The sequence below is a fragment of the Streptomyces sp. NPDC025721 genome (genome assembly GCF_055558595.1).
Map to the genome: position 1 here is coordinate 1 of NZ_JBVHMF010000003.1, position 226,180 is coordinate 226,180.

Sequence of the window (226,180 nt, forward strand, 5' to 3'; positions counted from 1 at the left end):
AGGAGCGACGGCTTTTCCTTCTCGGTGAACATGATCCCCCTTTCTTCTTTCCCCCCCCGGGTGGAAGCCAGTCCGGGTTCGGTGCCCGAACCCTTCCCGCGACGGATCTCCGCGACGCTCTCGTCAGCAGCCGAGCGGCGCGGAACCGACGGCCACGTCGTCGAACCACAAGGTGTCGTCGCCCGTGGCGTAGCTCTCCCAGCCGAGTCGCAGGGCGGTCGGCCTGGGCGGCGTGGTGCGCGAGAGCCACTGCTGGTCGATGTCCTGGGTCGGCACGCCGTCGGCGTGCAATCCGGGTATCTGCGTGTCATTGAGCCAGGTGTCGAGCTTCGGCGCCGTGGTGTCGACCGCGAAGCGCAGGCACTGCCAGGTGAGGGTCGGCAGTGGACTGCTCAGCGAGACCCCGGCCGGACTCTGCGCCGGGAGGGTGGCGTCGTCACTCTCCCGGTTCCACTGCAGGGCGCCGTTCTGGCCGCCGATCCGCAGCGCCCGGCCGCCCTGGGAGGAGTCCGGCATGGAGACGAAGGCGACGTGCGAGGTCGGGAGCGCCGTGGTGTGCCGCACCCACATACGGATGTAGACCACCGGGCCGACCGACGACAGATCAGCGGTGGAGGCGACGAAGGCGTGGTTGCAGTAGCCCGCCTTTCCGTCCACCCGCAGGGACTTCGAGCCGCTGTGCGCGACTGTCGTGTCGATGGCGGCCGTCCCCGTGCCCTGGCAGTCGGGCGCGGTGAACCGCCAGTCCCCGGCGGGACCGGCACCGCTCTGGTCCTCAAAGCCCGTGCAAATCGTCGCGGAGTCGCATCCTGCGGGGGGCGAAGTGGGCGGCGGCGTGGTCGGGGGCGTCGTAGGCGGGGTGGTCGGGGGCGTGGTCGGGGGCGTCGTAGGCGGAGTAGTCGGGGGCGTGGTCGGCGGGGTGGTGCTGACGCCTCCACAGGGCAGGTCGTTGAGGGCGAAGTCAGCCGGTTGCGCGCCCGCGGACCCAGCAGTTCCCTGCACGCCGAAGTCGACCGTGCCTCCTGCTGCCACGACGCCGTTGTAGGACGCGTTGACGGCGGTGACGGAGTGCCCGTTCTGGGTGACGGTCGCGTTCCAGGCCGAAGTGATCCTCTGATCACCGGCATACGTCCACGTCAGCCGCCAACCGCTCAGCGCCGCGCCGAGGTTGGTGACGTGCACCTGCGCGGTGTAGCCACCGGGCCATTCGTTGAGCGTGTACTCGGCCCGGCATCCGGACGCCGACGCGCCGAATCCGCTGGTGGGCACCGAGATCAGGAGCGAGACGGCCAGCGCTATGGCGGCGGCGACCGCCGTCCACAACCTGGGTGGTAACCGGAGAGTGCGAGCGGGCATAGGTGCCTCTTTCGGGGTGCTTGCGTGGGGGGAGCACAACATATGGGAGCGCTCCCATCCATCACAGCGCCCTGGCTGCACACTGTCAACGGATGCGGCCCGACCCAAGCGCGGCGCGACTCGGGCCGGTCTCGTCCGCAGGTGTTTACGAATTCTTGATCCACTGTTAGCTTCACAAATGGGAGCGCTCCCACTCGCAGACCCGTTCCCTCCCCCCACGCTGTCCCGGTGGCCCGGCCGCGGTGCGCCGCGGCCCCGGGAAAGCTCCCGGAAAGGTCATGATCTTGAAGCGAAAAAGAAGCTGGCAACTGTCGTTATTCGGTGTCTTCGCTCTTTTGCTCTCGGCGTTCGGCGCGGTCCTGCTCAGCCAGGGCTCCGCGCAGGCGCACGGCGTGGCGATGATGCCGGGCTCGCGCACCTACCTCTGCTACGAGGACGCCCTGACCCCCACCGGCGCCCTTACGCCGACCAACCCGGCCTGCGCCGCGGCGGTCGCCCAGAGCGGAACGACGTCGCTGTACAACTGGTTCGCGGTGCTCGACTCCAACGCGGGCGGTCGCGGCGAGGGTTACGTCCCGGACGGAACGCTGTGCAGCGCCGGCAACAAGTCACCGTACGACTTCTCGGCCTACAACGCGGCCCGCGCCGACTGGCCGAGGACGCACCTCACGTCGGGCTCCACGATCCAGTTGCAGTACAGCAACTGGGCCGCGCACCCGGGCACCTTCCGTGTCTATGTGACCAAGCAGGGCTGGTCCCCGACCACTCCGCTGGCCTGGGCCGACCTGGAGTCGATCGGAAGCACCACCAACCCGCCCGCGGTGGGGTCGCCGGGAACCGACGGCGGCCACTACTACTGGGACCTGACGCTGCCCTCGAACCGTACGGGTGACGCGATGGTCTTCATCCAGTGGGTCCGCTCGGACAGCAATGAGAACTTCTTCTCCTGCTCCGACATCGCGTTCGACGGCGGTCACGGCGAGGTCAGTGGCATCCACAACGGCGGTTCGACCACGAGCGGCACGACCACTGGCACGACGACCGGCACCACAAGCGGCACGACTACTGGCACCACGAGCGGCACGACGACCGGCACGACCACTGGCACTACGACCGGCACGACCACCGGCACCACAAGCGGCACCACGACCGGCGGCAGCACAGGCGGGACCGACCCCGGCTCCTGCATGGCGATGTACGCGGTCTCCAACTCCTGGAGCGGTGGGTTCCAGGGGCAGGTCACCGTGATGAACCACGGCGCCTCGCCGTCGAGTCACTGGAAGGTGAACTGGACGCTCGGCACCGGCACGCAGATCACCAGTCTGTGGAACGGAGTCCAGTCAGTCAGCGGTGGCAGCATCAGCGTCACCAACGCCGCCTACAACGGCACGATCCCACCGGACGGCGCTTCCACGACGTTCGGATTCACGGCCAACTCGACCGGCAACAACACGCCCATCGGCTCGATCACTTGCACGTTCTCCTAGCGCGCTGACGCGGCCGACGCGCCCCGTACGGCCTCCTGCCGTGCGGGGCGACAGGCGCGGGGCGGCCGTCCCCGGACGCCGACCGGTTCACGTACTTCATATTCGCGTGCGAACGCGTCGTGCGCCTACGGACGAGCGTCCCTCTCTTCGGCGTCCCCGTTCGTGTCTTCCTCCAAGGCCACGGTCAGCTCGGTGTCGGTGTCGCGCCAGAAGGTCTCCGCGTCGCGCAGGATGTCCTTCACGATCCGCCACTCGCGCGGCTTGGCCGCCGCGTACTCCTGCCAGCCCTCGATCCGCAGCCGCCGCCCGTCGGAGCCGACCGGCCACCACGACAGGTCGGTGAGGCAGTCCGCGAGCGCGTCCCAGTTGCGGCCGAACCAGTCCGGCAGGTGCAGCCGCTCGGTGCAGCGGTCCATGAACGACTGGCGGTCGACGACCCCGGTCAGATCCAGTACGAGGGTGTCGCCCGGCGGTGTGGTGGCCGTCATCGCAGCACCGCCTCGAAGCTCTGGTAGTGGTCGGAGGTGTAGAAGATCTCGCCGTTGCGGCCGGTCACGATCCGCCGCGCGCCGCGGTCCGGGGCGTCCGGGGTCGGCACCGTGTACTCGTGGTAGTAGCCGCGCGTCCGGGCGGGCAGTTCCTTCTCGTAGTTGCCGAAGACGATGCCGTCCCTGCTGTACGGGTACGGTCCGCCGCGGTCGATCAGCGCCAGCGTGGTGCGGGCCTCGGGGGGCAGGTCGGCGGGGTGCACGACGTGGTGGCCGTCGGCCCAGGCGGGGGTGGACGAGGCGTGGGCGGCCCGCCCGGAGCTGTGGGCGGCCGGGACGACGGTGGGGGTCGCGCAGCCGCCGAGGAGGACCCCGAACAGAGCGAGCAGGCAGGTGGCGAGCACGGGGGCGACCGCGCGTGGAACGGACCGCAGCAGCATGCCGCCGATGCTGCCACACTTGATCACTTCCAGCGCGGAACGGCACTCCGCACGGGTCAAGCCGGGGGCCTCGCGGGTGGCCGTGGGTCGGTGCCGGTTGGCCGTGCCGGCTGTCCGTGGGTCGGTGCCTGGCCGGCCCGCGCCGGCTGTCCGTGGGTCGGTGCCTGGCCGGCCCGCGCCGGCTGTCCGTGGGTCGGTGCCGGGCCGGGGCACCTCCTCGGAATGCGTCACACCTGGTCACACGGAATTCGGCACCCGGCTGTCAACGCATTCCTGCGGGGGCACCCCGGCCCGTCCCCTCCGGTCGTTCGGCGGGCTGGTGGCCGTCCCGTGCGGTCGAAGTCTGAGGGATCAGGGGCCGTCGGGGTCGGCGCGGTCGAGGGCGGGGCGGGGGGCGGGGGCGGTGGAGTGCAGGAGGTGGTCGGCGGCGGCGGTGTCGGTGACCAGGCTGGTGACGAGGCCGGAGCGGAGCACCGCGTCGATGGCGGCGGCTTTGCGGCGACCGCCCGCGATGGCGAGCACTTCGGGGATCCGGCGGAGCCGGTCGGCGTCGATGGTGATGCAGCGCTCGCCGAGGTCGCGGCCGACCCTGCGGCCCTGGGCGTCGAAGAGGTGGGAGGACATCTCGGCGGCGACGCCGAGGCCCGCGTAGTGCTCGCGCTCCTCGTCGGTGAGGGCGTCGTGGACGGTGGAGATGCCCGCTTCCCAGGAGCCGACGGAGACCACGGCGACGGTGACCTTGTCGAAGTAGCCCATGGCGGCGGCGATGCCGCTCTGGGCGCGCAGGGCGCTGGCGGTGGCGGGGTCGGCGAGCACCATCGGCGCGTAGAGCGGGTGCGCCTCGCCGCCGGAGACGGCGGCGGCGGTGCGTACCGCCTCGACGGAGCCGCGCTCGGTGGTGCCGACGTCGTAGACGCCGGTGAGCTGGACGACGGTGCAGGGCGCGAGCCGGTCCAGCGCGTTGGCCATGGTGATGATGGAGCGGCCCCAGGCCAGGCCGAGCACGTCGCCGTCGTCCACCAGCTCGCCGAGCAGGTCGGCGGCGACGGCGCCCAGATTCTCCGGGTCGGGCGCGTCCGCCTGGTCGGGCGGGGTCTCGACGACGACGGCGTGCCGCAGGCCGTAGTGGGCGCGCAGGGCGTCGGAGCGCTCGGCGTCCAGCTCGGCGGGGACGCGGATCTCGATTCTCACCAGGTCGCGTTCGAGGGCGGTCTCCAGGACCCTGGCCACCTTGAAGCGGCTGACCCCGAACTCCTCGGCGATCTGGATTTTGGACTTGCCCTCCAGGTAGAAGCGACGTGCCATCGCCGCCGCCTGGACCATCTCGCCGGGGCCCATGCGCACCTGTGTGCGGCCTGTGCTCACGTCGGTTCTCCCCAGTCGCCTATCTGATCCGCGTTGCCCCATGTGATCCGCTCCGCGCTCATCCTCGCAGATCGTGCCGTGTTACGGGCGCGTAGCGAAGACGCTTCCGCCCGTGGTAACCCCCGGTAGGCGCCCCCGTCACCGGGGCACTTCCGCGGCCTTCGCGGCGGCCTGCTCGCGCAGCGCGCGGACCGCGGCGGCGGGGTCGTCCGTGCCGTACACCGCGGAGCCCGCGACGAAGACGTCGGCGCCCGCCTCGGCGCACCGCTCGATGGTCTCGGCCGAGACGCCGCCGTCGACCTGGAGCCACATGTCGAGGCCGTAGCGGTCGATCAGCGCCCTGGTGCGGCGGATCTTCGGCAGCATGATGTCGAGGAACGCCTGGCCGCCGAAGCCCGGCTCGACCGTCATGATCAGCAGCATGTCGAGTTCCGGCAGCAGGTCCTCGTAGGGCTCGACCGGGGTGGCGGGCTTGAGCGCCATCGACGCCCGCGCGCCCTTCGCCCGGATCTCCCTGGCGAGCCGGACCGGGGCCGCCGCCGCCTCCACGTGGAAGGTCACCGAGCCCGCGCCGGCCTCCACGTACGCGGGCGCCCAGCGGTCCGGGTCCTCGATCATCAGGTGGCAGTCGAGCGGCGTCTCCGTCGCCCTGCTCAGGGACTCCACGACCGGCACCCCCAGCGTGAGGTTCGGCACGAAGTGGCTGTCCATCACGTCGACATGGAGCCAGTCGGCGCCCTCGACCGCCTTCGCCTCCTCGGCGAGCCGCGCGAAGTCGGCGGAAAGAATGCTGGGGTTGATCTGCACGCTCATGGGTCCAGCAAACCAGATCCGGAGGACGTGTGTTCCCACCCACCGGTCCCGCCAACCCTCGGACACGGCACGAACGCCAGTGCCATGCTGGTGCCGATCACTCTCCGGCACGGTCCGGCGCTCCCAGGGCGTCGCGTCGGACGGCGGGGGGACGACACCACGAGCGGGCCCGGGGGGCACTCATGGCGGGCGGAGCGGGACGGATAGCGCACGTCGTCTGCGGGCGGCGGAGCAAGTGGGTCGTGCTCGGCCTGTGGATCGTCGTGCTGGTGGTGGTCTCGCCGCTGGCCCAGAAACTCACCGACGCGCAGAAGAACGACTCGGCGAGCTGGCTGCCGAGCAAGGCGGAGTCCACCCGAGTGCTGGAGCTCCAGAAGCAGTTCGTGCCGGAGAGCGCGCCCGCGGTCGTCGTGTACTCCCGGCCCGGCGGCCTGACCGACGCGGATGTGGCGAAGGTCGGCGCGGACGCCGCCTCGGTCAAGTCGCTGACCGCGCACGGCATCGTCGGCAGCCGTACGGTCGGACCGCAGCTCGACCGGCGGACCGCGCCGCGCGCCGCGCTGCTCATCGTGCCGATCACCATCGACCCGAGCGGCTGGAGCACCATCGCGGACGCGGTCGAGCAGCTCAGGTCCACCGTCGGGCAGGGCGACGACGGGCTCAGGACGCACATCACGGGCCCCGGCGGCTTCTCCGCGGACTCCGCCGACGCCTTCGCCGGGATCGAGGGCACCCTGCTGTACGCGGCCCTCGCCGTCGTCGTCGTGATCCTGCTGATCACCTACCGCAGCCTGAGCCTGCTCTTCGTGCCGGTGCTGTCCGTGATCGGCGCGCTGTTCACGTCGGAGGCGGTGATCTACCTCCTCGCCGAGCACGCCGGTCTGGTGGTCAACGCCCAGAGCGCGGGCATCCTCACCGTCCTGGTGTTCGGCGCGGGGACGGACTACGCGCTGCTGCTCGTCGCCCGCTACCGCGAAGAGCTGCGCGATCACGAGGACCGGCACGAGGCGATGGCGCTCGCCCTGCACCGGGCGGGCCCCGCGATCATCGCGAGCGCGGCCACGGTGGCGCTGAGCATGCTGTGCCTGCTGGCCGCCGACATGAACTCGACCTCCGGGCTCGGCCCCGTCGCCGCGATCGGTGTCGCGGTGGCCCTGCTGGCGATGCTCACGCTCTTCCCCGCCCTGCTGGTGATCTTCGGCCGCTGGGTGTTCTGGCCCGCGATCCCGCACGTGGGCAGCGCGGAGCCGACCGAGGCCGGTGTGTGGTCGCGGATCGGCACGGCGGTCGGCCACCGGCCGCGGTCGGTGTGGATCACGACGGTGGTCGTGCTCGGCGCGCTCGGCCTGGGACTCTTCTCGCTGAAGGCGACCGGCCTGTCCAGCGCGGACAGCTTCACCGACACCCCGGACTCCGTGGTCGGCCAGAAGGTGCAGTCCCGCTACTTCCCGGCCGGTGGCGGCCAGCCGCTGGTGGTGATCGCGCGGGCGGGCGCCGCCGACGAGGTGCGTACGGCGCTGGCCTCGGTGAAGGGCGTCGTGCCCGGCTCGGTCGGCACCCCGCCGGGCGTGGCCGCGCGGAGGGACGGCCGGGTCTACCTGGAGGCCACTCTCGCCGACCGCGCGGACAGCGGGGCCGCCCAGCGGACCGTACGGCTGGCCCGCGACACCCTGCACCGCGTCCCCGGCGCGGACGCCCTGGTCGGCGGCGGGACGGCGGTGCAGAAGGACACGAATCAGGCGGCGAGCCGCGACAACAAGCTGCTGATCCCGCTGATCCTGCTGGTCGTCCTGCTGATCCTGGCGCTGCTGCTGCGGGCCCTGGTGGCGCCGCTGGTGCTGATGGCCACGGTGGTGCTGTCCTTCGGCGCCGCCCTCGGCGTCAGCTCGCTGGTCTTCCGGCACGTGTTCGGATACGCGGGCGAGGACACGGCGTTCCCGCTGTTCGTCTTCGTGTTCCTGGTGGCGCTGGGCATCGACTACAACATCTTCCTCATGACCCGCATCCGGGAGGAGACCGTCCGGCGCGGCACCCGCGACGGCGTCCGTACCGGTCTCGCCGCCACCGGCGGGGTGATCACCTCGGCCGGACTCGTCCTCGCGGGCACCTTCGCGGTGCTCGGCACGCTCCCGGTGGTCGGCTTCGCCGAGATCGGCTTCGCGGTCGCCTTCGGCGTCCTGCTCGACACCTTCGTCGTCCGCTCGGTGCTGGTCTCCGCGATCACCCTCGACCTGGGCCACCGGGTGTGGTGGCCGAGCAGGCTCGACTCGCCCCGAGCCGCCCCGGCGCAGGCGCGCGAGGAGGACCGGGAGCAGCCAGCGGACAGCCGTTAGGGCGTGTCCGGCGGATCACGGGCGCGTCAGCGCTCGCGGCGGGTGTTGAGCCGGGCCGCCTGCCGGGTCAGGTGGTCGCGCTCGGCGAGGTTCGGCGCCTTCGGGGCCGCCTGCGCGTAGAGCCGGGCCGCCGTCGCCAGATCGCCGTCGCGCTCGTGGAGATACGCGGCCACCGCCGTGTACCGGGGCAGCGTGTCGTCGAGGGCGGCGAGCGCCGCGAGACCGGCGCGGGGGCCGTCCGCCTCGCCGACCGCCACCGCCCGGTTGAGGCGGACGACCGGGCTGTCGGTCAGGGCCGCCAGTTCGTCGTACCACTCGACGATCTGCGCCCAGTCGGTCTCCTCGGCCGTCGGAGCGTCCGCGTGGAGCGCCGCGATGGCGGCCTGGGCCTGGAACTCGCCCAGCCGGTCGCGGGCCAGCGCCGCCTGAAGGATCTCGACGCCCTCGGCGATCGCCCCGGTGTCCCACCGGCCGCGGTCCTGCTCGGCGAGCGGTACGAGGCTGCCGTCGGGCGCGGTCCTGGCGGCCCGGCGGGCGTGGTGCAGCAGCATGAGGGCGAGCAGCCCCGCCACCTCGGGGTGGTCGATCACGGACGCGAGCTGCCGGGTGAGCCGGACGGCCTCGGCGGACAGGTCGACATCGCCGGAATAGCCCTCGTTGAAGACCAGGTACAGCACCCGCAGCACCGTGGCGACGTCGCCCGGCCGGTCGAACCGCACGCCGGAGACGGTGCGTTTGGCCCGGCTGACGCGCTGCGCCATCGTCGCCTCGGGCACCAGATACGCCTGGGCGATCTGCCGGGTGGTCAGGCCGCCGACGGCCCGCAGGGTGAGCGCGACCGCCGACGACGCGGTCAGCGACGGGTGCGCGCACAGGAAGTAGAGCTGGAGGGTGTCGTCCGCGCCGGAGGCGGGCCCGCTCGCCGGTTCCTCGTCCACCCGGTCCTCACGCCTGCGCCGGGCCGTGTCCGCCCGCGTCGCGTCGAGGAACCGCCGCCAGGCCACCGTCACCAGCCAGCCCTTCGGGTCACGCGGCGGATCGTCGGGCCAGACGCGTACCGCTTCGACCAGTGCGTCCTGCACCGCGTCCTCGGCCGCCGCGAAGTCGGCTCCGCGCCGGACGAGGATCGCGAGCACTGCCGGGGTGAGACTCCTGATCAGAGCCTCGTCCATCAGTGGGGGCACCCCGTGACGGTGGGGTGGGCGCCGAGGAACGGACGCAGCTCCAGCCACTCGTGGATCGGCTTCCCCCCGGCGCCGGGCGCGGCCGACAGCTCCCCTGCCAGTTCGAGGGCCCGCTCGTAGCTGTCGACGTCGATCACCATCCACCCGGCGATGACGTCCTTGGTCTCGGCGAACGGCCCGTCGGTGACCGGCGGACGCCCCTCCCCGTCGTACCGCACGAAGGTCCCCTCGGGGGCGAGCGCCTGGCTGTCGACGTACTCGCCGGTCTCCTCGAGGCGGGTCGCGAAGTCGTTCATGTACGTCACGTGCGCCGAGATCTCCTCGGGCGTCCACTGCGCCATGGGTACGTCGTTCACCGACGCCGGGGCGCCCCGGTAGTGCTTGAGCAGCAGATACTTCGCCATGGTGCTTCTCCTCGGTGCGGATGCGGCCCATTGTGGTCGCGCTTCACCTCGGGGACGGAGCCGTGCGCGGTTTCTCGACATCGCCGCCGGATGTTTTTCGCCCGCGCGGCTGAACGCGGGCGACCGGCTCTCGGCGGGCGGTCAGGCCGTACGGCGCAGGAGGGCGAGGTACATCGCGTCCGTGCCGTGCAGGTGCGGCCAGAGCTGGATGTCGGGGCCGTCGCCGAGGGCGGGGACACCGGGCAGCAGCGGGCGTACGTCGATGCGCTCGGCGGCTGGGGCGCGGTCGTCGCGGAGGATGTCGTCCACGACGGCGCGGGTCTCCGCCAGGTGCGGGGAGCAGGTCGCGTAGCCGACGACGCCGCCGACGCGCACGGCGTGCAGGGCCTCGGTGAGCAGGCCGCGCTGGAGGGGGCCGAAGGTGGGTACGTCCTCGGCGCGCCGTCGCCAGCGGGCCTCGGGCCGGCGGCGGAGCGCGCCGAGGCCGGTGCAGGGCACGTCGACCAGGACGCGGTCGAAGGAGCCCTCGGCCCAGGCGGGGCGGGTGCCGTCGGCGACCACGACCTGGTACGGGCCGGGGTTGCCCGCCAGGGAGCGGGCCACGAGGCGGGCGCGGTGGGGCTGCTTCTCGGCGGCGACGAGTTCCGCGCCGCGCTGGGCCGCGAGGGCCGCGAGGAGCGCGGCCTTGCCGCCGGGGCCCGCGCAGGCGTCGAGCCAGCGGGCGTCCCGGCCGTCGAGCGGGACGGCGGCCAGCGCGGCGGCGACGAGTTGGCTGCCCTCGTCCTGCACGCCGGCCCGGCCCTCGCGGACCGCGTCCACGGCCGCCGGGTCACCGCCCTCGGCCAGCCGTACCGCGTACGGCGACCAGCGGCCGGGCTCCGTCGTGTCCGGCGGCAGCGACTCCATCAGCTCGCGCGCGGTCGACCGGCCGGGGCGCGCGACCAGCGTCACCTCGGGCCGCTCGTTGTCCGCCGCCAGCAGGTCCTCGATCCCGGCCCGGCCGCCGCCGAGCGCGTCCCACAGCGCCGAGACGACCCAGCGCGGATGCGAGTGCACGACGGCCAGGTGGTCCTCGGGGTCCTCGTCGTACGGCGGCGCGACCAGTTCGAGCCACTCGTCAAGGTCGTGCGCGGAGACCTTCCGCAGCACCGCGTTCACGAACTTCGCCCGGCCGTCGCCGAGCACCACCCGGGCCAGCTCGACGCTCGCCGACACCGCCGCGTGCGTCGGGATACGGGTCCCGAGCAGCTGGTGGGTGCCCAGCGCCAGCACGTCGAGCACCGGCGGGTCCACTTCGCGCAAGGGCCGGTCCACGCAGGCCGCGATCACCGCGTCGTACGTGCCCTGCCGCCGCAGCGTCCCGTACACCAGCTCCGTCGCCAGCGCCGCGTCCCGCCGGTCGAACTCCCGGCCCTTCTTCACCGCCTCCGCCTCCGACGCCTTCAGCAGGCCGGGCAGCACCAGATTCGCGTACGCGTCCCGCTCCCCCACCGCCCGCAGCGCCTCGAACGCCAGGATTCTGACGGGGTCACGCTGGGGTCGGCGGTACGGCTTGCCCTGCGGGCGGCGGCGCGGCTGCTCGTTCACGTGTGAAAGTGCTCCGATTTTTACGAAGGTCGGTCGCCGTCCACCCTAAGCGCCTGCGGCGCGGGGCGTACTTCTGCCCTGCGGACAGGCCCTAGTGCGCGTCCGCCCTAGGCCCCGAGGCGGGAGCCGGACGGGATGCGGGCGCCCCGGGCCCAGTCGGCGGCGGCCATCCGCTTCTTGCCCTGCGGCTGCACCTCCCCGAGGAGAACGGCGTGGCTCCCCGTCCCGACGTACACGGCGTTCTTGGCGACGCCCAGCTCGCCGGGGGCGAGGTCGACGCGGTCGGGCTGGGGACGGACGGGCCCGAGCTTGAGGCGTTCGCCGGAGGTCAGGGTCCAGGCGCCGGGCGCGGGGGTGCACCCCCGGATGAGGCGGTCGACGCGGAGCGCGGGCGCCGTCCAGTCGACGGCGGCGTCCTCGACGGTGATCTTGGGCGCGAGGGTGACCCCGTCGGCGGGCTGGGGCCGGGCGACGAGGCGGCCGTCCTCGATGCCGTCCATGGTGGCGACGAGCAGCCCGGCGCCGCTGCGGCCGAGCCGGGTGAGCAGGTCGCCGCTGGTGTCGGTCGGGCCGATCTCCTCGGTGAGGACGCCGTAGACGGGCCCGGAGTCGAGCCCCTGCTCGATGAGGAAGGTGGACGCGCCGGTGACCTCGTCACCTGCCATGACCGCGTGCTGCACGGGCGCGGCGCCGCGCCAGGCGGGCAGCAGCGAGAAGTGCAGATTGATCCAGCCGTGCGCGGGGATGTCGAGCGCGGCCTTGGGCAGCAGCGCGCCGTAGGCGACGACCGGGCAGGCGTCGGGGGCGATCTCCCGCAGCCGGGCGAGGAAGTCCTCGTCGCGGGGGCGCGCGGGCTTGAGGATTTCGACGCCGGCCTCGGCGGCCCGCTCGGCGACGGGGCTGGCCAGCAGCTTGCGGCCGCGCCCGGCCGTCGCGTCGGGCCGGGTCACGACGGCGACGACCTCGTGCCGGTCGGAGGCCAGCAGTGCGTCCAGTGCGGGTACGGCGACCTCGGGGGTGCCGGCGAAGACGAGCCTCATCGTGCGGGGTGTGCCTCTCGATGGTGGTTCACGGGCGGGCTTTTCGGCCTGACGGCGCGACGGCGTGACGGCTCGCCGCCGTCAGGGGGGCGTCACTGCCCGCGCCCGAAGGTGTCGTGCGGCGAGATCTTCACCTGCGGCACGCCGTTCTCGCCCGGCACCCGCCAGATGCCGTCCGGGCCCTCGGTCGCCTCGCGGATCGCCTTGAGCGCGGCCTTGCGCTGCTCGGTGTCGAGCCGGTCGATGAAGATGACCCCGTCCAGGTGGTCCGTCTCGTGCTGGATGCAGCGGGCGAGCCGCTGCGTGCCCTCGATCGTGACCGGGTCGCCGTACATGTTGCGGCCCTTGGCGACGACGCCGTACGCGCGCTTGCAGTCGTACGTCAGGCCAGGCAGCGACAGGCAGCCCTCGGGGCCGTCCTGCTCGTCCTCGCTGAGCGTCAGCTCCGGGTTGATCAGGTGGCCCAGCTCGCCCTCGACGAAGTAGGTGAACACCCGCAGGGAGACGCCCAGTTGCGGCGCGGCCAGGCCCGCGCCCGGCGCGTCCCGCATGGTGTCGGTCAAGTCCTGCACGAGCGTGCGCAGTTCCTTGTCGAAGGTCGTGACCGGCTGCGCCGTCATGCGCAGCACCGGGTCACCGAAGAGGCGGATGGGCTTGACGGACACGGCGGCGGTCTCCTGGAACGGGCGTACGGCGGCGGCTCCGGACGCCGGGTGCCGGCCGTCCTGACCGCCCCGGGGACGGGGCAGGGGTCAATTCTAGAGGCGCGTTCGGCCCGCCGTGGCGGGGGTGCGCGCCCGGCCGCGCGCCCCCCGAGGGGTCGGCTGCGCCCCTTGCTGCGTGACTCCATGGGCGGCTGGCGCGTTGGTCAAGAGAGTTTGCCCGAATTCGGGTCAATGCACACGGCCCATTCCTTAAGTAACCGCCGGTTGGAGAGGCTTGTTGATGCCCGACCACGCAACCCCTGACGCCCAGGCACGGGCCAGCCTGCACCTGCTGGTGCGGGACATCGAAAGGGTCCGCCGCCAAGTGGACGCGCTGCGGACCCTGACCGCCCAGTTGGGCAACGTCTACCGGCCGCGCCGCAGCGGCCCCACCGCCGGATTCGTCGTGTACGGCCGCGCGCCCGCCCCGACCGTCCGGCTCGCTCAGGAGCTGCGCGACAGCGTGGAGACCCTGGTCACCGCGGCCGTGGAGTTCGACCGCTCCCTGGGGTTCTCCTGGGACGCCGTCGGCTCCGCGCTCGGCGTGACCAAACAGGCGGTGCACCGCCGGTACGGCGGGCGCCGCAGCGCGCCTCCCGGACCCGACGAGCAGGCCGCCTCCGGGCACGGGGTGGTGACCGGCAGCCCCGCGCCCCTCGCCTCCGTCCCCGCCGCCCGTTCCATGCCGGGGGCGCTTCCGCCGGGCCCGCTTCCGCTGGGGGCACTGGAAGCGCGTGAGCCACGCGACGACCGTGAGGACGCCGTCACGTCCTTCCCTGGGCCGCGCAACGGCTGACGCCGTCCCCTCCCCCCTCCCTCCTCCGCGCCGTAGTCCCGCCGCCGCCCGCCACGCCGACAGGTCGGGCACCGCGCGCCTGCGGCGCGCTTCCGGGAGGGGGTTGCCCCCTTTTCCCCCACGACGGCCCGTCGCGGCTCGCCGTGCCTTCCCCACCCTCCCCCCCAGGGCCCTGGGACACGCGGTCCGCTTCCCACGACGGTCCGTCGTGGCTCGTCGCGCAGTTCCCCGCGCCCCTGGCGGGGCTCTCGGCCGCGTGGGGTGAGCGCACGTGGTCGTGCACGTGGCGGTGGCGCCGGTCTTTTGAGGGGCGCGGGGAACTGCGCGACAAGCCACGACGAGCCGTCGTGCGCAAACGACAGGCACAGCCCCCGCCAGGGGCGCGGGAAAGCCGTCGCGGGACAGGGGCCGTTCGGGGCGGTCAACCGGGTCACCGGGAACGTGGGGAACCCCCGGCGGAGCCGGTCAGCCGATGTTGGGGGGGTCCATGCGGACGTGGACCGGGTCGGAGGCGCCACGGGTGGCGCGAGCGATCTGGGCCTCTTTGAGGGCGGCGGCGAGGGCGGAGCCGGTGCCGGGGGGCACGCGGAGCAGTAGCCGTTCCCACTGCTCGCCGGGCGGCGGCTCCCCGTGGCGGCGGGTGCGGCCGGGGCCGGACGTGGGGACGGGCAGGGGCACGGGCCCGAGCTGGTCGGTACCCGGCGGGAGCCGCAAGGTGTCGAGGAGGTCGACCACGGCGGCCGGGGGCCCGACGACCGAGGCCATCCGGGAGACCGGCGGAAAGCGCAGCTCGGCGCGTTCGGCCAGCTCGCGCAGGGCGTGCCCGGCGGGGTCCCAGCGGACGAGGGCCTGGACGGGCCGCAGGGTCGGCTCGCCGAGGATGACGACGGTGCCGCCCTCGCCCGCGGGCCGTACGAGGGCGGCGGCGTGCGCCCAGCGCCGGAGCGCCTCCTCACCGGCGCGCAGGTCGGGCCGGTTCAGCAGCGCCCAGCCGTCGAGCAGCAGGGCCGCCGCGTAGCCGGTGTCGGCGACGGGTTCGGCGCCGGGGGTGGCGATGACCAGCGCGGGGGCCGCGCCGACCGAGGCGAGGACGGTGTCGCGCCCCGAGGTGCGTACCGGCACTTTGGGGAAGGCGCGCCCCAGTTCCTCGGCCGTGCGCCGCGCGCCCACGATCTGGGCGCGCAGCCGGAAGCCGCCGCACTCGGGGCAGTGCCAGTCGGCGGCGGGCCGCCCGCACCAGCCGCAGTGCGGGGTGCCGCCCTGCTCGCGGACTTCGAGCGGCCCGGCGCAGGCGGTGCACCGGGCGGGTTCGCGGCAGTTGTCGCAGGCGAGCCGGGGTACGTAGCCGCGGCGCGGCACCTGGACGAGGACCGGGCCGCGCGCCAGCGCCTCCCGCGTGACCTGCCAGGCGATCGACGGCAGCCGGGCGGCGCGCGCGGCCTCGTCCCTGGCCTGGTCGCCGTCGCCGACCGTGCGGATCAGCGGCGCCGCCGCCCGTACCTCGTCCCGGCCGGCCGCCAGCGGCAGCGCCCAGCCGCTGTCCACGAGCTGGGCCGCCTCGACGGTGCTGGTGAGGCCGCCGAGCAGGAACGCGGTCCGTTCCTCGGCGGCGCGCAGCAGCAGGACGTCACGGGCGTGCGGCTGCGGGGCGTGCGGCTCGGCGTGGCTGGAGTCGCCGTCGTCCCAGAGCGCGACGAGGCCGAGGTCGGTGACGGGCGCGAACATCGCGGCGCGGGTGCCGACGACGGCCCGTACCGCGCCGCGGCTGACGGCCAGCCACCGCCGGTACCGCTCCTCGGGGCCCGCGTCGGCGGTGAGCAGGACGTGGCGGCCCTCGCCGAGCAGTTCGGTCAGCGCCGCGTCGACCCGGGCGGCGGACCGGCCGTCGGGCAGTACGGCCAGGGCGCCGCGGCCAGAGGCGAGGGTGGTGGCGACGGCCACCGCCAGTTCGCGCGGCCAGTGCGGTCCGGGCAGCGCGAGCCAGACCGCGCGGGGCGTGTCGCCGCGGGCCAGCGCCTGGAGGTACGCGGGGCCCGTCGCGTACCGCTGCCAGCTCCCCGGCTCCGGCGCCGCCGGGTCCGGCAGCGGTCCCGGTGACGGGTCGCGCTCGGCGCGGGCCATCCTGGGCGGTACGGCGAGCTGGACGACGTCGGCGAGCGCTCCGGCGTACCGGTCCGCGACCTGGCGGCACAGCTTCAGCAGCGGCGGGGTCAGCACCTGTTCGGTCGACAGCACCTGCGCGAGCGGGGCGAGGGGGCCGCGGAAGTCGCTCTCGGCCCGCCGTTCGACGATGAAGCCGTCGTGCAGCGAGCCGCCTTCTCTCCTGCCCTTCACCACGCGCGCCCCGAAGCGGACCCTGACCCGTACGCCGGGTCTGGCCTCCTCGTCCATGGCCGCCGGCACCGCGTAGTCGAAGAACTGGTCCAGGTGGAGCAGCCCCTTGTCGACCAGCACCCGTGCCACCGGCAGCCCTTCGGCGAGGGCCGCCCCGCGCCATGTCCGCGGCTTGGCCTTGGGCTCCTTCGCCTTCTTGACGGTCTCCCGAATGAGCGCGAGCTGCTCCCCTGCGGGGGGCTCGGCGTCCTGACCGTTCTCGCTGCTCACCTTGCGATTCTTACAGACCCCTCGGACACACTCGCGCCGCCGCGAGACGGCGCCCCCATACCGGGGCGGGGGCGCCGTACGGACTTAGAGCCCGGCGGCCGAGCGCAGGGCGTCGACGCGGTCCGTCCGCTCCCAGGTGAAGTCCTCCAGTTCGCGGCCGAAGTGGCCGTAGGCGGCGGTCTGGGCGTAGATCGGGCGGAGCAGGTCGAGGTCGCGGATGATCGCGGCGGGCCGCAGGTCGAAGACCTGGCTGATGGCCTGCTCGATCTTCTCGACGTCGACGCTCGCGGTGCCGAAGGTCTCGACGAAGAGACCGACGGGCTCGGCCTTGCCGATGGCGTAGGCGACCTGGACCTCGCAGCGCGCGGCGAGCCCGGCGGCGACGACGTTCTTGGCGACCCAGCGCATGGCGTAGGCGGCGGAGCGGTCGACCTTGGACGGGTCCTTGCCCGAGAAGGCGCCGCCGCCGTGGCGGGCCATGCCGCCGTAGGTGTCGATGATGATCTTGCGGCCGGTGAGCCCCGCGTCACCCATGGGGCCGCCGATCTCGAAGCGGCCGGTGGGGTTGACCAGCAGCTTGTAGCCGTCGGTGTCGAGCTTGATGCCGTCGTCGAGCAGGGCCTTCAGCTCGACCTCGACGACGAATTCCCGGATGTCGGGCGCGAGCAGCGACTCCAGGTCGATGTCGGAGGCGTGCTGCGAGGAGACCACGACGGTGTCGAGGCGGACGGCCTTGTCGCCGTCGTACTCGATGGTGACCTGGGTCTTGCCGTCCGGGCGCAGGTACGGGATCTGGCCGTTCTTGCGGACCTCGGTCAGCCGCCTGGAAAGGCGGTGGGCGAGCGTGATCGGCAGCGGCATCAGCTCGGGCGTCTCGTCGGACGCGTAGCCGAACATCAGGCCCTGGTCGCCCGCGCCCTGCTTGTTCAGGTCGTCGTCGGTCGCGGCGGAACCCGCGACGCGCTTCTCGTACGCGGTGTCGACACCCTGTGCGATGTCAGGGGACTGCGCGCCGATGGACACCGAGACGCCGCAGGAGGCGCCGTCGAAGCCCTTCTTGGAGGAGTCGTAGCCGATCTCCAGGATCTTGTTGCGCACCAGGGTGGCGATATCGGCGTAGGCGGTGGTCGTGACCTCGCCCGCGATATGCACCTGACCGGTGGTGATCAGCGTCTCGACGGCGACCCGGGAGTGCGGGTCGGCCTTGAGGAGGGCGTCGAGGATGGTGTCGCTGATCTGGTCAGCGATCTTGTCTGGGTGTCCCTCGGTGACGGACTCCGAGGTGAACAGGCGGCGGGACACATCGCTCCCTGGGGTTGCAGCGGCTGCTGGCTGAATCTGGGCGGAGTGCGCAGGGCTGCGCCCGGCACTCCACTGCAAGCTTATAGTCCGCCGCCGCGGACGTGACACGGCATCTCGGCCTTTGGATTCGTGGCGGAACGCGTCATCACGCGTCCACCCGAGTGTCACTTTCCGGCAATCTCGCGCCGACAAGATCCCACACCCGGTCCGCGAGATCCTCCTTGGGCCCGTACGGTACGGGGGTCTCGCTGCCGTCGGCGCCCAGTACCACAGCCTCGTTCTCCTCGGTGCCGAACGCCTTGCCGTCACCCACTTCGTTGACGACGAGCAGATCACAACCCTTTCGGGTGAGCTTGGCGCGTCCGTTGACGAGGACGTCGTCGGTCTCGGCGGCGAAGCCGACGACGAGCTGTCCCGGCCGGGCGCGGTGCGCGGAGATCTCGGCGAGGATGTCGGCGTTGCGGACCAGGGTGATCGGCGCGGGCTCCTGGTCGTCCTTCTTCTTGATCTTGCCCGCCGCGTACCGCGCGGGGCGGAAGTCCGCGACGGCGGCGGCCATCACCACCACGTCGGCGTCGGCGGCGGCCTTGAGCACCGCTTCCCTGAGCTGTTCCGCGGTGCCGACGGTGACGACGTCGGCGCCGGCCGGGTCGGGGAGTCCGGTGTTGGCCGCGAGGAGGGTGACCCGGGCGCCGCGCGCCACGGCGGTACGGGCCAGCGCGTAGCCCTGCTTGCCGGAGGAGCGGTTGCCGAGGTAGCGGACCGGGTCGAGGGGTTCGCGGGTACCGCCCGCGCTGATCACCACATGGCGTCCGGCCAGGTCCGGCTCGGCGGGTCCCCGGCGCAGCACGCGGCGGCAGACCTCGTAGATCTCGGCGGGGTCGGGCAGCCGTCCCTTGCCGGTGTCGACGCCGGTCAGCCTGCCGACGGCGGGTTCGATGACGACGCAGCCCCGGCGCCGCAGGGTGGCGACGTTCTCCCGGGTGGCCGGGTGCTCCCACATCTCGGTGTGCATCGCGGGGGCGAAGACCACCGGGCAGCGGGCGGTCAGCAGGGTGTTGGTGAGCAGGTCGTCGGCGAGGCCGTGGGCGGCCTTGGCGAGCAGGTCGGCGGTGGCGGGGGCGACCACGACGAGGTCGGCGTGCTGGCCGATCCGTACGTGCGGGACCTCGTGGACGTCGTCCCAGACGCGGGTGGAGACCGGGTTGCCGGACAGCGCCGACCAGGTGGCCTCGCCGACGAAGTGCAGCGCGGACTCGGTGGGCACCACCCGCACGCCGTGCCCCGACTCGGTGAGCCGCCGCAGCAGCTCGCACGCCTTGTAGGCGGCGATGCCGCCGCTCACACCCAGCACGACCTGTGGTTTCGCCATCGTGTCTCCCGACCCGAGATCCGTCGTCCGAACCGTCCTGCGACCTGTCCCGCGACCCGTTCCGCGCGGGTCACCTGACACGTCCCATGACACACCACGGGCCCGGCGGTCGCTCCGCCGGGCCCGTGCTGAAACGCGTGTGGATGTGTGCTGGCGTCAGTGCGCGGGTGCCTCGACCGCTTCGGAGGTCAGCAGACCCGCGTTGATCTCGCGCAGCGCGATGGAGAGCGGCTTCTCGTGCACGTGGGTGTCCACGAGCGGGCCGACGTACTCCAGCAGGCCCTCACCGAGCTGGGAGTAGTACGCGTTGATCTGGCGCGCCCGCTTGGCGGCGTAGATCACCAGGCTGTACTTCGAATCGGTGGCTTCGAGCAGCTCGTCAATCGGAGGATTGATGATGCCCTCGGGCGTGGTGATGGAAGAGGACACGCTCTACCTACCCCTACTACTGATGGAAAACGGAAAAGACTGAGTCAGCTCAGTCAATCTGCATCAAGGCTAGCAGCTCACGCGCTACAGCCTCGACCGAGGTGTTGACAAGGGTCACGTCGAACTCGGCCTCGGCGGCCAGTTCGACCTTGGCCGCGCTCAGCCGTTCCTCGATCACCTCGGGCGATTCGGTGCCGCGCCCGGTGAGGCGGCGGACCAGTTCCTCCCAGCTCGGCGGCGCGAGGAAGACCAGGCGCGCCTCGGGCATCGACTCGCGGACCAGCCGGGCGCCCTGGAGGTCGATCTCCAGCAGCACGGGCTCGCCCGCGCCGAGCTTGTCGAGCACGGCCGCGCGGGGCGTGCCGTAGCGGTTCCCGGCGAATTCGGCCCACTCCAGCAGTTCGCCGTTGGCGACGAGCTTGTCGAACTCGTCGTCGTCCACGAAGTAGTACTGGACACCGTGCTGCTCGCCGGGGCGCGGCTTGCGCGTGGTGGCGGAGACCGACAGCCAGACGTCGGGGTGCACCGTGCGCAGGTGGGCGACGACCGTGCTCTTGCCGACCCCTGAGGGGCCGGAGAGCACGGTCAGTCGCGGGTGTCTGTCCGGGGGGGCCGGAGTGGCCCCCTGCGAAGCGAGGGGGCGGGCCGCCCCCCGGGAGACTGTAGAACTCATGGAGCGATTATCCCTGGTTCCCGGAGGTGCTGGTGCCGCGGCGGGGCAAAGCTTGCCGGGGGCACGAGGACCGTCAGGCGGAGGCGCCGCCGAACTCGCGCTCCAGGGACGCGATCTGGTTCGAGCCCAGACCACGGACGCGACGGCTCTCGGAGATCCCGAGCCGCTCCATGATCTGCTTGGCGCGCACCTTGCCGACGCCGGGCAGGGACTCCAGGAGAGCGGAGACCTTCATCTTGCCGATGACGTCGTTCTCCTGGCCCTGCTTGATGACCTCGTGCAGAGAGGCGCCGGAGTGCTTGAGCCGGTTCTTGACCTCGGCGCGCTCCCGGCGAGCCGCGGCGGCCTTTTCGAGCGCGGCAGCGCGCTGTTCAGGGGTAAGGGGCGGAAGAGCCACGCCTACGTCACCTCGGATGTAGAGCAATCGGATATGGACCGTGTGGTGGAGCACACTCCCCCCGCGTTTACGGGGCGAGAAGCGACGCGAGTGAACGTCGCCGCTCCTGTCGGAGACTAGCGGTCCGAACGGCTCAAGTCAGCGAGAACAGACGAAAAGTCCTGGTCAGACTCGATCCAGCGGGATATTTGGGGCAAAGCGGAACAGGTTTCTGCGTCAATTCGTTCGGTGGTTGAATCTGAACCTTCTTTTTGACGTTTAAACAGCGCGCGACCGGCCCCATCAGGGGCGCGACCGGGGCAACGTTTTGGGGTCCGTCCGGGCCCCGGAGGACCCGGACTCCCCTGCCGCGCACCGTCGTTGGGCCGCCTACCCCCGACCGGTACGGCTACCCGCCCGAGACCGCCGCGCGCACCTCGTCGGTGAAGCGCGCCGCCGCCTCGCGCAGTCCCGCCGCGTCGGGTCCGTGCCGCAGCACGTCCCGGCTGACGCTGGGCACCACATTGGCCACCGCGGAGCCGAACAGCGCCGGCAGTCCCGCGGGCGTGGCGCCCTGCGCCCCGATGCCGGGCGCCAGCAGCGGCCCGTTGATGTCGAGATCCGCGCCCGCCTCCGACAGCGTCGCGCCGACCACCGCGCCGACCGAACCCAGCGGCGTCACACCCGCGTTCTCGGCCGCCATGTGGTCGAGCATCACCTGCGCGACGGACGCGCCGCCCGCCGCCGTCGCCCGCTGCACCTCCGCGCCCTCCGGGTTGGAGGTCAGGGCGAGGACGAAGACCCCGGACCCCGAGATCCGCGCCGCGTCCAGCGCGGGCCGCAGCGACTCGAAGCCGAGATAGGGGCTGACCGTGACCGCGTCGGAGAACAGCGGCGAGTCCTTGTCCAGATACGTGGCGGCGTACGCGGCCATCGTCGAGCCGATGTCGCCGCGCTTGGCGTCCATCAGCACCAGGACGCCCGCGGCCCGCGCCTCGGCGACCGCCCGCTCCAGTACGGCGATACCGCGCGAGCCGAAGCGCTCGAAGAACGCCGACTGCGGTTTGAGGACCGCCGTACGGTCGGCCAGCGCCTCGACCACGGTCATCGTGAAGCGTTCGAGACCGGCCACGTCGTCGTTGAGGCCCCACGCGGTGAGCAGCGCGGCGTGCGGGTCGATGCCGACGCAGAGCTGTCCGCGGGTGTCCATGGCCCGGCGCAGCCGCGCGCCGAAGGGTTCGAGTTCCACCTGCGGCGGGGTCGGGGTCATACCGGCACCTTCCGTGTGTCGGCGCCGACGGCGTCGGCGAGCGTGGCGTACGGGCTGGTGGCCAGGCGGGCGGCCAGGCCCTTGTGGACCGCGCGCATCCAGAAGGGGCCCTGGTAGATGAAGGCGCTGTAGCCCTGCACCAGGGTGGCGCCCGCGAGAATCCGCTGCCAGGCGTCCTCCGCGTCGCGGATGCCGCCGACGCCGACCAGCGTGATCCGGTCGCCGACCCGCGCGTACAGCCTGCGCAGCACCTCCAGGGAGCGGTCGCCCAGCGGCGCGCCGGACAGCCCGCCGGTCTCCGCGGTCAGCCGGGGGTCGGACGCCAGGCCGAGGCCGTCCCTGGCGATGGTGGTGTTGGTGGCGATGATGCCGTCGAGGCCCAGATCCACGGCGAGGTCGGCGACGGCGTCCACGTCCTCGTCCGCCAGGTCGGGCGCGATCTTGACCAGCAGCGGCACGCGGCGGTCGGTCACCGTACGGTCGGCGGCCTCGCGTACCGCCGCCAGCAGCGGGCGCAGGGCGGCGGTCGCCTGGAGATTGCGCAGTCCCGGCGTGTTCGGCGAGGACACGTTGACCACCAGGTAGTCGGCGTGCGCGGCCAGCCGCTCGGTGGACGTCACGTAGTCGGCCGCCGCCGCCTCCTCCGGGACCGTCTTGGTCTTGCCGATGTTGACGCCGACGGTGGTACGGAAGACCGGTCGCCGGGCGGCGAGCCGGTCCGCGACGGCGGCGGACCCGTCGTTGTTGAAGCCCATCCGGTTGATCAGCGCGCTGTCGGCGACCAGCCGGAACAGCCGGGGCCGCGGATTGCCGGACTGGCCCTGCGCGGTGACCGTGCCGATCTCGACGTGGTCGAAGCCGAGCATGGCCATCGCGTCGATGGCGACCGCGTTCTTGTCGAACCCGGCCGCCAGCCCGAACGGGCCGTGCATCCGCAGGCCCAGGGCCTCGGTATGCAGCGACGCGTAGCGCGGCGCGAGCGCCGCCGCGACGAAGGTGCGCAGGACGGGGATCCGCGCCACCAGCCGGATCCACCGGAAGGCCAGGTGATGGGCGCTCTCGGCGTCCATGCGCCGGAAGAAGAGCCGGAAGAAGAGGTGGTACATCGTGTAGCGGTCATCTCCTCGGAGGGGGATGCGCCCCGGAAGGGGCGCGGGGAACTGCGCGCACAGCGGGCGCCGGGCCGCAGCTCACCCCTCGCGCGCCGCGATCAGATGCCGCGCGTGCTCCTGCAAGGAGCGCACCCCGATGTCGCCGCGCGTCAAGGCGTCGATGCCCTGGACGGCCGCGGCGAGCGCCTGGACCGTGGTCAGGCAGGGGATGCCGCGGGCGACGGCGGCGGTGCGGATGTCGTAGCCGTCCAGACGTCCGCCGGTGCCGAAGGGGGTGTTGACGATGAGGTCGACCTCGCCCTCGTGGATGAGGGTGACGACGGTCGGCTCGCCCTCGGGTCCCACGCCCTCGCTCTGCTTGCGCACGACCCGCGCCTCGATGCCGTTGCGCCGCAGGACTTCCGCGGTGCCCGAGGTGGCCAGCAGTTCGAAGCCGTGCTCGATCAGCGCGCGGGCCGGGAAGATCAGCGCGCGCTTGTCGCGGTTGGCGACCGAGATGAAGGCGCGGCCCTTGGTGGGCAGCGCGCCGTACGCCCCGGCCTGCGACTTGGCGTACGCGGTGCCGAAGACCGCGTCGATGCCCATGACCTCGCCGGTGGAGCGCATCTCCGGGCCGAGGATGGTGTCGACGCCCCGGCCCTGCATGTCGCGGAACCGCGACCAGGGCAGCACCGCTTCCTTGACGGAGATCGGCGCGTCCAGCGGCAGGGTGCCGCCGTCGCCCGTCGTCGGCAGCAGGCCCTCGGCGCGCAGTTCCGCGACAGTGGCGCCGAGCGAGATCCGCGCGGCGGCCTTGGCCAGCGGCACCGCGGTCGCCTTGGAGGTGAAGGGGACGGTACGGGAGGCGCGCGGGTTGGCCTCCAGTACGTAGAGGATGTCCCCGGCGAGCGCGAACTGGATGTTGATCAGGCCGCGTACGCCGACTCCGGCGGCGATGGCCTCGGTGGAGGCGCGCAGCCGCTTGATGTCGTGGCCGCCGAGCGTGATCGGCGGCAGGGCGCACGCGGAGTCGCCGGAGTGGATGCCGGCTTCCTCGATGTGCTCCATGACGCCGCCGAGGTACAGCTCGTGGCCGTCGTAGAGCGCGTCCACGTCGATCTCGATGGCGTCGTCGAGGAAGCGGTCGACGAGCACGGGGCGGTCGGGGCTGATCTCGGTGGACTCGGCGATGTAGGAGGCGAGCCGGGTCTCGTCGTAGACGATCTCCATGCCGCGCCCGCCGAGCACGTACGAGGGGCGGACGAGCACCGGGTAGCCGATCTCGTCGGCGATGGCCTTGGCGCCGTCGAAGGTGACGGCGGTGCCGTGCTTGGGCGCGGGCAGTCCGGCGGCGGCCAGCACGCGGCCGAAGGCGCCGCGGTCCTCGGCGAGGTGGATGGCCTCGGGCGAGGTGCCGACGACCGGCACCCCGTTGTCCTTGAGGGCCTGCGCCAGGCCGAGCGGGGTCTGGCCGCCGAGCTGCACGATGACACCGGCGACCGGGCCCGCGAGCGTCTCGGCGTGCACGATCTCCAGGACGTCCTCCAGGGTGAGCGGCTCGAAGTAGAGCCGGTCGGAGGTGTCGTAGTCGGTGGAGACGGTCTCCGGGTTGCAGTTGACCATCACGGTCTCGTACCCGGCGTCGTGCAGCGCGAAGGAGGCGTGGACGCAGGAGTAGTCGAACTCGATGCCCTGGCCGATCCGGTTGGGCCCGGAGCCGAGGATGATCACGGCGGCCTTCTCGCGCGGCGCGACCTCGCTCTCCTCGTCGTAGGACGAGTAGAAGTACGGGGTGTCGGCGGCGAATTCGGCGGCGCAGGTGTCGACGGTCTTGTAGACCGGGCGGATGCCGAGCGCGTGCCTGACCTCGCGGACGACGTCCTCGCGCAGGGAGCGGATGCCGGCGATCTGGGCGTCGGAGAAGCCGTGCCGCTTGGCGTCGGCGAGCAGTTCGGGGTCGAGGCGGTCGGCCGCGGCCAGTTCGACGGCGTACTCGTGGATCAGGAAGAGCTGGTCCACGAACCAGGGGTCGATCTTTGTGGCGTCGAAGACCTCTTCCGGGGTGGCCCCGGCGCGGATCGCGGTCATGACGGTGTTGATCCGGCCGTCGGTGGGGACGGCGGCGGTGGCCAGCAGCGCTTCCTTGTCCGCGGCGGAGACCGGGGTCACGAAGTCGAACTGCGAGCCCTTCTTCTCCAGCGAGCGCAGCGCCTTGTTGAGCGCCTCGGTGAAGTTGCGGCCGATGGCCATGGCCTCGCCGACCGACTTCATGGTGGTGGTGAGGGTGGCGTCGGCGGCCGGGAACTTCTCGAAGGCGAAGCGCGGCACCTTGACGACGACGTAGTCCAGCGTCGGTTCGAAGGACGCGGGGGTCTTCTCGGTGATGTCGTTGGGGATCTCGTCGAGCGTGTAGCCGACGGCCAGGCGGGCGGCGATCTTCGCGATCGGGAAGCCGGTGGCCTTGGAGGCGAGCGCGGAGGAGCGGGAGACGCGCGGGTTCATCTCGATGACGATGACCCGGCCGTCCTCGGGGTTGACCGCGAACTGGATGTTGCAGCCGCCGGTGTCGACGCCGACCTCGCGGATGACGGCGATGCCGATGTCCCGCAGGATCTGGTACTCGCGGTCGGTGAGGGTCATCGCGGGCGCGACGGTGATGGAGTCGCCGGTGTGCACACCCATCGGGTCGAAGTTCTCGATGGAGCAGACGACCACGACGTTGTCGTGCTTGTCGCGCATCAGCTCCAGCTCGTACTCCTTCCAGCCGAGGATGGACTCCTCCAGGAGCACCTCGGTGGTCGGCGAGAGGGTCAGGCCCTGGCCGGCGATGCGGCGCAGTTCGTCCTCGTCGTGCGCGAAGCCGGAGCCCGCGCCGCCCATGGTGAAGGAGGGGCGGACGACGACGGGGTAGCCGCCGAGGGTGTCGACGCCGGCGAGCACGTCGTCCATGGTGTGGCAGATCACCGAGCGGGCGGAGTCGCCGTAGCCGATCTTCGCCTTGACGGCCTCGACGACGCCCTTGAACAGGTCGCGGTCCTCGCCCTTGTTGATCGCCTCGACGTTGGCGCCGATCAGCTCGACGCCGTACTTGGTGAGGACGCCGTTGTCGTGCAGCGAGATCGCGGTGTTGAGCGCGGTCTGGCCGCCGAGGGTGGGCAGCAGCGCGTCGGGGCGCTCCTTGGCGATGATCTTCTCGACGAATTCCGGGGTGATCGGCTCGACGTACGTGGCGTCGGCGATCTCCGGGTCGGTCATGATCGTGGCGGGGTTGGAGTTGACGAGGATGACCCGCAGGCCCTCGGACTTGAGGACCCGGCACGCCTGGGTGCCTGAGTAGTCGAACTCGGCGGCCTGGCCGATGACGATCGGGCCGGAGCCGATGACCAGGACGGACTGGATATCGGTGCGCTTAGGCACGCTGGCCCTCCATCAGGGAAACGAAGCGGTCGAACAGGTAGGCGGCGTCGTGCGGTCCCGCCGCCGCCTCCGGGTGGTACTGGACGCTGAAGGCGGGCCGGTCGAGCAGCCGCAGACCCTCCACCACGTCGTCGTTGAGGCAGACGTGGCTGACCTCGGCGCGGCCGTACGGGGTGTCGCTGACCCGGTCGCGCGGCGCGTCCACGGCGAAGCCGTGGTTGTGCGCGGTGACCTCGACCTTGCCGGTGCCGCGGTCCTGCACCGGCTGGTTGATGCCGCGGTGGCCGTACTTGAGCTTGTACGTGCCGAAGCCGAGCGCCCGGCCGAGGAGCTGGTTGCCGAAGCAGATGCCGAACAGCGGGGTCCCGCGCTCCAGGACGGCCTGGATGACGGTGAGGTCGGCGGTGGCCGGGTCGCCGGGGCCGTTGGACAGGAAGACGCCGTCGGGCACGACCGCGTAGACGTCCTCGACGCTCGCGTCCGCGGGCAGGACGTGCACCTCGATGCCGCGCTCGGCCATCCGGTGCGGGGTCATGCCCTTGATGCCGAGGTCGAGGGCCGCGACGGTGAAGCGCTTCTCCCCGATCGCCGGGACGACGTAGGTCTGCCGGGTGGCGACCTCGGCGGACAGGTCGGCGCCGGTCATCTCGGGGGCCTGCCGGACCCTGGCGAGCAGCGTGCCGTCGTCGGCCAGTGCCTCGCCGGAGAAGATGCCGACCCGCATGGCGCCGCGTTCGCGCAGGTGGCGGGTGAGGGCGCGGGTGTCGATGCCGCTGATGCCGACCACGCCCTGGGTGGTCAGCTCCTCGTCGAGCGAGCGCCGCGAGCGCCAGTTGGACGGGGTGCGGGCGGGGTCGCGTACGACGTAGCCGGACACCCAGATGCGGGACGACTCGGCGTCCTCGTCGTTGACGCCGGTGTTGCCGACGTGCGGGGCGGTCATGACGACGACCTGGCGGTGGTACGAGGGATCCGTGAGCGTTTCCTGGTAGCCGGTCATACCGGTGGAGAAGACGGCCTCGCCGAAGGTCTCCCCCACCGCCCCGTAGGCACGGCCGCGGAAGGTGCGGCCGTCCTCCAGGACGAGTACGGCGGGTGCGGTGGCCGCCCGGACGGAGGTCGTCATTGTGCGCCTTCCTTCTTTGCCTGTTGTTCGGCCGGGCCGACGCCCGGTGTGTGGTCCGCGAAGGCGACGTCCGCCGCCCGTCGGCCGGGGGCGTCCTCGCCGCCGCTGACGCGGTTGATCTCCGCGACCCAGGCCGGGTGCTGCGCGGCCTGGTCGGCGCGGAAGCCGGAGTCGATGAGGGTGCCGCCGTGCTCCCAGGTGACGACCAGCAGGCCGCCTTCGGTGAGGACCTTGCCCGCGATGCCCTTGTCGAGGCGGGCGCCGCGCAGGGCGGCGGCCGGGACGAAGAAGCCGGGGGCGCCGACGCGGTCGGCGTCCAGGCCCTCCTCGGTGAGGGTGAGCGTCACCTTGCTGCGTACGCCGAGGCCGTGGGCGACGATCCGGTCCAGCCACTGCCCCGCGGTGGTGCTGCCGTGGTAGCGGCCGTCGAATTCCAGGAGCGGTTCGCCGGTCTCCTCGGGGGCCTGCGGGAGTGCGGGCAGACCGCCCTGGAGGGTGCGGCGCCACTGCCAGCCCTGGCGCATCAGCCAGTACAGCAGGCCGACGAACAGGGCGAGGCCGACGATCCAGCCGATCCGGTCGGTCCAGTCGGTGACCTTCGCCGAGTGCTTGTCCGCGGCCCGCGCCGTACCGGCCGCCAGCAGTGTCAGAGGTGTCACGTGAGCTTCCCGTCCATGACCGTCGCCTGGCCCCGCAGGAAGGTGGCGTGCACCCGGCCCGGCAGTTCGCGTCCCTCGTAGGGGGTGTTGCGGCTGCGGGAGGCGAAGCCCGCGGGATTGACCACCCCACGGTATGCGGGATCGACCAGGACGAGGTTGGCGGGCTCGCCCTCGGCGAGCGGCCGTCCGTGGCCCGCGAGCCGTCCGATGACGGCGGGCCTGGCCGACATGCGGTCGGCGACGCCCGCCCAGTCCAGCAGTCCGGTGTCGACCATGGTGTGCTGCACGACGGACAGCGCGGTCTCCAGGCCCACCATGCCCATGGCGGCGGCGGCCCACTCGCAGTCCTTGTCCTCGTGCGGGTGCGGTGCGTGGTCGGTGGCCACACAGTCGATGGTGCCGTCGGCCAGGGCCTCGCGCAGCGCGAGCACGTCCGCCTCGGTGCGCAGCGGCGGGTTGACCTTGTAGACCGGGTTGTACGTACGCACCAGCTCGTCGGTGAGCAGCAGGTGGTGGGGGGTGACCTCGGCGGTGACGTCCCAGCCCTTGGACTTGGCCCAGCGGACGAGTTCGACGGAGCCCGCGGTGGACAGGTGGCAGATGTGCACGCGGGAGCCGACGTGCGCGGCGAGCAGGATGTCGCGGGCGATGATCGACTCCTCGGCGACGGCGGGCCAGCCGGTCAGGCCCAGTTCGCCGGAGACGGTGCCCTCGTTCATCTGGGCGCCCTCGGTGAGCCGGGGCTCCTGCGCGTGCTGGGCGACGACGCCGTCGAACGCCTTCACGTACTCCAGCGCGCGGCGCATGATCACCGCGTCGTCCACGCACTTGCCGTCGTCGGAGAAGACCCGTACCCGGGCGGCCGAGTCGGCCATGGCGCCCAGTTCGGCGAGCTGCTTGCCCTCCAGGCCGACGGTGACGGCGCCGACCGGCTGCACGTCGCAGTAGCCGGACTCCTTGCCGAGCCGCCAGACCTGCTCGACGACGCCCGCGGTGTCGGCGACGGGGAAGGTGTTGGCCATGGCGTGCACGGCGGTGTAGCCGCCGATCGCGGCGGCCCTGGTGCCGGTCAGCACGGTCTCGGAGTCCTCGCGGCCCGGCTCGCGCAGGTGGGTGTGGAGGTCGACCAGGCCGGGCAGCAGGACCATCCGGCCCTCGCCGTCGACCACGGTGGCGCCCTCGGTCCCGTCGCCGGACAGGCCCGCGCCGATCCCGGCGATGGTCTCGCCGTCGATCAGGACGTCCTGCGGCTCGCCGCCCAGTACCTTCGCGCCACGGATCAGGATCTTGCTCATGGTTACTTGCTCTCCTCGGTACGGGCGGGGCCGGTCGTCGCGGGTGCGGTCTCGGGGACGGGCGCGGTGGTGGCGATGGCCGGTTCCGAGCCGCCGAGCAGCAGGTACAGCACGGCCATCCGGGTGCTGACGCCGTTGGCGACCTGCTCCACGACGGTGCAGCGCGGCGAGTCGGCGACCTCGGCGGTGATCTCCATGCCGCGGTTCATCGGCCCCGGGTGCATGACGATGGCGTGCTCGGGCAGCACCGCCATCCGCAGCCCGTCCACGCCGTAACGCCGGGTGTACTCGCGCTCGGTGGGGAAGAAGGCGGCGTTCATCCGCTCGCTCTGCACGCGCAGCATCATCAGCGCGTCGGTCTTGGCGAGCACCGCGTCGAGGTCGTAGCTGACCTCGCACGGCCACTGCTCGACGCCGATCGGCAGCAGGGTCGGCGGGGCGACCAAGGTGACGCGCGCGCCGAGGGTGTTGAGCAGCAGCACGTTGGAGCGGGCGACCCGGCTGTGCAGGATGTCGCCGACGATGGTGACGCGGCGGCCCTCCAGGTCGCGGCCGACGCCGGACAGGTGGCGGCGCATGGTGAAGGCGTCCAGCAGTGCCTGCGTGGGGTGTTCGTGGGTGCCGTCGCCCGCGTTGACCACCGAGCCGTTGATCCAGCCGGAGGTGGCCAGGCGGTGCGGCGCGCCGGACGAGCCGTGCCGGATGACGACGGCGTCGGCGCCCATCGCCTCCAGCGTCAGCGCGGTGTCCTTGAGGGATTCGCCCTTGGAGACCGAGGAGCCCTTGGCGGAGAAGTTGATGACGTCGGCGGAGAGCCGCTTGGCGGCGGCCTCGAAGGAGATGCGGGTCCGCGTCGAGTCCTCGAAGAAGAGGTTGACGACGGTACGGCCGCGCAGGGTGGGCAGTTTCTTGATGGGCCGGTCGGCGACGCGGGCCATTTCCTCGGCGGTGTCGAGTACGAGGAGGGCGTCGTCGCGGCTGAGGTCGGCGGCCGAGATCAGGTGGCGCTTCATGCGGGTCACTCCGGGGGTGCTGGGGCGGGTCAGGGCGCGCGGAAGCACAGGACCCCGGCGGGGGTCCTGTCCTGGGTGCGCTAGTCGTCCGCCGGGAGGCCCTCGCGCGGCGCCGCGTCGTCCCGGTCCCGGCGGTCGCGCCGGTCGCGGTCCTTGTCGTCCTTCTGGCCGAGCAGGACGGTGTCGCGGCCGTCCTCCTCGGTGAGCTGGACCTTGACGGTCTCGCGCAGCGAGGTGGGCAGGTTCTTGCCGACGTAGTCGGCCCTGATCGGCAGTTCACGGTGGCCGCGGTCGACCAGGACCGCGAGCTGTACGGCGCGGGGGCGGCCGATGTCGTTGAGCGCGTCGAGGGCGGCGCGGATGGTGCGGCCGGAGAAGAGCACGTCGTCGACGAGGACGACGAGCCTGCCGTCGATCCCGGTGGCCGGGATCTCGGTGCGGGCCAGCGCGCGCGCCGGGTGCAGCCGCAGGTCGTCGCGGTACATGGTGATGTCGAGGGAGCCGACGGCCGTCGTGCGGCCGGTGATCTCGGCGAGCTTGGCCGCCAGGCGCTGCGCCAGGTAGACGCCGCGGGTCGGGATGCCGAGGAGCACCACGTCGTCCGCGCCCTTGGCGCGTTCCACGATCTCGTGGGCGATACGGGTGAGGACGCGCGCGATGTCGGGTGCTTCGAGCACCGGACGGGCGGGCGCGGGGTTCCACTCGGCGGTATCGCGGTCTTCCGGGGTACTGCGGTCTTCGACCATGGGTCGGGGACCTCCTTCCCCGCCTCACGGGACGGGCATTAAAGGACGTCAGGGGTACGCGGCAACGGTATCAGGTGGCGCAGAGCGCCCAGGTCAGCGACCGATCGGCCCTTTCCGGCTTGACGAGCACGGATTACGCTGCGTAACCTCACAGTGAGTCACCGAGTTTCCGTCCGGGGAGCCATATGTCCAGCGATTACGCCAAGCAGCTCGGAGCAAAGCTCCGGGCCATCCGCACGCAGCAGGGCCTGTCCCTGCACGGCGTCGAGGAGAAGTCCCAGGGCCGCTGGAAGGCAGTGGTCGTGGGCTCGTACGAGCGCGGCGACCGTGCCGTGACCGTGCAGCGACTCGCCGAGCTTGCGGACTTCTACGGAGTTCCGGTCCAGGAGTTGCTGCCGGGTACGACCCCCGGCGGGGCGGCCGAGCCGCCCCCGAAGCTCGTCCTCGACCTGGAGCGCCTGTCCCAGGTCCCGCCGGAGAAGGCCGGGCCTCTCCAGCGGTACGCCGCCACGATCCAGAGCCAGCGCGGCGACTACAACGGCAAGGTGCTGTCGATCCGCCAGGACGACCTCCGCACCCTGGCCGTGATCTACGACCAGTCGCCGTCCGTACTCACCGAGCAGCTCATCGGCTGGGGCGTCCTCGACGCCGACGCGCGGCGCGCGGTCCAGCACGAAGAGGGCTAGGCGCCCGGCTCGCCCGAATAGTGCAGAAACGTCCCGCCGCCCGGTGCGGACCCCTTCCCGGGGCCCGCACCGGGCGGCTCCGCGTTCCGGGGCGCCGGCCCCGAGGGGCGCGGTCCGCCGCGACGTGTCCCGCGGTTCCCCACACCCCTGACGGGTCCGCCCTCCCGTCTTCCGGGCAGCGGACGACTCCCCGGGGGCGCGGGGAACCGCGTCCCCGGGGGGCGCGGGGAACCGCGCACTCAGCCGACGCGGCGCCGCACTCGGGACGACACCGCAAGCGGCACCCCCGGGGTCCTGGTCACCGCGACGGGGCCGGGAGGTAGCCCGCGGGGCAGGTGCTGAAGGTGCCACGGCCATGCGTGCGGCTCCGCAGCCCGGTGGCGTAACCGAACAGCTCGGCCAGGGGGACGGTCGCCGTGAGGACCGTGGAGCCCATGGCCACCGCGCCGGAGGCGGTCACCCGGCCGCGGCGCGCGGCCAGGTCGCCGAGGACGGCGCCCACGGCGCTCTCGGGCACGGTGACCGTCACCTCGGTCACCGGTTCCAGCAGCACCATCGCGGAGGCCCGCAGCGCCTCGCGGAGCGCGAAACGGCCCGCCGTGCGGAAGGCCAGCTCCGAGGAGTCCTTCGCATGGGTCGCCCCGTCCGTCAGCGTGACGCGCACCCCCGTCACGAGGTGACCGCCCAGCGGCCCCTGCGCGAGAGCGTCACGGCAGCCGTCCTCGACCGCGCGAACGTACTCGCGCGGCACCCGGCCACCGGTCACCGTCGAGGTGAACACGAACTCCTCCTCCCCCTCCTCGGCGCCGAGCGGCGCCACATCGATGACGACATGGGCGAACTGCCCCGCCCCGCCGTCCTGTTTGACATGCCGGTGGACATGGCCCGTCACCCCGCGGACGACCGTCTCCCGGTAGGCGACCTGCGGGCGGCCGACGCCGACCTCCAGGCCGTGGGCGCGGCGGATCTTCTCCACCGCGACCTCCAGGTGCAGTTCGCCCATGCCCGCGAGCACCATCTGGCCGGTCTCGGGATCGGTCCTGACAGCGAGCGACGGGTCCTCCTCGACCAGCCGTGCGAGCGCCGACACCAGCCGTTCGGTGTCGGTGTTGCGGGCGGCCTCGACCGCGACGGAGACGACCGGGTCGGCCGCCACCGGGGGTTCGAGCACCAGCGGGGCGCCCGGCGCGCACAGCGTGGTGCCCGCGCGGGCGGCCTTCGGCCCGACCACCGCGACGATGTCCCCGGCGACCGCCTGTTCCAGCTCGGTCTGCCGGTCGGCGTGCAGCCGCAGGATGCGGCCGATCCGCTCGCCGCGCCCGGTGCCCGCGTCCAGCACCGTGTCTCCCTTCCTGATCGTTCCCGCGTAGATCCGCAGGCAGGTCAGCCGCCCGGTGGCGGTCGAGTTGACCTTGAACACCAGCCCGGCGAAGGGTTCCGCCGGGTCGGCCGCGCGTTCGCGCGTTTCGCCGTCGAGCGTGCCCCGGACCGGGGGCACGTCCAGCGGCGACGGCAGATAGGCCGCCACCGCGTCCAGCAGCGGTTCGATGCCGCGGTCGCGGTAAGCCGAGCCGCAGAGGACCACGACGCCCTCTCCGCCGCGGGTGAGGTCGCGCAGGGCCGCCGTCAGGGTCGGCTCCGACAGCGCCGAGCGCGCGCAGAATTCCTCCAGCGCGGCCGGGTGCAGCTCCGCCACCGTCTCCTCCAGCAGCCGTCGCCGCCGGTCCGCCTCCTGCTTCAGCTCGTCGGGCACCGCGCCTTCGCGCGGGCCGCCGCCGTCCGTCCAGACCAGGGCGCGCATCCGCAGCAGGTCGACGACGCCCGTGAAGCCGTCCTCCCGGCCGATCGGGAGCTGGACGACCAGCGGGACGGTGTGCAGCCGCCGTCGGATGGAGTCGACCGCCCGGTCCAGATCGGCGCCCGCGCGGTCCAGCTTGTTGACGAAGACGATCCGCGGCACGCCGTGCCGGTCCGCCTGCCGCCACACCGACTCGCTCTGCGGCTCGACGCCCGCTACGGCGTCGAACACGGCGATGGCGCCGTCGAGCACCCGCAGCGAGCGCTCCACCTCGTCGGCGAAGTCGACGTGCCCCGGGGTGTCGATCAGGTTGAACCAGTGCCCGTCCCACTCGCAGCTCACCGCGGCGGCGAAGATGGTGATGCCGCGGTCGCGCTCCTGGGAGTCGAAGTCGGTGACGGTCGTCCCGTCGTGGACCTCGCCGCGCTTGTGGGTGGCGCCGGTGAGGTAGAGGAACCGTTCGGTGACGGTGGTCTTGCCCGCGTCCACGTGGGCGAGGATGCCCAGGTTCCTGACGTCGGCGAGTGCCGGTACGGACGGACGGTTCGGGTTGCTGCGCACGGCCTGTGACCTTTCGGATGATCCGGTGAGGTGGCGGCGCGATTGTCGTGACGTACGACCGATGTGGCCCCGTCCGGAGAGCCGTGAAGCCGCGCGGCCGTAGCGCCGAGCCGCGCCCGGGTGTCCGGGCGTACGGGTACGGCGGCGGGCCTGGCAGGCAGGGCGGCGGGGAGGCGGGGTCGAGCGGATCGGTCGGGGGCCCGACGGGGTCAGGCGGGCGTCACGGGGCCACGGTGCCGGCCGCGCAGCGGGCACCGGGCGGACCGAGACACCAGAATCACCCGGTGCCGGGTCGGGGGAACGACGACTGCGCTGCGGTGACGCACGGCCGGGCTCCCCTCACTGGTCCGTTCACTCGTCATGGCACGCGCCGTCCGATGGTGGCGGCGCGGGGACGCGTGCCGAGTGTAGGGAGGCGGCTCCGGTCGCCGCACCGGGTTTTTCCGGTGCGGCGGGTCGGGGTCTGTGGCGGGCGGCGTCAGGCCGGGGCGCTCGCGTACATCCGGGAGATGACCTCGGGCAGCAGGCGTTCGGTGAGGCGCGGGGGCAGGGCCTGGAGGACGGCGAGGACGGGGGCCATGCGGTCGGGCAGCGCGCCGCCGGGGCCGACGCCCGCGAGTTGGAGGGCGAGCGCCACCTCGTCGGGGCCGAGGGTGTCCGGGTCGAGCGCGGCGGCCAACTCCACGAGTCCGGGGTCGACGGCGGTCGGGCCGTACGCGCGGGCCCTGGTCACGGCGTCGGCCAGCTGGGCGAGGAGTTCGTCGATCCGGTCCGGGTCCGCGACGGCGGCGGTGACCGTGAGGTGCACATTGGACGGTGAGCCGCCGAAGGCGGGCTGCGGCTGGAGGTACCAGCCGAGCAGCCGCATCTCGTCCGCGACCACGAACGGGTCGAGCGCCGGGTCGGCGGAGGCGACGGCCACCAGCGACGCCTCGGGGGCGCCGAGCACCCGCAGCCCCTCGATCCGGCCGATCCCCTCGACCAGCCGTACGGTCGCCGCGTGCACGCGGCGGGACAGGTCGGTGTACCCGTCGGTGCCGACCCTGCGCAGCACCGCCCAGGCGGCGGCGAGCGGCCCGGCGGACTTGGTGCCCTGCAAGGTCGCGTTGACGACCGGGTAGCCCGGCCAGGAGGCGTGCGCGAACCAGCCGTGCCTGCGCAGTTCCGCGTCCCGGAAGAGCAGCACGGAGGCGCCCTTGGGCGTGTAGCCGTACTTGTGCAGGTCGACCGAGAGCGAGGTGACGCCGGGCACCGCGAGGTCGAAGGCGGGCGGCGGCGCGATGCCGTCGGCCAGCCGCCGGTGCGCCAGGTACCAGCCGCCGATACAGGCGTCCACGTGGCACAGCGTGCCGCGTTCGGCTGCGGCCCGCGCCACCTCGGCGACCGGGTCGAGCACGCCGTGCGCGTAGGAGGGCGCGGAGACGACGACGAGGGCGGTACGGGGGCCGATGGCGGCTGTCATGTCCTCGGCCCGCACCCGGAAGGTCTCCGGGTCCACCGGGACGCTCACGACGGTGAGTCCGAAGAGCGCCGCGGCCTTGTGGAAGGCGGCGTGCGCGGTGACGGGGAGCACGATCTCGGGGGCGGTGACGCCGCGCGTCCTGCGGGCGTGCTCGCGGGCGGTGAGAACGGCCAGCAGGCAGCTCTCGGTGCCGCCGCTGGTGAAGGTGCCCGCCGTCCGCGGGCCGCCGCCGAGCACGGCCGCCGCCCGCCCCACGACGTCGTTCTCCAGCGCGACCACGCTGGGGAAGGCGGTCATGTCGAGGCCGTTGACGCCCGCGAAGGCGGCCTGGGCGCTCGCCGCCAGATCGTCGAGCCCGTCGAGTCCCGCGTCGTAGACGTACGCCATCGTCCGTCCGCCGTGCACGGGCAGGTCGGCGGCGCGCAGTCCGGCGAGGTGCTTCAGGATCGCGTCGTCGGTCCGGTCGTCCGTTTCGTCCATGCGCGGGAATCTAGGCCAGCGCCAGGACACACACCAGGCCCGAAGCAGAATATTGTTCAACTTCTGCTTCGGGCCCGGAAGGACGGGCCGGGCGCTCGGGCGCGGTTCCTACCGCTTGAGCGTCGGCTTCAGTTCCATCAGCCGGGCCAGCAGCCCGTTGACGAAGGCCGGTGACTCGTCGGTGGAGAACTCCTTGGCGAGCTGCACCGCCTCGTCCAGCACGACCGCGTCCGGGACGTCGTCCTCCCAGAGCAGCTCGTACGTGCCGAGCCTCAGCACATTGCGGTCCACGACCGGCATCCGGTCGAGCGACCAGCCGACGGAGTAGCTGGACAGCAGTTCGTCGATCCGCTCGGCGTGCGCCTCGCAGCCCTCGACGAGCTGCATCGTGTACTCGGTGACCGGCGGCTGCCGGTCGTCGGTCCTGGCGAGCCGGATCCAGTCCGCCATGGCGGTCTTGGGGTCGACGCCCCGCTGTTCCGCCTCGAAGAGGATCTGGAAGGCCCGCTTGCGGGCCTTGTTCCGGGCAGCCACGGTTAGCTGTTCACCCGGCCGAGGTAGTCGCCCGTACGGGTGTCGACCTTGACCTTCTCACCCGTGGTGATGAAGAGCGGGACGCCGATCTCGTAACCGGTCTCCAGGCGGGCGGGCTTGGAGCCGCCGGTGGAGCGGTCGCCCTGGACGCCGGGCTCGGTGTACTCGATGACCAGCTCGACGGAGGCGGGCAGCTCGACGTAGAGCGCGGAGCCCTCGTACATCGCCACGACCGCCTCGAAGCCCTCGAGGAGGTAGTTGGCGGCGTCGCCGACCGTCTCGGGCGCGATGATGATCTGGTCGTAGGTCTCGGTGTCCATGAAGACGAAGTCGGTGCCGTCCTTGTAGGAGAACTGCATGCCGCGCTTGTCGACGTTGGCGGTCTCGACCTTCACGCCCGCGTTGAAGGTCTTGTCGACGACCTTCCCGGAGAGCACGTGCTTCAGCTTGGTGCGCACGAAGGCGGGGCCCTTGCCGGGCTTGACGTGCTGGAACTCGACTACGGTCCAGAGCTGGCCGCTGTCGAGCTTGAGCACGAGGCCGTTCTTGAGGTCGTTCGTGGTGGCCACGGTTGCGGAATCTCCTGAAAGTGCTGCTTCGGGGACCGAGGAGGGCACGCGCCCGTCACAGGGCGAGCAGTTCCTTGGTCGTGATGGTGAGTAGCTCGGGCCCGCCGTCCGCCAGTGGACGTACGACGAGTGTGTCGTCGATGCGGACACCGCCGCGGCCCGGAAGGTGGACCCCCGGTTCGACGGTGACCGGCACGCAAGCGTCCAGTTTACCCATGGCCGCAGGTGACAGCCGAGGGTCCTCGTCGATTTCCAGACCCACGCCGTGTCCCGACCACTGTGCCAGACCCTCCGCGTGGCCGGCGGCGGTGAGCGGGCTCCGGGTCGCGTGGTCGACGTCTCGGCAGGCCACACCGGGTGCGAGCGCCTCGCGGCCGGCCCGCTGGGCGGCGAACACCAGCTCGTAGAGGTCGATCTGCCAGGCTGCTGGAGCGGTGCCGATGACGAACGTACGGCCGACTTCGCAGCGGTAGCCGCGGTAGCGGGCGCCGAGCCGGACGGTCAGGAAGTCGCCCTCCTCGACGCGGCGGTCGGTCGGCACGTGCCGGGGCGCGCCGGAGTTCGGCCCGGTGCCGACGGAGGTGCGGAAGGCGGGGCCCTCGGCGCCGTGGTCGACCAGGCGGCGCTCCAGCTCCAGGGCGAGGTGCCGTTCGGTGCGGCCGACCAGGATCGACTCCAGCAGCTCGCCGAGGGCCTGGTCGGCGATCTCCGCGGCGATCCTGAGGTTGGCGATCTCGTGCTCGTCCTTGACCAGCCGGAGCTGTTCGACGGCGCCGCCGAGGTCGGACAGCGGGAGCGCGCCGACGACCGAGCTGATCGCCCGGTGCCGGGTCACCGTCAGGTGGTGCTCCTCGACGGCGAGGGAGTCGGCGCGGTGCTCGCGGGCCAGGTCGGCGGCGGCCACCGCCGCGTCGCCGTCCGGCGTCGCCAGCACCACCGCGCGCAGGTCGCCGGGCAGCGGTTCGTCGCGGTCGTCCTGCGGCGGTGTGAGGTGCACCAGCGCGTCGTCGTCCGGGCCGATCAGCAGCGCCGCGCCTTGCGGCGCGCAGCCGGTCAGGTAGCGGATGTTCGCGGGACGGGTCACCAGCGCGGCGGACGCGCCGTTCGCCGCGCACCGGTCGCGCAGCCGTGCTCTGCGTGCTGCGTGCACCTCGGACATGTGGCGAGCGTATGGGCGCGTCGGCGGCCCGGCTTCCTGAGCGCGTCCACCCGTGGCGCCGGGCCGCCGGCCGCCGCCTGCGCCACTACCGCCGAAGGCTCGCCTGCCGCGTGAGCCCGTACGCGGGCCGTTCGCCCGCCGCCGGATCGTGCGGGCGGGCTACCAGACGGGCGGGCCCTGGGCGCTGCGGGCCACGACGCGGTCGAGGGCGGCGGCGGCGGAGACCACGTCGAGCTGGGAGTTGTCGATGATGGGCAGGCCCGAGCCGTACCAGCCCGCCATACGGCCGTGGATCCGGGCGACTTCCTCGTCCGACAGGCGGCGGTTGCCGGTGCGCTCCGCGTTGCGGGTCAGGACGACGTCCAGTCCCGGGAGCAGGACGACGGGGAGCAGGCCGGGCCCGACGTGCCGCTTCCAGCCGCCGAGGCCGACGGCGGGGCGGTCGGGGAAGACGGCGTCGTCGATGATGCAGGAGACGCCGTTGGCCAGGAAATTACGGGCGGCGAAGCCGCAGGTGCGGCGGGCCAGCCGGTACTGCGCCTCGGAGTGCTCGTTCCACCCCGCCTGCGGGTCGGCGAAACCGGCCCGCACCCATTCGCGTACGTCGTCCAGGCTGATGTGCGCGGTCGGCGCGCCGCGGTGGTCGGCCCAGTGCCGCGCGATCGTCGTCTTGCCCGCCCCCGCCGCGCCGATCAGCAGCACGGCTATCGGGCCGTGCGAGGCGCCGGACAGGGAGCCGTTGCCGTGCGGCGCCGGGACCTGCACGGGCGCGGGCGACGACAACGGGAAGTGCCCCGTACTGACGCCCGTCCCCTGGGGCGGGGTGGGGCCACCGGGCTGCGGCGCCCCCACAGCGTGCTGCATCTCGCCCCACTCCATCCCGTACGGAGGACCAGCTTCTTGAACCGGCCGGTAACGAACCCGTTCGACACGGAACGGTACAGCCCCTGACGGCCGTTGTGTGAACGAGCAGCGCTCCTCCAGGGTGCCCCGCTAGGAGCCGCCGTCCTCCGCGAGGGCGCGCAGCGCCAGCCGGTACGAGCCGATGCCGAATCCGGCGACCGTACCGGAGGCGACGGCGGCCACGACGGAGTTGTGCCGGAACGCCTCGCGCGCGTACGGGTTGGAGATGTGCACCTCGATCAGCGGCGCGGTCCGCTGCGCGGCGGCGTCGCGCATCGCGTAGGAGTAGTGCGTGAAGGCGCCGGGGTTGAGGACGACGGGAATCCGGCCGTCGGCCGCCTCGTGCAGCCAGCCGATCAGCTCCGCCTCGTCGTTGGTCTCGCGGACCTCGACGTCGAAGCCCAGCTCGGCGCCGAGCTTGGTGCACTCCTCGACCAGACCGGCGTACGAGGTCGCGCCGTAGACGTCGGGCTCGCGGGAGCCGAGGCGCCCGAGGTTGGGGCCGTTGAGCACCAGGACGCGGGTGGTCACGCGGAGACCTCCCCGTAGGCGGCGAGCAGGACGGCCGGGTCGGGGCCCTCCAGCACGGTCGGCTTGGCGAGTCCGTCGAGGACGATGAAGCGCAGCATGTCGCCGCGGGACTTCTTGTCGACCTTCATGGTCTCCACCAGCTTCGGCCACTGGTCGCCGCGGTAGGTCAGCGGCAGTCCGACGGACTCCAGGACGGCGCGGTGCCGGTCGGCGGTCGCGTCGTCCAACCGCCCGGCCAGGCGGCCGAGTTCGGCGGCGAAGACCATGCCGACGGAGACGGCGGCGCCGTGCCGCCAGTTGTAGCGCTCGTTCTTCTCGATCGCGTGCGCCAGCGTGTGGCCGTAGTTGAGGATCTCGCGGAGGCCGGACTCCTTGAGATCGGCGGAGACGACCTCGGCCTTGACCCGGATGGCGCGTTCGATCAGCTCGCCGGTGTGCGGGCCCTCCGGGCCGCGGGCGGCGGCCGGGTCGGACTCGATCAGGTCGAGGATGCCGGGGTCGGCGATGAACCCGGCCTTGATGATCTCGGCGAGGCCGCTGACGTAGTCGTTGACCGGCAGCGAGGCGAGCGCGGCGAGGTCGCAGAGGACTCCGGCGGGCGGGTGGAAGGCGCCGACAAGATTCTTGCCCTCCGCGGTGTTGATGCCGGTCTTGCCGCCGACTGCCGCGTCGACCATGCCGAGCACGGTGGTGGGCACGGCGATCCAGCGCACTCCGCGCAGCCAGGTCGCGGCCACGAAACCGGCCAGGTCGGTGGTGGCGCCGCCGCCGACGCCGACGATCACGTCGGTGCGGGTGAAGCCGGTCTGGCCGAGCGCCTTCCAGCAGTAGGCGGCGACCTCGGCGGTCTTGGCCTCCTCGGCGTTCGGGAGCTGGATGGCGATGGCCTCGAAGCCCTGCTCCGCGAGGTCCTCGCGGATCGCCTCGCCGGTCCCGGCCAGCGCCTCGGGGTGCAGGACGGCCACCCGGCGCGCCTTGGGCCCGATCAGTCCCGGCAGTTCGCCGAGGAGCTGGTGACCGACCAGCACCTCGTACGCCTCGGTGCCCGCCGTGGCACCGACCTGGATACGGGTGGGGGGCGCCACCGCGTCGTTCTCGCTCATGCGTCCTTCAGTTGGAGTGCGTCGAGGACGGCCTCGGCCACGTCCTCGGGGGTGCGGTCGTCGGTGCTGACCACGGCGCGGGCGATCTCCGTGTACAGCGGGCGGCGTACGTCCATCAGCTCGCGCCACTGCTGGCGCGGGTTGACCGCGAGCAGCGGGCGCGGCGCGTCCAGGCCGACGCGGCGGACGGCCTGGTGCAGGCCGACGTCGAGGAAGACCACCGGCAGACCGGCCAGCAGGTCGCGGGTGGGGCCGTCCATGACGGCGCCGCCGCCCAGCGACAGCACTCCCTCGTGCTCGGCGACGGCGGTGCGGACCGCGGCGCGTTCCAGCTCGCGGAAGCGCGGCTCGCCGTCGTCGATGAAGATCTCGGGGATCGGCTTGCCCGCGACGGCCTCCACATCGGCGTCGGTGTCGCGGTACGTGGTGCCCAGCCGGTCGGCGAGCGCGCGGCCGACGGTGGTCTTGCCCGCTCCGGGCGGGCCGACGAGGACGATCGCCGGGCCGGTCACTTGATCGCCAGGTTGTCGAGGAAGCCGCGGACGCTGCGCCGGGTCTGTACGACCGAGTCGCCGCCGAACTTCTCCGCGACCGCGTCGGCCAGCACCAGGGCGACCATCGCCTCGGCGACGATGCCCGCCGCGGGCACCGCGCACACGTCGGAGCGCTGATGGTGGGCCTGGGCGACCTCGCCGGTGGTGACGTCGATGGTGGCGAGTGCGCGGGGCACGGTGGCGATCGGCTTCATCGCGGCGCGGACCCGCAGCACCTCTCCGGTGCTCATGCCGCCCTCGGTGCCGCCGGACCTGCCGGAGGCGCGCCGGACGCCGTCGGGGCCCGGCACGATCTCGTCGTGCGCCTTGGAGCCGGGCACCCGGGCCAGGTCGAAGCCGTCGCCGACCTCGACGCCCTTGATCGCCTGGATGCCCATCAGCGCGGCGGCCAGCCGTGCGTCGAGCCTGCGGTCCCAGTGCACGTGCGAACCGAGGCCGACCGGCACTCCGTACGCCAGCACTTCCACGACGCCGCCGAGCGTGTCGCCGTCCTTGTGGGCCTGGTCGATCTCCGCGACCATCGCCTTGCTCGCGTCCGCGTCCAGGCAGCGCACCGGGTCCGCGTCCAGCCGCTCCTCGTCGCCGGGCACCGGCACCACGCCGTAGGGCGCCTTCGCCCCGGCCAGTTCCACCACGTGCGAGACGATCTCGATGCCCGCGGTCTCCTTCAGGTACGACCGCGCGACCGCGCCCAGCGCCACCCGCGCCGCGGTCTCCCGCGCGCTGGCCCGCTCCAGCACCGGCCGTGCCTCGTCCAGGTCGTACTTCTGCATTCCCGCCAGGTCCGCGTGGCCGGGTCGCGGCCGGGTCAGCGGCGCGTTGCGCGCCAGGCCCGCCAGGATCTCCGGGTCCACCGGGTCGGCCGACATGACCTGTTCCCACTTGGGCCACTCGGTGTTGCCCACCATCACGGCCACCGGGCTGCCCATGGTGAGGCCGTGCCGTACGCCGCCCAGGAAGGTCACCTCGTCGCGCTCGAACTTCATCCGCGCCCCGCGCCCGTATCCCAGCCGCCGCCGCGCCAGCGCGTCCGCCACCAACTCCGTGGTGACCGGCACCCCGGACGGCAGCCCCTCCAACGTCGCGACGAGTGCGGGTCCGTGCGACTCCCCCGCGGTCAGCCAGCGCAACCTGCTCAACGGTGCTCCCTCGATGTGCGCGTCCCGGTCCGGCCGCCCCCGAGCAACGGCGTGCCGTCCTGTCCCCCGATCCTCCCACGCCGACGTGCCGTGCCCCGACACGGTCCACCGTGCGGACAGCGACCGGCCGGAACCGTCACCCCCGCGGCAGCGCGGCCTCGCCCGCCGCGCGCATGGCCGCGAGGGGGGCGGGGGCGTGGCCGGTGTACTGCTCGATCTGGAGGACGGCCTGGTGGACCAGGAGGTCGAGGCCGCCGACGACCGGGGCGTCGCGGCGGGACCAGGCGGCGGCCAGCGGGGTGGGCCAGGGATCGTAGAGGACGTCGAAGAGGGCGCCGGGGGTGGGCGGGACGGCGGCGGCGAGGTGGTCGGCGGCGCCGGCCGGGGTGGTGGCGATGACCAGCGGCTCGTCGAGGGCCTTGGCGGCGTCGGCCCAGTCGGCGACGCGCACGGCGACACCGAGGCGGTCGCCCCACTGCCGCATCTCGGCGGCGCGCGCCGGGCCGCGCACGTACGCGGTGACCTCGGCCGTGCCGAGCCGCGCGAGCGCGGCCAGCGCGGAGGAGGCGGTGGCCCCGGCGCCGAGGACCGCCGCGGACGGCGCGGAGGTGATGCCGCGCTCCCGCAGGGCGGCGAGCATGCCGGGGATATCGGTGTTGTCGCCCCTGCGGCGGCCATCGGGGCCGAGCACGACCGTGTTGACGGCCTCCACGGACGCGGCCGTCTCGGTGATCTCGTCCAGCAGCGGGATCACGGCCCGCTTGAGCGGCATCGTCAGCGACAGACCGCGCCAGACGGCGGGGTCGAGGCCGCCGATGAAGCCGGGCAGCGCGGCCTCGTCGACCTCGAAGCGGTCGTAGCGCCACGCGTCGGCGAGGCCCATCGCCTCGAACGCGGCCCGGTGCAGCACCGGGGAGAGCGAGTGCGCGATGGGTGACCCGAGCACCGCCGCACGGCGGGTGCCCGGGTGTCCGGTCGTGTCCACGGAAGAAGTGCCCCGGTCCTACTGGCTGTTGTACTGGTCGTAGAGCTTCTGGAACTCGGCGTGCGTCGAGGTGAACTTGGTCGTCTTGCCGTCCAGCGAGATGAAGTAGTACCAGTTCCCGCTGTCGGGGTTCATCGCCGCCTTCAGCGCGTCGACGCCCGGGTTGCCGATCGGCCCCGGCGGCAGGCCCTTGTACTTGTACGTGTTGTACGGGTCGTCCAGGGACTTGATCTTGGCGAGGCTGATGTTCGTGGCGCTGGTGTTCTTGATGTAGTTGTACGTCGAGTCGAACTGGAGCAGTCCGAAGGTCTCCTTGTTGGTGGGGACCATCCGGTTGTAGACGACCTTGGCCATCTTGCGGAAGTCGTCGTCGGTCTTGCCCTCGGCCTGCACCAGGCTGGCGACGGTGAGCAGTTGCAGCGGCGAGCTGAGATTCTGCTTCTTCGCCTCGGCGACCATGTCGAACTGGGCGTACTGCTTCTTCGCCTCGCCGACCATCTCGCGCAGCAGCGCTTCGGGCTTCATGCCCTTGGCGACGCCGTAGCGGGACGGGAAGAGGAAACCTTCCAGCGGGTCCTTCACCTTGGAGCTGGTGTCCGCCCAGTCCGGCAGTCCGAGGTTCTTGGCCTGGTCGTGCGCGACCTTCTTCGTGCTGCCCGCGGAGAGGCCGAGACGCTTGTCGATGGCGTCGTAGATCTGCGCGTCGCGCATGCCCTCGGCGATGATCATCGCGTTCTGGGACTTGGGGTCGAGCATCATCGTGACGGCCGAGGCCGCCGACATCTGCTTGTTGAGGACGTAGACGCCCGCCTGGATGAACTGGCCCTTGGGGTTCTTGCGGGCCGCGGCGGTGAAGGCGTCGACGCTCTTGACCACACCGTCGGACTTGAGGATGTTGCCCATGGTGGTGATCGTCGAGCCCTTGGGGATCTCGACCTGGACCTCGCCCGCGCCGTTGCCCGAGTAGTCGGGGGCCGGGCCGAAGCGGTCCTGGTAGAAGTTGTAGCCGAAGTAGCCGACGCCGCCGAGGCCGCCGCCCAGGACGACCAGGACGACCAGGCACGCGCAGCCGCTGCGGCGCTTCTTGCCGCCCTTGGCGGGGGCCGACTTGCCCGCGCGCCTGCCGCCGCCGCTCGTGGTGGTGGTCGCGGGGGCGTCGTCATCGTCGTCGTCGTCGCGGCCGGAGAAGAAGGCGTGCTCGCGCGGGTCGTCGTCCTCCCCCGCGTCCCAGTCGCCGGTGTTGCCCGGAGCCGTCCGCAGCGGGCGCGCGCCCGGTTCCTGCGGGTGACCGTCCTGCGCCCCCTGGACGCCTTGCGTGCCCTGCGCCGGGCCCTGGCCCTGTGGCTGGCCCTGGCCGTGCAGCGGCGCCTGCGGCTGACCCTGCCCCGGAGCGCCCTGACTCAGACCGCCCTGTCCCGGACCGCCCGGCCCCTGCCCGGGCCCCTGGCCCTGGAACGGCGCCTGCGGCTGCTGCCGGTACTGGGGCTGCTGCGGCGGCGGGTAGCCGTTCTGCCCGTAGAAGTCGGGCTGCGGGCCGCCCGCGTACGGATCCTGCGGCTGGTGCCCGCCATACGGGTCCTGGTGGCCGTATCCGCCGACCGAGTGGGAGCCGGTGTCGTAGCCGTCGTACTGCGCCTGCGGGTACTGCTGCTGTTGAGGGTGCTGCTGGGGGTGCTGCTGGGGCTGGTACTGCCCCTGCGGGTGCTGCGGCTGCTGCTGCGGGTACCCCTGCTGCTCGTACTGCTGCGGGGTCTGGGGGTACTGCTGGCCGCCCTGCTGCTGCGGGTACTGCTGCTGGTGCTGACCGGTGGCGTAGGGGTCGTACTCCGCCTGCGGGTACGGCACCTGCTGCTGCGGCGGGTAGGACTGCTGCGCCTGGTCGTAGCCGTCACCGAAGAGCGGGTCCTCGGGATGCCACGGTTCGGAGCCGGCGCCCCGGCCATAGTCAGTCATCGGTCCCCTTGGTACGCGGTCTGCAACCGGCTTGCCGACCCTGTGAAACGGGCGGCGCCCGAGGGGCGCCGCCGTGTCGCGCGAGACGTTACCGTATCGCGATCAGATGACCACTTCGACGCTCTCGCCCGGAGCTTTACCCGACACCCGTTCGGTCTCCAGCGCACTTTGCAAAATAATGACCGCGGCAGCCTGATCCACTACGGAGCGTCCCTTTTTCGCCTTCACTCCGGAGGCGCGGAGCCCTTGCGTGGCCGTGACCGTACTCATGCGTTCGTCCACCAGGCGCACCGGAACCGGCGAGATGACTTTCGCCACATGCTGGGCGAAGCCGCGGACCTTGGCCGCCGCCGGGCCCTCGCCCCCGTTGAGGGAGCGCGGCAGCCCGACGACGACCTCGATCGGCTCGTACTCCGCCACGATCGCGGCGAGCCGCCGCAGCGCCGCGGGCACGTCGCGGCCGGGCACCGTCTCGACCGGCGTGGCGAGGATCCCGTCGGGGTCGCACGAGGCGACCCCGATGCGGGCGTCCCCGACGTCCACCGCGATCCTCCGGCCCCTCCTCATGCCGCCTTCCCGCCCCGGGCGGCTCGGATCCGGCGAACCGTCCGTCACGCCTTCTCGCCCACCAGGCGTTGGACGGCCTCGACGGCGTCCTGGACCGCGGCCGGGTTCTGGCCGCCGCCCTGGGCCACGTCGTCCTTGCCGCCGCCTCCGCCGCCGAGGGTCTTGGCGGCGGTGCGGACCAGCTCGCCGGCCTTGATGCCGCGCTCGCGGGCGGCCTCGTTGGTGGCGATGACGGTCAGCGGGCGGCCGTTGGCGACGGTGAAGAGGGCGACGACGCCGGGGCGTCCGCCGCCGATCCGCTGGCGGACGTCGAGGACGAGCTTGCGCAGGTCGTCGGCGCCGGTGCCCTCGGGGACCGTACCGGCGACCAGGGCGACGCCCTTGATGTCGGCGGCGCTCTCGGCGAGCCCGGCGGCGGCCTGGAGGACCTTCTCCGCGCGGAAGCGCTCGATCTCCTTCTCGGCGTCCTTGAGCTTGGCGAGCATCCCGGAGATCTTGTCGGGCAGCTCCTCGGGGCGGCCCTTGACCAGTTCGGTGAGCTGGGCGACGACCGTGTGCTCGCGGGCGAGGAAGTGGTAGGCGTCCACGCCGACGAGGGCTTCGACCCGGCGCACGCCGGAGCCGATCGAGGACTCGCCGAGCAGCTTCACCAGGCCGAGCTGCGCGGTGTTGTGCACATGGGTGCCGCCGCACAGCTCCTTGGAGAAGTCGCCGATGGTGACGACCCGGACCCGCTCGCCGTACTTCTCGCCGAATTCGGCGATGGCGCCCTGCCTCTTGGCCTCGGCGATCGGCAGGACCTCGGCGGTGACGTCCAGTTCGCGGGCGAGCACCTCGTTGATCTTCTGCTCGACGTCGGTGAGGACGGTGCCGGGGACGGCGGCCGGGGAGCCGAAGTCGAAGCGGAAGCGGCCGGGGGCGTTCTCGGAACCGGCCTGGGCGGCCGTCGGGCCGAGGGCGTCGCGCAGCGCCTGGTGGGTCAGGTGGGTGGCGCTGTGGGCGCGGGCGATGGCGCGGCGGCGTACGAGGTCGATCTGGGCCAGCACCCCGGCCCCGACGGTGACCTCGCCGACCTGGACGACGCCCTTGTGCACGCTGACGCCGGGCACCGGCTGCTGGACGTCGCGGATCTCGATCACCGCGCCGTTGTCGGCGCGGATGCGGCCGGTGTCGGCGAGCTGGCCGCCGCCCTCGGCGTAGAACGGGGTGCGGTCGAGCACCACTTCGATCTCGTCGCCCTCGGTGGCGGCGGGCGACGGGACGCCGTCGACCAGCAGGCCGACGACGGTGGCCTCGTTGTGGTTCTGGGTGTAGCCGGTGAATTCGGTGCTGCCGGAGCGGTCGGCGACCTCGCGGTAGGCGGACAGGTCGGCGTGGCCGGTCTTCTTGGCGCGGGCGTCGGCCTTGGCGCGGTCCCGCTGCTCCTTCATCAGGCGGCGGAAGCCCTCCTCGTCCACCGACAGGCCCTGTTCCGAGGCCATTTCGAGGGTGAGGTCGATCGGGAAGCCCCAGGTGTCGTGGAGCAGGAACGCCTTGTCGCCGGGGAGCACGCTGCCGCCGGCCGACTTGGTCTCGGTGATGGCGGTGTCGAGGATGTTGGTGCCGCCGCTGAGGGCCTTGAGGAAGGCGGTCTCCTCGGCGATGGCGACCGTCTCGATCCGCTTGCGGTCCGAGATCAGCTCCGGGTACTGCTCGCCCATGGTCTTGATGACGACGTCGGCCAGTTCGGCGACGACCGGTCCGGTGGCGCCCATCAGCCGCATATTGCGGATGGCGCGGCGCATGATGCGGCGCAGGACGTAGCCGCGGCCCTCGTTGCCCGGGGTGACGCCGTCGCCGATCAGCATCACGGAGGTGCGGATGTGGTCGGCGACCACGCGCAGCGACACGTCGGTGTCGTGGGCCTGGCCGTAGCGCACGCCGGTCAGTTCGGTGGCGCGGTCCATGACGACGCGCAGGGTGTCGGTCTCGTACATGTTCTGCACGCCCTGCAGGATCATCGCGAGGCGTTCGAGGCCGAGGCCGGTGTCGATGTTCTTGCTGGGCAGGTCGCCGAGGATCGGGAAGCTCTCCTTGCCCTCACCGGCGCCGCGTACGTACTGCATGAAGACCAGGTTCCAGATCTCCACGTACCGCTCGTCGTTGACGGCGGGGCCGCCCTCGACGCCGAACTCGGGGCCGCGGTCGTAGTTGATCTCGGAGCAGGGGCCGCAGGGTCCGGGGACGCCCATGGACCAGAAGTTGGGGCCCATGCCGAGGCGCTGGATGCGCTCGGCGGGGACGCCGATGACGTCGCGCCAGATCTGCTCGGCCTCGTCGTCCTCCTGGTAGACGGTGATCCAGAGCCGGTCGGCCTCCAGGCCGTAGCCACCGTCCTCCAGGGAGCCGGTGAGCAGCTCCCAGGCGTACTTGATGGCGCCTTCCTTGAAGTAGTCGCCGAAGGAGAAGTTGCCGCACATCTGGAAGAACGTGCCGTGCCTGGTGGTCTTGCCGACCTCTTCGATGTCCGGGGTGCGGACGCACTTCTGCACGCTGGTGGCGCGATCGAAGGGCGGCTTGACCTCACCGAGGAAGTACGGCTTGAACGGGACCATGCCCGCCGGGACCAGCAGCAGAGTCGGGTCGTCCGCGATGAGCGACGCCGAAGGGACAACGGTGTGCCCGCGCTCCTCGAAGAAGCGCAGCCAGCGGCGGCGGATTTCTGCCGACTCCATCAGTGTTCGTCCTTCCGGTTGTACGCAATGCTCCGGCGCGGTGCCGGGAGTTCGGACGGGATTTCGGATTGCGGGGCGCTGCCGGTGAGGCCGAGCGCGTCCTGGAGCTCGCTCTCGCGCTGTGTCATGCCCGCCCGTACGTCCTGGGCGAACACCCGCAGCCGCGCGCCGGTCTCCAGCGCGCGGTCGGCCGCGGTCGCCGCGAGGCTCTCGGGCGTGAGGCGGCGCAGCGCCCGGTTGACCTTGGTGGTGGCCCAGACGCCGGTGGCGGCGCCGGTGACGAACCAGAACATACGGCGGAACATGTGGCCTCAGTCCTTCGAGCGGTTGCGACGGCCGCCGCGCCGGGCGGCGGGGAGCACCTTGCCTGCCTTGACGGTCCTGGCACGGGAGCGGTCGGTGCCCGCCGCGCCGTTGGCCGCCGCGCCCGCGCCCGCTCCGCCGGAGGTCCGCAGGCCGACCGCGCGCCGTACGCCGTAGCTGAAGGCGGCGACCTTCACCAGGGGTCCGCCGAAGGCCGACGCGACGGTGGAGGAGAGCGCGGAGGCGTTGGCCGTCACCTCGGCGACCTCCGCGGTGATGGTGTCGACCCGGTCGAGCTGGCTGTGGGCGGTGCGCAGCGCGTCGGAGGCGTCGCCGAGCAGCGGTACGGCCTGCTCGGTGATGCCTGCCACGAGTTCGCTGGTCCGCTTGAGCGTCTGGGCGAGCCTGGCCAGCGCGACGGCCAGGAACGACACCAGGATCGCCCAGAAGACCGCCACGATGAGGCCAGCCACCTCTGCACCGGACACGTTGCTCCGCTCCCTCACCGTCGGTATCTCACGGACACTTCGCCGCGCTGTTTCGGCCGCTTCTCACGGCTGCTTCCCGCGACCGCTTCCACGGCCGCTTCTCACGACCGCGGTCCGCGGCTGGTTTTCACCACGACATCGGCCTCCGACCCTATCGCGCCGGGCCTGCGCGTCCGTACCGCATTACGCGCGCGCCGGGGCTGTCCCACAACCGGGCAAGCGCGGGCGTTATACCACTACTCGGCGACGGGATTGTACGGTCCGCGCACAGTCAAGTACGCTCCGTACACCATGGAGACTGTGGGTAACCTCCCCGCCGAGCTGACCGGCTTCGTCGGCAGGACGTCCGAACTCGCGGCGCTCGACGCGCTGTTGTCGCCGGCGGCGGAGTCCCGGCTGAGCACCGTGACCGGGGTCGGCGGGGTGGGCAAGACGCGGCTGGCGCTGCGGGCCGCCAGGCACGCGCAGGACCGTTTCCTCGGCGGCGTCTGGCTGGTCGACCTGTCCGGGCTCGGCGACGCGTCGCTGCTGGACCACGCGGTCGCGGAAGCGCTGCGGCTGGCGGACCACACCACCCGCTCGACGCGTTCGGTGCTGACCGAGCGGCTGGCCGGCCGCGAGCTGCTGCTGGTCTTCGACGGCTACGACCGGGTGCACGCCGAAGTGGCCTCCCTCGCCGCGGAGTTGCTGCGCCGCGCGCCGGGGCTGCGGGTGCTGGCGGCCGGCCGCAGGCCGCTGGGCATCACCGGGGAGCGGCTGCTGCCGCTGGCGCCGCTGCCCGCGCCGGACGCCCGCAGCGACGCCGTGCGGCTGTTCGCCGAACGCGCCGCGGCCGTGCTGCCGGGCTTCACCGTGACACCGGCCAACAGCGGTCCCGTCCTGGAGCTGTGCACCCGGCTCGACGGCCTTCCGCTCGCCCTCGAACTGGCGGCGGTCCGGCTGCGGGCGCTGTCGGTGGAGCAGGTGCTCGAACGGCTCGACGACCGCTTCCGGCTGCTGACCGGCGGCGACCCCACCGCGCCCGCCCGGCACCGCGCGCTGCGTACGGCGATCGGCTGGAGCCACGAATTGTGCACGCCGGGCCAGCGGCTGCTGTGGGCGCGGCTGTCGGTCTTCGCCGGACGGTTCGACCTGGACGCGGTGGAGTACGTGTGCGCGGGTCCCGACCTGGCCGAGGAGGACATCGTGGAGACGGTGTCCGCGCTGGTCGACCAGTCGGTGCTCAGCCGCGAGGAGGGCGCCGACGGTCTGGTGCGCTACCGGATGCTGGACACGGTCCGCGAGTACGGCGCGGGCTGGCTGGCCGCGCTCGGCGACGACGTACGGATGCGGCGGCGGCACCGCGACTGGTACCTGGGTCTGGCCACCTGGTGCGAGCTGGACTGGTTCAGCCCCCGGCAGTCGGAGGTGGCCGCGCGGGTCGAGGCCGAACTGCCCAATCTCCGGCTGGCGTTGGAGTTCAGTCTGGACGGCGCCGCGGACCGGCCGCCGGAGGACCCGGCCGTCGGCCAGTATCTGGCGGGCACCTTGTGGTTCTGCTGGGTCGGCTGCGGGCGGCTCGCGGAGGGCAGGCACTGGCTGGAGCGGGCCCTCGACCTCGCCGCGGGACGCTCGGAGGCGCGCGCCAAGGCGATGTGGGTGTACGGCTATGTGACGCTGCTCCAGGGCGACTCGGTCACCGCGCTCGACGTGCTCCAGCAGTGCCGCAGCGAGGCCGAGGCGGCCGACAACGGTACGGCGATGGCGTACGCGGTCCACCGGCTGGGCTGCCTCGCGCTGGTCTCCGACGACATGCCGCGGGCCGAGCGGTTCATCGGGGACGCGCTGCTGCGCTACCGCCGGATCGGCGAACTCAACAGCAACGTCCTCATGGCGCAGGTCGAGTTGGCGATGGCGGTGGCCTTCCAGGGCGACCTGGACCAGGCGGTGACCCTCGCCGCGGAGGCCCGCGACATCTGCCACGACCACGGGGAGCGCTGGACGCTGGCCTACGCGCTCTACGTCCTCGGTTACGCCGCCTGGCTCGGCGGCGACCGCGCGGAGGCGCGGCGGCTGGCCGAGGAGGCGCTGGCCATCGACCACGCCTTCCGCGACCTGGTCGGCGCGGTGCTCGCCCTGGAACTGCTGGCCCTCATCACCGAGGACGAGGGCGCCCCGCACGAGGCCGCGGTCCTCCAGGGCGCCGCGGGGCGCCTGTGGGCCTCGGTCGGCCTGCGCCTGTTCGGCTCCCGCTTCTTCAACGCCCCGCACGTGCTGTGCGAGGCGCGGGTGCGGGCGGCGCTGGGTGACGACGCCTACGCCGCCGCCCTGAGCGAAGGCGAGCGGTTCGGGCTGGACGCGGCGGTCCACCGCGCCCTCCACCGCCCGTCGCCCGCCGCCGCCACCCGCGAGCGTCCCGCCCGGAAGGCCCCCGCCAGGAGCGCGGCCCCCGCGGAGGTGGTCGCCCCCGAGTGAGGGGGACGGGGGTGCTTCCCAGCGGCGGCTGGAGGACGCGCTACACGACCGACTACGACGGCGGCGTCACCGCCGGCCCCGGGGGCCGCTTGCCACCGGCCGGTTGACCGCGCCCCGGGGGGCGACCGCCTCCCGTACGGAGCGCGGTGCCCCACCTCGGCGACCTCCCCGGAGGGGGTCAGCGGGCGTAGTACTCGACGACGAGCTGCTCGTCGCAGATGACGGGGATCTCGTTGCGGTTGGGGTCCCGGTCCAGGCGGAAGGCGAGGGCCTGGAGGTTGGTCTGGAGGTAGCGAGGGGCCTCGCCCTCACCGGCCCAGCCGCCTTCGCGGGCGACGATGAACGGCGTCTTCTCGCGGGAGCGCTCGCGGACGGTCACGACGTCGTCCGGGCTGACCCGGAAGGACGGCTTGTCGACCTTGCGGCCGTTGACCTCGATGTGGCCGTGCACGACCATCTGGCGGGACTGGTAGATCGTCCGGGCCAGACCGGCACGGAGCACGAGGGCGTCCAGGCGCCGCTCCAGCTCGATGATCAGGGCCTCGCCGGTCCGCTTGCCGGAGACCTTCTTGGCGCGGTCGTACGCGCGCTGCATCTGCCGCTCGCTGATGTCGTACTGCGCGCGCAGCCGCTGCTTCTCCAGCAGCCGGGTCTTGTAGTCGCTGTTCTGCTTGCGACCGCGACCGTGCTCACCGGGCGGGTAGGGGCGGGCCTCGAAGTACTTGACCGCCTTGGGGGTGAGCGCGATGCCCAGCGCCCGGGACTTCTTGACCTTGGGACGCGACTGATTCACGTGCGTGGAACCTCCGTGTAAATTAGGTAAGGCTTACCTTAGCTGAGGAGAACGCATGTTTCGACCCGGGAACCCCATGCCTGGCGTACCAGCACATGGTCAGCCGCGTCCCGAAGTGGAAGAAGCGCCCCGGCTGCCCTCGGCAGCCGAACGCGCGCGAACTCTCGTCGAGAATAACTCGTCCGCCGTCGTGACGATTCCCGGCCTGGCCACGGCCGGATCCGACGTCATGACCCCGGTGCGCCGCTCCGTGGGGCCCACCGGCGACGTGTTCCTGCTGTTCCCCGACGAATCCCCCGCCGTGCGCGTGGTGCGGGCCGCGGGCGGCGAGGAGATCGAGGCTGTGCTGGAGATCACGGATGTGGCGCCGGTCGCGGTGCCGCACCGGATCCGCGGCAGGGCCTGGGTCGCGGGCTGGCTGACACCCGTCCCGGGCGGCGCGATGGAGTCCGGTACGACGCTGCTCCGCCTGGAGACCGGCGAGATCTCACTGGACGACCTGTGGGGCGCCGCCCTGGTCGAGCCCGACGAGTTCGCCGACGCCGCCGCCGACCCGCTCGCGGAGTACGAGAGCGAACTGCTCCAGCACCTCGCCGCCGCCCACAGCGCCCAGGTGGGTCTGCTGTGCGCCCTCGTCGGCCGCCGCGAGGCGTCCTGCGACGGCGCCTTCGCGGGCTCGCGCCCGACGCTGAGCGCCGTGCCGCTGGCGCTCGACCGCTTCGGGCTGCGCGTGCGCTTCACCGGCGACAACAGCGTCTTCGACGCCCGCTTCGACTTCCCCGAACCCGTCCGCGACCGCGACGGGCTGCGCCGCTCGATGCACGCCCTCTTCGACGCGGCCCGCGACTGCTGATCCGGGGGTGTGTCAGTCCGAGGCCGGGGCCTCGCCCGCGAGCCGGGCGCGGACCCGGTCCAGGACGTCCGCGTAACGGGCCTCCGTGCCGTGCCGGGTCGGCTCGTAGTAGCGGCGGTCGCGCAGTTCGTCCGGCGCGTACTGCTGCGCGGCGATGCCGCCGGGCACGTCGTGCGGGTAGACGTACCCCTGGGCGTGGCCGAGCTTGGCGGCGCCCTTGTAGTGGCCGTCGCGCAGGTGCGCGGGCACGGGTCCCGCCTTGCCCGCCCGTACGTCCGCCAGCGCCGCGCCGATCGCGGTGGTGGCCGCGTTGGACTTCGGCGCGAGCGCCAGCGCGATGGTGGCGTGGCTGAGGGTCAGCGCGGCCTCGGGGAAGCCGATCATGGCGACGGCCTGGGCGGCGGCGACGGCGGTGGGCAGGGCGGTGGGGTCGGCGAGGCCGATGTCCTCGCTGGCGGAGATCATCAGGCGCCGCGCGATGAAACGCGGGTCCTCGCCCGCGTCGATCATGCGGGCGAGGTAGTGCAGGGCGGCGTCCACGTCGGAGCCGCGGATGGACTTGATGAGGGCGCTGGCCACGTCGTAGTGCTGGTCGCCGTCGCGGTCGTAACGCACGGCGGCCCGGTCGACGGACTCTTCGAGGGTGGCCAGGGTGAGCGTGTCCTCGCCCTTGTCCAGGGCGGAGCCCGCGCCCGCCTCCAGGGCGGTCAGGGCGCGCCGCGCGTCGCCGCCGGCGATCCGCAGCAGGTGCTCCTCCGCGTCGTCCGGCAGCGTCACCGCGCCGCCCAGACCGCGCTCGTCGGTCACCGCGCGGCGCAGCACACCGCGCAGGTCGTCGTCGGTGAGCGGTTCGAGGGTGAGCAGCAGGGACCGGGACAGCAGCGGCGAGATGATCGAGAAGTACGGGTTCTCCGTGGTGGCCGCGATCAGGGTGACCCAGCGGTTCTCGACGGCGGGCAGCAGGGAGTCCTGCTGGGCCTTGCTGAAGCGGTGGATCTCGTCCAGGAACAGCACGGTCTCGCGCTGGTACCCGCCCGCCTGGCGCTTGGCGCTCTCGATGACCGCGCGGACCTCCTTGACGCCCGCGGTGATCGCCGAGAGTTCGACGAAGCGCTTGTCGGTGGCCTTGCTGACCACGTACGCCAGCGTGGTCTTCCCGGTGCCCGGCGGCCCCCACAGGATCACCGAGGACGCGCCCGCCGGTCCCCCGCCGTCGGCCACCAGGCGGCGCAGCGGGGAGCCGGGGCGCAGCAGGTGCTGCTGGCCGACGACCTCGTCGAGGGTACGGGGCCGCATCCGTACGGCGAGCGGGCTGCTGCCCGGATCCCGCTCGTGACGGTCCTCTGCGGCTGCGGTGAACAGATCTGGCTCCACTCCGGCAGCCTATGCGCTGGGTGTGACAGCCCGGTCGGCGGCGGCGAGCAGGGCGTGGACCAGGCGCAGGTCGGTGCCGTTCTCGGGGTGCCACTGCACGCCGAGGGCGAAGCGCTCGCCGGGCGCCTCGACGGCCTCGACGGTGCCGTCGTCGGCGTGCGCGGCGGCGGTGAGGCCGTCGCCGAGGCGGTCGACGGCCTGGTGGTGGTAGGTGGGCACGTCCTGGGGGCCCGGCAGTACGCGGGCCAGCAGGGTGCCGGGCACGGGCGTGACGCGGTGCTCGCCGAAGACGCCGGGCCCGGGGGCGTGGGCGTCGTGGCCGACGCGGTCCGGCAGGTGCTGGACGAGCGTGCCGCCGTACAGCACGTTCATGAGCTGCATGCCGCGGCAGATCCCGAGGACGGGGACGGCCGCGTCCAGCGCGGCGCGCAGGACGGCCGACTCCCAGCCGTCGCGCTCCGGTGCGGGCGGCCCGGTGCGCGGGTGCCGTGGTGCGCCGTAGTGCTCGGGCGCGATGTCGGGGCCGCCCGCCACGATCACCGCGTCCATCCGCGCGACGGCCGCCGGTGCGCGCTCGGCCGCGTCGGGCGGCAGCAGGACGGCGACGGCGCCCGCGGCCTGCACCAGGCGCGGGTAGACGGCGGGCAGCAGGACGGCCGAGGTGTCCCACAGCCCCCAGCGCGCCCGCTCCAGATAGGTGGTGACCCCCACCAGCAGCGTCCTCGGCACCGTCCCCGTCCTCCCGCGTCGGCCAATGGTCCGGACTCGTACCTTAACCGGCGCGATCTTCCGCCCCGGTGCTAGGGCGTGTCCGTAAAGTCTCGTCGTCCGCCCGGAGGGCGGGGCTGGCGGTGGCTGGTGCGTGCGATCGCAAGGCGTAGGGCCGTCCTCATAGTGGGCCTATTCGGATGAGCCCGACAACGCAGCGAGCGTGCGTGCCAGGCGCCGCCAGCCAGACGAGACTTTACGGACACGCCCTAGGACAGAAAGCCCCGCAGTAGTGACGCCGTGCCCGCGAGGTGCTGCCGCATCGTCTGCCGCGCCCGCGTTTCGTCGGCGGCCAGGACGGCGGCGACCAGGGCGGCGTGCTGGCCCTGGGAGTGCTCGATGTTGCGGACCAGCATGGGGATGCCGTCCAGGAGTTGGTTGACCCGGGCGCGGACGGCGGCGTACTGGCGGGCCAGCGAGGGGGAGCCGGACAGCTCGGCTATCGCGAGGTGCAGGAGCGTGTCGGCGCGCCGGTAGTCCTCGATGGAGGCGTCCCCGGTGGCGCGCAGCCGGGCCCGCAGCAGGTCGGCGTCCGCTCCGGTGAGGCGGGCGCGGGCGCAGAGCCCGGCGGCGCCCACCTCCAGCACCTCGCGGAAGCGGAGCACGTCGTCCAGGGCCGCCGCGCCCAGACCCGCCGCGCCCAGGCCCGCCGCGTCCAGGGGCGGGCCGTCCGCGCCGGGCGGCCTCGGCCGGACGAAGGTGCCGCCCTGGCGACCGCGGCGGCTCTCGACCAGACCCTGCTCGTGCAGCACGCGCAGCGCCTCGCGCAGGGTGACCCGGCTGATCGCCAGCCGCCCGGCGAGTTCCCGTTCCGGTGGCAGCCGTCCGCCCGCGGGGACCAGGCCGAGCCGAACCACTTGGAGCAGACGTTCCACGGCCTCCTCGAAGCCATTGCCGCCGCGCACCGGGCGCAGCACCGTGTCGAGCGGATCGGCGGCCTGCGCCGGGGGCTCCGCCGGCCGCCCGGCCGCTGACCCGGCCGCCGGCTCGGCCGTCGGCTCGGCCGTCGAATCGGCCATCGGTTCCGTCATCCGCTCCGTCATGGCGAGGCCCCCTTCCCTTCAATGGTTCACAGCCATACCTTAAGTCTTCCGACCGATCCGAGAGGTTCCGCTGTGGCAGAACACACTCCAGCCCTGTCCGTCGGCGCGCTCCGCTCGCTGGTGGCGGCGGGCGAGATCCACACCGTCGTCCTGGCCTTCACCGATATGCAGGGGCGGCTCCAGGGCAAGCGGTTCGCGGCTCCGTTCTTCTTGGAGGAGGTGCTGCCGCACGGCTCGGAGGGGTGCAATTACCTGCTCGCCGTCGACATCGACCTCAATACGGTGGACGGCTACGCGATGTCGTCCTGGGAGCGGGGCTACGGCGACTTCGCGATGCGCCCCGATCCCTCGACGCTGCGCCGCGTCCCCTGGCAGGACGGCACCGCGCTGCTGCTGGCCGATCTGACGTGGGAGGACGGCAGCCCGGTCAGTGCCTCGCCGCGGCAGATCCTGCGGCAGCAGCTCGACCGGCTCGCCGGACACGGCCTGACCGCGCACGCGGGCACCGAGCTGGAGTTCCTGGTCTTCCGCGACACCTACGAGCGGGCGTGGGACAGCGGCTACCGCGGGCTGACACCGGCCAACCAGTACAACGCCGACTACTCGGTGCTGGCCACCGCCCGGGTCGAGCCGCTGCTGCGCCGCATCCGCAACGAGATGGCGGGCGCCGGGCTCGTCCCGGAGTCCGCGAAGGGCGAGTGCAACCTCGGCCAGCACGAGGTGGTGTTCCGTTACGACGAGGCGCTGACCACCTGCGACCAGCACAGCGTCTACAAGACCGGCGCCAAGGAGATCGCCTCGCAGGAGGGCATGGCGGTCACCTTCATGGCGAAGTTCAACGAGCGCGAGGGCAACTCCTGCCATATCCACCTGTCGCTGCGGGACGCGGACGGCGCCCCGGCGATGGCCGACCCCGAGGACCACTCCCCCACCGCGATGTCCCCGCTGATGCGGCACTTCCTGGCCGGACAGCTCGCCGCACTGCGGGAGTTCTCGCTGTTCTTCGCGCCGAACATCAACTCCTACAAGCGGTTCCGCCCCGGCTCCTTCGCGCCCACCGCGGTCGCCTGGGGCCGGGACAACCGCACCTGCGCGCTGCGCGTGGTCGGCCACGGCCCGTCGCTGCGGCTGGAGAACCGGGTGCCGGGCGGCGACGTGAACCCGTATCTGGCGGTCGCCGCGATGGTCGCGGCCGGACTGCACGGCGTCGAGCGGGAGTTGGAGCTGCCGGAGCCGTGTACGGGCAACGCGTACACGGAGTCGTACGAGCGGGTGCCCGGCTCGCTGCGGGAGGCCGCCGAGCTGTGGTCGGGCAGCGACCTGGCCCGTGAGGTGTTCGGCCCCGAGGTCGTCGCGCACTACGCGAACATGGCGCGGATCGAGCAGCGGCAGTTCGACACCGCGGTCACGGACTGGGAGCGGTTCCGCTCCTTCGAGCGGATGTAAGGGCGGACGGGATGCAGGAGAGCCACGACGTACTCAACCCCGCCACCGAGGAGGTCGTCGCGACGGTCGCGGCGACCTCCCCGGAGGGTGCGGACACGGCGGTCGCCGCCGCGGTGCGGGCCCAGCGGGGCTGGGCGGCGCTCGCGCCGGGTGAACGCGCCCGGCTGCTGCGGCGGTTCGCCGCCGAGGTCGACGCGCACCTGGAGGAACTGGCCGCGCTGGAGGTGCGGGAGGCGGGCCACACCGTGGGCAACGCCCGCTGGGAGGCGGGCAACGTCCGGGACCTGCTGGAGTACGCGGCGGGCGGCGTCGAGCGCCTGAGCGGCCGTCAGATCCCAGTGGCGGGCGGCCTCGACCTGACCTTCCACGAACCGCTCGGCGTGGTCGGCGTCATCGTGCCGTGGAACTTCCCGATGCCGATCGCCGCCTGGGGCTTCGCCCCCGCGCTGGCCGCGGGCAACGCCGTCGTGCTCAAGCCCGCGGAGACCACCCCGCTGACCGCCCTGCGGCTGGCCGAACTCGCCCTGGCCGCCGGGCTGCCCGAGGGCCTGTTCCAGGTGGTGCCCGGCGCGGGTCCCGTCGCCGGGGCGCGGCTGGTCGACCACCCCGACGTACGGAAGATCGTCTTCACGGGCTCCACGGCGGTCGGCAAGCGGATCATGGAGCGGTGTGCGGCCCAAGTGAAGCGGCTCACGCTGGAGTTGGGCGGCAAGAGCCCCAACGTCGTCTTCGCGGACGCCGATCTGGAGCGCGCCGCGGACCCGATGGCGTTCCTGGACAACGCGGGCCAGGACTGCTGCTCCCGCACCCGGCTGCTGGTGCAGCGCGAGGTCTACGACCGCTTCCTCGACCTGCTGGCCTCCGGCGTGCGGGCGGTGCGGGTCGGCGACCCGGCGGACCCGGCGACCGCGATGGGCCCGCTGATCTCGGCGGTCCAGCGCGAGCGGGTCCGCGGCTACGTCACGCCCGAACTACCGGTCGTGGCACGGGGTTCCGCGCCCGAGGGCCCCGGTTTCTGGTACCCGCCGACGGTGCTCGCCCCGGCCGACCCCGGCGTGCCAGCGGCCACCGAGGAGATCTTCGGCCCGGTGGCGGTCGTGCTGCCCTTCGACGACGAGGCGGACGCGCTGCGGCTGGCGAACGCGACACCGTACGGCCTGTCCGGCTCGCTGTGGACCCGCGACCTGGGCCGCGCGCTGCGGCTCGCGCGCGGTGTCGCGGCCGGGAATCTGTCCGTCAACTCGCACAGCAGTGTGCGCTATTGGACGCCCTTCGGCGGCTTCAAGCAGTCGGGGCTCGGCCGCGAGCTGGGACCCGACGCGCTCACCGCGTTCACCGAGACCAAGAACGTCTTCATCGGCACCGAGGAGTAGCAGGGTATGCCCGAGACCACAGACAGCACAGACGTGACCGGCACGGCTGCCGCCGCCGGGACGGAGCAGCCGGTCTGCCGCCGCCTCGTCGGCCGTACCGCCGTCATCACCGGCGGCGGCAGCGGCATCGGCCTGGCCACGGCGCGGCGGTTCGCCGCGGAAGGGGCCAGGGTCGTGGTCGCCGACATCGACCAGGACAGCGGGCGGGCGGCGGCCGAGGAGACCGGCGGGCTCTTCGTCGCCACCGACGTGACCGACCCGGAGCAGGTCGAGGCGCTGTTCAAGGCCGCCCACGACACCTACGGCTCGGTCGACATCGCCTTCAACAACGCGGGGATCTCACCGCCCGACGACGACTCGATCCTCACCACCGGGCTGGACGCGTGGCGCCGGGTGCAGGAGGTCAATCTGACGTCGGTCTACCTGTGCTGCAAGGCCGCGCTGCCGTACATGCGGCGGCAGGGCAAGGGGGCGATCATCAACACCGCGTCGTTCGTGGCGGTGATGGGCGCGGCCACCTCGCAGATCTCGTACACCGCGTCCAAGGGCGGGGTGCTGGCGATGACGCGGGAGCTGGGCGTGCAGTTCGCCCGCGAGGGGATCCGGGTGAACGCGCTGTGCCCCGGGCCCGTGGACACCCCGCTGCTGCGCGAGCTGTTCGCGAAGGACCCGGAGCGGGCGGCGCGGCGGCTGGTGCACATTCCGCTGGGGCGGTTCGCGGCGGCCGAGGAGATCGCCGCCGCCGTGGCGTTCCTGGCCAGCGACGACGCCGGATTCATCACCGCCGCCGAGTTCCTGGTGGACGGCGGCATCTCCGGCGCCTACGTCACGCCGCTGTAGCGGGCGGGCCGCTCGGCGGACCCGCTCAGACCAGCGTCTTCCAGTACGACCACCAGCGGGTCAGGATCAGCAGGATGAGCACCCCGTACCAGAGCACCGGCACGACCCAGTGGAACTCCAGCACGGCGGTGCGCGCACCCTCGGGCACCTTGATGATCCGGTGCTTGACGTTGTGCACCGCCGTGTACCAGAACGCGGCGATGGTCACGACCCAGGCGAGGCTGCACCACAGGCAGAGCGAGCCGATGCTGTACAGCGACTGGTACTGGAGCCAGGTGCAGAATCCGACACCGAACAGGGTGCCCGCCTGGAGGCCGAGCCAGAACCAGGGACGGTAGCGGGCGCCGGCCAGGATGCCCATCGCGACGCAGATCATGACCGGATAGGCGATCATGCCGATCATCGGGTTCGGGAAGCCGAACGCGTGGGCCTGCTCGCTCTTCATGATGTTGCCGCAGGAGATGATCGGGTTCAGGCTGCACGCGGGGGTGTAATTCGGGTCTTCCAGCAGCTTGAACTTGTCATCGGTGATCACGAACGCGGCGACCGTGCCGAGCAGGCCGCAGATCAGCAGCAGCCAGGTGTACGCGCGCCCTGCTCCGATGCCGTCGGCCGGCCGCCGCTCGTCCTCGGCGCCGCCGTCCGTACGCGTCTCGTCCAACGCGGAAGTCGTCATGATCGCCGATCTCTTAGGTCGTGGGGAGCGGGCACCCAACATTGTGCACCAGGGCGGTCAGGACTGGATAAGTCCTGCACGCCCTGGTACACGGAAGAGGGTCAAACGAGCCGCGCCTTGACGCTCGCGACCACCTCGGCGAGCGGGACCGCCGTCTGCTCGCCGCTGCCCAGGTCCTTGAGCTGGACGACGCCCTCGGCGAGGTCCCGCTCCCCCGCGACGAGCGCGAATCGGGCGCCGGAGCGGTTCGCGGACTTCATCGCGTTCTTCATGCCCTTGCCGCCGAAGGCGAAGTCCGCGGCGATCCCGGCCCTGCGCAGCGCGGTGACCGTGCCGAACAGCGCCCGCCGCGCCTCGTCGCCGAGCGGTACGGCGTAGACGTCGGTGACCGCGGGAAGGGCCAGCTCCACGCCCTCCGAGCGCAGCGCGAGCACCGTACGGTCCACGCCCAGCGCCCAGCCGACCGACGGCAGCGCGGGGCCGCCGATCATCTCGGAGAGCCCGTCGTAGCGCCCGCCGCCGCCGACCGCTGACTGCGAGCCGAGCCCGTCGTGGACGAATTCGAAGGTGGTGCGGGTGTAGTAGTCCAGGCCGCGCACCAGCCGGGGGTCGTCCTCGAAGGCCACGCCCGCCTCGGTCAGCAGCGCGCGCACCTCCTCGTGGTACGCCTTGCACGCCTCGCACAGGTGGTCGCGGATCAGCGGCGCGTCGGCGAGCTGCTTCTGTACGGAGTCGCGCTTGTCGTCGAGCACCCGCAGCGGATTGATCTCGATCCGGGCGCGGGTCTCCTCGTCCAGGTCCAGGCCGCGCAGGTAGTCCTGGAGGGCGGCCCGGTAGACCGGACGGCACTCGCGGTCGCCGAGCGAGTTGAGCAGCAGCCGGAAGTCGCGCAGCCCGAGGTCGGTGTACGCGTCCACCGCCAGGATGATCAGCTCCGCGTCGAGCAGCGGGTCCTCGGCGCCGATCGCCTCCGCGCCGACCTGCGAGAAGTGCCGGTAGCGGCCCGCCTGCGGGCGCTCGTAGCGGTAGTAGGAGCCGGAGTACCAGAGCTTGACCGGCAGATTCCCCGTCTTGTGCAGATTGGCCTGGAGGGCCGCGCGCAGGACGGAGGCGGTGCCCTCGGGGCGCAGCGCGAGTTCGCTGCCGCCCTTGGTGGTGAGGGTGTACATCTCCTTGGTCACGATGTCGGTGGACTCCCCGACACCGCGGGAGAACAGTTCGACGTTCTCGAAACCGGGGGTCTCGACATAGCCGTAACCGGCCCGGCGGGCGGGCGCGGCGATGGCCTCGCGCACCGCGAGGAACACCGCGGAGTCGGGCGGCAGCAGGTCGTAGGTGCCCTTGGGGGCCTGGAAGGCGCGTACGGCGGAACTCACTGAATCCGTCACAATCCTCGTCGCGGAGCCGGGTCTCCGGCTCCTGGGCCGCGGGCCACCTCACCCAGGTAGGGGTTGGCGGCGCGCTCGCGGCCGATGGTCGTCTGGGGGCCGTGGCCGGAGAGCACCACGGTCGAGTCGTCGAGCGGCAGGCACACACGCGCCAGCGACTCGTACAGCTCGGCCATGGAGCCGCCGGGCAGGTCGGTGCGTCCGACGGAGCCGGCGAAGAGCAGGTCGCCGGAGAACAGCACCGACGGGATGTCGGCGGTCTCGGGCAGCCTGAACGTCACCGACCCCCTGGTATGGCCGGGCGCGTGCGCGACGGAGAACTCCAGACCCGCCACCGTCAGCGCGGCGCCGTCGGCCAGTTCCTTGACGTCGTCGGGCTCGCCGATGGTCAGCTCCCCCATCAGCGGCTGCCCGATGGCGCGGCCGAGCGCCTTCTCGGGGTCGCTGAGCATGTACCGGTCCTCGGGGTGGATCCAGGCGGGCACGTCGTGCGCGCCGCAGACCGGTACGACGGAGGCGACATGGTCGATGTGGCCGTGGCTGAGGATGACGGCGACGGGCTTCAGTCGGTGCTTGGCGAGCGTGTCCTCGACGCCCTGGACCGCGAGGTGGCCCGGGTCGACGATCACGCACTCCTCACCCGCGGCGGGAGCGACCACATAACAATTGGTGCCCCAGGCCCCGGCGGGGAACCCGGCAATGAGCACGTTCGTCCTTCTGTCGTCCGCGGTGTCGGCCGCGGGAGATATCGGCCGTTCACGAGCCTACCGGCCGCCGTACCGCCGCAGCGAACTCGTATTGTGCCCTCATCGGACCGCGTGCGGACTGGACGGGGGACGCGCATGCCGCGAAGATCTGCGGCACGCGTATTCGCGTTCGAGCGCACCGCGGCACGCGGCCTGCCGACAGGTCGTGGACAGCGGAAACACAGTCATCGCACAGCACTCACGAGACACGACCGGGAGACGGCGAAGTGGTCACCAAGGATCAGCGGCGGCGGCAGCTCGCCCGGGAGAAGTTCGAGCGGCAGCAGCAGCGGCGGGTGCAGATGCGCCGCAAGTCGCGGACGCGCAACTCGGTGATCGCCGCCGTGCTCGCCGTGGTCGTCATCGGCGGCGGTTCCGCCTGGGGCCTGGGCGCCTTCGACAGCAGCGGCAAGAAGAAGTCCACGGACGACGCGGCGGCCAACGCCAGCGCGTCGCCGTCGGCGACCCCCTCGAAGGCGCCGGACCCGTGCGGCAAGGCGGACGCGGGCGCGCCGGGCACGGAGCAGTGGAAGACCGAGCCGAAGATGGCGATCGACAAGAGCGCGAAGTACACCTTCACGCTCCAGACGACCTGCGGCTCGATCCCGATCGCGCTGGACGCGGCGAAGGCCCCCGACACCACGAACTCCTTCAAGTTCCTCGCGGACAAGGGCTTCTTCGACCACACCAAGTGCCACCGGCTGACCACCGAGGGCATCTTCGTCCTCCAGTGCGGCGACCCGACCGCGCAGGGCAACGGCGGCCCCGGCTACACGATCCCGGACGAGAATCTGACGGCGTTCGGCAAGGCCGACGCGCAGAAGACCGTGACGTACCCGGCGGGCACCGTGGCCATGGCCAACACCGGCCAGGCGCACACCGGCGGCAGCCAGTTCTTCCTGGTCTACAAGGACAGCCCGCTGGCTCCGAGCTACACGCCGTTCGGCACGATCGACGCCGCCGGTATGAAGGTGCTCGACAAAATCGCCGCCGCGGGCGCCCAGCCCGCCGACCAGACGACGGGCAACACCGCGCCGAACGCGACCGTGGTGATCAACAAGGCGACCGTCAGCAAATCCTGATTGGGCCCGCATCGGATGCGGACAGCCGGGGTGCTGGTCGCCTATGTTGGCGTTGGACCGGTCAGGGCGTGCGGCCCAACCGGTGAAATTCTGTGGAAGATGTCCGGCCGTGAGCCGGCCGGGCATCACGTGGAGGAGGCGCTGTGAGCAGCGACCCGTGGGGCCGCGTCGATGAGACGGGGACCGTGTACGTGCGTACGGCCGACGGGGAGAAGGAGGTCGGTTCGTGGCAGGCGGGTTCTCCTGAGGAGGCGCTCGCCTACTTCGAGCGCAAGTACGAAGGACTCGTCGTGGAGATCGGCCTCCTCGAACGACGGGTGCGGACCACCGATCTCGCGCCCAAGGACGCGCTGGCCGCGATCGAGCACCTGCGCGTCTCGGTGACCGAGGCGCACGCGGTGGGCGACCTGGCGGCGCTGGGCGAACGGCTCGACGCGCTGGTCGCGCTGGTGGACTCCCGGCGCGAGGAGCGCAAGGCGGCCAGGGCGAAGCAGAGCGAAGAGGCGAAGGTCGCCAAGGAGCAGCTTGTCGCGGAGGCCGAGCAGCTCGCCGAGAGCGAGCAGTGGCGGACCGCGGGCGAGCGGCTGCGCGCCCTGGTCGACACCTGGAAGGGCCTGCCGCGACTCGACCGCAAGGCGGACGACGAGCTGTGGCACCGCTTCAGCCACGCCCGTTCGGTGTTCTCCAAGCGCCGCAAGGCGCACTTCGCGTCGCTCGACGCGCAGCGCGAGGAGGCCAGGCGGACGAAGGAGAAGCTGGTCACCGAGGCGCAGTCGCTGTCGAACTCGACGGACTGGGGGCCCACCGCGGCCCGCTACCGCGAGCTGATGACGGAGTGGAAGGCGGCCGGGCGTGCGCAGCGCGAGGCCGAGGACGATCTGTGGAACCGCTTCCGCGGCGCCCAGGACGTCTTCTTCGCCGCCCGCTCCGAGGTGTTCGCCGAGCGGGACACCGAGCAGCGCGACAACCTCGCGCTCAAGGAGGAGCTGGTCGTCGAGGCCGAGAAGCTGCTCCCGGTGACCGAGCTGAAGTCGGCGCGTGCCGCCTTCCGCTCGCTCAACGAGCGCTGGGAGGCCATCGGGCACGTGCCGCGGGACGCGCGTCCGCGGATCGAGGCCCGCATGCACGCGGTGGAGCGTGCGCTGGCCGAGTCCGAGGAAGCCGAGTGGCGGCGCACCAACCCCGAGGTCCGGGCGCGGGCGGCCGGTCTCACCGGTCAGCTCCAGGCGGCGGTCGAGAAGCTCCAGAAGCAGATCGACGCGGCGCGCTCCGCGGGGAACACCGCGAAGGCGGACAAGCTCCAGTCGGAGCTTGACGGGCGTCAGGCGCTGCTGGACGCGGCCCTGAAGGGCATGGGCGAGTTCGGCGGCTGACCGGCCGCTCGCACGCCCGACGGCCCCGGCACTCACCATGAGTGCCGGGGCCGTCGGGCGTCCGCGGGCCGGTGGTGGGTCGTGCCCGCCCGCCCGCGGCCTCGCTTACCTCTGGCGGCCCGAGGTCACCCGGTAGACGTCGTAGACGCCCTCCACGCCGCGTACCGCCTTCAGGACGTGGCCCAGGTGCTTCGGGTCGCCCATCTCGAAGGTGAAGCGGGAGGTGGCGACGCGGTCGCGGGAGGTCTGGACGGCCGCGGACAGGATGTTGACGTGCTGGTCGGACAGCACGCGGGTGACGTCCGAGAGCAGCCGGGACCGGTCGAGGGCCTCGACCTGGATGGCGACCAGGAAGACCGACGACTGGGTGGGCGCCCACTCGACCTCGATCATCCGCTCGGGCTGCTGCGAGAGCGAGTCCACGTTGACGCAGTCGGCGCGGTGCACCGAGACGCCGTTGCCGCGGGTGACGAAGCCGATGATCGGGTCGCCCGGCACCGGGGTGCAGCAGCGGGAGAGCTTGACCCAGACGTCGCTGGCGCCCTTGACGATGACACCGGGGTCGGCGTTGGCCCGCCGCTTGGTGCGCCCCTGTGTGGGGGTGGTGATCTCCGCGATGTCCTCGGTGGCGCCCTCTTCGCCGCCGAGCGCGTCGACCAGCTTCTGCACGACGGACTGCGCGGTGATGTGCCCCTCGCCGATCGCCGCGTAGAGCGCGGAGATGTCGGGGTAGCGCATCTCGTGCGCGAGGGTGACCAGCGAGTCACCCGTGAGCACCCGCTGGATCGGCAGATTCTGCTTGCGCATCGCGCGGGCGATGGCTTCCTTGCCCTGCTCGACCGCTTCCTCGCGGCGCTCCTTGGAGAACCACGCGCGGATCTTGTTGCGCGCCCGCGGCGACTTGACGAAGCCCAGCCAGTCGCGGGACGGCCCGGCTCCCGCGGCCTTGGAGGTGAAGACCTCGACGGTGTCGCCGTTGTCGAGCGTCGACTCCAGCGGTACGAGGCGGCCGTTGACGCGGGCGCCTATGGTCCGGTGGCCGACCTCGGTGTGCACGGCGTACGCGAAGTCCACCGGGGTGGCGCCCGCGGGCAGCGCTATCACGTCGCCCTTGGGTGTGAAGACGAAGACCTCGCTCTGCGAGAGGTCGAAGCGCAGCGACTCCAGGAACTCGCCGGGGTCCTCGGTCTCCTTCTGCCAGTCCAGGAGCTGGCGCAGCCACGCCATGTCGTTGACCGCGTCGTCCTTCTTGTCGGACCGCGGGCTGTCGGTGCGCACCTTGGAGGCGCCCGCCACCGCCTCCTGCTTGTACTTCCAGTGCGCGGCGATGCCGTACTCGGCGCGGCGGTGCATGTCGAAGGTACGGATCTGCAGTTCGACGGGCTTGCCGCTGGGCCCGATGACCGTCGTGTGCAGCGACTGGTACATGTTGAACTTGGGCATCGCGATGTAGTCCTTGAACCGGCCGGGGACCGGATTCCATCGCGCGTGGATGGTGCCGAGCGCCGCGTAGCAGTCGCGGACGGTGTCGACCAGGACGCGGATGCCCACCAGGTCGTAGATCTCCGCGAAGTCCCGGCCGCGGACGATCATCTTCTGGTAGACGCTGTAGTAGTGCTTCGGGCGGCCGGTGACGGTGGCCTTGATCCGGGCGGCGCGCAGGTCCTGCTGGACCTGGTCGGTGACCACGGCGAGGTATTCGTCGCGCTTGGGGGCGCGCTCGGCGACCAGCCGGACGATCTCGTCGTACATCTTGGGGTAGAGGATCGCGAAGGCGAGGTCCTCCAGTTCCCACTTGATGGTGTTCATGCCCAGCCGGTGCGCCAGCGGGGCGTAGATCTCCAGCGTCTCGCGGGCCTTCTTCTCCTGCTTCTCGCGCTTGAGATAGCGCATCGTGCGCATATTGTGCAGCCGGTCGGCGAGCTTGATCACCAGGACGCGGGGGTCCTTGGCCATCGCGACGACCATCTTGCGCACGGTCTCGGCCTGCGCGGCCTCGCCGAATTTGACCTTGTCGAGCTTGGTGACGCCGTCGACCAGCAGCGCCACCTGGTCGCCGAAGTCGCGGCGCAGCGCGTCCAGGCCGTACTCGGTGTCCTCGACGGTGTCGTGCAGCAGCCCGGCCATCAAGGTGGCGGGGTCCATGCCCAGTTCGGCGAGGATCGTGGTGACGGCCAGCGGGTGCGTGATGTACGGGTCGCCGCTCTTGCGCTTCTGGCCGCGGTGCCAGCGCTCGGCGACCTGGTAGGCCCGCTCGATCTGCCGGAGCTGGGCGCTGTCGCCCTTCGGGTCGTTGCCCCGCACCACGCGCAGCAGCGGTTCGAGCACCGGGTTGTACGGGCTGGAGCGCTGCACGCCGAGCCGGGCGAGGCGGGCGCGGACGCGGCTGGAGGAGGCCCCGGGACGCGTCGGCGCGACGCTGCCGGGCGTACGCACCGGGCGTACGGCGGGCGCGGCCGGTTCTGGCGCGACGGGCTTGGCGGGCGCGGGAGCGGGGGTGGGTGCGGCGGTCCGGCTGTCGGCGGACGTCCCCGTGCCACCCGCGGCCGGTTCCTTCCCGCCCGCGGCGTCGAGTGGCTGGGCCTGGTCTGGCAAGAGCACTCCTCACGCGGGGTAGAAGTTCCATGGTATCGACCTGCGGCGAGAGGCGGGCGCCCGAGCCTGCCGGGCGCCCGCCTCAGGGCCCCGTACGGGCCTCGCGTACGCCGTACGGGGCCGCAGGACGCTCGTAGGAGGCCGCAACCGGGCCCCGCGACCCGAATGGCGTACGAGAGCCCGTACGCGGCCCGAGAGCCCGTACGCGGCCCGGAGCGCGTCAGATCGCGACGAGGGTGTCCAGGGGGGCGTCTCCCAGGACCCGGGCCAGCCGCGCCCGGCCCCCGAGGAAGCCCAGCTCCAGCAGGACGGCCACGCCCGCGACGGTCGCGCCGGTCCGCCGGATCAGCTCAAGCGAGGCTTCCGCGGTGCCGCCGGTGGCCAGGACGTCGTCGATCACCAGGACGCGGTCGCCCTCGGCGAAGGCGTCGACCTGCACCTCGATCTCGGCGGTGCCGTACTCCAGGTCGTACGACTGCGCCAGGGTCTTTCCGGGCAGTTTGCCCGCCTTGCGGACCGGGACGAAGCCGAGGCCCGCGCGGGCGGCGGCCGGGGCGGCGAGGATGAAGCCGCGGGCTTCGAGGCCGACGACCTTGGTGGCGCCGTGCCGCGCGCACAGGGCGGCGAGCGCGTCCACCAGGGCGCTGAAGGCGACGGGGTCGGCCAGCAGCGGGGTGATGTCCTTGAAGATCACGCCGGGCTGGGGGTAGTCCGGTACGTCGCGGATGCGGCCGAGCAGCAGTTCCCTGAGCTCGGCGGAGGCTGCGTCCGTGGTGGTCATCGCGCTACTTTCGTCGGTTCATGTCGCGTCGGTCCATGACGTGCTTGTCGTTCCACGGCGCTTCGGGCCGTGGAGCGCTCGTCGGTCGACGAGGGTCGGTCGATGTGGGTCGGGAAACGGAAAATCGCCGCCGCCCGGTCGGTGTCGACCGGGCGGCGGCGATTCACGGTCAGCGCCGCTTGCCCGAGGGGCGGTTGCGGCCACCGCGGGTGCCGCGGTTGGCGGACGCGCCGCGCGTGCCGCCGGAACGGCTGCCCGGGGCGGTGCCCTGGGCCCGCGGGCCCACCACACCGGCGCCGGCCGCTGCGGCTTCCGCCTGGTCGTCGTCGTCCCCGTCCCCGTCCTCGGGGTCGGCGGGCTCCTCGCCGCGGGCGGCCGCCTCGGCGGCCTTCGTGGCGTCGGAGGCCCGGCGGGCGAGCACCCGCTTGCGGACCTGCTTCATCGCCGGGTCGCGCTCCTTGAGGTCCGCGACGATCGGGGTCGCGATGAAGATCGAGGAGTACGCACCGGCGGTGAGGCCGACGAACAGCGCGAGCGCGATGTCGTTGAGCATGCCCGCGCCGAGGATGCCGCCACCGATGAAGAGCAGCGCGCCGACCGGCAGCAGGGCGACGACCGTGGTGTTGATCGACCGCACCAGGGTGCCGTTGAGGCTGCGGTTGGCGATCTCGCTGTAGGTGTACCTGTTCTGCTTGGTGATGTCCTTGGTGGACTCCTTCAGACCGTCGAAGACGACGACGGTGTCGTAGAGGGAGTAACCGAGGATGGTGAGCAGACCGATCACCGTGCCCGGTGTGACCTCGAAGCCCACGATGGCGTAGACACCGACCGTGATCGTGAGGTCGTGGAGCAGGGCGATCAGTGCCGCGACGGCCTTGCGCCATTCGAAGGCGATGGCCAGATAGGCGACCACCAGCACCAGGAAGATGATCAGACCCTGAAGGGCCTTGTGGGAGATCTCCTTGCCCCAGCTCGGACCGACGATCTGCGCGTCGATGTCCTTGAGCGGGATGCCCAGTTCCTTGGAGATGTTCTGCTGGACGGACTTGGACGCCTCGGTGGAGATGTCGCTGACCTGGATGCGGAGCTTTCCGCTGCCCAGCTTCTGGATCGTCGCGTCGTGGCCGGCGGTGTGGCCCTCGATCTTGCTCTGCGCGTCCGCGACCGAGATGGAGGTCTTGGCCGTGGTGAAGTCCGCGCCGCCGGAGAACTCGATGCCGAGCTTGAGGCCGTTGACCACCAGGCCGACCGCGGCGACGACCGTGATCAGGATCGATACGCCGTACCAGATCTTGCGGTGGCCGACGAAGTCGTACGCGATCTCGCCGCGGTGCAGCCGGTGACCGAGATTGCTGAGCTTGGACATCAGGCTTCCTTCGTCTCGGTGGGCCGGTTGTGGCGGACGCTCCGACGCAGCGGCGCCTTCACGCCGAGCGCCTTGGGATCGAGACCGGACCACCTGTGGCCCTGAGCGAAGAACGGGCGACGGGCGAGGATCGTCATCAGCGGCTTGGTGAACAAGAACACCACGACGACGTCGAGCACGGTGGTGAGACCGAGCGTGAACGCGAAGCCCTGGACCTTGCCGACCGTCACGGTGAACAGCACGGCGGCGGCGAGGAAGGACACGAAGTCCGACACCAGGATGGTGCGCCGGGCGCGCGGCCAGCCGCGGGCGACCGCGGGTTGCAGCGAGCGGCCCTCACGGAGCTCGTCCCTGATCCGTTCGAAGAAGACGATGAACGAGTCGGCGGTGATACCGATGGCGACGATGGCACCACAGACCGCGGGCAGGTTCAGGGCGAAGCCGATCGCCTCACCGAGCAGACACATGATCGTGTAGGTGAGCGCGCCCGAGACCACGAGGCTCGCGAGCGCCACCAGGCTCAGTCCGCGGTAGTAGGCGAACATGTAGAGCACGACCAGGACGAGGCCGACGGCGCCGGCGATCAGACCGCCGCGGAGCTGCTCGCCGCCGAGGGCGGGAGAGACCGTGGTCGTGTCCTGGATGGAGAACGCCAGGGGCAGCGAGCCGTACTTCAGCACGTTCGCCAGGTCCTCGGCGGACTTCTGGGTGAAGCTGCCGGAGATCTGGGCGCTGCCGCCGGGCAGGGCCTGGGAGACCGACGGGGCCGAGACGACGTTGCCGTCCAGGTCGATCGCGAACTGGTTGTTCGGCTGGGCCTGGGAGGCGAGGTCGCCGGTGACCTTGGTGAACTGGCTGGCGCCCTTGGAGTCGAACGTCAGGTTGACGACCCAGCCGTTGCCCTGCTGCGAGTCGAAGTTCGCGCTGGCGCCGGAGACGCGCTTGCCGTCGATCAGCGTCGGGCCGAGCGCGTACTTGATCCACTGGTTGCCCTGCTGACCGCAGGCGACGACCTTGTCACCGGGCTTGGTGCCCTTGCTGGCCGCGGTGCGCTGCGTGGGGTCGGTGCAGTCGAGCTTGTCGAGCTTCGCCTGGAGGTCGGCGGGGATCGACAGGTCGGCGGCGCCCGTGCCGGGCGTGGTCGCCGGGTTGCTGGGCGTCGCGGTGGGCGTCGGTGTCGGCGCCTTGTTCACACTCGACTTCAGCGCGTCGGTGACGGCGCGGCCCTGCGGACTGGACGTGGTGCTCCCGGTGGCCTTCGGGGTGCCAGTCGCGCTGGGCGTGCCGCTCGGCTTCGGCGTCGTACCGCCGGAGGCCGAGGGGCTGGCCGAGGGCTTGGGCGCGGCCGTGGCCGGGTTGCCGTCCGCGGCGGTCAGCACCTGGCGGAAGGCGAGCTGCGCGGTGGTGCCCACCTGCTGCTCGGCCTGGGCGGCGTTGGTGCCCTTGGGGATGTTGACGATGATGTTGTTCGATCCCTGGGTCTGCACCTCCGCCTCGGAGACACCGAGTCCGTTGACACGGCGGTTGATGATGCTGACCGCCGTGTTCATATTGGACTTGGTGACCGCGTTCCCCTGGTCCGCCTTGGCGGTCAGCGTGATGCTGACACCGCCGGCCAGGTCGATGCCCAGTCGGGGAGTGGTGTTGCCGGAGAGGAACATTCCTCCGGTCAGCGCCACCAGGGCGATCACGATCACGGCCAGAGCGCGCCCGGGGTATCCCTGACTCCCCGGGGACGGCCTGCGGCCCTTGTTGGCTGCTGCCACCTTCTTGATTCTCCCTGTCCTACCGCCCCTGAGCCTGCACGCTCATGGGGTGGCCACGAAGTTGTGAGAGCCGGACCCTTACTTGGACGTGGAGTCGGGGCCGTCCTGCCCCGGCGCGTCCTCGGTCTTGCTCAGATCGATGCGGTGCTCGCCCGAGTCCTTGGCGTCCTTCTTGACGTCGTCCGTCGCAGCGGCATCCCCGGAAGCCGCGTCGGCGGTGACGTCGCCTTCGGTGTCCTCGGTGTCGTCGTGCTCGATCTCCTCCGGCTCGATGCCGTGCACGATCCGGTTGAACTCCTCTTCGGCCAGCACGGCGCCGATGGCGTTCTTCGCGAAGTGTGCGTGCACCCCGTCCGTCAGCTCAAGGAGGACCGTCTCCTCGTTCACTTCCTTGACCACGGCGTACATGCCACCGATCGTGCGGACGCCCGATCCGGGCTCCATCTGGTTCCGCATGGTCAGTGCCTGGCGCTGCTTGTTCTTGGCCGAGCGCGTCATCATGAACATGACGCCAACAATCAGGACCAAGGGGAGGAGAGTGACGATACTCACGGTCTGGACGTTCCTTCGCACGGCCAACGTGGGGCTGGCCTGGGTTTCGGGATGTGGGTGCCGATCCGGAGGAAGGGCGTCGGCGGAGTCTAAGCGCTGGCTCGCCGCCTGAACAACGCCAAGCATGGCACTGGGGTTCCTGAAGGGGCGAGTCTATCGGCGGTCAGGGTCCGAACAACCCGCTCTGTCCGGGTCCGGCGGGATTGTGCGGCGGTACCAGACCGAGGTGCGTCCAGGCCGCGGGCGTGGCCACCCGGCCGCGCGGTGTCCGGGCCAGCAGGCCCTCCCTGACGAGGAACGGCTCGGCGACCTCCTCGACGGTCTCGCGCTCCTCGCCGACCGCGACGGCGAGCGTGGACAGGCCGACGGGCCCGCCGCCGAAGAGCTTCAGCAGCGCCTGGAGCACGGCCCGGTCCAGCCGGTCGAGACCGCGCTCGTCCACCTCGTAGACCTCCAGCGCCTTGGCGGCGATCTCCCGGCTGATCACACCGTCCGCCCTGACCTGGGCGTAGTCGCGGACCCGGCGCAGCAGCCGGTTGGCGATCCGGGGGGTGCCGCGGGAGCGTCCGGCGATCTCGGCGGCGCCGTCGTCGGCGACCTCGACGTCCAGCAGCCCGGAGGAGCGGCGGATGACCTTCTCCAGTTCGGCGGGGGCGTAGAACTCCATGTGGCCGGTGAAGCCGAAGCGGTCGCGCAGCGGGGGCGGCAGCAGTCCGGCCCTGGTGGTGGCGCCGACCAGGGTGAAGGGCGGCAGTTCCAGCGGGATCGCGGTCGCGCCGGGGCCCTTGCCGACGATCACGTCGACCCGGTAGTCCTCCATCGCCATGTAGAGCATTTCCTCGGCGGGCCGTGACATCCGGTGGATCTCGTCGAGGAAGAGCACCTCGCCCTCCTGGAGCGAGGACAGGATCGCGGCGAGGTCGCCCGCGTGCTGGATGGCGGGTCCCGAGGTGATCCGGATGGGCACGCCCATCTCGGCCGCGATGATCATCGACAGCGTCGTCTTGCCGAGGCCGGGGGCGCCGGAGAGCAGGACGTGGTCCGCGGTGCCCTGGCGCTGGCGGGCGGCCCTGAGCACCAGGTCGAGCTGCTGCCGTACGCGCTCCTGCCCGATGAACTCCCCCAGGTCCTTGGGGCGCAGCGCCGCCTCGACCGCCTGGTCCTCATGGTCGGCGGTGGCGCCGACCAGTCGCTCCGGCCGCTCGTCGGTGGCGTCGTCCCAGTTCATGGTTGGTCTCTCGGGTCGGTGTGGGGTCGGCGGTACGGACCGGCGTCACCGGTACGGGTGCGGCCGGCGGCGTCAACAGGGCGGTCAGCGGGTGCGGTTGAGGGTCTGGAGGGCCGCGCGCAGCAGCGCGCCGACGTTCGGCTCCCGCTCGGCCTCGGCCTGCGGGGTGACGGCGGCGACCGCCTCGTCGGCCTCGCGGGTGGCGTAGCCGAGGCTGAGCAGCGCGGCGTGCAGCTGCTCGCGCCAGGAGTCGCCGACCGGGCTGCCGATTCCCCGGTCCGCGCCGGAGCCGACCGGTTCGCCCAGCCGGTCCTTCAGCTCCAGGAGCAGCCGCTGCGCTCCCTTCTTGCCGATGCCGGGCACCGCGGTCAGCGCCTTCTCGTCGCCGACCGCGACCGCGGAGCGCAACGCGTCCGGGGTGTGCACGGCGAGCATCGTCTGGGCGAGCCTGGGGCCGACTCCGCTGACGGTCTGGAGCAGTTCGAAGACCTGCCGCTCGTCCTCGTCCGCGAAGCCGTAGAGGGTGAGGGAGTCCTCGCGGACCACCAGGGAGGTGGCGAGCTTGGCGGGCTGGCCGATCCGCAGCGCGGCCAGGGTGTTCGGGGCGCACTGGACGGCCATGCCCACGCCGCCGACCTCGATGACCGCGGTGTCGGGGGCGAGCGCGGCGACCTGGCCGCTGACGAAGGCGATCACTTGGCGGACTCCTGGGGTCGTACGGGGCGGTGGGCGGCGATGGCCTGCTGGAGGCGGTTGGTGGCGGCGCCGCGCCAGATGTGACAGATGGCCAGTGCCAGCGCGTCGGCGGCGTCGGCCGGTTTCGGCGGGGCGTCGAGCCGCAGCAGCCGGGTCACCATCGCGCCGACCTGCGCCTTGTCGGCCCGGCCGCTGCCGGTGACGGCCGCCTTGACCTCGCTGGGGGTGTGCAGGTGGACGGGCAGGCCGCGGCGGGCGGCGCACAGCATGGCGACCGCGCTCGCCTGGGCGGTGCCCATCACGGTGCGCACATTGTGCTGGCTGAAGACCCGCTCCACGGCGACCGCCTCCGGGCGGTGTTCGTCGAGCCACTCCTCGATGCCGCGCTCGATCAGGACGAGCCGGTCGCCGATCTCCGCGTCGGCCGGGGTGCGTACGACGCCGACGCCGACCATCGTCAGCGGGCGTCCGGGAACGCCGTCCACCACTCCGATGCCGCACCGGGTCAGACCCGGGTCCACGCCGAGCACTCGCATGCCGCCCCCTTCCGCGCCCGTCAGCCGCCGTCTTCGCCAACCTGTTCGTGCAGGTTATCGGTTGGGGCCGACAAACAGCGGAGGGGCCGACGGGGTGTGTCCCGTCGGCCCCTCCGGCTGACCGTCCGTCAGGGTCCGCTCGCGCGCGGCCCCGGCGTCACCGCCTGAGCGCGGCTCAGGCGTCGACCTTCTCCATGACCTCGTCGGAGACGTCGAAGTTGGCGAAGACGTTCTGCACGTCGTCGCTGTCCTCCAGCGCGTCGATGAGCTTGAAGATCTTGCGCGCGCCGTCCTCGTCCAGCTCCACCTGCATGGTGGGCAGGAAGTTGGCGTCGGCCGAGTCGTAGTCGATCCCGGCCTCCTGGAGCGCCTTGCGGACCGGCACCAGGTCGGTGGCCTCGCTGATCACCTCGAAGGACTCACCGAGGTCGTTGACCTCCTCGGCGCCCGCGTCGAGCACCGCGTCCAGCACGTCGTCCTCGCCCAGCTCAGCCTTGGGGACGATCACCACGCCCTTGCGGTTGAACAGGTACGACACCGAGCCCGGATCGGCCATCGAGCCGCCGTTGCGGGTCATGGCCACCCGCACGTCGGACGCGGCGCGGTTGCGGTTGTCGGTCAGGCACTCGATGAGCACGGCGACACCGTTGGGACCGTAGCCCTCGTACATGATCGTCTGGTAGTCGGCGCCACCGGCTTCGAGACCGGCGCCGCGCTTGACCGCGCTGTCGATGTTCTTGTTCGGTACCGAGCTCTTCTTCGCCTTCTGGATGGCGTCGAACAGCGTCGGGTTGCCGTCCGGGTCGGCGCCACCGGTCCGCGCCGCGACCTCGATGTTCTTGATCAGCTTCGCGAAGAGCTTGCCGCGCTTGGCATCGATCACGGCCTTCTTGTGCTTGGTCGTAGCCCATTTAGAGTGGCCGGACATCCGACTGTCTCCTTCGCGTCACCAAATGCTGTCTTTCGTCGCGCCGTCGATCCTACCGGGATCCGGTCAGCCCGCCGCGCGCACAGTGTCCACGAAGAATTCATGGACCCGGTGGTCGCCGGTCAGTTCGGGGTGGAACGACGTGGCGAGCACATTGCGCTGACGGACGGCGACGATGTGGCCACCGTACTCGGCGAGCACCTCCACGTCCGCACCCACCGACTCGACCCACGGCGCGCGGATGAAGACGCCCTCGACCGGGCCGCCCTCGACGCCCGTGACGTCGACGACCGCTTCGAAGGACTCGTTCTGCCTGCCGAAGGCGTTGCGGCGGACGATCATGTCGATGCCGCCGAAGGTCTCCTGGCCGGACCTGGGGTCGAGGATCTTGTCGGCGAGCATGATCAGTCCCGCGCAGGTGCCGTAGACCGGCAGGCCGCCGCGGATCGCCTCGCGCAGCGGTTCCATCAGGCCGAAGAGCACGGCGAGCTTGGAGATGGTGGTGGACTCGCCGCCGGGTATCACCAGGCCGTCGATTCCGGCCAGTTCCTCCGGGCGCCGGACGGGACCGGCCGCGGCGTCCGCCGCGGCCAGTGCCGTCAGATGCTCCCGGACGTCGCCCTGGAGTGCCAGGACGCCGATCGTGGGAGAGCTGGTCATCGTCGCCTTACCAGCCGCGGTTGGCGTAGTGCTCGGACTCCGGGAGGGTGTCGATGTTGATGCCGACCATGGCCTCGCCGAGGTTGCGGGAGGCGTCCGCGATGACCTTCGGGTCGTCGAAGAAGGTGGTGGCGCGGACGATCGCGGCGGCGCGCTTGGCCGGGTCGCCGGACTTGAAGATGCCGGAGCCGACGAAGACGCCCTCGGCGCCGAGCTGGCGCATCAGCGCGGCGTCGGCCGGGGTGGCCACACCGCCCGCGGAGAACAGCACGACGGGCAGCTTGCCCAGCACCGACACCTCCTTGACCAGCTCGTACGGGGCGCGCAGGTCCTTGGCGGCGGCGTACAGCTCGTTGTTGTCCAGGCCCTTGAGGCGGGAGATCTCGCCCTTGATCTGGCGCAGGTGGCGGACGGCCTCGACCACGTTGCCGGTGCCGGCCTCGCCCTTGGAGCGGATCATGGCCGCGCCCTCGGCGATCCGGCGCAGGGCCTCGCCGAGGTTGGTGGCGCCGCAGACGAAGGGGGTGGTGTAGGCCCACTTGTCGGAGTGGTTGACCTCGTCGGCGGGGGTCAGCACCTCGGACTCGTCGATGTAGTCGACGCCGAGCGCCTGGAGGACCTGGGCCTCGACGAAGTGGCCGATCCGGGACTTGGCCATCACGGGGATGGACACCGCGTTGATGATGCCCTCGATCATGTCCGGGTCGGACATCCGGGCCACGCCGCCCTGCGCGCGGATGTCGGCCGGAACCCGCTCCAGTGCCATGACGGCGACGGCGCCCGCGTCCTCGGCGATCTTCGCCTGCTCCGGGGTGACGACATCCATGATCACGCCGCCCTTGAGCTGCTCGGCCATACCGCGCTTGACGCGTGCGGTGCCGGTCTCGGGGGTGGTGGCGGAGGGGCTGGTGGACACGGTGACCTCACTCGCTGACGAAATCGGTGGCTTTTCTCCATGGTCCGGCCGGTCGCCGGGGGCGGGAAAGGGCCAATTCCGCCGCGGTGGCTCCCCGCGGGCCGGCGGGTGGCCGTGTGGCCCGCGCGGATCGGTGTGTCCGGCGGGTGCCGGTGCGCTCCGTGGTGCCGGGGCGTTCAGTGCGACCCGGCGCCGTCCGCCGTGAGCGGCACCGGCGGCTCGTCGTCCATCTCGAAGGCCAGCGGGAAGGGTGCGTGGCCCGCGAGCCGGAACCAGCGCACCACGCGGTGTCTGCGGACCGCCCGCGCGGCGCGGACCGCGTCGTTGTGGAAGCGCCGGGCCATCGGCACCCGCCGTACCGACTGGGTCAGCTCCTTGATCGCCTCGGTGCCGCCCGGCGCCTCCCCGATCTCGGCGACCGCGCCCGGCTCGGAGAAGACCGCGCGCAGCGCCTGGCTCAGCTCGCTCTCGGCGACCTCCCGCTGCTCCGGTTCGGCCTGCCGGGCGGCGTGCGCGGACTCGTACAGCACGATCGACGCGGCCGGGTCCAGTACACCGGCCGTGGCCAGTTCCTGGGCGACCGAGGCGCGGCGCAGCAGTTGCGCGTCCAGGGCGGCGCGCGCCGCGTCGATCCGGGCGTGCAGGCGGTCGAGGCGCCCGGCCGTCCAGCTCAGGTAGAGGCCGATCGCGACGATCGCGACCGCGACCCAGATGATGGTGGTCACTGTCAGTCCCTTGCCAGGCCGAATCTCGCCCGAAGGCTGGTGCGTTCGTCCGCGGCGACATGCGCGGCGCCGTCGGTGACGGTCTCGTAGACGGACAGGATGTCACCGCCGACCACCGACCAGTCGAAACGCCGCACATGGGCGCTGCCGCGGGTGCGCAGTTCGGTACGGCGGGCGGGGTCGCCGAGCAGCCGCAGGGCGGCGGCGGCGAGCGCGTCGGCGTCCTCGTTGGCGAAGAGTTCGCCCGCCGCGCCCTGGTCGAGGACCTGCGCGAAGGCGTCGAGGTCGCTGGCGAGCACGGCGGCGCCCGCCGACATCGCCTCGACCAGGATGATCCCGAACGACTCGCCGCCGGTGTTGGGCGCCACGTAGACGTCGACGCTGCGCAGCAGCCGCGCCTTGTCCTCGTCGCTGACCATGCCGAGGAATTCGACCCGGTCGCGCATCGCCTCGGGCAGCGACTCGACGGCCTCCTCCTCGTCGCCGCGGCCCGCGACCAGCAGCCGGGTGCCGGGCCGCTCGGCGAGGATCTTCGGCAGTGCCCGGATCAGCACGGGCAGGCCCTTGCGCGGCTCGTCGATCCGCCCGATGAAGCCGATCGTGCCGCCCTGCCACTCCTTCTTGGGCTCGGCCCGCGCGAAGAAGTCCACGTCGACGCCGTTGGGGATGACGACCGCGTCGCCGCCCAGGTGCTCGACGAGGGTGCGGCGGGCGTACTCGCTGACCGCGATCCGGGCCCTGATCTTCTCCAGCGCGGGTTGCAGGATCGGGTACGCGGCGATCATCGCCCGCGACCGCGGGTTGGAGGTGTGGAAGGTGGCCACGATCGGGCCCTGCGCCGCCCAGCAGGCCAGCAGGCCGAGCGAGGGCGAGGCGGGTTCGTGGATGTGGATGACGTCGAAGTTGCCGTCGTGCAGCCAGCGGCGGACCCGGGCGGCGGACAGGAAGCCGAAGTTGAGCCGGGCGACCGAGCCGTTGTACGGGACCGGCACGGCGCGGCCCGCCGACACCACGTACGGCGGCAGCGGTGTCTCGTCGTCGGCGGGGGCGAGCACGGAGACCTCGTGGCCGAGGCCGATCAGGTGCTCGGCGAGGTCGCGGATGTGGAACTGGACGCCGCCGGGGACGTCCCAGGAGTACGGGCAGACGATCCCGATCCTCACGTTTTCTCCGTTCCGGAGTGGTCAGGTGGGCCGCCGGCCGTACCGCCCGCGCCCGACGGGCCGTCCGTGCCGGCCGTGCTGTGGGCGCCGGCCGTGCCGTCGGCCCTACCGGCGCCTTCGGCCGCGGCCGTGCCCGGGCCGCCCCGCGGGGAGACGCCGGACGTGCCCTCCGCCGTTGCTCCCGCGCTCTCCCCCGCCGTGTCGGCGCCGCCCGCCGGGGGTTCGGGGCGGGGTTCGAGGTCGGACAGCCACAGGCGTTGCAGCATGTGCCAGTCCTCGGGGTGCTCGGCGATGCCGGAGGCGTACGCGTCGGCCAGTCGCTGCGTCATCGCGGCCGTCTTGGACGTACGGTCGCCGGTCGCGGGGACCTCGACCGGCGGGTGGACACGGCCGCGCATGACGGGCGACTCGTCATACCAGAGGGTGACGGGGAGCAGCAGCGCTCCGGTCTGCTGGGCGAGCATGGCCGGGCCCGCGGGCAGCCGGGTGCGCTCGCCGAAGAAGTCGACCTCGACGCCGCTGGCCGACAGGTCGCGGTCGGCGACCAGGCAGACCAGGCCGCCGGACCGCAGCCGCCGGGCCAGGGTGCCGAAGGCGGCGCCGCCGGTGTGCGGCAGCACCTCCATGCCCAGGCTCTCGCGGTAGGCGACGAAGCGGTCGTACAGCGTCTCGGGCTTCAGGCGCTCGGCGACGGTGGTGAAGGGGGTGTCGAGCGCGGTGGTCACCCAGGCGCCGGCCAGGTCGTAGTTGGCCATGTGCGGCAGCGCCAGGATGACGCCGCGCCCGGCGGCGAGGCCGTCGGTCAGGTAGTGGACGTCCGCGGGGTCGAAGCCGCCGCGGATGCGGTCCTTGCTCCAGGCCGGGAGCCGGAAGGACTCCATCCAGTAGCGCAGGTAGGACCGCATGACCGAGCGCGACAGCGCGCGCAGCCGTGCCTCGTCGGCGTCCGGCACGACCCGGACCAGGTTGGCCTCGAGGCGTCGGACGCCCTTGCCGCGCTGCCGCCACGTGACGTCCGCGATGGCGCGGCCGAGCGCTCGGGCGGCCGGTTCCGGCAGCGTCTTGACCGCGCTCCAGCCGAGCCCGTAGAGCCCGTCGGCGAGGCTCCCCCTGAGCCGCGCGGCCCGGGAGGCGTCCTCGCTCACGCGCTGCTCCCCTGCCCCGCGGCGGCGGCTGCGGCGTCGGCCTCCGCGGACTCGCGGCGTACGGTGACGACCCGCTGGACGAGGGTGACCAGGCTGCCCGCGGCGACCGCCCACAGGGCGATCGGCAGCAGGTACTGGATGCCGGGGACGCCGAATTTGTGCAGTCCGGCGAAGCCGCACAGGGTCAGCGTGATCACCAGGCGCTCGGCGCGCTCGACCAGGCCGTTGACGTTCACCGGCAGGCCGATCGCCTCGCCGCGCGCCTTGGTGTAGGACACCACCTGGCCGCTGGCCAGGCAGAAGATCGTCACCGCGCACAGCACGAGGTCGTCGCCGCGGCCCGCGTACCACATGGCGAGTCCGCCGAAGATGCCCGCGTCGGCGACCCGGTCGAGGGTCGAGTCGAGGAAGGCGCCCCAGCGGCTGGAGACCCCGGCCTGGCGGGCCATGTTGCCGTCCACCAGGTCGGAGAAGACGAAGAGCGTGATCACCACGGTGCCCCAGAAGAACTCGCCCCTGGGATAGAAGGCCAGTGCGCCCGCCATGACACCCGCGGTGCCGAGCAGGGTCACCGCGTCGGGGCTGACCCCCTTGCGGAGCAGAAATGCGGCGAACGGCGTGAGAACACGCGTGAAGAACGCACGCGCGTACTTGTTCAGCATGGCCTTCCCGACAGGTCGGAGGATGGTGTCACGGCGGCCGGAGCGGCAGCCGGATGGCCCATCGTAGCCAGCCCGCGCGCACCGGATGTCCCAGGCCGTGCCGGAGCGGCGGGGGCGGCGGCCCGGCGTACGACGTATGGACGCACCCGGACGGCCGTGGGAAGGTCGAAAGACCGCGGGCGTCGTCGAGGCCGCCTGTGCGTGGAGCGGTCTCCCGTGGCGCCCCTGTGACGCGCCCCCCACCGAGGGCGCGGTCCGTGCAGTGAGGACCGGGAGGCGAGAACGCGTGGGTGGTGCAGCGGACAGGAGAGACGCACAGCCAGGAGCCGCCGGAAGGGCACCGGCGGCCGACCGCCCCGAGAACGTGCGCAATGTGGTGCTGGTCGGCCATTGCGGATCGGGCAAGACGACATTGGTGGAGGCGCTGGCGCTGACCACCGGCGCGGTGAACCGGGCGGGCCGGGTCGAGGACGGCGGCTCGGTGTCCGACCACGACGAGATCGAGCAGCGGCAGCAGCGCTCCGTACAGCTCTCGCTCGTCCCCGTGGAGTGGGGCGGGATCAAGGTCAATTTGCTGGACACTCCCGGATACGCCGATTTCGTCGGGGAGTTGAGGGCCGGTCTGCGTGCCGCGGACGCGGCCCTGTTCGTCGTGTCGGCCGCGCAGGACGGCGAGGGCATCGGCGGCGCGACCCGGATGGTGTGGGAGGAGTGCGCGGCCGTCGGGATGCCGCGGGCGGTCGTGGTGACGCACCTGGAGTCGGTGCGGGCCGGTTTCGAGGAGATGGCGGCGCAGTGCGCGGCGGAGCTGGGCGGCGACTCCCCCGATTCGGTGCTGCCGCTGTATCTGCCGGTGCACGGGCCCGCGGGCCCCGACGGCCACGCCCCGGTGACGGGCCTGGCGGGGCTGCTCTCGCAGCGGGTGTACGACTACGCGTCCGGCGAGCGGGCCGAGGCCGAGCCGGACGCGGCGCTGGCGCCGCTGGTGGAGCAGGCGCGCAACCGGCTCATCGAGGGGATCATCGCCGAGAGCGAGGACGAGACCTTGATGGACCGCTACCTCGGCGGCGAGGAACTGGACGTCAAGACGCTCGTCGACGACCTGGAGCGGGCGGTGGCGCGCGGCTCCTTCCACCCGGTGCTGGCCGCCGCGCCCGCCGCGGACGGCGCCCGGCAGGGCCTGGGCACCGTGGAGCTGCTGGAGCTGATCACCGGCGGTTTCCCGACCCCGCTGGAGCGGGAGGCGCCGCCGGTCACGACGCCGGGCGGCGGCGGGCGCCCCGCGCTGGTCTGCGACCCGGAGGGGCCGCTGGCCGCCGAGGTGGTCAAGACGTCCTCGGACCCGTACGTGGGCCGGATCAGTCTGGTGCGGGTCTTCTCCGGCACCCTGCGGCCGGACGAGACGGTGCACGTGTCGGGCCACGGCATGGAGGACCGCGGGCACGAGGACCACGACGTGGACGAGCGGGTCGGGGCGCTGTCGTCGCCCTTCGGCAAGCACCAGCGGCCGGTGCCCTCGGCGGGCGCGGGCGATCTGGTGTGCGTGGCCAAGCTGACCCGCGCCGAGACCGGCGACACGCTCTCGGCCAAGGACGGGCCGCTGCTGATGGAGCCGTGGGTGATGCCGGACCCGCTGCTGCCGATCGCCATCGAAGCGCACAGCAAGGCCGACGAGGACAAGCTCTCCCAGGGCCTGGCGCGGCTGGTCGCCGAGGACCCGACGATGCGTCTCGAACAGAATCCGGACACCCGGCAGGTCGTCCTGTGGTGCCTGGGCGAGGCGCACGCCGACGTCGCCCTGGAGCGGCTGCGCAACCGGTACGGGGTGCAGGTCGACGCGGTGCCGCACAAGGTGTCACTGCGGGAGACCTTCGGCGAGCCGGTGACGGCCCGCGGGCGGCACGTCAAACAGTCCGGCGGGCACGGGCAGTTCGCGATCTGCGACATCCAGGTGGAGCCGCTGCCGGTCGGCTCCGGCATCGAGTTCGTGGACAAGGTGATCGGCGGGGCGGTGCCGCGGCAGTTCATCCCGTCGGTGGAGAAGGGCGTCCGCACCCAGGCCGCCCGCGGGGTCGCGCTCGGCTTCTCGGTGGTCGACATCCGGGTCACCCTCACCGACGGCAAGGCGCACTCGGTGGACTCCTCCGACGCCGCCTTCCAGACCGCGGGCGCGCTCGCCCTGCGCGAGGCCGCCGCGGGCGCGCCCATCCATCTGCTGGAACCGGTCTGCGAGGTCGGCGTGCTGGTGCCGGACGCGTACGTCGGTTCGGTGATGAGCGATCTGTCGGGGCGGCGCGGCCGGGTGCTGGGCACCGAACCGGCCGCAGACGGGCGGTCGGTGGTGCGCGCCGAGGTCCCGGAGATCGAGATCGGCCGCTACGCCGTCGATCTGCGGTCGCTGTCGCACGGCACCGGCCGGTTCAGCCGGCGCTACGCGCGGCACGAGCCGATGCCCGCCCAACTGGCCACGAGACTGCGCCGGCAGGAGGAGAAGGACGAGGCGACCGCGCACGGCAGATGACGGGCGCGCGACGGAGAATCAGCGTCGGCGGACGCCGGAACAGCGCCGCTAAGTCGCCAAGTGGACATGTCCGCTGGCCAATCGGCGGCTCGCGGCCACGCCGCGGGCCGTCGCGCCGCTAATCTGGAGACTGCTCCGAACGTGTGACGTTCACCCGTGCGGGGAATGGGCCGGTCGGAGCCGTATGGACCGGTGAACCGGTGGATGTACGGGACTGGCGACTGGGGGCCTGTGGTGACGGACGGTATCGGGTTCGATTTCAGCCCAGGTGCGCAGATTCCGCTGACCGGCAGCGACGGTGAGACCGGTGCGACCCAGGCGCTGGCGTCCGCCGCGTACCGCGACACTCCGGTGACGACGCTGGTCGACGCCAACAGCGAGGCGAGCGTCAAGGCGCCGCGACTGTCGCTGTTCGCGCCGAATCTGGGCGAGGCGTTCTCCCGCGCCATCCAGGTCAGGATGCTGGGCGCGGCGCGCAGTGAACTGGTGCAGTCCTTCGGTGTGGTGCCGCAGACCGTGGTGGAGCACGCGCTGGCCGCCAACCGGATTCGGCAGGAGCGCGACAACCGGCTGACCGTGGTGATGGGCGTGTGCGGGGTGCTCTTCCTGCCCGGCGTGCTGCTCTGGCTCGGCGCCTTCCAGTTGCGCAAGTCGCTCGGGTCGCTGAAGGCGCGGGGCAACAAGTCGGGGGCCTTCGGGGCCGTCGTGCTGGCCGTGGCCGCCGCCTTCACCGTGCTGCTCGCGGTACGGCCGCCGTTCAGCGGTTTCTGGCAGCAGTATTTCCGCGTCCTGATGATCGCGCCGATCATCGGCTGGTTCTGGGCGAAGCGGATCTGCGAGGCCACCGCGAAGGATCTGCGCAGCCGCTGGGCGGGCCTGGTCGCGGGCACCGCGGTCGGCGCGAAGATCCCCGAGGCGGTGCCGCGCAACCCCAACCAGACCCGCGCGGAGCTGCTGCGGCAGAGCCTGGCCAAGCTGTCCGCGGAGCAGAACAGCAATGTGGTCTTCTACGCGGGGCCCAAGGGCATACTCGGCATGGGCAGCCGGTGGGCGAACTGGCAGATGGCCGAGGAGCTGATCCCGCGCGAGGGGCTGGCCGAGATCCACCCGTTCCGGAGCTGGGACGTCATCCGCGCCATCCACGACCAGCTACGGATGATCGAGCGCGGCCCGCTGCACACCGGCGGCTTCCCCAAGCCGTCGATAAAGCACTGGGTCGTGGTGCCGGTCGGCGAGGGCGCGGGCAAGATCTCCCGGCCCACCGGGCCTGAGGTCGACTCGTTCTCGGTCAAGGACTTCGAGATCCAGCGGATCTGCAACACGCAGCAGTTCGGCAAGGGCAACCGGCACTATCTGGGCATCCAGTTCACCCTCTGGGACGGCAATCTCGTCATCACGCTGATGACGACGGTGACGGTGCTGGCGCACACCCTGCGGATCGAGGTCACCGGGCACGCGCTCGGCCCGATCCACGGGATCTTCACCTCCGGGCCGCCCGCGAAGGAGAAGACGATCACCAAGCCGGTGAAGTTCTGGGAGACCAGGACCGTACAGCTCCCGCTGATCGAGTCGGACGAGGTGGTACGGCTGGCCGCCCGCGCGCCGCTGACCCGCTTCCCCGCCGTGCTGGACTACCTCGGCGGCACGCTGAAGCTGCCCGAGCCGTTCGGGCTGCGGCACACGTGGGCCGACAAGCCGTGGAAGCACCGCTTCATGGCCGACGACGCGCTGCGCGCGGCCACTCCGGTGCTGCGGGCGGTGCACGCCGCCGCGATCCAGGTGATGAGCGAGAACGGCGTGGACACCTCGCACTTCACCAGCCGCTCGATGATGCTGAGCGGTCTGTCGCAGAGCGTGGAGCCCAGGAAGGCCGACGCGTACGACGCCTAGGGCCTGTCCGGGCTCCGGCTCCGGCTCCCGCTCATGCGGGGTTCAGGGCGACGGGACGTTTCAGGGCGACGGGACGTCCGTCAGGAGGGCCAGACGTCCGCGAGCATCTTGCGGGTGTCGGCGAGGAGCTGCGGCAGCACCTTCGTGTGTCCGACGACCGGCATGAAGTTGACGTCGCCGCCCCAGCGCGGCACCACGTGCTGGTGCAGGTGCGCGGCGATCCCGGCGCCCGCCACATCGCCCTGGTTCATCCCGATGTTGAAGCCCTGCGCGCCGGAGGCGGACCGCAGGGCGGTCATCGCCTGCTTGGTCAGCACGGCCAGTTCCGCCGTCTCGGCGCCGTCCAGCTCGGTGTAGTCCGCGACGTGCCGATAGGGCACCACCATGAGGTGCCCGCTGTTGTACGGGTACAGGTTGAGCACCGCGTACACGTGCTCGCCGCGCGCGATGACGAGGCCGTCCTCGTCGGACTCGGCCGGGACCGCGCAGAACGGACATCCGTCACCGGCACCGGGGCCGGTGGGCTTGTTCTCGCCCTGGATGTACGCCATCCGGTGCGGGGTCCACAGGCGCTGGAACGCGTCCGGCACCCCCGCTCCGATCTGCTGTTCCGGCTCACTCGTCATGCCGTTCAGCATAGGACTTCCCCCGGAGCACGCGTGCTGCGGGGGAAGTCCCGGATCTCACGGGCGGCGGACGTCGGCGCCGTCAGACCTGGATGCGGCGCTCCACGGCGTCCACCATCTCGGCGATGGCCTCGTCGCGCGGAATGCCGTTCTTCTGCGAGCCGTCGCGGTAGCGGAAGGAGACCGTGCCGCCGGACATGTCCTCGTCGCCGACGATGACCATGTACGGCACCTTCAGCTTCTGCTGGTTGCGGATCTTCTTCTGCATGCGGTCGGAGGACGCGTCCACGTCGACCCGCAGGCCCTTGCGCCTGGCCTCCGCCGCGAACTCCTGGAGATACGGCACGTGCGCGTCGCCGATCGGGATGCCGACCGCCTGCACCGGGGCGAGCCAGGCCGGGAAGGCGCCCGCGTAGTGCTCGAGCAGCACGGCGAAGAACCGCTCGATCGAGCCGAACAGCGCGCGGTGGATCATCACCGGGCGGTGCTTGGTCCCGTCGGGGCCGGTGTACTCCAGGTTGAACCGCTCGGGCAGGTTGAAGTCGAGCTGCACGGTCGACATCTGCCAGGTGCGGCCGATGGCGTCCTTGCACTGCACGGAGATCTTCGGCCCGTAGAAGGCGGCGCCGCCCGGGTCGGGGACCAGCGGCAGCCCCTGCTTCTCGGCCACCTTGCGCAGCGTCTCGGTGGCCTCCTCCCAGACCTCGTCGGAGCCGACGAACTTCTCCGGGTCCTTGGTGGACAGCTCCAGGTAGAAGTCGGTCAGTCCGTAGTCGCGCAGCAGATTCAGCACGAAGGTGAGCGTGGTGTCCAGCTCGTCGGCCATCTGCTCCTTGGTGCAGTAGATGTGCGCGTCGTCCTGGGTGAAGCCGCGGGCCCGGGTCAGACCGTGCACGACGCCGGACTTCTCGTAGCGGTACACGGTGCCGAACTCGAAGAGCCGCAGCGGCAGTTCGCGGTAGGACCGGCCGCGGGCGTCGAAGATCAGATTGTGCATCGGGCAGTTCATGGGCTTGAGGTAGTAGTCCGTGCCCTCGTCGAGCTGCATGGGCGGGTACATGCCGTCGGCGTACCAGTCCAGGTGGCCCGAGGTCTCGAACAGGGTGCCCTTGGTGGCGTGCGGGGTGTAGACGAACTCGTACCCCTCCTCCTCGTGCCGCCTGCGCGAGTAGTCCTCCATGGTGCGGCGGATGATGCCGCCCTTGGGGTGGAAGACCGCGAGGCCCGAGCCGATCTGCTCGGGGATGGAGAAGAGGTCCAGCTCGTTGCCCAGCTTGCGGTGGTCGCGCTTGGCGGCCTCCTCCAGGAAGTCCAGATGCGCCTTCAGCTCTTCCTTGGTGGGCCAGGCGGTGCCGTAGATCCGCTGGAGCATCGGGTTCTTCTCGCTGCCGCGCCAGTACGCCGCCGCGTTGCGCATCAGCTTGAACGCCGGGATGTTGCGGGTGCTGGGCAGGTGCGGGCCCCGGCAGAGGTCCTTCCAGCACAGCTCGCCGGTCTTCGCGTCCAGGTTGTCGTAGATGGTCAGCTCGCCGGCGCCGACCTCGACGTCCGCGCCGTCGTCCGAGGACGCGGCGCCGCCCTTGAGGCCGATCAGCTCCAGCTTGTACGGCTCGTCGGCCAGCTCCTCGCGGGCGGCCTCGTCGGTCACGACCCGGCGCGAGAAGCGCTGGCCGCGCTTCTGGATCTCCTGCATCTTCTTCTCGACGGCCTTGAGGTCGTCGGGGGTGAACGGCTTCTCGACGTCGAAGTCGTAGTAGAAGCCGTCCTTGACCGGCGGCCCGATGCCGAGCTTGGCCTCGGGGTGCAGCTCCTGTACGGCCTGCGCCATCACGTGCGCGGTGGAGTGCCGCAGGATGTCGAGGCCGTCCTGGCTGGTGATGTCCACCGGCTCGACCTCGTCGCCGTCGGCGAGGGCGTACGCGAGGTCCTTCAGCTCGCCGCCGACGCGGGCGGCGATCACGGACCGCTCGCCGGGGAACAGTTCGGCCGCGGTCGTGCCCGTCGTGACCGTCCGCTCTTCCAGCTCAACGGAATCGCGTTTGATGATCACACGGACATCTGACACCGGTCTGCTCCTGACTCAGGTCCTGCTGGCTGTGGTGACTCGGCGGCGGCGGGCGCCGCACCGCTGAATCGTACCGAGCCGCGAGGGCTGCCCGCGAAGCGATAACCCGCGGGGGTGGCGGCGCGAGGTGCCGTGAGCCCCGACGACCGGCCGCATCGCGGTCCTCATCCCTGGGGCCGGTCCTCGGGACGGCCCTGGGGAGGGCCGCCGAGCGGCGGTGCCGGGGCGTCGTCGCCGAGCGGTGTCCGGCTGAAGTCCAGCGGCAGCCGCACGTTCCGGTAGCGGCCGACCGCCGGATGCTCCAGGGTCTCCACGGTGCGCCGCTCGCGCAGATAGTCGTCGTCGGCCAGGGACTCCAGGGTGCGTACGGGCGCGCAGGCGATCCTCGCGGTCCGGCACGCCGACACGATCCGCGCGACGGTGCGGCCGGACACGTACTCCGCGATGACCGCCTGGACCTCGTCCGACCGGCCGCCGCGCTGTCCCGCGGTGGCGAACCGGGGGTCGTCCAGCAGGTCGTCGCGCCCGGCGAGCACGAGGAAGCGCCGCCAGTCGGCATCGGTGTACGGCATGACGCAGACCCAGCCGTCGCGGGCCGGATGCGGGCGCCGGGCGGGTGCCAGCGACCGCGCCCACCCGATGTCGCCGCGCGGCGGGTCGAAGGTGTGGCCCGCGAGGTGCTCGACGAGGTTGAACGCGGCCATGTTGTCGACCATCGGCACGTCCACCCACTGGCCGTGGCCGTCGCGCAGGCGGCTGTACAGGGCCGAGACCGTCGCGAGCGCCATCAGGAGGCCGCAGGTCTTGTCGGCCGTGACCGACGGCGAGTACGCCGGTTCACCGCCGCGCAGGCGGTAGCTGTCGGCCATGCCGGACAGCGCCTGGACCGTGTCGTCGTAGCCGGTGACGTCGCGCAGGCCGGAGCGGGAGCTGTACGCCTGTCCGGTGCAGAGCACGATGTCGGGGCGGACCCGCGCGAGCGCGGCGTAGTCGAGGCCGAGCCGTTCGCGGGCGCTCGGCAGGATGTTGGTCACCACCGCGTCGGCCCCGGTCACCAGGTCGGTGAAGCGGCGTCGGTCCTCCCCCGTGGCCAGGTCGAGCACCACGGAGGTCTTGTTGCGCAGCAGCCGGAGCGACAGGGCCGAGAGACCGTCGGCCGCCGTCGGCCCGATCCGGCGCCCGATGTCGCCGCCCGGCGGCTCGACCTTGACGACCTCGGCGCCGAGGTCGGCCAGCAGCGAGGTCGCGTACGGCCCCATCACCACCGACGTGCAGTCGATCACGACGGTGCCCGCCAGGGGACCGCCGCGCGGGGCCGCGTATCGCGTCGGCACGGAATCTTCTGTCGGCACGCGATCTCCTGTCGGCACGCGGTCTCCTCGAAAACGTCGGTCTCGGCCCCGGGACCGGGCCACTTGTGCGCCGGGGGCGCGGTGGCATCGTCTCCAGGGCGGCCCCGGTGCCGCTCTGGAGTTGCCCACGCACTCGGCGGCGCCGACTTGTGCTCAGCCACAAAGGGCGCCGATAGCCTGGGGCGATGGACACTGGCGAGGGCGTCGCACGGTCGGTGACCCCCGCCGCCGCGTCCTCGGCGGCCGTGGGCACGCTGCGCGACCTGCTGGAGAGCCTGGGACCGCACACGCTGCGGCTCGTCGGCGGTGACCGGGCGCGGTTGGCCCGGCCCGCGGGCGAGCCCGTGGTCCACGGTCCCGACGAGCCGATCCACGACGTGGCGGGGGCTGTCGTACTGCTCACCGGGGGCAGGTCCGATCCCGCCGAGGTGACCGACCGGATACGGCAGGCCGCCGCCGCGGGCGCGAGCGCGGTCGTGGTGAAGGCGTGGGGCCGGGACCTGGGCCGGGCCGTCGAGGCCGCCCGCGAGGCGGACATCGCCCTGCTGTGCACGCCCGACGAGATGGCCTGGCGGCGCCTGGACGCGTTCGTCACCGCGGCCGGTGCCGCTCGGGCCGCCGTCCCCGAGGAGGCGGGCGGCATCGGCGACCTGTTCGGTCTGGCCAACGCGATCGCGGCGTCGCTGGGCGGGCCGGTCACGATCGAGGAGGTCGACGGCCGGATCCTGGCGTACTCCAACCTGCCGGACCAGGAGATCGACGAGATCCGGCGGTTGGCGATCCTCGGCCGCCGGACACCGGAACGCCCGGGTGACGCGGCGAAGTACCAGGCCGTGATCGCCGCGCAGGGCCCGGTGCGGTTCGCCAGTTCGGGTCCGGAGTACGCCGACCGGATGGCCGTCGCCGTACGGGCGGGGCACCAGGTGCTCGGCGTGATCTTCGTCCTGGCCGACCGGCCGAAGCTGGTGGACGACGCGGAACGCGCGCTGCTGGACGCCGCCCGCAGCGTCGCCTTGCACCTGCTGCGGTCGCGGGAGGCGGTCAGCCCCGAGCGGGAGCGGCGCGGCGACGCGCTCCGCGGTCTGCTGGCCTCCTCGCTGGACGCGGCGAGCGCCGCCGCGGCGCTGGCGCTGCCCGCGCGTGCCTCGTTCGTCCTCGCGACGGTACGACCGGTCGCCAGTGAGCTGCGGGCCGCCGACGCCGCCCGCGTCCGCGACCTGATCACGCTGCACGGTGAGCACTGGCACCCGGAGTCGGCGGCCGTGCTGGAGGCGGGCGACGTCGTCCTGCTGCTGCCCGTGCTCGACCCGCCCCAGGACGACCAGGGCCAGGCGCGGCTGGCCGCGCGGCTGCGCAGGCTGGGCACGGACCTGGTGACGGCGGCCCGCAGGTCCGCCGGGGTGGAACTGGTCGTCGGCTTCGGCGCCGTCGTCGACGGCCTCGCTGCCGTCGCCGGGTCCCGGCCGCTCGCCCGGCGGGTCGTGGACACGCTGCTCGACCCGCGCGCCGACCCGCCCCACGGCGGTGTCGCCACCCTCCACGACGTGCGCCCTCAGGTCGTCCTCGCCTGTCTGCGGTCCGGGGCGCCGATCGACGAGGACGTGCTGCGGCTGCCCGCCGTGCGCGCCGTCCTGCGCCACGACGCGGACCAGGGCACCGACTACGCCGGGACGCTGCTGGCGTATCTGGGGGCCGCCGGGAGCGTCGCCGCGACCGCCCGCGCCCTCGGCGTCCACGAGAACACCGCCCGCTACCGGGTCCGCAGGCTGACCGAGATGTTCGGGGTCGCCCTGGACGCGGGCGACGACACGCTCGTGACGTGGCTCCAACTGCGCAACGCCGTGCGCGGACCCCGGGGCGCACGCGGCTGAGGCCCTTGTGGGGACCGACAAGCCGCGGGGTCGGGCCCGTGGCGTGACGACAACGGCGGCGGCGCCCGCGCCTTCTACCGTTCGGGGCGGAACGGAGGAATCAGATGACATCAACCCTGCTCGCCCACGTCCGCGTCGGCCTCGGCGGACCACCTCGCGACGTCCTGGTCCGCGACGGGCGCGTCACGGCGATCGGCGCCGTCGGCGGCGTCCCGCCCGAGCCGGACACCGAGGTGATCGCGTTCGCCGACGCCACCCTCGTCCCCGGTTTCGTCGACGGCCATGTGCACATCGAGCAGTGGGTACGGAATCTGCGCGCCGTCGATCTCGGCGCCGCGCGGAGCCCGCGCGAGGCCGCGGTCATGATGCGGGACGGCATGCGCGCGGCGCACCGTACCGGGATCGTCTGGGGTCAGGGCATTGTGCCCGCGCTGTGGGAGGAGGCTCCGCACAAGCGTGTCCTGGACGAGCTGGTGGGCGACGCGGCGGTGGCCGTCAGCACCATCGACCTGCACACCACGTGGCTGAGCAGCGCCGCGCTCGACCTGGTCGGCCTGCGCGGGCACCCCACGGGGGTGCTGCGGGAGACGGCGTCGATCGAGACCAAGGCGCGGCTGGCGGCGATGGTGCCGCCCGAGGAACTCGACGCCTGGGTCGGGGAGTCCGTCGCCGCGCTGCCCGCGCTGGGCGTCACCGGCCTGACCGACCTCGCCTACGCGGACAACGTCGAGGCGTGGCGCCGCCGGTCCCGGCCCGGCGCGGTGCCGGTCAGGGTGCTGGCCGGCATCTGGACGCCGTGGCTGGACGGCGCCATCGCCGCGGGGTTCCGTACGGGGCAGGTCGTCGCGGGAACCCACGGGCGGGTGCGGGTCGGGCCGTACAAGATCGTCAGCGACGGGTCGCTCAACACGAGGACGGCGTGGTGCGTCGATCCGTATCCGCACCCGGCCGGGGCCGGGGCCGGTGACGCGTGCGGGCTGTCGCTGGTGCCGCTCGACGAGCTGGTCGAGCTGATGGGCAGGGCGTGGGCGGCCGGGCTCGAACCCGCGGTGCACGCGATCGGCGACCGGGCGAACTCCGCGGTGCTCGACGCGTTCGAGCGGGTCGGGTGCCCCGGCAGGATCGAGCACGCCCAACTGGTGAGCGAGCGGGACATGCCGCGCTTCGCCCGGCTCGGCGTGGTCGCGTCGGTCCAGCCCCAGCACGCCGTGACCGACCGGGACGTGGCCGACCTGCACTGGCCGGGCCGCACCGACCGGGCCTACGCCTTCCGCTCCCTGCACGCCGCCGGTGCCCGGCTTGAGCTGGGCTCCGACGCGCCGGTCAGCCCGCTGGACCCGAGGCTGGCCATCGCCGACGCGGTCTTCCGCACCGACGACGACCGGCCCGCGTGGCACCCCGAGCAGAGCATCCCGCTGGAGGTGGCGTTCGCGGCGGCCGGCGCGGGCCGGGGTCCGGTGTCCGTCGGCGACGTCGCCGACCTCGTGGTCATCGGCGGGGACCCGCGCGCGTTCGACCGCGCCGCGCTGCGGACCATGCCGGTGCTGACCACGATGGTCGGCGGCACGCTCACGCACCGGTCGGTCTGAGGGGCCGCCCCCGCGTCGGGCCCGCCCGGCCGCGGTCGGGTGCCGTCCCCGGCGACGGCGTGCCTACGGGCCGGGCGCGTCCTCGGGGGCGCCGATCAGCCGCGACACGCGGGCGCCCAACCGCCGTGCGACGCCCTCCAGTTCCCGTGTCCGCGGCCTGATGCTGTCGGTCGAGCCGACCAGGCAGGCCGCGGCGGCGACCGAGTTGCTGGAGTCGCGTACCGGCGCGGAGATGGAGATGATCCCCAGTTCGTCGATGGACTTCATCGACAGCACGCCGTCGCGCCCGGCGCGGGCGAAGCGCCGCAGGAACTTCTCGACCTGCTCCGGCGGGTGCCTGTTCGGCAGGACCCGGCGCAGCTCGTCGGCCTCGAAGTCCGATGCCAGGGTCGGTCCGCCGTCGGAGCCGATGATGGGGGCGAGGCGCCCGAGCCACGGCGTCATGCTCAACCCCTCGCCGACGCTCTGGAGTTCTTCGACGAGCGTGAGGCTGTGCATCCCGTTCAGCACGGTGATGAACGCGCACACCCCGGTCGTCGCCGCCGCTTCGGCCACGAGCGGCCGGCCCTTTTCGAGGATCATCGGCAGGGTCGCGGCGCGATGCCAGCCGTGCACCGCCCAGCTCGCCTCGAACCGCGCGCCGTCCTTGCTCCTGCGGACGACTCCCGCCCGGCCGCACGACTCCAGCAGGCGGCGGACCCGGTCGGGCCGCAGCCCCGTCCCGCTCGCGATACCGGCCAACGAGTCGCGCCCCGCGGACAGATGCCACACGATCCGCAGTGCCGCCTCAAGGCCCAGCGGGCTGCCGTCGCGGCCGAGCGGACCTCCGGGCGCGATGTTCGGCCGGTCCAGTTCGTCGTCCACCGTGCGTTCGAGCAGCCGCCGCGCCTCGTCGAGCACGCGGCGCGCCCGTGGTACGACCTTGGCGGCGCGGCTGACCGGCAGCCGGGCCGCCAGTACGGCGACGCATTCGCCGACGGGGCTCATGACCGGCACGGCGATCTCCACGCCCATGCCGATGGTCGACTCGGCGCGGAGCGCCCGCGGCGGGCCGTCGGTGTCTTCCAGGCGCGCCGCGCGCACGATCGCGCGCCGGGCGTCGTCGACCGACTCGCCCACCTTGGCGTGCGCGCGCAGGGGCCACACCGACTCGACCGAGGCGACCACCCGCATGCCCTGCGCCGTCGGTGCGGCCAGGCACGCGGTCTCGCCGGTGAGCGTCGCGACGAGCGTCAGCGCCGACCGGACGGACCTGGCGAACGGGGCCGCCGCGCGGCCGGAGAGCTCGATGGCCCGCCGTCCGATGCGGTAGGTCCCGTACGCGCTCCCGCGCTCCAGCAGTTCGAGTTCCGCCAGTTCACCACAGAGCCGGGAAGCGCTGCTCAGCACCGTGCCCAACCGTCCGGCGATCTCCCCGACCGGCATCGGCAGGGTGGGGTCGGGACGATTGCCGACCTGCTGCACCGCGTTCAGTCCCGACAACACATGTGTCGTCATCACCGGGTCCTCGACGATCCGTGTCGCGTGGGCCTTCCGTCGTGGCCGGGGCGACGTGCGTTCCCCGCACCGTAGCAGTGGCCCGCCCGCGCGCCCGGTGGTGCGCCGCCGCGGCGACCGCCCGGCCCGGGCGTTCGCGCAGAACCGTCAATTCGCCGTGCCGCGATTTGCCGGAAACGCATCGTGCGGCGTGACAGCACTTCCGCGGTGCTTATAGTGAGCCAACTCGTTTTGAGCACCGCCGGATTTCCCTTTTCCACAGAACGGAAAACGGCGTATCGGTCCTCGCATGTTGTTCCCGACTGCCGCAAGGAGCCCGACTCACGTGTTCAGCAAACACCTTACTGGTAGACCGGCGACAGCCGTGACAGCAGTGGCCGGATTCGCCATGACCGTCGGCGTCCTCGCCGGTTGCACCTCGCATGCCACCGCGACCGCCGATTCCGTGGGCGAGGATTTCATCCGGGGGACGTACGACAAGAGCGTCGCGCGGCTGGTTCCTTCGGACATCGCGGGAAAGGGCGGGATCGACGTGGCGAGCGGGCCCGGCTATCCGCCGTTCTTGCTGCTCGCCGAGGACGGCAAGACCCTGGCAGGCGCGGAACCCGAGCTTCTGCGGGCCGTCGCCGACGTGCTGGGGCTGAAGGTGAGGTTCGCCGACGTCAAGTTCGACGCGATGATCCCCGGCCTCCAGACCAACCGCTACGACATGGTCGCCGCGGCGCTCAGCATCACGCCCGCCCGGCTGAAGCAGGTCGACTTCGTCAGCGAGTACTCCGGCGGCACCTCGCTGATCGTGGACGCGGGCAACCCCGAGAAGCTGACCCTCGACACGATGTGCGGACACACCATCGCCGTCATGAAGGGCAGCATCTACGCCGAGAACTACATGCCGACGTTCGACCGGGACTGCGTGCGGGCGGGCAAGCCCGCCATCACCGTCTCGGTGTTCCCCGCCCAGGCCGACGCCACGCTCGCGGTCAGCAGCCGCCGCGCGGACGCCAGCATGTCCGACTACGGCCCGCTGTCCTACATCGCCGGGCAGTCCAACGGCCGACTCGACGTGCTGAACGCGAACTACCTGCCGACCACATGGGGCTACGCGCTCCCGAAGGGCTCCGCCCTGGCGCCCGCGGTCGCCGCCGCGATGAACAATCTGATATCCGACGGCACGTACGGCAAGATCCTTGCCAAGTGGAAAGTGAACCAGGGCGAGATCGCGAAGTCAGAGGTGCACACCGATGGCCAACGCTGAAATGCCCTCGCTCGCGCAAAGAACCGGCAGCCCGGACGGCGGCGTGCTCAAGGTCGCGCGCACCCGGCATTACGGTCAGTGGATCGCGACCTTCGTCATCATTTCCCTGGCGGCCCTCGTCGTCAATTCGCTGATCACGAATCCCCGCTATCAGTGGGACGTCGTATTCAGCTATTTCCGCGATGTGCAGGTGGTGCACGGACTTGTCACGACGATCGTCCTGACCGTCGTCGCCATGGTCGTCGGAATCGTCATCGGCGTCCTGGTCGCGGTCTGCCGTGATTCCAGGAACCGGTCCGTCGCCGCCGCGGCGCTGGCCTACGCCGGATTCTTCCGCGGCACGCCGCTGCTGGTGCGGTTGATCTTCTGGTTCAACCTGGCCGCCCTGTACCCGGTGCTGTCGCTCGGCGTCCCGTTCGGCCCGACGCTGGTGTCGGGTGAGGCGAACACGCTGATCACGCCGTATGTCGCGGCGATCCTCGGCCTCGGGCTGAACGAGGGCGCCTACATGTCCGAGATCGTCAGGGCCGGGCTCCAGTCGGTCGACCCCGGCCAGACGCAGGCCGCGCAGGCGCTGGGCATGCGCAGGGGCCAGATCTTCCGGCGCGTCGTGCTCCCCCAGGCCATGCGGGTCATCATCCCGCCCACGGGGAACCAGACGATCTCGATGCTCAAGACGACGTCGCTGGTCAGCGTCATCGCGATCCCGGAGATCCTCTTCCGGGTGCAGGAGATCTACTCGCGGACGTACGAGGTGATCCCGCTGCTGATCACCGTCAGCCTCTGGTACCTCGTGGTGACCACCGTGCTGAGCACGGGCCAGTTCTACCTCGAACGGCATTTCAAGCGCGGTGACACCCACTCCCCCGAGCCGTCGCTGCTGGCAGCGCTGCGGGCCGGGATCGTCCCGCGCAGGGCGAGGGCCGCCGCGCCGACGGGCCCGGCCGGCACCGAGGGAGGCCGCGCATGACCGCCGTCTCCACCCGGCCGATGGTCGAGGCCGTGGGCGTGCACAAGTCCTACGGCGGCAATCGCGTCGTCAAGGGGATCGACCTGACGGTCGCGGAGGGCGAGGTGCTGTGTCTCATCGGCCCGTCGGGGTCGGGCAAGAGCACGTTCCTGCGCTGCGTCAATCATCTGGAGAAGATCGACGCGGGCAGCATCAGCGTCGCCGGCGACCTGGTCGGCTACCGCGAGCACAACGGGTGGCTGCACGAACTGCGCGACGCGGAGACCGCCAAGCGCCGCAGCGAGATCGGCATGGTCTTCCAGCACTTCAACCTCTTCCCGCACATGACGGTGCTGGAGAACCTGATCGAGGCCCCGCTCCGGGTCCGCCGGGAGAAGCGCCGGGCGGCCGTCGAACACGCGCGGGCGCTGCTCACCCGCGTCGGGCTCGCCGACAAGGCGGACGCGTACCCGCGGGCGCTGTCCGGCGGGCAGCAGCAGCGGGTCGCGATCGCGCGGGCGCTCGCCATGCGCCCCAAGCTGATGCTGTTCGACGAGCCCACCTCCGCGCTCGACCCGGAGCTGGTCGGCGAGGTGCTCGACGTGATGCGGGGTCTCGCCGCGGACGGCATGAGCATGATCGTGGTCACCCACGAGATCGGCTTCGCCCGCGAGGTCGCCCACACCGTGGCCTTCCTCGACGACGGCGTGGTCGTCGAGAGCGGCCCTCCCGAGCGGGTGCTGGGCAGTCCGCGGCACGAACGCACCCGTTCCTTCCTGGCGAAGGTCCTGTCATGACAACTCATCGAATCCGGAAGGAAGCACCGTGAGCAACCCGCTGGAGACCTTCGACGTGGCCGTCGTCGGCCTGGGCGCCCTCGGCAGCGCCGCCGCGTACCACCTGGCCAAGCGCGGAGTCCGCACCGTCGCGTTCGAGCAGTTCGACCTCGGACACGTACGGGGCGCGTCGCACGACACCTCACGCATCATCAGGACGTCCTACGGCGCGACCAGATACGTCCGGCTCGCCACGTCCGCGTACCAGGACTGGGCGGACTTCGAGAAGGTCGCGGGCGAGCGGCTGGTCACGGTGACCGGCGGGGTGATCTTCCTGCCCGCCGACGGCCCCTACAGCGCCGGTGACTTCACCGGCAGCCTGACCGAGGTCGGCGTCCCGTACGAGCTGCTGGACCCGGACCAGGTCCGGGCGCGATGGCCGCAGTTCGACATCCCCGAGAACGTCGAGACCGTCTACACGCCCGACACCGGGATCGTGAACGCCTCCCGTACGGTGGCCGCGCTCCAGATGCACGCGCGGGCCCACGGCGCCGAGTTGCGGGCGCGCACGCCCGTGACGGCGCTGAGGCCGGGCGGCGCGGGCACCGTACTGGAGACGGCGGCCGGTCCCGTGCGGGCGAGGAAGGTGGTCCTGGCGGCCGACGCGTGGACGAACCGGCTGCTCGCCCCGCTGGACGCCGCGATACCGCTGGAGACGATGCAGGAGCAGGTCACGTACTTCAAGCCCGCCGACGCCGAGGCGTTCGACCCCGACCGCTTCCCGGTGTGGATCTGGGAGGACACCGACTGCTTCTACGGATTCCCCGCCTACGGCGAACCCACCGTCAAAGCCGCCCGCGACGTGTCGAACAACCTGATGACGCCCGAGGACCGGACCTTCGAGCCGTCCGCCGAACTGCTCGACCAGCTCTCGGCGTTCATGGGCGCCACGATCCCCGCCAGCGGCCATGTGCTGCGCACCGTCACCTGCCAGTACGCGATCACGCCCGACCGGGAATTCGTGCTGAGCCCGCTCGCGCGGTACCCCGACATCATCGTCGCCCTCGGCGCGGGCCACGCCTTCAAGTTCACCCCGGCCATCGGCCGCATCCTCGCCGAATTGGCGCTGGACGGTGAATCCACCGACGACATCTCGGCGTTCGCCGCGCCCGGCGCTGCCGCCTGACGGTCTCACAGGCCGGCGTTCCGCGACGGCCGCCGCGGAACGCAAAACGGCCCGCCGACTGATGTCGGCAGGCCGTCACGGTACTTCGAGGCCGGTGAGCCTCGGTGGGCGATACTGGGATCGAACCAGTGACCCCTTCGGTGTGAACGAAGTGCTCTCCCGCTGAGCTAATCGCCCGGGACGCCTCGAACCATACAGCGCGACGGGCCCGCCGTTCAAACCACATGCGCGGCGTCGGCGGCGAGCCGCGCGAGCAGCCCGTGGCGTCCGCCGCGCATCATCAGCGCGTGGTTGGCGAGGAAGAGCGGGCGGCAGGGGACGGCGAGCAGCCGCATCAACGGCTTGCGGACGACGACTTCCTGTTCGTAGAGCAGCCGGGTGCGGGTCCCCGGGAGGCCGCCCGGCGTGATCGTCCAGCGGAACCAGCCCTCCAGGTCGCCGGTCATCGCGGCTTCCAGGACCCGCGTACTCGGGTCGTGCCGGACGGATCTGGCGCTGACGACGAGGTCGTACGGGAGGAGGGAGCGGAAACGCAGCATGCCGGTGGTGTCGCCGGTCTGCCGCACCTCGCGGATCTGGGGCCACCAGACGGGGTAGTCGTCGGGCCGTTCCAGCACCCGGTAGACGGCGTCGGGGTCCGCGTCGAGCTGCCACGTCCTACGGAATCGGTAGTGACTCCAGTCCATACCGCAAGTGTGCGCGATCGAATCCGCGTACGGCGCGGGAACGCAAAGGATCCCGGGGAGCGGTGTGGAAACCGGTCCCCGGGATCCTCGAATCCGGTGGGCGATACTGGGATCGAACCAGTGACCCCTTCGGTGTGAACGAAGTGCTCTCCCGCTGAGCTAATCGCCCGGACGCGTGGACAACTTTACCGCACGTGGGAGGGGCCTCGGACCAGGCTCCCGAGGGCCCGCGACGGGCGCGCGGGGCCTAGCTGTCGGCCCAGGGCGTGTCGAGGCCGAACTGCCACAGGTAGCACCCGGCGAGTCCGGCCAGGGCGAGCACGGCGGCGGTGGTGAGCAGCAGATTGCGCCGCCGTACGCGGGGGTCCAGGGCGGCCCTGGCGGCGTCGGCGACCTTGCGGCGGGTCCAGCGCAGGACGCGCTGGGCCCAGGCGAACTCGGTGGCCCAGATCGCCATGCCGCCGAAGATCACCACCCAGCCGGGGCCGGGCAGCGGGAGCAGGACGACTCCGCCCGCGACGACGGCGAGGCCGACGAGGAAGACGCCGACCCGCCAGGACTGGTGCAGCAGCCGTGACTTCCTGATGAAGCCGGGGGCCCGTGACCCCAGCCGCGAATCCTTGGCCACGGCTCCATCGAACTCGTCACTCTCCGCAGTCATACCGACAATTTACCCGACCGGCGTTCGTCACCGAAATGGCTGATCGGCCCGTCTCGGGACTAGGCCGGACGAGGTACCAGAAGCCTCACAAACCCCTCAGAGGGGTTTACAACGTCCTCGCAGGTGGCATGTCGATTTCGCCGACGTGCGAATCCCCGAGCGCACACTGAGCGAAAGGCCCTGGCGCTTATGAACACCACGGTCAGCTGCGAGCTGCACCTGCGCCTCGTTGTGTCGAGCGAATCCTCACTGCCTGTACCCGCGGGCTTGCGGTACGACACGGCCGATCCGTATGCCGTGCACGCCACCTTCCACACCGGAGCCGAAGAGACGGTCGAATGGGTGTTCGCCCGCGACCTGCTCGCCGAGGGGCTGCACCGCCCCACCGGCACCGGAGACGTCAGAGTCTGGCCGTCCCGCAGCCACGGTCAGGGCGTCGTCTGCATCGCCCTCAGCTCCCCCGAGGGCGAAGCGCTGCTGGAAGCACCGGCGCGGGCCCTGGAGTCCTTCCTGAAGCGGACGGACGCCGCGGTTCCGCCGGGCACCGAGCATCGTCACTTCGACCTCGACACCGAGCTCTCCCACATCCTCGCGGAGAGCTGAGACCCAGCCCGTCACCGCAGTCCGCGGCCGTCCTACTCGGGGGGACGCCCGGACCCGACCAGCGGAGCCGGACGCTCGCGCCCGGCCCGGCCGCCTGTCATCTCGACACGACTTCGCACGCGATTTCGCTCATGACATCGCTCGTGACGTCGCTCGCCGCGACACGCACGACACCGTCACCCGTCGCGTACGTGACACGCACGACAGCCGTCTCCGTGGGGCCTGCACCCCCACGGCGGCGGCTTTCGCGCGCTAGAGTCACCGGAACGCAGCCGACCGATCACGCCGGCAGGGAGCAGTTCCGTGCTGATCAACCATGACACCAGGTGCGCGCTCGACAGCGTCGTCGACCTCGTCAACACCGCGCCGCAGATCGAGGGCCGGGAATCGCTCGCGGACGTCGCGGACCTCCGCGGCTTCGTGGAGCGCAACCAGGTCAGCGAGGTCGGACGGCTCGACGAGCGCGACCTCACCGCCGTCCACGCCGTACGCGCCCGCTTCACCGCCGTCTTCGGCGCCGCCGACAACGCGACGGCCGCCACCATGCTCAACGCGATGGTCGCCGAGGCGGGCACCACGCCGCGGCTGACCGACCACGACGGCTACGACTGGCACGTGCACTACTTCGCGCCGGGCGCCTCGCTGGCCGACCACCTCGCCGCGGACTGCGGCATGGCGCTGGCCTTCCTCATCGTCGCCGGGGAACGCGACCGGCTGCGGCGGTGCGACGCGCCCGACTGCCGCCGGGCCTTCGTCGACCTGTCCCGCAACCGCTCACGCCGCTACTGCGACAGCCGCACCTGCGGCAACCGGCTCCATGTGGCGGCCTACCGGGCCCGCCAGCGCGAGGCGAGCGCCTGAGCGCGGGCGGCGCGAACAGCCGACCGCGGACGCCGCCGCGGGCGTCCGCCCCCGCCCCGCGGCGTCAGAGCAGCAGCAGGTCGTAGATCGCGCCTGCCCCGAGCAGCCCTCCGATCACGCACAGGAACAGCATCAGCGGGGGCTGCGAGAGGGCGTACAGGCACCCCTGCGGCTCTCCCTCCCCCGCCCTCGCGGCGGGTTCACGACCCTCGGCGCGCGGGCCTGGAACGACGTTCTCGACAGTGGATTCGGCACGGTCCGGCCGCGGAGGGGAGAGACGATCCCCGGAGGTGGGCAGCACAGGCCGATGATCGCGCAGAGAACGATCACTCGTCTCCCAACACGCCAACTCCCAGGGGTGTTTCGGACCCCCACACCCGTTCGAAGAGGACCGTGCGGCGCACGCCTTTCCGGTCAGATACCGCGCCGCTTGAGGATCTCCTCGACGTCGGCGAAGTCGGACAGACCGCTGTCCGCCGAGGCGCGCCGTTTCGTGCTCGGGCGGGAGGAGGCGGGCAGCGCGGGGCTGGAGGCGCCGGGCACGGCCGCCGGGGGCTGCTGCCCCTCCTCGGGTCCGACGCGCGCGGCGATCAGCCGGGTGACGCCGTACAGCAGCACGGAGACGCCGATGACGCCGAAGCCGAGCCAGACGGTGGGCTTGAAGATCAGGTCGGCCGCCCAGTCGCCGGTGGCGGTGCCGATCTTGCGGCCGAGGGTCACGAGCCCCGCCATGGCCAGGCCGACCGGCAGCAGGGACACGGCGGCGATGCGGGTGGCCCGCAGATAGCGTCGGCGGTAGGCGGTCTGCACGGCGATGGCCAGGCCCGCGGCGGACAGGACGGCGCATAGGGCGGTGGTCAGCATCCCGAGGCTCCTGCGGCAGTTGCGGATGGCCCCGTGAGGTCCGGCCAAGGGCCCGCACGAGGTCGCGTCCTCCCATCCTGCCTCGACACGGGCGCGCGAGGCCACGGTGGGGGGCCGGGTTCAGGGGGATCTCGGGGGTGCCTCCTCCCCGAGTGGGAGACTTGGACCATGGATCAACCCTCCCCCGCCGTGTCGCGTCCCCCCGTACTCGAGGTCTGGTGCGAGCTCCAGTGCCCGGACTGCCGCACCGCCCTGGACGACGTCCGCGCGCTGCGCGAGCGGTACGGCGACACGCTCGACATCCAGCTCAGGCACTTCCCGCTGCCCAAGCACGCGCACGCCCTGGCCGCCGCGCAGGCGTACGAGGAGGCGTACGAGCAGGGCAGCGGCTGGCCGTACGCGGAGGCCGTGCTGGCCAGGGTCGAGGAACTGGACAGCCGCGGTGAGGCGGTGCTGGTCGAGGTGGCGCGCGATCTCGGCCTGGACGCCGACGAGGTGGACACCGCGCTGATCGACGGCCGCCACCTGCTGGTCGTCGACTCCGACGAGGCGGAGGGCAAGGCCATCGGCGTCACCGGCACGCCCACGTATGTGATCGGCGGCGAGCGTCTGGACGGCGGCAAGAGCCAGGACGGGCTGCGCGAGCGGATCACCGCCATCGCCGACCGCCTGCTGGCCGAGGCGGGCTCGGCCGTCCCCGGCCCCGGCCCGGCCACCGGCGACGACGGGCAGGTCTGCCGGATCCCCGGCCGCGACTAGACCGGCGCCGGGCTCATCGGGGTCGGACGCGGGCACGGGTCCGGGCTCAGACGCGGGCAGCGGGGTCGGGTCCGGGCTCGGGGTCGGGCTACAGCAGCGGCTTCGACAGGTGCCGCACCGTCGTGCCGTAGCCCAGCGACTCGTACAGCCGCAGCGCCGGTGCGTTGCCCGCGAAGACGTCGAGGGCGACGGCGGGGGCCCCGGCCTCGCGGCAGGCGTTCTCGGCGGCGAGCATGAGCGTACGGCCGTGTCCGCGGCCCCGGTGCGCGGTGTCGACCTCGACGGCCAGCACCCACGCGGGCGCGGCGCGGTCGGCCTCGTCGTACAGCCGCAGCGCCACGCGGCCGACGGTCACACCGTCGTGCGCGAGGGCGTACAGCGCGGCGCCCGGAGTCTCCCGGCCGCGCGGCAGCACGTGGTCGAAGGCGGCGGCCTCGCGGGCCGCCGCCTGCTCGCGCGGCATGCCGCGGTCGACCAGCGAGGCGATGAACTCCTCCGCGCTGTGCGCCCGCCACGGCCCGTACTCGGCGGCGGTCAGCGGGCGCGTGCGGCTGCCGGGCGGCAGCGGGTGCGGCGGGGCGGGCTCGCGCAGCGGCTTGAGCATGCCGCGGGCGCGTTCGACGTAGCCGAGCGCGGTGGCCAGCCGCAGCCCGTACTCGGCCGCGGCCGGGACCGAGACCTCAGCCCGCGCGCAGCCCCACAGCCGCAGCACCTCCTCGGCGGCCAGCGCGGCCACGGTGCCGCGCCCGCGCCGCCGGTCCGGCTCGTCGACGGCCAGCGCCGCGATCCGCCCGGTTCCGGGGCCGAGCCCCGGTTCCGCGCTCAGCTCGACACCGCCGACCGGGCGGCCGTTGACGCAGACGGTGAAGGCGCGGGCGCGACCGCCGTCGGGCGCGCGCCGCTCCGGGCCCGCGGGTCTGAGGGTCGTCGTCATGGTCGCGCTCCCGGGATGTCGCCGTACCGATCGCATGGGGTGCCGGGTGACGTTCTACCGCGCCCGGCGGCCGCCGTGCCGGGACTTGGGGGACCTACGGGTTCGGATCGGCCGCCGCGCGCTCGGCGAAGATCCGCATGGTCTTGGCCGTGACGGGCCCCGGAGCGGCGGAGAGCCGACGGTCGTCCGTCCGGTGCACGCCCTGCACATCGCGCAGCGACGAGGTCAGGAAGATCTCCTCCGCCCGGTCGAGGACGTCGAGCGGCAGGTCGGTCTCCTGCGCGCCGGTCCAGTCGATCACCAGCTCGCGGGTGATCCCGGCCAGGCAGCCGGACGCCAGCGGCGGGGTCAGCAGTCGGCCGTCGAGGACGACGAAGACATTGGACCCGGTGCCCTCGCAGAGCCTGCCCCGGGTGTTGGCGAACAGCGCCTCGCTGGCGCCGTGTTCGTGCGCCCGCGCGAGAGCGACGACGTTCTCCCCGTAGGAGGTGGTCTTGAGCCCGGACAGCGCGCCCTTCTCGTTGCGCGCCCACGGGACGGTGACGACGGCGGTGGTGTCGGGGCGTACGGACGCCTCGCCGAGCGCCACGACCAGGGTGGTGCCCGCGTCGCCGCGGTCGGAGCCGAGCGGCGACGGGCCGCCGGTGTACGTGATCCGCAGCCGTCCGAGCGGCATCGGGTTCGCGGCGAGCACGGCGTCGCAGGCGCGGCGCACCTCGTCCTGGTCGGGCTCCGGCAGGCCGAGGCCGCGGGCGGACCTGGCGAGCCGCTCCAGGTGGCGGGTGACCGCGAAGGGCCGGCCCTCCACGGCCTTGAGCGTCTCGAACACGCCGTCGCCGACCGTCAGTCCGTGGTCGAGCACCGACACGGTGGCGTCCGCGGTGTCCCGCAGTCCGCCGTCCACCCAGATCTTCACCGAAGCATCCCTCCGCTTGTCTCCTGGACTCCCGACGCTACCGCCAGCAGCCTGGCCGCCTTCAATTCGGTCTCGGCCCACTCGCCTTCCGGATCCGAACCCCAGGTGATCCCGGCGCCGGTGCCGAAGCGCAGCAGGGGGGCGCCGGGGCCCGTCCTGTCGATCCAGAACGTCCGGATGCCGACGGCCAGTTCACCGGTCCGCCGGTCGGCGTCGACCCAGCCGATCCCGCCGCAGTACGGGCCGCGCGGGGCGGTCTCCAGCTCGCCGAGCACCCGCAGCGCGCTCGACTTGGGCGCGCCGGTGACCGAGCCGGGCGGGAAGGCGGCGGCGAACAGCTCCGGCCATCCGGCGTCGGGGCGCAGCTCGCCGCGGACGGTGGAGACCAGGTGCACCAGGCCGGGGTGCGGCTCGATCGCGCACAGCGCGGGCACGGTCACCGAGCCGGTGGCGCAGACCTGGCCGAGGTCGTTGCGCACCAGGTCGACGATCATGACGTTCTCCGCGTGGTCCTTGGGCAGCAGCTCGTCCGCGGTCCGCGCGGTGCCCTTGATCGGCCCCGACTCGACCGTCGCGCCGTCGCGCCGCAGGAACAACTCGGGCGAGGCGGTGGCGATCTCGACGCCGTGCGCGGGCAGCCGAATCGTTCCGGCATACGGGGCCGGGTTGCCGCGGGCCAGGACCGCGGACAGCGCGTCGATGTCCGGGCCGCCGTACCCGCCCCGGCTCTCCGCCTCGGGCAGCGGCGCGGTCAGGACCCGGCAGAGGTTGACCTGGTAGACCTCTCCGGCCGCGATGCGCTCGCGGATCGCGCGCACCCCGGCCACATAGGCCGCGCGGTCCAGCGAGGAGGTCCACGCGGCGGGGTCGGGGCCGCGCCAGGGGCGGGTCCGGGGTGTGGAACGGGCGGGGTCGCGGCGTACGTCGCCGAAGCGGGCGCAGACCGTACGGCCCTCGAAGTCGGCGGCGACCGCCCAGAAACCCGTGGAGTCGAGCGCGCTCAGGTCCGCGGTGACATCCCGCAGGTCGGAGGCGACGAGGCCGCTGAAGCGGGCCATGGGGGCGAGGTCACGCACGGGGCTTCCCTGGTGGACGGCGAGTGGACGACGGAAGGGCCGAACCGGTGCTCGGCGGCAGGTGGAGCCGAGTCTAGGCGGGGCGCCGTCGCGGTGCTCCGACGGTCATGCGCCCGTCATTGGCCCGGCACGCTGCGGAAACCAGTTTTTGAGCTTGACCGGGAATCCGCTAGAGTTCACCACGTCGCCGGGACACGAGAGTGCCCCGGAGCTACGGCGCCTGCGGACGTGGCTCAGTTGGTAGAGCATCACCTTGCCAAGGTGAGGGTCGCGAGTTCGAATCTCGTCGTCCGCTCGACGTGGGGGATCTTCCCGAACCCCCGCTGTGTTGGTGGAGTGGCCGAGAGGCGAGGCAACGGCCTGCAAAGCCGTCTACACGGGTTCAAATCCCGTCTCCACCTCCAAGGACGATTAGCTCAGCGGGAGAGCGCTTCCCTGACACGGAAGAGGTCACTGGTTCAATCCCAGTATCGTCCACTGGACCCCACAGGGTCCTGGAGAAAGATCCCGCGCGATTAGCTCAGCGGGAGAGCGCTTCCCTGACACGGAAGAGGTCACTGGTTCAATCCCAGTATCGCGCACGCGTCATCAGCACCATCCGCGTCACCCGCACGACCGAGGACGATTAGCTCAGCGGGAGAGCACTTCCCTGACACGGAAGGGGTCACTGGTTCAATCCCAGTATCGTCCACGCGCAGGACACCGAGGGCCGGAAGCGATTGAGCTTCCGGCCCTCGGTCGTGCGGGTCCACTCGGCTGTGCGGGTCCCTCGGCGGTGCGGGTCCCCTCGGTCGCGGGAGGACCGCCCCCGTCGTCGGGATCGGGGTCAACTGGCCCCGGAAAAGCGCAATGCCCGGGTATCTCGCGATACCCGGGCAAACGCAGTCGTCCGCCGTACCCCCGTCCCCACGGGGTTCACCGGTATGTCCCCGGCCCGGACCGCTCTTCCGGGCCTGGGGCGTTGTGTCAGCGCCCCATCAGGCCGGCTACGGACGACGCTTGTGTGACCACCGCGTCCACTCCACCGAAGAAGTAGGCGAGCAGCGCTGCCAGCGGCAGCACCATGGCCGCCGCCACCAGCGGATGCCGGGTGCCGGTCGGACGGGCGCCGACGATCAGCGCCCTGCCGCCGCGCACGGCACGCGCGGTGCGTTCCACCGTGTTCGCCATGGCCCTCTCCAGAGGTGTGGTGTGGTCAGATCTTCTGTTGTCAGATTTGGGGCGGCGGACGTTTGACCTCGGGGGACGAGTGCTTCGCCCGCCGCTTGACCTCAACATTAGGGGCGCGACGGCGGTCGGTCGTCATGCCCTCGTACCCCTTTACCGGCCTCCCGGAGGATGACGGCGAGCGGCCCGGATACTCCCCTGGGTGGAGGAGGCGACCTAGGTCACCAGGGGTATCCCGGAGGGGACACCGGGCCGGAGGGGCGGCTTTTCCTGAGGAGGGGTCCGGGACCGCGTCGGTAGCGGGGCGGGTGACAGGGTGGTGACGGGGTCGGGCGACGGTGCGGTGGCGGGGCGGCGCTCAGCCCGCCTGCTCGACCTCGCGCGGTACCGGCTGCTCCACCAGGGCGAGAACCCTGGTGGACATGAAGCGGGCGGTGCGGACCACCGTCCCATTGCGGGTGACTTCACTCACTTCCACGACACCTCGGCGCACCGCCGTCTCCACTCTGCGGCCCGCCCGGGTGGCGATGACCTCATAGGTGCGGGTGGTGTCCCCCGCGTCGACGACTATCTCCACACGATCACCTTTCACGGCGTCATTCCCCCTTGGCAGACGGTCCGTTGGCGAAGCGGGCGCGGTGCTGACCACCCGTCGGACGGGCGCGCTCCCACCTCTCAAGGATCCCACCGGGCACTGACAATTAGCGCCCGCGCGCCTGCGGGGCATCAGCGCGCGGGGGGACTTGAGTCCGTAAGCTGTGGGCGGCCGGCCCAGCGGCCGGTCAGTTCAGTGGAGTGGGGCCTCCCCCACCGGAGGCAGGGGACGGACGGACATGGCGATGATGCGGCTCCGGCGCGAGGATCCGCGGGTCGTCGGCGCGTTCCGGTTGCACCGGCGGCTCGGGGCGGGCGGCATGGGCGTGGTCTACCTCGGCGCGGACAAGCGCGGGCAGCGCGTCGCGCTGAAGGTCATCAGGCCCGAGCTGGCGGAGGATCAGGAGTTCCGCTCGCGGTTCGCCCGTGAGGTGTCCGCCGCCCGGCGGATCCGCGGCGGCTGCACGGCCCGGCTGGTGGCGGCCGACCTCGAGGCCGAACGCCCGTGGTTCGCCACGCAGTACGTGCCGGGTCCGTCCCTGCACGACAAGGTCGCCGAGGGCGGCACGCTGCCCGCCGCCGAGGTCGCCACGATCGGCGCGGCCCTCGCCGAGGGGCTGGTCGCCGTGCACGAGGCCGGGGTCGTGCACCGCGACCTCAAGCCGTCGAACATCCTGCTGTCCCCCAAGGGCCCGCGGATCATCGACTTCGGCATCGCCTGGGCGACCGGGGCCAGCACGTTGACGCACGTCGGTACGGCGGTCGGCTCGCCCGGCTTCCTCGCGCCCGAGCAGGTGCGCGGCGCCGCGGTCACCCCGGCCACCGACGTCTTCGCCTTCGGGGCCACCCTGGCGTACGCGGCGACCGCCGACTCGCCCTTCGGGCAGGGCAGTTCCGAGGTCATGCTCTACCGCGTGGTGCACGAGGAGCCGGATCTGACCGGCGTGCCCGACGCGCTCGCGCCGCTGGTCTACGCGTGCCTGGCCAAGGACCCCGAGGAGCGGCCGAGCACCGTGCAGCTCTCGGAACGGCTCGCCGAGATCGCCGCCCGCGAGGCCCGCGGGATCGGCGCGCCGCGCCGCGAGGGGCTGCCGAAGGCGGCCGGGCCGCGCCCGGAACGGCCGACCGGCCGCAGGGCCGAGGAGTACGCGCAGCAGCACACCGAACGGCGGCCGGCCGGCGGGCCGACCAACGGGCGTACGGGTCCCGGTACCGCGCCCGGCCGCGGCAGCCGTACGGGCGGTGGCCAGGGGCCGCACGGCACCGGGGCCGGTGCCGGGGGGCAGGGCGGCGCGGGCACGTCCGGGGGGCGCTCCGGGTCGCGTACGCCGCCGCCTCGGCCGCCAGGCCCCCGGTCCTCCGGGACCCGCACCCCCGCCGCCCGGACGCCGACCGGGCGGCGTCCCGGTGCCAGCCCGAAGCGGCGCCTGTTGCGCCAGCGCGTCTTCGTCTTCGTCATCGTCACCCTTCTCGCGGCCGTCATCATCGCCGCCGCCCAGGGGTGCCACCGGCTCTCCCGCGGACTCGGCGTCCCGCCCACGGTCACCGTCTCGGCTTCCGCCGGGGATTCAGGCCCCTAGGGCTGCCGCCCTGGGCGCCCCGATGTCGACTTCCGTCACGGCCGATCGCGCCGTTCCCCCGGGTGGGGTGCCACTTTCGACCGTGCGGACAGTCCCGGCCAGCCGTGGCTCGTCGCGCAGTTCCCCGCGCCCCCGGTGGGTGCCACTTTCGGCCGTGCGGACCATCCCGGCCGGCCGTGGCTGGTCGCGCAGTTCCCCGCGCCCCCAGGTGGGTGCCACATTCCGCCGTGCGAACAGCACCGGCCCGCTGCGCTTGCCCGCGCAGTTCCCCGCGCCCCTACGGGCCCCACCCGGCGTCGCGGAGACAGTCCCGCCACGACGTGGCTCGTCGCGCAGTTCCCCGCGCCCCCGGTGGGTGCCGCTTTCGACCGTGGGAACAGCACCGGCCCGCTGCGGTTGCGCGCGCAGTTCCTCGCGCCCCTACGGGGCCCCAGTGCGGACGCCGGGTGAGGCGGGCTTTTGAGGGGCGCGGGGAACTGCGCGACCAGCCCATGTCGGGGCGCGGGTGAAGGACGGCAGGTACGAGCCCCGAAGGGGCGCGGGGAACTGCGCGACCGGCCCCCACCGGGGCGGGGGAACGGCGCGGGTGGCCAGGGCGGGGCGGGGCTGGCTCCGCGACGGGATGTGGCACTCGCGCGGGCGTCCGTACTCGTGAAGCCTCCCCCGCAGGGGGGCTGGCGTGGGTGGGCGGACTTCAGCTAGGTTTCCAAGCGCTTGCTTAGTAGGCTCGGGCGATCGGAAGGACGCGGCGTATGACGACCACCACCGCGAAGGACGGCCTCGGCGAGGAGGAGCTGCGCCGACGGGCCAGGGCGCTGCTGGCGGCGTGGGAGCCGGGGCGGACGGAGCCGCTGGAGTTCCTGCGGGCGCGGTTCGACGCGGGGCTGGCGTGGGTGCACTTCCCCGAGGGCCTCGGGGGCCTGGGTGCGCCGAGGGCGGCGCAGGCGGCGGTGGACGCGGAGCTGACGGCGGCCGGGGCGCCGGACAACGATCCCCGGCGAATCGGCATCGGGCTCGGCATGGCGGCGCCGACCATCCTGCGGTACGGCACCGAGGAGCAGAAGTCCCGCTTTCTGCGACCGCTGTGGACCGGCGAGGAGGTGTGGTGCCAGCTCTTCAGCGAACCGGGCGCGGGCTCGGACCTGGCCGGGCTGCGCACGAGGGCGGTCCGCGACGGCGACGAGTGGGTCGTGGACGGCCAGAAGGTCTGGACGTCGAGCGCCCACACCGCGCGCTGGGCGATCCTCATCGCCCGTACCGACCCGGATGTGCCCAAGCACCGAGGGATCACGTACTTCGTGTGCGACATGACCGACCCCGGCGTCGAGGTGCGTCCGCTGCGGCAGATCACCGGGGAGGCCGAGTTCAACGAGGTGTTCCTCAGCGGGGTGCGGATTCCCGACGCGCACCGGCTCGGCGAGGTCGGCGACGGCTGGCGGGTCGCGCAGACCACGCTCATGAACGAGCGGGTGGCGATCGGCGGACAGAGCCTGCCGCGTGAGGGCGGCATGATGGGCCCCGTCGCCGCGACCTGGCGCGAGCGGCCCGAGCTGCGGACGCCGGAGCTGCACGACCGGCTGATGCGGCTGTGGGTGGACGCGGAGGTCGCGCGGCTCACCGCCGAGCGGGTCCGCCAGCAGCTCGTGTCCGGCGCGCCGGGCCCCGAGGGCTCCGGGCTCAAGCTGGCCTTCGCCCGGCTCAACCAGCAGATCAGCGGCCTTGAGGTGGAACTCCTCGGCGAGGACGGCCTGCGCTACGGCGACTGGACGATGGTCAGGCCGCGCAGTGTCGACTTCTACGGCCGCGACGCGGGCTACCGCTATCTGCGGGCCAAGGGGAACTCGATCGAGGGCGGCACCTCCGAGATCCTGCGCAACATCGTCGCCGAGCGGGTCCTCGGCCTGCCCTCCGAGCCCCGCACCGACAAGGACGCCGCCTGGAAGGACCTCCCCCGATGATCGCCGCCTCCGCCCCCTCCCCCGGCCCCGCCGACCTCCTCTACTCCGAGGTCGAGGACGACCTGCGGGCCGCCGTGCGCGACGTCCTCGCCGACCGCTGCCCGCCGACGGCCGTGCTGGCCGCGATCGAGACCGACACACCGTACGACCCGGCGCTGTGGCGGGTGCTCGTCGCCGAACTCGGCCTCGCCGGGCTGCTGGTGCCGGAGAAGCTCGGCGGCCAGGGCGCCTCCGCGCGGGAGGCCGCCGTCGTCCTCGAAGTCCTGGGCGGCGGCGCCGCGCCCACGCCCTTCCTCGGCAGCGCCGTCCTCGCCACCACCACGCTGCTCGGCTGCGACACCGAGGACGCGGGGACGGCGGCGCTGCTCGGCCGCCTCGCCGCAGGCACGGCCACGGCGGCGCTGGCCGTCCCGCTGTCCGCCGCTCCCGGCGGCGCCTTCCCCACAGCGGTACGCGCCGACGCGGGCGGTCCGCTGACCGGCCGTGTCACCAGCGTCGTGGAAGCCCTCGTCGCGGACGTGCTCGTCGTCCCCGCCGTCGGCCCGGAAGGCCCGGGGCTCTACGAGGTCGCGGCGGCCGACGTCCGTACCGTACGGCCGGTCTCCCTCGACCTCACCCGGCCGCTCGCCGATCTGGAGCTCTCCGGCGCCGCCGGGCGTCTCCTGCCCGCCGCAGACCCGGCCGCCGCGCTGGACCGCGCCCTGCTCACCGGCGCCGGGCTGCTCGCCTCGGAACAGCTCGGCATCGCCCAGTGGTGCCTGGACGAGACCGTCCGCTACCTCGGTGAGCGCCACCAGTTCGGGCGCGTGGTGGGGTCCTTCCAGTCGCTCAAGCACCGGCTGGCCGACCTCTGGCTCGAGGTCGTCTCGGCCCGCGCCGCCGCCCGCTCCGCCGCCGACGCCCTGGCCACCGGCGCGCCCGACACCGCCGTCGCCGTGGCCGTCGCGCAGTCGTACGTCGCCGCCACGGCCGTCCACGCCGCGGAAGAGGCCCTTCAACTGCACGGCGGCATCGGCATGACGTGGGAGCATCCGCTCCACCTCTACCTCAAGCGCGCCAAGGCGGACGAGATCGCCCTCGGCACGCCGGGGTACCACCGCGCGGCGCTGGCCTCTTTGGTGGGGCTCCCGCCCCGCCCGTGAGGACGCCCGCCCGTGAGGACGCCCGCCCGTGGGCGCGTTGGGGGTGCCCCCAGCGCGCCTGAAGACCTGGCCCCGGCCGCCGCCCCGCGCGGCTACAGCCTCGTGGCGTAGAAGGCGACGGCCGACGCGGCGGCGACGTTGAGGGAGTCGACGCCGGGGGCCATCGGGATGCTGACCCACTCGTCGGCGGCGCGCAGGGCGTCCACGGAGAGGCCGTCGCCCTCGGTGCCGAGCATGAGGGCGAGTTTGGGGTAGCGGCGGGCGGCCAGTTCGTTGATGGTGATCGACTTGTCGGCGAGGCAGAGCGCCGCGGTGACGAAGCCCTGCTGGCGGAAGCGTTCGATGTCCTTGGGCCAGGAACTCAGGCGGGTCCAGGGGACTTGGAGGACGGCGCCCATGGAGACCTTGACGGCGCGCCGGTAGAGGGGGTCGGCGCAGCGCGGGGAGAGGAAGACGGCGTCCACGCCGAGGGCGGCGGCGCTGCGGAAGGCGGCGCCGAGGTTGGCGTGGTCGACGATGTCCTCGAAGATCGCGACGCGGCGTCCGGCGCCCTGGTCGGGGGCGGCGGCGAGCAGGTCCTCGGCCGTCGGCAGCGGCTTGCGCTGCATGGAGGCGAGGGCGCCCCGGTGCACGTGGTAGCCGGTGACCTGCTCCGCGAGGTCGGGGCTGACGGCGTAGACGGGAGCGGGCACCTCGTCGATGACATCGCGCATGACGTCCACCCACTTGGCGGACAGCAGCATCGAGCGCATGCGGTAACCGGCGTGCCGGGCCCGCCTGATGACCTTCTCGCCCTCGGCGATGAAGAGACCTTCGGCGGGTTCGCGACGCCGCCGCAGGTCCACGTCGGTCAGCGACGTGTAGTCGTGCAGGCGCGGGTCGTCGGGGTCGTCGATCGTGATGAGCTCAGCCACAGCCTGATACTGCCCTGTCCTCCGGCACCTGCCAACGGCGCATCCACAAGCCGTTCACCGGCCGGTACGGCCCTGCGCGACGCCGCCGCCCACGGTGACCACGTCGCCGATCACGATCACGGCGGGGGGACGTACGCCTTCCGCTTCCACGACGTCCGCGACGGTCGCCAGCGTGGCGTCCACCCGGCGCTGCGCGGCCGTCGTGCCCTCCTGCACCACGGCCACGGGTGTGTCGGCGGACCGGCCGCCCGCCACGAGCGTCGCCGCGATCGGGCCGATCCGCTCGACCGCCATCAGCAGCACGAGGGTGCCGCGCAGCCGGGCCAGCGCCGTCCAGTCGACCAACGAGCGCGCGTCGTCGGGCGCGACATGGCCGCTGACCACCGTGAACTCGTGGGCCACACCCCGGTGCGTGACCGGGATACCGGCCGCGCCCGGCACGCTGATGGAGCTGGAGATGCCGGGTACGACGGTGACCGGGACACCGGCCGCGGCCAGCGCCTCGGCCTCCTCCATACCGCGCCCGAAGACGTACGGGTCGCCGCCCTTGAGGCGGACCACGGCCTTGCCCGCCCTGGCGTGCTCGATCAGCGCGCTGTTGATGGCCTCCTGGGCCATCGCCCGGCCGTACGGGATCTTCGCCGCGTCGATCACCTCGACGTGCGGCGGCAGTTCGTCCAGCAGGTCGCGCGGGCCGAGCCGGTCGGCGATCACCACGTCCGCCTCCGCCAGGAGGCGGCGTCCGCGCACCGTGATCAGGTCCGGGTCGCCGGGGCCGCCGCCGACCAGCGCCACGCCCGCCGTCCGCGTCCGGTGGTGCGGCGCCACCAGCGTGCCGTCCCGCAGCCCCTCGACGACCGCGTCCCGTACCGCCGCCGACCGCCGGGGGTCCCTGCCGGTCAGCACCGCCACCGTCACGCCCTCCGAACGGCCCGTCGCGGGCGTCCACGCCGTGGCCGCCTCCGCGTCGTCGCTGCGCACGCACCACACCCGGCGGGCCTCCGCCTCCGCGGACGCCGCCGCGTTCGCCGCCGCGTCGGTGCTCGCCACCAGGGCGTACCAGGCGCCCTCCAGGTCCCCGTCCTCGTACGGCCGCCGCTCCCAGCGCAGCTCGCCCGCGTCGGCCATCGCCTCCACCGACGGCGTCGCCGTCGGCGACACCACCACGATGTCCGCCCCCGCCGACACCAGCGCCGGAAGCCGCCGCTGCGCCACCTGGCCACCGCCGACCACCACGACGCGCCGTCCGGCGAGGCGCAGCCCTACGGGGTACGCCGGGGCGTCCTTGCGATCCATGCGGTCCGGCTCCTTCTCAACGGTTTCCACTGCGTGCGGCGATCCTACGTTTCGGCCCCGGCCCCGGTCGGCCCCACCGTGCCCGGCCGCGCGCTTCCCCGCGCCCCTCCGGGACGCGTCCTCTTCCGCAGAGGGTGAGCCGTCCTTTTGGGGTGCGCGGGGAACCGCGCGGCCGACCACGACGCACCGCGACTGTGCACACCACAGCAGGCGGCACCCCCTGGGCGCGCGGGAAACCGCGCGCTCGGCCAGGACGCACCGCCACTGTGCACACCACAACAGGCGGCACCCCCTGGGGCCACGACCGCGCCGCCGAGGTGCATGCTGCCGTCAGCGGCGCCCCCTCCGGGGAGGAGGAGCAGGGCCCGGTGAGGGCCTGAGCTCCAGGCGGCGGCACCCCGTGCGGGGGCTACCCCTTCTCGGTGACGCCCGCCGCGTCGAAGGTGGCGACTTCGTGCATGACGCGCGCCGCGCTCTGGACGAGGGGCAGCGCGAGCAAGGCCCCGGTGCCTTCGCCGAGGCGGAGGTCGAGGTCGACGAGGGGCCGCAGCCCCAGCGTGGTGAGCGCGGCGACATGCCCGGGCTCGGCGCTGCGGTGCCCGGCGATGCAGGCGGCGAGCACCTCGGGGGCGATGGCGCGAGCGACCAGGGCGGCGGCACCGGCGCTGACGCCGTCGAGGATGACGGGGGTACGGAGGGCCGCGGCGCCGAGCAGGAGCCCGACCATGGCGGCGTGTTCGAGACCGCCGATGGCGGTGAGGACGCCGATGGGGTCGCCGGGGTCGGGCCGGTGCAGGTCGAGGGCGCGCCGGACGACCTCGACCTTGCGGGCGTGCATCTCGTCGTTGATGCCGGTGCCGCGCCCGGTGACCTCGGCGGGGTCGACGCCGGTGTAGACGGCGATGAGGGCGGCGGACGTCGTGGTGTTCGCGATGCCCATCTCGCCGGTGAGCAGCGCCTTGTTGCCCGCGGCGACGAGGTCGCGGGCGGTCTCGATGCCGACCTCGATGGCGCGCAGCGCCTCTTCGCGGGTCATCGCGGGCCCCGCGGTGAAGTCGGCGGTGCCCGCGCGGACCTTGCGCGGCAACAGCCCCGGGGTGCTGGGCAGTTCGGAGGCGACGCCGACGTCCACGACGCAGACCTCGGCGCCGACCTGGTTGGCGAAGGCGTTGCAGACGGCGCCGCCGCCGAGGAAGTTTGCCACCATCTGCGCGGTGACCTCCTGCGGCCACGCGGTGACGCCCTGGGCGTGCACCCCGTGGTCACCGGCGAAGATCGCCACGGCCGCGGGCTCGGGGATCGGCGGCGGGCACTGCCGCGAAAGCCCGCTGAGCTGCGCGGAGATGATCTCCAGCATGCCCAGCGCGCCCGCCGGTTTCGTCATCCGCTTCTGCCGCTCCCACGCCTCGCCGAGCGCCTTGGCGTCCAGCGGGCGGATGCCGCGCAGCGTCTCTTCCAGCAGGTCGTGCGGCTCCTCGCCGGGCAGCGCGCGGTTGCCGTACTCCTCGTCGTGCACGACCCACGACAGCGGGCGGCGCTGCGACCACCCGGCCTGCATCAGCTCGGGCTCGTCGGGGAATTCGTCGACGTACCCGACGCACAGGTAGGCGACGACCTCCAGGTGCTCGGGCAGGCCGAGCTCGGTGACCATCTGGCGCTCGTCGAAGAAGGAGACCCAGCCGACGCCGAGTCCTTCCGCGCGGGCGGCGAGCCACAGGTTCTCCACGGCGAGCGCGGAGGAGTACGGCGCCATCTGCGGCTGCGTGTGGCGGCCGAGGGTGTGCCGGCCGCCACGGGTGGGGTCGGCGGTCACCACGATGTTGACCGGGGTGTCGAGGATCGCCTCGATCTTCAGCTCGCGGAACTGCCGCGCCCGGCCCTTGGGGAGCGACTTGGCGTACGCCTCCCGCTGCTGCATGGCCAGTTCGTGCATCTTCTCGCGGGTCTTCGCCGACCTGATGACGACGAAGTCCCACGGCTGCGAGTGCCCGACGCTGGGCGCGGTGTGCGCCGCCTCCAGGACGCGCAGCAGCACGTCGTGCGGGATCGGGTCGGAGCGGAAGCCGTTGCGGATGTCTCGCCGTTCGCGGATCACCCGGTGCACGGCGTCCCGGACGGCGGGCTCGTACGCCTCCGCCGCGGGCCCCTGCTGCGGGACGACCGCGACCGGCAGCGGCTGGGCCTCTTCGGCCTCGGCGACAGCGGCGGCGACCGGCTCGGGTGCGACGGGCTCGGGGGCGACGGGCTCCGCGACGACCGGCTCCGCGACGACGGCCTCGGGGACGGCCTCCACGGGCGCGGCCTCGGTTTCGGGAGTCGCCTCGGGCGCGGTCTCGGCCGACTGCGCCGGAGCAGCGGCCTGTTCCGGTACGCCCGCCGGTTCCGGCACGGCGACCGGCTCGGCCGCGGCGGGCGCGGGCGTCCCCTCGGCGGGCGTCTGCCGGACGGCCTCCACGGGTACGGCTTCCACGGGCGCGGCCTCGGCCGGTGCCGCTTCCACCGGCACGGCCTCGGGCAGCGGCGCCGGAGCCTGTACGGCCGCCGACGGCTGCTCCTCGGGCGCGACGTGCGGCGCCTCCTGCTCGACCGGGGCCACGGGCGCGGCCTGCTCGGGAGCGGGCGCGTACTCGGCTGCGGCGGGCTGAGCGGGCGGCACGGGCCGGACCGGCTCGACGGCCACGGGCTGCGCCACGGCCTCGGGCTGCGCCACGGCCTCAGGTTGCGCGGCGGGTTCGGGCTGCGCGGCGGGTTCGGGGACGGCCACCGGCGCCGGGGCCTGGGCCGGGACGGCGGCGGCCGGGGCGGCGGCGGCCGGAGCCGTGGTCTCCTCCGGCGCGTCGTCGGGCGCGAGGAACGCGCGCAACGGGTCGGCGGGCCGCGCCGGGACGACGCTGTCGGCGTGCGGGATCAGCGACGGCTGGGAGGCGGCGGGGGCGGCGGGCCAGCCGCCGACCTGCTCGGCGCCCGCCGTGCCGGAGGCGGGAGTCCGGTCCGCGGCCTCGCCGGTCTGCTGGGCCGGGATGCCGGAGGTGTCGTCCTGCGGCACGTCGAGGTATTCGGGGCCGGAGGTCGGCGGGCCCGAGGCCCGTACCGGGGTCTGCGCCGGTGCCTGGGCGTGCGCGGGACCGCGGTCGGCCAGGGAGCGTACGGAGACGCCCCCGCCGATGCTGTCGGGCATCGGCGGGCCCATGTGCAGCGGGCGGCGCGGCGCGGCGGTCTGGGCGGCCTGGGCGCCGGCCGGCTGCGGCACACCGGCAGACGGCATCGGGACCGCGCCCGTGTCGCCGGGGCCGGCGAACTCGGCGGCCGGGGCCGCGTGCTCGGTACCGGTGTCGAAGCCGTAGCCGGGCGCCGGATTCCCCGCACCGGGCGTCGCGGCCTCGGCCACGGGCGGCACGGCCGGGGGCAGCGCCTCGCCGCCCTGCTGAGCGGCCTGCTGGACGTCCTGGGCCACGCCCTGCGGGAGCGGCTGCGGCGCGAGCACCGCCGCGTAGTCGATGGAGCCGGAGTCCCGGCCGCCCGCCTCGTGCGCGTCGGCGTGGGCCGGTACGGGCTGCGGCGGCACCGGCTGCGGGTCGCTCCAGGACCCCTGCGGGCCCGGCATGAGCAGCACGTCGTCCTCGTCGTCGATGCCCGCGCCGGGAGCGGCGGGCTGGTCGAGGTAGGTGTACGCGGGTGCGCCCTGTTCGTCGGGAAGCGGTTCCGCGCCCCAGCCGGGGACGGACGGCTGCGGTGCGGCAGTGCCGGGAAGCTCGGAGTGCGGCTGGCGAACCGCTTCCCCGACTGCGTTCTCCGGCAGCCCCTCGCCGGGGATCCGACCGGTGTCCGTCATGCGTGCCCCTCGCCCATCGGTTTCGCTCCTTCCAGCGCTGCACCGCGCGCGGCCCGACCCCCTCACGCAAGAGAACGAGCGTGCGGAGCAGCGGGCACGTGAGCGCCGGACGCCGCGGTTCTCGACGACCCGTCAACGCACGACGACGGCACAACGATCCGCCAGCCTACCCCGCTCGGCGCGGCGGCCCGTCCGGTGGTCCGCACCTCGGGACGCCCCGCGTACGATGCCCCGACACCCGTCCGCGACCGGCGCAAACGCCTTCTGCGCAGGCGTTTTTGATCATGCACAGATCAGCGGCGCGTGCCGCAGAGGGCAAAGGTCACCGAGCGTTCCCGCTCGGCCCACTCGGAATCCAGTTCGACGGATTGCAGGAGAGCGCGTTCCACCTCGTAACCGCCTTCCTCCAGTGCCCTGCTGACCGCTTCGGCCTCGTCGCGGGTGGTCGCGCCGGTCACGATCCGCTCCGGGCGGCGGGCCGCGCAGGCGGCGGTCACCTCGGCGTCGACGCACCCGATCCGTACCGCGTCGGGCTCCGGGAGGTCGTCCAGCACCTGGGGCGCCGGGCCGTGTACGACCTGGAGTTGGACCCCGGCCCTGCGGCCGGTGGCGGTGATCCAGTCGCACGCGTCGGCGTCCCGGTCGACGGCGATGACGGCGGCGCCGAAGCGCGCGGCTTCGACGGCGACGGCGCCGTCCGCGGAGCCGATGTCCCACACGAGGTCGCCGGTGCGCGGGCCGAGCCGGGCGAGTTGGAAGGCGCGCAAGTGCGCCGAGGTGTCGCCGCCGTATTCGGACGAGGGCAGCGCCCAGCCGCGGACCGGGCCGGGAAATCCGGGGTCGCGCCCGGCGATCCAGCCGCCGCGCTCCGCCGACGGTACGCCGAGACCGGCCGCTCCCGAACCGGCGGAGGTGGTGCCGCCGACGACCAGGACGACGTTCGGATCGCGCCAGATGTGGTCGGCGACGTTGTCGGAGGTGAGAACTGTCACCTGCTCCTGGTCGGTGCCGAGCGCTTCGCAGATGACGAAGGTGCGGTGGACTCCGGTGAGCAGCAGGGAGAGTTCGACCGGGCCCGCGCCGGGCGCGGTGAGCACGGCGACCTTCGGGTAGGCGCGGCAGACGTTGACCGCGCGGCGCAGGGAGCGGCCGTGCGCGACGACCACGCGGGCGTCGTCCCAGGGCATTCCGGCGCGGGCGAAGGCGGTGGCGACGGCGGAGACGCCGGGGATGACCTCGATCTCCAGGCCGTGTTCCGGCGCCCGCAGCGCGCGGACGACGCCGAAGAAGCCGGGGTCGCCGTCGGCGAGTACGACGGCGCTGCCGCGGTGCTTGGCGATCCTGCGGGCGGCGATCTCGATGCTGCCCAGCACGATCCGCTCGGCGTGCTCGGGGATGTGCGACAGCGCGAGATGGTGTTTGGTGCCCGCGACCAGGGTGGCGGCGTTCAGTGCGGCGCGGGCCGCGTCGGACGGAGGTGAGCCGTCCCATCCGATCACGGTGACCCGGTCGGCCATCGTCGTCTGCCTCCATGGCTGTGCGGATCGCTGCGGACCAGGTCACGGCACGGCGGCGTGGCGCGCCCCGGTCCCGGGGGGAGAACACTATCCGGGCCCGGGTGCCCGGGGACGAGGCGAGGGGGCAGGTATCCGCCACGGCGTCCTCGGAGCCGGTGGACGGGAGGGCTCAGCGCCAGTCGGCGTACGCGCTGAAGTCGGCGTGGGCGTCGTATCCGCCGTCGCCGGAAGCCTGGCCCGGACCCTCGTCCAGGTCCTCGGGCAGCACGCTCCACACCAGCAGGTCGGTGCGGATCTCGGCCCAGCGGCCGTCCTCGGTCTGGCTGCGGACGATGCCCGCGTTGCGCAGTACGCCCTCGCTGACGCAGCCGATCTTCTGCGCGACCTGCTGGGAGGCGGTGTTGTCGGCCGCGGTGCGCAGCTCCAGCCGCTCGAAGCGCTGGTCGGTGAAGAGCCAGTGGCAGACGGCCTGCACCGATTCGCTGGCGTATCCCTCGCCGCGCGCCCAGGCGGCGGTGAGGTAACCCACCTCGCTGCCGCGGATCCGCCAGTCGGTGTTGTGCAGGTGGACGGTGCCGACCAGCCGCTGGGTGAGGAATTCGGTGACGGCCAGGACGATGCCGCGGCCGGACTCGCGCTCGGCGGGCGCGGTCCTGGTGACGAACGCGCGGGCGTCGTCCTGCGAATACGGCTGCGGTACGCCGGTCCACGCGATGATCAGCTCGTCGTTCATCATCTCCGCCAGGGCGGGGATGTCGGCCTCCTCGTACGCGCGCAGCACCAGCCGCTCCGTACTGATGGAGATGTCCGGAAAGGTGGGCGTCATTCGCTGCTCCGTAACCAGGGCATGTGTGGATTGCACAGCATGCAGCATCCCGCACGGCATGGGCCGGGCAGGGTCGCCGGGGCGGGAGTGGGGTGCGCGGCGGCGAACGCCCTTCCAGAGTAGGGCGAATGCCGGTCAGGGCGGGTATCCGTGAACGTCATCCGATCCTGCTACCGTCAGCCCGCGTGACAGTGCACCACGCAGCAGGAGTCGGCTACCAACGGGCAGCGGAGGTCTACGAGAGCTCCCGGCCCTCCTATCCGCTCGCCGCGCTCGCCGCGCTGGCGGACGCGTTGCCCCTGGAAGCGGGCCGTACCGTGGTCGATCTCGGCGCGGGCACCGGCAAGTTCACCCGTCTGCTGGCACTGACCGGGGCCGAGGTGCTCGCGGTGGAGCCGGTGAAGGAGATGCGGGAGCGGCTCGCCGAGCTGCTGCCCGCGGTCGCGGTGAACGCGGGGACGGCGGAGACGACGGGGCTGCCCGACGGCTGCGCGGACGCCGTGGTGGCGGCGCAGTCCTGGCACTGGTTCGAGGAGCCGGCCGCGCTGACCGAGGTGGAGCGGCTGCTGCGGCCGGGCGGCGCGCTGGCGCTGGTGTGGAACACCTTCGACACCTCGGAGCCGTGGATGCGCGACTTCCAGGACATCTACTTCCGGCTGGCGCCGCGCGATCTGCCCCGCCCGCCGCTGTCCTCCGGCCTCGGCGACGCGGCCTGGCGCAAGCCGTTCGAGTCGCGGCCCGGCTGGGGGGCGATCGAGGAGCGGCACTGGCCCAATCCGCACTCCACGACGGTCGCGGACATCGTCGACCGGATGATGTCGTCCAGCCATATCGCCGTCCTCGACGCGACCGCCCAGGGGCGGGTGCGCGCGGAGTTGGAGGCGGTGCTGGGGGCGCACCACGCGACGCGCAGCAGCGGCGCGATCGAGATGCCGTACGTGACGGACGTGTACTGGGTGCGGCACGGCTGAGGCCCCGCGCCCTCGGGGGGAGCGGGGCCCGTGCGCGGCGGTCAGGCCGCCGGGGCGCCGAAGGCCGGTATCACCGAGCCCTTGAAGGTCGTCTCGATGTACTGCTTCACCTCGGGCGAGTTGAGCAGTTCCGCGAGCTTCTTCACGCGCGGGTCGTTCTCGTTGCCCTTCTTGACGGCCAGGAAGTTGGCGTACGGATTCCCGTCCGCCTTCTCCAGCGCCAGCGCGTCCTTGGCCGGGCTGAGATCGGCCTGGATCGCGTAGTTGCCGTTGATCACGCCCGCGTGCACGTCGTCCAGGGAGCGCGGGAGCTGGGCGGCCTCCAGCTCCTTGAACTTCAGGTGCTTCGGGTTGGCCGTGACGTCGGCGGGGGTCGCGGTCTGGTCGGTGCCCGCCTTGAGGGTGATCAGGCCGTTGTCGGCGAGCAGCTTGAGCGCGCGTGCCTCGTTGGTCGTGTCGTTCGGTACGGCGACGCTCGCGCCGTCCTTGAGCGCGCCGATCGACGTGATCTTGTGGGAGTACAGGCCCAGCGGCTCCAGCTCGACGTTGACGACGGGCACGATGTGGGTGCCGTTCTTCTTGTTGAAGTCGTCCAGGTAGGGCTTGTGCTGGAAGAAGTTCGCGCCGACCTCGCCCTGCTCGGTGGCGGTGTTGGGCAGCACGTAGTCGGAGAACTCCTTGACCTGGAGGTCGAGTCCGGCCTTCTTCGCCAGGTGGTCCTTGACGTAGTCGAGGATCTGCGCGTGCGGGGTGGGGCTCGCCGCGACCACGAGCGGGCCGCTGGTGTCCTTGGCGCTCGCCTTGGAGTCGGAGTCGGAGCCGCAGGCGGTGAGGCCGAGCGAGAGCGCGGCGGCGGCGAGGACGGCGGCGGTGATGGTGGTGTTGTTTCGCACGAAAAGTGCCTCTTTCTGGTTTATCCGGGTCGTGCTGGGTGGTGCGGCGCCGCGACGCTGCGGTGCCAGGGGGACAGAAGCGGGTCGGGACGGGAGAGTCGGGCGGTCAGGAGGCTGTCGCCGGGCGCAGCAGGCGCAGCCGGGGGGCCGCGCCGGACCGGCCGCGGCGAGCGACGGTGCGGGCGGCGAAGTCCCCGACGAGCTGGACGAGGGTGACCACGACGACGAGCACGGCGACGATCACCCACATGAAGCCGGTCTCGAAGCGCTGGTAGCCGTAGCGCAGCGCGAGGTCGCCGAGCCCGCCGCCGCCGACCACCCCGGCCATCGCGGAGTAGCCGATCAGCGCGATGACGGTGGTGGTGGCGCTGGCGATCAGTGAGGCGAGGGACTCCGGCAGCAGCACCTTGCGGACCACCGTCCACGTACTGCCGCCCATCGCCTGGACGGCCTCTACCAGGCCGTGGTCCACCTCGCGGACCGCCGTCTCGACCAGCCGGGCGAAGAACGGGATCGCGCCGACGGCCAGCGGGACGACGGCCGCCTCCCAGCCGATGGTGGTGCCGACGATCGCCCGGGTGAAGGACATCAGGGCGATCATCAGGATCACGAACGGCAGCGACCTGCCGATGTTCACGACGACGCCGAGGACGCGGTTGACGGGCAGACAGCGCAGCAGGCCGCCCCGGTCGGTGAGGACCAGCAGGACACCGATCGGCAGCCCCGCGGCCACCGATATGACCGTGGCCCAGGCGACCATGCGCAGCGTCTCGCCACCCGCCTGCGTGAGCAGCGGGTGCATCTCGGACCAGGTCACTTCGCCGTCTCCCCGACCGTGTTCCGGGCCTTCTCCCCCGCCGTGTTCCCCGCCGTGTCTCCTGCCGCGACCGGCTCGGCCTTGGCGGCGACGACGGCGACGTCCAGGCCCTGCTCGCGCAGGTAGCCGATCGGCACCACGTTGTCCTCGAAGCGGCCCGGCAGCTCGATCCGCATCCGGCCGATCTGCCGTCCGTCGTAGGTCTCCATGGCCGCGCCGAGGATGGAGATGTCCACGTTGTACGTGCGCGCCAGCCGGGAGATCACCGGCCGGGTCGCGCTGTCGCCGTGGAAGGTGAGGTCGACCACCGTACGGTCGGGGCCCGACGCGTCGCCGTCCACGGGGAACAGCTCGTCGGCCAGCTCGGAACCGGGGGTGGCCAGCAGTTCGGCCACGGTGCCTGACTCCACTACGCGTCCGCCTTTCATGAGTGCCGCCGAGTCGCAGACCTGCTTGACGACGTCCATCTCGTGGGTGATCAACAGGACGGTCAGGCCGAGCTGCCGGTTGAGGTCGCGCAGCAGCCGCAGCACGGACCGGGTGGTCTCCGGGTCGAGTGCCGAGGTGGCCTCGTCGGAGAGCAGCACCTTGGGGTCGCCCGCCAGGGCGCGGGCGATGCCGACGCGCTGCTTCTGGCCGCCGGACAGCTGCGCGGGGTAGGCGCGGGCCTTGTCGGACAGGCCGACCAGGTCGAGGAGTTCACCGGCCTTGCGGGCCCGCTGGCGGCCGGAGATCCCCAGGATCTCCAGCGGGAGTTCGACGTTGTCCTGCACGGTGCGCGAGGAGAGCAGATTGAAGTGCTGGAAGACCATGCCGATCCCGGCGCGGGCGGCGCGCAGGGCGGCGGGGGCGCGGTCGGAGCGTCCGGCCAGCGCGGTCAGGTCGCGGCCCGCCACCTCGACGGTGCCGGAGGTGGGGCGCTCCAGCAGGTTCACGCAGCGGATCAGGGTGCTCTTGCCCGCGCCGCTGCGGCCGACGACGCCGTAGACCTCGCCTTCGCGTACCCGCAGGTCCACCCCGTCCAGGGCGGTGACCTCACGGTCGCGCGAGCGGTAGACCTTTCTCAGGTCGGTGGTGGTGATCACAGGAGCGTCCATCGGGGTCGAGCGCGCGGCGGACGTACCACCGCGCACGGGGGCGTTCTTCTCGGGACGCGGCACGCGGCGGCACGCCGGAAAGGGCGGCGGGCCTCAAAGGATTTCGGCGGCGCTCTGGGCGCTGCGCCGGTGCGTGACGCGGGGCACTCGCTTCGGGGCGCGAGGCGTGGAGGTGGGCCCTCGGTCAGTCACACATTCGACACGCACAACGAACACCGGGCGTGATCGCCTCGGTCGCGCGGCTGCGGCTGTTCGTCGTGGTCATGCGTTCCAGTAAACCAGACGGGTGGCCGCGTTCCGAAATCCGGTCCGATTGTTCATTATGCGGACACACTCACGGGGCCGCCCCGGCGGGCGGCAGGGCGGGCGGGGACGGGAGATCCGGGCGGGCAGGGGTGGGAGATCCGGGCGTCACGCCCCGTAATAGAGTCGCCGCATGCTCGACGCGGTCCTCATCACGGTCTCGGTCACGGCGCTGCTGCTCGCGGCGTGGTGCGGTTTCGCCGCGTACCGTGACCAGCCGACCAACGACTGGCACTTCATCGCGATGGCCGTGGTCACCGCGGCCGCGCTGGTGCAGCTCGTGATCGCGATCGTGCAGCTCGCCCGCGGCGACCGGCCGCAGCACGGGATGGCGGTCTTCCTCCCGTATCTGCTGGGCGCGGCCGTGACGATCCCGGCGGCGGCCTTCATGTCCCTTGCCGAGCGGACGCGTTGGGGCTCGTCGATCGTGGCGGCCGGCGGCGTGGTGCTGGCCGTGCTCGAACTGCGGCTCAACGAGATCTGGGGAGCCGGCCATGGCTGACGGCACACGCGCGACACGCGCACGGGCACGGACGAAGACGCTGACGAAGGGCACGGACGGCATGAAGGACACGGGGGACGGCACCGCGGCCGAGGCGGCCCAGGACGCGCCGGGGACGCGGATCGGCCAGGGCCCCGGCCGGCTGCTGCTCTCGCTCTACGCGGTCTTCACCGTCGCGGCGCTGTCCCGGTCGATCGTGCAGATCGCGACCAAGTACCACGAGGCACCGCTGGCGTACGTCCTGTCGGGCGTCGCGGGCGTGGTCTACGCGGTGATCACCGTCGCGCTGTGGAAGGGCGGCGAGGCGGCCCGCAAGGTGGCGCTGGTGTGCTGCTCGGCCGAGCTGGCCGGTGTGATCGCGGTGGGCACCCTGACGGTCGTGGACTCCTCGGCCTTCCCCGACGCGACCGTCTGGTCGGACTTCGGGATCGGCTACCTCTTCCTGCCGCTGGCCCTCCCCGTGGCCGGTCTGCTGTGGCTGCGCCGTGCCGCCCGCGAGGCGGGGCGGCCACAGGAACAGCAGACCGGGTCCGGGGCCTGATCCGTACGCGAGGCGCCGTGGAACGCGGCTCAGGCGGTGGCCGCGTAGCCCGCCGTGGCGGCGGCCTTCTCCATGGTCACCAGGCTCAGCCGACGGCTGACCGGCTCCGCGGCGCCCACCTGCTCGTAACCGAGCTTGCGGTACATCCGCAGATTGACCTGGCTGCGGTGGCCGGTGAAGAGCCGGTAGCGCTTGGCCTCCTCCTCGGCCGCCAGTCGCTCCTCGACGGCGTTGAGCAGCCGCCCGCCGAGGCCGTGTCGTTGAAGTCGCGGGTGGACGATCAGTTTCCCGATCCGCGCGGTGCCGTCGTCGTCGACGACTCCGCGTACCGAGCCGACGACCTCGTCGCCCAGGCGCGCCACCAGGACGCACCCCCCGGCGAGTTCGGCACGCAGCTCGTCCAGGGTCTGGGTGAGAGGTTCGATGCTGTAGTCGCCGTACAGCTCCGCCTCGCTCTGGTAGCAGAGGTACTGGAGTTTGAGGATCTTCTCGGCGTCCGAGTGCTCCGCCGTAGAGATGGTCACGCTCATGCCCATGCGCGCAGGCCTCCCCTTCGAATCCGTCCGGGCAGTTTGAGGGTGAGGTATGCGCCCGGAACGAGTGCCTGAACGGAGTTGGTGCGGATATGCGCCGCCTCCGTGGCGCCGATGATCGCACAAACCCTTCGGTGGGGTACCGCCTGCGCCCCACCCAGTTCAGTCTCGTACGGGCGCGCCAAGGGTGCCCACTGCCGCCGACTGTTTACCGTGCATTACCCCGTCTCACCGGGGATCCAACCCTCGAATTCAGGATCGTCCGAAGACAGCCGAGGCAGCGCGACCTCAGCGGTCCGATGCTGCCCTGTGAGATTCCCAACTCGCGGGAGATTTCCCGGTAAGTGGGGTCGGAACGGGACATCAGGGCCGTGACGACCTGCGGGCAGCGGCCGGGCAGCCGCCGTACCGCCGCCTGGACCGTACGGTGTTGCTCCGCCGCCAGCACCAACTCCTCGACCCCGCGCAGCTGCGCGGGCGGGCCCGCGGCGTCCGGGTCCCCGTACGGGCGTTCGCTGCGGATGCGGCGGGCGTGGGCGCGGGCCTCGGCGCGGACCGCGCGGCGCACCCAGCGGTCCGGCTCGGGCGGCGGGCCGCCCAGTTCCAGCAGCCGCAGCCAGACGGCCTGTTCGAGGTCGGCGGCCTCGACACCGCCGCCGGGCAGCGCCTCGGCCGCGGCCTCGGCGGCCAGCAGCGGCCCGAGCGGCGCGTAGGGGTCCGCGGGGGTGTCCGCGGGACGGCGGGCGCGGTCGTCGGCGTGCGGGGCCGCGGACAGGTCGGGGTGGTCCATGGGGATCTGCATATCCGCTGGCACGAGACGGCCGCGCCGGACGGTTGCCCGGCGCGGCCGTTTTCACCACATGGAGTGGCGGTGGCGGTTCAGGACGTCGGGGTTCAGGACGTCCAGAAGTCCTCGCGGGCCAGTACGGCGGTGTCGGCGTTGTCGGTGAACAGGCCGTCGATGCCGGTCGCGAACCACGTCTTGAAGGCGGCCAGCGGGTCGCCGTACGCGTTGGGATCCGTGCCGACCTGGAAGTCGGCGGGCAGGAACTGGTTCTCGTTGCGCGCGGTGAAGGGGTGCAGCACCAGACCGGCCTTGTGCGCGTCCTTGACGACGGCGGTGGGCCGGAGCAGCCTGCCCGAGGCGTCGCGCGGGATGATCACGTCGGTGGTCGGGCCGATGCCCTGGGCGAATCCGGCGATCCAGCGCAGCCCGGCCGGGGTGACGAGGTCGGCCACGGTCCGCTTGTCGCCGGAGACGACGAAGTCCCAGGGCCGCGAGGTGAGGCCGTTGAGCAGGAAGATCTTGGGCGCGGCGCCGCCGAGCGCGCCGAGCCGCTGGAGGCTCTGCGCCTCGAAGGACTGGAGGAACTGCGGGGCGTCGGCGCGGTGCCTGCCGTACTGCTTGAGCAGCTTGATCAGCCGCTCCTCCAGCGGCAGGCCGATGCCGCGGAAGTACGTGGGGTGCTTGGTCTCGGTGTGCAGCCAGACCGGCTTGCCGCGCTTGCGGCCCTCGCGGTCGGCCCAGGCCAGCACCTCCTCGAAGGTGGGGATCGCCCAGCGGCCGTTGTAGACGGTGTTGCGCTGGCGGACGGCGGGCAGCCGTTCGACGGCGCGCAGCCGCTTGAGTTCAGCGAGGGTGAAGTCCTCGGTGAACCAGCCGGTGGTGGGGGTGCCGTCGATGGTCTTGGTGGTTTTGCGGCCGGCGAACTCCGGGTGGTCGGCGACGTCGGTGGTGCCGCCGATCTCCGGTTCGTGGCGGCAGACGAGGTGGCCGTCCCTGGTGGGTACGACGTCCTGCTCGACGACGTCCGCGCCGATCTCCAGCGCGTACTCGTAGGAGCCGAAGGTGTGCTCGGGCCGGTATCCGGCGCTGCCGCGGTGCCCGACGATGGTCGGGACCGGCAGCTTGGGCGCGCCGCCGTGGCCGGGGGCGCCGTGCCGGGGCCGGGCGGTGGACTGTTCCCGGGCCTGCGCCGTACCGGCCGTGCCGAGTACCGCGCCGCCCGCGCCGAGTGCCGCCGCGGACAGGACAGCGCGCCTGCCGAGGCCGGTCTTGTGCTGGTCATCCGTCATGCGCGCATCGTGCCGTGAAAGTCTGTCGCCCCGTCGACATCAGCCGTAACACACACCTAACGCGTGTCAACACTGCGTAGCGGACGTGTGAACCCGGCGTGCGGCGGGGCCCCGCGCGGAAGTATCGTCCTTGTGTACGGTGCGGCGTCCCGCGGTCCCGCCGGTCCTGCGGTCAGGCTGCCGTCGTACCGCGACATCGCAGCACCGCCGCCGTCCGTCCCGCCCAGGCGTGTCCGAACCGGAGGATCCGTTGTCCCGCATGTCCCGCAGCTTGCTCAAGGCGATTCTCGGAGTGCTCATGCGCGTCCTGTACCGCCCCGTGGTCGAGGGCGTGGACGGCATCCCCGGTGACGGTCCGGTGATCCTGGCCGGGAATCACGTCACCTTCGTGGACTCGATGTTCCTGTCGCTGGTGGTGGACCGGCAGGTGTACTTCATCGGCAAGGACGAGTACGTGACGGGCAAGGGCGTCAAGGGCCGGCTGATGGCCTGGTTCTTCACCACCTGCGGCATGATCCCGGTGGACCGGGACGGCGGCCACGGCGGTGTCGCGGCGCTGATGACCGGCCGCCGCGTGCTGGACGAGGGCAAGATCTTCGGCATCTACCCCGAGGGCACCCGTTCCCCCGATGGCCGTCTGTACCGCGGCCGGACCGGAATCGCCCGGTTGGCCCTGATGACCGGCGCCCCGGTGGTGCCCTTCGCGATGGTCGGCACCGACAAGGTGCAGCCCGGCGGCAAGGGGATGCCCCGGATCGCCCCGGTCACCATCCGCTTCGGCTCCCCGCTGACCTTCTCCCGCTACGAGGGCATGGACCGCGACCGCTATGTGCTGCGCGCCCTGACCGACGAGGTCATGAGCGAGGTCATGCGGCTCGGCGGCCAGGAGTACGTGGACATCTACGCGACGAAGGCCAAGGCCGCCTGATACGGCGGGGGCCGCGCCCGGCGCCCGCTGTGACATGGCGGGTTCACGGGGGCCGGTTACGCGGCTGGCGGTGGCCGGTTCGGCGGCTCGCCGCGGACGGCTGATAGCGGGCGTCGACGACTGGACGGGCTGCCTGATGCTGATGCAGCCCGGCCAGGTCGACGCGGCCTCGACCGACGACACCATCCTGATCGGACTGGCCGCGCAGACCCCAACACCAAACTGACCGGCCCACGTTTCACCGATGAGCCGCCCAGTACCGCGATTAGACGGCGTCGCCGTCCGCCCCGTCCCAGGCGTGCGCCCAGGTGTGCTGCACCGTCAGATCCGCCTTGATCTCGGCGAGTTGTACGGCGACGGCGGAAGGCGCCGTGCCGCCGCGTCCGTTGCGGGAGGCCAACGCGCCGGGGACGTCGAGGACATGGCGTACCTCGGGCGTCAGATGCGCGGAGATCTTCGCGAACTGCTCGTCGGTGAGCTGGTCGAGTTCGATGCCCTCGGCCTCGCAGACCTTGACGCACTCCCCCGCGACCTCGTGCGCGACCCGGAAGGGCACGCCCTGCTTGACCAGCCACTCGGCGATGTCGGTGGCGAGCGAGAAACCGGCCGGTGCCAGGGTCTCCATCCGCTCCCGGTGGACGGTGAGCGTGGCCATCATGCCGGTGAACGCCGGGAGCAGCACCTCCAGTTGGTCGCAGGAGTCGAACAGCGGCTCCTTGTCCTCCTGGAGGTCGCGGTTGTACGCGAGCGGCAGCGCCTTGAGCGTGGCCATCAGTCCGGTGAGGTTGCCGATGAGCCGTCCGGACTTGCCGCGCGCCAGCTCCGCGATGTCGGGGTTCTTCTTCTGCGGCATGATCGACGAGCCGGTGGAGAAGGCGTCGTGCAGGGTCACGAAGGAGAATTCCTTCGTGTTCCACAGGATGACCTCTTCGGCGATCCGGGAGAGGTTGACGCCGATCATCGCGGTGACGAAGGCGAATTCGGCGGCGAAGTCGCGGGACGCCGTGCCGTCGATGGAGTTGCCCACCGAGCCGTGCTGGAAGCCGAGTTCCTTGGCGACGGCCTCCGGGTCCAGGCCGAGCGAGGACCCGGCGAGCGCGCCGGACCCGTACGGGGAGACGGCCGTGCGGTCGTCCCACTGCCGCAGCCGCTCCGCGTCCCGTGACAGCGCCTGTACGTGGGCGAGCACGTGGTGCGCGAAGAGCACGGGCTGGGCGTGCTGGAGGTGGGTGCGGCCGGGCATCGCGGTGTCCGGGTGCGCCTCGGCGAGGCCGACCAGCGCGCTCTGGAGGTCGGCGATGAGCCCGCCGATGGTCCGCGCGTGGTCGCGCAGGTACATCCGGAAGAGCGTGGCGACCTGGTCGTTGCGCGAGCGTCCGGCCCGCAGCTTGCCGCCGAGGTCGGCGCCGACCCGCTCCAGCAGGCCGCGTTCCAGCGCGGTGTGCACGTCCTCGTCGGCGATGGTGCCGGCGAAGTCGCCGGAGGCCACGTCCGCTTCGAGCGCGTCGAGTCCGGCGATCATCCGGTCCAGCTCGTCGGCGGTCAGCAGCCCCGCCTTGTGCAGCACCCGGGCGTGCGCGCGGGAGCCCGCGATGTCGTACGGCGCGAGCCGGAAGTCGAAGTGCACGGAGGCGGAGAGCTTGGCGAGCGCCTCGGCGGGGCCGTCGGCGAACCGGCCGCCCCACAGCCGCAGGTTGTCGTCGCCGCCGCCGGAGCCGCCGGTGTTCGTGTCCGTCACTTCGTCAGGTCCCGCTTCGCGGCGATCTTGCTGGACATGCCGAAGATCTCGATGAAGCCCTTGGACAGCGACTGGTCGAAGGTGTCCCCGGTGTCGTACGTCGCCAGGTTGAAGTCGTACAGCGACTCGCCGGACTTCCGGCCGGTGACGACGGCCCGGCCGCCGTGCATGGTCATCCGGATGTCGCCGGAGACGTGCTCGTTGGCCTCGGCGATGAAGCCGTCGAGCGCCCGCTTGAGCGGGGAGAACCACAGGCCGTCGTAGACCAGTTCGCCCCAGCGCTGCTCGACCTGCCGCTTGTACCGGGCCAGTTCGCGCTCGACGGTGACGTTCTCCAGCTCCTGGTGCGCGGTGATCAGCGCGATGGCGCCCGGCGCCTCGTAGATCTCACGGGACTTGATGCCGACCAGCCGGTCCTCGACGATGTCGATCCGGCCGATGCCCTGGGCCCCGGCCCGCACATTGAGCTGCTGGATGGCCTCGAGCACGCTGACCGGCTTGCCGTCGATGGCCACCGGGACGCCCTGCTTGAAGGTGATGACCACCTCGTCGGCCTCGCGCGGCTCGGCCGGATTCTGCGTGTACTCGTACACGTCCTCGATCGGCGCGTTCCAGATGTCCTCCAGGAAGCCGGTCTCGACGGCCCGCCCGAAGACGTTCTGGTCGATGGAGTACGGCGACTTCTTGGTGGTCGCGATCGGGAGGTTCTTCTCCTCGCAGAAGGCGATGGCCTTGTCGCGGGTCATCGCGTAGTCGCGGACCGGCGCGATGCACCTCAGGTCGGGCGCCAGCGAGGAGATGCCCGCCTCGAACCGCACCTGGTCGTTGCCCTTGCCGGTGCAGCCGTGCGCGACGGTGGTGGCGCCGTGCTTGTTGGCGGCGGCCACCAGGTGCTTCACGATGGCCGGCCGCGACAGCGCGGACACCAGCGGATACCGGTCCATGTAGAGGGCGTTGGCCTTGATCGCCGGGAGGCAGTACTCGTCGGCGAACTCGTCCTTGGCGTCCGCGACCTCGGCCTCGACCGCCCCGCAGGCGAGCGCCCGCTTGCGGATGACGTCCAGGTCCTCGCCGCCCTGGCCGACGTCCACCGCGACCGCGATGACTTCGGCGCCGGTCTCCTCGGCGATCCAGCCGATGGCGACGGACGTGTCCAGACCGCCGGAGTAGGCGAGTACGACGCGCTCGGTCACGGGGCTCTCCTTACGATGCATACGCTGACTGGTATAAGTATGCACTCGACCGTATGCTTCGTCAACGCGGCAGGTCAGAGGGGGTGTGAGACCGTATAACCGGCCGGACCGGAGCTATGCCTCGCCCTGGGCGAGACGGAGCAGGTGGTCGGCGAGTTTCTGGCCGCCGGCCGGGTCGCGGCTGATCAGGACGACGGTGTCGTCGCCCGCGATGGTGCCGAGGATGTCGTAGACCTCGGCCTGGTCCATGGCGGAGGCGAGGAACTGGGCGGCGCCGGGCGGGGTGCGGACGACGACGAGGTTGGCGGACGCCTCGGCGGAGATGAGGAGTTCGGCGGCCAGGCGCCGCATGCGCTCTTCCTTGACGGACTCGCCGAGCGGGGCCTGCGGGGTGCGGAAGCCGCCCTCGGAGGGGACGGCGTAGATGAGTTCGCCGTCATTGGTGCGGATCTTGACCGCGCCGAGTTCGTCGAGGTCGCGGCTGAGCGTCGCCTGGGTGACGCTCAGCCCGTCGTCGGCGAGCAGCTTGGCGAGCTGGCTCTGCGACCTGACCGGCTGGCGGCCGAGGATGTCCACGATCCTGCGGTGCCGCGCGGTACGGGTCTGCGGTACGGCCTGGCTGCCGTTGTGCTGCTGCGCCTCGGTCATCGTCGTGTCAACTCCGTCATTCTCCGGCTCCGCTCGCCCCGGAGGCCCGGTGCACCTGGTCGAGGACGCCGGGCAGCGCCTGGAGGAACGCGTCCGTGTCGTCGTCGCCGACGATCAGCGGGGGCGCGAGCCGTACCGTGTCGGGCACGGCGGCGTTGACCAGGAACCCGGCATCCTGAGCCGCCTTCTGGATCTGCGCTGAGAGCGGCTCGGTGAGCACGATACCCAGCAGCAGGCCCGAACCGCGCACATGATCGACCAACGGGTGTCGCAGCGCCTCGACGCCCTGCCGCAGCTTCTCGCCCTGCCGCTTGACGTGGTCGAGCAGGCCGTCGGCCGCGATCGTGTCGAGGACGGCGAGCGCGGCGGCGCAGGCGACCGGATTGCCGCCGAAGGTGGTGCCGTGGGCGCCGGGCGTCATCAGCTCCGCGGCCGGGCCGAAGGCGAGGGCGGCGCCGATCGGCAGGCCCGCGCCGAGGCCCTTGGCCAGGGTCACCACGTCCGGCTCGACACCCTGTGCCTGGCACTCGAACCAGTGGCCGGTCCTGCCGATGCCGGTCTGCACCTCGTCGAGCACCAGCAGCGTGCCGGTGGCCGCGGTGATCTCGCGGGCGGCGGCGAGGTAGCCGGGCGGCGGCACGACCACACCGTTCTCGCCCTGGATCGGCTCGATGATCACCAGCGCGGTGTCGGTGGTGACGGCCGCCCGCAGCGCGTCCGCGTCGCCGTACGGCACGTGCGTGACGTCGCCGGGCAGCGGCTCGAACGCCTCGCGCTTCTTGGGCTGGCCGGTCAGCGCGAGCGAGCCCATCGTGCGGCCGTGGAAGGCGCCGTCGGTGGCGACCATGTGCTGACGCCCCGTCAACCGGCCGATCTTGAAGGCCGCTTCGTTGGCCTCGGCGCCGGAGTTGGCGAAGAAGACCCGGCCGGGGCGGCCGGAGAGCTGGAGCAGCCGCTCGGCGAGCGCGACGGGCGGTTCGGCGACGAAGAGGTTGGACACATGGCCGAGCGAGGAGATCTGCCGGGTCACCGCCTCGACGACCGCGGGGTGCGCGGTGCCGAGGGAGTTGACCGCGATGCCGCCGAGGAAGTCGACGTACTCCTTGCCGTCGGCGTCCCAGAATCTGGCGCCCGCGCCGCGGACCAGCGGGATGCGCGGGGTGCCGTAGTTGTCCATGAGCGAGCCCTGCCAGCGCTGGGTCAGTCCCTCGTTGCCGCTCACCGCGCTTCTCCTTCTCCCTGGTCGGATACGGTGCCCGCGGCCGGTGCGCCGGCCGCGTCGGTGACGTCGTCCGGCACGACCATCGTGCCGATGCCCTCGTCGGTGAAGATCTCCAGCAGGATCGAGTGCTGGACCCGGCCGTCGATGACGCGGGCGGTGTTCACGCCGTTGCGCACGGCGAACAGGCAGCCCCGCATCTTGGGGACCATGCCGCTGGACAGGTCGGGCAGCAGCTTCTCCAGCTCCGTCGCGGTCAGGCGGCTGATGACGTCGTCGCTGTTCGGCCAGTCCTCGTACAGGCCCTCGACGTCGGTGAGGACCATCAGCGTCTCGGCGCCCAGCGCGGCGGCCAGGGCGGCGGCGGCCGTGTCGGCGTTGACGTTGTAGACGTGGTGGTCGTCGGCGGAGCGCGCGATGGAGGAGACGACCGGGATACGGCCATCAGCCAGCAGCGCCTCGATCGCGCCGGTGTCGATGGCGGTGATCTCGCCGACCCGGCCGATGTCGACCAACTCGCCGTCGATACGCGGGCGGTGGCGGGTGGCGGTGATGGTGTGGGCGTCCTCGCCGGTCATGCCGACGGCCAACGGGCCGTGCTGGTTGAGCAGTCCGACCAGCTCGCGCTGGACCTGGCCCGCCAGCACCATCCGGACCACGTCCATCGCCTCGGGCGTGGTCACCCGCAGCCCGGCCTTGAACTCGCTGACCAGGCCGTGCCGGTCGAGCTGCGCGTTGATCTGCGGGCCGCCGCCGTGCACGACGACCGGCTTGAGGCCCGCCTGCCGCAGAAAGACCACGTCCTGCGCGAAGGCGGCCTTCAACTCCTCGTCCACCATGGCGTTTCCGCCGAATTTGATGACGACGACCCTGCCGTTGTGGCGGGTCAGCCACGGCAGCGCCTCGATGAGGATCTGGGCCTTGGGCAGCGCCGTGTGCTTGCGCGCGGTGGGCCGGCCCTCCGGCTTCGCGGCTCCGGGGTTCCCATCGTCGGTCATGAGCTGTACGCGCTGTTCTCGTGGACGTAGTCGGCGGTGAGGTCGTTCGCCCAGATCACCGCGGACTCCGTACCGGCCGCGAGGTCCGCCGTGACGACCACCTCGCGGAACCGCATGTCGACCAGGTCGCGGTCCTCGCCGACCGAGCCGTTCCTGCACACCCACACGCCGTTGATGGCGACATTGAGCCGGTCGGGCTCGAAGGCGGCCGAGGTCGTGCCGATCGCGGACAGCACACGGCCCCAGTTGGGGTCCTCGCCGTGGATCGCGCACTTGAGGAGGTTGTTACGGGCGATGGAGCGGCCCACCTCGACGGCGTCGTCCTCGGAGGCCGCGTTGACGACCTCGATCCTGATGTCCTTCGAGGCGCCCTCGGCGTCGCCGATGAGCTGGCGGGCGAGGTCGCCGCAGACCGCGCGGACCGCCTCGGCGAACTCCTCGTGCTCCGGGGCGATTCCGGACGCCCCCGAGGCCAGCAGCAGCACGGTGTCGTTGGTCGACATGCAGCCGTCGGAGTCGATCCGGTCGAAGGTCAGCCGGGTGGCGGCGCGCAGCGCCGTGTCCAGGGCGGGGGCTTCCACGTCGGCGTCCGTGGTGAGGACGACCAGCATGGTGGCCAGGCCCGGCGCGAGCATGCCCGCGCCCTTGGCCATGCCGCCGACGGTCCAGCCCGCGCCGCCCGCGACGGCCGTCTTGTGCACGGTGTCGGTGGTCTTGATGGCGATGGCGGCCTTCTCGCCGCCGTACTCGGACAGTTCGGCCGCGGCCTTCTCGACTCCCGGCAGCAGCTTGTCCATCGGGAGCGGCAGACCGATCAGGCCGGTCGAGGCGACCGCGATCTCGCCCGCGCCGTGGTCGTCGGCGCCGAGGACCTCGGCGACCTTCTCCGCGGTCGCGTGCGTGTCCTGGAAGCCCTGCGGGCCCGTACAGGCGTTGGCGCCACCGGAGTTGAGGACCACGGCGGCGACCGCGCCGCCCTTGACGACCTGCTCCGACCAGAGCACCGGCGCGGCCTTCACGCGGTTGGAGGTGAAGACGCCCGCGGCGGCGCGGCGCGGTCCGGTGTTGACCACGAGGGCCAGGTCCGGGTTGCCGTTCTCCTTGATCCCGGCGGCGATCCCCGCCGCCGTGAATCCCTTGGCTGCCGTGACACTCACTGCTTCTCCTCGTTCCCTTCTCCGCCCGCTCGGCACGAACCCGCGCCGATCGTCGTTGCCTGCCGCCCGGCGGCCTCGCGTGCGTCGGTCACCGGTTCTCCTCGTTCCCTTCTCCGCCCGCCCGGCACGAACCCGCGCCGCGCGTCACGGTGCGACTCCGATGGTGGAGAGTCCTGTCGCCTCGGGGAGTCCCAGGGCGATGTTCATGCTCTGCACCGCGCCGCCGGCGGTGCCCTTGGTCAGGTTGTCGATGGCGCTGATCGCGATCAGGCGGTGGGTGCTCTCGTCGTACGCGATCTGGATCTGGACGGCGTTCGAGCCGTAGACGGCGGCGGTCGCGGGCCACTGCCCCTCGGGGAGCAGGTGCACGAACGGCTCGTCGGCGAGGGCCTTCTCGTACGCCGCCCGCAGGTCGTGGCCGGTGACGCCGGGGCGGGCCTTGGCGCTGCACGTGGCGAGGATGCCGCGCGGCATGGGGGCGAGGGTGGGCGTGAAGGACACACTGACCCGCTCGCCGGCCGCCGCGCTGAGGTTCTGGATCATCTCCGGCGTGTGCCGGTGGCCGCCGCCGACTCCGTACGGGCTCATCGAGCCCATCACCTCGGAGCCGAGCAGATGCGGCTTGGCCGCCTTGCCCGCGCCCGAGGTGCCGGAGGCCGCGGTGATGACGGCCTCCGGCTCGACCAGCGCGGCGGCGTACGCGGGGAACAGCGCGAGCGAGACCGCCGTCGGGTAGCAGCCGGGCACCGCGACGCGCTTGGACCCCTCCAACGCGGCGCGGGCGCCCGGCAGTTCAGGCAGCCCGTACGGCCAGGTCCCGGCGTGCGGGCTGCCGTAGAACTTCTCCCAGTCGGCGGCGTCGGCCAGCCGGAAGTCGGCGCCCATGTCGACGATCAGCACCTCGTCGCCGAGCTGCGCCGCGACCGCGGCGGACTGGCCGTGCGGCAGCGCGAGGAAGACCACGTCGTGTCCCGCCAGCACCTCCGCCGTGGTCGGCTCCAGCACCCGTCCGGCCAGCGGCAGCAGGTGCGGCTGAAGCGCGCCGAGCCGCTGCCCGGCGTTGGAGTTCCCGGTCACCGCCCCGATCTCGACCTCGGGGTGCCCCGCGAGCAGGCGCAGCACCTCCCCGCCCGCGTACCCGCTGCCCCCGGCCACCGCTGCCCGCACCACCATCGAACCCTCCTCGTCGATGGCATGACTATACGTTTCAACGCAGTATTATGCAAAGGTCCCGTCGCCTCGCCTACCGGCACTGCCCCCGTTGCTAGGCTGCGCGCATGCCGAACCTGGGGCCCGTCGTCTGGCCGCCCGAGCCGATCAGGACCGCGAGGCTCGTACTGCGCGGGTCCGAGGCGCGTGACCGGGCGGCGTTCATCGAGCTGCTGGCGTCGCCGGAGGTGCATACCTACCTCGGCGGCCCCCGGCCGCGTGCCGAGCTGGAGCGCGAGCTGCCCGAGGTGCCCGAGCGGTGGCCGGGAAGCTTCGTCGTGGAGCTGGACGGCGCGATGATCGGCCAGCTCCTGCTCAGGCGAGCGGCGGAGAGCCACCGCCCGGCCGCCCGGGGGAAGGCCGATCTCGGCTATCTGTTCCTGCCGCGGGCGTGGGGCCTCGGGTACGCCGCCGAGGCGTGCGCGGCGGCGCTCGACTGGTTCGACGGCGTCCTGCCCGGCGAGCCGGTGATCCTGGCCACCCAGAGCGCCAACCTCGCCTCGATGCGCCTCGCGGCCAAGCTCGGGTTCACCGAGGTGGAGCGGTTCCACGCCTGGGACGCCGAGCAGTGGCTGGGCCTGCGCCCGCCGCTCCCGGCATCCGCGTAGGACCGAGGGCCCCGGTCGCAGCGGCCGAGCCGTACGTCGGCGCGGCCCTCGGCGGAGTCAGAGGGCGCGCAGGGCGGGCAGGAGCGTCTTCTGCGACCAGTCGAGGAAGGGCTCCTGGTGGTCGCCGCCGATCTGGATCAGGGCGATCTCGGTGAAGCCCGCCTCGATGTAGGACGCGACCGCTTCGGCGAACACGTCGGGGTCGCTGCCGCAGGGAATGGCCTCGGCGATGTCCTCGGGGCGCACGTGCTCGTTGGCTCCGGCGAAGGCCGCCGGATTCGGCAGTTCCGCATTCACCGGCCAGGGCCCCACGGACCAGCGGAACTGCTCGTGGGCCCGGGCGACGGCGGCGTCGGTGTCCGGGTCGTAGCAGACCGGGAGCTGGCCGACCCTCGGCTTTCCCGTACCGCCGTGCGCGTCGAAGGCGTCGAGCAGTTCGCTCTTCGGCTCCGTGGCGATCACCAGATCGGCCAGCCGGCCCGCGAGCGAGCAGGAGCGCTCGCCCGAGACCGCGATGCCGAGGGGCGGCGGGGTGTCCGGGAGGTCCCACAGCTTGGCGTTGTCCACCTCGAAGTGGGCGCCCCGGTGGTTCACGACATCGCCCGCGAGCAGGGCGCGGATGATCCCGACCGCCTCTTCCAGCATCTCGACCCTGGTCCGCGCGGAGGGCCACCCACCGCCGACCACGTGCTCGTTGAGCTGCTCACCCGAGCCCAGCCCGAGCCGGAAGCGCCCCTCGGACAGCAACTGCATCGTCGCGGCCTTCTGCGCGATCACCGCCGGGTGGTACCGCTTGGTCGGGCAGGTCACGTAGGTCATGAGCGGGATGCGGTACGTGGCCTGGGCCGCGGCTCCCAGCACGCTCCAGGCGTACGGGGAGTGCCCCTGGGAATCGAGCCAGGGGAAGTAGTGGTCCGAGGTCACGGAGAAGTCGAATCCGGCCCGCTCGGCGCCGACCACATGGTCCACGAGCGCGCGAGGGCCCGCCTGCTCCGTCATCATCGTGTATCCGAATTGCACCATGCGAGGCGTTTAGCCGATCTTCGCGGCCGGGAAACCTCCCGCTCGGCTGAGGGGGCGGTGCGGGGGTAGGCGTAACAGACGGGCAGAGGGGAAACCGGTCCCCCGGTCAGGACACGTCGCGATCGCACACGGGCAGGTGGCTTCAGGATGACAAGCGGGACCGGCGGCAGTGCCGCACCCGGCAGGGACGAGACACCGGAGCAGCGCGCCGACCGGCAGTGGGGCGAGCTGCTCCAGGAACTGCGGGTCGTCCAGACCGGTGTGCAGATCCTCTTCGGCTTCCTGCTGACGGTCCCGTTCCAGCAGCGCTTCGCGCACCTGTCCGACGGCGAGCGCACGCTGTACATCGTGACGGTGATGCTGGGCGCGGCGACGACGGGCGCCCTGGTGGGGCCCGTCTCGCTGCACCGGATGCTGACGGGACAGCGGCTGAAGCCCGAGACGGTCGCGTGGGCGTCGCGTCTGACCGTGGTGGGTCTCGTCCTGCTCGTGTGCACCATGGCCACGGCCTTGCTCCTCGTCCTGCGTGTCGCCGGTGGCGCGACGGTCGCGATCCCGATAGTGGCGGGAATGGTCGTATGGTTCGGCCTCGCCTGGCTCGTCCTCCCCGCGGTGGCGCGACACCGCGCCCTGTCGGCGGACGGGTCCGACTGACCTCGACGTTCCCGCAGGGGAGCAGGACACGGAAAGAAGCGAGACATGACAGAGTCAGAGCCCACCGGCAGTGAGACGCGGCGCGCCGACGGAGCGGTGCTGTTCGACGTGGACGGCACCCTGATGGACACTGTCTATCTGCACACCGTCGCCTGGTGGGAGGCCCTGAGCCAGCACGGCCACCGGGTCGGCACGGCCCGGATCCACCGGCTGATCGGGATGGGCAGTGACCATTTGCTGGACGCGCTGCTCGGCGAGGACCGCGACCACGGCGAGGACGACACGATCAGCGCCGCTCACGACACCCTCTACGCCCAGTACTGGTCCCGGCTGGTGCCGCTGCCCGGGGCCTCCGACCTGCTCAGGGCCTGCGCGGCGCGCGGCTGGCAGGTCGTGCTCGCCTCGTCGGCGAAGGGCGAGGAGGCCGACGTGATGCTCCGCGCCCTCGACGCCGATGAGGCGATCACCGCCGTGACCACCTCCGACGACGTGTCCTCCAGCAAACCCGCCCCCGACCTCGTACGGCAGGCGCTGGAGAAGGCGGGTGTCCCGGCCGGGCGCGCGGTCTTCGTCGGCGACGCCGCCTGGGACGCGCAAGCGGCCTCCAAGGCGGGCGTGCGCTGCCTCGGCGTGCTCACCGGCGGCTGGACGCGCCAGGAACTGAGCGAAGCGGGAGCCGAAACCGTCTACGAATCCGTCGCGGACCTGCTCACCCACCTGGACGACAGCGTCCTCGCCACGCCACCCCGATGACCGGCCGCCGGGCCGGCGTACGCGTGGCGTCACGACGTTGTCGCGGAAAGTTTCCCGCTCTCGGGCCCCCGGTCACACGTGTCAATCATGTGACGCGGGTACGCGGACAGTAGGGAATTGTCACTTCTGTGGGTGATTGTTCCGTTTCGACCGCTCCCGAAAGGAACGACGACATGAAAGCGCTGGTCTACAACGGCCCTTACGACGTCTCCGTCGAGGATGCGCCGGACGCGCGGATCGAGCAGCCCAACGACGCGCTGGTCCGGATCACCACCACCAACATCTGCGGCTCCGACCTGCACATGTACGAGGGCCGCACGACCGTCGAGCGGGGCAAGATCCTCGGCCACGAGAACATGGGCATCGTCGAGGACACCGGGCCCGCGGTGACCCGGATCAAGCCCGGCGACCGGGTGTCGGTGCCGTTCAACATCGCCTGCGGAAGCTGTCGCAACTGCGTGAACGGCTGGACCGCCTTCTGTCAGCGCGTCAACCCCACCGAGGGCATGGACGGCGCCGCGTACGGCTACGCCAACATGGGCCCGTACGACGGCGGCCAGGCCGAACTGCTCCGCGTGCCGTACGCCGACTTCAACCTGCTCGAACTGCCCGCGGGTGACGAGCACGAGGCCAAGTTCACGATGCTCTCCGACATCTTCCCCACCGGCTGGCACGGCACCGAACTCGCCGGCCAGCGCGCCGGGGACAGCGTCGCCGTCTTCGGCGCGGGACCCGTCGGACTGCTCGCCGCGCACAGCGCCCTGATCCGCGGCGCGTCCCAGGTCTTCGTCGTCGACCGGCAGGCCGACCGCCTCGCCCTGGCCGAGTCCATCGGCGCCACCCCCGTCGACTTCTCCGAGGCCGACCCCGTGGAGCAGATCCTGGACGCCACCGACGGGCGCGGCACGGACTGCGGCGTCGAAGCCGTCGGCTACCAGGCGCACGACCCGTCCGGCCAGGAGCACCCGGAACTCGTCCTGGACAACCTGGTCAAGGCCGTCCGTACCACCGGCGGCATCGGTGTGGTCGGCGTCTACATGCCCGAGGACCCGGAAGCCGCCGAGGAGGGCGCCAAGCACGGCCGGATCGCCTTCGACTACGGCACCTTCTTCACCAAGGGTCAGCACATGGGCACCGGCCAGTGCCCCGTCCTGCGCTACAACCGCGCCCTGCGCGATCTGATCGTCACCGGCCGGGCCGACCCGTCCTTCCTGGTCTCCCACGAACTCCCGCTGGACGAAGCCCCCGACGCCTACCGGCACTTCGACAAGCGCGACGACGGCTGGACGAAGGTCCTGCTCCACCCCTGACGCAAGGCGGCGAAGGCGGCCCGACGCGACCATGGGCCGGGGATGACCGGAGCTTGACCCGGCGGCCAGCATGGAGGGATCGGGGCGGGCAAGGAGCCCGACGTGATGAGAACCGGTGCCGTGGCCCTGACCCTGCTCGTGGCCGTCGCGGCGGCGGTCGCCGCCGTGGCGGTCGGCCCCTGGTGGTGGACGGCCGCCACCGTCCTGGCCCTGCTGGGGCTGCTCGGCCTCTACGACCTGACGCAGCGCCGCCACTCGGTGCTGCGCAACTACCCGGTGATCGGCCATGCCCGCTACCTGCTGGAGAAGATCCGCCCGGAGCTCCAGCAGTACTTCGTCGAGCGGAATTTCGACGGCCGCCCCTTCGACCGCGACACCCGCAGCATCGTCTACGAACGCGCCAAGGGCACCGCGGCCGAGGAGCCGTACGGCACCGAACTCGACGTCTACCGCTCGGGCCACGAGTTCCTGGTGCCGTCGATGGCGCCGCGGCCCGTACCGGACGATCCGCCGCGGGTGCGGATCGGCGGTCCCGACTGCGCCAAGCCGTACGACATGGCGCTGCTGAACGTGTCGGCGATGAGTTTCGGCTCGCTGTCGGCCCAGGCGGTCCTGGCGCTCAACAAGGGCGCGGCGGACGGTGGTTTCGCGCACGACACCGGTGAAGGGGGCCTGTCGGAGTACCACCTGCGGCACGGCGGCGACCTGGTCTGGGAGATCGGCACCGGCTACTTCGGCTGCCGCACCGACGACGGCGACTTCGACGCCGGGGAGTTCGCCGACAAGGCCGCCCACGACAGTGTCAAGTGCGTGTCGCTGAAGCTGTCCCAGGGCGCCAAGCCCGGTATCGGCGGCGTCCTGCCAGGGGCCAAGGTCAACGCCGAGATCGCCCGGGTGCGGGACGTCCCGCAGGGCGAGACCGTCGTGTCCCCGCCGTACCACCGGGTCTTCGACACGCCCCGTGAGCTGATCCGGTTCATCGCCCGGATGCGGGAGCTGTCGGGGGGCAAGCCCGCGGGCTTCAAGCTGTGCGTCGGTTCGCGCCGCCAGTTCCTGGCCGTCTGCAAGGCGATGGTCGAGGAGGGCACCGCGCCGGACTTCATCATCGTGGACGGCGCCGAGGGCGGTACCGGCGCGGCGCCGCTGGAATTCGCCGACCACGTCGGCACCCCGCTCACCGAGGGCCTGACCACCGTGCACAACGCGCTGGTCGGCGCCGGTCTGCGGGACCGGGTCAGGATCGGCGCGAGCGGCAAGATCGCCACCGGCAGCGACCTCGTCAAGCGCATGGTCCAGGGCGCGGACTACGGCAACGCCGCCCGCGCCATGATGTTCGCCGTCGGGTGCATCCAGGCGCAGCGCTGCCACACCAACACCTGCCCCGTCGGCGTCACGACCCAGGACCCGCGGCGGGCCCGCGCGCTGGACGTCGGCGACAAGTCCGTCCGGGTGCGCAGGCTCCAGGAGTCCACCGTCGCCAGCGCTCTTCAGATCATGGCGTCGATGGGCGTCACCGATCCGTCGCAGCTCCGCCCGCACATGCTGCGCCAGCGTGTCGACCCCTACACCGTCCGCTCCTATGACGAACTGTACGAGTGGCTGGCTCCCGGACAGCTGCTCGCCGAACCGCCCGCCTCGTGGGCCGCCGACTGGGCCGCCGCCGACCCCGACCGCTTCACCGTCTGAGCCGTACCGCTGTGCGCACCGGCTGCCCCGCGCACCGCGCCGCACCCCGAAGCGCGCACCGCCACACCGCCACACCGCCCCACCGCCACACCGTCTGAGCTGGAGGAATCATGGCCCGTACCGTTGCCCGCGTCATCGTGGACGCCCTGGCCGAACTGAACGTACGCCAGGTCTTCGGCGTCGTCGGCGACGCCCTCAACCCCCTGACCGACGCGATCCGCACCACCGAGGGCGTGGAGTGGGTGGGCTGTCGGCACGAGGAGGCGGCGGCCTTCGCCGCGAGCGCGCAGTCCCAGCTCACCGGCGGCCTCGGCGTCTGCATGGGCACGGTCGGCCCCGGCTCGGTGCATCTGCTCAACGGCCTGTACGACGCGGCCAAGAGCCACACCCCGGTGCTGGCCATCGCCGGTCAAGTGCCGCTGTCCGAGCTGGGCAGCGACTACTTCCAGGAAGTCGACAACGACGCGCTCTTCAGCGATGTGGCGGTCTTCCGGGCCACCGTCACCTCGCCGGAGCAGATGCCGCTGCTGCTGGAGACCGCGGTCCGCACCGCCCTGGGACGCAAGGGCGTCGCCGTGCTGTCGGTCCCCGGCGACATCGGGGAGAAGGAACTGTCCACGGACCGGCCGGCCCGTTTCTCGCTCACCACGCCGAGCACCCGGCCGGACGAGGACGCCGTCCGCGCCGCCGCCGATCTGCTGGACCGGGCCGAGCGCGTCACCCTGCTGGTCGGCCGCGGCGCCCGGGGCGCCCGCGACCAGGTCATGGCCCTCGCCGACCGGCTGGCGGCGCCGATGGTGCTCACGTTGAAGGCCAAGGAGGGCTTCGAGGGCGACAACCCGTTCCAGGTCGGACAGACCGGTCTGATCGGCAACCCCGCGGCGGCCTCCGCACTCCAGGACGCCGACACCCTTCTGCTGCTGGGCACCGACTTCCCTTACCGCGACTGGTATCCCGAGGGCCGCACCGTGGTCCAGGTCGACACCGAGCCCACCCACATCGGCCGCCGCGTCCCGGTCGAGATCGGCCTCGTCGGCGAGGTCGGTGCGACCGTACGGGACCTGCTGGTCCGGTTGGACGCCGCACCGTCCGCGTCGGCGAAGGCCCGTGACCGCAAGCACCTGGACCAGGCCGTGGAGCGCTTCGCGTCCTGGCGGGAGGGGCAGGCCCGGCTGGCGGCCCCCGACCACGACAAGGGACTGATCGGCCGCGTCCGCTCCGCCCTGGACAACCGCGAGCACGGCATCCGTCCCGAGGCGCTCGCGGCGGCGGTCGACCGCCACGCCGCCGACGACGCGGTGTTCACCTCCGACACGGGCATGGCCACCGTGTGGCTGTCGCGTTTCGTGGAGATGCGCGGCGACCGCCGCCTCCTGGGCTCGTACAACCTCGGCTCGATGGCCAACGCCATGCCGCACGCGCTGGGCGCGCAGATGCTGGACCGGGGCAGGCAGGTCGTGGCGTTCTGCGGCGACGGCGGCCTGAGCATGCTGCTCGGCGACCTCATGACGCTCAAGACGTACGACCTGCCGGTCACCCTCGTCGTCTTCGACAACCGCCGGCTGGGCATGGTCAAACTGGAGCAGGAGCAGTCGGGGCTGCCGGAGTTCGGCACCGTCCTGGACAACCCCGACTTCGCGGCGGTCGCAAACGCCTTGGGCCTGACGGGTATCCGGGTCACCGACCCCGACGAGTTGGACGACGCCGTCCGCACCGCGCTGGCCGCGCCGGGCCCGGTGCTCCTGGACGTCCTCACCAACCCGGACGAGATCGCCGTTCCCGCCAAGCCCACCGTCGAGCAGGGCTGGGGCTTCGCCGTCGCCAAGATGAAGGAGATCGTCCGGAGCTCCGGCGACAACTCGCACTGAGGGCACCGGCGTTGCGCGGTCGGGGTCGTCGGGGCATCGAGGCATCGAGCCGTCAGACCGTCGAACCGTGTGCCGTAAGCGCCGTCGTGCCCTCGTGCCGTCGTCCCAAGTAGCCTCCCGCGTGAGATCTTTGAGGTGTCGCCCGGCCGACTCCGGCCGGCCGACGTGGAGATGGGGGAACATGATCGCTCTGGTACTGATCGGCGTGCTGGTGGTCGTCGTCGGCGGGTGCGCGTGCGTGGTGTGGGCGAGTCGCGGCGGGCCCCGCTGGGTGCGCGCGGTGGCGTCGGTGACCCTCGCAGCCGGTGAACTGGTGCGCGGCTCCGAGCGCAACCGGCGACAGCGGGAGCGCCGACGCCTGAACCGGTCCGGCAGCGGCAGCGACTGACGGCGGTCGCCGCTGGGTTGGCGGCGTCACCTCACCGCCGCACCGGCCTTGGAGCAGCGCATGTCGTCGTTGGACGAGCTTGAAGCTGTTCTGAGCGCGGCGCGGTCAGGACTTGGTGGCGTGGAGGATCACGAATTTGGGGTCGGAGGCGACGATGTCGCAGGTGCCGAAGAGGCGGCGCAGGCGGAGGTGGTAGCCGAGGTGGCGGTTGCCGATCACCCAGAGTTCGCCGCCGGGGCGCAGGACGGTACGGGCGGCGGTGAACATCCGGCGGGCCGTGATGTCGGTGGTGGCCTGGTGGGAGTGGAAGGGCGGGTTGAGGAGGACGAGGTCGGCGCTCTCGGCCGGGACCCCGGTCAGGCCGTCGGCGACCAGGAACTCCGCCTTGGTCGCGGGGTCGGCGTTGGCGCGGAAGGTGGCCTCGGCCGAGGCGACCGCCTGGTGCGACTCGTCGGCGAACAGCACGGCGGACTCGGGGTTGGCGAGCGCGGCGGCCGTCCCGACGACGCCGTTGCCGCAGCCAAGGTCGACCACGCGGTCCGGGCCGTGCCGGACGGGGAGGTGCTGGAGCAGGAAGCGGGTGCCGATGTCGAGCCGTTCCGCGCAGAAGATGCCCGCGTGGTTGGTCACCGTACGGCCGGAGACCGCGCCGATGCCGTCCGGCAGCGCGTAGGTGATCGGCCAGGGGCTGGCGGTACGGGTCCGGCCCGCGGCCGGGGCGCAGAAGATCAGCCGCGCCTTCTTCTCGGCCAGTGACGTACGCGTCGGTCCGAGGATCCGCTCGAAGAGGTTGAGCGTCGAGGTGTGGATCTCGGTGGTCATGCCGGTGCCGACCACGACGGTGCCCTCGTGCACGGCGGGCGCGAGGCGGTGGAGCTGGTCCTCCAGCAGCGCGAGGCTCTTGGGGACCCTGATCAGCAGGACGTCCACGCGGTCCGGCGGGGTGTCGCGGGTGGACAGCAGCCGGACGCCGTCGGCCTCCTCCGGCGCGTTGCGCAGCAGATTCGCGCGGGTCGCCTCCTGGGCCAGGAAGGAGTCCGAGATCTGGGTGGGGCGGTGCGCGGCCAGCGCGGTGGTCAGCGCGCCCCAGCGGTCACCGACCACGACGACGGTCCCCGACAGGTCCACGGACCCGGCCGCCGTACGCCCGCCGGCCGCGCCGTCCGCCTGCGCGGCGGGACGGGAACCGGCGCGGGCGTCGCCCGGCGGATCGGCCCGCTGACCGGTGCGGGTGTCGCCTCGCGCGTCGGCCCGCGGGTCCGCCCGAGCGTCGGCTCTCGTGTCGGCTCGGGTGTCCGCGAGATGCCGGAGCGCGTACGCGTCGGCGGCGTCCCAGGCCCGCAGTTGGTCGCGCGGGTCCTGCGGGAAGCGAGTGAGGTCGAGGTCACCCCAGGGCGTCGTGAATCGGATCATGGTGCTCACAGGCTAACCGCTACGCCACCACTGAGCGGTCGGCCGGTGGCCGTGAGGCGTCGGACGGGGGTCGGGCCACCCCCTCGGGACCCCCTCCAGGCCCCCCTCGGAGCCGCTTCCGCGGGGGTTTGACCGAGGTGGCGGGGCACGGCTCCTTCACCGCCGCGGGCCGGGCGCTGGGCTCCACGCGGGCAAGGAGCGGGACCCGGAGGCATGTCCAGCCCCCGGGCCCCTCGAAGTGCCGCCCCGTGCACACACCGGCGCACTTGAGGCCGCGGGTCAATCTGATGTCGACTCGTTCTACCGTTGAACTACCGGCCCGTGAAAGAGGACCAGACAGGATTCGAACCTGCACCTGACGACCTTGCCCGCGGCCGATCGATCCGGTGATCGGCGGCGACTGCTGAGTCTGGAGCGAGAGTCTGAGATTGATCGCGGTCTGCCTCTGCCATTTGGGCTACCCCCGCGAGTGGTGCGGGGCGAGGGACTCGAACCCCCACTGGAACCGCGTCGTTCACGACGAACTTCAGCTTCAGCTTTGCGCTCCTGGCGCACCCTCCGCGCTCCGGCGGAGGGGATCTAGGGGGGTCACTGCGCGAACAGGAACCCGAACACGGCCTCGCCGACGCGCCGGTCGGTGACCTCCGTGCCGTTGGCCTCCTCGCGGGCGAACTTCACCGCCTGCTGCAACTTCTCGACCCGGTCCAGCAGTTCGTTCACCCGGCGGGCGGGGAGCGCGCCGGAGAACTTCACCGTGGTCCAGTAACCGACCGCCACGTCCTCGTAGTACACCTCGACCTGGGCCGGGTGCTTCTCGGTGGCCTCGGCCTTCACGTGGTTGCGCGGGACCTTCTTGGTGCGGATCGTCCGTACCGGCTCGGTCTTCCAGGCGTCCGTGGAGGCGTCCAGATTCCAGCCCTCGGCCGCGTCCAGCACCGGCAGCTTGCGCACGAAGGTGTTGAGGTCGGTGAGCTGCTTCTCCAGGAAGAGCAGATACGACACGGGCACGTCGCTGACGACGGTGCGGCCGTCGACCGTGACATCGGCGCGCGCCTCGCAGTTGGCCCAGTCCTTGGTGGCGGTCACGTCGAAGAGCCGGGTGAGCGCCGCGGCGGTGTCCCGCAGCACATTCTCGGCCTTGACCTGCACCCGGGTGGACTCGGGCGGCAATTGCTCGCCCTCCTCGTCCTTCGGCTGATAGCTCCGCGAGATCCCGGAAAGCAACGCGGGCTTCTGCACGTCGTGATGAGCGGTCGTCAGTTCCTGCTGCGCCTTGGACTTGACGCCCTTCTCGACCGCGATGATCTGATTGAGTTTCGCCACACACAGACCGTAACAGCGCGCCGACCACGCGTTCGACCGGTTTTCGCGGCGCCGGGCTTCGAATGTCCCGCCCGGCCGCCGACTCCGGAACCCCACGCCTCACTTCCGCCGCGACCCGACGCCGACTCCCCCGCAGGTAACCGCACATTATGGACGAAGTCCCGTTGAGAGCTTGGTCGTTACCGGCGCGCACGCCTCGGGCGTCTGGTACTGTCACGACCGCCAGTCAGCCATAGGTCGGTCTTCAACGACGGATCTGACTGATGACACGGGGTAGGAATCAGAGCTCGGCGCAGTGCTTCCCGGGGATCCACGGGCCGAGCGATGTGAATTCGCAATAGATTTTTGAGTGTCGTTGCCGCGATCGACCGCGCCCGAATACGGGGGTGCGCCGTCCGATCGCGACAACGTCTATTGGTCGCTGCCGGCTGGAGGTTCAGCCGTGGGCGAGATTGAGATCGGGGGCGATCTTGCGAAGGCCGAATCATTTCACCGAGCTTGTGCTGCGTCATGCCGCTGAACTGCCGGACAAGGACGCGTACTTCTTCCTGCCCGGCAGCACGCCGGGCACCGAGGCGCAGCGGCTGACCTACGCGGCGCTGGACGCCGAGGCCAAGCGGATCGCCTCCTGGTTACAGGAGCACGGCGCCGTCGCAGGACAAGTGCTCCTGCTCTACCCCTCGGGCCTGGACTTCGTCGCGGCCTTCGTCGGCTGCCTCTACGCGGGTTCGGTCGCGGTGCCGGCGCCGCTTCCCGGCGACCAGGGCAACCAGGCCGCCCGGCTCACCGGCATCGTGCGCGACGCCGAGGTCCGCGCGGTGCTCACCGACTGCGCCAACGAACCCGCCGTCAGCGCCTGGCTGCGCGAGTCGGGCGTGACCGGCGTCGCCGTCCTGGCCAGTGACGACCCCGCCCAGGGCGACGCACGCGCGTGGACCAGTCCTCAACTCACCGCTGATTCGTTGGCGTTCCTCCAGTACACCTCCGGCTCCACCAGCGAGCCCAAGGGTGTGATGGTCTCCCACGGGAACCTGATGGCCAATCAACTCGCCATCCAGCACGTCCTCGGCACCCACCAGGACAGCCGCATGGGGTGCTGGCTGCCCGCGTACCACGACATGGGCCTGATCGGGCACATACTCCACTCGCTGTACGTCGGCGGCTCGACCGCGCTGATGTCCCCGGTCTCCTTCCTCATGCGGCCGGTGCGCTGGTTGCAGATGATCAGCGAGTACGGCGTCGCCGTGAGCGGCAGCCCCAACTTCGGCTACGACCTGTGCCTGCGCCGGGTCACCGACGAGCAGTTGGCCACCTTGGACCTGAGCAAGTGGCACCACGCCTCCAACGGGGCCGAGCCGATCAGGGCGGAGACGGTGCGCGCGTTCACCGAGCGCTTCGCGCCCGCGGGCTTCCGGCCCGAGTCCGTCAGCCCCTGCTACGGCATGGCCGAGACCACACTGCTGATCTCCGGCGTGCGGGCGGACCAGAACCCCGTCTTCCGTACCGTGGACGCGGCGGCCCTGGAGCAGGGGCGGCTGCGCGACGCACCGCGGGGCGGCGGCACCCGCGACCTGGTCGGCAGCGGCGTGGTCGACCCGGCCGACTTCAGTGTGAAGATCGTCGATCCGGACGAGCGCTGCGAGCAGCCCGAGGGCGGCGTCGGCGAGATCTGGGTCAAGGGCGCCAGCGTGTCCTCCGGGTACTGGAAGCGTCCCGACACCAACGCCGAGATCTTCGACGCCGCGATCGTGTCGGCGGCGGGCTCGGACCCGGGCTGGCTGCGCACCGGCGACCTCGGCGTCCTGGACGCGGGGCAGCTCTACGTGACCGGCCGCCTGAAGGAAATGATCCTGATCAACGGGCGGAACATCTACCCGCACGACGTCGAGCGCGAGGTGCAGTCCCTGCACCCGGCCTTCCGCGGCGGCGCCGGAGCGGCGTTCTCGGTGGACGACGGCGAGGAACACCTCGTGCTGGTGCAGGAGTTCCGCCGCGGCGCCGCGCAGGACCCGGCGGAGCTGTGCGCCGAGGTACGCGCCCACGTCCGCCGCGAATTCCAGGCCAGTTGCAGTGTGCTCCTGGTCCGCCCTGCCACGGTGCGCAAGACCACCAGCGGCAAGATCCAGCGCACTTTGATGCGGTCGCTGCTGCTGGAGGACCGGCTGGGCGCGGTCCACCAGGATCTCGACAAACAGGTGGCCAACCTCGTGGCCGGGCCACTGGTCACCTCGGCGGGCTGAGCCGTGGACCACACACCTCACCGCCTCGCCGAGCGGCTGGAATGGGATCTCGGCGATCCGAGGGAGCCGGGCACGCTCTTCAGCCATGCCCGCAGCCTGGAGCTGGACGAGCGCGAGGAGTTCCCCGCCGCGCTCTGCGACCTGCTGGACGGACTCGGCCTGCACGAGTTCTACGTCCCCGCCGCCCACGGCGGCCGGCTGACGGACTACGAGCAGTTGGTGCAGCTCATGCGGACGGTGGCGCGCCGCGACCTGACGGTGGCGATCGCGCACGGCAAGACGTATCTGGGCGCGGTGTGCGTCTGGGTGAACGGCTCGGCGGAGCAGTCCCGTCGGCTCGGTGCGGCCATCGCCTCCCGGCTGCCGGTCGCTCTCGCGCTGACCGAGCGCGCCCACGGCAGTGACCTGCTGGCGGGCGAGGTCGTCGCGGAGCCGTCCACCGGGACGTCGGCCGCCGGTACCGCATCCACCGCGACACCGGCCGCCGGTACCGCGCCCACCGGGACCGCATCCACCGGGACACCGGCCGCCGGTACCGCGTCCACCGGTTCGCCCACCGGGACGCCTGCCGCGGACTATCTGCTCAGCGGCGAGAAGTGGCTGATCAACAACGCCACGCGCGGCGCCCTGCTGTCCATGCTCTGCCGTACCGATCCGGCGGGCGGCCCCCGTGGCTACTCCGTCCTGCTGGTGGACAAGCGCGACATGCCCGCCGACGCCTACCGGCACCTGGACAAGGTGCGTACGCACGGCATCCGCGGCGCGGACATCTCCGGGATCGCCTTCGACCGGGCCCGGGTCCCCGCCGACGCCGTGGTCGGCGAGGTGGGGGGCGGCCTGGAGACGGTGCTCAAGGCGCTTCAGCTGACGCGCACCATGTGCGCGGCGCTCTCCCTGGGCGCCGCCGACCACGCGCTCGCGCTCGGTCTCGACTTCGCCGCCGAACGCGGCCTGTACGGCCGGTCGTTGATCGAACTGCCGCAGGCGCGCAGGACCCTGGCGGAGAGCGCCGCCGACGTGCTGGCCGACGAGGCGCTGACGCTGGTCGTGGCCCGCGCGGTGCAGACCCTCCCGGCGGAGCTCTCGGTCGTCTCGGCGGTCACCAAGTACCTGGTGCCGACCCGTACCGAGGCGGTCGTCACCGCGCTGACCCGGCTGCTCGGCGCCCGCGCCTTCCTCAAGGACGTCTACGCGGGCGGCCGGTTCCAGAAGGTGGACAGGGACCACCGGATCGTCGGCCTCTTCGACGGCAACACCCTGGTCAACCTCAACTCGCTGATCAGCCAGTTCCGTTTGCTGGTGCGGGCCCACGAGCGCGGTACCGGGGACGTGCCGGGAGCGGTCACCGCCTTCCGCCTGTCCGCGCCGCTGCCCGCCGTCGCCGTCGACCGGCTCTCGCTGATCGCCCGCCACGGCAGCGGTGTCCTGGCCGCGCTGCCCGACTGCGTCGAGGAGTTGCGCGGCCTCGCCGCGCGCGATCGCGCGGTCGAGCCCGCCCTGCGCGCCGCGCGGCGGCTGCTGACCGTCGTGGACGAGGTGCACGCGGAGATGGCCGGGTTCCAGGACGCGCGGGCCGAGACGCCGCCAGCGGCCTTCGAGGCCGCCCGCCGCTTCGCGCTGTGCTTCGCCGCGGCGGCCTGCGTCGGCCTGTGGACGCACAGCCACGTCGAGGCGGAGACGGGCGCGACGGCGCCCCTGTGGCGGGACGCCCTGTGGCTGCGGGCCGCCCTCGCCCGGCTGCTCACCGCGCTCGGCGTGCCCGACGCGGCGGACCCCGAGGCGCTGGACGACGTGCTCGACGCGGCGGACGCCCTGCACGCGCGGGGACGGCTGGTCTCGCTGCTGCCGCTGTCGCTGCGCCCGGACGGCCCCGCGCGGGAGGCCGACCGGACCGCCGCGACCGGCCACGCGCCGACACCGGCACCCCCTTCGGCGGCGGCAGTGGGGAGCGCGACATGACGGACGGTCAGGAAGCGCGCGTGGCGGCCCGGGTCGCCGAACTCAACGCCGCCTTCGGCGATCCCGCCGACCCGGCCAACCCGGTCGGCAACGCAAGGCTGTTGGAGGCCGACGAGGCCGGTGAGCTGTCCGCGGACGGCGAGAAGCTGCTGGACGCGTTCGGCCTCAACGCCGAGTTCGTGCCCACGGCGCTCGGCGGCCGGCTGGAGCGGATCGACTCGCTGGCACGCGTCCTGCGCGAGGTGTTCCGGCGGGACGTGGCGCTCGGACTCGGCTACGGCGTCACGTCGTTCATGGCCGCGGTCAACGTGTGGACCGAGGGCGACGCACGGCAGCGGGCCCGGCTGGCGGAGATCCTGCTGGGCGGCGGCCGGGTCTCCGTGGCGTACCACGAACTCGCGCACGGCAACGACTTCCTGCGCAACGAGTTCGAGGCGCGGGTGCGGCCCGACGGCTCGTTCGTCCTGCACGGCGCCAAGCAGGTCATCAACAACGCCGAACGGGCCCAGGCATGGCTGCTGTTCAGCCGCACCGACCCGGCACCGGGGCCGCGCAGCCACTCGGTGCTGATGGTCGAGCGCGCCGAGGTGGCGCCCGAGCGGCTGACCGTACTGCCCCGCTACGGCACCGTCGGCGTACGCGGCTGCCTGCTGTCCGGCCTGGACTTCGACCGGGCACCGGTCCCGGAGCACGCGCTCGTCGGGCAGTTGGGGCACGGCGCCGACGTGGCACTGCGCTCCTTCCAGCTCACCCGCAGCGCGCTGCCGGGAATGGCGCTGGGCGCGGCGGACACGGCGCTGCGCACGGTGGTGTCCTTCGCGCGGGGACGGCACCTCTACAAGCGGACGGTGGCCGAGATACCGCAGGCGCGGGCCACGCTCGGCGGCGCGTTCCTGGACCTGCTCATCAGCGACTGCCTCTGCCTGGTCGGAACCCGCGCCGTGCACCTGCTGCCGGACGAGGCGAGCGTCTACGCCTCGGCGGTGAAGTATCTGGTGCCGACACTGCTGGGCGAGGCCGTCCACGATCTCTCGGTCGTGCTGGGCGCCCGGTTCTACCTGCGCGACGGGGAGTTCGGCGTCTTCCAGAAGCACCTGAGGGACCTGCCGGTGCTCAGCCTGGGCCACGCGGGCGCGGCAGCGTGCCAGGCGACGATCATCCCGCAGTTGCCGCGCCTGGCCCGCCGCTCCTGGTTCAGGACGGAACCTGCCCCCGACGCCCTGTTCGACCCCCGCGCCGATCTGCCGGGGATTCCGTTCGACCGGCTCGCCCTGACCGGCGACCGGGACGGCCTGAGCGCGTCGCTGGTCGCCGCCGCGGACACGGCGCCGGACGGCACCCCGCACGAGGCGGCCGTGCGCGCGCTGGCGCTGCACCTCACCGACGAACTGCGCCTGATCCAGGCGGAGAGCCTCGCGCTCGCGCCGCTGGACCGTACGGCGCTGGCCTCGCCCGCGAGTTTCGCGCTGTCGGACCGCTACGCGGTGGTGCTGGCGGGTGCCGCGGTGCTCGGCGTGTGGCGCCGGGCACGGGCGCGGGGCGGGGATTCCTTCCTCGCCGACCCGGCGTGGGCCGCCGCGGCCCTGGACCGCCTCGTCCGGCGACTGGGCCGCCGTCCCGCCGAGCTGCCCCCCGACTGCGCCGGGCGGGTGTGGGAGGAGTTGCTGCGCCGCCACACCGAGCGCCGCGGTTTCGATCTCTACGACACCGCCCTGGCCGGTTGACGGCGCCCGCCGCCCCGTACCAAGAACCCCTACTCGGATCTGGAGGAACCCGTGACCGACACGACTACCGGCAGTTCGGCGCCCCGCCCCGACAGCACACCGCGGCCGCACACGGCCGAGTCGCTGGCCGGGTGGCTGGTCGGCCACGTCGCCGCCTACACCCGGCTGTCCGCCGACGAGATCGATCCGACGGCGCCGCTGACCGACTACGGCCTCGACTCCGTGGCGGCGCTCAGCCTCTGCGGTGACATCGAGGACGAGTTCGACCTGGTCGTCGAGCCCACGGTGGCGTGGGACCACAGGACCGTGGACGCGCTCGTGGCGTACCTGCTCGACGCACTCGGGCCGCGGTCGGAACCGGCCTGACGGAACACACCGGCCGCCGCCCACGCGAACCCGGCGGTCGACCTTCCGCCCGGACCCGGCGGCCGTCCGCCCGCACCAGCCGTCGTCCGCCCGCACACCAGCCGTCATCCGCTCGAACCCCCGCCTTCCGACCGCCGGACGCTCCGGCCCGGAGGGTCCCCCCTCCCCCGCAGATGCCGACCGAACCAAAGGAAAAACGAGAATGCACCTCAGCCCCAGCCCGTCGTGGCCGCAGATCGTGCTCGCGGTACTGCTGGCCTCCGATGTCCTGATGTCGCTGCGCCCGCCGAAGTTCATCCAGGTCTGCCTCGACGGAGTCAACCTGCCGCGGGACTGGTGGTGGGTGCTGATCGTCGTCAAGACCCTCGCCATCGTGGGCCTGTTGGTGGGCATCAAGCACGACGGCATCGGCTTCGCCGCGAACGTCGGCGTGATCGTCTACTTCCTGTGCGCGTCGTTCGCGCACATCCGGGCGCGCTTCCTGAAGCAGGAGTTCTGGGTCAACTGCCTCGGGTTCCTGGCCATCGCCGTCGCCGCCTTCATCGTCTCGTTCGCGGTCTGAGGAGGCGTCCGATGAAGAAGCCGCCGAAGAACCTGGGGCTGCTGTTCGACTGGCACGTCGAGCAGTCCCGCACCACCGAGCTGATCCTGGACCGGCCGTTCGACATCGCCCCCGACGGCGGCGCGGACTACGACGCCGCCGCGCTGGCCGAACTGGTGCGGGAGGCGTCGGCCTGGCTGTACGAGGCCGGCGCGCGCAAGGGCGACCGGATCGCCGTCGTCAAGCGCAATCACTTCGACATGATCCTGCTGGCCGCCGCGGCCGCGCGGATCGGCGCCACCGCGGCGACGATCTCCGGGGCCAACTACCCCGAGCACCTGGCGGTGATGCTCAAGCGGCTCGACCCCTCGGTCACCGTGATCGCCTCGTACGTGCTGGAGGCGGCCGACCGCGTCGGGGTGGACCTGCGGTCGTTCGGCACCACCGTCCTGATCGACGGAGCCGACGCGGGAGCCGGTCTGCTCACGATCGACGGGCTGCGGGGCAGCGCCGTCCCGGCCCTCGATCTACGGGCCGACAGCGAGCCGATGATGATCACGCACACCTCGGGCACCACGAACACGCCGAAGCTCGTCGCGCACACCGCGGACTCCTGCCGGGCCGGCACCCGCCTGGAGCTGCTGCCGATGCCGCTCGCCGTCAACGGCCAGAAGGACATCGCGCTCAGCTCCATATCGTTCGCGCACTCGCGCGCCTACGCCTGGGCCATGGCGCAGCTCCGGTGGGCGCCGAAGGCGCTGGTCATCGCCAGCAGCCACGAGGCCGACGACGTCGAGCGGGTGCTCGACCGGGCCCGGCCGACGACGATCGAGGCCACCCCGAACGTCTTCCAGCGCTGGGTGCCGCTGGTACGGCGCAGGCCGGAGCTGTTCGCGCGGGTCCGCTACTACATGAACACCTTCGACCTGATGCACCCCTCCATCGCCCGGCCGTTCGTGAACGCCTCCGAGCGCCGGTTCGTGCTGTGGGGGCACAGTTGGGGCCAGAGCGAGGTCGGCCCGATGGCCGGCTTCGGCTACACCCGCGGTCAGATCAACCGCCGTGCGGCCTCCGGCGGGAACATGAACATGATGGGCAACCCCTGGCCGGGGCTGGTGAGCGTCAAGGCCGCGGACCCCGAGACCGGCGAGCCGGTCAAGCGCGGCGAGGTCGGCGTGCTGTTCGCCAAGGCCAAGTCGATCTGCGTCGACTACGTCGGCGAGTCCGACCGTTACGCGGAGAAGTGGAAGGGCGCCTGGTGGAACACCGGTGACGTCGGCCACCGGGACGCCCTCGGCCGGATCCACTTCGTGGACCGAGCGGTGGACGCCATTCCGGGCGGGAGCGCCACGGAGCTGGAGAGCGAGCTGCTGGACCGGATCGACAACGCCGTCGAGGTGATCGTCCTGACCCGCGGCGACCAGAGTCCCGTCCCCGTCGTCAGCCTCGACGGACCGGACCTCACCGCCGAGGAGTGGGCCGAGGTGACGCGCGGTCTGGCACCGCTCGCGGCCCCGGTGTTCATCCCCTGGGACCGCCTTCCGCGGACGTCCACGTGGAAGGTGCGCCGTAAGGAACTGCGCTCGATGGTGTTCGAGGAAAGCGCCGACGACACCGTATTGGAGGAGCGATTCACGTGACAGCGACGCGCGATCCGTACGGCACCGCCCTGGAGTCGGTGCTGCGGACCGTCCCGTACAACAGCGGGACGGAATACCTGCACTGGTACCACAAGAGCGCGCCCGATCCGCGGCACGGGCTGGCGTGCATCTACCAGACGCTCTACGTGGCGGAGCGCGCGACGGCGCTCGGCGCGCCCGAGGCGAAGATCCTCCAGGATCTCCGGCACATAGCGGCGGTCTTCGAGACCGGCGGCGACGTCGTGGTGCTCGACCCGTACCTCCTGCACCTGACGCCGATCCGGTTCCCCGCGCGGGAGGTCGCGGCCGGGCACTCGTCGGTCGAGGTCGACGCCGCGCCGGTCAGGCTGGACGCCCGGGGCTGGCGGCACCCCGGCCGGCTCGCGGCGGTGTACCGGTCCTCCGACCACGGCTACCGGATCCGGCTGAGCTACTCCAAGTACAGCGTGGAGAAGGACACGTACATCCTGAGCAGGCACTTCACGCTGCGCTCGGAGAACGAGTTCGTGTACGCCGACTTCTCGTCCGACATGCTGGGGCTGCTCACCCACCCCGAGCAGAACAGCGTGTCGATCCGGGCGCTGGTGGCCGGGGCGGAGGTGACCGCCGAGGCGATCATCCCGCTCAAGGGCTTCGCCGACCGCGAGTTCTCGGCCGCCGACATCTGGCTGCGGTCCGGCCAGGGCGTGGCGTCCCGCAACGGCGACGGCGCGCACGCCTCGGCGGTCTGGGCGGACCTGGAGCGCAGTACGGGCCTGGGGCGCGCGGACATCGAGGAGCATCTGGTGTCGGCCGCGCAGGTGTATCAGAAGATCGCCGATCACCGGACGGACCTGCCGGGCTACTCCTTGCAGGACGCATGACGAATCGGGAGCGCATGGAGCTTCGGCGCGTTTTCATCGCCGGCACGATCCAGGGGGCCAACGCCGATCTGCGGATCGACGACCAGGGCTATCGCGAGCAGATCGCGGCTCTGGTGCGGGCGCGTTTCCCCGAGGCGGAGTGCTTCGACCCGAGCACCGGGGTCACCCGTCAGCTCGCCGACCCGACGACGATGTCGGTGATCGGCAAGCTGATCGGCGACGTTCCCCCGGTGCTCGACCTCGGGTCGCTGCCCGCGGAACTGGCCGCGCTGCGGGCCACGTTCAACGAGATGACCCGGGAGGCGGCCGACTGCGACCTGTGCATCGCCTTCCTGCCGGGCCGCACGCTCAGCATGGGCACCGCCATGGAGATGCAGGCCGCGTTCTCGGCCGGTGTGCCGGTCGTGGCGGTGACCTCGCTGGTCGACAACCTCGCGGTGATGTCGGTGTCGTCGTGGGTCGCGCGTGACCTGGACGCGCTCGCGGGACTCCTGGACGGACTGCGGGAGATGAGCGTGCCGCTACCGGAGCGGGGTCATGGTGCGGACCGCGCCCTCGCCGGGGACACCGCTCGCTGAGACACGCGGTGCGCTCCCGCACGCGGGACGCGGCTCACGCCCGGCGCGCCACGCGGTAGCGCAGGTAGAGCACGCTGGAGCTGAACGCGCGGGTCTCGACGAGGTCGAGGTCCACCCGGTGCTCGTCCCGGGGGAAGAACGGGACGCCGCCGCCGACGAGTACCGGGTAGACGCGTGCCCGGTACTCGTCGATCAGGCCCGCGGCGGCGGCCTGGGCGGCGAGCGTCGCGCCGCCGATCGCGATGTCGCCGTCCCCCGGCTCGGCCCGCAGCCGCTCGATCTCCCCCGCCAGGTCGCCGGAGGCCAGCCGGGCGCGACCCTCCACCTCCGACAGCGTGGTGGAGAACACCACCTTGGGCAGCGGCTTCCAGAGCGCGGCCCATTCGAGTTGGGCGGCGTCCATCGGCGGATCGTGGTCGGCGGTCTCCCAGTACAGCATCGTCTCGTACAGCCGCCGCCCCAGCAGATGGACGTCGATCTGCCGGATCTCGTCAATCCAGGAGCGAAAGACGTCCGGGTCCGGCTCCGTCCAGTTGAAGTCGCCGTCCGGCCCGACGATGTAACCGTCGAGTGAGACGTTCATCGAATAGGTCACCTTGCGCATGAGAAGTCCTCCTCCGTGACGAATGCGAAAGTCACGACCCGATATTTCGACATACCCCACGCAATTGCCGAAGAATCTCGCATCGTTGATCGGCTCGTATCCAGGCTGGTATACCTGCACGCATGTCACGCACCGCGCATTCCATGACGCCGCGCGCGCTTTTCCTCGCGCTGGTCAGCTTAGCCTCGACCCTGGCCCTCTCCGCACCCGCGGCGGTCGCGGACGACGTGAAGGCACCGCCCGGATTCGTCGCCCTCGGTTCGGTCGACCGCTCGATCATCCAGGAAATGCGTTACGCCACTGCGCACGACTTCGTCGGAGCGCCGGTGGACGGTTACGTCCAGCCGATGTGCCTCCTCACCCGCCCGGCGGCACTGGCACTCCACAAGGTGCAGCGCGCACTGCTGAAGACCGGGTATTCGCTGAAGGTCTACGACTGCTACCGCCCCCAGCGCGCCGTCGACCACTTCGTCCGCTGGGCGGAGGATCTGAACGACCAGAAGATGAAAGGCGAGTTCTACCCGGACGAGAACAAGGCCGATCTGTTCACCGACGGGTACATCGCGGCGAAGTCCGGCCACAGCCGGGGCAGCACGATGGACCTCACCATCGTCAGACTTCCGGCCGCCAAGACCCGCGCCTACGTCCCCGGCGAGCCGCTGACCCCGTGCTACGGCGCCCGCGCCGACCGCTTCCCCGACAACTCGATCGACATGGGGACCGGCTTCGACTGCTTCGACACCCTCGCGAACACGCTGGACCCGCGGATCACCGGCGTCCAACTGGCCAACCGGCTGACCCTCAAGAACGCGATGGAAGCCGCCGGTTTCACCAACCTGCCGGTCGAGTGGTGGCACTACACCCTCGACCACGAGCCCTACCCGGACACCTACTTCGACTTCCCCGTCGCGCGGTCGTCGCTGAACTGACCCCGGAGCCGGGGCCCGGCCGCCGCCCCTTGTGGGCTCGGCGGCGGGCCGTTCCGGCGGGCGTCGGGCGTCGGGCGTCGGGCGTCAGGCGTCAGGCGTCAGGCGTCAGGCGTCAGGCGAGGGAGCCGGAGGCGCGGCCGGGCGGCGGGCCGCCCGGGTCTCCGCCCTCGGAGGCGGCGGACGCCGCCGTGTCGTCGCTGTCCTGCGGCAGGGCGGCGCGCTTGGGCAGGAACACCAGGGCCAGGACGGCCGCGACGACGACGATGACGCCGCAGGCCAGCAGCACGGTGTGCATCGCGACGACGAACGCGTCGCGAACGGCGTCGAGAACAGCCTGGCTCTTGAGCTTGGCCGCCACGGCGACGCCCGCCGCGGGGCTGCGACCGGCGGCGTCCTGGATCTGCTGGGGCGACTTCCCGAGGTCCAGGTGGCCGCGGTACGTGGAGTTGGCCGCGGAGCCGAGCACGGCCACGCCGATCGCACCGCCGACCTGCCGTACCGCCTGGGTGAACGCCGACCCGACGCCGCTGCGTTCCTTGGACAGCGAGTTGAGGGCCGCCGCCATCGTCCGGGTCAGGGACATGCCGAGTCCGGCGCCGATGATCGTGAGCCAGATGGCGATGAACCCGTAGCCCGAGGTGGTCGAGGTGGCCATGCCGATGAACAGGCCGACGCCCATCAGCACGAAGCCGAGCGCCGGTACGGCGCGCGGACCGAGCTGCGCGGGGAGCTTGTTGACGACGCTGGCGCCGACCAGCAGGCCGCCGATCAGCGGCAGCAGCCGCAGGCCGGTGCCGAGCGCGTCGGTCCCGAGCACCGCCTGGTAGTACTGCGGGAGGGCGAAGATCAGGCCGAACATCGCGAAGCTGACGACGGTGGCGAGGACCGAGCCCCACACGAAGCCGCGGCTGCGGAACAGTTCGAGGTCCACCAGCGGGCTGCCGCCCGCGGCGGTGACCCGGCGCTCCCAGAAGGTGAACAGCACCAGGGCCAGCGCGCCGCCGACGATCGCCAGCACCACCACGGCGTCGCCCCAGCCGCGTACACCGGCCTCGATCGTGCCGTACGTGATGGCGGTCAGGCCGAGGCTGGAGATGAGGACGCCGACGTAGTCGATGCCGATGCCCGCGCTGCCGCGGGACTCGGGGACCAGCTTCGCGACCGCGAAGCTGCCGAGCGCCACGAGCGGCACGTTGACCAGGAAGACCGAGCCCCACCAGAAGTGGTTGAGCAGCGCGCCGCCGACGATCGGGCCGAGCGGCAGGCCGAGCATGGTGGAGATCGCCACGACCGTGATGGCCTTGGTGCGCTCCTCCTCGCTCTCGAAGATGTTGAGCAGCACCGATGTGCTCAGCGGCACGAGGAAGGCGCCCGCCAGGCCCAACAGCGCGCGGGAGGCGATCAGTTCGGTCGCCGTGTTGGAGTAGGCGCAGGCGAGCGAGGCCACGCCGAACAGGATCAGCGAGGCGAGCAGGAATTTCTTGCGGCCGTATTTGTCGCCCATCAGGCCCGCGGGCAGCAGGACCGCGGCCAGGACCAGCGTGAAACTGTCGACGATCCACTGGAGTTGGCTGGTCGAGGCGCCGAGGTCACTGCTGATCGTGGGGACGGCGACGTTGAGGATGGTCGAGTCGACGCCGACGGCCAGCAGGCTTAACCCGATCGCTCCGAGTGCCCACCATTTCCTGGTCTCCGTGCTGCTCATTCCGCCGCTCCTAGGTCTCGGGGAGATCGGCCGGGCCGTCGGTGTTCACCGCGTCCCAGCGCTTCCACATGGGGTCGGCCTCGGAGTCGAGCCAGGCGAACAGCCGGTGGGCCGCCCGCACGCGCCCGGCCCGTTCCGAGTCCTCCGGGAACAGCGCCAGCCCCTCGCCGGTGATGTCCACGAAGGACGTCAGACTCTCCAGCCGTCGTTTGAGCACGCCCGACCACGCGTCCTCGGTGATCTGGTAGTAGGTCGAGCGCTGACCTGCCCGGGTGACGGCCTGCACCATCCGCGCCTCGGTCAGCAGTTTCAGCGTGGTGGTCACGGACGCCCGGCTGGCCTGGACCGCCTGCGCGATCTGCGCGGGGGTCTGGGCCGGCGGCTCGCTGACCATGAGCCAGGCCACCGTCCGCCCCATGATCGGCGGCCACCCGGCCTGGCTCATGAACCAGGACGTGACGCGTTCCATCCACGCCTCGACGTCCGGACCCGGCCTCGACTCCCCGCCCTGGCCGAGGGGTTGGGGTGTCGGGTCAGGACCCGGACCGGTCATGTCTGCCATCGTACGGAACCTTCTCGTTGTTGCTGTACCCGCTACTCGTTTCAGTCATCAATGTAACGTCAAGATACGGCTTCCGCACGGTCGTCGGCGGTCACGGCGCGCCACTCGGCGGCGGTCAGGGTGGGTTCCGCGGGCGCGACCGTGCCGACGACGGCGGCGAGCGCGGCCTGGACGTCCGGTGCGCCGAGCGCGTCGGCCTCGCCCGACAGCGTGTTGACCAGCAGCGCGGCGGAGCAGACGACGGGGTCGAGCAGCGCCGCCTCGCCGATCGTGTCGGCCTGGCGGCGGCGTTCGGCGGCGTAGCGGGTCAGCCGCGGGTCCTCGGACCTGGTCTGCACGTCGGGGTAGCAGACGTCCTGCGACGTGGCGAGGATCCAGGGCGTGTCGACGACCGCGCCGACCGCGCGCTGCACGGCCTGCGCCGCGCCGGGGACCAGGCCGCCGCACTCGGACAGGGTCCGGTCGAGGGCGGCGGCGGCCAGCGCGGCGCTGCTCATGCCGTGTCCGTAGACCGGGTTGAAGGCGGCGACGGCGTCGCCGACGACCGCGAGCCCGTCGGGCCAGCGCACCAGGCGCTCGTAGAAGAGCCGACGGTTGGCCGTCGAGCGGGATGCCTGCACGGGGGTCAACGGCTCGGCGTGGCGCAGCAGTTGCGAGATCAGCGGGTGGCGCAGGGAGTCCAGGTAGCCGCGGAATCCGTCCTCGTCGCCGGGCGGTTCTGCGCCGCGGGTCCCGGAGAGGGTGACCATCCAGCGTCCCCGCTCGATCGGCAGCAGGATGCCGTTGCGGCCCGGCACCCCGGCACGGTGGTCGGCGTAGACGCTGACGAGCGGGAAAGGACCGCGGGCGCCCTCGGGCGCGGCGAAGATCCGGGTGGCGTAGGCCATGCCCGAGTCGATGACGTCCTCCTGGACGGGCGGCAGGCCCAGCACGCCGAGCCAGCGCTTCATCGGGGAGCCGCGGCCGGTGGCGTCCACGACGATGTCCGCCTCGACGACCGACATCCCGCCTCCCGTACGCGGCTTGTAGGTGACGCCGGTGATCCGGTCGGCGTCGCCGCGCAGGCCGATGATGTCGGTGTCGGCGAGCACGGTGATCCGCTTGTCGCGCAGCGCCTGGTCCCGCACGGTCCAGTCGAGCAGCGGCCGGCTGGCCGCGATCATGAACTGCGTCTCGGGCATGCGCTGTTGCCAGCCGTAGGCGGTGAGCGAGACCAGGTCCTCGGGCAGCCGGATCCGGTGGGCGCCGTCGGCGAGCAGCCGGTCGACGGTGCCGGGCAGCAGCGATTCCATGAGCCGTGCGCCGCCGGACCACAGGACGTGCGTGTGCTTGGCCTGCGGGACTCCGCGGCGCGGGTCGGGCCCCTCGGGCAGCCGGTCCCGGTCAAGGACCGTGACGGTGTCGACGTGGCGCAGCAGCGCGACGGCCGCCAGCATTCCGGCCATGCCCGCGCCGAGCACGACGGCGCGGCCTCCGGCGACGGGCCCGGTGGGTCCCGTGGGCCCCGTGGATGTTCCGACCATGGTGTCCTCTCACGTTCCTTTCCTGATGGATGCCCTGGGGTGCGCCTCGGGGCGGGGACCTCGGCCGGGACTCACGCCGGGGCTTCGGCCTCGGCCGGTCGTCGCGCGTACGGGCGGCGGTCGCGGTCCGTAACCGGGCCCGGCGGCGGGTCCTGGGCGGCCCGGCGTCTCCCGGCAGACGGCCGGCTCATGACGCGGGGACCCGGCCGAGGCAGGCGGCGACGGCCGTGGCCACGGCGGGCCACTGCTCGGCCAGGTAGAAGTGGCCGCCGGGGAAGCGCCGGAAGGACGTCCCGCCCGTGGTCTCCCGGCGCCATCCCTCGGCGTCCGCACCGCGCGCCCAGGGGTCGTCCTCGCCGAGGAACACGCTGATCGGGCAGCGCAGCGGCACGCCGGGACGGTAGGCGAAGGCGTCCAGCGCGCGGTAGTCGCCGCGCAGCACCGGCAGGACCATGGCGAGGATGCCCGGGTCCGCGAGCAGCGCGCCCTCGGTGCCGCTCAACGCGGTGAGGTCGGCGACGAGTTCGGCGTCGCTGCGGCGGCCCAGGTGCGCGTTGCGGTGCACGGCGGGCGCTCCCCGCCCGGAGGCGATCAGCGCCACGGGGCGGGTCCTGCCGCCCGCCTCCAGGCGGCGGGCCACCTCCCAGCCGACCAGGGCGCCCATGCTGTGTCCGAAGAGCGCCAGCGGAACGGTGTCGGGCAGGTGCCCGAGCGCGTCGGCGACGGCGTCGGCGAGGCGTCCGATGTCCTCGGTGCAGGGCTCGTTGCGCCGTTCCTGCCGACCGGGGTACTGGGCGGCCAGCACCTCCACGCCGGGCGGCATGTGCGCGCTCAGCGGCTTGAAGAAGGTCGCCGATCCTCCGGCGTGCGGCAGGCAGACGAGCTGCACCGCGCCGGGACCGGGCGCCGCGGGCGTGTAACGGGTGATCCACGGACCGGTCTTCAGGTCCCAGGCGGTCATGGTTTCCTCCTCAGCGCCGCCGGGCCGGTTCGGCGACGGCGGATGGAGCGGTGGGCGTACGGGGGTGGATGCCGGTGGCGGCCAGGTCTCCTGTGGCGCCCGCGCGGGGCCACGGGATGCCGGGTCTGCCGTCGCGCCCGCGCGGGGCCGCCGCGCCGGATCGGGGTCCGGGCGCGGCGTCGGCCGGAGGTCCTTCCGGCCGGCGCCGCGGGCGCGTCAGTCGGGGTCGAGGGCGGACAGCCAGCCGTCCACGGCCGCCGCGGTGGCCGCGGCGTGCTCGGCCTCGATCATCGAGAAGTGGTCGCCCGGCACGTCGACGGTGTCGTGCGGCAGCGCCCAGTCGACCCGCCAGCCCTCGGCCGCACCGCCCTGGTGGCCGCCGATCGGTTCGCTCGCCCGTACCAGCAGCGTGGGCGCGGTGAGGGCGTCGAGGCCGTAGTCGAACCCGGCGTAGCGGGCGCGGGCGGTGAGCCATGCCTCGCCCGCGTCGTCGGCGGAGGTCTCCACGACCTCCCGGCGCTCGCGCAGCGAATTCTGCAAGGTGTCCGTCCAGTCGGCGCCGAGCCCGTGCCCGCCGCCCCAGGTCGGCGTGTCGATGAGTACGAGTCCGGCCGGGGCGTGTCCGTCCGCCGCCAGTCGGGCAGCGGTGACGGCGGCGATGTTGCCGCCGCCGGAGTAGCCGAGGACCGCGAACCGCCGCCCCCCGGCGGCCTGTTGGGCCGCCTGTGCCAGCGCCTCGGTCAACGAGTCGACGGAGAAGGGCAGTTCCTCGCCGGACACGAAGCCGGGCAGGCCCACGACGGTGGTGGCGCGCCGTCCGCCGAGGCCGGCGGCGAACCGCGCGTACTGGTGGAAGTTCTGCCGCCAGATGAAGGTCGGGAAGCAGATCAGCAGCGGCTCGTCCGGGCCGTCGGCGAGCTTCACCGTCCGCAGGGGGCGGGTCAGTTCGGCGGTGGTGGTGAACTGGGCCCGGTAGTCGGCGAACCGGGCGAGCAGGTCGTGCGCCTCCTCGCCCCGGCCGAGTTCCACGGCGCGTTCGAACAGGCCGCTCAGGCCCTCGGCCGAGCGCACGGCGGGCGCGGCCAGCGCGGCGGATCCCGTGGCGGCGTCGCCGAGTTCGCGGTCGAGGTGGGCGGCGAGCGCGTCGACGCTGGCGTGGTCGAAGACCAGGGTGCTGGGCAGCGCGATGCCGGTGACGGCGCTGAGCGTGGTGGACAGTTCGACGGCGGACAGCGAGTCGAAGCCGAGGGTGGACAGTTCGCGGTCCGGGTCGACGTGCTCGCCCGACGGGTGACCGAGCACTCGGGCGACCTGGAGGCGTACCACGCCCAGCAGTTCGGCCGGCCGCTCGTCGGGGCCGAGCCCGGCGAGCCGTTCCCGGAAGGTGCCGGACTCCTGCGGCGCCGCCGGTTCCGCGGCGGGCGCGGGGCTGACGGAAGGGGCCGGGAAGGTGGCGGTCCGGCGCGTCGCGCCCGTAGCGCCCGTAGCGCCGAGCCAGTAACCGGCGCCTTGGAACGCGTAGGTGGGCAGGTCGACGACGCGGGCGCCGGTGCCCGCGAACACCGCCTCCCAGTCGGGCCGGACGCCGCGGGTCTGCACCGCGGCGACCGCGGCGAGCAGCGTGCGGGCCTCCGGCCGGTCGCGGCGCAGCGCCGGGACGACGACGGCGCCCGCGGCGGCCTCCCCCAGGCTGTCGCGCGCCATGGAGCTGAGCGCGGAGTCGGGGCCCAGCTCGACGTAGGTGGTCACACCGGCGGCCGCCATCGTCCGCATGCCGTCGAGGAACCGGACGGCCGAACGGATGTGGCGGGCCCAGTAGTCGGGTGAGGTCAGCTCGCCGGGCCCGGCGATCGTGCCGGTGACGTTGGAGAGCACGGGGATCTCCGGTTCGGCGAAGGTCATCGTCGCGGCCAGGTCCCTGAAGGGGTCCAGGATCGGGTCCATCCGCGTGGAGTGGGAGGCGATGCTGATCGCCAGCCGCCGGGTCTTGCGGCCCCGCTCGGCCCAGTGCGCGACGAGTTCGTCCACCGCGGCCTCGTCCCCGGAGACGACCACGGCCCGGGGGCCGTTGACCGCGCCGAGCGACACCTCGTGGTCGCGTCCGGCGAGCATCGGCGCCAGTTCGGCCTCGGACGCCTGGATCGCGGCCATCGCGCCGCCGGGCGGCAGGTCGCCCATCAACCGCCCGCGCGCGGCGACCAGTTCGGCCGCCTCGGGCAGCGACAGCACCCCGGCCAGGTGCGCGGCGGACAGCTCGCCGACCGAGTGGCCGATGAGGTGGCCGGGCCGCACGCCCCACGATTCCAGCAGCCGGTACAGCGCGACCTGGACGGCGAAGGTCACCGGCTGGGTGTACCGGGTCTCGTCCAGCAGGGCCGCGTCCGTCGATCCGGGCGCCGCGAACGCCAGCTGGCGCAAGGGCCGTTCGAGGTGCGGGTCCAGCGCCGCGCAGGCGGCGTCGAAGGCCGCCGCGTACGCCGGGAAGGTGGCGTACAGCTCCTGTCCCGCGCCCGCGCGCTGTGCGCCCTGGCCGGTGAAGAGGAAGGCCGGGCGACCGCTCGCGGACGGCGGCCCGACGGCCGCGTCCGGGTCGGGCACGCCGTCGGCGAGCGCCCGCAGTCCGCGCAGCGCCTCCTCGCGGTCGGCGGCCAGGACCGTGCCGCGGGCGGTGAGTTCCGCGCGGGTGGTGGCGAGGGAGTAGCCGACGTCGGCCACCGCGAGCTCGGGCCGGTCGGCGAGGTGGTCCGCGAGCCGGGCGGCCTGGGCGCGCAGCGCGCGGCTGCCGTCGCCCGAGACGGGCAGCAGGACGGGCACGGCGGGGGAGGCCGCGGCGTCGGCATCGGCATCGGCGGCCCCTGCTCCGACGGTCCCTTCACCGGCCGCCGCAGGAGCGCGTACGCCGGTCGGCGGGGCCGGATCCGCGAGTTCCGCGGGGGCCTGTTCGAAGATCGCGTGCACATTGGTGCCGCTGATGCCGAAGCCGGACACGGCGCCGCGGCGCGGTCGCGGCTGGTGCCCCGACTCGTCGGCGGGCTTGGCCTCGGGCCACGCGATGGTCTCGGTGAGCAGCCGCACCGCACCGGAGTCCCAGTCGACGGCGGGCGTCGGGGCGTCGATGTGCAGGGACTTCGGCATCGCGCCGTTGCTGATCGCCAGCACCATCTTGAGCACCCCGGCGATGCCCGCGGCGGCCCCGGTGTGCCCGAAGTTGGACTTGATGGAACCGAGCCGCAGCGGCTGGTCGGCGGGCCGCTCCTGACCGTACGTGGCCAGCAGCGCGCTGGCCTCGATGGGGTCGCCGAGCGTCGTGCCGGAGCCGTGCGCCTCCACGATGTCGACCTCGTGCGCGGACAGCCCGGCGTTGCGCAGCGCGGCGCGGATCACCTTGGCCTGCGCGCGGCTGCTGGGCGCGGCCAGGCCGTTGCTGGCACCGTCCTGGTTGATCGCGGAGCCGCGGATCACCGCGTGCACCCGGTGGCCGTTGCGGCGCGCGTCCGACAGGCGTTCCACGACGATCGCGCCGGCGCCCTCGGCCCAGGCGAATCCGTCGGCGGCGGCGGCGAACGCCTTGATGCGGCCGTCGGCGGCGAGTCCGCGCTGGTGGGTGAACTCGATGAAGAGGGTGGGGGTGGGCATCACGCTCGCGCCGCCGACCAGGGCCATGGCGCAGTCGCCCGAGCGCAGCGCCTGCGACGCCTGGTGCAGCGCGACCAGCGACGAGGAGCAGGCGGTGTCGATGGAGACCGCGGGCCCCTCCAGGCCCATGACGTACGCGATCCGGCCGGACGCCACGCTGCTGGCGTTGCCGGTGAGCTGGTAGCCCATGATCTGCGGCGGCAGCTCCTCGGCGTCGGTGCCGTAGCCCGCGTAGGAGACGCCGAGGAAGACGCCGGTCGCACTGCCCTTCAGGGAGTGCGGGTCGATCCTGGCGTTCTCGACCGCCGCCCAGGACACCTCCAGGGCGAGCCGCTGCTGCGGGTCCATGGCCAGCGCCTCGCGCGGCGAGATGCCGAAGAACTCGGCGTCGAAGCGCGGCAGGTCGGTGAGGAAGCCGCCCTGGCGGGCGATCGAGGCGCCGGGGGTGTCGCCGTCGCCGAGCAGCATGCCCAGGTCCCACCCGCGGTCGTCCGGGATGTCGGTCATCATGTCCCGGCCGGACTCCAGCGCCTCCCACAGCTTCTCCGGGGTGTCCGCGCCGCCGGGGAAGCGACAGGCCATCCCGACGACGGCCAGGGGCTCGGTGGCCGCCGACAGCAGCCGCTGGTTCTCCTCGCGCAGCCGTTCCGTCTCGGTGAGGGCCGCGCGCAGCGCCTCGACGATGCGTCCGGTCTCCATGGCCATCAGTGACTCCGTTTCTGCTGGGACTTCCGTGGGGCCCGGCGCCGCTCGCGCCGCGTGTCGTGATCTCCGGTGGGCCGGGGCCCCGGGCTCGGCTCTCGCGTCGGCCGGCTCCGGGCGGCTGCTCGGGCGTTCAGAACCGGTACCGCTCCTGCCACGGCCCCCGGTGGCTCGCGGTCCGGCTCCGTACCGCGGGTCGAGGGGCGAGGCCGGTCCGTGCGGTCCGGTGCCGTACCGACCGCTGCTGTACGAACCGCTGCCGTGCCGACCGCTGCCGTACGTACCGGGCGCACGCCGTCACCGCTCGCCCAGCGCGGCGCGCACCAGGTCGTCGACGTCCATGTCGGCGATGGCCTCGCGCCGCTCCTCCCGCGCCTCGGGTTCCTCGGGCGCGTCGGGTGTGTCGGCCAGCCGCAGCAGCGTGTCCAGGACGCCGGCGGCGCGGAGCCGGGCGAACGGGACGGTGGCCAGCAGTCCGCGGATCCTGGCCTCCTCGGAGTCGGCCGAAGGGGGTCCCGCGACATCGGCGGAGCCCTCCACCAGCTCTTCGTGGAGCCGGGCGGCGAGCGCGGACGGGGACGGGCAGTCGAAGACCAGGGTGCTGGGGAGTGTCAGGCCGGTCGCGGCGTTGAGCCGGTTGCGCAGCTCCACCGCGGTGAGCGAGTCGACGCCCAGGTCCTTGAAGGCCCGCGACGGGCCGACCGGGTCGGTGCCGCTGAGCCCGAGCACCGCGGAGGCGTGCGAGCGGACCAGATCGAGCAGGTGCTCGCGCTGCTCGGCCGCGGGCCGTCCGGCCAGTTTCGCGGCGAGCGAGCGCGCCTCCACCGGGGCGGTGGAGCGGGCGGCGGCCCGGCGGCCCGCGGGCCTGCCGCCCGCGACCAGTGCGCGCAGCATGCCGGGCACCGGCGCCTGCCCGGCCTGGTCGCGCAGCGTCGGCAGGTGCAGCCGGGTCGGGACGGCCAGGGCCGTGCCCGTACCGCGCGCCGCGTCGAGCAGAGCCATGCCGCGCCGGGCGTCGATCGGCAGCACACCGGAGCCGGTCATCCGGGCGACCTGCTGCTCGTCAAGCCGTCCGGTCAGCTCGCTGACCTCCGACCAGTAACCCCAGGCCAGGGAGAGCGCGGGCTGACCGTGGGCGCGGCGATGGTGCGCGTACGCGTCCAGGAACGCGTTCGCGGCGGCGTAGTTGGCCTGTCCGGGGTTGCCGAGCACACCGGCGCCCGCCGAGTACAGCACGACCTCGGCCAGGTCCGACTCCCTTGTCAGGTCGGCGAGGTTGACGACCGCGTCCACCTTGGGCCGCAGCACCCGGTCGACCTGTTCGGAGGTCAGCGAGCCGACCATCCCGTCGTCCAGGACACCGGCGGTGTGCACGACGGCGGTCAGCGGGCGGTCGGCCGGGACGGCGTTGAGTACGGCGGCGAGCGCGTCGCGGTCCGCCGCGTCGCACGCGGTGACGGTGACGCTCTCGGCGCCCGACTCCAGGAGTTCCGCGCGCAGTTGTACGGCGCCGGGGGCGTCGGGACCGCGTCGGCTGGTCAGCAGCAGGTGCCGTACGCCCCATGCGGTGACCAGGTGCCGGGCGGCGATCGAGCCGAGAGTGCCGGTGCCTCCGGTGACCAGCACCGTGCCGTCCGGGTCGAGCGGCTTGGGCACGGTCAGCACCAGCTTGCCGGTGTGCTTGGCCTGGCTCATCAGCCGGAACGCCTCGGGCGCGCGGCGCACGTCCCAGGTGCGGACGGGCAGCGGGCGCAGGATACGGCGTTCGAAGAGCGCGACGAGCTTGCCGAGGATCTCCGCGATCCGGTCGGCGCCCGCGTCGATCAGGTCGTAGCGGCGGTACGCCACCCCGGGGTGGTCGGCGGCGACCGTGTCCGCGTCGCGCGGATCGGTCTTGCCCAGTTCCAGGAATGTGCCGCCCTCGGGCAGCAGCCGCAGTGAGGCGTCGATGAACTCCTGCGCCAGCGAGTTGAGTACGACGTCCATGCCGTGCCCGTGGGTGGCCGCGAGGAACTTCTCCTCGAACTCCAGGGTGCGGCTGGAGGCGATCCGGGACTCCTCGAAGCCCATCCGGTGGAGCGTGTCCCACTTGCCCTCGCTGGCCGTGGCGAAGACCTCCGCGCCCCAGTAGCGGGCGAGTTGGGCTGCGGCCATGCCGACGCCGCCGGTCGCGGCGTGCACCAGCAGCCGCTGTCCCTCGGCGAGGCCCGCGAGGTCCGCGAGCCCGAACCAGGCGGTCAGGAACACCGCGGGCACGCCCGCCGCCTGCTCGAAGGACAGGCCGCGCGGTATCCGCACCACCAGCCGCTGGTCGGTGACCGAGTACGGTCCGAACGGGTCGTGCAGCAGGCCCATCACCCGGTCTCCGACGGCCAGCTCGGTGACGCCGGGCCCGACCTCGGTGATCAGGCCCGCGCCCTCGCTGCCGAGCCGGGCCTGGCCCGGCACCATGCCGAGGCTCACCAGCACGTCACGGAAGTTCACACCGGCCGCGCGGACCGATACGCGTACCTGCCCCTCCTCCAGCGGTGCCAGCGCCTCGGGGTGCGGAATCAGCGCGAGTGCGTCCAGGGTGCCGGGCGCGGTGGTGTCGAGCCGCCAGGCCGCGGCGCCGGCCGGCGGGCGCAGCAGGCGGGTGGTGTCGGCCGGGGCGAGGCGCGGCACGGTGGCCACCCCGACGCGCAGCGCGATCTGCTGCTCGTCGGCGGCGATCGCGCTGTTGAGGGCGGCGCCGACGCGCAGCCGGGACTCGTCGCGGCCGTCGAGGTCGAGCAGCAGGAACCGGCCCGGGTTCTCGGCCTGCGCCGACCGCAGCAGCCCCCAGAGCGCGGCGTGCGCCAGGTCCTCGACGTCCTCGTCCTCGGCCGCGGCGACCGCCCGCCGGGTCACCAGCGCCAGGCGGGTGCCCCGCAGCCGGTCGTCGGCCAGCCACTCCTGGAGCAGGGCGAGCGCGTCGGTGACGACGTCACGGGTGGTGGCCGCGAGGTCGCCGCCGGGCTTCGGCGTACCGAACGACAGCAGGGCCAGGCCGGGCGCGGGCGCGCCCTCGGCGATCGCGGCGGCCAATTCGACTGGACCGGTGCGGACTTCGGCCACGGCGTCCACCGCGCGCAGCGCGGGCAGCAGACCGTGGACGTCGTCGCCGAGTACGGCCCAGCCCGCGCCGGTCGGCGCGCCCGCGTCCAACGGGAGCCGCTGCCAGTCGAGTTGGAACAGCGCGTCCTTGATGTCCGCGTCGGCTTCCGGACCCGCCGCGTCCAACTGAGCCGCGCTGACCGGCCGCATCACCAGCGAGCCGACGGACAGCACCGGGGCGCCGTCCGCGTCGGCGAGCATCAGCCGCAGGCTGTCCTGCCCCTCGGCCGCCGTGACCCGCACCCGCACGGCCCCGGCACCGACCGCGTGCAGCGTCACGTCACGCCAGGCGAACGGCAGATAGGTACCCGAGGAATCGAGGAAGTCGCCGAAGCCGGTGGCGTGCAGCGCCGCGTCCAGCAGTGCCGGGTGGACGCCGAACCTGCCCGCGTCCTGGTGGAGTTCGACCGGCAGCGCGGCCTCGGCGTAGACGGCGTCGCCGAGCCGCCAAGCGGACCGCAGCCCCTGGAAGGCCGGGCCGAAGGCGTAGACGGACTCCTGCGCCCGTTCGTACATCCCCTCGGTGTCGGCGGCCACGGCGCCCGGCGGCGGCCACGCGGTCCCGCCCAGCGCGGCGTCGGCACCGCCGTCCGCCGCGTCGGCGGCGGGCGCGAGCGTGGCGGTGGCGTGCCGCGTCCACTCCGCGGGGGTCTCACCGCCCTCGGGCCGGGCGTGCACCTCCAACTCGCGGCGGCCCCGCGCGTCGGGCGCGGCGACGGACAACTGCACCTGGACGTTGCCCCGTTCGGGCAGCACCAGCGGGCTGCCGAGGGTCAGTTCCGCCACCGTGCCGCAGCCCGCGAGGTCGGCGGCGTGCAGCGCCAGCTCCACGAAGGCGGTACCGGGCAGCAGCAGCCGGCCGCCCACCCGGTGGTCGGCCAGCCAGGGGTGGGTGGCGGTCGACAGCCGCCCGGTCAGCAGCAGCCGGTCCGCGCCCGCGACCGGCAACGCGGCGCCCAGCAAGGGGTGTCCGGCGGCTTCGAGCCCGAGGTCGGAGGCGTCGCCGGAGTTCTTGTAGCCCTCGGCGAGCCAGTAGTGCTGGTGCTGGAAGGCGTAGGTGGGCAGGTCCACCCGCTGGGCGGTGGTTGCGGCGAAGACGGACCGCCAGTCGACGGGGAGACCCCGTACCCAGCCTTCGGCGAGCGAGGTCAGGAAGCGCTCCTGGCCGCCCTCTTCGCGGCGGAGGGTGCCCAGGGCGACGGCGTCCGATGCCGCGTCCTCGAAGGTCTCGGCGAGACCGACTGCGAGAACCGGGTGCGGGCTGGACTCGACGAAGTAGCCGAAGCCGTCGGAGAGCAGGGCCCGGACGGTCTCGTCGAAACGGACCTCTTGGCGGAGGTTGGTCACCCAGTAGTCGGCGTCCAGCGCGGTCGTGTCGAGCTTGCCGCCGGTGACCGTGGAGTAGAACGGGATCTGAGACGACCGGGGCTCGATGCCGTCCAGTGCCTCAACTACCTCCCCGCGTATGGCATCGACCTGTGCCGAATGCGAGGCGTAGTCGACATCGATACGACGCGCCCGTACGCCCTCGGCCTCGCATCCGGCGAGGAGGTCGTCCAGCGTCTCCGGCTCACCGGAGACGACCGTGGACGACGGGCCGTTCACTGAGGCGACGGATATCCGCCCCTCGAAGCGCGCGATCTGCTCCCGCACCGCTTCCGCAGGGAGGGCGACGGAGACCATTCCGCCGTTGCCGGACAAGGTTCCGCGAATGGCCTTCGCCCGCAGCGCCACGACCTTCGCGGCGTCCTCCACCGACAACGCGCCAGCGACGCACGCGGCGGCGATCTCCCCCTGGCTGTGACCGATCACCGCACCCGGCTCGACACCGGCAGCACGCCACACCTCGGCGAGCGACACCATCACCGCCCACAACGCGCCCTGAACGACCACCACGTCATCCAGGACGCCCTCGCGAATCGCCTCCACCACAGACGAACCCACGTAAGGACGCAGCGCCGCGTCACACTCCGCCAACCGCGCCGCGAACACCGGAGACGAAGCAAGCAACTCCATCGCCATCCCCGCCCACTGCGACCCCTGACCAGGAAAGACGAAAACCACCCGGCCGGAGCCCGGACGCACCACACCGGACACCACGCCCGAGGCCGCGACACCCTCCGCGACAGACCCCAGCAGGCCCCGCGCCTGGTGCGCCTCCGTGGCGAGCGCCACGCCGCGGTGTTCCAGGGCGGCCCGTGACGTGGCGAGCGACAGCCCGACGTCGGCCGGGCGGGAGCTGTCGCCGACGTGGTGCGCGAGCCGTTCGGCCTGTTCGCGCAGCGCGTCCGCCGACCGCCCGGACACGAGCCACGGGACGACCCTCAGCGGCCCCAACGGGCTCCTGTCCGGGCTGACTTCGGGTTCCGCGAGGGCCTGCGCACCGTCGTGCTCCGGCTCCTCCAGGATCACGTGCGCGTTCGTCCCGCTGATCCCGAAGGAGGACACGGCGGCCCGGCGCGGCCGGTCGGCGCGCTTCCATTCGAGCGGCTCGGTGAGAAGTTCGACTCCGCCGCCGGACCAGTCGATGAAGGGGGACGGCTCGTCGACGTGGAGGGTGCGCGGCAGCAGTCCGTTGCGCATCGCCTGGACCATCTTGATGACGCCCGCCACGCCCGCCGCGTGGGCGGTGTGGCCGATGTTGGACTTGATGGAGCCGAGCTTGAGGGCGTCGCTGTCGGCGCGGTTCCGCCCGTAGGTCGCGAGCAGGGCCTGGGCCTCGATGGGGTCGCCGAGCCGGGTGCCCGTGCCGTGGGCCTCGACCGCGTCCACCTGGTCGGCGGACAGGCGTGCGTCGGCGAGGGCGTCGCGGATGACGCGCTCCTGGGACGGGCCGTTGGGGGCGGTGAGCCCGTTGCTGGCGCCGTCCTGGTTGAGGGCGGAGCCGCGGAGCACGGCGAGCACGTGGTGGCCCTGGCGCCGCGCGTCCGACAGCCGCTCCAGCAGCAGCACCCCCGCGCCCTCGGACGGGCCGAAGCCGTCGGCCGCCCCGGCGAAGGACTTGCAGCGGCCGTCGGGCGCGAGGGCGCGCTGCCTGCTGAACGCGATGAAGCCCTGCGGTGTCGGCATCACCGCGACACCGCCGGCGAGGGCGAAGGAGCACTCTCCCGACCGCAGCGCCTGCACCGCCAGGTGCATCGCGACCAGTGACGACGAGCACGCGGTGTCGACGGTGAGCGCGGGGCCCTCCAGGCCGAGGCTGTAGGAGACGCGGCCGGAGACGACGCTGGCGAAGGAGCCGACCCCGATGTAGCCCTCGAGGCCCTCGGGCACCTTGTGGTTGCCGGTGACGTAGTCCACGGTGGCGGCGCCGACGAACACCCCGCCGCGGCTGCCCTTGACGGACAGCGGGTCGATGCCCGCCCGCTCCAGCACCTCCCAGGAGATCTCCAGCATGAGCCGCTGCTGCGGGTCCATGATCAGGGCCTCGCGGGCGTTGACGCTGAAGAAGTCGGCGTCGAACTGGTCCGCGTCGTGCAGGAATCCGCCCTCGCGCACGTAGTTCTTGCCCTCGGCGTCGGGGTCGGCGTCGTAGAGGCTGTCCAGGTCCCAGCCGCGGTTGACGGGGAACGGGGTGATGGCGTCGCCGTCCTCGGCGACCAACTGCCACAGGTCGTCGGGGGTTTCGACGCCGCCCGGGTAGCGGCAGGCCATCGCCACGATCGCGATGGGCTGCGGGTCCTCCAGCTCGCGGACCCGGCGCCGCGCCTTGCGCAGGTCGGCGGTGGCGCGCTTGAGGTACTCGCGGAGCTTGTCCTCGCCGACCTGGCCGGCGCCGGCGCTGCTGACCGTGGTGTCCATCAGGAGTCACACCTATTCGTGTTCGGGTTCGGTGAGGTCACAGCCGTACGGTGGGCGCCGTCACGGGGTGTCGAGTTCGTCGTCGAGCATGGCGAGCAGCTCGGAATCGGTGGCCGCTTCGAGATCGAGGTCGTCGGCGGCCTTGCCGGCGGACCGGGCGGCGCCGGGGTCCTGCGCGTCCTGCAATTTGGAGGCCAGGGCGTGCAGCCGCGCGGTGACCTTCCGCCGCAGCTCGTCGTCGGCGGCCGGCAGGTCCAGCAGCACCGATTCCAGGCGGTCCAGTTCGGCGAGGGCCGGGACGGTCTCGGCGGCTTCGCCCGGGGCGAGTTGGCCGCGGATGAAGCGGGCCGCGGCGGTCATGGTCGGGTGGTCGAAGGCGATGCTGGCGGGCAACTGGACACCGATGGACGCCTGGAGCCGGTTGCGCAGCTCCAGCGCGGTCAGGGAGTCGAAGCCCAGCTCCTTGAAGGCCCGGTCGGTCTCGATGGCCTCGGGCGAGCCGTGGCCGAGCACCGAGGCGACGTGGCCGCGGATCAACTCCTCCAGCCTGTGCAGTTGTTCGGCCTGCGACAGCCCGGCGAGCCGGGCCGACCAGTCGGCCGCCGCGGTCTCCGCGCGCGGTGCCTCCACCTTGCGCCTGGCCGGTGCGGCGGCCTGGACGAGGCCGCGCAGGAGGTCGGGGAGCGTGCCGGACGCGGCCCGTACGCGCAGCGCGTCGGTGTCGAGCCGGATGGGGACGAGCAGGCTCTCGCCATCGGTGACGGCCGCGTCGAACAGGTCGGTGCCCTGGCGCGCGGACAGCGGCAGGACCCCGGCCCGCGCGACCTTGGCCGCGTCGGCGTCGGCGCCCATCGCGCTGCTCTGCGCCCACAGGCCCCAGGCGAGTGACTGACCCGGCAGTCCGAGGTCGCGGCGCTGCCGGGCGAGGGCGTCGACGAAGGCGTTCGCGGCGGCGTAGTTGGCCTGGGCGATGCTGCCGAGGACGCCGGAGGCGGAGGAGAACAGCACGAACGCGGACAGGTCGGCGTCGCGCGTCAGATCGTGCAGATGGAGGGCGGCGGCGGCCTTGGGCGCGAAGACCCGGTCGATGTCCTGCGCGGTGAGCCGTTCCAGCGAGGCGTCGGACAGTACGCCCGCGCAGTGCAGGACGGCGGTCAGCGGGTGTTCCTCGGGGACGGTCGCGAGAAGGGCGGCGAGCGCGTCGCGGTCCGCGGCGTCGCACGCGGCGACGGTGACGGTCGCTGCACCCGACCCGGTCAACTCATCCCGCAACTCGGCCGCGCCGGGGGCCTCTTCGCCGCGGCGGCCGACCAGCAGCAGATGACGTACGCCGTGCCGCTGGACCAGGTGACGGGCAATCAGGCTGCCGAGCGCGCCGGTGCCGCCGGTGATCAGGACGGTGCCGTCGGGCCGCCACGGGGTGCCGCCTGCCGCCGACGACGTGGCACGGGCGAGCCGGGGCACCATGACCGTGCCCGCGCGCAGAGCGAGTTGGGGTTCACCGGAGCCGACAGCGGCGGGTACGGAGGTGGGGAAGAGCGCCAGCGAGCCCGGGTCGTCGTCCACGTCGACCAGGACGAACCGGCCGGGGTGGGCGGCCTGCGCCGAACGGATCAGACCCCACAGCGCGGCGCCGACGAGGTCGTCGATCCGGTCCTCGGCGCGGGCGGCGACCGCGTGCCGGGTGAAGACGACCAGCCGGGACGGTGCCAGCCGGTCCTCGGCGAGCCAGCTCTGGACCGTGGCGAGGAGGTCGACGGTGGCGGCACGGGCGGCCGAGGCGTCGTCCCGCTCGTCCGGACCGAACCCGTTGCTGACGGCGACGAGTTCGGGCGCGGGAAGCCCCGCGTCGAGAGCTTCGGTGAGCGCGCCGAGATCGTCGTACGCCTGCGGGTACGCCCCGGATTCCTCCAGGGCTTCGGTGAGCCGGTCGTCGACCGGGCCGAGCAGCAGCCAGTCGGCGCTCTGGCCGGAGACGGGAACCGGCGCCCACTCCACGCGGTGGAGGCTGTCCGGCCGGCCGGCGGCCGAGTGGTTCACCTCGTCGGCGGTCACCGGCTGCGGCAGCCCGGCGTCCAGGACGGCGACCGGGCCGCCGTCGGGATCGGTGAACGTCGCGGTGAACTCGTCGGGCTGGCCGGTCGGACGCAGGTGGGCGCGGAGCGCGGTCGCCCCGGCGGCGCGCAGCGAGAAGCCGGACCACCGCGTCCACTGGGCGTTCTGGTTCCGGTTGACCAGGGCGGGTTGCAGTGCCGCGTCCAGCAGAGCCGGGTGAAGGCAGAACCGGGCCGCGTCGCGGGCGTGTTCCTCGGGCAGCCGGATCTCGGCGTAGTACTCGCGGCCGACTCGCCACAGCTTGCGCAGGCCCTCGAACGCCGGGCCGTACACCTGGCCCAGGTCGGCCATCCGGCGGTGGAAATAGGCGAGGCTGACGGGCTGCGCGCCGCTGGGCGGCCAGACGGAGCCTTCCGGTTCGTCGGCCGGGCCGGACGCGTCCGGTTCCTCGGGTACGAGGACGCCGGTGGCGTGCCTGACCCACGGCGCGTCCGGCTCGGCGTCCTCGGCGCGGGCGTGCACGGCCAGCGGGCGGCCACCGTCCTCGTCGGGCGCGCCGACGGACACCTGGACGTGCACCGCGGCCTTTCCCCGCAGCGCGAGCGGCACGGCCAGCTCCAGCGTCTCGATCCGGCCGCAGCCCGCCATCTCGCCCGCGTAGAGGGCGAGTTCGGCGAAGACAGCGCCGGGCAGCACGGGACGGTCGTGCAGACTGTGGTCGGCCAGCCACGGGTGGGTGCGCAGCGAGAGGCGGCCCGTCAGCACGATCCGGTCCTCGTCGGCGACGCGGACCGCGGCCGACAGCAGCGGGTGATCGACGGACTCCTGCCCGAGCCCGCTCGGGTCCCCGGCGCGCGCGGCGTCACCCTCCAGCCAGTAGCGCTGGTGCTGGAAGGCGTAGGTCGGCAGGTCCACGGGGTGGGCCGGGGTTCCGGCGAAGACGGACCGCCAGTCGACGGGGAGACCCCGTACCCAGCCTTCGGCGAGCGAGGTCAGGAAGCGCTCCTGGCCGCCCTCTTCGCGGCGGAGGGTGCCCAGGGCGACGGCGTCCGATGCCGCGTCCTCGAAGGTCTCCGCGAGACCGACTGCGAGAACCGGGTGCGGGCTGGACTCGATGAAGTACCCGAAGCCGTCGGAGAGCAGAGCCCGGACGGTCTCGTCGAAACGGACCTCCTGACGGAGGTTGGTCACCCAGTACGCCGCATCGAGCGCGGTCGTGTCGAGCTTGCCGCCGGTCACCGTGGAGTAGAACGGAACCTGCGACGACTGCGGCTCGATGCCTGACAGGGCCTGGACGACCTCGTCACGGATGGCGTCCACCTGTGCCGAGTGCGACGCGTAGTCGACATCGATACGACGGGCCCGTACGCCCCCGGCCTCGCATGCGGCGAGAACGTCGTCCAGCGTCTCCGGCTCGCCCGAGACCACCGTGGACGAAGGCCCGTTGACCGAAGCCACACCGATCCGGCCGTCCCAGCGCGCGATCAGCTCACGTACGTCCTGCGCGGGCAACGCGACCGACACCATTCCACCGTTGCCCGACAAGGTCCCGCGAATGGCCTTCGCCCGCAGCGCCACGACCTTCGCCGCGTCCTCCACGGAAAGCGCGCCCGCCACGCACGCGGCGGCAATCTCGCCCTGGCTGTGACCGATGACCGCGCCCGGCTCGACACCCGCAGCACGCCACACCGCAGCCAGCGACACCATCACCGCCCACAACGCCCCCTGAACCACCACCACGTCATCCAGAGCGCCCTCGCGGATCGCCTCCACCACCGACGAACCGACGTGAGGACGCAGGGCCGCGTCACACTCCGCCAACCGCGCCGCGAACACCGGAGACGAAGCAAGCAACTCCATCGCCATCCCCGCCCACTGCGACCCCTGACCGGGAAAGACGAAAACCACCCGGCCGGAGCCCGGACGCACCACACCGGACACCAGTCCCGGCGCCGGGACGCCCTCCGACAGCGAACCGAGCGCGCTGAGCGCCGACTTGGTGTCGGTGGCGACGGTGACGGCGCGGTGCTCGTGCTCGGCGCGGGTGAGGGCGAGCGCCCGGCCGATGGAGGCGAAGTCCGGGGCGTCAGAGTCGCCCGCGTATCCGCTCAGTCGGCGGGCCTGAGCTCGCAGGGCGGCGGCGGACCGGCCCGACACGGGCCACGGGACGGCGTTCAGCGGGCCCAACGGGCCTTCGTCCAGCGCGGATTCGGCCTCGTCCGGCTCGGCGAAGTCGGTGGCGGCTTCCAGGACGACATGCGCGTTGGTGCCGCTGATGCCGAAGGCGGAGACGCCCGCGCGGCGCGGCCGGTCCTCGGCGGTCGGCCACTGCCTGGCCTCGGTCAGCAGCTTGACGGTGCCGCTGGACCAGTCGACCTGGGGGGTCGGCGCGTCCACGTGCAGGGTGCGCGGCAGCAGTCCGTACCGCATGGCCTGGACCATCTTGATCACGCCCGCGACACCCGCGGCGGCCTGCGCGTGCCCGATGTTCGACTTGACCGAACCGAGCCACAGCGGCCGGTCGGCGGGGCGGTCCTTGCCGTAGGTGGCGAGCAGTGCCTGCGCCTCGATCGGGTCGCCGAGCGTCGTACCGGTGCCGTGCGCCTCGACCGCGTCCACCTCGTCGCCGGTCAGCCGGGCGTCGGCGAGCGCGGCCTCGATCACCCGGCGCTGCGAGGGGCCGTTGGGGGCGGTCAGGCCGTTGCTCGCGCCGTCCTGGTTGACCGCGGTGCCGCGGACCACGGCCAGCACGCGGTGGCCGTTGCGCCGGGCGTCCGACAGCCGCTCCAGCAGCACCAGGCCCGCGCCCTCGGAGAAGCTGGTGCCGTCCGCGGCGGCGGCGAACGCCTTGCACCGGGCGTTGGGCGCGAGCATCTGCTGGCGGCTGAACTCGATGAACTCCATCGGGCTCGGCATCACCATCGCGCCCCCGGCCAGGGCGAGTTCGGACTCGCCGTCGCGCAGCGACCGCACGGCCAGGTGCAGGGCGACCAGCGACGACGAGCACGCGGTGTCCACCGTCAGCGCCGGGCCCTCCAGGCCGAAGGCGTAGGACACACGGCCGGAGACCACGCTGTTGGCCGACCCGGTCATCGTGTAGCCCTCAAGGCCCTCGGGTATCCGCGCGACATCGGCGCCGTACCCGGTGTAGGACGCGCCGACGAACACGCCGGTACGGCTGCCGCGCAGGTCGGCGGGCGCGATACCGGCCCGCTCGAACGCCTCGTACGCGGACTCCAGGACCAGCCGCTGCTGCGGGTCCATGGCCAGCGCCTCGCGCGGCGAGATGCCGAACAGTTCGGCGTCGAAGTCGGCCGCGCCGTCCACGAAGCCGCCCTCGCAGGCGAGTTCGACGCCCTCGGGGTCGAACAGCCTCAGGTCGTCGGTCTCCCAGCCGCGGTCACCGGGGAAGCCGGTCATCGCGTCCCCCTCCCCCGCGACGAGGTCCCACAGGTCCTCGGGGGAGGTGACACCGCCGGGATAGCGGCAGGCCATGCCGATGACCGCGACGGGTTCGTGGCTCTGCGCCTCGACCGTCCGGAGCCGCCGCTGCGTGCGCCTCAGGTCGGTCATGACCTTGTTGAGGTAGTCGCGGAGCTTCTTCTCGTCGGTGGACGGGGCCTGGTTCGTCATCGCGTGCACTCCGGGGATCGTGGGGACCTGCGGGCGGGGTTTCCAGAGAACGAGCGGGTCATCACGTGCCCAGCTCACGGTCGATCAGGGCGAAGATCTCCTCGTTGCTCGCGGCGCCCAGCGCGTCCTCGTCCGTCGCGCTCCCGCCGGGGCCTTCGGGTGCCTCGTCGTCCGCGGCCTCGTCGTCGCCGACCTTCCACAGCAGGCGCTCAAGGCGCTTGACGAATTTCGCGCGGGCCGGTCCCTCGGGCAGTCCGGCCGCCAACGCGCTTTCCAGTCGGTCGAGTTCGGCCAGGCCCGGCGTCCCGGCGGTGTCCTCGCCGCCGAGGCCCAGTTCCTCGCGCAGGTGGCGGGCGAGGACCGCGACCGTCGGATAGTCGAAGACGAGCGTCGACGGCAGGGCCAGGCCGGTCGCCGTACCGATCCGGTTGCGCAGTTCGACCGCCATGAGGGAGTCGAAGCCCAGCTCGCGGAACGGCCGGTCCTGGTCGACGGATTCCCCCGTGGCGCCGTCGAGGGTCACGTGGCTGGTGACCGCGGCGGCGTGCCCGCGCACCAACTCGACCAGCTCGCGCTCCTGTTCCGCCGCCGGGCGGCCCGCCAGCCGGGACCGCAGTTCTCCCGCCGTGGCCGCACCGGTCCCCGCGGCTTCCGTGTCGCCCGCCGCACCGGACCGCAGTGCGGCGACCGCCTCGGGGATCTCCGCGAACAGCGCGGTCGGGCGCTTGGCGTGGAAGACGGGCGCGAACCGCTCCCAGCGCAGGTCGATGACCACCGGGGCGGTCTCGTCGCGGTCGAGCGCCTGTTGGAGGGCGGTCACGGCCAGCGCGGGCGCCATCTCGTGGATGCCCTCCAGGCGGCCCCGGGCACCGACGTCCCCCGCGGCCATACCGGTACCGGCCCACGTACCCCATGCCACGGAGGTGGCGGGAAGTCCCTCGGCGCGGCGGCGCTCGGCCAGCGCGTCCAGGAACGCGTTGCCTGGCGCGTAGTTGCCGAGTCCCGGCATGCCGAAGGTCGCTCCGAAGGACGAACAGAGCACGAACGCCGACACGTTCATGTCCCGCGTCAGCTCGTGCAGATGCACCGCCGCACCGGCCTTGACGCGCAGCACCCGTTCCATCTGATCACGGGTCAGATGTGCCACCACGCTGTCGTCCAGAACGGCCGCGGCGTGGAACACGGCCGACAGCGGTTCCTCCGCCGGGATCGCGGCGAGTACGGCGGCGAGCGCGTCGCGGTCCGCGACATCGCAGGCGGCGAAGGTGACCCGTGCGCCGGCCTGCACCAGCTCCTTCTCCAGGGCGGCGGCGCCCGGCGCGTCCGCCCCGCGACGGCTGACCAGCACCAGGTGCGGCGCTCCCCCGGCGGCCAGCCAGCGGGCGATGTGCGCGCCGATCCCGCCGGTACCGCCCGTGACCAGCACGGTGCCCTCGGGCAGCCATGTGCGGACGGCGGCCGAGTCGGCGGCCGGGGCCCGCAGCAGGCGACGGCCCAGCAGCCCGCCGAGGTCCGGGCGCAGCGCCACATGGTCCTCGTCGGCGATCCCGGCGAGGGCGGCGGCGAGGGCACGGCCGGACCGGGCCGTCGCCTCCTCGGACAGCTCCGCGAGTGGCGTGGCCGGAAGATCCAGCAGCCCGCCCCACAGCAATGGGTGCTCCAGCGCCACCACCCGGCCGAGGCCCCAGATCTGCGCCTGCGCCGCCGAGACCGTCCTGTCCCCCGCCGCCACCGACACCGCCCCACGGGTGGCGCACCACAGCGTCGGCTGCGTCCCGGACTCCTCGGCCACCGCCACCAGGGCCTGGACCAGGGAAACGGTGGCGGCCAGGCCCTCCGTGACCGCCGGCCGCTCGGGATCGGGCGTCTCGTCCAGCGCGAGCAGGGACAGGACGCCGGTGAGGGGGGTGGTCCGCTCGGTCGTGTCGCCGTCGGTGCGGGACCGCAGCTCTGCGGCGAGGGCGTCGGCGCTTCCCGCTGTAGTGGTCGCGTCGAGGTGCAGCCGTTCGACCTGGGCGCCGTGGCCGGTCAGGGCCGCGTCCGCGAGGTCGGCCCATTCGGCGGGACACCGGTCGGCCGGGGGCAGCACCAGCAGCCAGCGGCCGGTGAGCCGTACCTGCGCCGGGGACACGACCGGCCGCCAGCCGATCCGGTACCGCCAGCCGTCGACCGCCGACGCCTCACGGCGGCGCCTGCGCCACGTGGACAGCGCGGGCAGCGCCTCGCGCAGCGGCAGATCGGTGACGACGCCCAGCTCACCGGCCACCGTGTCGGCGTCTCCGCCGTCCACGGCCGCCCAGAACGCCTCTTCCACGGCATCGGGCACCCCGGCGTTCGCCGCGCCGCCCGCCGCTGCCCGCTCAGGATCGTCGTCCTCCAGCCAGTAGCGCTGCCGCTGGAAGGCGTAGGTGGGGAGGTCCACGCGGTGGGCGGGAGTTCCGGCGAAGACGGACCGCCAGTCGACGGGGAGACCCCGTACCCAACCCTCCGCCAGCGAGGCCAGGAAGCGCTCCTGACCGCCCTCGTCACGGCGGAGGGTGCCCAGGGCGACGGCGTCGGAGCCTGCGTCCTCGAACGTCTCCGCCAAGCCGACAGCCAGGACCGGGTGCGGGCTGGACTCGATGAAGTAGCCGAAGCCGTCGGCGAGGAGGGCCCGGACGGTCTCGTCGAAACGGACCTCCTGACGGAGGTTGGTCACCCAGTAGTCGGCGTCCAGCGCGGTGGTGTCGAGCTTTCCGCCGGTGACCGTGGAGTAGAACGGAACCTGCGACGCCTGGGGCTCGATGCCGTCCAGTGCCTCAACTACCTCGTCACGTATGGCATCGACCTGTGCCGAATGCGAGGCGTAGTCCACATCGATACGACGCGCCCGTACGCCCCCGGCCTCGCATGCGGCGAGAAGGTCGTCCAACGCCTGCGGCTCGCCCGAAACAACTGTGGACGAGGGCCCGTTCACCGACGCGACAGAAATACGACCGTCCCACCGCGCGATCCGCTCCCGTACGTCCTGCGCGGGCAGCGCGACGGACACCATCCCACCGTTGCCGGACAAGGTCCCGCGAATGGCCTTCGCCCGCAACGCCACGACCTTCGCCGCGTCCTCCACGGAAAGCGCGCCCGCCACGCACGCGGCGGCAATCTCACCCTGACTGTGACCGATCACCGCACCCGGCTCGACACCGGCAGCACGCCACACCTCGGCCAGCGACACCATCACCGCCCACAACGCCCCCTGAACCACGACCACATCGTCCAGAGCCCCGCTACGAATCGCCTCCACCACCGACGACCCCACGTAAGGACGCAGCGCCGCGTCACACTCCGCCAACCGCGCCCCGAACACCGGAGACGACCCCAGAAGCTCAGTCGCCATCCCCGCCCACTGCGACCCCTGACCAGGGAACACGAACACCACCCGACCCGCGTCGGAGCGAACCGCTCCGCTCACCAGGCCGGGGGCGGGCGTGTCCGCCGCGAGCGCGCCGAGTACGTCCAGGGCCTGTGTGCTGCTCGCGGCCAGGACCACCGCGCGGTGCTCCATCGCGGAGCGGGTGGTGGCCAGCGAGAGGCCGATGTCCGCGGCTGCGGCGGTAGCGGCCAGGTCGGCGGCCAACCGGTCCGCCTGCCCGCGCAGCCCTGCGGTCGACCGTGCGGACACCGGCCACGGAACGACGTTGAGCGATCCCAACGGGCCCTCGGCCGGGCCGGGTTCGGCGATGTCCTCGCTTGCGGCCTGCGGCTCCTCAAGGATCACGTGCGCGTTCGTCCCGCTGATCCCGAAGGCCGACACTCCCGCCCGCCGCGTACGCCCCTCGCCCCGGACCCACTCGCGCGCCTCCGCCAGCAGCTCCACCCCGCCGCCGGACCACTCCACGTGCGGCGTCGGCTCGTCGACATGCAGGGTCCTCGGCAGGACTCCGTGCCGCATGGCCTGCACCATCTTGATCACACCCGCCACGCCCGCCGCGGGTCCTGAGTGCCCGATGTTGGACTTCACCGAGCCCAGCCACAAAGGCCGTTCGCCGGTCCGCTCCCGCCCGTACGTCGCGAGCAGCGCTTGCGCCTCGATGGGGTCGCCGAGCGTCGTGCCGGTGCCGTGCGCCTCGACCACGTCCACGTCCGCGGCGCTGAGGCGGGCGTCGGCGAGCGCGTCGCGTATCACCCGTTCCTGAGCGAGGTTGTTGGGGGCGGACAGTCCGTTGCTGGCGCCGTCCTGGTTGAGCGCGGTGCCACGGACGACGGCCAGTACACGGTGGCCTTTGCGGCGCGCGTCCGACAGCCGCTCGACGAGCAACGCGCCCGCGCCCTCTGCCCAGTTGGTGCCGTCAGCGGCGGCGGCGAACGCCTTGATCCGGCCGTCGGGCGCCAGGCCGCGCTGGCGGCTGAACTCCACGAAGGCGTCCGGAGTCGGCATGACCGCGATGCCGCCCGCGAGCGCCATCGTGCAGTCGCCGGAACGCAGCGCCTGCACGGCCAGGTGCAGGGCCACCAGCGACGACGAGCACGCCGTCTCGACGCTGAGCGCGGGCCCTTGGAGACCGAACGTGTACGCGATCCGCCCGGCGGCGACGCTCGACATGGTGCCGGTGATGACGTAGCCCTCGACCGGCTCGGGCGTGCGCCGCAGCCGCGACACGTATCCGTTGGCGACGATTCCGGTGTAGACGCCGACCCGTTCCTCGCGCACGGCGCGCGGGTCGATGCCCGCACGCTCGAACGCCTCCCAGGAGATCTCCAGCATGAGCCGCTGCTGCGGGTCCATGCCGAGCGCCTCGCGCGGGGTGATGCCGAAGAACGCGGGGTCGAAGTCGGCCGCGCCGTCGAGGAATCCGCCCTCGGTGACGTAACTGGTGCCACGGCTCTCCGGGTCGGGGTCGAAGAGTCCGGCCAGGTCCCAGCCGCGGTCGTCGGGGAACGGCCCGATGGCGTCACGCTCGCCGTCCACCAACCGCCACAGATCCTCGGGCGATCGCACACCGCCCGGGTAGCGGCAGGCCATGCCGACGATCGCGACCGGCTCCTGGGCGGCGGCCTCGGCCTCCCGAAGCCGCTGCTTCGTGACGCCCAAGTCGGCCATCACCCGCTTCAGGTACTCCCGAAGCCTCTCCTCCGTATTACCGGTGGCCATTCCCCTCGCTCCTTCGACGATCTGCGACGTTTGTCCGACAGCGGTGACCGGAGCGGCTCAGCCTGTGCCCAACTGTTTGTCGATCAGCGCGAACATCTCGTCGTCCGACGCGGTGTCCAGCGCGATTCCGCCGGTGTCGGCGCCCGCCTCCGCACCGGTCGCCGCGTCTCCGCGCCACGCCCAGAGCAGCGACTCCAGACGCCGGGTGATCCGCTCACGCGTCTCGCCGTCCGGCGAGATTCCGCCGAGCCGCGTGGCGATCCCGTCCAACTCGTTCAAGACCTCGGCGTGTTCACCGTCGACCGGCGCACTTTCCATCTCGTCCAGCAGGAAGCGGACCAGGCTGATCGGCGTCGGGTAGGAGAAGACGACAGTCGCCGGGAGCTTCAATCCGGTCGCCGCGCTCAGCCGCTTGCGCAGTTCGACTGCGGTCAGCGAGTCGAAGCCCAGTTCCTTGAAGGCCCGTTCGGCCGCGACGTCGTCCGGAGTGGCGTGCCGCAGCACCGTCGCCACCTCCACGCGCAGCAGGTCGAGCAGTACGCGCTCCCGCTCCTCGCGGTCGAGTCCCGCAAGCCGCAGGGTCAGCGCGTCCGGGTCGACGTCGGGACCGTCGTCCAGCACCTCGGTCCGCGCCGTCGTGCGGACGGCGGGGCCGGAGCGGTCGATGTCCAGCCAGTAGCGGCGCGGTTGGAAGGCGTACGTAGGCAGGTCCACGAGGTGGGCGGGGGTTCCGGCGAAGACGGACCGCCAGTCGACGGGCAGGCCGCGTACCCAGCCTTCGGCGAGGGAGGTGAGGAAGCGTTCCTGGCCGCCTTCGTCGCGGCGGAGGGTGCCCAGGGCTACGGCGTCGGAGCCCGCGTCCTCGAACGTCTCGGCCAGACCGACAGCCAGGACCGGGTGCGGGCTGGACTCCACGAAGTACGTGAAACCGTCCGCCAGTAGGGCCCGGACGGTCTCGTCGAAACGGACTTCCTGGCGGAGGTTGGTCACCCAGTAATCGGCGTCCAGCGTGCTCGTATCGATACGGCCGCCGGTCACCGTCGAGTAGAACGGGATCTGCGACACCTGGGGCTCGATGCCGGACAGGGCCTGGACGACCTCGTCGCGTATGGCGTCCACCTGCGCGGAGTGCGACGCGTAGTCCACATCGATACGGCGCGCCCGTACACCCTCGGCCTCACACACCGTCAGCAGCTCAGCCAGCGCCAGGGGTTCACCCGAAACGACCGTGGACGAGGGCCCGTTCACGGACGCGACGGAAATACGACCGTCCCACCGCGCGATCAGCTCCCGTACGTCCTGCGCGGGAAGCGCGACCGACACCATCCCACCGTTGCCCGACAACGACCCGCGAATCGCCTTCGCCCGCAGCGCCACCACGCGCGCCGCATCCTCCACGGAAAGCGCACCCGCCACACACGCGGCGGCAATCTCACCCTGACTGTGACCGATCACCGCACCCGGCTCGACACCGGCAGCACGCCACACCGCCGCCAGCGACACCATCACGGCCCACAACGCCCCCTGGACCACCACCACATCGTCCAGAGCCCCGCTACGAATCGCCTCCACCACCGACGAGCCGACGTAAGGCAACAGGGCCGCATCACACTCCGCCAACCGCGCCCCGAAAACCGGCGAGGAGTCCAACAACCCCAACGCCATCCCCGCCCACTGCGACCCCTGACCAGGAAAGACGAAGACCACGTGGTCGGCCGGTCGGCCGTCGGTGTCGTCCACCGTGGCCAGGCCCGTGACGGTGGCACCTGTGGGGGTGCCTGAGGCGAGGGCGCCGAGGGCCGAGGGGTGGTCCGGGTCCAGCACGACCGCGCGGTGCTCCCACGCGGCGCGGGTCGTCGCCAAGGCGAGGCCGATCTCCGGCGCGGCCGGGCCGTGGCCGGCCAACGTGTACTCCAGCAGCCGCTCGGCCTGGTCGCGCAGTGCGGCGGCGGACCGCGCGGACACGGGCCACGGAACAGTGGACCCCAGCGGCCCGAGCGGCCCGTTCGCGGGTCCCGACCGGGCCTCCGGCGTACCGGCCCGGTCGCCCGAGTCTCGCGGATCGCGCGCGTCCGCCGAGCCGGCCGCACCGCCGACGCCGCCCGCGTCGTCCGTAGGCTCACCGGCCTCCTCCAGGATCAGGTGCGCGTTCGTCCCGCTGATGCCGAAGGCCGACACACCTGCTCGCCGCGCACGTCCGTCACTCCTGACCCACTCCCGCTCCTCGGTCAGCAGTTGCACCCCGCCGCCGGACCAGTCCACGTGCGGTGTCGGCTCGTCGACATGCAGGGTCCTCGGCAGGACTCCGTGCCGCATGGCCTGCACCATCTTGATCACACCTGCCACGCCCGCCGCGGCCGAGGTGTGGCCGATGTTGGACTTCACCGAGCCGAGCCACAGCGGCCGTTGGCCGTCGCGTCCCGCGCCGTAGGTGTTGAGCAGGGCGGTCGCCTCGATCGGGTCGCCCAGGGAGGTGCCGGTGCCGTGCGCCTCGACCACGTCCACGTCGGTGGCGGAGATCCTGGCGCTGCGCAGCGCGGCGCGGATGACGCGTTCCTGGGAGGGGCCGTTGGGGGCGGTGAGGCCGTTGCTCGCACCGTCCTGGTTGACCGCGGAGCCGCGGATCAGGGCCAGGACGCGGTGGCCGTTGCGCCGGGCGTCCGACAGCCGTTCCAGCAGGAGCAGGCCCAGGCCCTCGGCGGGGCCGAAGCCGTCGGCGGAGGCCGCGAAGGCGCGGCAGCGGCCGTCAGGGGACAGGGCGCGCTGGCGGCTGAACTCGGGGTAGCCGATGGCGGTGGACATGACGGTCACTCCGCCGGCGACGGCCAGGGAGCATTCGCGGCTGCGCAGTGCCCCGGCGGCCAGGTGCATGGCGACCAGCGACGACGAGCAGGCCGTGTCGACGCTGATCGCCGGGCCTTCGAGCCCGAAGGTGTAGGCGACGCGGCCGGACATCACGCTGGCGAAGTTGCCCGTCGCGTAGTAGCCCTCGACCTCCTCGGGGATGGCGGGGAGTTCCCAGCCGTAGTCGGCGGAGCTGAAGCCGATGAACGTGCCGGTGGGGCTGCCCTTGACGGACAGCGGGTCGATGCCTGCCCGTTCGAAGAGTTCCCATGTGCAGGGCAGGAGGAGCCGTTGCTGCGGGTCCATGCCGAGGGCTTCGCGGGGGGAGATGCCGAAGAACGACGCGTCGAATTCGGTTGCTCCGGTGAGGAATCCGCCGCCCCGCACGTAGTTGCTGCCGGGCCGCGCGGCGTCCTCGTCGTAGCGGTCGTCGATGTCCCAGCCCCGGTCCTTGGGGAACGGGGTGATGGCGTCGCCGCCCTCGGCGACCAACTGCCAGAGGTCGTCGGGGGTTTCGACGCCGCCCGGGTAGCGGCAGGCCATGCCGACGACCGCGATCGGCTCGTTCCTGGCGGCGGTGGCGTCGCGGAGCCGCTGCTGGGACTCGCGCAGGTCGCCGGTCACCCGCTTCAGGTACGCGAGCAGTTTCGCCTCGTTCTCCGCCATTGCCATCCTTTTCGACTCCAGGCTCTCCGGTTCAGGAATGTCCCGTCCGCGTGCGGCGGATCAGGGGTTGCCGAGTTCGCGGTCCAGCAGGTCGAACATCTCCTCCGCGGTGGCCGACTCGATCTCGCCCCGGCCGTCGCGTCGTTGCCGTACCTGCCACAGCAGTTCCTCCAGGCGGCCGACGACTTCGGCGGTCTCCTCACCGTCCGCGGGCAGAGCGGCGACCGCGCCCGCGAGGGCGTCCAGCTCGTCCAGGACGGATCCGGTGCCGGTCCCGCCGGTGCTCACGGGACCGGTCGCCGCGGACGCGGCACCGGTGGTGAAGCGGGTCCGCAGGTGCTGGGCGAGCGCGGTGGGCGTGGGGTGGTCGAACACCAGGCTCGCGGGCAGCTTCAGGCCGGTCGCGGTGGACAGGCGGTTGCGCAGTTCGACGGCGGTCAGCGAGTCGAAACCGAGATCCTTGAACGTGCGGCCCGCCCGTACCGAGGAGTTGTCGGCGTGCTGAAGGACGCTGGCTGCTTGGTCACGTACCAGGTCGAGGACGTTCTTGAGCTGGTCGGGCTCGGAGAGCGTCGCCAACCGGGCGGCGAATTCGGCGCCCGCGGTGGTCGGGGCGGCGGAGTCGGCCTGATCGGTCTCGGTGCGCAACGCCGCTTGTACCTCGGGGAGTTCGGCGAGCAGCGGGCTGGGGCGCAGCGCGGTGAAGCCGAGGACGAACCGTTCCCAGTCGACATCGGCGACGGCAACGAACGTCTCGTCGTGCGCGACGGCCTGGAGCAGTGCGGTGGCGGCTCGTTCGGGGTCCATGGCCAGTACGCCGCGGCTCTCCATGTAGGCGGCGGCGCCCTCGGCCTCCATCATGCCGCCGCCGTCCCAGGCGCCCCAGGCCAGTGAGGTCGCGGTACGGCCGAGCGAGCGGCGCCGCTCGGCGAGCGCGTCGAGGTGCGCGTTGGCGGCGGCGTAGACGGCCTGCCCTCCGCTGCCCCAGACCCCGGCGTTGGAGGAGAAGAGCACGAAGGCGTCGAGCGGTGTGCCGCCGAGGAGGTCGTCCAGGTGGCGGGCTCCGGCGATCTTGCCCGAGGCGATGCGGGTGATGTCCTCGTCGGTGGTGTCGATGGCGGCCAGGTAGGTCTGCGGGGCGCCGGCCGCGTGGAAGACCGCGCTCAGCGGCCGGTCGGCGGGGACGCCCGCGAGGAGCGCGGCCACCTCGGACCGGTCGGCGACGTCGCACGCGGCGAACGTGACGCCGGCGCCCGCCGCCTCCAACTCCGCGCGCAGTTCGGCCGCGCCGGGCGCGTCGGGGCCGCGGCGGCCCGCGAGCAGCAGGTGCGGGGCGCCTTCGGCGGCGAGTCTGCGGGCGACGCGCGCGCCGATCCCGCCCGTTCCCCCGGTGATCAGAACGGTGCCGTCGGGCCGCCACGCGGCGGCTCGTGCGGAGTGCGCGGCCCCGAGAGGCGTACGGATGAGCCGCCGCCCGTGGACTCCGGAGGCCCGTACCGCGACCTGGTCCTCGACGGCGGACGCGGAGCCGCCGGACGCTGGGTCCACGGCCAGGGCGTCGGCGGCTGCCGGGTCGGCGGTCCCGTCAGGGCCGGGCAGTCCGCCGAGGACGGCGGCGAGCCGGACGGCGGCGGCCGGGTCGGGCACGGGCGGCAGGTCGACCAGGCCGCCCCACTGGCGGGGCTGCTCCAGCGCGATGGCCCGGCCCAGGCCCCAGACCTCGGCCTGGCCGGAGCGGGGCCCCGCGTCGCCCGGTGCCGTCCTGACGCCCTCCGCGGTGGCCGCCCACAGCCGCCCGGTCAGTTCGGCGTCGGCGGCGGCCTGGGCGAGGGCGAGGGTGACGCGGGCGGCCGGGGAGAGACCGGCGGCAGCCGGTGCCGGGGCTTCGCGCCAGGCAGGGGCGTGGCCGGGCGTGCCGGAGCCGACGGGGGCGTGGCCGGGCGCGCTGGTGTCGGAGACCGCAGGGCCGGTGCCGTCGACTGCGGACGCTCCGGGCACCTCGTGCGCGGCAGCCTCCTCGACACCGCCATTGGCGGCGCCAACCGTCTCGGAACCGCCCGCCTTCGGCACACCCGTCTCGGACCCGTCCGCCCCCTGACCGCCGGTCTCGGAGTCCCCGAGGGCGAGCAGGGACAGCACGCCGTCGGCCTCGACCGTCCGGAGGAGTTCGGCGAGGGCCGCCCGGTCGGTCCGGTCGGCGGGGATCTCGATGTGGGTGACCGTGGTGCCCGCGGCGGCGAGCGCGTCGCCCGCCGCGGCGGCCCACGGCTCGTCCGGGAAGCTGAGAATCGTCCACCGCCCGCGCGGCGCACGGGCGTTCGCGGTGTCCAGGGCGCGCCAGGCGATGCCGTAACGCCACCGGTCCAGGGCTGTACGGTCCAGGCTACGGCGGCGCCAGGACGACAGCGCGGGCAGGACCGTCGCCAAGTCGTCCTCTCCGGAGTCGAGTTCGAGTTCCCCGGCCAGGTGCTCCAGGTCGCCGCGTTCGACGGCGGCCCAGAATCCGGCGTCGGCGAGGTCGCCCGTGCCGCTGGTGGTGGGCGCGGTTCGGTCCCGCAGGTCGTCCAGCCAGAAGCGGCGGCGCTGGAAGGCGTACGTCGGCAGGGCCAGCGGCGTACCGCCCGAACCGGGCGCCAGGGGCCGCCAGTCGACGCCGGGCAGGCCGCGGACGAAGCCCTCGGCCACGGAGGTGGTGAAGCGCGCCATGCCGCCTTCGTCACGGCGCAGCGTGCCGACCGCGACGCCGTCGCGCTCGGCGTCCTCGAAGGTCGCGGCCATGGCGGTGGTGAGCACCGGGTGCGCGCTGGCCTCGACGAAGAACCGGAAGCCGTCGCTCTCCATGGCCAGCACCGCGGCCTGGAAGTCCACCGGGCGGCGGGCGTTGAGGTACCAGTACGCGTTGTCGAGGGTCGTCGTGTCGACGAGGCCGCCGGTGACGGTCGAGTAGAACGGGACGGTGGCGCGGCGCGGTGTGATGTGCGCGAACAGTTCCATGATCCGCTCGCGCAGCGGCTCGACCTGGGCGCAGTGGGAGGCCACGGTCGACCCGACGACGCGGGCTCGGACGCCGTCGGCCTCGCAGGCCGCGACGAATTCCGTCAGCGCCTCGGTGTCTCCGGCCACGGTGACGGCGGTCGGGCCGTTGCGTCCGGCGATGTCAAGTCGCCGGCTCCACGCGGCTGTTCGCGCCTCGACCTCGGCGACGGGCAGCGCCACCGAGGCGACCGCGCCGTTGCCGACGAGTTCGGCGGCGAACAGGGCGCTGCGCAGCGCGATGATCTCGGCGGCGTCCTCCATCGTGAGCGCGCCCGCCACCAGCGCGGCGGCTATCTCGCCTTGGCTGCTGCCGACGACGGCGGCGGGTTCGACACCGACCGACCGCCACAGTTCGACCAGGGAGACGTTGACGGCGAACAGCACGGGTTGCAGAACCTCGATGAGGTCCGGCGAGGGCGCGCCGGGCATTCCGCGCACGACGTCGGTGACCGACCAGTCCAGGTGGACGCGGAGCGCCGCGTCGCACTGGGCGAACCGCTCGGCGAACACCGCTGAGGTGTCGAGGAGTTCGGCCCCCATGCCCTTCCACTGCGAGCCCTGTCCGGGGAAGACGAAGGCCACCCTGCCGCGTACGTCGGCGGCGCCGGTGACCGCCCCTGCGGTCGGCGTACCGTCGGCGAGCCCGCCGAGCGCGGCGGCGGCCTGCGCGCGGTCACCCGCCAGGACGACGGCCCGCTGTTCCAGGACAGTCCTGGTGGTCGCCAGCGCGTGTCCGATCTCGGCGTCCGTGGTGTCGGGCCGGTCGGCCACGAAGGCCGCGAGGCGTCCGGCCTGCGCGCGCAGCGCCGCCGCGGACTTGGCGGAGAGCACCCAGGGGACGACGGTGCCGGGCGGGTCGCCCACGACGGCGGCCGGGGCCGGGGCGGCGGGTACGGCGGGCGCGTCGGACGTTCCGGGTTCGTCCCTCTCGCCGAACTCGGAGCCAGGAGCGGCCAGTTCGACCGCCTCGACCAACTCAGCGGGCGGCTCTTCCAGGATCACGTGCGCGTTCGTTCCGCTGATGCCGAACGAGGAGACCGCGGCGCGGCGCGGGCGGCCCCGGTCGGGCCACGGCGTCGCCGCGTTGAGCAGCCGGAGCCTGCCGGAGGACCAGTCCACCTCGGGCGAGGGCTCCTCGGCGTGCAGAGTGCTGGGCAGCGTGCCGTGGCCCATCGCCATGACCATCTTGATCAGGCCCGCGACACCGGCCGCGGCCTGTGTGTGGCCGATGTTGGACTTGATGGAGCCCAGCCACAGCGGCTGGTCCCGCGCGTGGTCCCTGCCGTAGGTGGCGAGCAGCGCCTGCGCCTCGATCGGGTCCCCGAGGTTGGTGCCGGTGCCGTGCGCCTCGACCGCGTCGACCTCGTCGCCGGTCAGACCGGCGTTGGCGAGGGCCGCGCGGATGACGCGCTGCTGGGAGGGGCCGTTCGGCGCGGTGAGGCCGTTGCTCGCGCCGTCCTGGTTGACGGCGGAGCCGCGCATGACGGCGAGGACGCGGTGGCCGTTGCGGCGGGCCTCCGACAGCCGCTCGACCACCAGCATGCCGACGCCCTCCGAGAAGCCGGTGCCGTCGGCGTCCGCGGCGAACGCCCTGCACCGCCCGTCGGGCGACAGCACGCGCTGGCGGCTGAACTCCACGAAGCCGAACGGGCTCGGCATCACCGTCACGCCGCCGACCAGGGCCAGCGAGCACTCCCCCGCCCGTAGCGCCTGAGCCGCCAGGTGCAGGGCGACCAGCGACGACGAGCAGGCCGTGTCCACCGTCATCGCCGGTCCTTCGAGGCCGAGGACGTACGAGACGCGGCCGGAGATGACGCTCAGCACGTTCCCGGTGACCGAGTACCCCTCGACGCGCTGCTGAAGGTCGGGGTCCTGGCCGTAGCCGGTGCCGACCGCGCCGATGAACACACCGGTACGGCTGCCGCGCAGCGTGGCCACGTCGATCCCGGCGCGTTCCACGGCCTCCCAGGCCGCCTCGAGTACGAGCCGCTGCTGCGGGTCCATGGCCAGCGCCTCACGCGGCGAGATGCCGAACAGTTCGGCGTCGAAGTCCGTCGCGCCGCGCACGAAACCGCCCTGCTGGGCGTAGCTCTTGCCCGACCTGGCCGGATCCGGGTCGTACAGGTCCGCGAGGTCCCAACCCCGGTCGGTGGGGAACCCGGAGATCGCGTCGGTGCCCGACGCCACCAGGTCCCACAACTGCTCGGGCGAATCGGCACCGCCCGGGAAGCGGCAGGTCATGGCGACGACGGCGACAGGATCGTCGTCGAGCCCGGCCGCCGCCGGAAGGGCTCCGGCCGGGGCACGGTCGTCGGCGGTCGCGGCGCCGAGGCCCAGTTCGTCCTCCAGATGCGCGGCGAGGGCGTCGGGGGTGGGGTGGTCGAAGACCACGGTGGCCGCGAGCCGCTGCCCGATCGCGGCACCGAGGCGGTTGCGCAGCTCGACACCGGTCAGCGAGTCGAAGCCCAGCTCCTTGAACGCCCGCTCGGGGTCGACGGCGGCCGGCGATCCGTGGCCGAGCACCGCCGCGACGTGCGTGCGTACGACGTCGCGCAGGGCCTCGGTCCGTTCGGCAGGCGACAGCGCGGAGAGCCGCCGGACCAGGGCCGAGGAGTCGGCACGGGCCGAACTGGTCGCCACGGCACGGGACTTACGGACGGACGCGGTGGTCAGTTCACGGGTGAGGGCGTGGAAGGCTTCCCCGGTGCTCTGGGCGTCGCCGGGCGTCAGACGCGCGGTGACGGCGAGCGGCGTGTCCCAGTTCACGGCCGCGTCGAACAGCCCGATCCCCTGCTCGACGCTCATCGGCACCACGCCGCTACGGGCCAGGCGCGCCCGGTCCACTTCGCCGAGGGAGCCCGTCAGCTCGGAGTCGGTGGCCCAGTGTCCCCACGCCATCGACACAGCCGCAGCGCCACTCGTACGGCGCACACCGGCCAGAGCGTCCAGGAACGTGTTCGCCGCCGCGTAATTGCCCTGCCCCGCCGTGCCCACCACGCCCGCCAGCGACGAGAACAGCACGAACAACGACAGGTCCAGGTCCCGGGTCAGCTCATGCAGATGCCACGCCGCATCCACCTTCGCGCCCAGCACACTCCGGATACGTTCCGCGTCCAGGTCCGGCACCAGACCGTCGTCCAGCGCGCCCGCGCAGTGCACCACACCGCCCAACGGCCGTTCCCCGCCGAAGCGCGCGAGCAGCCCGGCCACCTCGTCCCGGACCGCGACATCACACGCCACGACCTCGACCCGCGCACCGGCCGCCACCAACTCCGCCACCAGCGCATCCGCACCAGGCGCGTTCGCACCACGCCGACCCGCCAGTACGACATCGCGCACACCGTACGAGGCCACCAGATGCCGGGCCACCAGCCCGCCCAGCAGACCCGTACCACCCGTGATCACCACCGCACTCGCGGCATCCACCCGGCGGGGAAGGCTCAGCACGACCTTGCCGACATGCCGCGCCTGCGACATGAACCGCAACGCCTCGTCCGCCCGCCGTACGTCCCACACCCGCACCGGCAACGGCTCCAGCACACCGTCCGCGAACAACCCCGCCAACTCGCGGAGGATTTCGCCGAGTCGGTCCGGAGAGATGTCGGTGAGGGCGTACGGGTGGTACGTGACGCCGGGGTGCTCGGCGGCGACGGCCTGCGGGTCGCGGATGTCGGTCTTGCCCATCTCCAGGAACCGGCCGCCACGCGGCAGCAACCGCAACGACGCGTCCACGAACTCCCGCGCCAGCGAGTTGAGAACGACGTCCATGCCGTGGCCATCGGTGGCCCGCCGGAACGCGTCCTCGAAGTCGAGGGTGCGGGACGAGGCGATGTGGTCCTCGGCGAGACCCGCCAGCCGGAGCGTGTCCCACTTGCCCTCGCTGGCCGTCCCGAAGACCTCGGCACCCCAGTGCCGGGCCAACTGCGTGGCCGCCATCCCCACACCACCGGCAGCGGCGTGAATCAACACCCTCTGTCCGGACCGGAGTTCGCCGAGATCGGCCAGGCCGAACCAGGCGGTCATGAAGACTACGGGGACGGCGGCGGCCTGCTCGAAGCTCCAGCCCTCCGGCACCCGCACGACCAAGCGCTCGTCCACCACCGCCAACGGCCCGAACGACTCCGGCAGCAGACCCATCACCCGGTCACCCACCACGACACCCGCGACGCCAGGACCGACCTCGACCACGACACCCGCGCCCTCGGTTCCGAGGTACGCGTCCGGGTCGGGGTACATCCCCAGATTGATCAGCACATCGCGGAAGTTGACTCCCGCGGCACGGACGTCGACCCTCACCTGACCGGCGACGAGCGGTGCCTCGGCGGCCGGGTCCGGCTCGACGGACAGTCCGTCGAGCGTGCCGTCGCCGGAGGCGACCAGCCGCCACGCGCCCTCGGCGGGCGGCACCAACCCCCCGCCACCGGAAGGCGCCCGCACCAGCCTCGGCACCAGCACCTCACCACCGCGCACCGCCACCTGCGGCTCACCCGCCGCCACCGCGACACCGACCGCGTAGGCGAGCGTGTCTCGCACCGCAGCCTGTCCCGACGCGAGGTGGACATCGACATCGACATCGACGTCTGAGTCGATCAGCAGGAAACGCCCGGGATTCTCGGCGAGCGCGCTGCGCACCAGGCCCCACACCGGGGCGTGGACGAGATCGGCGACAGGCTCACCGCTGTGAGTGGACACGGCCCCACGGGTGACGAGAACCAACCGAGAATCTGCGAACCGCTCCTCTACCAACCACTCCTGGACCAGACCCAGCACGCCGGTCACCGCGTCCGCCACCGCACCCGGCACATCGCCGGAGACTGAAGCCGGGGGCAGCACCAGGCCGACCAGCGGCGGAACCGGCTGCGCCGCGTCGATGTCGGAAAGCCGTTCCAGGAACACGCATCCGTCGGGCGCGCCGCCGTCGGCGGACAGCGCGGCCGGCACCCAGTCCACGCGGTACAGGCCGTCGGCCGTGCCTGCCGCACTCGCGGCGGCGACGCGGATCCGGTCGGCGGTCGCCGTGCGCAGCGCGAGCGATGCCACCGATACCACGGGAGCCCCCTCGGCATCGGCCAGGAGCACCGAGGCGGCGTCCTCGCCCGCAGGCCGCAGCCGTACGCGTACGGAGGTCGCGCCGACCGCGCCGAGCGCCACGTCGGTCCAGGCGAACGGCAGCCGCAGGGAGGTGAGTTCGGCGGGCGAGCCGCCGCGCAACAGGACGATCCCGTGCAGGGCCGCGTCGAGCAGGGCCGGGTGGATGCCGAACTTGGCCGCGTCCTGGTGGAGTTCGTCCGGCAGCGCGGCCTCGGCGTAGACGTCGTCGCCGTGCCGCCACGCGGCGCGCAGCCCCTGGAACGCCGGACCGTAGCCGTAACCGGACGCGCCCACCTCGGCGTAGAAGTCCTCGACCGGTACCGGCACGGCGCCGGGCGGCGGCCACGCGGTCAAGTCCTCGGTCACCTCTGCGGTGTCGGACGCGACCGCGAGAGTGCCGACCGCGTGCAGAGCCCAGGGCGCCGACTCCCCCGTCCCTTCGGGCCGTGAGTGGATGCCGAGTTCGCGCCGTCCGTCCGCGTCGGGCGCGCCGACGGAGACCTGCACCTGCACGCCGCCGCTCTCCGGAACGACGAGCGGTGCCTGAAGCGTCAGCTCCTCTACGCACCCGGCCCCGACCTCGTCAGCGGCCCGCAGCGCCCACTCCGCCAGCGCGGCACCGGGGACCAGGACGGTCCCCTCCACCCGGTGATCGCCCAGCCACGCGTGCGACGCCAGCGACAACCGGCCCGTGAGCACCACCTGATCCGAACCGGCCAGCCTCACCACCGCGCCGAGCAGGGGGTGGTCCGCAGCGGCCTGCCCGAGCCCGCTCGGGTCCCCGGCGCGCGCGGCGTCGGCAGTCAGCCAGTAGTGCTCGTGCTGGAAGGCGTACGTCGGCAGGGCGAGTTGCCCAGCACCCGTCGAATCCGGCGTACCGGCGAAGACGGACCGCCAGTCGACGGGCAGGCCGCGTACCCAGCCTTCGGCGAGGGAGGTCAGGAAGCGTTCCTGGCCGCCTTCGTCACGGCGGAGGGTGCCGAGCGCGACGGCGTCGGACCCGGCGTCCTCGAAGGTCTCCGCGAGACCGACTGCGAGAACCGGGTGCGGGCTGGACTCCACGAAGTAGCCGAAGCCGTCGGAGAGCAGAGCCCGGACGGTCTCGTCGAAACGGACTTCCTGGCGGAGGTTGGTCACCCAGTAGTCGGCGTCCAGCGTGCTCGTGTCGATACGGGCGCCGGTCACCGTCGAGTAGAACGGCACCTCGGACGAGGTCGGTGTGATCCCGGACAGGGCCTGGACGACCTCGTCCCGGATCGCGTCCACCTGTGCCGAGTGCGAGGCGTAGTCCACATCGATACGGCGCGCCCGTACGCCCTCGGCCTCACACGCCATCAGCAGCTCAGCGAGCGCTTGAGGTTCACCCGAAACGACCGTGGACGAAGGCCCGTTCACGGACGCGACGGAGATACGGCCGTCCCAGCGCGCGATCCGCTCCCGTACGTCCTGCGCGGGCAGCGCGACGGAGACCATTCCGCCGTTGCCGGACAAGGTCCCGCGAATGGCCTTCGCCCGCAACGCCACGACCCGCGCCGCATCCTCCACCGACAACGCACCCGCCACGCACGCCGCCGCGATCTCACCCTGGCTGTGACCGATCACCGCACCCGGCTCAACGCCCACCGACCGCCACACCGCCGCCAGCGACACCATCACCGCCCACAACGCACCCTGAACCACCACCACGTCATCCAGAGCGCCCTCGCGGATCGCCTCCACCACCGACGACCCGACGTAAGGCAACAGGGCCGCGTCACACTCCGCCAACCGCTCCGCGAACACCGGAGACGAAGCAAGCAACGCCATCGCCATCCCCGCCCACTGCGACCCCTGACCAGGGAAGACAAACGCCACCCGGCCGTCGCCCGATCGCGTTGCGCCGCTGACGAGTCGGGCGGCCGGGGCTCCTTCGGCGAGCGCGCCGAGGACGTCCTGGGCGTGTTCGGCGTCGGCGGCCAGGACCACGCTCCGATGGGGCAACGCCGCTCGGGAGAGGGCCAGTTCGCGGCCGACCGAGGTGAGGGCAGGTGCGTCGTCCGTCCCTGTGAAGGACGCCAGGCGTCCGGCCTGGCCGCGCAGCGCGTCCGCCGACCGCGCGGACACCACCCACGGCACCACCGTCAGCGCCCCCAACGGGCCTGCCTCCGGGCCGACTTCGGGCTCGCGCTCTGGCTCCGAAGAGGTGTCGGCCCCAGCGTCGCCCCCTGGCTCCTCCAGGATCACGTGCGCGTTCGTCCCGCTCGCCCCGAAGGCCGAGATCCCCGCGCGGCGCGGGTGGGTGTCGGCGGTCCACGGCATCGCCTCGGCGAGCAATTCGACCGCGCCGCTCGTCCAGTCGACGTGCGGCGTCGGCTCGTCCGCGTAAAGGCTCTTGGGCAGCACCTCGTGGCGCATCGCCTCGACCATCTTGATGACGCCCGCGACCCCGGCCGCGGCCTGCGTGTGGCCGATGTTCGACTTCACCGAGCCCAGCCACAACGGGCCCTCGCCGCCACGCTCTTGGCCATAGGTGGCCAGCAGCGCCTGCGCCTCGATCGGGTCCCCGAGCGTGGTCCCCGTACCGTGCGCCTCGACCACATCGACATCTGCGGCCGTCAGCCCCGCGCTGTCCAGGGCTGCCCGGATCACCCGCTCCTGGGAAGGCCCGTTGGGCGCGGTCAGCCCGTTCGACGCACCGTCCTGGTTCACCGCTGAGCCCCGCATCACTGCCAGCACCCGGTGACCGTTGCGCCGCGCGTCCGACAGCCGCTCCAGCAGCAAGACGCCGACGCCCTCGCCCCACCCGGCGCCGTCCGCCGCTGCCGAAAACGCCTTGCTCCGGCCGTCGGGCGCCATGCCCCGCTGACGGCTGAACTCCACAAAGAGGGTGGGCGTGGACATCACCGTGACGCCGCCGGCCAGGGCGAGGGAGCACTCCCCCGACCGCAGGGCCTGCGCCGCCAGATGCATCGCGACCAGCGACGACGAGCACGCCGTGTCCACCGTCATCGCCGGACCCTCGAACCCGAAGGTGTACGACACGCGGCCGGACACGGCGGCCGGGGACGAGCCCATCAGGGCGTAGCCCTCGGTGTCGTTGGCCGTGGCATCGGCGCCCACGGCGTAGTCGTGGTGCATGACTCCGGTGAAGACACCCGTCGAACTGCCCTTCAGCGAACCGGGATCAATACCCGCCCGCTCCAACACCTCCCACGACGCCTCCAGCAACAGCCGCTGCTGCGGATCCATCGACAACGCCTCACGCGGAGACACCCCGAAGAACCCCGCATCAAACTCACCCGCCCCATAGAGGAACCCACCCTCACACGCATAACTCCGCCCCGCCACACCAGGATTCGGATCAAACAACCCCTCAACATCCCACCCCCGGTCCACCGGGAACCCCGACACCGCATCCCCACCCGAAGCAACCAGCAACCACAACTCCTCAGGCGAACCCACACCACCCGGATACCGACACGCCATCCCCACAATCACCACCGGATCGGCCGCCTCACGCGCCGACAGGGGACCCGCCGTACCCCTACGGGCGGCGACCTGACCGGTGCGCTCGTCACCGAGCACCAGCGTGCGGAGGAAACCGGCCAACGACCGTGGCGTCGGATAGTCGAAGACAAGCGTCGCCGGAAGCCGCAGGCCCGTCGCTCCCGCGAGCGCGTTGCGCAGTTGCAGGCCGGTCAGCGAGTCGAAGCCGAACTCCTTGAAGCTGCGGGCGGGTTCGACGGCGGACGGGTCGGCGTATCCGAGGACTGTCGCGGCGCGGCCCCGGACCAGGTCGAGCAGATAGCGGAGTTGGTCCTCCTCGGTCAGGCCGGTGAGGGCGCGCAGGAGGCTGCCGGAGTCGCCGCCGACGTCGGTGGCGCGGCGCGGTCGGCCGCGGACCAGACCCCGGTAGAGCGGGAGGATGGGTTCGCCCGCGCGGGCCGCGCTGCGCAGGGCGCGCAGGTCGAGGCGGCTGACGACGTGGACCCCGGAGCCGCCGTCGGCGGACGCGACGGCGTCGAAGAGTGCCAGGCCCTGCTCGGGCGACATCCGCGTGACGCCCATTCGCAGGTAGCGGGCCACGTCGGCGTCGCCGAGGTGGGCCGTCAGCTCGCTGGCCTCTGACCAGTAGCCCCAGATCAGGTCGGTGACCGGCAGTCCCTCGGCGCGGCGGCGCGTGGCGAGGGCGTCCAGGAAGACGTTGGCCGCCGCGTAACCGGCCTGGCCCGGGTTGCCGAGCACACCGGCGATCGAGGAGAACAGCGCGAACAGCGACAGGTCCAAGTGCCGTGTCAGCTCGTGCAGATGCACCGCCGCGTCCACCTTCGGCGCGAGGACTCGCGCCACCTGATCGGGCGTCAGTGCCGATACCACTCCGTCGTCGAGCACGCCGGCCGCGTGCACCACACCCGTCAGCGGCCGGTCGGAGGGAATCGCCTCCAACAGCGCGGCCAACGACGCCCGGTCGGCCACGTCACAAACCGCGATCTCGACGCTCGACGCGCCCGCGTCCAGCAAGCGCCGCTCCAACTCCGGTGCGCCCGTGGCCGCCCGGCCCCGGCGGCCGACCAGCAGCAGATGCCGCACCCCGTGCGCCGAGACCAGATGCTCGGCGAGGAGCCGTCCGAGGGTGCCGGTTCCGCCGGTGATGAGCACGGTCCCGTCGTCGCGCAGCGGCACCGGCGCGGGCCCGGCCGGGGCGACGCGGGCGAAACGGGGCGCGAGGAGCACGCCGTCGCGTATCGCGATCTGCGGTTCGCCGAGGTCGACGGCGGAGGCGACAGCGGCGGCCAGGGTGCCGGAGGCGGCATTGGTGCCACGGGTGCCGTCCGTGCCAGCGGTGCCGTCAGTGCCAGTGCTGCCGTCGGTGTCGATCAGGAGGAAGCGGTCCGGCGCCTCGGACTGGGCGGTCCGCAGCAGCCCCCACACGGGTGCGTGCACGAGGTCCGCCACCTCGTCGTCCGGCCCGGTGGAGACCGCCCGGGTGGTGACGACGACCAGCCGCGAGGCGTTCAGCCGCTCGTCGGCGAGCCATGCCTGGACGAGGGCGAGCGCGTCCATGACGGCGGTGCGCACCCGCGACGGCAGCTCACTGTCGACCTCCGACCGAGTGTTCCCGGGACCCAGCCGGGTGATCACATGGGCGGGGGATTCCAGGGTGCCCGCGTCCAGGCCCGCCAGCAGCGCGGCGACATCCGTGACGTCCTGGCCGCCGCCCAGAGTGAGGACCGGTCCTGGCGCGGGGGCGGCGGCCCCGGCGGAAACGGGCAGCGGTGTCCAGTCCAGGGCGAAGAGGCCGTCCCGGCCGGCGGTGCCATCGGCCTGCCGGAGCTGCTCGGGGGTGGTCTCACGCAGGACGACGGACTGCACCTCCGCGACCGGGGCCCCTGCCGCGTCGGCGAGCGTCAGCGCGACGGCACCGCCGTCCAGCGGGCGGACCCGCAGCCGCAGCCGACTCGCGCCGACGGCGGACAGCGCCACGCCTTCCCACGCGTAGGGCAGCCGCAGCGGCGCCGACTCCGGCGTACCGCCGTCGAGCAGGGACACGGCGTGCAGGACCGCGTCGAGCAGGGCGGGGTGGAGGGCGAAGCGTTCGGCGTCCTTGGCCGCCGCGTCGGGCAGCGTGACCTCGGCGTACACGTCGTCGCTCTGCCGCCACGCGGCGCGCAGGCCCTGGAACGCCGGACCGTAGCCGTAACCCGCCGCCGCCACCCGGGCGTAGAAGTCCTCGACCGGGACCGGCCGGGCACCGGCGGGCGGCCAGTCTGTCAACCCGGCGCTTTCAGCGGACCGTTCCGTACTGAGGACGCCGACGGCGTGCCGTGTCCACGGTTCGTCGTCCGCGATGCCGTCCTCGCCGCGCGAGTGAATCGTGATCTCGCGGCGTCCGTCGGCGCCCGGGCCGCCCACCGCCACCTGGAGCTGGACGGCACCGCCCTCGGGGATCACCAGCGGCGCCTCAAGGATCAGCTCGTCGATCTGCTCGGCGCGGATCTCCTCACCGGCACGCAAGGCGAGTTCCACGAAAGCCGCGCCGGGCAGCAGCACGGTGTCGTTCACGACGTGGTCGGCCAGCCACGCGTGCGTACGCAGGGAGATCCGGCCGGTCAGCAACAGGGCGTTCTCGTCGGCGAGTTGTACGGCCGCGCCCAGCAGCGGATGGTCGGCCGCACCGAGCCCCAGCGACGAGGCGTCCGCGCTGCCGAGCGAGCCCGACTCCAGCCAGTAACGCTGATGCTGGAAGGCGTACGTGGGCAGGTCCACGCGGCGGGCGGGGGTTCCGGCGAAGACGGACCGCCAGTCGACGGGCAGGCCGCGTACCCAACCCTCCGCCAGCGAGGTCAGGAAGCGTTCCTGGCCGCCCTCTTCGCGGCGGAGGGTACCCAGGGCGACGGCGTCCGAGCCCGCGTCCTCGAACGTCTCCGCCAAGCCGACAGCCAGGACCGGGTGCGGGCTGGACTCCACGAAGTACCCGAAGCCGTCCGCCAGTAGGGCCCGGACCGTCTCATCGAAACGGACTTCCTGGCGAAGGTTGGTCACCCAATAGGCCGCGTCCAGCGTGCTCGTGTCGATACGGCCGCCGGTCACCGTCGAGTAGAACGGGACATCGGAGGTTGCCGGTTCGATGCCGGACAGAGCCTCAACTACTTCCCCGCGTATGGCGTCCACCTGTGCCGAGTGCGACGCGTAGTCCACATCGATACGGCGCGCCCGTACACCCTCGGCCTCACACGCCGTCAGCAGCTCAGCGAGCGCCAGGGGTTCACCCGAAACCACCGTGGACGAAGGCCCGTTCACCGACGCAACGGAAATACGACCGTCCCACCGCGCGATCCGCTCCCGTACGTCCTGCGCGGGCAGCGCGACCGACACCATCCCGCCACGCCCCGACAGAGACCCGCGAATCGCCTTCGCCCGCAGCGCCACGACCCGCGCCGCATCCTCCACGGAGAGAGCACCAGCGACACACGCCGCCGCGATCTCACCCTGACTGTGACCGATCACCGCACCCGGCTCGACACCCACAGCACGCCACACCGCAGCCAGCGACACCATCACCGCCCACAACGCCCCCTGAACCACCACCACGTCATCCAGAACGCCCTCACGGATCGCCTCCACCACAGACGAACCCACGTAAGGACGCAGCGCCGCGTCACACTCCGCCAACCGCGCCCCGAAAACCGGCGAGGAGTCCAACAACCCCAACGCCATCCCCGCCCACTGCGACCCCTGACCAGGAAAGACGAACGCCACCCGACCCGCGCCCGGACGCACCACACCGGACACCACACCCGAGGCCGCAACGCCCTCCGACAGGGCCGCCAGCCCCGGCACCATTGCCTTGACGTCATCGGCGAGGGTTACCGCGCGGTGCTCAAGTGCCGCGCGGGAGGCGGCAAGTGCGCGCCCGATGTGCGCCAGAGCGGGCAGCTCGTTCGAGTCGGCCGCAAAGGCGGCAAGCCTCGCGGCTTGGCCGCGCAGCGCGGCGGCGGACCGCCCGGACACCACCCACGGCACCGCTGCCAGCTCGCCCAACGGGCCCTGAGCCAAGGGTGTTTCGTCCACGGACACGGGTACGTCGGCCTGGGGTGCGTCTTCCAGGATCACGTGGGCGTTCGTCCCGCTGATACCGAACGAGGACACGGCGGCCCGGCGCGGGCGGTCCCCGCGCTTCCAGTCGACCGGCTGTTCCAGCAGACGGACCGCGCCCGCGGACCAGTCGACGTTCGAGGTGGGCGCGTCGATGTGCAGGGTGCGCGGCAGCTTCTCCTCCTGGAGGGCCAGCACCATCTTGATGACACCGGCCATGCCTGCGGTGTGCGCGGTGTGGCCCAGGTTCGACTTGACCGACCCGAGCCACAGCGGGCGGCCTCCCGTGCGGCCCTTGCCGTACGTGGCGAGCAGTGCCTGCGCCTCGATCGGGTCGCCGAGCCTCGTGCCCGTACCGTGCGCCTCGACCGCGTCGACCTCGTCGCCGGTCAGACCGGCGTTGGCGAGGGCCGCGCGGATGACGCGTTGCTGGGAGGGGCCGTTCGGCGCGGTGAGGCCGTTGCTCGCGCCGTCCTGGTTGAGGGCTGAACCGCGCACCACCGCAAGGACGTTGTGGCCGTTGCGGCGTGCGTCGGAGAGCCGTTCGACAAGGAGCATGCCGACGCCCTCGGACCAGGCGGTGCCGTCTGCCCCGGCGGCGAACGCCTTGCAGCGGCCGTCGGGCGCGAGGCCGCGCTGTCGGCTGAAGTCGACGAAGACCCATGGTGTCGGCATCACGGCCACGCCGCCGACGAGCGCGAGCGTGGACTCGCCGTTGCGCAGGGACTGCACGGCCAGGTGCAGGGCGACGAGCGACGACGAGCACGCGGTGTCGATGGTCAGCGCGGGGCCTTCGAGGCCCAGGGAGTACGAGACGCGGCCGGAGATGACGCTGATGAAGGAGCCGGTGCCGGTGTAGCCCTCGACGCCTTCGGGCACCTGCTGCATGTTGGTGAGGTAGCCGGTCCCCGCGGCGCCGACGAACACGCCGGTCTTGGTGCCCTTGAGCGAGCTGGGGTCGATACCGGCGCGCTCCAGCACCTCCCACGACGACTCCAGGACGAGCCGCTGCTGCGGGTCCATGCCCAGGGCCTCACGCGGCGAGACGCCGAACAGCTCGGCGTCGAAGTCCCCTGCCCCGTCGAGGAATCCGCCCTTGAGGAGGTACGTCTTGCCGGGCGCGTCGGGGTCCGCGTCGTAAAGGGCCTCGGTGTCCCAGCCTCGGTCGGACGGGAAGTCGGCGATGGCGTCGCCGCCGGTGTCGAGCAGCCGCCAGAAGTCCTCGGGTGTGCCGACGTGACCGGGGAACCGGCAGGCCATGCCGACGATCGCGATCGGCTCGCTCTCCCGGTCCTTGACCTCCTGCAACTCCTGCCGGGTCTGGTGCAGGTCGGCCGCGACGCGCTTCAGGTAGTCGACCAGCTTGTCGTCGTTCGTCATCCGAGGCGTTCCTCCTCCGAGCGGTTACGGGATGTCCTGCGTCGTGTGGCCCGGCCGGCGCTCGTGCCGCCGCGCCGGGCGAGGCCGCTCAGGAGATCCCGAGCTCGTTGTTGATGAAATCCAGCACCTCGTCGGCGGATGCCGACTTCAGCCGGTCGGCGGCACCGGTCTCGCGTGTGCCTGAGCCGGTCTCGGTGCCGGAGTCGCGCCAGAAAGCGAGCAGTGTCTCCAGTCGGCGGCCGACCGCGGCGCGCTGGTCCGCGTCCACGTCCTCGGCCGCGACGGTGGCGAGCTGGGTCTCCAACGCCGCCAGTTCGGCCAGGAGTTCATCGGCACCTGGCGGTTGTTCGTCGGGCAGCAGCGTGCCGAGCAGGTGCGCGGCGAGGGCGTCGGGGGTGGGGTGGTCGAAGACCACGGTGGCCGCGAGCCGCTGTCCGGTGGCGGTGCCGAGGCGGTTGCGCAGTTCGACACCGGTCAGCGAGTCGAAGCCCAGTTCCTTGAACGCGCGCGCCGGATCGACGGCGGCCGACGATCCGTGGCCGAGCACCGCCGCGACGTTGGTGCGCACCATGTCGACGAGCACGGCGCTGCGCTCGGCGGCTCCGAGCGCGGCGAGGCGCGCGGCCAGGTCCGCGCCGCCCGAACGCTCCGCAGGGACAGCGGCTTTGGCGGTACGGCGCCGCGGGGTACGGCTCGTCAGGCCGCGCGCGAGCGCGCGGAAGGCATCTCCCGCGGTCTGCTCGTCCGCCGTCTCGGGCGCGAGGCGGGCCGTGACGGCGAGCGGCGTGTCCCAGTTCACGGCCGCGTCGAACAGGCCAATTCCCTGCTCGACGCTCATTGGCACCACACCAGAACGGGCCAGACGTGCCCGGTCGACCTCATCGAGCGAACCGGTCAACTCCGAGTCGGTGGCCCAGTGTCCCCACGCCATCGACACACCCGCCGCACCACTCGTACGGCGCACACCGGCCAGAGCGTCCAGGAACGTGTTCGCCGCCGCGTAGTTCGCCTGCCCCGCCGTGCCCACCACGCCCGCGAGCGACGAGAACAGCACGAACAACGACAGGTCCAGGTCCCGGGTCAGCTCATGCAGATGCCACGCCGCATCCACCTTCGCGCCCAACACCGCGCGCACCCGGCCTTCGTCCAGACCACCGATCAGCGCGTCGTCCAGCGCGCCCGCGCAGTGCACCACGCCGCCCAACGGCCGGTCCCCGCCGAAGCGCGCGAGCAGCCCGGCCGCATCGTCCCGGACCGCGACATCACACGCCACGACCTCGACCCGCGCACCGGCCGCCACCAACTCCGCCACCAACTCGGCCGCACCGGGAGCCTCCTCGCCTCGTCGGCTGGCCAGCACCAGATCCCGGACCCCGTACGAGGCCACCAGATGCCGGGCCACCAGCCCGCCCAGCAGACCCGTCCCACCCGTGATCACCACCGCACTCGCGGCATCCACCCGGCGGGGAAGACGCAGCGCGACCTTGCCGACATGCCGCGCCTGCGACATGAACCGCAACGCCTCGTCCGCCCGCCGTACGTCCCACACCCGCACCGGCAACGGCTCCAGCACACCCTCCGCGAACAACCCCGCCAACTCCCGCAGGATCTCGCCGACTCGCTGCGGGTCCGCCTTCGCCAGGTCGTAGGCCCGGTAGGTCACACCGGGGTGCTCGGCGGCGACGGCCTCCGGGTCGCGGATGTCGGTCTTGCCCATCTCCAGGAACCGGCCGCCGCGCGGCAGCAACCGCAACGACGCGTCCACGAACTCCCGCGCCAGGCAGTCCAGTACGACGTCGACTCCGTCGCCCCCGGTGGCGGTCATGAAGGCGTCCTCGAAGGCCAGAGTCCGGGAGGACGCGATGTGCTCGGCGTCAAAGCCCATGTCCCGGAGGGTTTCCCACTTGCCCTCGCTGGCCGTCCCGAAGACCTCGGCACCCCAGTGCCGGGCCAACTGCGTGGCCGCCATCCCCACACCACCGGTCGCCGCATGGATCAACACCCGCTGCCCGGAACGCAGTTCGCCGAGATCGGCGAGACCGATCCACGCCGTGAGGAACACCGCGGGGACGGCGGCGGCCTGCTCGAAGCTCCAGCCCTCCGGCACCCGGACGACCAACCGCTCGTCCACCACCGCCAACGGCCCGAACGACTCCGGCAGCAGACCCATCACCCGGTCACCCACCACAACACCCGCGACATCGGGCCCGACCTCGACCACGACACCCGCACCCTCGCAGCCGAGCGATTCCTCAGTGCCGACCATGCCCAGACTGACCACGACGTCACGGAAGTTGACACCGGCCGCGCGGATACCGACCCGGATCTGGCCGGGGGCGAGCGGCGCGTCGGCAGCGGGGTGGGGGGCCAGGGCCAGCCCGTCGAGCGTCCCTTCGGAGGCGACCAGTCGCCACGCGCCCTCGGCGGGCGGCACCAAACCCCCGCCACCGGCAGGCGCCCGCACCAGCCTCGGCACCAGCACCTCACCACCGCGCACCGCCACCTGCGGCTCACCCGCCGCCACCGCGACACCGAGCACCACACCGAGCTCCGCGGCCGTCTCCACGTCGTGGTCGGTGTCGACCAGCAGCAGGCGCCCGGGGTTCTCGGCGAGCGCGCTGCGCACCAGGCCCCACACCGGGGCGTGGACGAGATCTGCGACAGGCTCACCGCTGTGAGTGGACACCGCGCCACGGGTGAGGAAGACCAACCGCGAATCAGCGAACCGCTCCTCTACCAGCCACTCCTGGACCAGACCCAGCGCACTGGCCACCGCCTCCGCCACCGCACCCGGCACATCGCCGGAGACTGACGCCGGGGGCAGGACCACGCCGACCAGCGGCGGAACCGACTCTGAGGCGGCGGCCAGGGCCGCGAGGCCCGCTGTCCCCGGCACGAGGACGCAGTCGGCCGTCGCCGCGTCGGCCTCCGTAGGCGTCGCGCGGACCCAGTCCACCCGGAACAGGCCGTCGACCGGGTCCGCGCCGGTACCGCGGAGCTGGTCGCCCGACACCGCGCGCAGCACGAGGGACGTCACCGACAGGACCAGGGCGCCTTCGGTGTCGGTCACCGTCACTGACACCGTGTCAGGTCCCGAGGCCCGCAGCCGTACGCGTACGGAGGTCGCGCCGACCGCGCCCAGCACGACATCGGACCAGACGAACGGCAGCCGGACCGGCGAGCCGTGAGGGTGTTCCAGCAGGACGGCCTGGATCGCGGCGTCGAGCAGGGCGGGATGGATGCCGAACCGGGCCGCGTCCTTGGCCGCGGCCTCCGGCAACGCCACTTCCGCGTAGAGCTCGTCGCCGTCGCGCCATGCGGCCCGCAGGCCCTGGAAGGCAGGGCCGTAGCCGTAACCGGCCGCCGCTGCCCGCTCGTAGAAGCCGTCGACCGGCACCGGCTCGGCGCCCGGCGGCGGCCACGCGGTGAGCGTGTCCGGGGTGTCAGGGCTGCCGTCGAGCAGCGTGCCGGCGGCGTTGCGCGTCCAGGGCCGGTCGCCCGGCGCGGCGCTCTCCGTGCGGGAGTGGATGCCGAGTTCGCGCCGCCCGTCCGCGTCGGGCGCGCCGACGGAGACCTGCACCTGTACGCCGCCGCCCTCCGGCACCACCAACGGCACCTGGAGCGTCAACTCCTCGACCCGCCCGGCCCCGACCTCGTCCGCCGCGCGCAACGCCCATTCGGCCAGGGCCGCGCCCGGCACCAGGACGGTCCCCTCCACCCGGTGATCGCCCAGCCACGCGTGCGACGCCAGCGACAACCGGCCCGTGAACACGACCTGATCCGAATCCGCCAGGCGCACCACCGCACCCAACAGCGGGTGATCGACGGCCTCCTGCCCGAGCCCGCTGGGATCGCCGCTGCGGCTGCCCTCACCGGTCAGCCAGTAGCGCTCGTGCTGGAAGGCGTACGTGGGCAGGTCGACGTGGTGGGCGGGGGTTCCGGCGAAGACGGACCGCCAGTCGACGGGGAGGCCCCGTACCCAGCCTTCGGCGAGGGAGGTGAGGAAGCGTTCCTGGCCGCCCTCTTCGCGGCGGAGGGTGCCCAGGGCCACGGCGTCGGAGCCCGCGTCCTCGAACGTCTCCGCCAAGCCGACAGCCAGGACCGGGTGCGGGCTGGACTCGATGAAGTAGCCGAACCCGTCCGCCAGTAGGGCCCGGACGGTCTCGTCGAAACGGACTTCCTGGCGGAGGTTGGTCACCCAGTACGCCGCGTCCAGCGTGCTCGTGTCGATACGGCCGCCGGTCACCGTCGAGTAGAACGGGACATCGGAGGTTGCCGGTTCGATGCCGGACAGAGCCTCAACTACTTCCCCGCGTATGGCGTCCACCTGTGCCGAGTGCGACGCGTAGTCCACATCGATACGGCGCGCCCGTACGCCCTCGGCCTCACACGCCGTCAGCAGCTCATCCAACGCGCCGGGCTCACCCGAAACGACCGTGGACGAAGGCCCGTTCACCGACGCGACAGAAATACGACCGTCCCAGCGCGCGATCCGCTCCCGTACCGCCTCCGCCGGGAGCGCGACCGAGACCATCCCACCGTTGCCGGACAAGGTCCCGCGAATCGCCTTCGCCCGCAGAGCCACGACCTTCGCCGCGTCCTCAACGGAGAGAGCACCCGCCACACACGCCGCCGCGATCTCACCCTGACTGTGACCGATCACCGCGCCCGGCTCAACGCCCACCGACCGCCACACCGAAGCCAGCGACACCATCACCGCCCACAACGCACCCTGAACCACCACCACGTCATCCAGAGCCCCGCTACGAATCGCCTCCACCACCGACAACCCCACGTAAGGACGCAGCGCCGCATCACACTCCGCCAACCGCGCCCCGAACACCGGGGACGAAGCAAGCAACTCCACCGCCATCCCCGCCCACTGCGACCCCTGACCCGGGAACACGAACACCACCCGGCCGGGGTCCCGCACCGTCGCGCCCGACACCACGCGGGCGGCCGGGGTGTCGTCGGCCAGGGCGCCGAGCCCCGAGACGGCCTCGGCGATGTCCGGGGCCAGCACCACGCTCCGGTGCTCCAGCGCGGTGCGGGACGTCGCGAGGGAGAGGCCGACGTCCGCCGGGGAGTTCTCCGCGCCGCCCGCCTCGACGAAGAACGCCAGGCGTCCGGCCTGTCCGCGCAGCGCGTCCGCCGACCGCGCGGACACCACCCACGGCACCACCGTCAGCGACCCCAACGGGCCTGCCTCCGGCGCGACGTCGGGCTCGGAGGTCCGCGACGGCTCGGCCTCCTCCAGGATCACGTGCGCGTTCGTCCCGCTGATGCCGAACGACGAAACGGCGGCCCGGCGCGGGCGGTCGCCCGGGGACCAGTCCTGGGAGTCGGTCAGCAACTCGACGGCGCCGCTCGACCAGTCGACGTGCGGCGTCGGCTCATCCACGTGGAGCGTGCGCGGCAGCACACCGTGGCGCATCGCCTGGACCATCTTGATGACGCCCGCGACCCCGGCGGCGGCCTGCGTGTGGCCGATGTTCGACTTCACCGAGCCCAGCCACAGGGGCAGTTCACCGGCCCGCTCCTGCCCGTACGTCGCGAGCAGCGCCTGCGCCTCGATCGGGTCGCCCAGTGCCGTGCCGGTCCCGTGCGCCTCGACGGCGTCGATATCGGCGGCCGTCAGACCGGCACTGTCCAACGCGGCCCGGATCACCCGCTCCTGCGACGGACCATTGGGCGCGGTCAGCCCGTTCGACGCACCGTCCTGGTTCACCGCGGAGCCCCGCATCACCGCCAGCACCCGGTGGCCGTTGCGCCGCGCGTCCGACAGCCGCTCCAGCAGCAGGACACCGACACCTTCGCCCCACCCGGCGCCGTCCGCCGCCGCCGAGAACGCCTTGCTGCGGCCGTCGGGCGCCATGCCCCGCTGGCGGCTGAACTCCACGAAGACCCACGGGGTCGCCATGACGGTGACGCCTCCGGCCAGGGCGAGCGAGCACTCCCCCGACCGCAGGGCCTGCGCCGCCAGGTGCATCGCGACCAGCGACGACGAGCACGCCGTGTCCACCGTCATCGCCGGACCCTCGAACCCGAAGGTGTACGAGACCCGGCCGGAGGCGACGCTGCCCTGCGTGCTGGTGACGGCGTAGCCCTCCAGTTCTTCGGGGCGGTCGCCGGTGGAGCCGTAGTCGTGGTGCATGACTCCGGTGAAGACACCCGTCGAACTGCCCTTCAGCGAACCGGGATCAATACCCGCCCGCTCCAACACCTCCCACGACGCCTCCAGCAACAGCCGCTGCTGCGGATCCATCGACAACGCCTCACGCGGAGACACCCCGAAGAAACCCGCATCAAACTCACCCGCCCCATAAAGGAACCCACCCTCACGCGCATAACTCCGCCCCGCCACACCAGGATTCGGATCAAACAACTCCCCGATGTCCCACCCCCGGTCCACCGGGAACCCCGACACCGCATCCCCACCCGAAGCAACCAGCGACCACAACTCCTCAGGCGAACCCACACCACCCGGATACCGACACGCCATCCCCACAATCACCACCGGATCGGTGTCACTGTCCGGAGCGGACGCCCGGACTGCCGCGTCGGCCGGGGCCGTTGCCGCCGGCCGGCCCGGCCGGTCGGCGCCCAGCACGAGGGTGCGGAGGAAGCCGGTGAGCGCCTGGGGCGTCGGGTAGTCGAAGACGAGGGTGGCGGGGAGCCGGAGGCCGGTGGACGTGGCGAGGGCGTTGCGGAGTTGCAGGGCGGTCAGCGAGTCGAAGCCGAACTCCTTGAAGCTGCGGCGCGCGGAAATCGTGTCCGGTGTCGGCAACGCGAGGACGGCTGCGGCCTGTTCACGGATCAGATCGAGCAGGAGCCGGTCCTGTTCCTGCGGATCGAGGCCGGTGAGGCGGTGCCGCAGGTCGCTGGCGCTGTCGGCCGGTGCGGCAGCGGCGGCGGTGCGCCGTGCGCGGACCAGGCTGCGGAAGGCGGGCCGCAGGGAGCCGCGGGCGGCCTCGGTGCGCAGGGCGGTCAGGTCGAGCGAGACGGGGACGAGGCAGGACGTGTCGGTGGCGGTGGCCGCGTCGAACAGGGCCAGGCCGAGGTCGGCGGCCAGCGGGCGGACGCCGGAGGCGCGCAGCCAGGCGAGGTCGCCGTCGTCCAAGTGGGCGCGCATGCTGCCGACTTCCTCCCACAGGCCCCAGGCGAGGGAGTGCGCGGGCAGGCCCTCGGCGCGGCGGCGCGCGGCGAGGGCGTCGAGGAAGGCGTTGGCGGCGGCGTAGTCGGCCTGGCCGGGGTTGCCGAAGGTCGCGGCGATGGAGGAGAACAGCACGAACAGCGACAGGTCCAAGTGCCGTGTCAGCTCGTGCAGATGGACCGCCGCGTCCACCTTCGGCGTCAGCACGCGGGACAGTTGGTCGTCGGTGAGGGACAGCACGAGTCCGTCGTCGAGCACACCGGCCGCGTGCACCACGCCGGTCAGCGGCCGGTCGGGGGGAACGGAGTCCAGCAGGGCGGCCAGCGCCGTTCGGTCGGCCGCGTCGCAGGCGACGATGTCGACGGTCTCCGCGCCGTCGGCGCGGAGCCGGGCCCTGAGGTCGGCGGCGCCGTCCGTGTCGGGTCCGCGGCGGCTGGTCAGGACGAGGTGCCGGACGCCGTGTTCGGTGACCAGGTGACCGGCCAGCAGCGAGCCGAGGGCGCCGGTCCCGCCGGTGATCAGGACCGTGCCGTGCGGGTCGGCCTCGGCGGTGTGCGGGTCGCTCTGGGTGCCGGGCGTCTCGGACGCGGCGCCGGGGGTGGCGCGGACCAGCCGGGGCAGCCGTGTCTCGCCCGCGCGCAAGGCGATCTGCGCCTCGTCCCGCGCGACGGCGGTGGCGACGGCCGTGGCCAGTGCGTCCCGGGACGCCGGTGTGTCGTCCGTGTCGACCAGGACGAGGCGGCCGGGGTGCTCGGACTGGGCGCTGCGGATCAGGCCCCAGACGGGTGCCGTCGCCAGATCGGCGACGGCCTCGTCGGGTCCCGCCGCCACCGCCCCGCGCGTCAGCACGACCAGGCGCGACGTGCTCAGCCGCTCGTCGCCGAGCCAGGTCTTGAGCAGGGCCAGCGCCTCGGCGGTCGCTGCGTGGGCGCGGGCGGGCAGTGCCGCGTCGACCGGCGTACGAGCCGGCGTCCCGCCCTCGTGGGCCGCCGTCCCACTCCCGTCGCCGAGGACACCGTTCGCGCCGACAGGCTGGCCGCCGTCGTAACCCGACGCCCCGCTCCCGTAGCCGTCGCCGTCGCCCGGCGCACCCTTCGCGCCGCCCGGCTCCTCGTGCCCCCACCCGCCGAGCCGTACCAGTGCCGTCGGCGGCGCCTCGATGGCGCCCGCGTCGATGCGGGCGAGCAGTTCCGCGATGTCGGGCACGCCGTCGTCGCCCGTGCCGGGACCGACGGCCAGCCATTCGGCGGCGGGCTCCGCGGTCGCGGCGGGCTGCCAGTCGAGCCGGAAGAGCGCCTGGTCCGCAGGGGTGTTCGCGGGGCCTCCCGCCGGGCTCAACAGCGCCTCGCCGACGGGCAGCAGGGTGAGCGCCTCGATGGACGCGACGGGCGCGCCGGTGGCGTCCGCGAGGGTCAGGGCGACGGTGTCCGGGCCGTCGGGAGTGACGCGGACGCGGACCGCCGAGGCGTGGACGGCGTGCAGGGCGAGCCCGCGCCAGGCGAACGGCAGCCGCAGGCCCTCGACATGGGCCAGGCAGATGTGCAACGCGGCGTCCAGCAGGGCGGGATGGACGCCGTACGATCCGGCTTCGGTGGCCTGCTCGTCGGCGAGGGCGACGTCGGCGTAGAGGTGCTGACCCGACCGCCAGGCGGCGCGGACGCGGCGGAAGGCCGGACCGTAGCCGTAACCGGTCGCGTCCAGGTCCGCGTAGAACTCCTCGACGGGCACCGGCCGGGCGTCGGCCGGGGGCCAGGCGGTCAGGGGTTCGGGAGCGGTGGGCGCCTCGGAGGCGAGGACGCCCGCGGCGTGCCGGACCCAGGGGCCGGTGTCGACGCTTCCGGAGTCGTCGTGCGCGTCGGCGCGGTCGGGTCGTGAGTGGATTCGCAGTTCGCGGCGGCCGGTCGCGTCCGGTGCGCCGACGGTGAGCTGGAGGTGCACGCCGTCCTGGCCCGTGAGGACCAGCGGTGCTTCCAGGGTGAGTTCCTCGACCTGGGCGCATCCGGTCAACTCAGCCGCGTGCAGGGCCAGTTCGGCGAAGGCCGCGCCGGGCAGCAGCACCGTGTCGAGAGCGGCGTGGTCCGCCAGCCACGGATGGGTGCGCAGCGAGATCCGGCCCGTGAGCAACAGGGCGTCGGTGTCGGCGAGTTGTACGGCCGCGCCCAGCATCGGGTGCCCGGTGGCGGACAGGCCGAGGCCGTCCGTTCCCGCGCCCGCGCCCGCCGCCGACTCCAGCCAGTACCGCGCCCGTTGGAAGGCGTAGGTGGGCAGGTGGACGCGGCGCCCGTCGGTCGCGGGCAGCAGGCGGGTCCAGTCGACGCCGGGCAGGCCGCGGACCCAGCCTTCGGCGACGGAGGTGAGGAAGCGGTCGGCGCCGCCTTCGTCGCGGCGGAGCGTGCCGAGGGCGAGGGCGTCGGTCCCGGCGTACTCGAACGTCTCCTGCATGGCGGGGGTGAGTACGGGGTGGGCGCTGATCTCGACGAAGTACCGGAAGCCGTCGTCGAGGAGTGTGTGGACGGCGGTCTCGAAGTCGACCGGCCTGCGGGCGTTCTCGAACCAGTAGTCGGCGTCGAGCCCGTCTCCGTCGAGCGCGCCGCCGGTGACGGTCGAGTAGAACGGGACGTCGCCCGCGGCGGGCGTGACGTCGGCGAACATCTGCGTGATGCGGTCGCGCAGCGGGTCGACCTGGGCGCAGTGCGAGGCGACGGTGGAGCCGATGACGCGGGCCCTGATCCCCTCGTCCTTGCAGGCGGCGACGAATTCGGCGAGCGAGGTCTCGTCCCCGGCGACGGTCTGCGCGGTGGGTCCGTTGCGTCCGGCCGCGGTGAGGCGGCCGTCCCACGCGGCCAGCCGCTCTTCCAGCGCCCGCGCGCTCAGCGCGACCGAGGCGACGGCGCCGTTGCCGACGAGTTCCTCGCCGAAGAGCGCGCTGCGCAGGACGACGATACGGACGGCGTCGGCGAGGGTGAGGGCGCCCGCGACGCAGGCCGCGGCGATCTCGCCCTGGCTGCTGCCGACGACGGCGGCCGGCTCGACGCCCGCGGCGCGCCACATCGCGGCCAGGGACACATTGACGGCGAACAGCACCGGTTGGAGTACGTCGATCCGGTCGAGCGGCGGCGCGTCCGGGGCGGCGCGCAGCACAGCGGTGGCGGACCAGTCGACGTAGGCGGCCGCCTCCCGCTCGCACTCGGCGAAGCGGCGGGCGAACACCGGTGAGGTGTCGAGGAGTTCGGCAGCCATGCCGCGCCACTGGGAGCCCTGGCCGGGGAAGACGAACACGGTCCGGCCGCGCAGGTCGGCCGCGCCGACGACGGCGTGGGGGGTGGGCGCGCCGACGGCGACGGCGGTCAGCGCGTCACGGGTCCCGTCGGGGTCGGCGGCGAGCACGACGGACCGGTGTTCGAGTACGGCGCGGGCGGTGGCCAGGGCATGGCCGGTGGCGGCCCGGCCGTCGCCCGTGCTCGCGGGGCCGTCTCCCCCGGCCTCGCCCGTCCAGTCGCGGAGACGGGCGGCCTGGGCGCGCAGCGCGGCGGCCGACTGTCCTGACACCGGCCACGGTGCGGGGGCGCCGGTGAGGATCGTGAGCGCCCGCGGGTCCCCGGCCCCGCCCTCGGAAGCGGAAGCGGATACGGATGCCGAAGCGGATACGGACTCGACCTCGGCCTCGGACGCGCCGGGCGCGGCCGGAGCGCTTACGGGAGCCTCCGCCTCCTCCAGGATCACGTGCGCGTTCGTGCCGCTGATGCCGAACGACGAGACGCCCGCGCGCCGCGGCCGGTCCCCGCGCTTCCACGCCACCGGTTCGGTGAGGAGCGTGACGGCGCCGGACCAGTCGACGTGCGGCGAGGGAACGTCCGCGTGCAGAGTGCGGGGCAGCTCCTCGTGGTGCAGGGCCTGCACGATCTTGATCACGCCCGCGATGCCCGCCGCGGCCTGGGTGTGCCCGATGTTGGACTTGACCGAGCCGAGCCGGAGCGGCCGGTCCTCGGGGCGGCTCCGCCCGTAGGTGGCCAGCAGCGCCTGCGCCTCGATCGGGTCGCCGAGCGTCGTGCCGGTGCCGTGCGCCTCGACCACGTCCACGTCGGCGGCGGCGACCCGCGCGTCGGCGAGCGCGTCACGGATCACCCGCTCCTGCGAGGGGCCGTGCGGCGCGGTCAGGCCGTTGCTCGCGCCGTCCTGGTTGGTGGCGGAGCCGCGGATCAGGGCCAGCACCTGGTGGCCGTTGCGGCGCGCGTCGGAGAGCCGCTCGACCACGAGGACGCCGACGCCCTCGGACCAGCCGGTGCCGTCGGCGGCGGCGGAGAACGCCTTGCAGCGGCCGTCGGGGGACAGCGCCCCCTGTCGGCTCAGCTCCACGAACATGCCGGGCGTGGACATGATTGTGACGCCGCCCGCGATCGCCATCGTGCACTCGCCCGACCGCAGCGACCGTACCGCCCAGTGCAGTGCGACCAGGGACGACGAGCAGGCCGTGTCCAGGGTGACGGCCGGGCCCTCGAGGCCCAGCGTGTAGGCCAGCCGTCCCGAGGCGACGCTGGTGAGGGTGCCGGTGAGCCGGTGGCCCTCGACGCCGTCCGCGCCGTACTGGAGCTGCGGCCCGTACTCCTGGAACATCGCGCCGAAGAAGACGCCGGTGCGGGTGCCGCGCAAGGACAGCGGGTCCATCCCGGCGCGCTCGACCGCCTCCCACGAGGTCTCCAGCAGCAGGCGCTGCTGCGGGTCCATGGCCAGGGCCTCGCGCGGTGAGATCCCGAACAGCCCGGCGTCGAAGTCCGGTGCGCCGTCGAGGAATCCGCCGTGCCGGACGTAGCTGGTGGCCGCGCGCCGCGCCTGCGGGTCGTAGAGGCGCTCGATGTCCCAGCCGCGGTTGTCGGGGAAGTCGCCGATGACGTCCCGGCCGTCCGCGACGACGTCCCACAGCGCCTCGGGCGAGTCGACGCCGCCGGGCAGTCGGCAGGCCATGGCGACGATGGCGATCGGGGAGTCGTCGGCGTCCGGGTGGTCAGCGGGGGGCGCCGCGGTGTCGTTCGCCGCGGGTCCCGCGTCGAGCAGGGCGGCGCGCAGGTGGCGGGCGAGCGCGGACGGCGTGGGCTGGTCGAAGAGGACGGTGGCGGGCATCGCCACCTCGGCCTGCTCGGCGATCCGGTTGCGGAGCTGGACCGACAGGTGCGAGTCGAACCCGAGGTTCTTGAAGGTCTGTTCGGGGTCGAGTGCGTCCGGCGACGGCTGTCCCGCGACCGCCGCCGCGTGCGCCAGAACGAAGCGCAGCAGCGTCGAATCCCGCTCGGCCGGGCGCAGCGCGGCCAGTCGGGCGGCGAACGAGGAGGCGGCGGCCGGTTCGGCGCCGGAGTCCCGGTCCTCGCCGTGCTCGGCGTCCCGGACGGTGCGGTGGGCCGGTACGGCGGCGGTTCCCGCGCGTCGGCGACGGCGGCCGGTCGCGGTGTCCAGCCAGTGGCGGCGGCGCTGGAACGCGTAGGTGGGAAGGGCCACTTGGGCCGGGGGCGTGTCGGCGAACACGGCCTGCCAGTCGACCGGCAGGCCGCGTACCCAGCCCTCGGCCAGCGAGGTCAGGAAGCGTTCCTGGCCGCCCTGGTTCCTGCGCAGCGTGCCGAGCGCCACCGCGTCGAACCCGGCGTCCTCGAACGTCTCGGCCAGGCCCACCGCCAGCACGGGGTGCGCGCTGGCCTCCACGAAGTAGCCGAACCCGTCCGCCAGCAGCGCGCGTACGGTCTCGTCGAACCGCACCTGCCCGCGGAGGTTGGCGAGCCAGTACGCGGCGTCCAGCTCCCGGGTGTCGAGCCGGCCGCCGGTGACCGTGGAGTAGAAGAGCACGTCGGACGCCACCGGGGTGATGCCGGCCAGGGCGTCCAGCACCTCCTCCCGGATCGCGTCGACCTGGACCGAGTGCGACGCGTAGTCGATGTCGACGCGCCGGGCGCGGATGCCCTCGGCGTCGCAGGCGGCCCGCAGTTCGGCAAGCGCGTCCAGCTCGCCCGACACCACGGTGGAAGAAGGCCCGTTGACCGATCCGACGCACAGCCGGTCGCCCCAGCGCGTGAGGCGTTCGAGGACCGCGCCGACGGGCAGCCCGACCGAGAGCATCCCTCCGCGGCCCGACAGCGACGCGCCGATCACCTTCGCCCGCAGCGCGACCGTCTTCGCCCCGTCCTCGACGGACAGCGCGCCCGCGACGCAGGCGGCGGCGATCTCGCCCTGGCTGTGCCCGATGACGGCGCCGGGCTCGACACCGGCGGCGCGCCACACCTCGGCCAGCGACACCATCACCGCCCACAGCGCCGACTGGACGACGACCACGTCGTCCAGGGCGCCCTCCCGGATCGCCTCGACCACCGAGCTGGTGAGATACGGGGCCAGCGCCGTGTCGCACTCCCCCATCCGGGACGCGAACACCGGTGAGGTGGCGAGCAGTTGCATCGCCATGCCCGCCCACTGCGAGCCCTGGCCCGGGAACACCAGGGCCACCCGGCTGCCTCCGGCGCGCACCGCGCCGCTCACGAGACCGGCCGCGGGCATGCCGGTGGCGAGCATGCCGACGGCATTACGGGCGTCCGCGGGTCCGGCCGCGAGGACGACAGCGCGGTGCTCGAACGCCGCCCGGGAGAGGGCGAGGGCCCGGCCGACCGGGCGCAGGCTCGACGGGCCGCCGCCGTCGGAGCCGGAGCCGGAGCCGGAGCCGGAGCCGGAGCCGGAGCCGGAGTCGGAGTCGGAGCCGGAGCCGGAGTCGGAGTCGGAGTCGGAGTCGGCATGAGCATCGGCATCGGCATCGGCGGATTCGCCGACGGCGGATTCGGCGACGGCGAGCAGGCGTTCGGCCTGGCCTCGCAGTGCGGCGGCGGACCGCGCGGACACCGGCCAGGGCACGAGGTCGAGTTCACCGAGCGGTGACCGTTTCGCTGGGGCGGCGCCTGCGGCAGCCGCGTCGGGGACGACGGAGGCCGAGGCCGCGGCCCATTCGCCCACCACCACATGGCAGTTGGTGCCTCCCATGCCGAAGGAGGAGACACCGCCCAGCAGCGGCCGGTCGGCGTCGGGCCAGGCGGTCGCCCCGTCCCCGGTCTGCACCCGCAGGCGGAGGTCCGCCAGCGCGATCTCCGGGTTCGGGCGGCGGTAGTTGAGGCTCGGCGGCAGTGCCCGGTGCTGGACGCTGAGGATCAGCTTGAGCAGGCCGGTCACGCCCGCGGCGCCTTCCAGGTGGCCGACGTTGGTCTTGACCGAGCCGACGGCCAGCGGCGCTCGCGGGTCGCGGCCGGCGCCGAGCACCGTACCGAGCGCGCGGGCCTCGACCGGGTCGCCGACGCGGGTGCCGGTGCCGTGCAGTTCGACGTACTGCACCTCGTCCGGCGCGACCCCGGCCTGCCGGTATGCGCTGCGCAGCAGATCTTCCTGCGCCGCCTGGTGCGGGCTGGTGAGGCCGGGGCCGCCGCCGTCGTTGTTGACGGCGCTGCCGAGCAGCACGCAGCGGATCGGGTCGCCGTCGGCGACGGCGTCGCTCAGCCGCTTGAGGACCAGGACCGCGCCGCCCTCGCCGCGGACGTAGCCGTTGGCGCGCTCGTCGAAGGTGTAGCAGCGGCCGTCGGGAGAAAGAGCGCCGAAGGCGGTGATCCGCTCGGTGGTCTCCGGGACGAGGTTGAGGTTCACGCCGCCGGCCAGGGCCACCGCCGACTCGCCGGAGCGCAGGCTCTCGCAGGCGAGGTGGACCGAGACCAGCGAGGAGGACTGCCCGGCGTCGACGGTCAGGCTCGGGCCGTTGAGGCCCAGCGCGTAGGAGATGCGGTTGGCGACGAGGCTGCGGTGCAGGCCGGTGAGGGTGTGGGCGGTGGCCGGTCCTGACCGGGCGCTGAGGGTCGCGTAGTCGTCGGCGATGACGCCGAGGAACACCCCGTAGGCGACGGGCTGTCGAGCCGTCTTCCCCGGGTGCTCCGCCGAGGCGGCCTCGGGGGTCCCGCTCCTGGAGGCGGGGTGCAGGGCGGCGAGGCCCGCGTCCTCCAGCGCCTCCCAGCCCAGTTCGAGCGCGAGTCGCTGCTGGGGATCCATCTGGGCGGCCTCGCGGGGCGTGACGCCGAAGAACTCCGCGTCGAAGCCCTCGATCCGCTCGGCGTCTAGGAAGCCGCCGCGCTGCGGACCGGCCGCGCCCGGACCGCCCTTCCCGATGTCCGAATCGACGTCCGCGTCGCCCTCCACCGGCCAACGGGGCGCGGCGAGTTCGGTCACGGCGTCCGCGCCGCCGCGCAGCAGGTCCCAGAACGCCGTCGGGTCGTCCGCTCCCGGCAGTCGGCAGGAGACCCCGATGACGGCGATGGGTTCGCCCGGCCCGGCGGGGTCGCCGCCGTGTCCGTTCAGCGAATTCCGGTCGGCATTTGTGTCCGCCACCAGTACGTCAGAGCTCCTTCGGAATCCCACGACCCGGGGGGTGATACAGGTCGCACGAAAACGCCAGACTTTCCACCGCCTCGGTGGAATGCGGAGTGCGCGTCCCGATCGCCTCGGAATTGTCGCCCTCCGCGCCGTCATCCGTGGTTGCGGACAGGACGGACGTGGACCGGTAATCGATCCCATCAGCGTTCAACTGGCCAGTCAACCGGGGTCATTGACCGCACGACCCCTGCCCCCGCGGGGGTACCCCCTAAAACACGGCCCCCACCCCCTATACCTATTCCGGGGTTTGAGCCACTGCCGCACGCTGTTACCGTCCACGGGCGATGAAATTCGGAATAATTCCTCATTCGCGGCGTGAAACAAGTGTCCGGCCACGGCCGCATCCGCACGCCGCGCGTCATACGCTGGGAGTCTCGCGTGACCGATTCCGCTGTGTCGCTGAGCCCGCCGTCGGCCGCCGACGGCGGCGCTGAACTGTTCGCGTGGCTGCGCCGCATGCGCGACGACCATCCGGTGTTCCGCGACGAGAACGGCAGTTGGCACGTCCTGCGGTACGCGGACGTGCAGCGGGTGCTGTCGGACCAGAAGGACTTCTCCTCCGACCCGACCCCGGTGTCACCGAAAGCGGCGGAGATCGCCCGCGGTGACCTGGCCCAGATCGACCCGCCCGAGCACCACCATCTGCGGCGCGGGATCAGCCGGGTGTTCACGCCCCGCACCGTGGCCGAACTGGAGCCGCGGATCGCCGAGATCGGCCGGGAACTGCTCGGCGCCACCGACGGCATGGACCGTTTCGACCTGGTGCGGCATCTGACCCATCCGCTGCCGGTGATCGTGATCGCCGAGCTGCTGGGCGTACCGGCCGAGGACCGGCCGATCTTCCGGCACTGGGCGGACCGCATCATCGCCGCCAAGATCGTCGGCATCGACCTGCCGGAGAACTACGAACGCCTGCGGACCGCGATCGAGGAGATGGACTACTACCTCGACGGCATGCTGGAGGAGCGGCGGTCCCGTCCCGGTGACGACCTGCTCAGCAAGATGGCCACCAGCGAGGTGGACGGTGAGCCGCTGTCGTCGGAGGAGGCCGTCAACTTCGCCCGGCTGCTGCTGATCGCCGGGCACATCACCACGACGATGATGCTGAGCAGCGCGATCCTGTGCTTCGAGGAGCACCCGGAGGCAGCCGCCGCGCTGCGCGCCGACCGCTCGCTGATCCCGGCCGCGCTGGAGGAAGTGATGCGCTACCGGCCGCCGTTCACCATCACCGGCCGGTACACCACCCGGGACGTGCCGATCGGCGGTGTGGTCATCCCCGAGCGGTCGATCGTCATCCCGTGGCTGGCGTCGGCCAACCGCGACGAGCGGCAGTTCGAGGACCCGGACCGGTTCGACATCACCCGTACGCCCAACGCGCACGTCGCGTTCGGCAAGGGCATCCACTTCTGCATCGGTGCGCCGCTGGCCCGGCTGGAGGGGCGCGTGGCCCTCAATCTCCTCCTCGACCACTACCAGGACGTGCGGCTCGACCGCAGCGAGCCGCTGGAGTTCTACGACCGGAACTTCTTCGGAGTGAAGTCGCTGCCGGTGTCGGTCGTCCACACGTGACCGCCGTGGCCTCCCCTTCAGGTCCCGACGGCCCTCGCCCTGCGCCCGGCCGTCCGAACGCCTTCCCGACCCCTCTCCCGACCGCCCGTCCCATCCCTCTCCCGACTTCCCGTCCCACCCCTTCCCCGACCGCCCGTCCCACCGCCCTCCCGACCATCGGAGCAGCCACGATGACCGACGAGAAACGGGCCAAGTGGCTCATTCTCGAACACTGTCGGATGATCAACGACGGCAATGTGGAGGGCCTGCTCCAGCTCTACGCCGAGGACTGCACCTTCGAGGACCCGGTGGGCAACGGCGAGCAGCACGGCCTGCACGCGCTCAGCCAGCGCGCCGCCGCCGCCGTCTTCTCCGGCGCCTTCGAGGACGCGGCCATGCCGGTGGCGTCCAAGGACGGCCAGTGGGCGTCGGTGCCGATGGTCTCGACCTTCAACTACCTGCCGCTGGCGGGTCCCGCGATGACCGAGTCGGGCCTGCTGCCGCCGGTCCCGCCCAAGGACCCGGAGGAGAAGATGATCCGGGTGAACATCGTGATGACGATCCACGTCAACGAAGTCGGCCTGGTCGACCGGATGATGGCGCTGTACGGCAGCTCCGACGTCACCCTCATCGACCGGAAGTGACGGACCGCTGACCGCCCCCGGCCGGGCGGAGCGACACGGTGGCGGGGGGGGGGGGGGGGGGGGGGGGGGGGGGGGGGTGGGGTGCGCGGGAGGGGGGGAAAAGGGGACGGTTGACAGCGGCGA

General features: G+C 72.6%; 153 protein-coding genes, 7 tRNA genes and 3 pseudogenes. 53 read left to right on the top strand and 110 right to left on the bottom strand.

Features of this window, described 5'->3' with window-relative positions:
- Positions 1-123: 123 nt before the first annotated feature.
- Complete coding sequence (locus tag ACZ4EF_RS06380; protein ID WP_467503094.1) at positions 124-1,356, bottom strand: cellulose-binding domain-containing protein; 1,233 nt, start codon at positions 1,354-1,356, stop codon at positions 124-126.
- Between the two features lie 278 nt (positions 1,357-1,634).
- On the opposite strand from ACZ4EF_RS06380, the gene ACZ4EF_RS06385 reads away from it, so the two are divergent.
- A complete protein-coding gene (locus ACZ4EF_RS06385) occupies positions 1,635-2,843 on the top strand; it encodes a lytic polysaccharide monooxygenase (protein ID WP_402712498.1) in 1,209 nt (402 codons plus the stop codon).
- Between the two features lie 125 nt (positions 2,844-2,968).
- Here the strand turns inward: ACZ4EF_RS06385 and ACZ4EF_RS06390 are convergent, their stop codons facing one another.
- The 4 genes from ACZ4EF_RS06390 to rpe form a co-directional block, all read right to left on the bottom strand.
- Positions 2,969-3,331: a barstar family protein gene (locus tag ACZ4EF_RS06390; protein ID WP_355348833.1), complete on the bottom strand. Its 363-nt coding sequence runs from the start codon at positions 3,329-3,331 to the stop codon at positions 2,969-2,971.
- Positions 3,328-3,771, bottom strand: a complete 444-nt coding sequence (locus tag ACZ4EF_RS06395) for a guanyl-specific ribonuclease (protein WP_355348830.1) — start codon at positions 3,769-3,771, stop codon at positions 3,328-3,330. Before ACZ4EF_RS06395 ends, ACZ4EF_RS06390 begins: the two co-directional genes overlap by 4 nt.
- A 351-nt stretch (positions 3,772-4,122) precedes the next feature.
- The gene (locus ACZ4EF_RS06400) at positions 4,123-5,136 is read right to left on the bottom strand and encodes a sugar-binding transcriptional regulator (RefSeq protein WP_355348827.1); all 1,014 of its coding nucleotides are present in this window, start codon (positions 5,134-5,136) and stop codon (positions 4,123-4,125) included.
- A 138-nt stretch (positions 5,137-5,274) separates the two neighbouring features.
- Positions 5,275-5,949, bottom strand: coding sequence for a ribulose-phosphate 3-epimerase (rpe, locus tag ACZ4EF_RS06405; protein WP_355348824.1), 675 nt, complete (start codon positions 5,947-5,949; stop codon positions 5,275-5,277).
- Between the two features lie 182 nt (positions 5,950-6,131).
- Between rpe and ACZ4EF_RS06410 the strand changes: the two genes are divergently transcribed.
- Entirely contained in the window at positions 6,132-8,282 is a 2,151-nt protein-coding gene (locus ACZ4EF_RS06410) for an MMPL family transporter (RefSeq protein ID WP_391046679.1), read from the top strand.
- 26 nt (positions 8,283-8,308) lie between these two features.
- Here the strand turns inward: ACZ4EF_RS06410 and ACZ4EF_RS06415 are convergent, their stop codons facing one another.
- From ACZ4EF_RS06415 to def, 5 genes are all read right to left on the bottom strand, one after another.
- On the bottom strand, positions 8,309-9,454 hold the full coding sequence (locus ACZ4EF_RS06415; protein WP_401721533.1) for an RNA polymerase sigma factor: 1,146 nt from the start codon (positions 9,452-9,454) through the stop codon (positions 8,309-8,311).
- Positions 9,454-9,870 carry a YciI family protein gene (locus ACZ4EF_RS06420; RefSeq protein WP_391046673.1) on the bottom strand — a complete coding sequence of 139 codons (417 nt, stop codon included), beginning with the start codon at positions 9,868-9,870 and terminating at the stop codon, positions 9,454-9,456. Before ACZ4EF_RS06420 ends, ACZ4EF_RS06415 begins: the two co-directional genes overlap by 1 nt.
- Positions 9,871-10,011: 141 nt before the next feature.
- The gene (locus tag ACZ4EF_RS06425) at positions 10,012-11,457 is read right to left on the bottom strand and encodes an RsmB/NOP family class I SAM-dependent RNA methyltransferase (protein ID WP_467503098.1); all 1,446 of its coding nucleotides are present in this window, start codon (positions 11,455-11,457) and stop codon (positions 10,012-10,014) included.
- A gap of 107 nt (positions 11,458-11,564) precedes the next feature.
- Positions 11,565-12,497, bottom strand: coding sequence for a methionyl-tRNA formyltransferase (fmt, locus tag ACZ4EF_RS06430; RefSeq protein ID WP_391160780.1), 933 nt, complete (start codon positions 12,495-12,497; stop codon positions 11,565-11,567).
- A gap of 92 nt (positions 12,498-12,589) precedes the next feature.
- On the bottom strand, positions 12,590-13,162 hold the full coding sequence (gene def / locus ACZ4EF_RS06435) for a peptide deformylase (RefSeq protein ID WP_355348806.1): 573 nt from the start codon (positions 13,160-13,162) through the stop codon (positions 12,590-12,592).
- 280 nt (positions 13,163-13,442) lie between these two features.
- On the opposite strand from def, the gene ACZ4EF_RS06440 reads away from it, so the two are divergent.
- On the top strand, positions 13,443-13,997 hold the full coding sequence (locus ACZ4EF_RS06440; protein WP_355348803.1) for a hypothetical protein: 555 nt from the start codon (positions 13,443-13,445) through the stop codon (positions 13,995-13,997).
- A gap of 465 nt (positions 13,998-14,462) precedes the next feature.
- On the opposite strand, the gene ACZ4EF_RS06445 is transcribed toward ACZ4EF_RS06440, so the two are convergent.
- From ACZ4EF_RS06445 to pyrR, 14 genes are all read right to left on the bottom strand, one after another.
- On the bottom strand, positions 14,463-16,601 hold the full coding sequence (locus tag ACZ4EF_RS06445) for a primosomal protein N' (protein ID WP_391046663.1): 2,139 nt from the start codon (positions 16,599-16,601) through the stop codon (positions 14,463-14,465).
- Between the two features lie 84 nt (positions 16,602-16,685).
- Positions 16,686-17,903 carry a methionine adenosyltransferase gene (metK, locus tag ACZ4EF_RS06450; protein ID WP_401307156.1) on the bottom strand — a complete coding sequence of 406 codons (1,218 nt, stop codon included), beginning with the start codon at positions 17,901-17,903 and terminating at the stop codon, positions 16,686-16,688.
- Between the two features lie 145 nt (positions 17,904-18,048).
- Complete coding sequence (gene coaBC, locus ACZ4EF_RS06455) at positions 18,049-19,275, bottom strand: bifunctional phosphopantothenoylcysteine decarboxylase/phosphopantothenate--cysteine ligase CoaBC (RefSeq protein ID WP_391046660.1); 1,227 nt, start codon at positions 19,273-19,275, stop codon at positions 18,049-18,051.
- 156 nt (positions 19,276-19,431) lie between these two features.
- On the bottom strand, positions 19,432-19,704 hold the full coding sequence (gene rpoZ, locus ACZ4EF_RS06460; RefSeq protein WP_033174507.1) for a DNA-directed RNA polymerase subunit omega: 273 nt from the start codon (positions 19,702-19,704) through the stop codon (positions 19,432-19,434).
- 49 nt (positions 19,705-19,753) lie between these two features.
- Entirely contained in the window at positions 19,754-20,377 is a 624-nt protein-coding gene (gene gmk, locus ACZ4EF_RS06465) for a guanylate kinase (protein WP_355348790.1), read from the bottom strand.
- 73 nt (positions 20,378-20,450) lie between these two features.
- Positions 20,451-20,774, bottom strand: a complete 324-nt coding sequence (locus ACZ4EF_RS06470; protein ID WP_093712873.1) for an integration host factor — start codon at positions 20,772-20,774, stop codon at positions 20,451-20,453.
- Positions 20,775-21,162: 388 nt separating this feature from the next.
- Positions 21,163-22,002: an orotidine-5'-phosphate decarboxylase gene (gene pyrF, locus ACZ4EF_RS06475; RefSeq protein ID WP_391046719.1), complete on the bottom strand. Its 840-nt coding sequence runs from the start codon at positions 22,000-22,002 to the stop codon at positions 21,163-21,165.
- 17 nt (positions 22,003-22,019) lie between these two features.
- Positions 22,020-23,129 (bottom strand): quinone-dependent dihydroorotate dehydrogenase, encoded by a 1,110-nt coding sequence (locus ACZ4EF_RS06480; protein ID WP_467503103.1) that lies wholly within the window; start codon positions 23,127-23,129, stop codon positions 22,020-22,022.
- A gap of 84 nt (positions 23,130-23,213) precedes the next feature.
- The gene (gene carB / locus ACZ4EF_RS06485; RefSeq protein ID WP_355348779.1) at positions 23,214-26,531 is read right to left on the bottom strand and encodes a carbamoyl-phosphate synthase large subunit; all 3,318 of its coding nucleotides are present in this window, start codon (positions 26,529-26,531) and stop codon (positions 23,214-23,216) included.
- Complete coding sequence (carA, locus tag ACZ4EF_RS06490) at positions 26,524-27,657, bottom strand: glutamine-hydrolyzing carbamoyl-phosphate synthase small subunit (protein ID WP_467503105.1); 1,134 nt, start codon at positions 27,655-27,657, stop codon at positions 26,524-26,526. Before carA ends, carB begins: the two co-directional genes overlap by 8 nt.
- Entirely contained in the window at positions 27,654-28,316 is a 663-nt protein-coding gene (locus tag ACZ4EF_RS06495; protein WP_391046652.1) for a PH-like domain-containing protein, read from the bottom strand. The genes carA and ACZ4EF_RS06495 overlap by 4 nt, the downstream gene beginning before the upstream one ends.
- Entirely contained in the window at positions 28,313-29,611 is a 1,299-nt protein-coding gene (locus ACZ4EF_RS06500; protein ID WP_401721517.1) for a dihydroorotase, read from the bottom strand. The genes ACZ4EF_RS06495 and ACZ4EF_RS06500 overlap by 4 nt, the downstream gene beginning before the upstream one ends.
- A gap of 2 nt (positions 29,612-29,613) precedes the next feature.
- Positions 29,614-30,624: an aspartate carbamoyltransferase catalytic subunit gene (locus ACZ4EF_RS06505; protein ID WP_355348767.1), complete on the bottom strand. Its 1,011-nt coding sequence runs from the start codon at positions 30,622-30,624 to the stop codon at positions 29,614-29,616.
- An 80-nt stretch (positions 30,625-30,704) separates the two neighbouring features.
- The gene (gene pyrR, locus ACZ4EF_RS06510; RefSeq protein WP_355348764.1) at positions 30,705-31,370 is read right to left on the bottom strand and encodes a bifunctional pyr operon transcriptional regulator/uracil phosphoribosyltransferase PyrR; all 666 of its coding nucleotides are present in this window, start codon (positions 31,368-31,370) and stop codon (positions 30,705-30,707) included.
- A 185-nt stretch (positions 31,371-31,555) separates the two neighbouring features.
- Here pyrR and bldD point away from each other — a divergent pair, with 185 nt between their 5' ends.
- A complete protein-coding gene (gene bldD / locus ACZ4EF_RS06515) occupies positions 31,556-32,056 on the top strand; it encodes a transcriptional regulator BldD (protein ID WP_033174517.1) in 501 nt (166 codons plus the stop codon).
- A gap of 298 nt (positions 32,057-32,354) precedes the next feature.
- On the opposite strand, the gene fusA is transcribed toward bldD, so the two are convergent.
- The 16 genes from fusA to ACZ4EF_RS06595 form a co-directional block, all read right to left on the bottom strand.
- Positions 32,355-34,415 (bottom strand): elongation factor G, encoded by a 2,061-nt coding sequence (gene fusA, locus ACZ4EF_RS06520; RefSeq protein WP_467503109.1) that lies wholly within the window; start codon positions 34,413-34,415, stop codon positions 32,355-32,357.
- A 478-nt stretch (positions 34,416-34,893) separates the two neighbouring features.
- Positions 34,894-36,357 carry a pyridoxal phosphate-dependent decarboxylase family protein gene (locus tag ACZ4EF_RS06525; protein WP_467503111.1) on the bottom strand — a complete coding sequence of 488 codons (1,464 nt, stop codon included), beginning with the start codon at positions 36,355-36,357 and terminating at the stop codon, positions 34,894-34,896.
- A gap of 108 nt (positions 36,358-36,465) precedes the next feature.
- Complete coding sequence (gene nusB / locus ACZ4EF_RS06530) at positions 36,466-36,891, bottom strand: transcription antitermination factor NusB (protein WP_355348754.1); 426 nt, start codon at positions 36,889-36,891, stop codon at positions 36,466-36,468.
- 2 nt (positions 36,892-36,893) lie between these two features.
- Positions 36,894-37,460 (bottom strand): elongation factor P, encoded by a 567-nt coding sequence (gene efp, locus ACZ4EF_RS06535; RefSeq protein WP_188285184.1) that lies wholly within the window; start codon positions 37,458-37,460, stop codon positions 36,894-36,896.
- A 55-nt stretch (positions 37,461-37,515) separates the two neighbouring features.
- Positions 37,516-38,619: a M24 family metallopeptidase gene (locus ACZ4EF_RS06540; protein WP_355348750.1), complete on the bottom strand. Its 1,104-nt coding sequence runs from the start codon at positions 38,617-38,619 to the stop codon at positions 37,516-37,518.
- Between the two features lie 159 nt (positions 38,620-38,778).
- A complete protein-coding gene (locus ACZ4EF_RS06545) occupies positions 38,779-39,483 on the bottom strand; it encodes a P-loop nucleotide/nucleoside kinase family protein (RefSeq protein WP_391160793.1) in 705 nt (234 codons plus the stop codon).
- A 129-nt stretch (positions 39,484-39,612) separates the two neighbouring features.
- On the bottom strand, positions 39,613-40,053 hold the full coding sequence (aroQ, locus tag ACZ4EF_RS06550) for a type II 3-dehydroquinate dehydratase (RefSeq protein WP_355348746.1): 441 nt from the start codon (positions 40,051-40,053) through the stop codon (positions 39,613-39,615).
- Positions 40,050-41,156, bottom strand: coding sequence for a 3-dehydroquinate synthase (gene aroB, locus ACZ4EF_RS06555; protein ID WP_355348743.1), 1,107 nt, complete (start codon positions 41,154-41,156; stop codon positions 40,050-40,052). Before aroB ends, aroQ begins: the two co-directional genes overlap by 4 nt.
- A complete protein-coding gene (locus ACZ4EF_RS06560) occupies positions 41,153-41,668 on the bottom strand; it encodes a shikimate kinase (RefSeq protein WP_355348740.1) in 516 nt (171 codons plus the stop codon). Before ACZ4EF_RS06560 ends, aroB begins: the two co-directional genes overlap by 4 nt.
- Complete coding sequence (aroC, locus tag ACZ4EF_RS06565; RefSeq protein WP_355348737.1) at positions 41,665-42,849, bottom strand: chorismate synthase; 1,185 nt, start codon at positions 42,847-42,849, stop codon at positions 41,665-41,667. Before aroC ends, ACZ4EF_RS06560 begins: the two co-directional genes overlap by 4 nt.
- A gap of 136 nt (positions 42,850-42,985) precedes the next feature.
- Entirely contained in the window at positions 42,986-43,834 is an 849-nt protein-coding gene (locus tag ACZ4EF_RS06570; protein WP_402712482.1) for a shikimate dehydrogenase, read from the bottom strand.
- Positions 43,835-43,852: 18 nt separating this feature from the next.
- Positions 43,853-45,787, bottom strand: a complete 1,935-nt coding sequence (gene mltG / locus ACZ4EF_RS06575) for an endolytic transglycosylase MltG (RefSeq protein ID WP_467503116.1) — start codon at positions 45,785-45,787, stop codon at positions 43,853-43,855.
- A 102-nt stretch (positions 45,788-45,889) separates the two neighbouring features.
- Positions 45,890-46,354, bottom strand: coding sequence for a Holliday junction resolvase RuvX (gene ruvX / locus ACZ4EF_RS06580; protein WP_355348851.1), 465 nt, complete (start codon positions 46,352-46,354; stop codon positions 45,890-45,892).
- Positions 46,355-46,398: 44 nt separating this feature from the next.
- Positions 46,399-49,068, bottom strand: coding sequence for an alanine--tRNA ligase (gene alaS, locus ACZ4EF_RS06585; RefSeq protein WP_391160801.1), 2,670 nt, complete (start codon positions 49,066-49,068; stop codon positions 46,399-46,401).
- A complete protein-coding gene (locus ACZ4EF_RS06590; protein ID WP_188285194.1) occupies positions 49,068-49,373 on the bottom strand; it encodes a DUF6167 family protein in 306 nt (101 codons plus the stop codon). Before ACZ4EF_RS06590 ends, alaS begins: the two co-directional genes overlap by 1 nt.
- Positions 49,374-49,379: 6 nt before the next feature.
- Complete coding sequence (locus tag ACZ4EF_RS06595; protein ID WP_355348725.1) at positions 49,380-49,859, bottom strand: DUF948 domain-containing protein; 480 nt, start codon at positions 49,857-49,859, stop codon at positions 49,380-49,382.
- Positions 49,860-50,150: 291 nt separating this feature from the next.
- Here ACZ4EF_RS06595 and ACZ4EF_RS06600 point away from each other — a divergent pair, with 291 nt between their 5' ends.
- Positions 50,151-52,313 carry an ATP-binding protein gene (locus tag ACZ4EF_RS06600; RefSeq protein ID WP_467503119.1) on the top strand — a complete coding sequence of 721 codons (2,163 nt, stop codon included), beginning with the start codon at positions 50,151-50,153 and terminating at the stop codon, positions 52,311-52,313.
- 178 nt (positions 52,314-52,491) lie between these two features.
- Here ACZ4EF_RS06600 and rpsD read toward each other — a convergent pair whose 3' ends face one another.
- On the bottom strand, positions 52,492-53,106 hold the full coding sequence (gene rpsD, locus ACZ4EF_RS06605) for a 30S ribosomal protein S4 (protein WP_188285197.1): 615 nt from the start codon (positions 53,104-53,106) through the stop codon (positions 52,492-52,494).
- 133 nt (positions 53,107-53,239) lie between these two features.
- Here rpsD and ACZ4EF_RS06610 point away from each other — a divergent pair, with 133 nt between their 5' ends.
- On the top strand, positions 53,240-53,959 hold the full coding sequence (locus ACZ4EF_RS06610) for a DUF2470 domain-containing protein (protein ID WP_355348848.1): 720 nt from the start codon (positions 53,240-53,242) through the stop codon (positions 53,957-53,959).
- 12 nt (positions 53,960-53,971) lie between these two features.
- On the opposite strand, the gene ACZ4EF_RS06615 is transcribed toward ACZ4EF_RS06610, so the two are convergent.
- From ACZ4EF_RS06615 to ACZ4EF_RS06625, 3 genes are all read right to left on the bottom strand, one after another.
- Complete coding sequence (locus ACZ4EF_RS06615; protein ID WP_355348717.1) at positions 53,972-55,333, bottom strand: replication-associated recombination protein A; 1,362 nt, start codon at positions 55,331-55,333, stop codon at positions 53,972-53,974.
- A 9-nt stretch (positions 55,334-55,342) separates the two neighbouring features.
- Positions 55,343-56,062, bottom strand: a complete 720-nt coding sequence (locus ACZ4EF_RS06620) for a gamma-glutamyl-gamma-aminobutyrate hydrolase family protein (RefSeq protein ID WP_467503121.1) — start codon at positions 56,060-56,062, stop codon at positions 55,343-55,345.
- Positions 56,063-56,310: 248 nt separating this feature from the next.
- A complete protein-coding gene (locus ACZ4EF_RS06625) occupies positions 56,311-57,120 on the bottom strand; it encodes a FadR/GntR family transcriptional regulator (RefSeq protein WP_467503384.1) in 810 nt (269 codons plus the stop codon).
- 96 nt (positions 57,121-57,216) lie between these two features.
- Here ACZ4EF_RS06625 and ACZ4EF_RS06630 point away from each other — a divergent pair, with 96 nt between their 5' ends.
- From ACZ4EF_RS06630 to ACZ4EF_RS06640, 3 genes are read left to right on the top strand one after another with little or no spacing between them, the layout of a single operon-like run.
- On the top strand, positions 57,217-58,590 hold the full coding sequence (locus ACZ4EF_RS06630) for a glutamine synthetase family protein (protein ID WP_355332496.1): 1,374 nt from the start codon (positions 57,217-57,219) through the stop codon (positions 58,588-58,590).
- An 11-nt stretch (positions 58,591-58,601) separates the two neighbouring features.
- Positions 58,602-59,963 carry an aldehyde dehydrogenase family protein gene (locus ACZ4EF_RS06635; RefSeq protein WP_467503124.1) on the top strand — a complete coding sequence of 454 codons (1,362 nt, stop codon included), beginning with the start codon at positions 58,602-58,604 and terminating at the stop codon, positions 59,961-59,963.
- A gap of 6 nt (positions 59,964-59,969) precedes the next feature.
- A complete protein-coding gene (locus ACZ4EF_RS06640; RefSeq protein ID WP_355332501.1) occupies positions 59,970-60,803 on the top strand; it encodes a 3-oxoacyl-ACP reductase in 834 nt (277 codons plus the stop codon).
- Between the two features lie 25 nt (positions 60,804-60,828).
- Here the strand turns inward: ACZ4EF_RS06640 and ACZ4EF_RS06645 are convergent, their stop codons facing one another.
- From ACZ4EF_RS06645 to ACZ4EF_RS06655, 3 genes are all read right to left on the bottom strand, one after another.
- A complete protein-coding gene (locus tag ACZ4EF_RS06645; protein WP_355332503.1) occupies positions 60,829-61,479 on the bottom strand; it encodes a vitamin K epoxide reductase family protein in 651 nt (216 codons plus the stop codon).
- Positions 61,480-61,580: 101 nt separating this feature from the next.
- Positions 61,581-62,855: a histidine--tRNA ligase gene (gene hisS, locus ACZ4EF_RS06650; RefSeq protein ID WP_401721480.1), complete on the bottom strand. Its 1,275-nt coding sequence runs from the start codon at positions 62,853-62,855 to the stop codon at positions 61,581-61,583.
- Between the two features lie 8 nt (positions 62,856-62,863).
- On the bottom strand, positions 62,864-63,574 hold the full coding sequence (locus ACZ4EF_RS06655; protein ID WP_391046608.1) for an MBL fold metallo-hydrolase: 711 nt from the start codon (positions 63,572-63,574) through the stop codon (positions 62,864-62,866).
- Between the two features lie 266 nt (positions 63,575-63,840).
- Between ACZ4EF_RS06655 and ACZ4EF_RS06660 the strand changes: the two genes are divergently transcribed.
- Together ACZ4EF_RS06660 and ACZ4EF_RS06665 are read left to right on the top strand one after the other, a co-directional pair.
- Positions 63,841-64,695 (top strand): peptidylprolyl isomerase, encoded by an 855-nt coding sequence (locus ACZ4EF_RS06660; RefSeq protein WP_355332507.1) that lies wholly within the window; start codon positions 63,841-63,843, stop codon positions 64,693-64,695.
- Between the two features lie 143 nt (positions 64,696-64,838).
- On the top strand, positions 64,839-66,068 hold the full coding sequence (locus ACZ4EF_RS06665; RefSeq protein WP_188285205.1) for a DUF349 domain-containing protein: 1,230 nt from the start codon (positions 64,839-64,841) through the stop codon (positions 66,066-66,068).
- Between the two features lie 105 nt (positions 66,069-66,173).
- Here ACZ4EF_RS06665 and ACZ4EF_RS06670 read toward each other — a convergent pair whose 3' ends face one another.
- The 15 genes from ACZ4EF_RS06670 to pgsA form a co-directional block, all read right to left on the bottom strand.
- Positions 66,174-68,663 carry a RelA/SpoT family protein gene (locus tag ACZ4EF_RS06670; RefSeq protein ID WP_391046604.1) on the bottom strand — a complete coding sequence of 830 codons (2,490 nt, stop codon included), beginning with the start codon at positions 68,661-68,663 and terminating at the stop codon, positions 66,174-66,176.
- Positions 68,664-68,883: 220 nt separating this feature from the next.
- On the bottom strand, positions 68,884-69,444 hold the full coding sequence (locus tag ACZ4EF_RS06675) for an adenine phosphoribosyltransferase (RefSeq protein ID WP_355332509.1): 561 nt from the start codon (positions 69,442-69,444) through the stop codon (positions 68,884-68,886).
- Positions 69,445-69,613: 169 nt separating this feature from the next.
- Entirely contained in the window at positions 69,614-70,810 is a 1,197-nt protein-coding gene (secF, locus tag ACZ4EF_RS06680) for a protein translocase subunit SecF (protein ID WP_355332512.1), read from the bottom strand.
- On the bottom strand, positions 70,810-72,576 hold the full coding sequence (gene secD / locus ACZ4EF_RS06685; protein ID WP_355332515.1) for a protein translocase subunit SecD: 1,767 nt from the start codon (positions 72,574-72,576) through the stop codon (positions 70,810-70,812). Before secD ends, secF begins: the two co-directional genes overlap by 1 nt.
- Before the next feature lie 78 nt (positions 72,577-72,654).
- Positions 72,655-73,128 carry a preprotein translocase subunit YajC gene (gene yajC, locus ACZ4EF_RS06690; protein ID WP_355332517.1) on the bottom strand — a complete coding sequence of 158 codons (474 nt, stop codon included), beginning with the start codon at positions 73,126-73,128 and terminating at the stop codon, positions 72,655-72,657.
- A gap of 163 nt (positions 73,129-73,291) precedes the next feature.
- Complete coding sequence (gene ruvB / locus ACZ4EF_RS06695; RefSeq protein ID WP_355332520.1) at positions 73,292-74,356, bottom strand: Holliday junction branch migration DNA helicase RuvB; 1,065 nt, start codon at positions 74,354-74,356, stop codon at positions 73,292-73,294.
- An 84-nt stretch (positions 74,357-74,440) separates the two neighbouring features.
- Complete coding sequence (gene ruvA, locus ACZ4EF_RS06700) at positions 74,441-75,052, bottom strand: Holliday junction branch migration protein RuvA (protein WP_355332522.1); 612 nt, start codon at positions 75,050-75,052, stop codon at positions 74,441-74,443.
- Positions 75,049-75,588, bottom strand: coding sequence for a crossover junction endodeoxyribonuclease RuvC (gene ruvC / locus ACZ4EF_RS06705; RefSeq protein WP_188285212.1), 540 nt, complete (start codon positions 75,586-75,588; stop codon positions 75,049-75,051). Before ruvC ends, ruvA begins: the two co-directional genes overlap by 4 nt.
- Before the next feature lie 175 nt (positions 75,589-75,763).
- Positions 75,764-76,516: a YebC/PmpR family DNA-binding transcriptional regulator gene (locus ACZ4EF_RS06710; RefSeq protein WP_188285213.1), complete on the bottom strand. Its 753-nt coding sequence runs from the start codon at positions 76,514-76,516 to the stop codon at positions 75,764-75,766.
- Between the two features lie 66 nt (positions 76,517-76,582).
- On the bottom strand, positions 76,583-77,176 hold the full coding sequence (gene pdxT, locus ACZ4EF_RS06715; protein WP_355332527.1) for a pyridoxal 5'-phosphate synthase glutaminase subunit PdxT: 594 nt from the start codon (positions 77,174-77,176) through the stop codon (positions 76,583-76,585).
- 7 nt (positions 77,177-77,183) lie between these two features.
- Positions 77,184-78,092 (bottom strand): pyridoxal 5'-phosphate synthase lyase subunit PdxS, encoded by a 909-nt coding sequence (pdxS, locus tag ACZ4EF_RS06720; RefSeq protein ID WP_355332529.1) that lies wholly within the window; start codon positions 78,090-78,092, stop codon positions 77,184-77,186.
- Positions 78,093-78,268: 176 nt separating this feature from the next.
- Entirely contained in the window at positions 78,269-78,817 is a 549-nt protein-coding gene (locus ACZ4EF_RS06725) for a LemA family protein (protein ID WP_355332532.1), read from the bottom strand.
- A 2-nt stretch (positions 78,818-78,819) separates the two neighbouring features.
- Complete coding sequence (locus ACZ4EF_RS06730) at positions 78,820-79,980, bottom strand: glycosyltransferase family 4 protein (protein WP_355332534.1); 1,161 nt, start codon at positions 79,978-79,980, stop codon at positions 78,820-78,822.
- On the bottom strand, positions 79,977-81,125 hold the full coding sequence (locus ACZ4EF_RS06735) for a phosphatidylinositol mannoside acyltransferase (RefSeq protein ID WP_467503130.1): 1,149 nt from the start codon (positions 81,123-81,125) through the stop codon (positions 79,977-79,979). The genes ACZ4EF_RS06730 and ACZ4EF_RS06735 overlap by 4 nt, the downstream gene beginning before the upstream one ends.
- Positions 81,122-81,787: a phosphatidylinositol phosphate synthase gene (pgsA, locus tag ACZ4EF_RS06740; protein ID WP_402712465.1), complete on the bottom strand. Its 666-nt coding sequence runs from the start codon at positions 81,785-81,787 to the stop codon at positions 81,122-81,124. Before pgsA ends, ACZ4EF_RS06735 begins: the two co-directional genes overlap by 4 nt.
- A gap of 286 nt (positions 81,788-82,073) precedes the next feature.
- Between pgsA and ACZ4EF_RS06745 the strand changes: the two genes are divergently transcribed.
- Positions 82,074-84,308, top strand: coding sequence for an elongation factor G-like protein EF-G2 (locus ACZ4EF_RS06745; protein WP_467503132.1), 2,235 nt, complete (start codon positions 82,074-82,076; stop codon positions 84,306-84,308).
- Between the two features lie 204 nt (positions 84,309-84,512).
- The gene (locus tag ACZ4EF_RS06750) at positions 84,513-86,198 is read left to right on the top strand and encodes a hypothetical protein (protein WP_355332546.1); all 1,686 of its coding nucleotides are present in this window, start codon (positions 84,513-84,515) and stop codon (positions 86,196-86,198) included.
- 80 nt (positions 86,199-86,278) lie between these two features.
- On the opposite strand, the gene ACZ4EF_RS06755 is transcribed toward ACZ4EF_RS06750, so the two are convergent.
- The 3 genes from ACZ4EF_RS06755 to ACZ4EF_RS06765 all read right to left on the bottom strand — a co-directional run bounded on the left by ACZ4EF_RS06755 (position 86,279) and on the right by ACZ4EF_RS06765 (position 90,241).
- Complete coding sequence (locus ACZ4EF_RS06755) at positions 86,279-86,836, bottom strand: HIT family protein (protein WP_188285222.1); 558 nt, start codon at positions 86,834-86,836, stop codon at positions 86,279-86,281.
- Positions 86,837-86,906: 70 nt separating this feature from the next.
- Positions 86,907-88,889 (bottom strand): threonine--tRNA ligase, encoded by a 1,983-nt coding sequence (gene thrS, locus ACZ4EF_RS06760; RefSeq protein WP_467503134.1) that lies wholly within the window; start codon positions 88,887-88,889, stop codon positions 86,907-86,909.
- 164 nt (positions 88,890-89,053) lie between these two features.
- Complete coding sequence (locus tag ACZ4EF_RS06765) at positions 89,054-90,241, bottom strand: CaiB/BaiF CoA transferase family protein (RefSeq protein ID WP_467503136.1); 1,188 nt, start codon at positions 90,239-90,241, stop codon at positions 89,054-89,056.
- Positions 90,242-90,426: 185 nt separating this feature from the next.
- Between ACZ4EF_RS06765 and ACZ4EF_RS06770 the strand changes: the two genes are divergently transcribed.
- The gene (locus tag ACZ4EF_RS06770) at positions 90,427-92,112 is read left to right on the top strand and encodes a PucR family transcriptional regulator (RefSeq protein ID WP_467503138.1); all 1,686 of its coding nucleotides are present in this window, start codon (positions 90,427-90,429) and stop codon (positions 92,110-92,112) included.
- A 104-nt stretch (positions 92,113-92,216) separates the two neighbouring features.
- Positions 92,217-93,701 (top strand): amidohydrolase, encoded by a 1,485-nt coding sequence (locus ACZ4EF_RS06775; protein ID WP_467503139.1) that lies wholly within the window; start codon positions 92,217-92,219, stop codon positions 93,699-93,701.
- Between the two features lie 63 nt (positions 93,702-93,764).
- On the opposite strand, the gene ACZ4EF_RS06780 is transcribed toward ACZ4EF_RS06775, so the two are convergent.
- On the bottom strand, positions 93,765-95,198 hold the full coding sequence (locus tag ACZ4EF_RS06780) for an IclR family transcriptional regulator (protein WP_467503141.1): 1,434 nt from the start codon (positions 95,196-95,198) through the stop codon (positions 93,765-93,767).
- Positions 95,199-95,562: 364 nt separating this feature from the next.
- Here ACZ4EF_RS06780 and ACZ4EF_RS06785 point away from each other — a divergent pair, with 364 nt between their 5' ends.
- From ACZ4EF_RS06785 to solA, 4 genes are read left to right on the top strand one after another with little or no spacing between them, the layout of a single operon-like run.
- A complete protein-coding gene (locus ACZ4EF_RS06785; RefSeq protein ID WP_467503142.1) occupies positions 95,563-96,453 on the top strand; it encodes an ABC transporter substrate-binding protein in 891 nt (296 codons plus the stop codon).
- Positions 96,440-97,423, top strand: a complete 984-nt coding sequence (locus ACZ4EF_RS06790; RefSeq protein ID WP_467503144.1) for an amino acid ABC transporter permease — start codon at positions 96,440-96,442, stop codon at positions 97,421-97,423. Before ACZ4EF_RS06785 ends, ACZ4EF_RS06790 begins: the two co-directional genes overlap by 14 nt.
- A gap of 20 nt (positions 97,424-97,443) precedes the next feature.
- Positions 97,444-98,199, top strand: coding sequence for an amino acid ABC transporter ATP-binding protein (locus ACZ4EF_RS06795; RefSeq protein WP_467503386.1), 756 nt, complete (start codon positions 97,444-97,446; stop codon positions 98,197-98,199).
- A 28-nt stretch (positions 98,200-98,227) separates the two neighbouring features.
- Positions 98,228-99,364, top strand: a complete 1,137-nt coding sequence (solA, locus tag ACZ4EF_RS06800) for an N-methyl-L-tryptophan oxidase (protein ID WP_467503146.1) — start codon at positions 98,228-98,230, stop codon at positions 99,362-99,364.
- A gap of 105 nt (positions 99,365-99,469) precedes the next feature.
- Here solA and ACZ4EF_RS06805 read toward each other — a convergent pair.
- From ACZ4EF_RS06805 to ACZ4EF_RS06820, 4 genes are all read right to left on the bottom strand, one after another.
- A tRNA-Val gene (locus tag ACZ4EF_RS06805) sits at positions 99,470-99,541 on the bottom strand.
- Between the two features lie 38 nt (positions 99,542-99,579).
- Positions 99,580-100,050 carry an SRPBCC family protein gene (locus ACZ4EF_RS06810; protein WP_355332571.1) on the bottom strand — a complete coding sequence of 157 codons (471 nt, stop codon included), beginning with the start codon at positions 100,048-100,050 and terminating at the stop codon, positions 99,580-99,582.
- A 97-nt stretch (positions 100,051-100,147) separates the two neighbouring features.
- Positions 100,148-100,219, bottom strand: a tRNA-Val gene (locus ACZ4EF_RS06815).
- 78 nt (positions 100,220-100,297) lie between these two features.
- Complete coding sequence (locus ACZ4EF_RS06820; protein ID WP_391160845.1) at positions 100,298-100,711, bottom strand: TIGR02611 family protein; 414 nt, start codon at positions 100,709-100,711, stop codon at positions 100,298-100,300.
- Positions 100,712-100,900: 189 nt separating this feature from the next.
- Here ACZ4EF_RS06820 and ACZ4EF_RS06825 point away from each other — a divergent pair, with 189 nt between their 5' ends.
- Positions 100,901-101,314: an SsgA family sporulation/cell division regulator gene (locus ACZ4EF_RS06825; protein WP_003959770.1), complete on the top strand. Its 414-nt coding sequence runs from the start codon at positions 100,901-100,903 to the stop codon at positions 101,312-101,314.
- 303 nt (positions 101,315-101,617) lie between these two features.
- Positions 101,618-102,175, top strand: coding sequence for a CGNR zinc finger domain-containing protein (locus tag ACZ4EF_RS06830; protein WP_355332576.1), 558 nt, complete (start codon positions 101,618-101,620; stop codon positions 102,173-102,175).
- 64 nt (positions 102,176-102,239) lie between these two features.
- On the opposite strand, the gene ACZ4EF_RS06835 is transcribed toward ACZ4EF_RS06830, so the two are convergent.
- Together ACZ4EF_RS06835 and ACZ4EF_RS06840 are read right to left on the bottom strand one after the other, a co-directional pair.
- Positions 102,240-102,476 (bottom strand): hypothetical protein, encoded by a 237-nt coding sequence (locus ACZ4EF_RS06835; RefSeq protein WP_355332579.1) that lies wholly within the window; start codon positions 102,474-102,476, stop codon positions 102,240-102,242.
- Between the two features lie 113 nt (positions 102,477-102,589).
- Positions 102,590-103,039: a hypothetical protein gene (locus ACZ4EF_RS06840; RefSeq protein ID WP_391046554.1), complete on the bottom strand. Its 450-nt coding sequence runs from the start codon at positions 103,037-103,039 to the stop codon at positions 102,590-102,592.
- A 168-nt stretch (positions 103,040-103,207) separates the two neighbouring features.
- Here ACZ4EF_RS06840 and ACZ4EF_RS06845 point away from each other — a divergent pair, with 168 nt between their 5' ends.
- Complete coding sequence (locus ACZ4EF_RS06845; RefSeq protein WP_391046552.1) at positions 103,208-103,798, top strand: DsbA family protein; 591 nt, start codon at positions 103,208-103,210, stop codon at positions 103,796-103,798.
- An 88-nt stretch (positions 103,799-103,886) separates the two neighbouring features.
- On the opposite strand, the gene ACZ4EF_RS06850 is transcribed toward ACZ4EF_RS06845, so the two are convergent.
- The 3 genes from ACZ4EF_RS06850 to ACZ4EF_RS06860 all read right to left on the bottom strand — a co-directional run bounded on the left by ACZ4EF_RS06850 (position 103,887) and on the right by ACZ4EF_RS06860 (position 106,724).
- Positions 103,887-104,732, bottom strand: coding sequence for a GNAT family N-acetyltransferase (locus tag ACZ4EF_RS06850; protein ID WP_467503149.1), 846 nt, complete (start codon positions 104,730-104,732; stop codon positions 103,887-103,889).
- Between the two features lie 94 nt (positions 104,733-104,826).
- A complete protein-coding gene (locus ACZ4EF_RS06855) occupies positions 104,827-105,648 on the bottom strand; it encodes an aminotransferase class IV (RefSeq protein WP_467503151.1) in 822 nt (273 codons plus the stop codon).
- Complete coding sequence (locus tag ACZ4EF_RS06860; RefSeq protein ID WP_467503153.1) at positions 105,645-106,724, bottom strand: chorismate-binding protein; 1,080 nt, start codon at positions 106,722-106,724, stop codon at positions 105,645-105,647. The genes ACZ4EF_RS06855 and ACZ4EF_RS06860 overlap by 4 nt, the downstream gene beginning before the upstream one ends.
- Positions 106,725-106,946: 222 nt before the next feature.
- Between ACZ4EF_RS06860 and ACZ4EF_RS06865 the strand changes: the two genes are divergently transcribed.
- The 5 genes from ACZ4EF_RS06865 (at position 106,947) to ACZ4EF_RS06885 (ending at position 107,415) form a co-directional block, all read left to right on the top strand.
- Positions 106,947-107,019: transfer RNA gene (locus ACZ4EF_RS06865), tRNA-Gly, on the top strand.
- Positions 107,020-107,054: 35 nt separating this feature from the next.
- A tRNA-Cys gene (locus ACZ4EF_RS06870) sits at positions 107,055-107,128 on the top strand.
- A 1-nt stretch (position 107,129) separates the two neighbouring features.
- Positions 107,130-107,201 (top strand) — tRNA-Val (locus ACZ4EF_RS06875).
- 32 nt (positions 107,202-107,233) lie between these two features.
- A tRNA-Val gene (locus ACZ4EF_RS06880) sits at positions 107,234-107,305 on the top strand.
- Positions 107,306-107,343: 38 nt separating this feature from the next.
- A tRNA-Val gene (locus ACZ4EF_RS06885) sits at positions 107,344-107,415 on the top strand.
- 275 nt (positions 107,416-107,690) lie between these two features.
- Here the strand turns inward: ACZ4EF_RS06885 and ACZ4EF_RS06890 are convergent.
- Together ACZ4EF_RS06890 and ACZ4EF_RS06895 are read right to left on the bottom strand one after the other, a co-directional pair.
- Positions 107,691-107,894 (bottom strand): hypothetical protein, encoded by a 204-nt coding sequence (locus ACZ4EF_RS06890; protein WP_355332595.1) that lies wholly within the window; start codon positions 107,892-107,894, stop codon positions 107,691-107,693.
- Positions 107,895-108,249: 355 nt separating this feature from the next.
- Positions 108,250-108,483 (bottom strand): hypothetical protein, encoded by a 234-nt coding sequence (locus tag ACZ4EF_RS06895; protein ID WP_188285447.1) that lies wholly within the window; start codon positions 108,481-108,483, stop codon positions 108,250-108,252.
- A gap of 241 nt (positions 108,484-108,724) precedes the next feature.
- Between ACZ4EF_RS06895 and ACZ4EF_RS06900 the strand changes: the two genes are divergently transcribed.
- The 3 genes from ACZ4EF_RS06900 to ACZ4EF_RS06910 all read left to right on the top strand — a co-directional run bounded on the left by ACZ4EF_RS06900 (position 108,725) and on the right by ACZ4EF_RS06910 (position 113,165).
- Entirely contained in the window at positions 108,725-110,065 is a 1,341-nt protein-coding gene (locus ACZ4EF_RS06900; RefSeq protein WP_355332597.1) for a serine/threonine-protein kinase, read from the top strand.
- 752 nt (positions 110,066-110,817) lie between these two features.
- A complete protein-coding gene (locus tag ACZ4EF_RS06905; RefSeq protein WP_391160858.1) occupies positions 110,818-112,023 on the top strand; it encodes an acyl-CoA dehydrogenase family protein in 1,206 nt (401 codons plus the stop codon).
- Positions 112,020-113,165, top strand: a complete 1,146-nt coding sequence (locus ACZ4EF_RS06910; RefSeq protein WP_467503156.1) for an acyl-CoA dehydrogenase family protein — start codon at positions 112,020-112,022, stop codon at positions 113,163-113,165. Before ACZ4EF_RS06905 ends, ACZ4EF_RS06910 begins: the two co-directional genes overlap by 4 nt.
- 92 nt (positions 113,166-113,257) lie before the next feature.
- On the opposite strand, the gene ACZ4EF_RS06915 is transcribed toward ACZ4EF_RS06910, so the two are convergent.
- From ACZ4EF_RS06915 to ACZ4EF_RS06935, 5 genes are all read right to left on the bottom strand, one after another.
- Positions 113,258-114,079 carry a TrmH family RNA methyltransferase gene (locus tag ACZ4EF_RS06915; protein WP_467503158.1) on the bottom strand — a complete coding sequence of 274 codons (822 nt, stop codon included), beginning with the start codon at positions 114,077-114,079 and terminating at the stop codon, positions 113,258-113,260.
- A 54-nt stretch (positions 114,080-114,133) separates the two neighbouring features.
- Positions 114,134-115,375 carry a uroporphyrinogen-III C-methyltransferase gene (gene cobA, locus ACZ4EF_RS06920; protein ID WP_355332608.1) on the bottom strand — a complete coding sequence of 414 codons (1,242 nt, stop codon included), beginning with the start codon at positions 115,373-115,375 and terminating at the stop codon, positions 114,134-114,136.
- A gap of 409 nt (positions 115,376-115,784) precedes the next feature.
- On the bottom strand, positions 115,785-119,207 hold the full coding sequence (gene cobT, locus ACZ4EF_RS06925; RefSeq protein WP_467503160.1) for a nicotinate-nucleotide--dimethylbenzimidazole phosphoribosyltransferase: 3,423 nt from the start codon (positions 119,205-119,207) through the stop codon (positions 115,785-115,787).
- Positions 119,208-119,500: 293 nt separating this feature from the next.
- The gene (gene cbiE / locus ACZ4EF_RS06930) at positions 119,501-120,724 is read right to left on the bottom strand and encodes a precorrin-6y C5,15-methyltransferase (decarboxylating) subunit CbiE (protein WP_467503162.1); all 1,224 of its coding nucleotides are present in this window, start codon (positions 120,722-120,724) and stop codon (positions 119,501-119,503) included.
- Between the two features lie 169 nt (positions 120,725-120,893).
- Positions 120,894-121,550: a GNAT family N-acetyltransferase gene (locus ACZ4EF_RS06935; RefSeq protein ID WP_401307025.1), complete on the bottom strand. Its 657-nt coding sequence runs from the start codon at positions 121,548-121,550 to the stop codon at positions 120,894-120,896.
- Between the two features lie 185 nt (positions 121,551-121,735).
- Here ACZ4EF_RS06935 and ACZ4EF_RS06940 point away from each other — a divergent pair, with 185 nt between their 5' ends.
- Positions 121,736-122,521 (top strand): class I SAM-dependent methyltransferase, encoded by a 786-nt coding sequence (locus tag ACZ4EF_RS06940; protein ID WP_391126213.1) that lies wholly within the window; start codon positions 121,736-121,738, stop codon positions 122,519-122,521.
- 41 nt (positions 122,522-122,562) lie between these two features.
- Here the strand turns inward: ACZ4EF_RS06940 and ACZ4EF_RS06945 are convergent, their stop codons facing one another.
- From ACZ4EF_RS06945 to ACZ4EF_RS06955, 3 genes are all read right to left on the bottom strand, one after another.
- Positions 122,563-123,414: a MetQ/NlpA family ABC transporter substrate-binding protein gene (locus ACZ4EF_RS06945; protein WP_467503165.1), complete on the bottom strand. Its 852-nt coding sequence runs from the start codon at positions 123,412-123,414 to the stop codon at positions 122,563-122,565.
- Between the two features lie 106 nt (positions 123,415-123,520).
- Positions 123,521-124,231 (bottom strand): methionine ABC transporter permease, encoded by a 711-nt coding sequence (locus tag ACZ4EF_RS06950; RefSeq protein ID WP_355332624.1) that lies wholly within the window; start codon positions 124,229-124,231, stop codon positions 123,521-123,523.
- Entirely contained in the window at positions 124,228-125,316 is a 1,089-nt protein-coding gene (locus tag ACZ4EF_RS06955; RefSeq protein ID WP_391046524.1) for a methionine ABC transporter ATP-binding protein, read from the bottom strand. The genes ACZ4EF_RS06950 and ACZ4EF_RS06955 overlap by 4 nt, the downstream gene beginning before the upstream one ends.
- 448 nt (positions 125,317-125,764) lie before the next feature.
- Here ACZ4EF_RS06955 and ACZ4EF_RS06960 point away from each other — a divergent pair, with 448 nt between their 5' ends.
- Both ACZ4EF_RS06960 and ACZ4EF_RS06965 read left to right on the top strand, forming a co-directional pair.
- Positions 125,765-126,133, top strand: a complete 369-nt coding sequence (locus tag ACZ4EF_RS06960) for a hypothetical protein (RefSeq protein ID WP_391046521.1) — start codon at positions 125,765-125,767, stop codon at positions 126,131-126,133.
- Positions 126,126-126,674, top strand: a complete 549-nt coding sequence (locus ACZ4EF_RS06965; protein WP_391046519.1) for a hypothetical protein — start codon at positions 126,126-126,128, stop codon at positions 126,672-126,674. Before ACZ4EF_RS06960 ends, ACZ4EF_RS06965 begins: the two co-directional genes overlap by 8 nt.
- Positions 126,675-126,703: 29 nt before the next feature.
- Here ACZ4EF_RS06965 and ACZ4EF_RS06970 read toward each other — a convergent pair whose 3' ends face one another.
- The 3 genes from ACZ4EF_RS06970 to ACZ4EF_RS06980 form a co-directional block, all read right to left on the bottom strand.
- Positions 126,704-127,210 carry a GNAT family N-acetyltransferase gene (locus tag ACZ4EF_RS06970; protein WP_355332631.1) on the bottom strand — a complete coding sequence of 169 codons (507 nt, stop codon included), beginning with the start codon at positions 127,208-127,210 and terminating at the stop codon, positions 126,704-126,706.
- A 205-nt stretch (positions 127,211-127,415) separates the two neighbouring features.
- A complete protein-coding gene (locus ACZ4EF_RS06975) occupies positions 127,416-127,997 on the bottom strand; it encodes a sigma-70 RNA polymerase sigma factor region 4 domain-containing protein (protein WP_391160874.1) in 582 nt (193 codons plus the stop codon).
- A gap of 104 nt (positions 127,998-128,101) precedes the next feature.
- Positions 128,102-129,283 carry a glycerophosphodiester phosphodiesterase gene (locus ACZ4EF_RS06980; RefSeq protein ID WP_355332636.1) on the bottom strand — a complete coding sequence of 394 codons (1,182 nt, stop codon included), beginning with the start codon at positions 129,281-129,283 and terminating at the stop codon, positions 128,102-128,104.
- Between the two features lie 259 nt (positions 129,284-129,542).
- Between ACZ4EF_RS06980 and ACZ4EF_RS06985 the strand changes: the two genes are divergently transcribed.
- Both ACZ4EF_RS06985 and ACZ4EF_RS06990 read left to right on the top strand, forming a co-directional pair.
- The gene (locus tag ACZ4EF_RS06985) at positions 129,543-130,211 is read left to right on the top strand and encodes a lysophospholipid acyltransferase family protein (RefSeq protein WP_355332639.1); all 669 of its coding nucleotides are present in this window, start codon (positions 129,543-129,545) and stop codon (positions 130,209-130,211) included.
- A 34-nt stretch (positions 130,212-130,245) separates the two neighbouring features.
- Positions 130,246-130,437 carry a hypothetical protein gene (locus ACZ4EF_RS06990; protein ID WP_467503170.1) on the top strand — a complete coding sequence of 64 codons (192 nt, stop codon included), beginning with the start codon at positions 130,246-130,248 and terminating at the stop codon, positions 130,435-130,437.
- Between the two features lie 39 nt (positions 130,438-130,476).
- Here ACZ4EF_RS06990 and argH read toward each other — a convergent pair whose 3' ends face one another.
- The 7 genes from argH to argC all read right to left on the bottom strand — a co-directional run bounded on the left by argH (position 130,477) and on the right by argC (position 138,337).
- Positions 130,477-131,949, bottom strand: coding sequence for an argininosuccinate lyase (argH, locus tag ACZ4EF_RS06995; protein WP_401855026.1), 1,473 nt, complete (start codon positions 131,947-131,949; stop codon positions 130,477-130,479).
- On the bottom strand, positions 131,946-133,142 hold the full coding sequence (locus ACZ4EF_RS07000; RefSeq protein WP_355332643.1) for an argininosuccinate synthase: 1,197 nt from the start codon (positions 133,140-133,142) through the stop codon (positions 131,946-131,948). Before ACZ4EF_RS07000 ends, argH begins: the two co-directional genes overlap by 4 nt.
- Before the next feature lie 114 nt (positions 133,143-133,256).
- Positions 133,257-133,790: an arginine repressor gene (locus ACZ4EF_RS07005; protein WP_188280110.1), complete on the bottom strand. Its 534-nt coding sequence runs from the start codon at positions 133,788-133,790 to the stop codon at positions 133,257-133,259.
- Between the two features lie 16 nt (positions 133,791-133,806).
- Positions 133,807-135,012, bottom strand: coding sequence for an acetylornithine transaminase (locus ACZ4EF_RS07010; protein WP_391046505.1), 1,206 nt, complete (start codon positions 135,010-135,012; stop codon positions 133,807-133,809).
- Positions 135,009-136,007 (bottom strand): acetylglutamate kinase, encoded by a 999-nt coding sequence (argB, locus tag ACZ4EF_RS07015; protein WP_391046502.1) that lies wholly within the window; start codon positions 136,005-136,007, stop codon positions 135,009-135,011. The genes ACZ4EF_RS07010 and argB overlap by 4 nt, the downstream gene beginning before the upstream one ends.
- Positions 136,004-137,164, bottom strand: coding sequence for a bifunctional glutamate N-acetyltransferase/amino-acid acetyltransferase ArgJ (argJ, locus tag ACZ4EF_RS07020; RefSeq protein ID WP_391046501.1), 1,161 nt, complete (start codon positions 137,162-137,164; stop codon positions 136,004-136,006). The genes argB and argJ overlap by 4 nt, the downstream gene beginning before the upstream one ends.
- A 144-nt stretch (positions 137,165-137,308) precedes the next feature.
- Entirely contained in the window at positions 137,309-138,337 is a 1,029-nt protein-coding gene (gene argC / locus ACZ4EF_RS07025; protein ID WP_467503174.1) for an N-acetyl-gamma-glutamyl-phosphate reductase, read from the bottom strand.
- A gap of 104 nt (positions 138,338-138,441) precedes the next feature.
- Between argC and ACZ4EF_RS07030 the strand changes: the two genes are divergently transcribed.
- Positions 138,442-138,981 carry a GNAT family N-acetyltransferase gene (locus ACZ4EF_RS07030; RefSeq protein ID WP_467503176.1) on the top strand — a complete coding sequence of 180 codons (540 nt, stop codon included), beginning with the start codon at positions 138,442-138,444 and terminating at the stop codon, positions 138,979-138,981.
- Between the two features lie 57 nt (positions 138,982-139,038).
- Here the strand turns inward: ACZ4EF_RS07030 and ACZ4EF_RS07035 are convergent, their stop codons facing one another.
- Positions 139,039-140,004: an LLM class F420-dependent oxidoreductase gene (locus ACZ4EF_RS07035; RefSeq protein WP_401721391.1), complete on the bottom strand. Its 966-nt coding sequence runs from the start codon at positions 140,002-140,004 to the stop codon at positions 139,039-139,041.
- Positions 140,005-140,151: 147 nt separating this feature from the next.
- Here ACZ4EF_RS07035 and ACZ4EF_RS07040 point away from each other — a divergent pair, with 147 nt between their 5' ends.
- From ACZ4EF_RS07040 to ACZ4EF_RS07065, 6 genes are all read left to right on the top strand, one after another.
- A complete protein-coding gene (locus ACZ4EF_RS07040) occupies positions 140,152-140,658 on the top strand; it encodes a DUF6328 family protein (protein ID WP_355332664.1) in 507 nt (168 codons plus the stop codon).
- Between the two features lie 45 nt (positions 140,659-140,703).
- The gene (locus ACZ4EF_RS07045; protein WP_401306996.1) at positions 140,704-141,411 is read left to right on the top strand and encodes an HAD family hydrolase; all 708 of its coding nucleotides are present in this window, start codon (positions 140,704-140,706) and stop codon (positions 141,409-141,411) included.
- 173 nt (positions 141,412-141,584) lie between these two features.
- The gene (locus tag ACZ4EF_RS07050; protein ID WP_355332670.1) at positions 141,585-142,721 is read left to right on the top strand and encodes a glutathione-independent formaldehyde dehydrogenase; all 1,137 of its coding nucleotides are present in this window, start codon (positions 141,585-141,587) and stop codon (positions 142,719-142,721) included.
- A 105-nt stretch (positions 142,722-142,826) separates the two neighbouring features.
- A complete protein-coding gene (locus ACZ4EF_RS07055) occupies positions 142,827-144,407 on the top strand; it encodes an FMN-binding glutamate synthase family protein (protein ID WP_467503180.1) in 1,581 nt (526 codons plus the stop codon).
- 110 nt (positions 144,408-144,517) lie between these two features.
- Positions 144,518-146,275: a thiamine pyrophosphate-dependent enzyme gene (locus ACZ4EF_RS07060; RefSeq protein ID WP_467503182.1), complete on the top strand. Its 1,758-nt coding sequence runs from the start codon at positions 144,518-144,520 to the stop codon at positions 146,273-146,275.
- 181 nt (positions 146,276-146,456) lie between these two features.
- A complete protein-coding gene (locus tag ACZ4EF_RS07065) occupies positions 146,457-146,663 on the top strand; it encodes a hypothetical protein (RefSeq protein WP_391046484.1) in 207 nt (68 codons plus the stop codon).
- Between the two features lie 105 nt (positions 146,664-146,768).
- Here ACZ4EF_RS07065 and ACZ4EF_RS07070 read toward each other — a convergent pair whose 3' ends face one another.
- Both ACZ4EF_RS07070 and ACZ4EF_RS07075 read right to left on the bottom strand, forming a co-directional pair.
- Positions 146,769-148,076 carry a methyltransferase gene (locus ACZ4EF_RS07070; protein WP_467503184.1) on the bottom strand — a complete coding sequence of 436 codons (1,308 nt, stop codon included), beginning with the start codon at positions 148,074-148,076 and terminating at the stop codon, positions 146,769-146,771.
- A gap of 588 nt (positions 148,077-148,664) precedes the next feature.
- Complete coding sequence (locus tag ACZ4EF_RS07075) at positions 148,665-149,399, bottom strand: DUF7873 family protein (protein ID WP_467503185.1); 735 nt, start codon at positions 149,397-149,399, stop codon at positions 148,665-148,667.
- A gap of 500 nt (positions 149,400-149,899) precedes the next feature.
- Here ACZ4EF_RS07075 and ACZ4EF_RS07080 point away from each other — a divergent pair, with 500 nt between their 5' ends.
- The 8 genes from ACZ4EF_RS07080 to ACZ4EF_RS07115 all read left to right on the top strand — a co-directional run bounded on the left by ACZ4EF_RS07080 (position 149,900) and on the right by ACZ4EF_RS07115 (position 159,310).
- On the top strand, positions 149,900-151,639 hold the full coding sequence (locus ACZ4EF_RS07080; RefSeq protein WP_467503186.1) for a fatty acyl-AMP ligase: 1,740 nt from the start codon (positions 149,900-149,902) through the stop codon (positions 151,637-151,639).
- Positions 151,640-151,642: 3 nt separating this feature from the next.
- Positions 151,643-153,598, top strand: coding sequence for an acyl-CoA dehydrogenase family protein (locus ACZ4EF_RS07085; protein WP_467503187.1), 1,956 nt, complete (start codon positions 151,643-151,645; stop codon positions 153,596-153,598).
- Positions 153,595-155,322: an acyl-CoA dehydrogenase gene (locus tag ACZ4EF_RS07090; protein WP_467503189.1), complete on the top strand. Its 1,728-nt coding sequence runs from the start codon at positions 153,595-153,597 to the stop codon at positions 155,320-155,322. Before ACZ4EF_RS07085 ends, ACZ4EF_RS07090 begins: the two co-directional genes overlap by 4 nt.
- 51 nt (positions 155,323-155,373) lie before the next feature.
- Positions 155,374-155,688, top strand: a complete 315-nt coding sequence (locus ACZ4EF_RS07095) for an acyl carrier protein (protein ID WP_188280097.1) — start codon at positions 155,374-155,376, stop codon at positions 155,686-155,688.
- Positions 155,689-155,890: 202 nt separating this feature from the next.
- Entirely contained in the window at positions 155,891-156,250 is a 360-nt protein-coding gene (locus tag ACZ4EF_RS07100; RefSeq protein ID WP_188280096.1) for a DoxX family protein, read from the top strand.
- 11 nt (positions 156,251-156,261) lie between these two features.
- The gene (locus ACZ4EF_RS07105) at positions 156,262-157,869 is read left to right on the top strand and encodes an AMP-binding protein (protein WP_391046471.1); all 1,608 of its coding nucleotides are present in this window, start codon (positions 156,262-156,264) and stop codon (positions 157,867-157,869) included.
- Positions 157,866-158,732, top strand: coding sequence for a hypothetical protein (locus ACZ4EF_RS07110; protein WP_467503192.1), 867 nt, complete (start codon positions 157,866-157,868; stop codon positions 158,730-158,732). The genes ACZ4EF_RS07105 and ACZ4EF_RS07110 overlap by 4 nt, the downstream gene beginning before the upstream one ends.
- A complete protein-coding gene (locus ACZ4EF_RS07115) occupies positions 158,729-159,310 on the top strand; it encodes a hypothetical protein (RefSeq protein ID WP_355332696.1) in 582 nt (193 codons plus the stop codon). Before ACZ4EF_RS07110 ends, ACZ4EF_RS07115 begins: the two co-directional genes overlap by 4 nt.
- 34 nt (positions 159,311-159,344) lie before the next feature.
- Here ACZ4EF_RS07115 and ACZ4EF_RS07120 read toward each other — a convergent pair whose 3' ends face one another.
- Positions 159,345-159,914: a dihydrofolate reductase family protein gene (locus ACZ4EF_RS07120; protein WP_391046467.1), complete on the bottom strand. Its 570-nt coding sequence runs from the start codon at positions 159,912-159,914 to the stop codon at positions 159,345-159,347.
- Between the two features lie 122 nt (positions 159,915-160,036).
- Here ACZ4EF_RS07120 and ACZ4EF_RS07125 point away from each other — a divergent pair, with 122 nt between their 5' ends.
- Entirely contained in the window at positions 160,037-160,843 is an 807-nt protein-coding gene (locus ACZ4EF_RS07125) for a M15 family metallopeptidase (RefSeq protein ID WP_401306966.1), read from the top strand.
- A 112-nt stretch (positions 160,844-160,955) separates the two neighbouring features.
- Here the strand turns inward: ACZ4EF_RS07125 and ACZ4EF_RS07130 are convergent, their stop codons facing one another.
- The 11 genes and pseudogenes from ACZ4EF_RS07130 to ACZ4EF_RS07180 form a co-directional block, all read right to left on the bottom strand.
- Positions 160,956-162,548 carry a DHA2 family efflux MFS transporter permease subunit gene (locus tag ACZ4EF_RS07130; RefSeq protein ID WP_467503194.1) on the bottom strand — a complete coding sequence of 531 codons (1,593 nt, stop codon included), beginning with the start codon at positions 162,546-162,548 and terminating at the stop codon, positions 160,956-160,958.
- Between the two features lie 10 nt (positions 162,549-162,558).
- A complete protein-coding gene (locus ACZ4EF_RS07135) occupies positions 162,559-163,110 on the bottom strand; it encodes a GbsR/MarR family transcriptional regulator (RefSeq protein WP_467503196.1) in 552 nt (183 codons plus the stop codon).
- A 59-nt stretch (positions 163,111-163,169) separates the two neighbouring features.
- Positions 163,170-164,633 carry an FAD-dependent oxidoreductase gene (locus ACZ4EF_RS07140; RefSeq protein ID WP_467503198.1) on the bottom strand — a complete coding sequence of 488 codons (1,464 nt, stop codon included), beginning with the start codon at positions 164,631-164,633 and terminating at the stop codon, positions 163,170-163,172.
- A 187-nt stretch (positions 164,634-164,820) separates the two neighbouring features.
- Positions 164,821-165,594, bottom strand: a complete 774-nt coding sequence (locus ACZ4EF_RS07145; protein ID WP_467503200.1) for a thioesterase II family protein — start codon at positions 165,592-165,594, stop codon at positions 164,821-164,823.
- 216 nt (positions 165,595-165,810) lie between these two features.
- Positions 165,811-169,923: pseudogene (locus tag ACZ4EF_RS07150) on the bottom strand (type I polyketide synthase); the annotation flags it as partial.
- 306 nt (positions 169,924-170,229) lie between these two features.
- Entirely contained in the window at positions 170,230-176,868 is a 6,639-nt protein-coding gene (locus tag ACZ4EF_RS07155) for an SDR family NAD(P)-dependent oxidoreductase (RefSeq protein WP_467503202.1), read from the bottom strand.
- Between the two features lie 60 nt (positions 176,869-176,928).
- Positions 176,929-182,556: a type I polyketide synthase gene (locus tag ACZ4EF_RS07160; RefSeq protein ID WP_467503204.1), complete on the bottom strand. Its 5,628-nt coding sequence runs from the start codon at positions 182,554-182,556 to the stop codon at positions 176,929-176,931.
- Positions 182,557-182,617: 61 nt separating this feature from the next.
- Positions 182,618-187,630 (bottom strand): annotated as a pseudogene (locus ACZ4EF_RS07165) (type I polyketide synthase); the annotation flags it as partial.
- Positions 187,631-187,741: 111 nt separating this feature from the next.
- Positions 187,742-191,194, bottom strand: a complete 3,453-nt coding sequence (locus tag ACZ4EF_RS07170) for a type I polyketide synthase (RefSeq protein WP_467503206.1) — start codon at positions 191,192-191,194, stop codon at positions 187,742-187,744.
- 60 nt (positions 191,195-191,254) lie between these two features.
- A pseudogene (locus ACZ4EF_RS07175) lies at positions 191,255-208,258 on the bottom strand (SDR family NAD(P)-dependent oxidoreductase); the annotation flags it as partial.
- Positions 208,259-208,364: 106 nt separating this feature from the next.
- On the bottom strand, positions 208,365-223,820 hold the full coding sequence (locus ACZ4EF_RS07180; RefSeq protein WP_467503208.1) for an SDR family NAD(P)-dependent oxidoreductase: 15,456 nt from the start codon (positions 223,818-223,820) through the stop codon (positions 208,365-208,367).
- A 423-nt stretch (positions 223,821-224,243) separates the two neighbouring features.
- On the opposite strand from ACZ4EF_RS07180, the gene ACZ4EF_RS07185 reads away from it, so the two are divergent.
- Complete coding sequence (locus ACZ4EF_RS07185) at positions 224,244-225,434, top strand: cytochrome P450 (protein ID WP_355332734.1); 1,191 nt, start codon at positions 224,244-224,246, stop codon at positions 225,432-225,434.
- A gap of 170 nt (positions 225,435-225,604) precedes the next feature.
- Positions 225,605-226,057, top strand: coding sequence for a nuclear transport factor 2 family protein (locus ACZ4EF_RS07190; protein WP_401306948.1), 453 nt, complete (start codon positions 225,605-225,607; stop codon positions 226,055-226,057).
- Positions 226,058-226,180 lie beyond the last annotated feature (123 nt).

What these genes read in the sequence shown, in the direction of transcription:
- ACZ4EF_RS06975 (WP_391160874.1), bottom strand. Translation starts at nt 127,997, where the DNA reads ATGGACCACCCCGACCTGTCCGCGGCCCCGCACGCCGACGACCGCGCC.
- ACZ4EF_RS06770 (WP_467503138.1), top strand. Translation starts at nt 90,427, where the DNA reads ATGGACACTGGCGAGGGCGTCGCACGGTCGGTGACCCCCGCCGCCGCG.
- ACZ4EF_RS06840 (WP_391046554.1), bottom strand. Translation starts at nt 103,039, where the DNA reads ATGCTGACCACCGCCCTATGCGCCGTCCTGTCCGCCGCGGGCCTGGCC.
- ACZ4EF_RS06675 (WP_355332509.1), bottom strand. Translation starts at nt 69,444, where the DNA reads ATGACCACCACGGACGCAGCCTCCGCCGAGCTCAGGGAACTGCTGCTC.
- ACZ4EF_RS06970 (WP_355332631.1), bottom strand. Translation starts at nt 127,210, where the DNA reads ATGGGCATGAGCGTGACCATCTCTACGGCGGAGCACTCGGACGCCGAG.
- ACZ4EF_RS06795 (WP_467503386.1), top strand. Translation starts at nt 97,444, where the DNA reads ATGGTCGAGGCCGTGGGCGTGCACAAGTCCTACGGCGGCAATCGCGTC.
- secF (WP_355332512.1), bottom strand. Translation starts at nt 70,810, where the DNA reads ATGTCCAAGCTCAGCAATCTCGGTCACCGGCTGCACCGCGGCGAGATC.
- pyrR (WP_355348764.1), bottom strand. Translation starts at nt 31,370, where the DNA reads ATGGTCGAAGACCGCAGTACCCCGGAAGACCGCGATACCGCCGAGTGG.
- ruvB (WP_355332520.1), bottom strand. Translation starts at nt 74,356, where the DNA reads ATGAACTGGGACGACGCCACCGACGAGCGGCCGGAGCGACTGGTCGGC.
- ACZ4EF_RS06990 (WP_467503170.1), top strand. Translation starts at nt 130,246, where the DNA reads ATGGCGGGTTCACGGGGGCCGGTTACGCGGCTGGCGGTGGCCGGTTCG.
- ACZ4EF_RS06710 (WP_188285213.1), bottom strand. Translation starts at nt 76,516, where the DNA reads ATGTCCGGCCACTCTAAATGGGCTACGACCAAGCACAAGAAGGCCGTG.
- pdxT (WP_355332527.1), bottom strand. Translation starts at nt 77,176, where the DNA reads ATGACCAGCTCTCCCACGATCGGCGTCCTGGCACTCCAGGGCGACGTC.
- cobT (WP_467503160.1), bottom strand. Translation starts at nt 119,207, where the DNA reads ATGACGGACACCGGTCGGATCCCCGGCGAGGGGCTGCCGGAGAACGCA.
- ACZ4EF_RS06625 (WP_467503384.1), bottom strand. Translation starts at nt 57,120, where the DNA reads ATGGCCGATTCGACGGCCGAGCCGACGGCCGAGCCGGCGGCCGGGTCA.
- ACZ4EF_RS06960 (WP_391046521.1), top strand. Translation starts at nt 125,765, where the DNA reads ATGCTCGACGCGGTCCTCATCACGGTCTCGGTCACGGCGCTGCTGCTC.
- ACZ4EF_RS06985 (WP_355332639.1), top strand. Translation starts at nt 129,543, where the DNA reads ATGTCCCGCAGCTTGCTCAAGGCGATTCTCGGAGTGCTCATGCGCGTC.
- ACZ4EF_RS07145 (WP_467503200.1), bottom strand. Translation starts at nt 165,594, where the DNA reads ATGACCGCCTGGGACCTGAAGACCGGTCCGTGGATCACCCGTTACACG.
- ACZ4EF_RS07170 (WP_467503206.1), bottom strand. Translation starts at nt 191,194, where the DNA reads ATGGCGGAGAACGAGGCGAAACTGCTCGCGTACCTGAAGCGGGTGACC.
- ACZ4EF_RS06590 (WP_188285194.1), bottom strand. Translation starts at nt 49,373, where the DNA reads ATGTTCCGCCGTATGTTCTGGTTCGTCACCGGCGCCGCCACCGGCGTC.
- ACZ4EF_RS06810 (WP_355332571.1), bottom strand. Translation starts at nt 100,050, where the DNA reads ATGGACTGGAGTCACTACCGATTCCGTAGGACGTGGCAGCTCGACGCG.
- ACZ4EF_RS06850 (WP_467503149.1), bottom strand. Translation starts at nt 104,732, where the DNA reads ATGACGACGACCCTCAGACCCGCGGGCCCGGAGCGGCGCGCGCCCGAC.
- argC (WP_467503174.1), bottom strand. Translation starts at nt 138,337, where the DNA reads ATGGTGGTGCGGGCAGCGGTGGCCGGGGGCAGCGGGTACGCGGGCGGG.
- ACZ4EF_RS06385 (WP_402712498.1), top strand. Translation starts at nt 1,635, where the DNA reads ATGATCTTGAAGCGAAAAAGAAGCTGGCAACTGTCGTTATTCGGTGTC.
- ACZ4EF_RS06845 (WP_391046552.1), top strand. Translation starts at nt 103,208, where the DNA reads ATGGATCAACCCTCCCCCGCCGTGTCGCGTCCCCCCGTACTCGAGGTC.
- ACZ4EF_RS07040 (WP_355332664.1), top strand. Translation starts at nt 140,152, where the DNA reads ATGACAAGCGGGACCGGCGGCAGTGCCGCACCCGGCAGGGACGAGACA.
- ACZ4EF_RS06905 (WP_391160858.1), top strand. Translation starts at nt 110,818, where the DNA reads ATGACGACCACCACCGCGAAGGACGGCCTCGGCGAGGAGGAGCTGCGC.
- ACZ4EF_RS07005 (WP_188280110.1), bottom strand. Translation starts at nt 133,790, where the DNA reads ATGACCGAGGCGCAGCAGCACAACGGCAGCCAGGCCGTACCGCAGACC.
- ACZ4EF_RS07045 (WP_401306996.1), top strand. Translation starts at nt 140,704, where the DNA reads ATGACAGAGTCAGAGCCCACCGGCAGTGAGACGCGGCGCGCCGACGGA.
- ACZ4EF_RS07090 (WP_467503189.1), top strand. Translation starts at nt 153,595, where the DNA reads ATGACGGACGGTCAGGAAGCGCGCGTGGCGGCCCGGGTCGCCGAACTC.
- bldD (WP_033174517.1), top strand. Translation starts at nt 31,556, where the DNA reads ATGTCCAGCGATTACGCCAAGCAGCTCGGAGCAAAGCTCCGGGCCATC.
- ACZ4EF_RS06600 (WP_467503119.1), top strand. Translation starts at nt 50,151, where the DNA reads ATGGAGACTGTGGGTAACCTCCCCGCCGAGCTGACCGGCTTCGTCGGC.
- ACZ4EF_RS06410 (WP_391046679.1), top strand. Translation starts at nt 6,132, where the DNA reads ATGGCGGGCGGAGCGGGACGGATAGCGCACGTCGTCTGCGGGCGGCGG.
- ACZ4EF_RS06420 (WP_391046673.1), bottom strand. Translation starts at nt 9,870, where the DNA reads ATGGCGAAGTATCTGCTGCTCAAGCACTACCGGGGCGCCCCGGCGTCG.
- pgsA (WP_402712465.1), bottom strand. Translation starts at nt 81,787, where the DNA reads ATGCTGAACAAGTACGCGCGTGCGTTCTTCACGCGTGTTCTCACGCCG.
- gmk (WP_355348790.1), bottom strand. Translation starts at nt 20,377, where the DNA reads ATGAGTTCTACAGTCTCCCGGGGGGCGGCCCGCCCCCTCGCTTCGCAG.
- ACZ4EF_RS06525 (WP_467503111.1), bottom strand. Translation starts at nt 36,357, where the DNA reads ATGGACGAAACGGACGACCGGACCGACGACGCGATCCTGAAGCACCTC.
- ACZ4EF_RS06780 (WP_467503141.1), bottom strand. Translation starts at nt 95,198, where the DNA reads ATGACGACACATGTGTTGTCGGGACTGAACGCGGTGCAGCAGGTCGGC.
- ACZ4EF_RS06540 (WP_355348750.1), bottom strand. Translation starts at nt 38,619, where the DNA reads ATGTCCGAGGTGCACGCAGCACGCAGAGCACGGCTGCGCGACCGGTGC.
- ruvC (WP_188285212.1), bottom strand. Translation starts at nt 75,588, where the DNA reads ATGCGAGTGCTCGGCGTGGACCCGGGTCTGACCCGGTGCGGCATCGGA.
- ACZ4EF_RS06440 (WP_355348803.1), top strand. Translation starts at nt 13,443, where the DNA reads ATGCCCGACCACGCAACCCCTGACGCCCAGGCACGGGCCAGCCTGCAC.
- ACZ4EF_RS06500 (WP_401721517.1), bottom strand. Translation starts at nt 29,611, where the DNA reads ATGAGCAAGATCCTGATCCGTGGCGCGAAGGTACTGGGCGGCGAGCCG.
- ACZ4EF_RS06910 (WP_467503156.1), top strand. Translation starts at nt 112,020, where the DNA reads ATGATCGCCGCCTCCGCCCCCTCCCCCGGCCCCGCCGACCTCCTCTAC.
- ACZ4EF_RS06640 (WP_355332501.1), top strand. Translation starts at nt 59,970, where the DNA reads ATGCCCGAGACCACAGACAGCACAGACGTGACCGGCACGGCTGCCGCC.
- ACZ4EF_RS07130 (WP_467503194.1), bottom strand. Translation starts at nt 162,548, where the DNA reads ATGAGCAGCACGGAGACCAGGAAATGGTGGGCACTCGGAGCGATCGGG.
- cbiE (WP_467503162.1), bottom strand. Translation starts at nt 120,724, where the DNA reads ATGGCCGACCGGGTCACCGTGATCGGATGGGACGGCTCACCTCCGTCC.
- ACZ4EF_RS07050 (WP_355332670.1), top strand. Translation starts at nt 141,585, where the DNA reads ATGAAAGCGCTGGTCTACAACGGCCCTTACGACGTCTCCGTCGAGGAT.
- ACZ4EF_RS06790 (WP_467503144.1), top strand. Translation starts at nt 96,440, where the DNA reads ATGGCCAACGCTGAAATGCCCTCGCTCGCGCAAAGAACCGGCAGCCCG.
- ACZ4EF_RS07160 (WP_467503204.1), bottom strand. Translation starts at nt 182,556, where the DNA reads ATGACGAACCAGGCCCCGTCCACCGACGAGAAGAAGCTCCGCGACTAC.
- rpe (WP_355348824.1), bottom strand. Translation starts at nt 5,949, where the DNA reads ATGAGCGTGCAGATCAACCCCAGCATTCTTTCCGCCGACTTCGCGCGG.
- ACZ4EF_RS06965 (WP_391046519.1), top strand. Translation starts at nt 126,126, where the DNA reads ATGGCTGACGGCACACGCGCGACACGCGCACGGGCACGGACGAAGACG.
- ACZ4EF_RS07065 (WP_391046484.1), top strand. Translation starts at nt 146,457, where the DNA reads ATGATCGCTCTGGTACTGATCGGCGTGCTGGTGGTCGTCGTCGGCGGG.
- fmt (WP_391160780.1), bottom strand. Translation starts at nt 12,497, where the DNA reads ATGAGGCTCGTCTTCGCCGGCACCCCCGAGGTCGCCGTACCCGCACTG.
- ACZ4EF_RS06825 (WP_003959770.1), top strand. Translation starts at nt 100,901, where the DNA reads ATGAACACCACGGTCAGCTGCGAGCTGCACCTGCGCCTCGTTGTGTCG.
- aroB (WP_355348743.1), bottom strand. Translation starts at nt 41,156, where the DNA reads ATGAGCGAGAACGACGCGGTGGCGCCCCCCACCCGTATCCAGGTCGGT.
- ACZ4EF_RS06415 (WP_401721533.1), bottom strand. Translation starts at nt 9,454, where the DNA reads ATGGACGAGGCTCTGATCAGGAGTCTCACCCCGGCAGTGCTCGCGATC.
- ACZ4EF_RS06980 (WP_355332636.1), bottom strand. Translation starts at nt 129,283, where the DNA reads ATGACGGATGACCAGCACAAGACCGGCCTCGGCAGGCGCGCTGTCCTG.
- ACZ4EF_RS06390 (WP_355348833.1), bottom strand. Translation starts at nt 3,331, where the DNA reads ATGACGGCCACCACACCGCCGGGCGACACCCTCGTACTGGATCTGACC.
- argB (WP_391046502.1), bottom strand. Translation starts at nt 136,007, where the DNA reads ATGACCGACGATGGGAACCCCGGAGCCGCGAAGCCGGAGGGCCGGCCC.
- ACZ4EF_RS07100 (WP_188280096.1), top strand. Translation starts at nt 155,891, where the DNA reads ATGCACCTCAGCCCCAGCCCGTCGTGGCCGCAGATCGTGCTCGCGGTA.
- ACZ4EF_RS07140 (WP_467503198.1), bottom strand. Translation starts at nt 164,633, where the DNA reads ATGGTCGGAACATCCACGGGGCCCACGGGACCCACCGGGCCCGTCGCC.
- coaBC (WP_391046660.1), bottom strand. Translation starts at nt 19,275, where the DNA reads ATGGCGAAACCACAGGTCGTGCTGGGTGTGAGCGGCGGCATCGCCGCC.
- ACZ4EF_RS06635 (WP_467503124.1), top strand. Translation starts at nt 58,602, where the DNA reads ATGCAGGAGAGCCACGACGTACTCAACCCCGCCACCGAGGAGGTCGTC.
- ACZ4EF_RS06380 (WP_467503094.1), bottom strand. Translation starts at nt 1,356, where the DNA reads ATGCCCGCTCGCACTCTCCGGTTACCACCCAGGTTGTGGACGGCGGTC.
- ACZ4EF_RS06755 (WP_188285222.1), bottom strand. Translation starts at nt 86,836, where the DNA reads ATGCTGAACGGCATGACGAGTGAGCCGGAACAGCAGATCGGAGCGGGG.
- ACZ4EF_RS07070 (WP_467503184.1), bottom strand. Translation starts at nt 148,076, where the DNA reads ATGATCCGATTCACGACGCCCTGGGGTGACCTCGACCTCACTCGCTTC.
- ACZ4EF_RS06750 (WP_355332546.1), top strand. Translation starts at nt 84,513, where the DNA reads ATGTACGGGACTGGCGACTGGGGGCCTGTGGTGACGGACGGTATCGGG.
- cobA (WP_355332608.1), bottom strand. Translation starts at nt 115,375, where the DNA reads ATGGATCGCAAGGACGCCCCGGCGTACCCCGTAGGGCTGCGCCTCGCC.
- ACZ4EF_RS07120 (WP_391046467.1), bottom strand. Translation starts at nt 159,914, where the DNA reads ATGCGCAAGGTGACCTATTCGATGAACGTCTCACTCGACGGTTACATC.
- ACZ4EF_RS06545 (WP_391160793.1), bottom strand. Translation starts at nt 39,483, where the DNA reads ATGCAGCACGCTGTGGGGGCGCCGCAGCCCGGTGGCCCCACCCCGCCC.
- ACZ4EF_RS07190 (WP_401306948.1), top strand. Translation starts at nt 225,605, where the DNA reads ATGACCGACGAGAAACGGGCCAAGTGGCTCATTCTCGAACACTGTCGG.
- ACZ4EF_RS06645 (WP_355332503.1), bottom strand. Translation starts at nt 61,479, where the DNA reads ATGACGACTTCCGCGTTGGACGAGACGCGTACGGACGGCGGCGCCGAG.
- ACZ4EF_RS07125 (WP_401306966.1), top strand. Translation starts at nt 160,037, where the DNA reads ATGTCACGCACCGCGCATTCCATGACGCCGCGCGCGCTTTTCCTCGCG.
- ACZ4EF_RS06505 (WP_355348767.1), bottom strand. Translation starts at nt 30,624, where the DNA reads ATGAAGCGCCACCTGATCTCGGCCGCCGACCTCAGCCGCGACGACGCC.
- mltG (WP_467503116.1), bottom strand. Translation starts at nt 45,787, where the DNA reads ATGACTGACTATGGCCGGGGCGCCGGCTCCGAACCGTGGCATCCCGAG.
- ACZ4EF_RS06890 (WP_355332595.1), bottom strand. Translation starts at nt 107,894, where the DNA reads ATGGCGAACACGGTGGAACGCACCGCGCGTGCCGTGCGCGGCGGCAGG.
- ACZ4EF_RS07155 (WP_467503202.1), bottom strand. Translation starts at nt 176,868, where the DNA reads ATGGACACCACGGTCAGCAGCGCCGGCGCCGGCCAGGTCGGCGAGGAC.
- ACZ4EF_RS06900 (WP_355332597.1), top strand. Translation starts at nt 108,725, where the DNA reads ATGGCGATGATGCGGCTCCGGCGCGAGGATCCGCGGGTCGTCGGCGCG.
- ACZ4EF_RS07030 (WP_467503176.1), top strand. Translation starts at nt 138,442, where the DNA reads ATGCCGAACCTGGGGCCCGTCGTCTGGCCGCCCGAGCCGATCAGGACC.
- ACZ4EF_RS06775 (WP_467503139.1), top strand. Translation starts at nt 92,217, where the DNA reads ATGACATCAACCCTGCTCGCCCACGTCCGCGTCGGCCTCGGCGGACCA.
- ACZ4EF_RS06820 (WP_391160845.1), bottom strand. Translation starts at nt 100,711, where the DNA reads ATGACTGCGGAGAGTGACGAGTTCGATGGAGCCGTGGCCAAGGATTCG.
- ACZ4EF_RS07055 (WP_467503180.1), top strand. Translation starts at nt 142,827, where the DNA reads ATGAGAACCGGTGCCGTGGCCCTGACCCTGCTCGTGGCCGTCGCGGCG.
- ACZ4EF_RS06480 (WP_467503103.1), bottom strand. Translation starts at nt 23,129, where the DNA reads ATGTACCACCTCTTCTTCCGGCTCTTCTTCCGGCGCATGGACGCCGAG.
- ACZ4EF_RS07035 (WP_401721391.1), bottom strand. Translation starts at nt 140,004, where the DNA reads ATGGTGCAATTCGGATACACGATGATGACGGAGCAGGCGGGCCCTCGC.
- ACZ4EF_RS07135 (WP_467503196.1), bottom strand. Translation starts at nt 163,110, where the DNA reads ATGGCAGACATGACCGGTCCGGGTCCTGACCCGACACCCCAACCCCTC.
- carA (WP_467503105.1), bottom strand. Translation starts at nt 27,657, where the DNA reads ATGACGACCTCCGTCCGGGCGGCCACCGCACCCGCCGTACTCGTCCTG.
- ruvX (WP_355348851.1), bottom strand. Translation starts at nt 46,354, where the DNA reads ATGAGGAGGGGCCGGAGGATCGCGGTGGACGTCGGGGACGCCCGCATC.
- ACZ4EF_RS06395 (WP_355348830.1), bottom strand. Translation starts at nt 3,771, where the DNA reads ATGCTGCTGCGGTCCGTTCCACGCGCGGTCGCCCCCGTGCTCGCCACC.
- alaS (WP_391160801.1), bottom strand. Translation starts at nt 49,068, where the DNA reads ATGGAGTCGGCAGAAATCCGCCGCCGCTGGCTGCGCTTCTTCGAGGAG.
- ACZ4EF_RS07115 (WP_355332696.1), top strand. Translation starts at nt 158,729, where the DNA reads ATGACGAATCGGGAGCGCATGGAGCTTCGGCGCGTTTTCATCGCCGGC.
- ACZ4EF_RS07105 (WP_391046471.1), top strand. Translation starts at nt 156,262, where the DNA reads ATGAAGAAGCCGCCGAAGAACCTGGGGCTGCTGTTCGACTGGCACGTC.
- ACZ4EF_RS06935 (WP_401307025.1), bottom strand. Translation starts at nt 121,550, where the DNA reads ATGACGCCCACCTTTCCGGACATCTCCATCAGTACGGAGCGGCTGGTG.
- ACZ4EF_RS07060 (WP_467503182.1), top strand. Translation starts at nt 144,518, where the DNA reads ATGGCCCGTACCGTTGCCCGCGTCATCGTGGACGCCCTGGCCGAACTG.